The following is a 225,029-nucleotide window of genomic DNA, read 5'->3' as shown; positions in this document are numbered from 1 at the left end:
ACCTCGCCTTCTCGCTCGACACGCCGTGGAAGCGCCTCCCGTCCGAGGTGCGCGAGGCGGTGCTGCGCGGTGAGAACTACAAGGTCACGGTCAAGTGGAAGAACCGCTACGGCCGCGAGATGCGGTACTCGTCGGGCTTCGAGGGCGTCGTGCCCTACATCGAGCGGCAGTACACGCAGGCAGAGTCCGACACGCAGCGCCAGCGCTGGTCGGAGTACCTCCGCGAGGTGCCGTGCCCCGTGTGCGACGGTGCCCGGCTCAAGCCCGAGGTGCTGGCCGTGCAGGTGCACGGGCATTCCATCGCGGATGCCTCGCGCCTGAGCCTCGGCGAGGCGCGTGAGTACTTCGCCCAGCTGACGCTCACCGAGCGCGAGGCGACGATCGCCGCGCAGGTGCTGCGCGAGATCCGCCTCCGGCTGGACTTCCTCATCCGCGTCGGCCTCGACTACCTGAGCCTGAGCCGTGCCGCGGCGACGCTCTCGGGTGGCGAGGCGCAGCGCATCCGGCTCGCGACCCAGATCGGCTCGGGCCTCACCGGCGTGCTGTACGTGCTCGACGAACCGTCGATCGGCCTGCACCAGCGCGACAACCGCCGCCTCATCGAGACGCTCGTGGCGCTGCGCGACCTCGGCAACACGCTCATCGTCGTCGAGCACGACGAGGAGACGATCCACGCCGCCGACTGGGTGGTCGACATCGGCCCCGGCGCGGGCGTCAACGGCGGTGAGGTCGTGCACTCCGGCCCGATCGGCGAGCTCCTCGCCGACCCCGATTCGATCACCGGCGACTACCTGTCGGGCCGCCGCTCCATCCCCACTCCGAAGAAGCGCCGCAAGATCGACAAGAAGCGTCAGGTGACGGTCGTCGGCGCGCGCGAGAACAACCTCAAGAACGTCACGGTCGACTTCCCGCTCGGCGTGCTCACCGCGGTCACCGGGGTCAGCGGCTCGGGCAAGTCCTCGCTGGTCAACGGCATCCTGTACCAGGTCCTCGCGACGCGTCTCAACGGCGCCCGCCGGGTCGCCGGCAAGCACACGCGCGTGACCGGGCTCGACAACCTCGACAAGGTCGTGCACGTCGACCAGGCGCCGATCGGCCGCACGCCGCGGTCGAACCCGGCGACCTACACCGGGGTGTTCGACCGGATCCGCACGCTGTTCAGCGAGACCCCCGAGGCCAAGGTGCGCGGCTACCAGCCGGGCCGGTTCAGCTTCAACGTCAAGGGCGGCCGCTGCGAGGCGTGCTCCGGCGACGGCACGATCAAGATCGAGATGAACTTCCTGCCCGACGTGTACGTCGACTGCGAGGTCTGCCACGGCAAGCGGTACAACCGCGACACCCTGGCAGTGCACTACAAGGGCAAGAACATCGCCGAGGTGCTCGAGATGCCGATCGCCGAGGCGGCGGAGTTCTTCGAGCCGATCCAGGCGATCCACCGCTACCTGAAGACGCTCGTCGACGTGGGTCTCGGCTACGTGCGGCTCGGCCAGTCGGCCACGACGCTCTCGGGCGGCGAGGCGCAGCGCGTGAAGCTCGCGACCGAGCTGCAGCGGCGCACGAACGGCCGGTCGATCTACGTGCTCGACGAGCCCACGACGGGTCTGCACTTCGAAGACGTGCGCAAGCTCCTCGAGGTGCTCAACGGCCTCGTCGACAAGGGCAACACCGTCATCGTCATCGAGCACAACCTCGACGTCATCAAGTCGTCGGACTGGGTGATCGACCTCGGGCCCGAGGGCGGCGCCGGTGGCGGGCAGATCATCGCGACGGGCACGCCCGAGCAGGTCGCGCGCGCCGAGGGCAGCCACACCGGCGCGTTCCTCGCCGAGGTGCTGGGGCTTCGCGCCCCGACGCACGCGGTCACCGAGCTCGTCGAGGCCCGCAAGGCCGGCTGAGCCGCATGGCGCGCTCCGCTCCCACCGTCCCGTATAAGCCGAAGCCGGGCGAGATCCCGACGAATCCCGGGGTCTACCGCTTCCGCGACCGCGACGGACGTGTGCTGTACGTCGGCAAGGCGAAGAACCTTCGCGCCCGGCTGTCGAACTACTTCGCGCCGCTGCACACGCTCCACGAGCGCACGCGGCGGATGGTGACGACCGCGGCGTCCGTCGAATGGACCGTCGTCGCGACCGACGTCGACTCGCTGCAGCTCGAGTACCAGTGGATCAAGGAGTTCGATCCGCCGTTCAACGTCCGCTACAAGGACGACAAGTCGTACCCGTTCATGGCGATCACGCTCGCCGACGAGGCGCCGCGCGTCATCGTGACACGCAACCGCCGCATCCCGGGGGCGAAGTACTTCGGCCCGTACCCGAAGGTGTGGGCCGTGCACGACACGATCGACCTGATGATCAGGGTGTTCCCGATCCGCACCTGCAGCGATTCGTCGTACAAGAAGGCGATGGCCACCGGGAGGCCGTGCTTCCCCGGGCAGATCGGCCGCTGTGGCGGGCCGTGCTCGATGAAGGTCACCATCGAGGAGCACCGGGCGATCGTCGACGACTTCATCGCCTTCATGTCGGGGGGCGATCAGCGCTTCACCCGGGAGCTCACCGCGCGCATGCGCGAGGCGTCTGCCGCGATGGACTACGAGGCGGCCGCCGTCTATCGCGACAGGCTGCAGTCGATCGACGCCGTGCTTAACCGCAGCGCGCTCGTGCTCGCCGCGGACACCGACGCCGACCTCTTCGGCATCGCCGAGGACGAGCTGGCCGCCACGGTGCAGCACTTCGTGATCCGCGGCGGCCGCGTGCGCGGTGTGCGCGCGACGACGATCGAGAAAGAGCTCGACATCACCGGCGGCGAACTCGTCGACCAGGTCCTGCAGCGCACATACGGCAACGCCGCAGGCGCCGACATCCCGAAGCAGGTGCTCGTGCCGGCGATGCCCGACGACGCTGCCGACCTCGAGGAGTGGCTGCGTGGGCGCCGTGGCAAGGCCGTGACCATCCAGATCGCCCAGCGCGGCCGCAAGGCCGACCTCATGCGCACCGCCACGCTCAACGCCCAGCAGGCGCTGATGCTCCACAAGACCCGCCGCACCAGCGACTACGTCGCCCGCAGCCAGGCGCTCACCGATCTGCAGGAGGCCCTCGACCTCGTCGAGGCGCCGCTGCGCATCGAATGCTTCGACGTGTCGCACCTGAGCGGCACGAACGTCGTCGCATCGATGGTCGTCTTCGAAGACGGCCTGCCCCGCAAGGACCAGTACCGCTCGTTCGGCGTCGCCGAGACCACCGACGACACCGACTCGCTCTACCAGGTGCTCACACGCCGGCTCGCGTACCTCGATCGTCCGGAGGAGAACGAGCCGGAGGCTGCACCCGACCCGACCGCGGACGGCGAGGTCGTGACCGAGCGGCGCCGCCCGCGCTTCGCCTACCGCCCGCAGCTGCTGGTGGTCGACGGCGGCAAGCCGCAGGTCGAGGCGGCGGCGCGGGCGCTCCGCGATGCCGGCCACGAGGAGATCGCGCTGTGCGGCATCGCCAAGCGCCTCGAGGAGGTGTGGCTGCCGGGGGAGGAGTACCCCGTCATCCTGCCTCGCACGTCGGAGGCCCTGTACCTGCTGCAGCGGCTGCGCGACGAGGCCCACCGCTTCGCGATCACGCACCAGCGCAAGCGCCGCCGCCGCGACATCCAGAGCGTGCTCGCGGAGGTGCCGGGCCTCGGCGAGGCGCGCATCAAGGCGCTGCTGCGTCACTTCGGGTCGGTGTCGGCGCTGAAGAAGGCGACGCCGGAGGAGATCGCCGAGCTTCCGGGCGTCGGCCCCAAGCTCGCGTCGGCCGTCCACACCCACCTCGCGCAGCCGGCCGCGCTTTCCGACGCGTCATAGCGCCCGTCGTGCCGACGAGCGGCCGTCCGGTATGACTAGGCTTGTCGGGACGGGGGTGGTCATGGGCGAGGCGACACGTCAGGACGTCGGAGAAGTGCTGATCGTCACGGGGATGTCGGGCGCCGGGCGGTCCACCGCGGCGAACGCGCTGGAGGATCTCGACTGGTACGTCGTCGACAACCTCCCCCCGCAGATGCTCAAGCCGCTGCTCGACCTCACCGAGCTCGCCGGGGGAGTGCTGCCCCGGGTCGCCGTCGTGGTCGACGTGCGCGGACGGGACCTCTTCTCGGACCTTCCCGACGCGATGCGCGCGCTCCGCGAGCGCCGCCAGATCCGCGTGCTGTTCCTGGATGCCTCGAACGAGGTGCTCGTGCGGCGCTTCGAGGCCGTGCGGCGCCCGCATCCGCTGCAGGGCGACGGCACGATCCTCGACGGCATCCGTCGCGAGCGTGCGCGCCTCGCGGCCGTCCGTGAGAGTGCCGACGTCATCATCGACACGTCGTCGTACAACATCCACCAGCTGGCCACCAAGGTCGCCGACCTCTTCAGCGAAGAGGGCGCGGCCCGGCACACGGTGACGCTCCAGAGCTTCGGCTTCAAGTACGGGCTGCCACCGGACGCCGACATCGTGGCCGACATGCGGTTCCTCCCGAACCCGTTCTGGGACGAGCGTCTTCGCCCGTTCACGGGGGAGGACGAGGAGGTGCGCGAATACGTCCTCGGCCAGGAGGGCGCGGAGGAGTTCCTCGACGCGTACAGCGCCGCGCTGCGTCCCGTGCTCGAGGGGTACCAGCGCGAGAACAAGAGCCACTCTGTCGTCGCGATCGGCTGCACCGGCGGGAAGCACCGCTCGGTCGTGATGGTGCGCGAGCTCGCGCAGCGCCTCGCGAGCGTTCCCGGCGTCGCCGTCCGCGTGACGCATCGCGATCTCGGACGCGAGTGACGAGCCCGCCCGGCCGGAGCGGCCGGGTAGGCTTGACGGTCGTTCCCGCAAGACCCATGAAGGAGACCCGTGTCGCTGACCGCTGACGTGAAGGCCGAGCTGATCACCGTGCGAGACCCGCGCCCTACGGCACGGGTGGCGGAGCTCACGTCACTGCTGCGATTCTCGGGAGGCCTGCACTCGATCGCCAACCGCGTCGCGGTCGAGGCCGAGCTGGACTCCGACATCCTCGCTCGCCGCACCGCCCGCGACCTCATGGAGCTCTACGGCGTGCGCCCCGAGCTCGTCCACGTGCAGGGATCGGGTGCACGCACGGGCAGTCATTACGCCGTCCGCGTGATCGAGGGCGGCGAGACGCTCGCCCGTCAGACCGGCCTGCTCGACCAGCGCCGCCGCCCGGTCCGCGGCCTTCCCAACAAGCTCACCACCGGGTCGCGCGGCGACCTCGCTGCCATCTGGCGCGGCGCGTTCCTCGCCGCCGGAACGCTCAGCGACCCGGGCCGCTCGGCTGCGCTGGAGATCACCTGCCCGTCGTCTGAGGCCGCGATGGCGCTCGTCGGCGCCGCCCACCGGCTCGGCATCGCCGGCAAGGCGCGCGAGGTGCGCGGCATCCCGCGCGTCGTCGTGCGCGAGGGCGAGGCGATCCGCGCCGCCCTGGCCGCCATGGGCGCCGTGCGCGCCGCCGGCGAGTGGGACCAGATGCGCCAGCGCCGCGAGGTGCGCGCGGGCGTCAACAGGCTCGTGAACTTCGACGACGCCAACCTGCGCCGCTCGGCGCAGGCCGCCGTCGCCGCCTGCGCGCGGGTCGAGCGCGCACTCGAGATCCTCGGCGACGAGGTGCCCGACCATCTCCGTCAGGCGGGCGACCTGCGTCTCGCGCACCGCGACGCGAGCCTCGACGAGCTCGGCCACCACGCCGACCCGCCGCTCACGAAGGACGCCGTCGCAGGCCGCATCCGCCGCCTCCTCGCGATGGCCGACAAGAAGGCCGAGGCCGAGGGGCTTCCGGGCACCGAATCAGCCGTTCCCGCCGGTATCGAGGACTGACAGCGCCGCACGGATGCCGCGGGCCGCGGCTGGGCCCACGCGCCCGAGGCTCCGCGCAGCGCGAAGCGATGCGTGGAGGGGGCGTGGGGACCGTCTTCCCGTCTTCCACACGTCACAGACGGAAGCAACCCCGCCTCGCGGGTGTTGCCGCTCAGTAGGATGAAATCCGTCACCCTCGCTGCGCCGGGGACTTCGGCGCGCGCCGACAGGAAGAAGAGAACATGGCGAAGTACACCTTGCCCGACCTCCCTTACGACTACGCCGCACTCGAGCCGCACATCAGCGGCAAGATCATGGAGCTGCACCACAGCAAGCACCACCAGGCGTATGTGACCGGCGCGAACACCGCGCTGGAGCAGCTGGCCGAGGCGCGCGAGACCGGCAGCCTCGCGAACGTGAACAAGCTCGAGAAGGACCTCGCGTTCCACCTCGGCGGTCACGTCAACCACTCGATCTTCTGGACCAACCTGTCGCCCGAGGGCGGCGGCGAGCCGGAAGGCGAGCTGCGCGCAGCCATCGACGAGTTCTTCGGCGGCTTCGACAAGTTCCAGGCGCATTTCACCGCCGTGGCCAACGGGATCCAGGGTTCCGGCTGGGCCGTCCTCAGCTGGGACCCGATCGGCGAGCAGCTCATCATCCAGCAGCTGTTCGACCAGCAGAGCAACACCGCGCAGGGCACGATCCCGATCTTCCAGCTCGACATGTGGGAGCACGCCTTCTACCTCGACTACCTCAACGTGAAGGCCGACTACGTCAAGGCCGTCTGGAACATCGCGAACTGGCAGAACGTCGCCCAGCGCCTCGACGCCGCCCGCCAGAAGACCTCCGGCCTGCTGGTACTGTCCTAGTTAGCGCGGCCGTCCCGGCGGGGCAGCCCGCCGGGACGCCGTTGTCCTCGTTCGCATCGCAACAACCGCGCATTCGCGCACGACACATCTCAGGAGAAACTCCGTGACTGTCAAGATCGGCATCAACGGCTTCGGCCGAATCGGACGCAACTACCTCCGCGCGGCTCTCGCGCAGGGCGCGGACCTCGACATCGTGGCGGTGAACGACCTCACCGACAACAAGACGCTGGCGCACCTGCTCAAGTACGACTCGGTGGGCGGCGTGCTCGACGCCGAGGTCTCGTACGACGCGGACTCGATCACCGTCGGCGACAAGAAGATCAAGGTCTTCGAAGAGCGCGACCCCGCGAACCTGCCCTGGGGCGAGCTCGGCGTCGACATCGTCATCGAGTCCACGGGCCGTTTCACCAAGGCGGCTGACGCCAAGAAGCACGTCGAGGGTGGCGCGAAGAAGGTCCTCATCTCGGCTCCCGCGACAGGTGACGACGTCACCGTCGTGATGGGCGTGAACGAGGGCGACTACGACCCCGCGAACCATGTCATCATCTCGAACGCCTCGTGCACCACGAACTGCCTCGCACCCCTCGCGAAGGTCTTCAACGACGCCTTCGGCATCGAGCGCGGCTTCATGATGACGGCGCACGCCTACACCGCCGACCAGAACCTGCAGGACGGCCCGCACAGCGACCTGCGTCGCGCGCGCGGCGCGGCGATCAACATCGTCCCCGCCTCGACCGGTGCCGCCAAGGCGATCGGCCACGTGCTGCCCGAGCTCAACGGCAAGCTGAGCGGCTCGTCGTACCGTGTCCCGGTTCCCACCGGCTCGATCGTCGACCTCACCATCGTCACGCCGACCGAAGGCCTCACGGTCGAGCAGGTCAACGCCGCCTACAAGGCTGCGGCCGCCGACGGCCGCCTCGCCGGGTACCTGCAGTACACCGAGGACCCGATCGTCTCGAGCGACATCCAGGGCAACCCGCACTCGTCGATCTTCGATGCGGAGCTCACGAACGTCAGCGGCAACCTGGTCAAGGTGTCGGCCTGGTACGACAACGAGTGGGGCTACTCCAACCGCCTCGTCGACCTCACCGAGTACGTCGCCGAGAGCCTGTAACCACCGCCATGGCTCTGCGCACCCTCGATTCGCTGGGTTCGCTGGCCGGCAAGCGCGTCATCGTCCGTGCTGATCTGAACGTTCCTCTCCAGGACGGGATCATCACGGACGATGGCCGTGTGCGGGCCACGCTCCCCACGCTGAACTCCCTGATCAACCAGGGCGCCCGCGTCATCGTCTGCTCGCACCTCGGCCGCCCGGACGGCGCTCCCGACCCGAAGTACAGCCTCGAGCCGGTCGCCCAGCGCCTCTCGGAGCTCCTCGGCAAGCCTGTCGCGTTCGCGCGCGACACGGTGGGGGAGTCGGCCCGCGAGGCGGTCGCCGCCCTCGAGGACGGCGACGTCGCGATCATCGAGAACCTCCGCTTCAACCCGGGTGAGACCGCCAAGGACGACGCGACCCGTCGCGCGTTCGCGGAGGAGCTCGCCACGCTCGGCGACGTCCTCGTCTCCGACGGGTTCGGCGTCGTGCACCGCAAGCAGGCGTCGGTGTACGACCTCGCCGAGCTGCTCCCGTCGGCGGCCGGCTTCCTCATCGAGAAGGAGGTCGACGTCCTCGACCGCCTGACCGAGAACCCCGAGCGGCCGTACACCGTCGTGCTCGGCGGCTCGAAGGTCAGCGACAAGCTGGGCGTCATCGACCACCTGCTGCCGCGCGTCGACCGTCTGCTCGTCGGCGGCGGCATGCTGTTCACCTTCCTCGCGGCACAGGGCCACAAGGTCGGCTCGAGCCTCCTCGAGGCCGACCAGCTCGACACCGTGCGCGAGTACATGCGGCGCGCCGAGGAGTCGGGCGTCGAGCTCGTGCTGCCGACCGACGTCGTCGTCGCCTCGAAGTTCGGCGCCGACGCGGAGCACGTGGTGACGCCCGCCGACGGCATCGAAGACACGGCGTTCGGGGCAGCGGGCCTCGGACTCGACATCGGTCCCGACACCGCCGAGCGGTTCGCGGCGCTCGTGCGCGACTCGAAGACGGTGTTCTGGAACGGCCCGATGGGCGTGTTCGAGCTCGCGCCGTTCGCGGCGGGCACCCAGGCGGTCGCGCAGGCTCTCACCGAGGTCGACGGCCTGTCGGTCGTCGGCGGCGGCGACTCCGCCGCGGCCGTCCGCCAGCTCGGATTCGCCGACGACGCCTTCGGTCACATCTCGACCGGCGGCGGCGCCAGCCTCGAGTTCCTCGAGGGCAAGAAGCTCCCCGGACTGGAGGTCCTCGGATGGCAGTAGCAGGCCGCACCCCGCTCATCGCGGGCAACTGGAAGATGAACCTCGACCACCTGCAGGCGGTCGCGTTCGTGCAGAAGCTGCATTGGACCCTGAAGGACGCCAAGCACGACGACGGATCGGTCGAGGTCGCGGTGTTCCCGCCCTTCACCGACCTGCGGACCGTGCAGACGCTGCTCGATGCCGACAAGATCCCGTTCGCCCTCGGCGCGCAAGACCTGTCGGCGCACGACTCGGGTGCGTACACCGGCGAGATCTCGGGTGCGTTCCTGGCGAAGCTCGACGCGAAGTACGTCATCATCGGCCACTCCGAGCGTCGGCAGTACCACGACGAGACCGACGAGGTCGTGGGCTCGAAGGTCAAGGCCGCGCTCAAGCACGGCCTCGTGCCCGTGATCTGCGTCGGCGAGACCAGCGAGGACCTGGAGAAGTTCGGCGCGAGCGCCGTGCCGGTCAGCCAGCTGTCGGTCGCACTCGAAGGGCTGAAGGCCGACGCCGACATCGTCGTCGCCTACGAGCCCGTCTGGGCCATCGGCTCGGGACAGGCCGCGACGCCGGAGCAGGCACAGGACGTGTGCGCCAAGCTCCGCGAGGTCATCGGCGAGAAGCTCGGTGCAGACGCTGCAGCGCGCACGCGCGTGCTCTACGGCGGGTCGGTGAAGTCCGCGAACATCGCGAGCTTCATGCGCGAACCCGACGTGGACGGCGCCCTGGTCGGCGGTGCGAGCCTCGTCGTCGACGAGTTCGCCGCGATCATCCGCTACCAGAAGCACGTCGGGGTCTGACCCCGCGGCCGGCGGGCGGTGAGGATTCCTCACCGCCCGCCGGCCTACACGTATACTTGACCCTTGTGCGATCGGCGAACGATCGCAGCGAAAGGCTTCAACGACTGTGCAGATCCTCGAGTTCGTCCTGCAGGTGCTTCTCGGCATCACGAGTCTCCTGCTGACTCTCCTCATCCTGCTCCACAAGGGGCGCGGCGGCGGCCTGTCCGACATGTTCGGCGGCGGCATGACGTCGGCGCTCGGCTCCTCGGGCCTCGCAGAGCGCAATCTCAACCGGTTCACGGTGGTGCTCGCCCTGGTGTGGTTCGCCTCGATCGTCGCGCTCGGCCTGATCACGAAGTTCCAGGCCCTCTGATGGCGACCGGAGGCAACGCGATCCGCGGCACCCGCGTCGGTGCCGGACCGATGGGCGAGCAGGACCACGGCTTCCACGCCGAGCGCGTGGCCGTCTCCTACTGGGACGCCCTCGGCAACGAGACCGTGCGCTACTTCGCGGCGGGCATCCCCGAGGAGGAGATCCCCGACACGATCGACTCGCCGCACTCCGGCCTGCCGGCCGGTCGCGACAAGGAGAACCCTCCGGCCGTCGCGAAGACCGAGCCGTACAAGACCCACCTCGCGTACGTGAAGGAGCGCCGCACCGAGGAAGAGGCCGAGACCCTCCTCGACGACGCGCTGAAGCAGCTGCGCGAGCGCCGCGGCCAGGACTGAGTCACCGTACAGACATACGAGAAGAGCGGATGCCGAGGCATCCGCTCTTCTCGTATGTCCGGGGTCAATACTCCCGGTCGATGAGGTCCGGCGGCACCTGGGCGGCGGCGGCCTGGTCGACGAAGAACGTCGTGCGCTTGCGGCCCTTCGCGCCGGCGGCCGGCACGCTCGCGTAGCTGGCGCCCGCGAGGGCGAGGCCCAGGGCCGCCGCCTTGTCGGCGCCCGCCAGCACGAGCCACACCCGCTTCGAGCTGTTGATGACCGGGCGCGTCATGGTGATGCGCTCCGGCGGGGGCTTGGGGGAGTCGCGCACCGCGACCACGGCGCGATCCGTGATCTGGATCTCGGAGCGGTCCGGGAAGAGCGAGGCGATGTGCCCGTCGGGCCCGACGCCGAGGAAGCACACGTCGAACGACGGCCAGGCGCCTTCGGCACCCGGGAAGCGCGCGAGCTCTTCGGCGTACGCCGCGGCGGCGGCGTCGAGGTCGGCGCCGTCGTCGCTCCCGAGGGTCGCGTGGATGTTCTCCTCGGGGATCTCGAGATCGTCGAGGAACGCCTCACGGGCCTGTCGATCGTTGCGGTCGGCGTGGCCGAGCGGAACGAAGCGCTCGTCGCTCCACCAGAAGTGCACCCGCGACCAGTCGATGCGCGCCGCGCGCGGATTGCGCGCGGCGGCGGCGAGCACGGCCGAACCCATCGATCCGCCGGTGAGCGAGATGTGCGCGAGCTTGCCCTCGTCGATCCGCTTGATCACCCGGCTGAGGAAGCGGGGCGCGACCGATTCGGCCAGTGCGGCGGGATCGGAGCTGATGATGACGCGTTTCTCTGCCCAGCCCTCAGGCATCCGTCTGCGTCCCGTTCGTCAGCCGCGCACCGCTCATCAGGCCTGCGTCCCCTTCGTCGCCGGGGGGTCGAGCAGCTCCCAACCCTCGGTGATGACTCGACCATACAGGACGTCCGGGTCGAGCCGACGAAGCTCCTCCGCGAGGCATTCGCGGAGCGTCCGGCGGGGGAACGCGAGGTCGTGCGTCGGCTGGCCGGGCTGCGTGAGGATCGCCACACCGGGCGTCGGGCGCTCGAGGAGCACCTCGCCGCTGGGGCGGACGAGGGCGACCGACTTGATGCCATGCGGCCACTCTTCGGCGTCGAGGTACGCCCAGTCGACCGGCACGTCGAGGGTGAGGCGCAGCCACGCCGCCAGGAGCGCGGTGGAGGGCGAATCGGACGCCCCGCGCACGCGCACGCCCACGACGGGCTCGTACGGCGGCTGGTCGAGGATCGCCGCCAGCTGCTCGCGCCAGCGCGTCAGGCGCGTCCACGCGAGGTCGGTGTCGCCCGGCGCGTACTGCTCGCCGAGGTCGGCGACCCAGGCCGACGGGTCGGACTTGGTCGCGGCATCCGTGATCCGGCGCTGCGCGATGCGGCCGATCGACGTCTTGGAGATGTGGTCGGGGGTCCGGTTGGGCCACCACACCACCACGGGGGCGTCGGGGAGCAGAAGACCGGTGACGAGGCTCTCGAGGTTCGAGCGGCCGGCGTCTCCGAACGCGCGCAGCGTGACGACCTCGCTCGCGCCCGCGTCGCCGCCGACGCGGATCTGCGCGTCGAGGCGGGACTCGCCGTCGCCGGAGTCCGGGATCATGAGCACGATGACGCGCATCGGGTGCTCGCGCGACGCGTCGTTCGCGGCCTCGATGACCTCTTCGACGGCGCCTTCACGCGTCAGGATGACGAGCGTCAGCACACGGCCGAGCGCGACCGCCCCGCCTTCCTCGCGCACGTTGACCAGTGCGCGGGAGATCTTGCTGACGGTGGTGTCGGGAAGGTCGACGATCACGGGCGCCTCCAGGTGCGGCCATCGCGGGAGAGCATCTCGTCCGCGGATTCCGGGCCCCACGACCCGGGTGAGTACTGTTCGAGCGGTCCGCCCTGGGCGTCCCAGAACTTCTCGATCGGGTCGAGGATCTTCCACGACAGCTCGACCTCTTCGTGCCGCGGGAACAGCGGCGGGTCTCCGAGCAGCACGTCGAGGATCAGGCGCTCATAGGCCTCGGGGCTGGCCTCGGTGAACGCGTGGCCGTAGCCGAAGTCCATCGTGACGTCGCGCACCTGGGCGCCGGCACCGGGCACCTTCGAGCCGAAGCGGATCGTGACGCCCTCGTCGGGCTGCACGCGGATCACGAGGGCGTTCTGGCCCTGACCCGAGGTCTGGCTGCGCGAGAACAGCAGCTCGGGCGCGCGCTTGAACACCACGGCGATCTCGGTGACGCGGCGGCCGAGGCGCTTGCCGGTGCGCAGGTAGAACGGCACGCCGGCCCAGCGGCGTGTGTTCACCTCGAGCGTGACGGCGGCGTAGGTCTCGGTCGTGGACTGCGGGTTCATGCCGTCTTCCTCGAGGAAGCCGAGCACCTTCTCGCCGCCCTGCCATCCGCCGGCATACTGCCCACGGGCGGTCGAGCGCGCGAGGTCGGCCGGCAGCGTGACGGCCGCGAGGACCTTCTCCTTCTCGGCGCGGAGGTCCTTCGCGTCGAACGAGATGGGCTCCTCCATCGCGGTGAGCGCCATCAGCTGCAGCAGGTGGTTCTGGATGACGTCGCGTGCGGCGCCGACACCGTCGTAATACCCGGCGCGGCCGCCGACTCCGATGTCCTCCGCCATCGTGATCTGCACGTGGTCGACGTAGTTGCGGTTCCAGATCGGCTCGTACAGCTCGTTCGCGAAGCGCAGCGCCAGGATGTTCTGGACCGTCTCCTTGCCGAGGTAGTGGTCGATGCGGAAGATCGAGTCCGTCGGGAACGCCGAGCGGAGCACGTCGTTGAGCGCGCGCGCCGACTCCTGGTCGTGGCCGAACGGCTTCTCGATGACGACACGGCGCCAGCGGTCGGGCTGGTCGGCGGTGTCGTCGACGAGACCCGACGCCTTCAGCTGCTCCGCCACGAGCGGGAACGCCTTCGGCGGGATCGACAGGTAGTACGCGTGGTTGCCCATCGTTCCGCGCTCGGTGTCGAGCTTGTCGACGGTGTCCTTCAGACGGCGGAAGGCTTCCGGGTCGTCGAACTCGCCCGAGACGAAGCGGATGCCTTGGAGCAGCTGCTGCCACGTCTCGTCGCGGAATTCGGTCCGCGCGTGCTGGCGCACGGCGTCGTAGACGACCTTGGCGAAGTCCTGGTCCTCCCAGTCTCGCCGCGCGAAGCCGACGAGCGCGAAGCCGGGAGGCAGCAGCCCGCGGTTGGCGAGGTCGTAGACGGCGGGCATGAGCTTCTTGCGGGAGAGGTCTCCCGTGACGCCGAAGATGACGAGCGCGCTCGGGCCGGCGATGCGGTTGAGGCGACGGTCTTCGGAGTCGCGCAGCGGGTTGTGCCCGCGCGAGATCTCGACGGTCATGTGGGGATCGAACTCCTACTGTGCCGCTTCGAAGAGCGAGAGCACTTCGATCTGGGGGTCGGTGAGGGTCAGGGTCACGACGGGACGGCCGTGGCCTTCGGCGAGCACGGCCGCGTCGCCCGCGGCCTGCGCCTGGATCAGCTGGCCGAAAGTGAACGGCCGGCCGGGGATCTCGAGGTCGACATCGGTTCGCTCGAGGATCTGCACGAACACGCCGTTCGCCGGGCCGCCCTTGTGGTACTGGCCCGTCGAGTGCAGGAACCGGGGGCCCCAGCCGAACGTGGTCGGACGAGTGGAGTCCGCGGCGACGAGCTCGCGCAGGCCCGAGAGCTGGCCGAGCTCGAGGCGGTTGACGTACGCCTGGATCGCGACGTATCCGTCCTCGGGAAGGCGCGCCCAGAGCGCGTCGAGCACACCTGCGACGGTTCCGGATGCTGCGAGCTCGGGGTCCGAGACGCGCACCTCGACGCCCTCCACGGCGAACGCCGGGGCGGTGGGCTCAGGACGCGCATCGAGCAGACCACGCGCCGCGACCTTGGCGGACTCGACGTCGGGCTGGTCGAACGGGTTGATGCCCAGCATCCGTCCCGCGATCGCCGTCGCGTACTCCCACACCACGAATTGCGCGCCGAGCGAGCCGCTCACGAGGATCTCGCCCTCGTGGTGCTCGAACAGGTGGAACTTCTTGGCCTCGTCGACCAGCCGCACGATCTGCAGATCGGCGGGCTTCGCGTCGACCTCGGGGGAGACCGGCAGCAGGACGACCGGCAGGATCCCGGTGCCCTCCTTGCCCGTCGACTCGGCGACGAGCTGCTCGATCCAGTCCGGGAGTCCGGCGATGTGGGTGCCGTCGGTGATGAGGCCGAGCTTGTCCTTGCGCGGCTCGCCACCGGCGATCGCCGCGGCGAGCACGAGCGCCGGGTTGTCGGGGCTGTCGATCGACACCTCGAGCAGCGACGCCTCGCCCTCGTCGAGGAGCTCCGAGATGTCGGCGCCCGCGAGACCGGCCGGCACGAGCCCGAACGCGGTGAGCGCCGAGTAGCGGCCCCCGACGGTCGGGTCTGCGTTGAACACGGTGTACCCGTCGGCGCGGGCCTCCTGGTCCAGCGGCGAGCCCGGGTCGGTCACGACGATGATCCGCTCGGCCGGGTCGATGCCGAGGTCGCGGAAGGCGGCCTCGAACGCGCGCTTGGCGGAGTCCGTCTCGACGGTCGAACCCGACTTCGACGACACCACGAGCGCGGTGCGCGTGAGGTCGCCGGCCTCTGCGTCGCCGTCGATCGCGGCGAGCACCTGGCCGGGCGCGGTCGAGTCGAGGATGACCAGCGGCGCGCCTGAGGTCTGTGCGATGACCTCGGGCGCGAGCGACGAGCCGCCCATGCCCGCGAGCACGATACGGGTGACGTTGCGCGCGTGCAGACGCTCGCGCAGCGCCAGGATCTCGGGGACGAGCGGACGCGAGACGCTGACGGCCTCGGTCCACCCGAGTCGACGGGATGCCTCGTCCTCCGCCTCGGGACCCCACAGCGACGAGTCGCCGCCGGTGATCCCCGACGCCACCAGGCTCGCGACGAGCCCGGGAAGCGTCTGCTCGACGACCGACTTGACGTGCCCCGACAGGTGGATGTCGAAGCTCATCGGGTGGCCTGGAGTGCGTCCTCGAGGGCCGCCTTCACGGTGCCCTGCAGGTCGTGCCAGGAGGCGATGAACTTGCTGACGCCCTCGTCCTCGAGCACCTGCGTGACGTCGGCGAAGTCGACGCCGACGGCGGCGAGGTCGGCGAACACCTGGTGCGCGGCCTCGTAGGTGCCGGTCACGGTGTCTCCGGCGATCTGGCCGTGGTCGAAGGTCGCCTCGAGGGTCTTCTCCGGCATCGTGTTGACGGTGCCGGGGGCGACGAGCTCGGTGACGTACAGCGTGTCGGGGAGGTTCGGGTCCTTGACGCCGGTCGAGGCCCACAGCGGACGCTGGGCGCGGGCCCCGGCATCCGTCAGCGCCTTCGCGCGGTCGGTGGCGAACTCCTTCTCGTACAGCTCGTACGCGAGGCGCGCGTTCGCGACGCCGGCGAGGGACTTGAGGCCAGCGGCCTCGTCGGTGCCGATCGCGGCGAGGCGCTTGTCGACCTCGGTGTCCACGCGCGAGACGAAGAACGACGCGACGGAGTGGATCTTCGAGACGTCGTGACCGTTCGCCTGCGCCTGCTCGAGGCCCGCGAGGTACGCGTCGATGACCTCGGCGTAGCGCTCGAGGCTGAAGATCAGCGTCACGTTGACCGAGATGCCCTCGGCGAGCACCGCGGTGATGGCGGGCAGGCCGGCCTTCGTCGCGGGGATCTTGATGTGCACGTTGGGCCGGTCGACCTTCGCCCACAGTTCCTTCGCCTGCGCGATGGTCGCGTCGGTGTCGTGGGCGAGGTCGGGGGAGACCTCGATCGACACGCGGCCGTCCACGCCGCTCGTGGCGTCGTAGACGGGACGGAAGATGTCGGCCGCGTCGCGCACGTCGTCGGTCGTGGCAGCGAAGATCGCGTCGTCGACCGTCGCGCCCGCCTTGGCGAGCTCGGCGATCTGGCCGGCGTACGAGTGTCCGCCGCCGCCGATCGCGCCCTGGAAGATCGTCGGGTTCGTTGTGACGCCCGACACATTGCGCGTCGAGATGAGTTCGGTCAGGTTGCCCGAGGTGATGCGCTCGCGCGACAGGTCGTCGAGCCAGATGCTCACGCCTTCGGCGACCAGCTTCTCAGTGGGGGTGCTCATTCTGCCTTCTCCTCGTGCTTACTTCGCCGTCGCGAGTTCGAGTGCTGCCGTGGCCGCGAGGGACTCGCGGGCGGCCTCGACGACGTGCTCGGCGGTGATGCCGAACTTCTGGAACAGGGTCTTGTAGTCGGCCGACGCACCGAAGTGGTCGATCGCGACGGAGCGGCCGGCGTCGCCGACGATGCCGCGCCAGGTGAGCGCGGAGCCGGCCTCGACCGACACGCGCGCCTTGACGGCGGCGGGGAGGACCTTCTCGCGGTAGGCGGCGTCCTGCTCGTCGAACCACTCGAGCGACGGCGCCGACACGACGCGGGCGTTGATGCCCTCGGCGGCGAGGGTCTCGCGGGCGGAGACCGCCAGCTGGACCTCGGAGCCGGTCGCGATGAGGATCACGTCGGGGGTGCCGTTCGGCGCCTCGGCGAGGATGTACGCGCCCTTGGCGACGCCGTCGGTCGACGCGAACACGTCACCCGATGCCTCGCCGGTGCCGCGGGCGAACACCGGGATGTTCTGGCGGGTCAGCGCGATGCCCGACGGCCCGCCCTGGCGGCGGACGATCTCGAGCCACGCCGCCGAGGTCTCGTTCGCGTCGGCCGGGCGCACCACCGTGAAGTTCGGGATGGCGCGCAGCGTCGCGAGCTGCTCGACCGGCTGGTGGGTCGGGCCGTCCTCGCCGAGCGCGACGGAGTCGTGCGTCCACACGAAGATCGACGGGATGTCCATCAGTGCGGCCAGACGCACCGACGGGCGCATGTAGTCGCTGAAGATGAGGAACGTGCCGCCGAACGGACGCGTCGGGCCGTGCAGCTTGATGCCGTTGACGATCGCGCCCATGGCGTGCTCGCGGATGCCGAAGTGCAGCACCCGGCCGTACGGGTCGCCCGACCACTCGTGGGTCGACCACTCGGCGGGGATGAACGACTTCGCGTCCTTGATGGTGGTGAGGTTCGACTCGGCGAGATCCGCCGATCCGCCCCACAGCTCGGGCAGCACCGCGGCCAGCGCGTTGATGACCGTGCCCGACGCGGCGCGCGTGGAGACGTCCTTGCCGGCTTCGAACGACGGGAGAGCGGATGCCACGTCCTCGGGCAGGTCGCCGGCCTCGAGCCGGTCGAACAGCGCCTTGCGCTCGGGGTTGGCGGCGGCCCACGCGTCGAACGAGGACTGCCAGGCGGCGCGCTCGGTGGCGGCGCGGTCCTTCAGCGCCCGCGTGTGGGCGATGACGTCGTCGGCGACGACGAAGGACTGCTCGGGGTCGAAGCCGAGGACCTTCTTCGTCGCGGCGAGCTCATCGCCGCCGAGCGCGGAGCCGTGGATCTTTCCGGTGTTCTGCTTGCCGGGCGACGGCCAGCCGATGATGGTGCGGAGGATGATGAGCGACGGCTTCGCGGTCTCGCCCTGGGCGGCCTCGATCGCACCGTGCAGCTCGGCGACGTCCTCGACGTACTCGCCGGTCTTCTTCCAGTCCACGATCTGCACGTGCCAGCCGTACGACTCGTAGCGCTTCGCCACGTCTTCGGTGAAGGCGACGTTGGTGTCGTCCTCGATGGAGATCTGGTTCGAGTCGTAGATGGCGATGAGGTTGCCGAGCTCCTGGTGACCCGCGAGCGACGACGCCTCGCTGGTCACGCCCTCCTGCAGGTCACCGTCACCGGCGATCACGTAGATGTTGTGGTCGAACGGCGACTGACCGGCGGGGGCCTCCGGGTCGAACAGGCCGCGCTCGTAGCGGGCCGCGTACGCGAATCCCACCGCCGAGGCGAGGCCCTGACCCAGCGGGCCGGTGGTGATCTCGACGCCCTTGGTGTGGCCGTACTCGGGGTGACCCGGCGTGAGCGAGCCCCACGTGCGCAGCGCCTTGAGGTCGTCGAGCTCGAGCCCGAATCCGCCCAGGTACAGCTGCACGTACTGGGTCAGCGACGAGTGGCCGGCCGACAGGATGAACCGGTCGCGTCCGACCCAGTGGGTGTCCGTCGGATCGTGGCGCAGCACGCGCTGGTACAGCAGGTACGCCGCCGGCGCCAGGCTCATCGCCGTGCCCGGGTGGCCGTTGCCCACCTTCTCCACCGCGTCCGCTGCCAGGACGCGGGCGGTGTCCACCGCGCGCCGATCGATCTCATCCCAAGCCAGTTCCGACACCGGGCCGCCTTTCGTTGGAGGTGCGCCCAAGAATGTGGCCGGCTCGCGGCCCTTGTCCGGATGGAGAAGGGGGAATCGGCGACGGGCGCGCGTGTTTCTCAGCATAGCGAAGGGGCATACCGCCCAGGCCATGCAAGCCGTCTATGTGACAGAGTCTTGCGAAGCCCGGGTCGCCGTCGGTGACATCCCGGTGTCGTGGGAGTCACGTTCTGCTCACGCCCGCCGTTCGGTCGATGTGAGCAGCCGGGCGCCGCTGCTCGCGCCACGCGGGCGGGGCGCGACACGCCGATGCCCTAGACTTGGGGCGAATCTGCAGGCAGCGATTGCGGGGGCCATGGACAGCACGAGAACGGCCGTGACCGTAGCATCCGTCGACGGATCCAGCCGACCTCCGCAGACCTTCGGCCGCACCGTCCGCGCGTACATCGCGCTGATGAAGCCGCGCGTGCTCGAACTGCTGCTGGTGACGACCGTGCCGGTCATGATCCTCGCGCAGGGCGGCTTCCCGGATGTGTGGCTGGTCGTCGCGACCGTCATCGGCGGCACCGCGAGCGCCGGGTCGGCCGCCGCGTTCAACATGTACCTCGACCGCGACATCGACGCGCACATGCAGCGCACGGTGAACCGTCCGCTCGTCACCGGCGAGGTGTCGCCGCGGGGCGCGCTGATCTTCGCCTGGTCGCTCGCGGTGTTCTCTACCGTGTGGCTGTGGCTCACCACGAACTGGCTGGCCGCGACACTCTCGGCCGCCGCCATCTTCTTCTACGTCGTGATCTACACGATGATCCTCAAGCGCCGCACCGAGCAGAACATCGTGTGGGGCGGCATCGCGGGCTGCTTCCCGGTGCTCATCGGCTGGACCGCGGTGACGGGCTCGCTCGCGTGGCCGCCGGTCATCCTGTTCACCCTCGTCTTCCTGTGGACGCCGCCGCACTACTGGCCGCTGTCGATGAAGTACAAGGACCAGTACGAAGAGGTCGACGTGCCCATGCTCGGCGCGACGCGCGCCGGCTCGCAGGTGGGCCTGCAGGTCATCCTGTACGCGTGGGCCACTGTCGTGTGCTCGCTGCTGCTGATCCCCGTCGCCGACATGGGTCTGGTGTACACGGTGTCGTCGCTCGTCTTCGGCGGCTGGTTCATCTACGAGTCGCACGTGCTCTACAACCGCGCCGTGCGGGGCACCGAGCCGCGCCCGATGCGCGTCTTCCACGCCTCGATCACGTACCTCACGCTGCTCTTCGTCGCGATCGCGGTCGACCCGCTGCTCCCGTTCTGATCGGAGAGACGAGAAGAGGCCGCCCGGCATACCGGGCGGCCTCTTCTCTTGCTGGATGGATCAGCGTGCGGCGACGGATGCCTCGGCCTCGGCGTCGACCATCTCAGCGGTCTCGGCGGGGGCGGCGTCGGTCTTCGCCTCGACGGCCCGGGGCTCCTCGGCGGCGGTCTCGGTCTCCGAGTTCCAGTCGATGGGCTCGACGACCTCGACCGGCGCGTGCGGGCGGAGCGTCGAGACGGCGGCGACGCCGAGCGCGAGCAGGATGCCGATGACGCCGGCGCCGATGAGGATCGCGCCGAGCTGGGCGATCGACTGGCCGACGTACACGTCGACGCCGGTCGCGGTGCCGTCGGTCAGGGTCGCGGTCATCGAGGCGATCTTGTCGGTGGTGATGTACCAGCCGCCGGCGATCGTCGCGACGGAGACGACGACGAGGCCCCAGAAGGGGATGCTGCGGACGAGACGGGGGCGGGTGGGCATGTGTCGATCACTCCTCGGGATGCGCGACCCGGGTGGTCGCGGCATCCCACCCTCGCAAAGGAGTCCGTGCGACGCCAATCGGGTTGCTATGGATCAGCTGTGGACGGCCAGGGTCGCGGGCGCCTTCAGGTGCAGCACGACCGTGGTCATCGCAGCGGCAGCGAGCGCGGCGAGGACCATGTGGACGCCGACCGCGAGCTCGGGCAGTCCGTTGCGGGCCTGGTACAGCCCGACCGCGATCTGCACGAGTTCGACGCCGAGGAGGATCACGGTCCAGCGGAGCAGTGACGGAGCGGCCGCTCGAGACCGCCACGCCGCGATCAGGAGCGTGACGGTGAGGGTGAAGAGGGCGTAGCCCGGCCACGCGTGGACGTGCTCCAGCAGTTCGGCGTTGAAGCCGTTGCGACCCGCGTCGGCATCACCGGAGTGCGGTCCGGCGCCGGTGGTCAGCACGCCGAACGCGATCGTGAGCGCCATCGCGAGCGTCGTGACATGCGCCAGCACCGCGTGCCAGCGCGGCACGACGAGCGTGCGCGGCCCGGCGGGCTGCGACATCCGCACCAGGAATGCCGCTGTGATGCACACCAGCGCGAGCGACGAGACGTAGTGGAAGCCGACGATGAAGGGGTTGAGCCCCGTCAGCACGGTGATGCCGCCGACGATGGCCTGCGCGGCGACGCCGCCGAGGACGACGACGGCGAGCACGTAGAGGTCGCGGCGCTCGTGACGGAGCTTCAGTACGAGGATCCACACCGCGAGGGCGATCAGCCCCACCACGCCCGTCATGAGCCGATTGCCGAACTCGATGAGCGAGTGGATGCCCTCATCGATGCCCGGTGTCGGAACGAGCGACTCCGGGGTGCACAGCGGCCACGTGGGGCAGCCGAGGCCGGAACCGGTGAGGCGCACCGCGCCGCCCGTGCCGATGATCGTCACCTCGGCGATGAACGACAGCCACGCGAACACGCGGATCCGCTTGTCGACGTGGTCGGGGAGCCACTGCCAGAAGCGCTGCCAGATTCCGGGGGCGGTGGTCGTGGACTGGGGCGCGGACATGCGGGGGGTGCCTCCTGGCAGAGGCTCCACCTGCTGCGCGTGACAGACGGGGCGCGTCCGCGGCGGGGTGGAACCTGTAGAATCGAGGGGTCGGTTGCGCACGCACTTCACAGCGCCGCGCACCACTGACAGTCTAGGCGCGATGGTCGGCGCCGCTTGAGAGGGCCCGAGAAGCGGCATCCCCCCTCCGGTATCTCCACCGGAGAACACGGATGCCGGGACGGATGACACCGCCAGGGCCCGGAGGAGAACGTGACGATGTCTGATGTGCTGATCGATCGCCCGGAGCTGGACAGCCTGGGTGTCTACGAGTTCGGGTGGCATGATGCCGACGCCGCGGGCGCCGTGGCGAAGCGGGGCATCGACGAGTCCGTCGTGCGCGGCATCTCGGCGCTCAAGAGCGAGCCCGAATGGATGCTCAAGACCCGGCTGAAGGGCTATCAGCTGTTCGGCCGCAAGCCGATGCCGACCTGGGGCGCGGACCTCAGCGAGATCGACTTCGACAACATCAAGTACTTCGTGCGCTCCACCGAGAAGCAGGCGCAGTCGTGGGAGGACCTCCCCGAAGACATCCGCAACACGTACGAGAAGCTCGGCATCCCCGAGGCGGAGCGTCAGCGCCTCGTCGCGGGCGTCGCCGCCCAGTACGAGTCAGAGGTCGTCTACCACCAGATCCGTGAGGACCTGGAGCAGCAGGGCGTCATCTTCATGGACACCGACACGGCTCTGCGCGAGCACCCGGAGTTCTTCGAGGAGTACTTCGGCACGGTCATCCCCGCGGGCGACAACAAGTTCGCGGCGCTCAACACCGCCGTCTGGTCGGGCGGATCGTTCGTCTACGTGCCCCCGGGTGTGCACGTCGAGATCCCGCTGCAGGCGTACTTCCGGATCAACACCGAGAACATGGGCCAGTTCGAGCGGACGCTCATCATCGCCGACGAGGGCTCGTACGTCCACTACATCGAGGGCTGCACGGCCCCGATCTACAAGAGCGACTCGCTGCACTCGGCCGTCGTCGAGATCATCGTGAAGAAGAACGCCCGCGTGCGTTACACGACGATCCAGAACTGGTCGAACAACGTCTACAACCTCGTCACCAAGCGCGCCGTGGCGCACGAGGGCGCGACGATGGAGTGGATCGACGGCAACATCGGCTCGAAGGTCACGATGAAGTACCCGTCGATCTTCCTCATGGGCGAGCACGCCAAGGGCGAGACCCTGTCGGTCGCCTTCGCAGGTCCGGGCCAGCACCAGGACGCCGGCGCGAAGATGATCCACATGGCGCCGTACACGCAGTCGTCGATCGTCTCGAAGTCGATCGCCCGCGGCGGCGGCCGCGCCGGTTACCGCGGCGAGGTCCGCGTCGACGCCAACGCGCACCACAGCGCCAACACCGTGCGCTGCGATGCCCTGCTGGTCGACACGATCTCGCGCTCCGACACGTACCCGGCGATCGACATCCGCGTCGACGACGTGCAGCTCGGCCACGAGGCCACCGTCTCCAAGGTCAGCGAAGAGCAGCTGTTCTACCTCATGAGCCGCGGCATGCCCGAAGACGAGGCCATGGCGATGATCGTGCGCGGCTTCATCGAGCCAATCGCGCGTGAGCTGCCCATGGAGTACGCGCTCGAACTCAACAAGCTCATCGAGATGGGCATGGAAGGATCCGTCGGCTAGATGAGCCCCACCACCGAGGCCCCCACCGTTCCCGGCGCGAAGGGCCACACCGATGGCGCCGGTGCATTCGTGCCCGTTCAGACCCGCTCCGAGCGAACCTGGTCGTTCGACCCGACCGCCTTCGAGGCGCCCACCGGCCGCGAGGTCAACTGGAAGCACACGCCTCTCGCGAAGCTCCAGGCGCTGCTGTCCGACGAGACCGGACGCCCTGGCGTCATCGAGGTCGACGTGGACGCGCCCGACAGCCTCGTTCAGGAGCGCCTCCGCGTGGGCAGCGCGCCCCGCGGCGAGGTGTTCCGCCCCGAGGATCTGCCCAGTGCGATCGCGTGGAAACAGGAGACCGAAGCCCCGCTGCTGCGCATCCCTGCCGGCGCCGAGTACTCCACGCCGATCGTCGTGTCGCTGAACGGCACCGGCGGACTTGCCCATGCGCACGTCGTGGTCGAGGCGCAGGCGAACTCGCACGCCACGGTGGTCTTCCGTCACACCGGCACTGCCCACCACGCCCAGAACGTCGAGATCATCGTCCGCGAGGGCGCCCACCTCGAACTTGTGACGGTCCAGCGGTGGGACGACGACGCCGTGCATCTGGCGTCGCACCAGGCCCGCGTCGAGCGCGACGCGACCCTGCGTCACGTCGTCGTCAGCTTCGGCGGGGACGTCGTGCGGATCAACCCGAGCGTCGAGCTCGCGGGCACCGGCTCGCGCGCCGAGCTCTACGGACTCAGCTACTCCGACTCGGGGCAGCACCTCGAGAGCCAGGTGTACCTGCACCACAAGGGCGCCGAGACCTCCGGCGACGTCCTGTACAAGAGCGCCCTGCAGGGCGCCGCGGCGCGCACGGTCTGGATCGGCGACGTCCTCATCGGACCGGACGCCGTCGGCACCGATTCGTACGAGGCCAACCGCAACCTCGTCCTCACGGAGGGCGCGCGCGCCGAGTCGATCCCGAACCTCGAGATCGAGACGGGTGACATCCGCGGCGCCGGCCACGCCAGCGCGACCGGACGCTTCGACGATGAGCAGCTGTTCTACCTGCAGGCCCGCGGCATCACCGAGGACGAGGCGCGACGTCTCGTCGTGCTCGGATTCCTCGCCGAGATCGTGCAGAAGATCGGTGTCGAAGACCTCGAGGCGGAGCTGTTCGCCGCCATCGAGGAAGAACTCGCCAAGGAGGCCGGCCTGTGACCGCTCAGCGTGTATGCGCCCTCAGCGACCTCGTCCAGGACGAGGCCACCCGGGTCGAGGTGGACGGCGTCGCGATCGCCGTCGTGCTCGACTCCAACGGCGAGGTCCACGCGATCGGCGACGTCTGCACCCACGGCGACATCTCGCTGTCGGAAGGCTTCGTCGACGGCGAGTCGCTGGAGTGCTGGGCCCACGGCTCGGCGTTCTCGCTGCGCACCGGCAAGCCCCTCAACCTCCCCGCGTACGAGCCGGTCCCGGTCTTCGCGGTCACCGTCGACGGCGATGACGTGCTCATCGACGCGACCGTCAAGCTCGAAGTGAACTGAAGAAGGTACTGAAGAATGTCTGTTCTCGAGATCCGCGACCTCCACGTGACGGTCGAGACGGATGCCGGCACCACGCCGATCCTCAACGGTCTGACGCTCACGATCCGCACGGGTGAGACCCACGCGATCATGGGCCCCAACGGCTCCGGCAAGTCAACGCTCGCCTACACGATCGCCGGACACCCCAAGTACAACGTCACGAGCGGCTCGATCTCGCTCGACGGCGAGGACGTCCTCGCGATGTCGGTCGACGAGCGTGCGCGCGCGGGCCTGTTCCTCGCGATGCAGTACCCGGTGGAGATCCCCGGCGTCACCGTCACCAACTTCCTGCGCACCGCGAAGACCGCGATCGATGGCGAGGCGCCGTCGATCCGCACGTGGACGAAGGACGTCAAGGCGTCGATGAAGAACCTGCGCATGGACCCGAAGTTCGCGTCGCGCAACGTCAACGAGGGCTTCTCCGGCGGCGAGAAGAAGCGCCACGAGATCCTCCAGCTCGAGCTCCTCAAGCCCCAGATCGCGATCCTCGACGAGACCGACTCGGGCCTGGACGTCGACGCGCTGAAGATCGTGTCGGAGGGTGTGAACCGTGCCAAGGCCGAGACCGACCTCGGTGTGCTGCTCATCACGCACTACACCCGCATCCTGCGCTACATCGCTCCCGACTTCGTGCACGTCATGGTGAACGGGCGCATCGTCGAGGAGGGCGGACCCGAGCTCGCCGACCGCCTCGAGGACGAGGGCTACGACCGCTTCCTGCCTGCGGGCGAAGCGGAGCCGGCCGAAGCCCCCGTGGGCAGCGAAGCGTAGGATCGACCTATGACGGCGACCCTCACCCCCGAGAAGTACGACGAGGTGACCGAGGCTCTCAAGGACGTCATGGACCCCGAACTGGGGATCAACGTCGTCGACCTCGGCCTCATCTACGATCTCGCCTGGGACGACGAGAACGACGCGCTGGTCATCCACATGACCCTCACGTCGGCCGGGTGCCCGCTCACCGACGTGCTCGAGGAGCAGACGGCTCAGGCCCTCGACGACATCGTCGAGCGGTTCCGCATCAACTGGGTGTGGATGCCGCCGTGGGGCCCCGAGCGCATCACCGACGACGGGCGCGACATGATGCGCGCGCTCGGCTTCGCGATCTGACACTCCCTGACGCCTGGCGGTCGTTGACGCGGCCCCGGGGGCGTGTGCCACACTCGGCACATGTCGGGCAGCAGCAGACGTATCGTGTCCGCGGTCGGTGTCGCCGCTCTGATCCTGGTGGGCGCCACGGCGTGCACCTTCGTCGACGCCGCGTCGGAGGCCACGCCGAGCCCCACCGCGACGGTGAATCCCGACCCGGGAGCTGACGCGCTGGCGACGGTCACGCCTGCGCGGGTCGATGCGGCGGTCGACGATCTCGCGTCCTCGGTCGCGACGGCGATGGATGCCTCGGGCACGCCGGGCATCGCCGTCGGCGTCGTCTACCAGGGCGAGGTGCTGTACGCCGAGGGGTTCGGCGTCCGCGACCTCGACAGCGAAGACCCCGTCGACGCCGACACGGTGTTCGCACTCGCGTCGGTATCGAAGTCGATCGGCGCGAGCGTCGTCGCCCGGGCCATCGACGAGGGCTATGTCTCCTGGGACACCACGGTGGCCGACCACCTGGACGGCTTCACCCTGTCGGACCCGTACGTCGGCTCGCACGTGACGATCGCCGACATGTACGCGCACCGGTCCGGGCTCTTCACGCACGCAGGCGACGAGCTCGAGGAGATCGGCTACGACCGCGCGACGATCCTCGACAGGCTGAGCCTGATTCCGCTCGCGCCGTGGCGCGCGACCTATGCGTACGGCAACTTCGACATCACGGCGGCGGGTGAGGCGGTCGCAAGTGCCGCCGGCGAGGACTGGGCCGGCCTGTCGGAGCGACTGCTCTACGAGCCGCTCGGCATGACGTCTACGAGTTCGCGCTACGCGGACCTCGAATCGCGTGAAAACCGCGCGCTCGGTCACATCCAGCTCGACGGCGAGTGGGTCGTCACGCCGGACCAGCGCCGGCCCGACGAGCAGTCGCCGGCGGGCGGCGTCAGCTCGAGCGTCACCGACCTCACGACCTGGCTCTCGATGCTGCTGGCCAGCGGCGAGCACGACGGTGAGCCCTTCATCGAGGCGTCCTCGCTCCTGCCCGCGATGTCGCCGCAGATCGTCGGATCGCCGCCGTCCTCGTTCGGGTCGCGGGCCGGCTACTACGGCTACGGGTTCAACGTCGGCACGACGGCCGGCGGCCTGGTCGACGTCAACCACTCCGGGGCGTTCCTCCTGGGCGCCGGAACGGTGTTCAAGCTGCTGCCGGGCGCGGGCCTCGGCATCGTCGTGCTGTCGAACGCCTCTGCCAACGGCGTGCCGGAGGGCATCGCGGCGCGCTTCCTCGACATCGCGCAGTACGGCTCGGAGCGCCGCGACTGGCTGCCGCTGTTCATGCAGGTCTTCGCGGGTGAGTCGGAGCCGTTCGGCTCGCTCTTCGGCGAGACGGCGCCGACGGATCCGGATCCCGCACGGGCCCCCGAGGCGTACACGGGGGAGTACGCCAACGAGTACTTCGGTCCGGCCACCGTCGCGCTGGTGGGCGACGAGCTCGAACTGTCGCTCGGGCCCACCGGTCGGTGGGCGCTCGAGCACTGGTCGGGCGACGAGTTCGTCTTCCGCCCGTTCAGCGAGAACGCCCCGCCGGGGTCGATCTCGAAGGCGACGTTCGACGGCGACACCCTCGTCCTGGAGTACTTCGACCAGCACGACCTCGGCACCTTCACACGGTGACTCACTCGGGGGCGCAATCGCGCCGGCTCGGTAGGGTCGAGGGGTGAGCGTCACCCCCCTTCGAGCCCTGCCCATCGACGAGCTGCGTCAGCGCACGAGCACGAAGTGGCGGAAATACGGGGAGGACGTGCTGCCGTTCTTCGTCGCCGAGACGGACTACGCGCTGGCGCCGGCGATCACCGAGGTGCTGACCCGGGCCGTGCAGCTCGGCGATACCGGCTACACCCCGCCGGAGCCCGGCGTGCGCGAGGCGTTCGTGGGGTTCGCCGCGCGTCGATGGGGCTGGAGCGTCGACCCGTCCCACGTCTTCTGGACCGGCGACGTGATGATGGGCGTCGTCGAGATCCTCCGGCGTGTGATCGAGCCCGGTGACCGCGTCGTCGTGATGCCGCCGGTGTATCCGCCGTTCTACGACACCGTGGAGGAGGCGGGCGGCGTCGTCGAGCGCGTGCCGCTCGTCGCGGGCGTTGACGGGTGGGAGATCGACCTCCTCGGCGTGGAGGCCGCCCTGGCCGGCGGTGCGCGGGCAGTGCTGCTGTGCAACCCGCACAACCCCACCGGCACCGTGCACACGCGGGAGACGCTGGCGGCTCTGGCGGACATCGCCGAAGGGTTCGCAGCGACTGTCGTCAGCGACGAGATCCATGGGCCGTTGACCTACGCCGAGAAGCCGTTCACGCCGTTCCTCTCGGCGTCCGACTCCGCGGCGCGCGTCGGCTACGCGGTGACCAGCGCGAGCAAGACGTTCAACCTCGCCGGCCTCAAATGCGCCGTGATGGTGGCGGGTGGCGACCCTCAGGCCAAGGAGCTGCGTGCCCTGCCATGGGAGGTCGAGTGGCGCACCGGCCTGTTCGGGGCGCTGTCGAACGTCGCCGCCTACTCGGCGGACAGCGACGAATGGCTGGCGAGCCTGCTTGCGGCCCTCGATGCGAACCGGATGCTGCTGGCCGACCTCCTCGCCGAGCACCTGCCCGACGCGCGCTACCTGCCTCCCGATGCCGGCTTCCTGGCGTGGGTCGACCTCTCCGCGTACGGCTGGGGGGAGAACCCGGCTGTCAAGGTGCTGCGCGATGCGAAGGTGGCGCTGCACCACGGGCCGCTGTTCGGCACCGAGGGCAAGGGCTACGTCCGCATCAACTTCGGCTGCGACCCGGACCTGCTCCGCGAGGCGGTGGAGCGCGTCGGCGCCCTGGCGCGATCGTGACGGCTGAGCCGGAGTCCGCGTCCGCCACCGGGATCTGGCAGGGTCGATTCCTCTGGGTGACCGTCGGCGCCGTCGCGCTCATCTTCCTGGCGGCGATGCAGTCACTCGCCGTCACCACAGTGATGCCGGTGGTGAGCGCCGACCTCGACGGCGAGCGCCTGTATGCCGTGGCGTTCGCGGGCACCCTGGCGACGAGCGTGATCGGCATGGTCGCGGTCGGCGCGTGGTGCGACCGCGGCGGCGTGCTCGCCCCGCTCAGCACCGCCGTCGCGCTGTTCGTCGTGGGCCTTCTCATCGCCGGATTCGCCTTCACCATGCCGGCGCTGGTCGCCGGACGTCTGGTGCAGGGCCTCGGCACCGGCGGGCAGACCGTGGCCCTCTACGTGGTCGTCGCCCGCGTGTACCCCGGCGCGATGCACGGCCGGGTCTTCGCCGCGTTCTCGGCGGCGTGGGTCGTGCCGTCGCTCATCGGCCCGTTCCTCGCCGGCGCCGTGACGGAGTTCCTGCACTGGCGATGGGTGTTCCTCGGCGTCGCAGCGCTCACCGTGGTGGCGTTCGCCATGGTGGTCGCCCGCCTGCACGGACTCCCGCTCGACACCGATGAGCCGTCGACGGCCCGCATCGCACCGCGCCTGGCGTGCGCGGTCGCGGTGGCAGTGGGGGCGCTCGGGCTCAGCCTGGCGGGCGAACTCGGAGCATGGGCGTGGGCGGCGGTGGCAGCATCCGTCGTCGTGATCGGCCTCGCGTCACGGCCACTGCTGCCGCGCGGCACGCTCGTGGCCGCACGAGGGCTGCCGAGCGTCGTGCTGATGCGCGGGCTCATCGCGGGTGCGCTCTTCGGCGCGGAGATCTACGTGCCGTACCTGCTGATCGACGGCTACGGGTTCTCGCCGACGTGGGCGGGGCTCGGGCTCACTGCTGCAGCGCTGGCGTGGGCGGTCGCCGCCGACGTGCAGGGGCGCTTCGGCGACCGGCTCGGCAACGCACGCATCACGCTCACCGGCACCGCACTGCTCGTGACGGCGCTGCTGGTCGCGGCGGCGACCGCGCACTTCGGACTGCACCCCGCGGTGCTCATCGCGGGATGGGGGCTGGCGGGCGGCGGCATGGGTCTCATGTACCCGCGTCTGACCGTGCTGACGCTCGCGTACTCGACACCGCAGAACCAGGGGTTCAACTCGTCGGCGCTGTCGATCTCCGACGCCGTCGGCTCGGCGTCCTCGATCGCCGTCATGGGGCTCGTGTTCACCGCGCTCGTGGGGACGGATGCCGGCTTCCCTGCGGTGTTCGGCATCGCCGTGGTGCTCGCGCTCGGCGCTCTGATCCCGGGCCTCAGGCTCGGGCACGCGCACGAGGCGCTGCGACGGGGTTGACGGATGGGGTTTCGACTCGCTTCGCTCGCTCAACCTTGAGCCGCGCGACTCAATTCTCCGCGCGGCCGAGGCGCCAGTAGCCCATGAACGCGACGGCGCGCCGGTCGACGCCGCGCTCGGCCACGAGATGGCGGCGCAGGGCCTTGATCGCGCCGGCCTCGCCGGCGAGCCACGCATAGAGGCGCGCGCTCTTCAGCGCCGCCCCGCCCTTGGCGGTGCGCGGCACCTCCCACAGGATGTCGGTGTCGATGTCGACTTCCTCGACGTCCGCACCGGCGCCCGCGGGCGCCAGGCGGGCCGCCGCATCCGTCACCGACTCCACGAGGTGCGCGTGACGCTCGCCGTCCGCGCGCGCGCCGATGCGGTACTCGAATCCGGGATGCCGTGGCAAGTACGCGGCGTCGTCGGCGTGCGGCAGCTCCACAGCGACCACTCCGCTGGCGTCGCGGGGCAGCTGCTCGAGGATCGCGGCGATCGCGGGCGCCGCCGTCTCGTCGCCGGCGAGCAGGATCGAGTCGACGCGGGCCGGCGGCACGAAGTCGATGCCGAAGCTCACGCCGCTGTGGGCAGTGGTCGGCGCGAAGATGAGCACCTCGTCGCCGACCTGTGCACGATCGATCCAGTCGGAGGCCGGGCCGATCACGTCGTGCGAGACCATGTCGACGTCCACCTCGCAGAGGTGGTTGCGCACGTAGCGCGTCGTGTAGGTGCGGAACGGCAGGCGCTGCTCCTCGGGCAGCGCGCGCCACTGCGTGTACCAGTCGTCGCCGAGGGGCATCGCGTCGAGGCCGAGCGTGCGCGTGGGGAAGACGATCTTGATGCGCTGGTCGAGGCCCGGGTCGCCGTAGTCGGCGAGGTCGTCGCCGCCGAAGGTGAAGCGGCGGAAGCTGGGCGTCACGTCGGCGATGGCTGTCACGCGGGCGCGGAAGAAGCGGGAGGGTGCGTCGGTGCCGGTCATCTTCAGGCTCCTGTCGGCAGGGGAGTGGGGGCCGCGGCGAGCGGGGCCGCGGCGACGGGCACCCGAGGCGACACGTGGTGCCGGCCGCGGGGGAGGACGATGGGCGCGCCCGACACGGGATCGGGCACGACGAGCGCGTCGAGGTCGAAGACCTCGCGGATGAGTTCTCCGGTCATGACCTCACCAGGCGCTCCGCTCGCGACCACGCGGCCGGAGCGCAGCGCGAAGAGGTGGTCGGCGTACCGGGCGGCGAGGTTCATGTCGTGCAGCACCATCACGATCGTGGTGCCGCGGTCGCGGTTGAGGTCGGTGAGGAGGTCGAGCACCTCGACCTGGTGCGCGACGTCGAGGAAGGTCGTGGGCTCGTCGAGCAGCAGGATGTCGGTCTCCTGTGCGAGTGCCATCGCGATCCACGCGCGCTGGCGCTGCCCGCCCGACAGTTCGTCGACCGACCGGTCGGCGAGGTCCTCGATGCCGGTGGCGGCGAGTGCCTGCGCGACGACCTCGTAGTCGTGCGAGCTCCAGCGCGCCAGCAGCTTCTGGTGCGGGTGCCGCCCGCGTCCGACGAGGTCGGCGACGGCGATGCCTTCGGGAGCGATCGGGCTCTGGGGGAGGAGCCCGAGGGTGCGTGCGATCTCTTTCGTCGCGCGGCCGTGCAGGGCCTTGCCGTCCAGGATCACCTGACCCTCACGCGGCGAGATGAGACGCGCGAGCGCGCGCAGGAGGGTCGACTTGCCGCACCCGTTCGCGCCGACGATCGCGGTGATGCGACCGGGCGGGATCACGAGGTCGAGACCCTCGACGATCGTGCGGTCACCGTATGACAGCGTCAGGCCTTCCGCCGACAGGCTGTGGGAATCGGTCATAGCGAGCCTCCGGAGCGGTTCGTCCTGATGAGGAGGGAGATGAGGAAGGGGGCGCCGAGCACGCCGGTGACGACCCCGACGGGGTACCGGCTGTCGAAGGCGAACTGACCCAAGAGGTCTGACAGCTGCACGAGCAGCGCGCCGACGAACGCGGACGGCAGCAGCAGCGAGCCGCCGGGGCCGACGATACGCGCCGCGATGGGGCCGGCCATGAACGCGACGAACGCGATCGGACCGGTGGCGGCGGTCGCGAACGCCAGCAGCGCGACGGCCGCGACGATGACCACCACTCGGGTGCCCTGAAGACGGATGCCGAGGCTCGCGGCTGCGTCGTCACCGAGGCGCAAGACGTTCAGGTCGCGACCCTTCGCCAGCAGCGCCGGAACGAGCACGACGCTTGCGATCGCGAGCGGGAGCAGCGTCGACCACGTCGCCCCGTTCAGGCTCCCGGTGAGCCAGCGCATCGCCGCCTGCAGGTCGTAGGCCGGGGCTTTCGAGAGCACGTAGGTGACCGCCGCGTCGAGCATGGCGGCGACGCCGATGCCGATGAGGATCAGACGCGTGCCGGCGAATCCGCCCTTGTTCGAGAGCAGGTAGATGGCGAGGGCGGTCGCGAGGCCGCCCACGACGGCGAGCACGGACACCGCGGTCTCGCTGAGCGACAGGATGACGATGCCGAACACCGCCGCCGCGCTCGCACCGGCGGTGATGCCGATGATGTCGGGCGACGCGAGCGGGTTGCGCAGCATCGTCTGGAACGTCACGCCCGCGATGCCGAACGCGAATCCCGCGAGGATCGCGAGGACCGCGCGCGGGAGGCGCAGCTCGCCGACGGTGAACGAGGCGCCGGGCACGGTCTGCCCGAGGACGACACGGACGACCTCGTCGAGGCCGTAGAACGTCTGCCCGATCATGAGCGACGCGACGAAGACCAGCATGACGCCGACGGCGAGGGCGGCGGTCACGATGACCCGGCGACGGCTGCGGCGCCGTCGTCCGATGACGACCGCCTGTGCCGCGGGACGGAGGAACGTGTCGGTGCTCACAGCTCGCGCACCTTCTGCCTGCGGACGATCCAGATGAAGAACGGGGCGCCGACGAGCGCCGTGAGGATGCCGACCTCGATCTCGTCCGGGCGGGCGATGACCCGGCCGACGATGTCGGCGGCGACGAGCAGCACCGCCCCCGCGACCGCCGAGAACGGGAGCAGCCAGCGGTGGTCGGTGCCGACGAGCAGGCGGCACAGGTGCGGGATGATCAGGCCCACGAAGGCGATGGGACCCGCGATCGCCACGGCCGCGCCGCACAGGATGACGGCGCCCGCCGACGCGATGAGCCGGGTGCGAAGGACGTGCTCGCCGAGGCCCGTCGCGACGTCGTCGCCGAGCGCGAGCGAGTTCATGCCGCGTGCGCAGACGAGGGTGATCACCGCGCCGATCGCCAGGATCGGCAGGATCGTCCCGATGCGATCCCAGGTCGCGCCGCCGACCCCGCCGATCTGCCAGAACCGGAAGGTCTCGAGCAGGTCGACGCGGGGGAGGAGCACGGCGCTCACGAGCGACATGAAGGCGGCCGAGGTCGCGGCACCCGCGAGCGCGAGCTTGAGCGGCGTCGCTCCGCCCCGGCCGAGGGAGCCGACCGTGTAGACGAACACGGCGGCGCCGCCGGCGCCGATGATCGAGGCGGCGATGAAGGCGTAGGGGTCCGACATGCCGAAGAACGCGATGCCGATGACGACCGCGAGCGCGGCGCCGCCGGAGATCCCGAGGATGCCGGGGTCTGCCAGCGGGTTGCGGGTCACCGCCTGCATGGCCGCGCCCGACATCGCCAGCGCCGCGCCGACGAGGATCGCGAGCAGGGTGCGGGGAACCCGGGCCACCACGGCGGCCTGTGCAACCCCGCTGGTGTCGCCGCCGAGGCCGGCGAGGATGTCGCTGAGCGCGACGTCGCGGACTCCGAATGCCACGCTCGCGACGCAGAGCATCGCGAGCACCGCGAACGACACCGCGAGCCACGCCAGTCGCACCGCTGCCGGGCGCCGCAGGGTTGCGGCATCCGGCAGCGGCGTACGCGTCTCGGTGACAGTCACCCGATCGAGCTCCTGGCCTGTCAGTCGGCCGTGAGGGCGTCGTTGAGCAGCGCGAAGTACTCGTCGACGCCCCAGCCGATCGACAGCGGAGACGGGTTGGCCGAGGCGGCGAGCGGGGTCGCCTCCTCGAGGATCGCGATGCGGCCCTCGGCGATCGCCGGGATCTGCGACAGCAGCGGGTCCGCCTGCAGCTGCGCGATGATCGAGCCGCTCGCGTCGCCGTAGGTGACGAACACGTCGACGTCGGCGAAGCGGTCGGCCTGCTCGGCGCTCACGGCGGTGTAGAACTGCACGCCGTCCGACTCCTCCTCGACGACGGCCGGCAGCGGGAAGCCGAGGCCCTCGAGGAAGCCGGGGCGCGTGTCGAGGCTCGTGTAGAAGCCGATCTGGCTGAAGTCCGACGGGTCGATGTATGAGAAGAGCACGCGCGAGTCGGCGAGCTCGGGGTAGTTCGCGAGCGCCGCGTCGACCTCGCCGTGCAGCTCCTCGATGAGGGCGTCCCCCTCCGCCGCGAGGCCGAGCGCCTGCGAGTTGAGACGGATCATGTCCTCGTACGACGTGCCCCACGCGACCTCGGGGTACGCGACCACGGGCGCGATCTTCGAGAGGGTGTCGTACTCCTCCTGAGTGAGGCCGGAGTACGCGGCGAGGATGACGTCGGGCTGCGTGTCGGCGACCGCCTCGAAGTCGATGCCGTCGGTCTCGTCGAAGAGGACCGGCGTGTCGGCGCCGAGCTCTTCCAGCTTTTCCTCGACCCAGGGCAGCACGCCGTCGCCGTCATCGTCGCCCCACGTGACCTCGGCCATGCCGACGGGCACGACACCCAGCGCGATCGGCACCTCCTGGTTCGACCACGCGACGGTGGCGACGCGCTCGGGCTGGGACTCGATGACCGTCTCGCCGTACGCGTGCTCGATCGTGACCGGGAATCCGGCTCCGGAAGCGGAGTCGGCGGTGTCGCCGGTGCTGTCGGCGGTCGCGCTCGCGCACCCGGCGAGGGCGATCGCGGCGGCGGCGAGCATCGCGGTGGCGGCGGCAGGGCGGTTGAGGCGCACGGAATCCTCCGATGAGTTGTTAGGTAAGGATGCCCTTAGCGAGGGCGCGGTAAGGCCAACCTTACCCAGCCGTTTCCCAGATTGCGAATCCGTCGCGTCACGCTCCCGCGAACGCGAAAGCCCCCGGCCGTGCAGCCGGGGGCTTTCGAGAGACGGATGCCTCGGGGTCGAGGCATCCGTCTCAGTTCTTGCTCTGGTCCGCCTTGCGGACGAGCGCCCACGCGCCGGGGATGATCGCGGCGGCGAGGGCCGCCTTGATGAGGCCGCCCAGGATGAACGGGAGGAGGCCGACGGCGAGCAGCTCGCCGAACGAGTAGTCCAGGCCCATCACGACGTTGAGGATGAAGGCCATGTACGGGATGCCGAACAGGAACGGCACGACGCTCGCGGCGGCGAAGCCGAGGAACGCGAGCCCGGGGCGGCGGTCCCACGCGCGCTCGGCGAACCAGCCGGCGACGAACGCCGAGAAGATGAAGCCGATCACGAACCCGAAGCTGGGCTTGCCGATCGCGGCGACGGTGCCGGTGAAGCCGGCGAAGACGGGGAGTCCCGCGAGGCCGACGAGCATGTAGGTCGTGAGGGCGGCCGCACCGCGCCACGCGCCGAGCGCGGCGCCGACGACGATGACACCCAGCGTCTGACCCGTGATCGGCACGGGCCACAGCGGGATCTCGACCTGGGCGAGGAGGGCGACGATGGTCGCGCCGGCGATGACGAGTCCGGCATCGAGGGCGAACGCGCGAGCGCGCGAGGACGGTCGGGCGATGACGTCGGCGAGGACGCGACGCGTACCGGCGGAGGCGGTCGGAGCGGCGGCGATGGATGACATGGGACTCAGCCTAGGGGGAGGTCGGAGAGGGTTCTTGGACGGGATCCACGAATGATCGGCCGATCCGCTGTCCGCCGGTGTTCCGGCGACGACCGAACCGGGCCCGTATACTGGGAGGCTGGCCGTTCGGCCACCTCCCCATCTCCATCGACGGATCGGACTTCCGCTGTGCTCGCCGTGCACGACCTCGAGATCCGCGTGGGCGCCCGCGTGCTCATGTCGGACGTCTCCTTCCGCGTCTCGGACGGCGACAAGATCGGTCTCGTCGGCCGCAACGGCGCCGGCAAGACGACGCTGACCAAGGTCCTCGCGGGCGATCTCATCCCCGCGGACGGCAAGGTCGAGCGCTCCGGCGAACTGGGCTACCTGCCCCAGGATCCGCGCTCGGGCGACCCCGAGATGCTGGCGCGGACGCGCATCCTCGACGCACGCGGCCTCGGCTCGCTCGCGATCGGCATGCACGAGGCATCCCTTGCGATGGGTGACGACGACGAGGCGGTCGCCGCGAAGGCGATGCGCAAGTACGCGAATCTCACCGAGCGCTTCGAGGCGCTCGGCGGCTACGCGGCAGAGGCCGAGGCGGCGTCCATCGCCCACAACCTCTCGCTGCCCGACCGCATCCTCGACCAGCCGCTGAAGACCCTGTCGGGTGGTCAGCGCCGCCGCATCGAGCTTGCGCGCATCCTGTTCTCGGACGCGCAGACGATGATCCTCGACGAGCCGACGAACCACCTCGACGCCGACAGCGTCGTGTGGCTGCGCGAGTTCCTCAAGGGCTACAAGGGCGGGCTCATCGTGATCTCGCACGACGTGGAGCTCGTCGGCGAGACGGTCAACCGCGTCTTCTACCTCGACGCGAACCGCCAGGTCATCGACGTCTACAACATGAACTGGAAGAACTACCTGCGCCAGCGGGTGGCCGATGAGGAGCGCCGCAAGAAGGAGCGCGCCAACGTCGAGAAGAAGGCCACCGTCCTGCAGCAGCAGGCGGCCCGGTTCGGCGCCAAGGCGTCGAAGGCCGCCGCGGCCCACCAGATGGTGGCGCGCGCCGAGAAGATGCTCGCGGGCCTCGACGAGGTGCGCCAGGAGGAGCGGGTGGCGAAGCTGCGCTTCCCGAAGCCCGCTCCCTGCGGCAAGACGCCGCTCATGGCCTCGGGCCTGTCGAAGTCCTACGGCTCGCTCGAGATCTTCACGGATGTGGACCTCGCGATCGACCGCGGCTCGAAGGTCGTGATCCTCGGCCTCAACGGTGCCGGAAAGACGACGCTGCTGCGCATCCTCGCGGGCGTCGACCAGCCCGACACCGGACAGCTCGAGCCCGGTCACGGTCTCAAGATCGGCTACTACGCGCAGGAGCACGAGAACCTCGACGTGTCGCGCTCGGTGCTCGAGAACATGATGTCGGCGGCGCCCGACATCACCGCCACCGACGCGCGCAAGGTGCTGGGGTCCTTCCTGTTCACCGGGGATGACGTGCTGAAGCCCGCCGGCGTGCTCTCCGGCGGCGAGAAGACGCGGCTGTCGCTTGCGACCCTCGTCGTGTCGTCGGCGAACATGCTGCTGCTCGACGAGCCCACGAACAACCTCGACCCCGCGTCGCGCGAGGAGATCCTCGGCGCGCTCGCCCACTACGAGGGCGCGGTGGTGCTCGTGTCGCACGACGAAGGTGCCGTCGAGGCGCTCAACCCCGAGCGCGTGCTCATCCTCCCCGACGGCGTCGAAGACATCTGGGGTCGCGACTACGCGGACCTCGTGTCGCTCGCGTAGCGCGTCGGCAACGCGCACAGCGGCGGAGGCCTTGCGCGACACGCGGCAAACGGATGCCTCGACCCGGCGTGTCGCCGAAGAACTCCGATTCTGTGCTCGGGGTCAGCGGCCGGCGGCGTCGAGCAGCGCGTCCTCGTCCTCGGCGTCGCGGTCGCGGCGACGGCGCGGTGCCGGCGGCGCGGTGGCCGGGGCATCCGTTCCGCCTGCCTCCGACGGGGCGTCCTCCGCATCCTCGCGACGGTGGCGGCGCTCGGTGCGGATGACATAGCCGATGAAGACGAATCCCATCACCGCGAACAGGATCCACTGGATCGCGTACGAGAGATGGGGCCCGGGGTCCTCGGACGGGGGCTCGAGGGCGCTCGGCGCGGTCGCCGGGGCCGGGTCCTCCGACACCATGACGCCGTAGGCGCTCCGCTCGAAGGCCTCGCGCGCGGTAGGCGAGATCGTGTCGGCGATGAGGCCGAGGTTGATCGTGGGGACCTGTCCCTCGGGCGCCGAGCGACCCGACGAGGGCAGGGGCTCGCCCGGGCGCAGGCGCACGACCACGGTCGCCTCGCCGGACGGGGGAGCCGGGATCGCGTCGGGGACGGGCTGGTCCTGGCCCGGCGGCACCCAGCCGCGGTCGACCAGCAGCACGCGGCCGTCGTCGAGGCGGAAGGGCACGAGCACCTCGAAGGCCGAGGTTCCGCCGTGCGGGCGGTTGCGCACCAGGAGCTGTTCGTCGGTCAGGTACGTCCCGGTGAGGGTCACCGGGTGCCATTCGTCACCGGGCGAGAAATCGCCGCCGGCAGGGAGGAGCTCGGCCAACGGCACCGGGACGGCGTCGTAGTTCTCGGCGACGAGCGCGAGCTGCCCGGAGCGCTCCTGGTTGCGCGTGAACTGCCAGTTCGACAGGAAGGCGCACGCGATCGCGAACACGACCGCGAGGGCGATGTAGATCGCCCAGCGGCCCGCGCGGGGCAGGCTCTGCATGCTCACGGAGCGCGGGCTCATCGGGCGGCCTCCGTCGGAGCGAGAGGCGCGACCCCCACCGGGAAGTCGCGTGCGGCGAGGAACTCGCGGAGGTACCCTACGTGCTCGTCGCACGCCACCCAGGTCTTGCGGCGGTCCTCCGCGTGGATGCGGGGATTGCGCCAGTCGATGCGCCAGCGCGCCGCGGCGCGGCAACCTGCGCGCGAGCAGACCGCGTCGGCGACCTGGTCGGGTCCGGCGTCGCTCATGCGGTCGGGTCCGCCTCGTCGGTGGGCTTGTCGTCCGTGCGCTCGTCGTCCGCCGGGATCGCCCGGGTCTCCTCGATGCGGATCACCGGGGTTCCGGTCGCAGCCGTCGTGGGTGCGGCGGGCAGCGCGGGCTCGGGATCCTCGCGGCGGTTGCGCCGCGCCTCCTGACCGACGTTCGCGGAGACGACTGCGATGTACGGCAGGAAGATCGCCGCGGCGCCGAAGAGCCACGTGTACCAGCCGTACGGCGTGATGACCACCATGAGGATGAAGCACGCGACGCGGATGCCCATCGTGATCAGGTAGCGGGTCGAGCGCGCGTCGACGTCGTCGCGCGGGGAACGCGGCAGGGATGTCGCCGACGGGGCGTGGCTCGAACTCTTCACGGTACTTCCAGGGTACGCCGGTTGCACCGCGTGATCGCCCCGGGAACGGGTCCCGGGGCGAGCGGTTTCAGGAGTACGTGCCGTACTGCCCGTACATCCCCACGAGGAAGGAGAAGAACAGGATCGCCGCGATGGTCCCGAGGATCGCGAGCCCCAGTCCCACCCAGCCGACGATGGTGCCGGCCAGCGCCATTCCGCGCCCCTGCTCGCCGTTCGTCTTGAGCTGGTTGAGCGACATGTGGCCGGTGATCACGCCCACGACCGAGCCGATGAACGGCAGGATGACGAAGGCCGAGATCGACGCGATGAGCGACACGATCGCCAGCGTGTTCGTCTTCGCGGGCGCGCCGTAGCCGTACGCGGGGGCTGCGCCGTACGCGGGAGCGGAGCCGTATGCCGGAGTGGCACCGTAGGCGGGCGCGCTGCCCGCGGGCGAGCCGTAGGCGGGCGGGGGATAGGCCCCCTGAGCGGGCGGAACCGGCGGGTACGAGCCCGGCTCCGGTGCGGGGTTCTGCGGGGTGTTGTCGCTCACGGGGCGGCCTTTCTTCGATGTCTGGGACCAGAGTCCCAGCGCCGCGGCGGGGGTGTCAAACACGCCGGCCGATCGGGGCGCCGCCGGTAGGCTGGTGCGGATCCGCCACAACCCCCGGGAGTGCCACCATGTCCACCGATCGCGTCGTCCTCGTCACCGGCGGAAACCGCGGCATCGGCCGCGCCATCGCGGAGCGCTTCGTCGCCGAGGGCTACAAGGTCGCCGTCACCGCGCGCTCCGGCGAGGGACCCGAGGGCACCCTCACCGTGCGGGCGGATGTGACGGATGCCGCAGCCGTCGACGCCGCCTTCACCGAGGTCGAGAACACGCTGGGCCCGGTCGAGATCGTCGTCGCGAACGCCGGCATCACGAAGGACACCCTCCTGCTGCGCATGACCGAGGACGACTTCGACAGTGTCGTCTCGACCAACCTCGGCGGCGCATTCCGCGTCGTCAAGCGCGCCTCCAAGGGGATGCTGCGCGCCCGCTGGGGCCGCGTCGTGCTGATCTCGAGCGTCGTCGGGCTGTACGGCTCGGCCGGTCAGATCAACTACGCCGCCTCGAAGAGCGCGCTCGTCGGGTTCGCGCGCTCGCTCACCCGTGAGCTCGGAGCCCGCGGCATCACGGCGAACGTCGTGGCCCCCGGCTTCATCGAGACCGACATGACGGCCGAGCTCTCGGACGACACGCAGGCCGAGTACAAGAAGAACATCCCCGCCGGGCGCTTCGCGTCGCCCGACGAGGTGGCCGGCGTCGTGACGTGGATCGCCTCGGACGACGCGGCCTACATCTCCGGCGCCGTGATCCCGGTCGACGGCGGCCTCGGCATGGGGCACTGACCGCAGCACTCCGCGCGACGTCGGCGTTCTCAGGCGATCGCCTGCAGGATCGCCTCGGCGACGGCGCCGGGCCGTGAGAACTGCGGCCAGTGGCCGGTCGGGTCTCCGGGGGAACCGAGCTCGATGATGTCGAGGTGCTCGAGGGCGGCGAGTTCGGCCGCCCAGGGCGGTGCCGCCGCGATGATCTCGCGGATCTGCGCCTCCGCCACCGTGCCGGTGATCATCGTCGCCGGAACGGCGCGCCGTCGCTCGTCGGTGAGCCGGATCGGATCGGTCGGCACCCGCTCGGGCACTGACTTCGCGCGTGCCGCGGCCTCCGCCCGCGTCTGCCGGTCGAGGTCGGCGATGTCGGGCTCGTCGAAGAAGTCCCAGCCGGGGAAGGGGATGACACCGTCGACGACGGGGAACTCGGAGATGGAGCCGCCGTCGCCGGGAGGGAACGTGTCGAGGAAAACGACCCGGGCGACCCGGTCGGGCCGCGCATCGACGGCGCCGTAGGCGACGTTGCCCCCGCCCGAATGACCGACGAGCACGACAGGGCCGTCGAGCCGATCGATCTGCGCGACCGTCGCGGCGATCCAGTCGGCGATGCCGATGCCCGCGGACTCCGTGGCGGAGGCGCCGACCCCCGGCATGGTGAGCGCGTGCGTGCGGTGGCCGGCGGCTTCGAGGGCGGGGTCGACGTCGCCCCACGACGACGCGTCGAGCCACAGCCCGGGAACGAGGATGATGTGCATGCTCCGACGCTACCGACGGCGCCCGACATCGGAACAGCCCCGCCTGGGGCGACGAGCGCGATTACGGCAGCAGCGGGATGACCTCGGCGAGGTCGACCGGACCGACGACCAGGTCGGCGCGTTCGCGCACCGCGGGCTTCGCATTGAAGGCGACGCCGAGCCCGGCGACGGCCATCATCTCGAGGTCGTTCGCGCCGTCGCCGATCGCCAGCGTGCGGCTGAGGGGCACGCCGCGCTCGTCGGCCCATTCGCGGAGGGCGGCGGCCTTGCCCGCAGCATCCACGATCCCGCCGTCCACTGCGCCGCTCAGCACGCCGTCCCGCGTGGCGAGCCGGTTGGCGCGCCACACGTCCACCCCGAGGTCGGGGGCGACCGTGTCGAGGATCTCGTGGAACCCGCCCGACACCACGCCCACGGCGCCGCCGCGCTCGTGCACCGCCGCGATCAGCTCGCGGACGCCCGGCGTGGGCTCGATGCGCGCGAGCACGCGCGCGAACGCCGCGACGGGCACGCCCTCGAGGGCCTCGACGCGGGAGCGCAGGCTGGTCGCGAAATCGACCTCGCCGCGCATCGCGGCCTCGGTCGCCGCCGCGACCTCCTCGCCGCGTCCTGCCTCATCGGCGATCAGCTCGATGACCTCGTTGCGGATGAGCGTGGAGTCGGCGTCGAGCACGACGAGGAAGCGGGCGGGCGCGGCAGGCATGCTCCCACGCTAGCCGGACCGGATGCCGCCGCTCGCCGTGTGTCAGCGCTCGACGCGGAACCCCTTGCCGACGACGGTGATGCCGCTGTCGGTGATCGTGAAGCCGCGCGCGAGGTCCTTGTCGCGGTCGACGCCGACCGTGGCGCCGTCCTCGAGCACCACGTTCTTGTCGAGGATCGCGCGGTGCACCCGGGCGCCCGCACCGACGTGCACGTGATCGAAAAGCACCGAGTCGGTGATCGTCGACCCGCCGCCGGCGAGCGTCCACGGACCCACCACGCTGCGCTCGAGGTGCGTGCCCGACAGCACCGACCCGAGCGACACGATCGAGTCGATCGCGTTGCCGATGCGGCCGACCGAATCGCGCACGAACTTCGCGGGCGGGGAGTTGACCGCCTGCGAGTGGATCGGCCAGTCCATGTTGTACAGGTTGAACACCGGCAGCGTCGAGATGAGATCGCGGTGCGCGTCGAAGAACGAGTCGATGGTTCCCACGTCACGCCAGTAGTACCGGTCGCGATCGGTCGAACCCGGCACGTCGTTGCGGTTCATGTCGTACACGCCGGCCTCGCCGCGGTCCACGAAGTAAGGGATGATGTCGCCGCCCATGTCGTGGTTCGACGTGGGCAGCTCCCCGTCGGACTCGACGGCCTCGATGAGCGCGTCGGTGTCGAAGATGTAGTTGCCCATCGAGGCGAGCACCTGGTTGGGCGCGTCGGCCAGGCCCACGGCGTTCTGCGGCTTCTCGAGGAACTCGCGGATGCGCATCGGATCCTCGGGGTCGACGTCGATCACGCCGAACTGGTTCGCCAGCGAGATCGGCTGACGGATGCCGGCGACCGTTGCCCGCGCGCCCGATTCGATGTGGGCGGCGAGCATCTGCCGGAAGTCCATGCGGTAGACGTGGTCCGCGCCGATGACGACCACGATGTCGGGCTGCTCGTCGTTGATGAGGTTGAGGCTCTGCAGGATGGCGTCCGCCGATCCCGAGAACCAGCGCTTGCCCAGGCGCTGCTGCGCGGGCACCGACGTGACGTAGGAGTCCAGGAGCGCCGACATGCGCCACGTCTGCGAGATGTGGCGGTCGAGGCTGTGGGACTTGTACTGCGTCAGCACCACGATCTGCCTCAGGCCCGAGTTGATCAGGTTCGAGATCGCGAAGTCGATGAGCCGGTACTGGCCTCCGAACGGGACGGCGGGCTTGGCGCGATCCGCGGTCAACGGCATCAGCCGCTTCCCTTCGCCGCCGGCGAGGATGATTCCGAAGACCTTGGGTGCAGCTGGCATGCGACCCACACTATGACGCGTTCCGGCCCGTGTACTAGCGTTCGACACATGCGAGTCGACATCGTCACCAAGGAGTACCCGCCGGAGATCTACGGCGGCGCCGGTGTGCACGTGACGGAGCTCGTCAAGGCGCTCCGCTCGAGCATCGATGTCCGGGTGCGCGCGTTCGGCGCCGCCCGCGACGAGGAGGGCACCACGTCGTACGGCGTTCCGGCGGAGCTGGGCGCCGCCAACGCCGCGGTGCAGACGCTCGGCACGGATCTCGAGATCGTGACGGATGTCGCGGGCGCCGACGTCGTGCACAGCCATACCTGGTACGCGAACTTCGCCGGGCACCTCGCGTCGCTGCTGCACGGCATCCCGCACATCGTGACCGCCCACAGCCTCGAGCCGCTGCGCCCGTGGAAGGCCGAGCAGCTCGGCGGCGGCTACGCCGTCTCGAGCTGGATCGAGAAGTCGGCGTACGAGGGCGCCGCGGCCATCGTCGCGGTGAGCAACGGCATGCGCGAAGACATCCTGCGCAGCTACCCGGCGCTCGACCCCGGGCGCGTCCGCGTGATCTACAACGGCATCGACGTCGAGGCGTGGCACCCCGTCGAGGACCCCGCGCTGCTGGCCGAGCTGGGGATCGACCCGGCGAAGCCGTCGGTGGTCTTCGTCGGCCGCATCACGCGCCAGAAGGGCCTGCCGTACTTCCTCCGCGCCGCCGAGCGCCTGCCCGCCGACGTGCAGGTGATCCTCGCCGCCGGCGCGCCCGACACCCCGCAGATCATGGCGGAGGTCGAAGAGCTCGTCCGCGGGCTCCAGGAGACCCGCGAGGGCGTGGTGTGGCTCGATCGGATGCTCTCGCGCCACGAGCTGTGCACGATCCTGAGCGCGGCGACCACCTTCGTCTGCCCGTCGGTCTACGAGCCGCTCGGCATCGTGAACCTCGAGGCGATGGCCTGCGGCGCCGCCGTCGTCGGGACGGCGACCGGCGGCATCCCCGAGGTCGTCGTCGACGGTGTCACAGGGCGCCTCGTGCCCATCGAGCAGGTGCAGGACGGCACAGGCACCCCGACGGACCCCGAGCAGTACGTGTCGGACCTCGCGCGTGTGCTCACCGAGGTCGTGAGCGATCCGGAGCGCGCGCGCGAGTACGGCGCCGCCGGACGGAAGCGCGCGACCGAGGATTTCAGCTGGCAGCGCATCGCCGACCAGACGGCCGCGCTGTACGCGGAGGTGGTCTCCGGCGGCCGATAGGCTGTCAGCATGCCCCAGGTGCTCGAGTTCTCCGACGTCGTCGTCCGCCGAAACGCCCGGAACATCGTCGACCACCTGAACTGGACGATCAACGACGACGAGCGCTGGGTGGTCCTCGGACCCAACGGCGCCGGCAAGACCACCGTGCTCCAGATGGCCGACACGCTGCTGCACCCCACGTCGGGCGTCGTGACCATCCTCGGCGAGCGTCTCGGCCGCACCGACGTCTTCGAACTGCGGCCCCGGATCGGGTTCGCGTCCTCCGCGATGGCGCGTCGCGTGCCGCCGGAGGAGACCGTGCTCAACGTCGTCCTGACGGCGGCGTACTCCGTGCTCGGCCGCTGGCGCGAGGACTACGAGGACATCGACGAGCGCCGCGCGCTGCGCGTGCTCGCGGAGTGGAAGCTCGACCACCTCGCCGACCGCACCTTCGGCACCCTCAGCGACGGCGAGCAGAAGCGCGTGCAGATCGCCCGTGCCGTCATGACCGACCCCGAGCTGCTGCTCCTCGACGAGCCGACCGCCAGCCTCGACCTGGGCGCGCGCGAAGAGCTGCTGATCCTGCTCGGCGGCTACGCCCAGGCGCCGACGACGCCGGCGATGATCATGGTCACGCACCACGTCGAGGAGATCCCCATCGGATTCACCCACGTGCTGCTGCTGCGCGACGGCCAGGCCGTGGCATCCGGTCCGATCCGCGAGACCCTCACCGCCGAGGCGCTCACCGACACGTTCGGCGTGCCGATCCGCCTCAGCGAGGAGGGCGGCCGCTTCGCGGCACGCGCCGCGCACTGAGCCCCGAGAGACTGCCGGTTCGGCGTCCGCGCGGGAGACTGGTAGAATCTCTCTTTGGTGCATTCGCACCCCAGACTTTGACCGCCCTGGCAAAATCCAGGGCACCATCCTCAAAGGACCATCATGAAGACTGACCTCCACCCGGACTACCAGGCCGTCGTGTTCCGTGACCTCGGCTCGGGCGAGACCTTCCTCACCCGCTCGACGGTGACCAGCGACAAGACGATCGAGCTCGACGGTGTCGAGTACCCCGTCATCGACGTCGAGATCTCGTCGGCCTCGCACCCGTTCTACACGGGCAAGCAGCGCATCATGGACTCGGCCGGCCGTGTCGAGAAGTTCAACCAGCGCTTCAAGAACTTCGGCGGCTCCAAGTAAGCCTCAGCTCTTCCGGAAGACCCCGCTTCGGCGGGGTCTTCTGCGTTTCCGGGACGGGCGGGCGACGCCGGTCAGCGGATCGGCCAGCGACCGTCGAGACGGTCGTCGGGATCGATCCTCCCGATGCGGATGAAGTACTCGGTGAGGCTCTCCGCCTGGGCACGGGCCCAGCCGATCTGGCGGGTGTGCAGTTCGTGCGCCGTGTCGGGCAGCCACGGCGCGAATCGCTCCGCGAGCGCCTGCGCGACGCGGCCGGCAGCGACCGCGTCGGCCGATGCCTCGTGCGCGGCGTCCAGTCGCACGGCGTAGTGTGCGGCGACGACCTCCAGCGTGCGCTTGCCTTTGCGCCACCGGTCGTACGCCTTGTCGACGACGAGGGGATCGATCACGGGCGACGGATCCTCGATCGGCGCGATGTCGTGCCGCAGCGACTCGTGCTTCAGCAGTGAGAAGTCGAACGGCGCGTTGTAGGCGACGACGGGGATTCCGGCATCGAGCAGGGCGCGGACGGCCGTGACCACTTCGTCGACCACCTCGGCGGCCGGTCGGCCGTTCGCGCGGGCGTGCTCCGTGGAGATGCCGTGGATCGCGCTCGCGCCGTCGGGGATCTCGACGCCGGGATCGGCCAGCCAGTCGCGGGCGCGGATGACGCAGCCCGATGCATCCAGCAGACCCACGTGGGCCGTGACGATGCGATCGGCGGCGACATCGATGCCGGTGGTCTCGAGATCGAACACCCCGACCATGCGCACCCAGTCCGGCGCATCCCACAGCGGCAGCTGTTCGGGATGCGGGCGGCTCATGCCGTTCACGGTATGCGTCGCCTCCGACATCCGGGGGCAGGCACTCCGCGCACAGCCGGGACCCGGGGGAGTCCTCGTAGACTCGACGGGTGACAGCGCCCAACCCGTACGCCCCGCTCCTCGACGTGATCCCGGTCGAGCGGCGCGAGGCCGCCGTTCTCGGCGGCACGACGGCGTATTGGGTCTACGGTCCCGCCGACGCCGAAGCGACCATCGTCGCGGTGCACGGATTCCGCGGCGAACACCACGGTCTCGAGCCGGTCGTCGCGCACCTCCCGAGCGTCCGCGTGATCTCACCCGACCTTCCCGGCTTCGGCGAGACGGCGCCCGTCCCGGGCCGCACCCACGACCTCGACCTCTACGCCGAGTGGCTCCGTGAGTTCGCCGCGGCGGTCGCACCGGGATCCGTGATCCTCGGGCACTCGTTCGGCTCGATCGTCGTCGCGGCGGCCGTCGCCGGCGGCCTCGGGACGCCGCGGGTGATCCTCGTGAACCCGATCGGCGCTCCGGCGCTGGAGGGCCCGAGAGGCATCCTCACGAGGCTGGCGGTCTTCTACTACTGGGCAGGCGCGAAGCTGCCGAAGCGGCTCGGCGAGGCCCTGCTGCGCAACGGGCTCATCGTGCGGGTGATGAGCGTGTCGATGGCGAAGACCAAGGACTCCGGCATCCGTCGATTCGTGCACGATCAGCACGACACCTACTTCTCACGCTTCGCCGACCGCGACGTGCTGCACGACGCCTTCGTGGCGTCGGTGTCGAACGACGTGCGCGCGTTCGCACCGCGCATCGCCCAGCCGACGCTGCTGGTCGCCGCCGTGAGGGACGACATCACGCCCATCGAAGCCGAACGCATGCTCGCGAGGATGTTCCCGGACGCGGAGCTGGTGGAGATCCCCGACGTCGGGCACCTCATCCACTACGAGACGCCGGCGGCAGCCGCCGACGCGATCACGCAGTTTCTCGCGCCTTCCGACGCCGGTACGCGTTGACGTTCATGCGGTTGCCGCAGTTGCCGGTGTCGCAGTAGCGCTTGGAGCCGTTCTTCGAGTAGTCGATGTAGACGGAGTCGCAGTCGTCCGCGGAGCAGATGCGCACCCGGTCGTACTCGTCGGAGCGGATGACGTCCACGAAGGCCATCGCCGCCTCGACGAGGATGCGGGTCGCGAGCGGTGCATCGTCGCTCGTGGCGTGCACGTGCCAGTCGAAGCCGTCATGGCGGACGAGGCGGGGCAGTGCGCTGCCGTCTGCGAGCATCTCGTTGACCAGCGGGACGGCGCCGTCGCGGTCGACCTCCCACAGCTGCCGCAGACGCGGGCGGATCGCACGGATCGCCGCGAGCTCCTGCTCCTCGCGCCGGATGAGCCCCGTGTACGGGTTCACCACCAGGTACTCGTCGAACTCTTCGAGGGTGGTGAGCGTGTCCTCGTCGTCGTAGCCGGGCAGCGTGTTGACCAGGTAGGCGGCCGCGCGGAGGCTCAGCTCCGTGTCACGAATGAAAACCACGTTGACTCCTGACATACAGTTCCACTACTGTCACCAGTGTAAGCAGTGTTCACCCCTGACAGCCGGATGCCGCCCATGACCGTCTCGACCGCGTCCCTTCCCGTCATCGCCCCGAGCGCGGCCTTTCGCGCGCACGCGCGAATGCGCACCAGCGGGCTCGTGATGGGCGTCGCCTCGGCGCTGGCGTTCTCGTCGAGCGGTCCCTTCGTGAAGCCCCTGCTCGAGGCCGGCTGGTCGCTCGGGGCGGCGCTGCTGGTTCGCATGGGAGTCGCCGGCCTCGTGCTCTCGCCGGCGCTGTTCCTCGCGATCATGCGGCAGCGCGGCTTCCTCAAGCGGCACTGGCGGCTCATCGTCGGCTTCGGCCTGATGCCGGTGCTGGGCTGTCAGCTCTTCTTCTTCTCGGCGATGCAGCGGATGCCGGTGGCCGTGGCGCTGCTGATCCAGTACCTCGCGCCGGTCATGCTCGTCGTCGCGATCTGGGTGCGCACGCGCACAGCGCCGTCGGCGCTCGTGCTGTGGGGCTCCGCGGTCGCGATGGTCGGCCTGGTGCTCGTCGTCGACATCTCGGGCGCCTCGTTCGACCTGATCGGAACGCTGCTCGCCCTCGCCGCCGCGGTGTGCGTGTGCGCGTACTTCGTGATCTCGGAGCGGGCCGGCGACGACCTGCCGCCGCTCGCGTTGGCCGCCAGCGGCCTGCTCACCGGTGCGATCGTCATGGGCGTGCTGTGCCTCACCGGCATCATGCCCTTCCAGGCGCCGGCGGTCGATGTGGTGCTCGCAGGCGTAGCGGTGCCGTGGTGGATGCCGCTGTTCTGGGTGGCCGCGATCGCGACGACGCTGGGCTACGCGCTGGGCGTGATGGCCGTCCCGCGCATCGGCTCGCGGGTCGCCTCGTTCGTCGGGCTCTCGGAGGTGCTGTTCGCCCTCATGTTCGCGTGGGTCTTCCTCGCCGAGGTGCCCGCGCCCATCCAGTTCGTCGGTGGGGCGCTGATCCTCGTCGGCGTGGTTCTCGTGCGCGCCGACGCGTCGTCGACCGGAAACCCGAAGGGCGCCGCGGCTACGACTCCCGTCGTGCCAGCTCCATGAGCGGCGTCACGCGATGGGCGATCACCTCGCCCATCACGAGCGACGTCTCGGTGCGCTCGACACCCTCGATCGCGAGGATGCGGGCGTCGGTGTCGAAGAGGTGCTGGGTGTCGCGGCACGCGACACGCACCAGCAGATCCACCTGACCGGACAACCCGTGCGCCTGCACGACCTCCGGGACGCGGGCGAGTTCGACGGCGATGCGGGGCAGATCGGCCTGACGCACGATGACGCTGATGAACGCCTCGATCGGGAACCCGAGAGAGGCGGACGAGATGGCTCGCTCGTACGACAGGAAGACCCCCGCCTTCTCCAGGCGCGACATGCGCGCCTGGACGGTGTTGCGCGAGAGGCCGAGTCGTTCGGCGAGTGCGACGACGGTCGCGCGCGGGTCGGCGGAGAGCGCTGCCAGCAGCTCCAGGTCGACGTGATCGAGGGCACTCATAGTGCGAAACGTTAGCACGCCTTTTATAGGCGTGAGTTGTCAACATGCTCAAGAAGTCCTCGAATGCTTGAGCGAGGTGCGATGCGGACGTACCGTTGAAGCAGCCGGCGAAGTGGCCGGCGCACGCGAAGCGGCTCCTCACGAGGGGGCCCGCAACGAGGAGTGATGACGATGACGCACACCCTGACACCCACAGCGGATCTCGCCACCGATATCGAGGATGTCGCGCGACTGCTGACCCCTGACGGCGAGCGCATCGCCGACCCCGAGCTCGATCGCTGGGTGGCCGACGTCGACGCCGCGACACTGCGCGGCCTCTACCGCGACATGGTTCTCCTGCGGCGCATCGACACCGAGGGCGTCGCTCTGCAGCGGCAGGGCCAGCTGGGCCTGTGGCCGCCTTGTCAGGGCCAGGAGGCCACCCAGATCGGCACCGCACGCGCCCTCCGCGCCGATGACTTCGCCTTCCCGAGCTACCGCGAGACCGGCGTCGTCTACGCCCGTGGCGGCAAGCCCGCGGACTTCGTGCTCGCCTGGCGTGGCGAGGAGCACTCCACCTACAACCCCTACGACATCAACACCGCCACGCAGCAGATCATCATCGGCGCGCAGGCGCTGCACGCGGTCGGTTACGCGATGGGCGTGCAGCGCGACGGCACCGACCAGGTGTCGGTCGCCTACTTCGGCGACGGCGCGTCGAGCCAGGGCGACGTCAACGAGGCGATGGTGTTCGCCTCCTCCTTCCGTGCGCCCGTGGTGTTCGTGTGCACCAACAACCAGTGGGCGATCTCGGAGCCCGTCACGGTGCAGGCGAAGTTCCCGATCGCCGGGCGTGCCCCGGGCTTCGGCATCCCCAGCATGCGCGTCGACGGCAACGACGTGCTGGCGTGCTTCGCGGCGATGCGCTGGGCGCTCGACAACGCGCGCCGCGGCAACGGCCCCGCCTTCATCGAGGCGGTCACCTACCGCATGGGTCCGCACACCACGTCGGACGACCCGACCCGGTACCGCGACAAGGAAGAGGTCGAGAAGTGGCGCCGCCGCGACCCGATCGCGCGCGTCGAGGCACTCCTGCGGTCGCGCGGCGAGTTCGACGAGGCGTTCGTGACGAGCGTCGAGCACGATGCCGATGCCCTCGCCGCGGCCGTGCGCGAGGCGGCGACGACCGCGAAGACCCGCGACCCGCTGACCGTGCTCGACAACGTCTACGCGGAGCCCCACTCGGGCCTCGCGGAGCAGCGCGAATGGTTCGGCGCGTACCTCGACGGGTTCGCCCCGGCAGCCGAGGGGGTGCGACGATGACGCAGCTGACGATGGCGAAGGCCATCAACGAAGGACTCCGCCGCGCGATGGCGGAGGACGACAAGGTCCTCGTCATGGGCGAGGACATCGGAAAGCTCGGCGGCGTCTTCCGCATCACCGACGGCCTCCTCGACCAGTTCGGGGCGCAGCGCGTGGTCGACACGCCGCTCGCCGAGGCCGGCATCATGGGCACCGCCGTGGGGCTCGCGTTCCGCGGCTACCGGCCCGTCGTCGAGATCCAGTTCGACGGCTTCGTGTACCCGGCGTTCGACCAGATCGTGTGCCAGGTCGCGAAGCTGCACTACCGCACGCGCGGCAATGTGAAGATGCCGATCACGATCCGCATCCCGTGGGCAGGTGGCGTGGGTGCCGCGGAACACCACTCGGAGTCGCCCGAGGCCTACTTCGTGCACACGTCGGGCCTGCGTGTGATCGCGGTGTCGAACCCGCAGGACGCCTACGTCATGCTGCGGCAGGCGATCGCGTCCGACGACCCGGTGGTCTACTTCGAGCCCAAGCGGCTGTATCACACCAAGGGCGAGGTCGACCTCGACGTCCAGCTCGCGGACGCCCCGCCGATGGGCCTGGCCCGCGTGGCCCGCGAGGGCAGCGACGTCACGCTGCTGACCTACGGCTCACAGGTGCTCACAGCCCTGGACGCCGCCACGGCGGCCGAGGACGACGGCGTCTCGATCGAGGTCATCGATCTGCGCTCGATCTCGCCGGTGGACTACCGCACGGTGACCGCCTCCGTCCGCAAGACCGGGCGCGTCGTGGTCACCCACGAGGCCGCCCGCGAGGCGGGCGTCGGCGCCGAACTGGTCGCGAGCGTCACCGAGCGCTGCTTCAACTATCTCGAGGCGGCGCCGCAGCGCGTCACCGGGCATGACATCCCTTACCCGCCCGCGAAGCTCGAGAAGCACCACCTGCCGGACCTCGACCGGATCCTCGACGCCGTCGACCGCGTCATGGACCGGCCGAACAGCCTGAGCGGGGTGCTGGACTGATGGCGATGCAGGACTTCACGCTCCCCGACCTCGGGGAAGGACTCCCCGAAGCCGAGCTCGTGCAGTGGCTCGTCGCCGTCGGCGACACGGTCACCCTCAACCAGACCATCGCCGAGGTCGAGACCGCGAAGGCCGTCGTCGAATTGCCGTCCCCGTACGCCGGCACCATCACGGCACTGCACGCCGAAGCGGGCGATGTCGTCGCGGTCGGCTCGGTGCTGATCTCCTTCGACCTCGGCGGAACGGATGCTGCGTCGCCGGCGCCTGCCTCGGAAACACAAGCCTCCGCCCCGGAGCTCGCGGCGAGCGCTCCGGCCGAGGCGGCGAAATCCGAGCCCAACCTCGTGGGCTACGGCGCCACGCCCCAGGGGGCCGGGCGCCCGCAGCGCCGCGCGCGTGTCGCGGGCTCGGTGGCCGCGGCATCCGACACCGCCGTCCTCGAGGCGGCTCCGCACGACGCGATCCAGTTCGCCGACGTCGTGGAACGCCCGGTCGAGCGCCCGCGTTCGACACCGCCGGTGCGGCAGCTCGCCAAGCAGCTGGGCATCGACCTGGCCCTCGTCGAGGCGAGCGGCGCGTCCGGCGTCATCACGCGTGCCGACGTCGAGGCCTACGCGACCCGCGTGGGCGCCACGGCGACGGCGCCGGCTGCGGCCGAGCCCGTCGAGACCTTCGAGATGCCGATGCCGGCCGCCGCGGGGGAGCGCACGACGCGCACGCCGATCCGCGGGGTGCGGCGCATGACCGCGGACGCGATGGTGCGCAGCGCCTTCACCGCTCCGCACGTCACGACGTTCCTGACGGTCGACGTGACGGCGACGAGCGAGCTCATCGCCTCGCTGAAGGGCGACCGCGACCTGCAGGAGCATCGGATCGGGATCATGGCTGTGGCGGCGAAGGCCGTGTGCCTCGCGCTGGGCCGCCACCCCGGCCTCAACTCGAAGTGGGACGACGAGGCGGGCGAGATCGTCGAACACCACTATGTGAACCTCGGCATCGCCGCCGCGACCGGGCGCGGGCTCGTGGTGCCGAACATCCGCGATGCCCAGGAGCTGACGCTGGCCGAACTGGCCGACGCCATCCGCGGGCTCGCGGAGACCGCGCGCGCGGGCAAGACGTTGCCGGCCGACATGATGGGCGGCACGTTCTCGATCACGAACGTCGGTGTGTTCGGCGTCGACGCCGGGACGCCGATCATCAACCCCGGAGAGGCGGGCATCCTCGCGCTCGGCGCGGTGCGCCGCCAGCCCTGGGAGCATCGCGGCGAGATCGCGCTGCGCGATGTCATGACGCTCGCTCTGTCGTTCGATCACCGGCTGGTCGACGGCGAGCAGGGGTCGCGGTTCCTGGTCGATGTCGCGGGCATCCTCCGCGAGCCCGGGCGTGCGATGCTGTTGCGCTGACGAGCCGCTGACCGGCCGGCACCTTGGGGGCCGGCCGGTCAGTCCATCTTCGGGTAGAAGAGTCCGAGCCCGTGCTTGTGCAGCACGTCATATACCTCGGCGTAGGTCTCCGGCTCCGCGGAGCCGGGAGCCGCATAGCGCGCGAGCAGCAGACCCAGCAGGCCGCGTCCGGGCGGGCTGAGCGGCTTGTGCCTGTGGGGGCCGTGCTCGAGGTCGCTCACCTCGTCCTCGGCCGGATTCGGCGGCACGTACATCGGGTGCACCACCGGCCAGGTGGCGGGGTCGCGGGGAGTGTCGAGGTTCACGATCGAGAACAGGTCGCGCGCCTCAGCGTCGCGCCTCGTCAGCGGACGCAGCCCGTGCAGCCGGGCCAGCGTGGCGACCACCGCCGCGTGATGCATCTCGTCGTGCACGATCGTGCCGGCCCGCGTGTAGGCCGACACCGCGATCGCCGGCACGCGCACCCCGAGACGGTCGAACGCGAAGCCCATCTCGCCAGGTTCGTCGTCGGCGACGGGGGGCGTCGCCGCGGGAGGCGGCACGTGGTCGTACGTCCCGCCGTGCTCGTCGAAGGTGATCAGCAGCATCGTGTTCATCGCGTTCGATCCGTCCGCCGTCGCGCTCGCCTTGATCGCGTCGTAGACGTCGGCCACGAGCTTCTCGCCCGCGCGCACGTCGGACACGGCGGAGTCGACGACCGTGGAGCCGTCGACATCGCTCTCGCGGAGGGCGCCGAACGGCGGATGGAAGTCGTTGTGGTTGTAGACGAGCCGCGGCTCGATGAACGCGTACGCCGGCAGCTTGCCCGCCTTCGCGTCGTCGAAGAACTCCGACATGTGGCCGAATCGCCCGGTGCGCCAGTGCTTCTCCAGCACCGGGGCGTGCAGGATGCCGGTGAGCGAGACGAGCTGCATCTCGTCGAAGTACACCTTCCAGGGGATTCCGGCTTCCTCGAGCCGGTTGAAGATCGTCGGCGTCGTGGCGGCGTCGAGCCACTTGTCGTAGCCTCCGCCGTGCTTGTTGGTGACGAAGCCGTGCGACGTCGACGCGTGGAAGAACGAGCGGTTGCAGTACGTCTGCGACGGCACCGCCGCGAACCACGCGTCGAAGACCGCGAAACCCTTCGCGAGGGTCGACAGCACCGGGAGCTGCTCGGGGGAGAAGCCGCCCATGATGTGCGACGCATCGTCGATCGTGGGCTCCTTGCCGTGGCGCAGCCGCGTCAGGTTGTTCCAGTAGTCGTGGAGGAAGCCCTCCATCGTCGGCGCGGTGCCGGACGGCGGCGCGTTGAACGGGGCGGCCATGTCGCCCACCTGGCTCGCGGCGTTGTCCCGCGGGTCGACCACGCCGAACAGCTGCGTGTTGACGTGCGGGAACTCCTCGCCGGGATCCGGGTCGGGCCGAGCCATCACGTCGTCGGTGGGTCCCGAATAGGCGTGCACGGCGACGCGCTCGCCGGAGGGCGCGGTGTTGGCGTAGTCGCCGAACGCGAGCCCGTCGAAGGTGGCGCCCTCTGGCAGGTTCTCGGGCGTGTAGAGCCATCCCAGGAGGTTGTCGAACGACCGGTTCTCGCCCATCAGGACGACGACGTGATCGAAGCCCGGCTCTGATCGCGGCGGCACGGCGCCGAAGTCGACCGACCCCTCGCGATACCCGATCGTGTGGCCGATGGAGGCGCCGGCCGCGGCGCCCACGGCGCCGCCCACGACCAGGCCCGCCGCGGCGACACCGCCGAGCTTCAGGAAGTCCCGCCGCGAGCTGGCGTCGCCCGACGCCGGCGCACGCGACTCCGCGGGCGTGTCGGTGGCGTCGACGTGCCTCGCCCCGGCGTCGTCGTGCTGGCCATGCCCCGTCATGGTCCGTCCAGACTATGCCCCTCGGCGGCCTCAGGCGGTCAGTGAGGCGTGCGCCATCGTGCGCAGGATGCCGCGTATATCGCGTTCGCCGGGGCGCGACCGCGACGCGCGAACCGTGTGGGGCGTCGAGTTGATGAGGCCGAAGCAGGCGTGTGCGCGCACGCGCAGGTCGTCCTCGTCCCGGTCCGGGTGGACGGTGGAGAGGATGCCGATCCACACCTCCACGTACTCCCGCTGCAGACGGCGCACGGTGTGGCGGTCGTCGTCGCTGAGGCTCGCGAGATCGCGGTCCTGCACGCGGATGACGTCGGCGTCGCGCAGCGCGAACTCCACGTGGAAGGCGATGATCGCGTCCAGCTGGTCGGCGGCCTCGTGATGAGCCGAGATCACCGTGCGCCCGCCCGCCAGCAGCCGCTCGCTCACCTCGACGAGGATGGCGCCGAGCAGCGCCTGCTTGTTGGCGAAGTGGCGGTAGAGGGCGGGACCGCTGACGCCGACGGCTCCGCCGATGTCTTCGAGACTGACGCCGCTGAAGCCGCGTTCGGCGAAGAGGGCCGCCGCCTCGTGGAGGATCGCCGCGTGGCGGTCGGCCTTCGCGCGATCGCGATCGGTCACACCGTTCGTCATCTGCTGCTCCGCTTGTAAATCCAGTTAAGGCTCGCTAACCTGAACCTCAGTTAGTGAACACTAACCAATCCGATCGCGTCTCGACAACGGACGTGATCCGATCGTGACGTCGAGGAAGATGCGCGGGAGATCCGGATGAGCGTGCTGAGCACCACCGCGGTGCACGACGAGGCCTTCGCGCGCACGCGCGACGCCCAGCGGGACCTGGCCCAGAAGCTGCGGGAGCGGCTGGCAGCAGCATCCGTCGGCGGACCCGCCGCGTCGCGCGAGCGGCATGTCGCGCGCGGCAAGCTGCTGCCGCGCGACCGTGTGACACGCCTGCTCGACGAGGGGAGCCCGTTCATCGAGGTCGCGCCGCTCGCCGCGGAGGGCCTCTACGACGGCGAAGCCCCCGCCGCGGGCGTGATCGCGGGGATCGGGCTGGTGCACGGGCGGCATTTGATGGTGGTGTGCAACGACGCGACGGTCAAGGGCGGGACGTACTACCCGCTCACCGTCAAGAAGCACCTGCGGGCGCAGGAGATCGCCCTCGAGAACCGCCTGCCCTGCGTCTACCTCGTCGATTCCGGCGGCGCTTTCCTGCCGATGCAGGACGAGGTGTTCCCCGACCGCGATCATTTCGGCCGCATCTTCTTCAACCAGGCACGGCTGTCGGCGGCGGGCATCCCGCAGATCGCCGCCGTGCTCGGCTCGTGCACCGCCGGCGGCGCCTACGTGCCCGCGATGAGCGACGAGACGGTGATCGTGCGCGGCCAGGGCACGATCTTCCTCGGTGGCCCGCCCCTGGTGAAGGCCGCGATCGGCGAGATCGTGACCGCTGAGGAGCTCGGCGGGGGAGAGCTGCACGCCCGCCGCTCCGGGGTCGTCGACCACCTCGCCGAGGACGACGAGCACGCGCTCGAGATCGTGCGCGACATCGTCGCGACCCTGCCGGCGCCGGCGGAACCCGCGTGGGAGGTCGTTCCGGCGGTCGAGCCGGTGGCCGAGGCATCCGATCTGTACGGAGTCGTGCCGGTCGACGTGAACCAGCCCTACGACGTGCGCGAGGTGATCGCGCGGCTCGTCGACGGCAGTGAGCTGCACGAGTTCAAGCGCGAGTACGGCGACACGCTCGTCACCGGCTTCGCGCGCATCCACGGGCACCCCGTCGGCATCGTCGCCAACAACGGCGTGCTGTTCAGCGAGTCCGCTCAGAAGGGCGCCCACTTCATCGAGCTGTGCGATCAGCGCGGGGTGCCGCTGCTGTTCCTGCAGAACATCTCGGGCTTCATGGTGGGACGCGACGCCGAGGCGGGCGGCATCGCGAAGGACGGCGCCAAGATGGTCACTGCCGTCGCGACCACACGGGTGCCGAAGCTCACGGTCGTCATCGGCGGGTCGTTCGGCGCCGGCAACTACTCGATGTGCGGACGCGCGTACTCCCCCCGGTTCCTCTGGACGTGGCCGGCGAGCCGGATCTCCGTCATGGGCGGCCCCCAGGCCGCCTCCGTCCTCTCGACGGTCAAGCGCGACCAGCTCGAGGCGCGCGGCGAAGAGTGGTCCACGGCGGAGCAGGCGGACTTCGAGGCCCCGATCCGCGCCCGATACGAGGAGCAGGGCGACCCGTATTACGCGACCGCCCGGCTGTGGGACGACGGCGTGGTCGACCCGCTCGACACCCGGGACCTCCTGGGCCTCGCGCTCGACGTCGTCGCGCGCACCCCGCTCCCCGAGCCGCGCTTCGGCGTCTTCCGGATGTGAATCATGAACACTTCTGACCCTTCGCGGACCGCCGTGCGCGAGTCTGCGGCATCCGATGCCCTGTTCGACACCGTCCTGGTGGCCAACCGCGGTGAGATCGCCCGCCGGGTGATCCGCACGCTCCGGCGCCTCGGCATCCGCTCGGTCGCCGTCTACAGCGATGCCGACGCCGACGCGCCGCACGTGAGCGAGGCCGACGAGGCCGTCCGCATCGGGCCCGCCGCGGCCGCGCAGTCGTACCTCGACATCGGCGCCGTGGTCGCCGCGGCGGTCGCGAGCGGCGCGCAGGCCGTCCACCCGGGCTACGGCTTCCTGTCGGAGAACGTCGCTTTTGCACGCGCCTGCGCCGAGGCGGGAATCGTCTTCATCGGGCCCGGCGAGCGTGCGCTCGAGGTGATGGGCGACAAGATCCGTGCGAAGGAGCACGTGTCGTCGTACGGCGTGCCGACGGTGCCCGGGTTCAGTGCGGCGGGGATGACGGATGCTGAGATCACGGCGTCCGCCGAGCGTGCGGGCTTCCCCCTCCTGGTGAAGCCGTCGGCGGGCGGCGGCGGCAAGGGGATGCAGGTGGTGCGCTCGGCCGCGGAGCTGCCGGACGCGCTCGCGACCGCGCGCCGCGTCGCGGCCGCCGCGTTCGGCGACGACACGCTCCTCCTCGAACGGCTCATCGAACGCCCGCGGCACATCGAGGTGCAGGTGCTCGCCGATGCGCACGGGAGCGTCGTCCACCTCGGCGAGCGCGAGTGCACGCTGCAGCGCCGCCACCAGAAGGTGATCGAGGAGGCGCCGTCCCCGGCGGTCGACGCCGACACCCGCGCCCGCCTGGGCGCGGCGGCCTGCGCGGCCGCGGCATCCGTCGACTATCGCGGGGCAGGCACGGTCGAGTTCCTGGTCGCAGCCTCCCGGCCCGACGAGTTCTTCTTCATCGAGATGAACACGCGCCTGCAGGTCGAGCACCCCGTCACCGAGCTTGTGACCGGCTTCGACCTGGTCGAGCAGCAGCTGCGGATCGCCGCGGGGGAGCCGCTCGCGCTCTCGCGGGACGACGTGCGCCTCGACGGCCATGCGATCGAGGCCCGTGTGTACGCGGAGACGCCGGAGCGCGGCTTCCTCCCGGCCACCGGCGATGTGCTGGTGTGGCGGCCCGCCGAGGGCGTCCGCACCGATTCGGCGGTCGAGACCGCGAGCACCGTGACGGCGGACTACGACCCGATGATCGCGAAGGTCATCGCGCACGGCGCCGACCGCGCGGAGGCGCTCGCGCGTCTGGACGCCGCGCTCGCCGAGACGATCGTGCTCGGGCTCGACACCAACATCGGCTTCCTCCGCGCCCTGCTCGCCGAGGAGGGCGTGCAGACCGGCGACATGGACACGGGCCTCATCGACCGCATGCCGACGTACACGGCGGGTGCGCCGGGCGCTGCAGCGCTGGATGTCGCGGCCGCCGCGGCCGAACCCACGGGCAGGACGGACTCCGGAGTGCAGCGGCGGGCGAGCCCGCTGTGGCGCGCGGGATCGGGCTGGCGCTCGGGCGAGACGCCTGCCGCGCGCACGGTCTCGGTGGAGACCGCGGGAGGCGACGTGCTCGCGGTCCCCGTCCCCGCTGCGCCGGGCCTCGGCGACGGTGCGATCGACGCCCGCGACGCCGACGGGTGGGTCTGGGTGCACGCAGACGGCGCGACGCATCGCCTCCGCCCGCTCAGCCGCCGCGCCGCCATGGAGCGACGACTGGCGGCCCGCGAGCGTGCGGCCGCGGCATCCGATCCGCAACTGCGCGCCCCCATGCCGGGCGCGGTCGTCGCCGTGCACGTGGCCGACGGCGCGACCGTCGCCACCGGCGACCGGATCGTCACGATCGAGGCGATGAAGATGGAGCACCCCGTCCTCGCCCCGCACGACGGCGTCGTGCGCGTCGACGTCGCCGTCGGCGAACAGGTGCGCCGCGACCAGGTGCTCGCACACGTCTCACTCGCGGATGCGGCGGCCGCAGCATCCGATTCTCCCGACGACCCCACCGCGGACGCCCACGAGGCGCCCGCGCCGACCTCCTGACACCCGAGGAGCAGCAATGGACAGCTACGACACCTACGACCTCTCGGAGGACGAGCGCGAGCTCGCCGCGCTGGTGCGGCAGTTCGCCGACGAGGTCGTCGCGCCCGTCTCGTACGAGGCCGACCGCACGCACACCCTGCCGATGGACGTCGTCGCGCAGATGGGGGAGCTGGGGCTCTTCGGCCTGCCGTTCCCCGAGGAGTACGGCGGTCAGGGCGGCGACTACTTCGCGCTGTGCCTCGCGATCGAGGCGCTCGGCCGCGTCGACCAGTCGCTCGCGATCACGCTCGAGGCGGGCGTGAGCCTCGGTGCCATGCCGGTGTTCCGCTTCGGCAGCGAGCAGCAGAAGCAGCAGCTCCTGCCCGATCTGCTCGCCGGCCGCGCGCTCGCCGCGTTCGGGCTCACCGAGCCGGAGGCGGGATCGGACGCCGGGGCCACCCGCACCACGGCGCGCCGCGACGGCGACGAGTGGGTCATCAACGGCTCGAAGCAGTTCATCACCAACTCGGGCACCGACATCACACGGTTCGTCACGGTCACCGCGGTGACGGGCGAGACCGACGGCCGCAAGGAGATCTCGACCATCGTCGTGCCCCACGGCACGCCGGGGTTCACCGTCGAACCCGGCTACGACAAGGTCGGCTGGCGCGCGTCCGACACGCACCCGCTGACCTTCCAGGACGTGCGCGTGCCCGTGGCGAACCTGCTCGGCACCGAGGGGCGCGGCTTCGCGAACTTCCTCCACATCCTCGACGAGGGACGCATCGCGATCGCCGCGCTCGCCACGGGAGCGGCGGAGGGATGCCTCGACGCGGCCGTCGACTACGCCAAGAAGCGGACCGTGTTCGGCGACGCGCTCTCGACGCGGCAGGGGATCCAGTTCCTCCTGGCCCGCATGCAGCAGCGCGTGCACGTCGCGCGGCTCGCGTGGCACCACGCGGCGCGACTGCGGGACGCCGGCAAGCCCTTCAAGACGCAGGCGGCCATGGCGAAGCTCACCGCGAGCGACGCCGCCATGGACAACGCCCGCGACGCGACCCAGATCTTCGGCGGCAACGGCTTCATGAACGAGTATCCGGTCGCGCGGCACTACCGCGACTCGAAGATCCTCGAGATCGGCGAAGGCACGAACGAGGTGCAGCTGCTGGTGATCGCGCGGGCGCTGGGCGTGGCGTGAGGGTAGCGTGACAGACGTGACCCCCGACGCTTCCGACGACGACGCCCCGGCCGGGGCAGCGCGGGAGATCATCCAGCGCGGGCTCTACTACGACGAGCTCGAGGTCGGGGCGCGGTATCTGCATCGCCCCGGCCGCACGGCGACCGAGGCCGACAACGTGGTGTTCTCGTCGATCACGATGAACACGCAGGCGCTGCACCTGGACGCCGCGTTCTCCGAGACGCAGCCGTTCGGCCGGCGCCTCATGAACTCGATGTGGACGCTCGCGACGATGGTCGGGGCATCCGTCTCGCAGATCACGCAGGGCACGCTCGTCGCCCAGCTCGGCCTCACCGACGTGTCGTTCCCGGCGCCGCTGTTCCACGGCGACACCCTGTACACCGAGACCGACGTGCTCGACAAGCGGCTGTCGGCGTCGCGACCGGGACAGGGGATCGTGACGCTGCGGCACACCGGCCGCAACCAGCGGGGCGAGGTCGTCGCCCTCGCCACCCGGACCGCGCTGATGTGGTGCGCACCCGAGACCCCGGAGGAGACCCGATGAGCTTCGACCTCGGCCCCGCGCTGCTGTTCTGCCCCGCCGACCGCCCCGAGCGGTACGAAAAGGCGTTCGACCGTGCCGATGCCGTGATCCTCGACCTCGAGGACGCGGTTGCGCCCGCCGACAAGACCGCGGCGCGCGGACACCTCATCGAATCCGAACTCGACCCGGCACGGGTGATCGTGCGCGTGAACCCGCCCGAGACCGACGCGTTCGTCGCCGATCTCGCGACGCTGTCGCAGACGGACTACCGGCGCATCATGGTCGCGAAGTCCGAGTCGCCCAAGCGCATCGGGCGCATCGACGCGCGCTTCGAGGTGATCGCGCTGTGCGAGACGGCGAAGGGCGTCGCCCAGGCCGACCGCATCGCCGCGCTCGACAACGTCGTGGCCATGATGTGGGGCGCCGAAGACCTCGTCGCGAGCATCTGCGGCACCTCCAGCCGCAAACCCAACGGCCGCTACCGCGACATCGCGCGCTACGCACGCTCCCGCGTGCTGCTCGCGGCCGCCGCGCGCGGCAAGGCGGCGATCGACGCCGTGCACCTGGACATCGAGGACGCGAAGCGCCTGGCCATCGAGGCGGCGGATGCTGCGGCATCCGGTTTCCGCGCCACCGCCTGCATCCACCCGAGCCAGGTGGCCGTCATCCGCGCCGCCTACCGCCCTGATGAGAAGACCGTGGCGTGGGCGCGCGCCGTCCTCACCGCCGCGGAGAGCGAGCGCGGTGTGTTCTCGTACGACGGGCGCATGGTCGACGAACCGGTGCTGCGCCACGCGCGCGGCGTGCTGGCTCGCGCGGACGCATGAGTACGCAGTCGGAGCTCACCACGCGGATCGGCACCGTCGCGCGGCGCGAACTCGCGGTGCACGGCATCACCCGCTACGACCAGCTGACCGAGCGCACGCGCGGCGATCTGCTGGCGATCCACGGCGTCGGGCCGAAGGCGGTCCGCATCCTCGACGAAGAGCTCGCCGCTCGAGGTCAGGCGTTCGGCGATTGACGGACGCGCTCGTCCGCGATCTCGCGCGCGACGCGTCCGACGAGCTCGTACGGCACGTCCTTCGAGTGCGGGAAGACGACCGAGTCCTTCTCGGCGCGATAGGGCCCGATCTCGGACTCCAGCGGCTCGGGAAGAGTCGGCACCGGGTAGAGGCCGATGTGCTTCTTCCAGCCGGCGAAGTGGAGTGCGTAGCGCCCGCCGAGCATGACGGCCGCGATGCCGTATCGCACCTTCTGCTCGGGCGGCGTCCCGGATGCGGCCGTGACGGCATCCACGATCTCGGCGCGGACGCGCGTGAGTCGCTCGGCGACCTCGGGAGAGAATCCCGCGATGTACTCGTCGACGGTGGCAGGCGCGGCCATGGCGCCGAGCCTAGGCCACCAGTCCCGCGTACGTCACGAGCCGGAGGTGGTCGCGCTCGTAGACGAAGTCGTGGGTGGCGCCGTTGGCGAGGCGCTCGCCCTCCAGCGGCAGTTCGCCGGCGGTCGCGTGGCGCATCACCTCGCGGATGAGCGCGCCGTGGCTCACGACGATGAGCGAGGCCGCGGCGGGGGCGGTGGCGCGGCGGTGATCCCGCACGACACCGCCGAGCGCCGTGATGGCGCGCGCGCGCAGATCGGCCCACGGCTCCGCGCCGGGCACCTCTGCGGTGTACCAGTCGCCCCAGCGGGTGCGGAACTCGTCGATGCCGACGCCCTCCGCCTCGCCGTAGGCGCGCTCGCGCAGGCCGGCATACGTCCGCGGTGCCGCAAGGCCCAGCTCGGCCGCGATGATCTCCGCGGTCTCGCGGGCGCGGGCCAGGTCGCTCGACACGACGGTCACGGGAACAGCGCCGTCGAGGCGTTCGCGCAGCACCTGCGCGGTCGCGCGGGCCTGTGCGCGACCGGTGTCGTTGAGGGGGATGTCCGTCGATCCCTGGATGCGCCGGTCGCGGTTCCAATCGGTCTCGCCGTGGCGGATCAGGGTGAGCGCGGTCATGCTGTCGACCCTACCCGGGCCGCCTGGGCATCAGCCGCTCAGGCGAGCGAGGGCAGCCCGTCGGCGAGCGCGCGCAGCACCTCGCTGGTGCCGGCGTCGATCTTGACCGTCGCGCGGGCATCCGCGCGCGTCGCGCCGCGGTTCACGATGACGACGGGCAGGCGGCGGCGTCTCGCGCGCTCGAGCAGCCGGATGCCGGAGTTCACGACGAGTGAGGACCCCGCCACGATGAGCGCCTCGCTCGTGTGCACGAGCTGCTCCGCCTCGCGGAACTTCTCGGCGGGGATGAACTCGCCGAAGAAGACGACATCGGGCTTCAGCATCCCGCCGCACACACTGCATTCCGGGATGCGGAAGCCCTCGGTGCTCTCGGGGAGCACGTCGCCGTCGGGCCCGAGTGCGACGTTCTCGGGCACGCGGATCCACGGGTTGTCGTCCTCGACGCGGCGGGCGAGGTCGCGCCGGTCGAAGACCTGGCCGCAGTGGGTGCAGAAGATGCGGCGCATCGTGCCGTGGAGCTCCACGACGCGGCGGCTGCCGGCGCGCACGTGGAGTCCGTCCACGTTCTGGGTGACGACGCCGGTCGCGAGTCCTCGAGCTTCGAGGTCGGCGAGCGCGCGGTGCCCGGGGTTCGGCTCGGCGGACGCGAACGCCTGCCAGCCGAGGTGGCTGCCGACCCAGTAGCGACGTCGCGACGCATCGCTGGAGAGGAACTGCTCGACGGTCATCGGGGTCCGCACCGGAGCTCCTGCCCCGCGGTAGTCCGGGATGCCGGAGTCCGTCGAGACGCCTGCCCCGGTCAGCACGGCGATCCGCCGGCCCGAGAGCGTGGCGATGGCCTGAGCCACGGCATCCGTCGTCCGGGCGTCCATTCCGCTCGCGATCGTCGTCACGGCGCACCCCCTTCGCGTCGAGTGTAGGCCCCGCGGTTTTCGGGGATGTTACGCAGCGGCACCGCGTGCCAGGATGAGCGCGTGGGCAGCTTCGGGGGCGTCAGCGCCGAGGAGTACGCGCGTTTCATGGGCCGTTTCTCGACCCCGCTGGCGGTCGAGTTCGCGACCGTCGGGCTCGAAGGCGTCGACGCGGACGCCCGGCTGCTGGACGTCGGCTGCGGGCCGGGGATGCTGACCCTCGAGCTCGTGAAGCGTCGCGGTCCTGAGGCGGTCAGCGCCGCCGACCCAGAACCGGCGTTCGTCGACGCGACCGAGGAACTGTGCCCCGGCGTGGACGTCCGTGTCGCCGAAGCGGAGCATCTGCCGTTCGCCGACGGAGAGTTCGGGGCGACCCTGGCTCAGCTCGTCGTCCACTTCATGTCGGACCCGGTGCGCGGTGTGACGCAGATGGGCCGCGTGACGGCGCCGGGCGGCCGGGTCTCGGCCTGCGTGTGGGACCACGCGGGCGACGGCGGACCGCTCTCGACGTTCTGGCGTGTGGCGCGCCGACTCGACGACGGCGTCCGCGGGGAGGCCGGTCTCAGCGGCGCCGCCCCTGGGCAGCTCGTCGACATCTTCCGGCGCGCGGGCCTCGCCGACGTCACCCAGACGGTGGTCGAGTGCACGGTGTCGTTCCCGGACTTCGCTGACTGGTGGGATCCGTTCCTCCTCGGTGTCGGGCCGGCCGGCCGGTACGTCGCCACCCTCGGCCGGGGCGAGGTCGCGCGACTGGAGCAGGCGCTGCGCGACGAGCTCGGCGACGGCGGGTTCACGGTGACGGCGCGAGCCTGGACGGCGGTCGGCACCCCGGCCTGAGCGCCGTGCGACGATGGGACGCGATGCACGCGATCCAGATCACCGACGCCTCCGACGAGCGCCTCGCGGACTACCGCGATCTCACCGATGTCGCGCTGAGGCGCGTGATCGAGCCCGAGGGCGGCCTGTACATCGCCGAGTCGGCGAAGGTGATCGGTCGCGCGATCGCGGCCGGCCATCGGCCGCGCTCGGTGCTCGTGCAGGAGAAGTGGCTCCCCGACGTGGAGGAGCTGGTGACGGATGCCTCGACCCCGGTGTACGTCGTCGCCCCCGAGATCGCCGAGTCCCTGACCGGGTATGCGGTGCACCGCGGCGCGCTGGCGTCGATGCACCGGCCCGAGCTCCCGTCGGTGGCCGACGTCGTCGCGGGCGCGCGGCTCGTCGTCGTGCTCGAGGACATCGTCGACCACACCAATGTGGGCGCGATCTTCCGCGCGGCCGCCGGCCTCGGCGCCGACGCGGTGCTCGTGAGTCCGAGATGCGCCGACCCGCTCTATCGGCGGAGCGTCCGGGTGAGCATGGGCACCGTCTTCCAGGTGCCGTGGACGCGGCTGCCCGAGTGGGATGAAGCACGCGCGGTGCTGCACGATTCGGGCTTCGAGCTCGCCGCGCTCGCCTTGTCGGACGCCGCTGTCTCGCTCGACGCCTTCCGCGCGCGCCGGCCGGAACGGGTCGCGCTCATGCTCGGCGCGGAGGGTGACGGGCTGTCGCGCCGGGCGCTGGAGGCGGCCGACACCGTCGTCACGATCCCGATGGCCGGTGGCGTCGACTCCCTCAATGTCGCCGCGGCGAGCGCGGTGGCGCTGTGGGAGCTGCGGGCGCACTGACCTGCGGCGGGCAGCGTCGCCGAGGTCAGGCGCCCGGTCGCACCATCAGCTCGGTGAGGTCGGCGTCGCGGGGCAGGTCGAGGGCCGCCAGGATCGCCGTCGCGACGGATGCCGGGTCGATCCACTGCGACGCGTCGTAGTCGGCGCCCTCCTGCTGGTGGACCTTCTCCTGCATGGGCGTCGCCGTGCGCCCGGGGTACACGGTGGTCACGCGCACGCCGTTCGCGCGCTCCTCCTCGCGGAGGGCATCCGCGACGGCGCGCACCGCGAACTTGCTCGCGCCGTAAGAACCCCACTCGGGGCTGACGCGCAGGCCGGCGCCGGAGTTCACGAACACGACGCGTCCGCGGGCCGTGCGGAGGGCGGGGAGCATGAGGCGGGTGAGCTCCGCAGGGGCCACGGCGTTGACGTTGAGCTGGTGCTGCCACGTCGCGACCGGCGTCTCGCCGATCGCCCCGAGCTCCACGACGCCGGCCACATGGATGAGCGAGTCGAGCTGCGGCGGCACGCTCTGGTGGCTGAACGCCCACGACATGCGAGCGGGGTCGGCGAGGTCGCCGACGAGGGTCTGCGCGCCCGGGAAGCGCTGTCGCAGCTGCGCCGCACGGCCCGCGTCCCGTGCGAGCAGCCACAGGTCGTCGCCGCGGGCGGCGAGGCGCTCCGTCAGCGCGGCTCCGATGCCCGAACCGGCACCGGTGACGAGGTGCGTCGCCACGTCAGGCCTCCTCGCCGCGCGGCGCCGCGGGGTCCGGCCCCGGGACGATCGTGATCACCGGCAGCGGGTCGGGTCGCTTCGCCGTGACCTCGTCGCCGGAAGACTGGTGGCGAAGGCGCCGCAGCACCCACGGCACGAGGTATTCGCGCGCCCACATGACGTCGACCGCCCGCGCTTCGCGCCACGTGCGCAGCGGCAGCGGATCGGGCTGCATCGGCTGGAGGTCGTTCGGCACGTTCAGAGCGCGCAGCACCATGCGCGCGACCTCGTGGTGGCCGAGCGCGTTGTAATGCAGGCGGTCATCGTCGAAGAAGCGCATGTCCTGCACCTCTTTGAGCGCCCACTGGTCGGCGACGATGCAGTCGTACTTGTCGGCGATCGCGCGGATGTTCTCGTTGTAGATGGCGACCTTGCCGCGGATGCCCCGGAACACGGGCGTGAACGCCGTGTCGATGCCGGTGAAGACCACGACGGTCGCACCGTCGCGGGAGAGGCGCACGACGGCGTCCTCGAAGCGCTGTGCGACACGGTCGGGGTCGCCATTGGGCCGGATGACGTCGTTGCCGCCGGCCGAGAAGGTCACGAGGTCGGGCTTGAGGGCGATCGCCGGCGCCACCTGTTCGTCGACGATCTGGCCGATGAGGCGCCCGCGGATCGCGAGATTGGCGTAGGCGAAGTCGTCGACCTGCTCCGAGAGCACCTCGGCGACGCGGTCCGCCCAGCCGCGGAACCCGTTCGGGGCCGACGGCTCGGGGTCGCCCACGCCCTCTGTGAACGAGTCGCCGATCGCGACGTAGCGGCGCCACGGGTGCGGCTGGACGTTCGCGACGTACGGGCTTCGGGGATCTTCTCTCGTGGACATCGCTCTTCCGTTCCTCGGCTTGTGACCGACAGTCAGGCTATCGCGGCGGGGTGACGCACCGGCCCGCGATGTCGTGCGGGTCGTCTATCGTGGTGACTCGTTGTCTACGGGGGAGGTGTGATCGGTGACGGACGAAACGACGATCGAATCGCCGCCCGCCCTCCCCGAGCACCCCCTCACGGAATCGGCATCCGACGGCCGTCTCACCACCGGCCCGCACGGCGCCGAAGCGCACATCGGCAGCTTCGCCGCGGAGCACCTCTCACCGACGTACCCGCAGCGCGCCCCCTGGGGAACCGCGCAGCGGCTGCGGGCGTGGCAGGCAGAGGCGCTCGACCTCTACTTCGGACTGGATGGCCCCGACGGCCCAGGCGGCGGACCCCGCGACTTCCTCGCGGCGGCCACCCCGGGCGCCGGCAAGACGACGTTCGCCCTCCGTCTCGCGAGCGAGCTGCTGCGGCGGCGTGTCGTCGACCGCATCGTCGTCGTCGCTCCCACGGAGCACCTCAAGACGCAGTGGGCAGACGCGGCCGCGCGGGTGGGCATCCGCCTCGACCCCGCCTTCAGCAACCGCCATTTCGCGCCCGCCCGCCAGTACCACGGCGTCGCCGTGACGTACGCGCAGGTCGCGGTCAAGGCATCCGTCCATCAGCGGCTCACGATGGACGCGAAGACGCTCGTGATCCTCGACGAGGTGCACCACGGCGGCGACGCGCTGAGTTGGGGCGACGCCCTGCGCGAGGCCTACGCGCGGGCGACCCGCCGGCTGCTGCTCAGCGGAACCCCGTTCCGCAGCGACACCGCGCCCATCCCGTTCGTCGAGTACCACCCCGACGCCAAGGGCATCCGGGTCTCGCGCACCGACTACGCCTACGGCTACCGCCGTGCGCTCGAAGACGGCGTCGTGCGTCCCGTTCTCTTCATGGTCTACGCCGGGCAGATGCGCTGGCGCACCAAGACCGGCGAGGAGATGGAGGCGCAGCTCGGCCAGGACAACACCAAGGACATCACCTCGCAGGCCTGGCGCACCGCGCTCGACCCCGAAGGCGACTGGATCCCCGCCGTGCTGCGGTCGGCCGACCGCCGGCTCACCGAAGTGCGCGAGCACGTTCCGGATGCCGGCGGCCTGGTGATCGCGACGGATCAGACGGCCGCGCGCGCCTACGCCGCGATCCTGCACGACATCAGCGGCGAGGCGCCGACCGTCGTGCTGTCGGACGAGGCCGAGGCGTCGAGCCGCATCGAGGAGTTCTCGACCTCGACGAGCCGCTGGATGGTCGCCGTGCGCATGGTGTCGGAGGGCGTCGACGTGCCGCGCCTCGCCGTCGGCGTGTACGCGACGAGCGCCTCGACGCCGCTGTTCTTCGCGCAGGCCATCGGGCGCTTCGTGCGCGCGCGCCGTCGCGGTGAGACCGCGAGCGTGTTCCTGCCCAACGTGCCGCAGCTGCTCGCCCTCGCGAACGAGATGGAGCGGCAGCGCGACCACGCGCTGGACCGCGACTCCGACGGCGAGGACGAGTGGAACGCCGAAGAAGACCTGATGAACGCCGCCGAGCGCGAGGACAAGGCTTCCGACGCGCTCGAGGAGGAGTTCTCATATCAGGCCCTGGGTTCGCTCGCGCACTTCGACCGGGTGCTCTTCGACGGCCAGGAGTTCGGCCAGCTCGCCGTTCCGGGCACCCCCGAGGAGGAGGAGTTCCTGGGCATCCCGGGCCTGCTCGAACCCGACCAGGTGCACGACGTCCTGATGTCGCGGGTCTCACGCCAGTCGCGGCACCGCACCGCGCGCGAGGCGCAGGAGGCGACGGAGCCTGCGGAGGAGCCCGCGCTGCCCCAGGCGCTGCACCGCACGCTCAAGGAGCAGCGCCAGCTCCTCAACAGCCTCGTCGGCCTCTACGCCCGCCAGACGGGGGAGGCCCACGGCCTCGTGCACGCCGAGCTGCGCCGGATCTGCGGAGGCCCCGCCGTGTCGCATGCCACGGTGACCCAGCTGCAGTCGCGCATCGACGTGCTGCGCAAGCGCGTCCGCTCCTGACTCCCGGCGCTCGAGCTCGGGCTGCGCGGCGCCCTCGAGGGCCGGTGAGGTTCGGAACCCCGAAATGCTGGCAATCCTCGGTTCTGGGCCGGCGGTGCCCCGGGCGGTGGCTAGCGTTGACGGGTCCCGCACCCCTGACTGGAGGACCGAGTGAGCACGCCCGCCGCACCGACCGACCGCGATCGACGCCGCTGGGCGCGGTACCTCGTCAACGAGCGGGCGGAGGCGCACGTCTACCGCGAGCTCGCGGGGCGCCGCACGGGGGAGGAGCGCGAGATCCTGCTCGCGCTCGCCGAGGCCGAGGGGCGCCATGAGGCGCACTGGCTGCAGCTGCTGGGCAGCGAGCCGGCACGACTGCCGCAGGCCGACGTCCGCACCCGCATGCTCGGCTGGATGGCCAAGCGGTTCGGCTCGATCTTCGTGCTGGCTCTCGCTCAGAACGCCGAGGCCCGCTCGCCCTACGACGACGAGCCGTTCGCGACCCCGACGATGGCGGCGGACGAGCGGATCCACCACGAGGTCGTGCGCGGGCTCGCCGCTCGCGGACGCCGTCGCCTGTCGGGCACGTTCCGCGCGGCGGTCTTCGGCGCGAACGACGGCCTCGTCTCGAACCTCGCGCTCGTCATGGGCATCGGCGCCACCGGGGTGTCGAGCCAGTTCGTGCTCTTCAGCGGCATCGCGGGCCTGCTCGCCGGCGCGCTGTCGATGGGTGCGGGGGAGTTCGTGTCGGTCCGCTCCCAGCGGGAGCTGCTGGCGGCCACGGAGCCGAGCGACTACGCCGACGGCGCGATCCCGCACCTCGACATCGACGCCAACGAGCTGGCGCTCGTCTATCGGACCCGCGGGATGCCGGAGGCCGAGGCGTCCGCGCGCGCCCGCCGCGTCGTCGAGGCCGCGCACGCGCTGGGTCAGGGACGCACCGACACCGGCCCGATCTCGGTCGCCGACCACGAAGAGGTCGTGGGAAGCGCCTGGGCCGCCGCGCTGTCGAGCTTCCTGTTCTTCGCGTCCGGCGCGATCATCCCGGTACTGCCGTGGATCTTCGGCCTGTCCGGCCTCACCGCCGTCGTCGTGGCGCTCGTGCTGGTCGGGATCGCGCTGATGTCGACCGGTGCCGCGGTGGGCCTGCTGTCGGGCGCACCGCCGCTCAAGCGCGCGCTCCGTCAGCTCGCGATCGGCTTCGGCGCCGCCGCGGTGACGTACGTCCTCGGCCTGCTGTTCGGCGTTTCGATGGGATGACGCGCCCGGGCGTCCGCCGATTCGTTGAACCTCCGGTGACGTGGTAATGTCATTCCTCGGTTGCGAAACCGAAAACCACCTGCGCGGGTGGCGGAATAGGTAGACGCGCTAGCTTGAGGTGCTAGTGCCCGTATAGGGCGTGGGGGTTCAAGTCCCCCCTCGCGCACAGTGAAGAAGGCCCCCGAAAGGGGGCCTTCTTTCGTCGTTGCGGACCCTGAGTCCTTCGGTGTCGCGCGCTCCTCGCGGAAACGGACGGGAAACGAGTGACCGGTAGGTTTGAGCCCATGCCTTCATCCGATCCCGGACTTCCGGAGGTCGCCGCGCTCGCGCGGGATCTGATCCGCTTCGACACCACGAATCACGGCGGCGGCCGCGCCGCCGGCGAGCGGGAGGCCGCGGAGTACGTCGGCGCCTACCTCGAGACGCTGGGCCTGGAGCCGGAGTTCTACGAGCCCCTCCCGCGCCGCACCAACGTGATGGCGAGGGTTCCCGGCCGCAACCGCGACAAGCCCGCGCTCGTGCTGCACGGCCACCTGGACGTGGTTCCGGCGATCGCCGACGACTGGAGCGTCGACCCCTTCGCGGGCATCGTGAAGGACGGGATGCTGTGGGGCCGCGGCGCCGTCGACATGAAGGACATGGACGCCATGATCCTGACGTCGGTCGCCGACATCCTCCGCGCCGGCGAGCAGCCTGAGCGCGACCTCGTCCTGGCGTTCTTCGCCGACGAGGAGAACGGCGGCGTCGAGGGGTCCGCTCTCGTGGTCCGCGATCGCCCCGAGTGGTTCGCCGGCGCCACCGAGGCGATCAGCGAGGTCGGCGGCTACTCGATCCCGATCGGCGACCGCCATGCGTACCTCCTGCAGGTGGGGGAGAAGGCCCTCATCTGGATCCGCCTCGTCGCACGCGGCCGCGCCGCGCACGGGTCCAAGCTGCACGACGAGAACGCCGTGACGAGGCTCGCCGAGGCCGTCGCGGCGCTCGGGCGCACCGCGTGGCCCGTGACGCTCACCGACACCTCGCGCGAGATGAGCGAGCGACTCGCGGAGCTCACCGGCCAGTCCGCGGGCGACCCCGACGCCGTCGCGGCAGCCACCGGCGCAGCATCCGGATTCCTCCGCTCGACGCTGCGCACCACCACCAACCCGACCGGTCTCGTGGCCGGCTACAAGCACAACGTGATCCCCGACCGGGCCGAGGCGCTCATCGACGTCCGGACGCTTCCCGGCACCGAGGACGCGACTCTCGCCGACATCCGCCGCATCGTCGGCGACGGCGTGGAGGTCGAGATCGTCCACCAGGACATCGGACTCGAGGTCCCGTTCTCGGGCGACCTCGTCGACGCCATGGTCGCGGCGCTCGGCCGTCACGATCCTGGCGCACCTGTCGTGCCGTACCTGATGGGCGGCGGGACCGACAACAAGGCGCTCGCGGCGCTCGGCATCGCCGGCTACGGCTTCGCGCCGCTGCGCCTGCCGTCGGACCTCGACTTCACGGGCATGTTCCACGGCGTCGACGAGCGCGTGCCCATCGACGCCCTGGTCTTCGGCCAGGCTGTCCTCACCGATCTGCTCCGCACCTACTGATTCGTCGGCGGATGCCTCGCCCCCCCCGGCATCCGTCACCGCACGGCTGAAAGGCGCCCATGCTTCTCGAAGCGATCATCCTCGGGTTCGTCCAGGGACTGACCGAATTCCTGCCGATCTCGTCGAGCGCTCACCTGCGCATCCTCGGCGAGTTCCTGCCGTCGGCAGAGGACCCGGGCGCCGCGTTCACCGCGATCACGCAGATCGGCACCGAGGCGGCCGTCGTGGTCTTCTTCTGGCGCGACATCGTGCGGATCATCGGGCACTGGTTCCGGGCGCTGTTCGGCCGCATCCCGCGCAACGACCCCGACGCGAAGCTCGGCTGGCTCATCATCGTCGGCTCGATCCCGATCGTGGTGCTCGGCCTGCTGTTCCAGGACCAGATCGAGACCGTGCTGCGATCGCTCTGGATCACGGCCGGCATGCTGATCTTCTTCGGCGTTCTGCTCGGCATCGCCGACCACGTCGGCGCCAAGAAGCGCAAGCTGCAGGACATCACGGTCGGCCACGGCGTGATCTACGGTTTCGCGCAGTCGCTCGCCCTGATCCCGGGCGTTTCGCGGTCCGGCGGAACCATCACCGCCGGCCTCTTCATGGGCTACGAGCGGGCCGCCGCGGCGCGCTACGCGTTCCTGCTCGCGATCCCGGCAGTCTTCGGCAGCGGCTTCTTCCAGCTGGTCAAGAGCCTCGACGAGCCGGGCGTGTTCACCCTCGGCGAGACCGCGGTGGCGACGGCCGTCGCATTCGTCGTCGCGCTCGGCGTGATCGCGTTCTTCATGAACTGGATCTCCAAGCACAGCTTCCTGCCGTTCGTGGTCTACCGCGTCGCGGTCGGCTCACTCCTGCTGGTGCTGCTGAGCATGGGCGTCATCAACCCTTGACGCGGGGGACGGATGCCGCTCAGCGGCGCGGGTCGTCGCGGCCGGGCTTGCTCGGCCCGTCGCCCGGCTTGCCGTCGGTGCGGCGCAGGTACCGCTCGAACTCCTGCGCGATCGCGTCGCCCGAGGCCTCGGGGGAGTCCCACGTGTCGCGCGTGCGCTCGAGCTGGTGGATGTACTCGGTCATCTCCTCGTCGTCGGCCGCGGCCGCGTCGATGGAGGCCTCCCATGCCGCTGCCTCCGTGGCGAGATCGCCGCGGGGGACAGCAGCCCCGGTGAGGTCCTCGAGCCGGTCGAGGAGCGCCAGGGTCGCCTTCGGCGACGGCGTGTGCCCGGCGACGTAGTGCGGCACGCTCGCCCACAGGCTCGCGGTCGGGATCCCGGCGCGCTCGGCGGCGTCGCCGAGGACGCTGAGGATGCCGACGGGACCCTCGTAGGTGCTGCGCTCGAGCTCGAGCGCAGTGCGCAGGTTCTCGTTGTCGCTGCCGGAGAAGACCGAGATGGGCCGGGTGTGCGGCACGTCCGACATCATCGAGCCGATCGCGACGAACCCGGTGATGTCCTCGCGGAGGGCGATGTCGATGAACTCCGACGAGAACGCCTGCCACGCGCGGGCGGGCTCCACGCCGGTCAGCAGCCACAGCTGGGTGCCGCGCGTCGCCTGCGCCGGGCGCAGCAGCGTGGCCTCGGGCCAGCGGAGCGTGCGACGGCCGTCGCCGTCCGCGGCGATGTGCGGACGCGTGTACTGGTAGTCGAAGTAGAGCTCGGGATCGACCGAGAACACCGTCTCGTAGGAGCCGCCCTCGCGCAGCTGCGTGATCGCGGAAGACGCGGCTTCGCCCGCGTCGTTCCAGCCGTCGAACGCTGCGACGAGAACACGACGACCCAGTCCGTCCACGAGACCCCCTTCACCCGCATCCGCTGCGGGTTCCTTCCAGGATATGCCCCCGCCCCCACGGAGGGCCGGAGACCCCTCGGTAGGATTGCACGGTGAATGCGCCCCGACTCGCCGCCGTCCTGTGGGACATGGACGGCACCCTCGTCGACACCGAGCCCTACTGGATGGCGGCGGAGACGCCCCTCATCGAGAGCTACGGCGGGACGTGGTCCCACGAGCAGGCGCTCGGACTGGTCGGCCTCGGCCTCGAGGACTCCGCCCGGATCCTGCAGGGCACCGGCGTGCGCATGAGCACCGACGCGATCATCGACCACCTCACCGAGGACGTCATGCGTCAGCTGTCCGCCACGGGCGTCCCCTTCCGCCCCGGCGCCCGCGAGCTGCTCGCGAGCCTGCGCGAGGCCGGCGTCAAGACGGGACTCGTGACGATGTCGATGCGCCGCATGGCGCAGACGGTCGTCGACCTCATCGACTTCGACGCGTTCGACGTCGTCGTCGCGGGCGACGACGCCACGAGGCCGAAGCCCTTCCCCGACCCCTATCTGCAGGCGTGCGAGGCGCTCGGCGTCACGCCCGACGAGGTCGTCGCCATCGAGGACTCGCCCAACGGGCTTCGCTCCGCCGTCGCCTCGGGCGCATCGGTCATCGGCGTGCCGCTCATGGTGTCGCTCACCGGCGCCGGCGCGCACACGCTCTGGGAGAGCCTCGAAGGACGCACGGCCGTCGACGTCGCCGAGTTCCATGCCGCGCACCGCGCCCGCGTCCACGCCCCGCACCCCGCCGAGGAGACCTCCCGATGACCGACGACCAGGAACTCGCCGGCGGGCGCCCGAGCGGCCCCTTCCGCCTCGGCGACCGCGTGCAGCTCACGGGGCCCAAGGGCCGCCTGCACACCATCACGCTGCGCGAGGGCGGCGAGCTGCACACCCACCACGGAGTGCTGCGCCACTCGCAGCTGGTGGGGCAGCCCGACGGGTCCGTCGTCGCGAACAGCGGCGGGCACGAATACCTGGCGCTGCGCCCGCTGCTGCGGGACTTCGTGATGTCGATGCCGCGTGGCGCGGCCATCGTGTACCCGAAGGACGCCGCGCAGATCCTCGCCGAGGCCGACATCTTCCCCGGTGCCACGGTCGTCGAGGCCGGTGTGGGCTCGGGAGCGCTGTCGCTCTGGCTCCTCCGCGCGATCGGCAGCGAGGGGCGGCTCGTCTCCTTCGAGCGCCGCGATGACTTCGCCGCGGTCGCGCGGGCGAATGTCGAGACCTTCACCGGGCACGTGCCGGCGAACTGGGACGTGGTCGTGGGCGACCTCGCCGAGGAGCTCAACGACACGGTGGCCGAGGCATCCGTCGATCGTGTCGTGCTCGACATGCTCGCGCCCTGGGAGTGCATCGATGCCGTGGCCGAGGCGCTCACGCCGGGCGGCGTCGTGGTCTGCTACGTCGCGACGGCGACCCAGCTCAGCCGCGTCGCGGAGTACATCCGCGGGACCGGGCTGTTCACCGAGCCCGATGCGAACGAGACCATGGTGCGCGGTTGGCACGTCGAGGGCCTCGCTGTGCGCCCCGACCACCGCATGATCGCGCACACCGGCTTCCTCGTGTGGGCGCGACGGCTCGCGCCCGGAGCCGTACCGCCCGAGGTGAAGCGCCGGGCGTCGAAGTCGAGCTACGGCGACGAGGACGTGGAGCTGTGGACACCCGGCGCCGTCGGCGACCGTCAGATCACCGACAAGAACCTGCGCAAGCGCGTCCGGGAGGCCGAGCGCGCCGCCGAGGGCGCGCGCCAGGCGGCCGGACGGTCCGACGCGCCCGACGAGTCCGCCTAAACTAGCCCGGTGCGCAAGATCCCCGTTGCCCTGGTTGTCCTGGGACTCGTGACCGTCGGCCTGGCCGGATGCTCGCTGCCCGGCGCGTCCGCGTCAGACTGCTCGCGTCCCGAGGTGTCGAACCCCGACGTGATGGACCTCATCACCGTCACGGGCGACACCGAGGACGAGCCGACGGTCGACCTGTACACGCCGGTGAAGGCTCCGGAGCTCGCCTACGAGGACGTGGTGACGGGTGAGGGCACCGCCGTCACCTCCGTCAACCAGCCGCTCGTGCTCGATGTCGCGCTGTTCAGCGGCACGACCGGCGAGAAGCTCGCCGCGACCCCGTACGACGGCGACATGTCGCGGGTGGGCTCGGTCGCGCAGTTCGCCAACTTCCCGGGCTTCGAGGACGCGCTGCACTGCGCCACCGAGGGGTCCCGCGTCGCTGTCGCGCTGTCGTCCGACGACCTCGCCGACGGCGTCGCCGAACAGGCCGGCCTCGACGACGGAGACGCCCTCGTCGCGGTCATCGACCTCCGCAAGGTGTACCTCGCGGCCGCCGACGGCCAGAACCAGTTCAACAGCGGATTCGGGCTGCCCAGCGTCGTTCGTGCGCCCGATGGGCGCCCGGGCCTCATCATCCCCGACGGCGCCGCGCCGGACGACGTGACGATCCAGACGCTCAAGAAGGGCGACGGTGAGAAGGTCACCGGGGACCAGCCGGTGCGCGTCCACTACACCGGCGTGGTGTGGGGCGAGAACGAGCCCTTCGACACGACGTGGGACGGCGAGCCGGCATCGCTCACCCTCGACGGCGTCGTGCCCGGGTTCGCGCAGGCGCTCGAGGGGCAGACCGTCGGCTCGCAGGTCATGGTCGTCGTGCCGCCCGACCAGGGCTACCGCGACCAGGCGCAGGGCGGCATCCCGGCCGGCTCGACGCTGGTCTTCGTGATCGACATCCTCGGCCTCGACGCGGTGCCGGCGCAGTAGCGGGGTTCGACGACCCCGACGCGGGCGGCCATAGGATAGGCGGGTGCCTGCCACTGCCGCCGCGAAGATCCCGCCCGAGGAGCGTCTCGTGAACCTCGTGGTGGCGCTCATCGCGACCGATCAGGGTCTCACGAAGGACACCATCCTGACCTCGGTCGCGGGCTACCGCGAGCAGAGCGAGGCCGGCGCGTCGAAGGATGCGCTCGAGAAGATGTTCGAGCGCGACAAGGAGTCGCTGCGGGGCCTCGGGGTTCCGATCGAGACGATCGGCGACTGGGCAGACCCCGACGACCTCCGCGAGGCGCGGTACCGCGTGCCGAGCGCCGAGTACGAGCTGCCGGAGGACATCGAGTTCACCCCGGCCGAGCTGGCGCTGCTGACCCTCGCCGGCGGGGTGTGGAGCGAGAGCTCCCTGTCGGACGACGCCCGCAGCGGCCTGCGCAAGATCCGCGCCCTCGGCGACCTGGTCGACGAGCCGATCATCGGGTTCTCGCCGCGCCTGAGCCTGCGCGACCCCGCGTTCCCGGCGCTGCAGCAGGCGATCGAGTCGAGCCGGGTCGTCACCTTCCCCTATCTCAAGCCGGGGGAGGCCGCACCGCGCACCCGGCGGGTGCAGCCGCTCGCCCTCGTCGAGTACGAGGGCCGGTGGCACGTGTTCGGCATCGACCTCGACGTCCGCGAGGACCGCACGTTCCTCCTCGCCCGCATCGTCGGGCCGGTCGCCGTCACCCGGGCATCCTTCGACCCTGCGTTGCGCGAAGGTGCAGGCGACCGGGCGCTCGCGGGCCTCGACGAGGTCGCCGCGCGCAACTCGGCGCTGCTGGAGGTCAACCCCGGCACCGAGGCGGCGCTTCGCCTCGCACGCCGCGCGCAGCCGGCCGAGCAGGGGATCCGCGTGCCGTACGTCGACGTGCACATCTTCGCCGACGAGCTCGCCTCCTACGGCCCCGAAGTGCGGGTCGTCGAGCCTGCGGACCTGCGCGATCGCGTCATCGACCGGCTCGCCGCGACCCGCGACCTCCACGGAGGGAACTCATGAGCGTCCGCCGCCAGCTCGTCGCGACCGATCGCGCGGCCCTCATGCTCCAGCTCGTGCCGTACCTGATCGGCAAGGGCGAGGTTTCGCTCGCCGAGGCGGCCGACGAGTTCGACGTCTCGGCCGAGCAGATGCGCTCGATGGTCGAGAAGCTCACCGTGATCGGGCTGCCCGGCGACCGCGGGTACTGGCAGATGGCGAACGACCTGTTCGACATCGACTGGGACCTGCTCGACGAGCGCGACCTCATCGTCATCACGAACTCCGTCGGGCTCGAGCGGGCGCCCAAGCTCACGGCGCGCGAGGCGGCCGCCCTCCTCGCGGGTCTGCAGCTGGCGCGGTCGATCCCCGGAGTGGGCGACACCGCGCTCTACGCCGGGCTGCTCGCGAAGCTCGCGCGGGGGGCCTCGGGGATCCCGGCCGAGGTGATCCTCGCGACGGAGCCCGTCGACGCCGTGCGTGACCTCGTGTCCGACGCGCTGCGGCGCGGAGTGGCCGTCTCGTTCACCTACAAGGCGCCGGACGCTGCGCCCACGACGCGTACCGTCGACCCGGTGAAGGTGCACATCGCGAGCGGGCAGTGGTATCTGCAGGGCTGGTGCCACCTCCGTGAGGCGATGCGCACGTTCCACCTCGACCGCGTCAGCGACCTCGAGCTGACCGGCATCCCGAGCACGCACGCGGGCGAACAGGCCCCTGACTGGTTCGACACCGACGCGGGCGACGTGGTCGCGCGCATCCGCTTCGCCGAAGACGTCGCGCCGCTCGTCGGCGACTACCTCGACCGCGCGGCCCTCGAGACCGCCGACGGCGTCACGGTCGCGACCATGCGCGTCGCCGACGAGCTCAGCCTCCGCCGCCTGGCGGCGCGCCGTGGCGGCCTCGTGGAGGTGTTCGAGCCCGTCGCCGCACGCCGCGCCGTCGCCGATTGGGCCGACGCGGGCTTGGCGCAATACCGGTGACGACGGGCGACGGCCTCGCAGGCATATTAGACTTGCGGCATCCCCGCTGAAGCGAACGACGGAGCACCTCATGTTCGGCAATCTGAACGGCTGGCACCTGATCATCCTGCTCGTCGTCATCCTTCTGCTGTTCGGCGCGGCGAAGCTGCCGGCACTCGCCAAGAGCATGGGCCAGTCGGCTCGCGTGTTCAAGGGCGAGATGAAGGCGATGAAGGACGACGACAAGGCCGCGGAGGCATCGACCACCGCGAACGTGGCGGACGCACCCACCGCCGATACGACGACCCCCGCTGCCCCCGGCACCCCTGACGGCTCCCGCGATCAAAAGTCGTAGCGGATGGTGGCCGCAACCGGCTCCGCTTCCGTTGACGGACCGGAGCTGCCGAAGCGCGACAAACGGATGTCGCTCGGCGCGCATCTCCTCGAGCTGCGCAGGCGTCTCGTCATCGCGGCGATCGGGCTGCTCGCAGGTATGGTGGTGGCTTTCTTCATCACCGACCCGATCATCCACTGGATCACCGAACCGATCCGCGTCATCGCCGAACAGCGAGGCGACGATTTCTCGGCGCTGAACTTCGGCACCGTCACCTCCGCCTTCGACCTGCGCATGCGGATCGCGTTCTCGATCGGCTTGTTCCTGTCGGCGCCGGTCTGGCTGTGGCAGGTCTGGGCATTCATCATGCCGGGGCTGACCCGCAAGGAGATCAAGTACACGGTCGGCTTCGTCGCCGCCGCGGTGCCGCTGTTCTTCATCGGCTGCTATGTCGGGCTGCTGATCGTGCCGCACGTCATCGAGCTGATGTGGGGATTCACCCCCGATGGCGCCGTGAACTTCTACGCGGCCGCGGAGTACTACGACTTCGTGTTCAAGCTGATGATCGTCATCGGCGTCTCGTTCGTGCTGCCCGTCTTCCTGGTCGCCCTCAACCTGGCGGGGATCATCTCGGGACGGGCGATCCTCAAGGGCTGGAGAGTCGCGGTCATCGTCGCGACCGCGTTCGCCGCCCTCGCCACGCCGGCCGCCGATGTCGTGAGCATGCTGATGCTGGCGGGCATCCTGATCGTGCTCTTCATCGGGGCAGCCGGGCTGTCGATGCTGTTCGACCGCAGCAGGGCCAAGCGAGACCGCGCAGCCGGCCTGCTGCCGCCCGAGGTCCCGTGAGCGAGCCCGCTCCCGCCGATCGCTACGCGCGAGCGAGCGCGTCGGCGCGCCTGGATCGGACGCACCCGATCACGGCCGCCTTCGCCGCGTCTCAGCGATTCACGCTCGACCCCTTCCAGATCGAAGGATGCCGCGCCCTCGAAGAAGGCCGCAGCGTCCTGGTGGCCGCGCCCACCGGCGCCGGCAAGACGATCGTCGGCGAGTTCGCGGTGCACCTGGCGATGCGCGAGCCCGGCGACAAGGCGTTCTACACCACGCCGATGAAGGCGCTGTCGAACCAGAAGTTCCGCGAGCTTCAGGAGGTCTACGGCGAGGGCGAGGTCGGACTCCTCACCGGAGACACCAACATCAACGGCAACGCGCGCATCGTCGTCATGACGACCGAGGTGCTGCGCAACATGCTGTACGCCGACTCCCCGGCGCTGCGGGGACTGCGCTACGTGGTCATGGACGAGGTGCACTACCTCGCCGACCGCTTCCGCGGCGCGGTGTGGGAGGAGGTCATCATCCACCTCGCGCCCAGCGTGCGGCTGATCTCGCTGTCGGCCACCGTCTCGAACGCCGAGGAGTTCGGCGACTGGCTCGACACCGTGCGCGGGGACACCGAGGTCATCGTCTCCGAAACGCGCCCGGTACCCCTCGAGCAGCACGTGCTCGTGCGCGGCGACCTGCTGCCGCTCTTCGACGACCGTGCCGGCATCGCGACGGCCCAGGTCAACCAGGAGCTCATGCGCATCCGCTCCTTCAAGGGCCAGAACTTCGAGCGCAATCATCGGGTGCAGGCGTCGAACAGTGCGCGGCAGGCGGGGTACGAGGCATCCCGTCGCCGTCCGAACCGCGGCGGCAAGCGGCCCGTGCGGTCCGCGAACGTGCAGCGGATCGAGCGCCTCGACCGCCCGGACGTCGTCGAGCTGCTCTCGCGCGCCAACCTGCTGCCGGCGATCTTCTTCATCTTCAGCAGAGCCGGCTGCGACGCCGCCGTGCAGCAGGTGCGCCGCGCCGGTGTGCGGCTGACCTCTCAGGAGGAGCGCCGCGAGATCCGCGCGGTGATCGAGGAGCGCACGCGCACCCTTCTCGAGGAGGACCTCGCCGTGCTGGGCTTCTGGGAGTGGCGCGACAACCTCGAACGCGGCGTCGCCTCGCACCACGCGGGGCTCCTGCCGGCGTTCAAGGAGGTCGTCGAGGAGCTCTTCCAGCGCAAGCTCGTGAAGGTGGTGTTCGCCACCGAGACGCTCGCACTCGGCATCAACATGCCTGCGCGCACCGTCGTGCTCGAGAAGCTCGAGAAGTTCAACGGCGAGGCCCGCGTCGCCATCACGTCGGGGGAGTACACACAGCTCACCGGCCGTGCCGGCCGTCGCGGCATCGACGTCGAGGGCCACGCGGTCATCCAATGGACCGAGGGCCTCGACCCGCAGGCTGTGGCCGCCCTCGCCTCGCGTCGCACGTACCCGCTCAACTCGAGCTTCCGGCCGACGTACAACATGGCGGTCAACCTCATCGACCAGTTCGGCCGGGCCAAGGCGCGCGAGATCCTCGAGTCGTCGTTCGCCCAGTTCCAGGCCGACCGTGCCGTCGTCGGGCTCGCACGGCAGGTCAAGGAGCAGGAGGAGTCGCTCGCCGGCTACGCGAAGGCGATGACGTGCGATCGTGGCGACTTCGCCGAGTATTCGCGCATCCGCCGTGAGCTGAGCGACGTCGAGAAGCTCAACCGCAAGGACGCCAACGCGTCGCGGCGCACCCGCGACGAGCGGCTGCGCCACATCGGGACGCTGCGCAAGCAGATGCAGCGGCATCCGTGCCATCAGTGCCCCGACCGCGAGCACCACGCGCGGTGGGCCGAGCGGTACTGGAAGCTCAAGCGCGAGATCGACAGGCTGCGTCGCCAGATCGAGACCCGCACCGGCACCGTCGCGCGCATCTTCGACCGCGTCGTCGACGTGCTCGGCGCGCTCGAGTACGTGTCGATCGACGAAGACGGCGCGACGGCGCTGACTCCCGCCGGCCGCACGATGCGCCGCATCTACGGCGAGCGGGACCTCCTCGTCGCGGAGTCGCTGCGGCGCGGCATCTGGAAGGACCTCGATGCCGCCTCCCTCGCGGCCCTGGCGTGCTCGCTCGTGTACGAGCCGAGGCGCGACGACGGCGGCCCGGGGGAGCGGGGGCTGCCACGCGGCGCGTTCCGTCCGGCGTTCGAGGCGACGCTGTCGCTGTGGCAGGAGCTCGACGACCTCGAGCAGGAGCACCGGCTGCCCGGCACCGAGCCGGTCTCGGCCGGGCTCGCGCAGGCCATGCACACGTGGGCGCGCGGCGGCATGCTCGACCGCGTGCTGATCGAAGCCGACATGGCCGCCGGCGACTTCGTGCGCTGGTCGAAGCAGACCATCGACCTGCTCGACCAGCTGTCGATCGTCGCCGATCAGCCGATCGCGGGCACGGCTCGCAAGGCGCTGGATGCCGTGCGCCGCGGCATCGTCGCGTACTCGGGCGTCTAGCGGCGCCGACGCGGCGAAGGATCGCCGTTCCGCTCGCTTAGGCTGATCCCGTGCCACCTCGCCCGATCTTCCCGCTGTGGGCGGCGGTCCCCCTCTCGGTGCTGGCCGGAGTGCTGTTCGACCTGGCTTTCCCCTCGGTCGCGTGGTGGCCGATGGCCTTCGTGTCGGTCGCGCTGGCGCTCCTGACGCTCATCGGGCGACGGGCGGGGGGAGCGTTCCTGACGGGGCTCGCCTACGGTCTCGCGTTCTATCTGCTCAACGTCGACTTCACCGCCGAGTGGGTGGGGCCGCTTCCGTGGCTCGCGCTCTCGGTCCTCGAATCGCTGTTCGTCGCGGGCGGCGCGGTGCTCATCTCGCTGGCCTATCGCTGGGTGCCGCAAGTCGTTCCCCGCCGCGGGCGGATTCTGCTGACTGCGGTGCTCGTCGCGGGGCTGTGGACCGCGAAAGAGGCGGTCATCGGCGGTTTCCCGTACGGCGGATTCCCGTGGGGGCGCCTCGGCACCTCCCAGGTGAACGGCCCGTTCGCCGAGGTCGTCTCGTGGACCGGCACCGCCGGGCTCACCTTCCTCATCGTCGCGCTCGTCGCCGCCGCGGTGGAACTCGTCCGGTCTCCGCGGCGGGCGCGGGGTGGCGGCATCCGTCCCCTCCTCCCGGTCGGGGTGCTCGCCCTCGTCGCGACCGCGCTCGTGGTCGTCCCCGCGTGGGCGACGACCCCCGCGGGCTCGATGCGCGTCGCGAGCGTGCAGGGCAACGGCCCCGCCGGCTACTTCGACGAGCGGGAGGCCGGAGACATCCTCGAGTCCCAGTACGAGGCCACGAGGCCGCTGTTCGGCGCCGAGGACGTCGATGTCGTGCTGTGGCCGGAGGGGAGCGTCGACGTCGATCCCGACGCGTCACCCGTCGTCGCGGCCGCCCTCGACCGCGTGGCCAGGCAGGTGGGCGCGCCGCTGATCGCGAACCGCATCGACAAGCGCGGCGAGGAGTACTTCAACATGTCGTTCCTCTGGCGCGAGGGCACCGGCATCGAGCAGACGTACGACAAGCGCAACCCTGTGCCGTTCGGGGAGTACGTACCAGATCGGGAGTTCTACGCGTCGATCGCCCCCGACCTCATCGGGATGATCGGCCGTGACTACACACCCGGCACGACGCCTCCGGTGTTCGACGTCGACGGCACCGCCGTCGGGCTCGCCATCTGCTTCGACGTGATCTACGACGCGCTCGTGTGGGAGGGCGCCCGCGACGGCGCGCGCGTCTACCTCTTCCAGACCAACAACGCCGACTTCCGGGGCACCGACGAGAACCTGCAGCAGCTCGCGGTCGCGCGGCTGCGCGCGATCGAGACCGGGCGCTCCGTCGTCAACCTGTCGACGGTCGGCACGAGTCAGGTGATCGCGCCCGACGGATCCACCATCGACGGGCTCCCGGCCGATGAACCAGGACACATGCTCACCGACGTGCCCCTGCGGACGGGTCTCACGCCCGCGGTCGTCATCGGGTCGTGGCTGAACGCGCTCGTGTCATGGGGCAGCGTCATCGTGCTCGCCGGACTCGGCATCGTGGTGCGACGCCGCTCCGGCGGGCACGCGAAAACGCCGGCCCCGTAGGGCCGGCGTCGCGCGGAGCGCGGGTCAGGCGCTGAGCTTGTCCAACGTCACGGCCTCGCCGGCGCCGCGGCGGGCGCGGACGTAAGCGAGGCGCTCCTCGAGCAGCTCTTCGAGCTCGGGGATGGTGCGGCGCTCCAGGAGCATGTCCCAGTGGCTGCGAGGCGTCTTGTCGCCGGAGTGGTCGACGGTCGCGGTGCCGTCACCCACCCGCAGCAGCGCCTCGGCACCGCACGTGCGGCACTCCCAAGCGGGCGGAACCTCGGCGTCGGCCGCGAAGGTCAAAGTCGTGTCACGTCCACACGACGTGCACGAGTAGATGTGCTGTGCGCGCTCATGGAACACGACGCCCTCTTCGCTCTGTAGGCTCTGGGCGCCGAGTCGGATGCCGCGCAGACTGCGGTCTGCCATTTTGTGGTCCTCTCGTCGCTGTACAGGTATAACGAAGTGACCTGAGCGGATCATCCGAAGGAGCCCTGTTCATCGACCTTTCACGGTGAATGCACAGGGGGAGATGCGGACCGTTACCACCCCATGTTAGGCGAGAGCGGAGAGTGCGACGTCCGCGCGGTCGGTGACGATGCCGTCGACACCCATCTCGACCAGCCGCACCATGTCATCGGGGGTGTTCACCGTCCACACGTGCACCTCGACGCCATGCCGGTGCGCCGCCGCGATGAGCCGCGGTGTGACGATCCGCAGGCGGCCCTGCCGCTCGGGCAGCTGGAGCGCGTCCACACCGGCCAGAGCTCGCGCGACCAGCCGATCAGAGCGCGCCGACACGGCGGCCAGCACGCGTCCGATGGTGCCGCGACCACCGGAGGTGGCGGGACGGATGCTGCGCCCCGACGCCTCGCCCACGGCCCGAGCCGCGCCCAGCGCGGCGCGCCGCCGCTCGTCGGAGAAGCTCGTCACCAGCACGCGGTCGGCGAACGGCGCGATCGTGGTGCCGACGGCGGTCGCGGCATCCGCCGCCTTCACGTCGAGATTGAACCGCACAGTCGGGAACGAGTGCAGGGCCTGTGCGAGCGTGATGAGCCCACCCCGCGCGGCCATCAGATGCTCGAGCTCGCGCACCGTCACGTCGGCGATCTTGCGCGGGTCGCCGGTCACGCGCGACAGGTCGTCGTCGTGGAACAGGACGACGACACCGTCGGCGGTGCGGTGGCAGTCCGACTCGACGTAGTCCGCCCCGGCCGAGTGCGCTGCGGCGATCGCGGCGAAGGAGTTCTCGACGATGCCGCCGCGCGCGGCATCGGGCGTCACAAGGCCTCGGTGCGCGAGGACGCGCGGCGTCGCGACTCCCTCGAACCAGGGGTGGGTCACGGAGTGGGCGGGGTGACCGCGGGGGGCGTACCGCCGATCGCGGGACCGCCGGTGGCCGGGCCGCCCGCGGCGGGCGCGCGACCCTTGGCCGCAGCATCCGTCATCACACCGGCGAAGGAGCCCGTGAGACCCTTCAGCGCCTCCGTGAACTCGCTCGGGATGATCCAGAGCTTGCTCGATGCGCTGTCTGCGATCTTCGGGAGCGTCTGCAGGTACTGGTAGGCCAGCAGCTTGTCGTCGGGGTTGCCGGTGTGGATCGCGTCGAAGACGGTCTGGATCGCCTCGGCCTCGCCCTGTGCGCGCAGCACCGCCGCCTGCTTGTCGCCTTCGGCCTTGAGGATCTCGGCCTGCCGCCGGCCCTCGGCCTCGAGGATCTGCGACTGCTTCGAGCCCTCGGCGGTGAGGATCGTCGCTCGGCGCTCGCGCTCGGCGCGCATCTGCTTCTCCATCGAATCCTGGATCGAGTGAGGCGGATCGATGGCCTTGAGCTCGACGCGAGACACGCGGATGCCCCACTTGCCGGTCGCCTCGTCGAGGACCACACGGAGCTGGCCGTTGATGTTGTCGCGGCTCGTGAGCGCCTCTTCGAGGTTGAGGCCGCCGACGACGTTGCGGAGGGTGGTCGTCGTCAGCTGCTCCACGGCGCCCAGGTAGTTCGCGATCTCGTACGTGGCGGCGCGAGCGTCGGTCACCTGGAAGTACACGACCGTGTCGATGGAGACGACGAGGTTGTCCTCGGTGATCACCGGCTGCGGCGGGAACGACACGACCTGCTCGCGCATGTCGAGCAGCGGCCGCAGGCGGTCGATGAACGGGACGAGCAGATTCAGCCCGGGAGTCAGTGTCTTGTGATAGCGGCCCAGCCGCTCGACGATCCCCGCGCTGGCCTGCGGGATGATCCGGATGGAGCGGAAGATCACGACCAGCACGAAGATGAAGACGGCGATCGCGAGGATCCACCCGATCGCCGCCGGGATGGCCGAGGTGAAGTCGTTCATGCGAGCGGGTCCTCCGGTGCGGGGGCGAGGGGGTCGGGGGAGTCGGAGCGCACGATCGCGGTCGCGCCGTCGATGCGGCTGACCCGCACCCGCATGCCCGGCTGCAGGTCGCCGGCTTCTGTGCGCGCGGTCCAGATGTCGCCGTTGGCGAGCTTGACCTGACCGCCGTGTGCGCCGACCGACGAGACGACGGTGCCGCCCAGGCCGATGAGGGCGTCGACGTTCGACGGCGTCGGGTCCTCGCCGCGGCGCAATCGCCGCAGCAGGGGCGGACGCAGCAGGAGCACGAGGGCGGCGGCGACGCCGGCGGCGATGATCACTTGCAGCCAGATCGGAGCGCCGAGCAGATCGGTGACGAGGCCCGCGAGGCCGCCGATGCTCAGCATCAGGAACGTGAAGTCGAGCGTCAGCATCTCGATCACGAGGAACACGAGAATCAGCACGAGCCAGCCGATCCATGCCCACTGTTCGACGACCTCGATGAGCTCCACGGTGCGCCTCCTCAGCTCGAACCTAGCAGGTAGGGTCTACACGTGACTCAGACTCTGACCCCGCTTTCCGAGAGCTCGCTGAGCGGCAAGACCGCCCTCGTGACGGGCTCGTCCCGCGGCATCGGCGCCGACACGGCCCGCTACCTCGCACAGGCCGGGGCGAACGTCGTCATCAACTTCCGCAACAAGGCTCCGCGCGCCGAGAAGCTCGCCGGCGAGCTGCGCGGACTGGGTGTCCAGGTGCTCGTGGTCGGCGCCGACCTCACCGACCCCGCATCCGTCCAGGCGATGTTCGACGAGGTCGCGAACACGTTCGGCTCGCTCGACATCCTCGTGCTCAACGCGTCGGGCGGCATGGAGTCGGGCATGGCCGAGGACTACGCGCTCCTGCTCAACCGTGACGCCCAGGTGAACGTGCTCGAGACCGCGCTGCCCCTGCTCGGCGACGGCTCGCGCGTCGTCTTCGTCACGAGCCACCAGGCGCACTTCATCCGCACCACCCCGACGATGCCCGAGTACGAGCCGGTCGCGCTCTCCAAGCGCGCCGGCGAGGACGCCCTGCGCGAGCGCATCCCCGCCCTCACCGAGCGCGGCGTCGAGTTCGTCGTCGTCTCGGGCGACATGATCGAGGGCACCATCACGGCGACGCTGCTCGAGCGGGCCAACCCGGGCGCGATCGCCGCCCGCCGCGACGATGCGGGCAAGCTCTACAACGTGTCGGAGTTCGCCGCCGAGGTCGCGCAGGCCGCGCTCGACCCGGTGCCTGCGGACAACACCCGTCTCGTCGGCGACGTCTCGTCGTTCGGGACGGAGTGACCCGATGAAGGCGAACGACATCGAGACCCTCGTCTCGGTCGGGCGTCCTGAGATCGCCGCCGACGGCTCGTTCGCCGTCTTCGCGACCTCGCGCCCCGACATCGCCGCCAACCGCAATGTCGGACAGGTGTGGCGCGTCGATCTGCCCGATGGCACGCCGCGCCGCCTCACACGCGGCACCGCCGACGGCGCCCCCCAGCTCTCTCCCGACGCCACGCGCATCGCGTTCGTGCGCGGCGACGCCAAGGGCAAGCCGCAGGTGCACGTGGCCGCCGCTGCCGGCGGCGAGCCGGTGCAGGCGACCGACGCGGTGCTGGGCGTCGAGGACTTCGCCTGGTCGCCGGACGGTGCGAGCATCGCCTTCGTCGCGCGCGTGCCCGAGAAGGGCCGCTACGGCAGCGTGGAGGGATTGGATGCTGCGGCCGAGGCGCCGCGCCACATCACCGGTGTGCGGTGGCACGCGAACGGCCTCGGCTACATCGGCGACCGGCCCGCCCACGTCTTCGTGATCGCCGCGCCCGCTGTGGACGCCGAGCCGTTCTACGAGCCTGCATCGGCGGTGCGCCCCGATGACGAGACGCCGCCCAAGAAGACGCTGGTCGCCGCGGAGGCGCGCCAGCTCACGGAGGGCACGGCATCCCACGGCGGGGTCGTCTTCACGTCCGACGGACGCGAGATCCTCACCGTTCCCGACGACATCGAGTCGGACCGCCGCGATCTGCGCGACCGCCTCATCGCCCTCGCGGTGGACGGCTCCGGGCAGCGTGAGGTGCTGGGAACAGACACCGGCATCGCGATCTACGACGCGGTCGTCGCCCCCGACGGCACGATCGCCCTCCTCGCGCACGAGGTCGGCGACGGCGTGGACTTCATCGCCCCCGGCGTCGGACTGTGGCTCCTCGAGGGCCGCGGTGCGCGTCGCGTCACCGACGCCGATGCGCTGAACTTCGGCGAGGGGCACGTGCGGGTGGACGGCGACGGCTTCCTCGTGCAGGATGCCGCGCGCGGCCGCGTGCGACTGCTGCGCGTCACGCGCGACGGTGCGGTCACCGAGGTCCTCGGCGGAGACGTCGAGGTGGGCGGCCACGCCACCGGCGGCGGCCGCATCGTGGCGGCCGTGTCGCAGCCCGACTCGTTCGGCGAGCTCGTGCTCATCGAGGCCGGTGCCGCGCGGACGCTGACCTCGTTCGGGGCTCGGGCCGCAGCATCCGGAATCGTCCTCCCGCGGGAGCTGACGGTCACCGGGCGCGACGGCTACCCGGTGCACGGATGGGTCGCGACGCCGGAGGGCGAGGGACCGTTCCCGGTCATCCTGCAGATCCACGGCGGGCCTTTCGCCTCGTACGGGGTGCACCTGTTCGACGAGACGCAGGTGCTCGTCGATGCGGGATACGCCGTCGTGTACTCCAACCCCCGCGGATCCGCGGGGTACGGACGGGCGCACGGCCGCAGCATCCGTCAGCAGATGGGCACTGTCGACTTCGCCGACGTCATCGACTTCCTCGAGGGGGCGATCGCGGACGACGCCCGTCTGGACGGAGAGCGGGTCGGCGTGCAGGGCGGGTCGTACGGCGGATACCTCGCGGCGTGGGTCATCGCCCACGACCACCGGTTCGCGGGCGCGATCGTGGAGCGCGGCTTCCTCGAGCCACTCTCGTTCCAGGGCACGAGCGACATCGGCTCGTTCTTCGGCGACGAGTACGTCGGAGTCTCGGTGGAGGACATCGCGCGCCAGAGCCCGATGGCCGTCGTCGGCCAGGTGACGACGCCCACACTGGTGATGCACTCGGAGCTGGACTTCCGCTGCCCGCTCGAGCAGGCGACGCGGTACTACTCGGCGCTCAAGCGCCAGGGGACCGAGGCCGAACTGCTGGTGTTCCCCGGCGAGAACCACGAGCTCACGCGCGCCGGTCAGCCGCGGCATCGCGTCCAGCGCTTCGAGGCGGTGCTGGACTGGTGGGACCGCCACCTGCCGGTCGGCTGATCCGATCACAGACACGAGTCGGCCCCGGGAGCTTCCGCTCCCGGGGCCGACGGCGTTTCAGGCGCGGATCAGATGTCGCCCTTGAAGGTGAAGGCGCGGACGACGTTGATGATGCCGAGCACGACGAGCGAGATGCCGAGGATCCACCAGAGGATCGCGACACCCCAGACCGGCGCGAAGAGCACGACGATACCGGCGATGATGCTCAGGATGGCGAAGAAGATCGACCAGCCCTTCGACGACGCGTCGCCGAGCGTCGACAGCGCGACGATGCCTTCGACGATCCACATGATTCCGATGAGGATGCCGAGGAACAGCGCGAGCCACGCGGTGGTCTGCCCCAGGTTGAACAGGGCCACGACGCCGGCGATGATGAACAGGATGCCGAGCGCGATGTGGCCGACGCGGGCCCAGCCGCCCTTGGTCTTCGAGAAGATCCCGAGCCCGGCGTAGACGAGGCCGGCGGCGATCGCATAGATCGCGATGATCGCCGTGATGACCGCGGCGGTCTTGCCCGGCCAGACCAGGATCAGGATGCCGACGATGATGGCGAGGACGCCGCCGACGCCGAGCGCCGTGCGGATTCCGTTGACGGCCGACTTCTCGGCTTCGGATGCAGTGGACATGAGGGGCCTTTCTGAGAGTTCCCTGTACGTGGTGCGGCTAAAGCTTAGACCCCACATCGAACTTGCAAGCGACCATGAACGTGTGTTGCCCGATGCCCATCGCCTCGGCGGGCCGCAGCGCGCTAGCGTGAGCGTGCGTGACCGTGAGCGTGCGCGCCCGGCGCGGCGTGCAGGAGGAAGGTTTCGATGGCCGTCGTATCGAGAGGGTTCGGAGCGCGTCGCCGCGAGAGCGATCCGCGGCTGCCACCCGGGCAGTACCTGACGGAGGATTTTCCCGTGCTGTCGGCCGGTCCGACGCCGCGGATCGAGCAGGACGACTGGCGCTTCGGCATCCGCACCGAAGGCGGCGACGCGGTCTCGTGGACGTGGGACGAGTTCATGGCCCTGCCGATCGAGGACGTCGACACCGACATCCACTGCGTGACGCGGTGGTCGAAGCTGGGCACGTCCTGGCGCGGCGTGTCGCTGGACACCCTGCTCGACACGGTCGAGACCGACGCCGAGTTCGCCATGGCGCACTCCTACGGCGGCTACACGACGAACGTGCCCATGGAGGACCTGCTCGGCGGGAAGGCGTGGGTCGCGTTCGAGTTCGAGGGCGAGCCGCTCGACCCCGAGCACGGCGGGCCGGCGCGGCTGCTCGTGCCGCACCTGTACTTCTGGAAGAGCGCGAAATGGGTGCGCGGGCTCACCCTCATGCAGGACGACGAGCCCGGATTCTGGGAGCAGAACGGGTACAACATGCACGGCGATCCCTGGACCGAGGAGCGGTATTGGTGACGGTCGGCGGCTGGCGGCCCGGCCGCGTCCTCGAGGCGCTGCCCGCGACACCGTCGGCGCGCATCCTGCGACTCGAGGTGCCGGGCTGGCCGGGCAGCACGGCGGGTCAGCACGTCGACATCCGGCTCACCGCCGAGGACGGCTACCAGGCGGTGCGGTCGTATTCGCTCGGTTCGTACGGCCCCGGCGACACGATCGAACTGGCGGTCGACGAGATCCCCGAGGGCGAGGTGTCGCCGTACCTCGTGGAGGATGTGCTGCCGGGCGACGAGCTCGAGGTCAAGGGGCCCCTCGGGGGCTACTTCGTGTGGCGACCCGGGGGAGAGGGGCCCGTGCAGCTCATCGCCGGGGGGTCGGGAATCGTGCCGCTGATGGCGATGGTGCGGGCTGCGACGGATGCCGGGGCTGCAGCATCCGTCCGACTGCTCTATTCCGTCCGCACGGCGAGCGACGCGATATATCGCGATGAACTCGAGCGGCTGGCCGACGACGGGGGAGTGGGGCTCACGTGGCGGTACACCCGCGCGGCGCCAGACGGCTGGACGGATCCGGTCGGGCGGCTGGACGAGGACGCACTGCGCGCGGCGACGTGGGAGCCGTCGCAGGAGCCGATCGTGTACGTGTGCGGACCCACGGGGTTCGTCGAGCACGTCGCCGACGCGCTCGTCGGGTCGGGCCATGAGCCCGCCCGGATCAGGACTGAACGCTTCGGAGGTGCATGATGCGTGCCGAGAACGCCGCGAGCGTCGTCGACGGCAACGCCGCGGCGGGGCTGCTGTGGGATGTGTTCGGCACCGACGTCACCGCGCTGGTCGGCGTGTGCGGCGGATGCGGCGATGCCGCGCCGCTGGCGGAGGCCGTCGTCGAGATCGACGAGACGGCGGCGATCGTCCGTTGCCGCTCCTGCACCCACACGCTCTTCACCGTGCTGCGCGACGGGGACGAGATGCGGCTCGTGCTCGGGATGCTGCACGAGATCGTGCGGCCCTAGCCCGGTGAGACAGGTCAGCCGAGCAGCAGTCAGCCGAGCAGCAGTCAGCCGAGCAGCAGGGTGACGAGGATCAGCACCGGGACACAGCCGATCGTCGTGAGGAACACGGTGTCGCGCGAGATCGTCTCGCCGACGTCGTAGCGCTGCGAGTAGTTGAAGACGTTCTGCGCCGTGGGCAGCGCGGCGAGCACCGTGACGATGAGCACGTCGTGCGGCGAGAGGCCGAACACGAACTCGGCGACCGCCCATGCGATCACGGGCATCGCGACGAGCTTCAGGATCGTGGCGAGAACGATGTCGCGCCGGCGCCCCGACGCCCCCAGCACGCGCTGCCCGTGCAGCGAGATGCCGTACGCGATCAGGAGGATCGGCACGCACGCGTTCGCGATGAGCATCGCCGGCTCCATTACGACGGGCGGCAGCTCGATCCCGAGCACGGAGACGAGCGTGCCCAGTACCGAGCCGACCACGATCGGGTTGGTCGCCACCCGGGCCACCGCGCGCCACAGCGATGCGCGTGCGGTGGTGACAGCATCCAGGATCGCCATCGTGATCGGGGTGAACACCAGCAGCTGCATGAGGATGACCGGCGCGGGATACGCTGCGCTGCCGAGGAGATACAGGGACAGCGGGATGCCGATGTTGTTCGAGTTGACCTGACCCGCGCTGAGGGCGCCGATCACCGTCTCGCCGGCGGAGCGCCGCCAGATGAGACGGGCGATGACCGCGTAGACGAGGATGACGGCCACGGCCGCGATCGCCGACACCGGGAGGAGCGCCGAGAAGAGGGTGTGGACGTCGGCCTGCGCGAGGACGACGAACAGCAGGAACGGGGAGAGCACGAAGAAGGTCAGGCGCGCGAGCACGGGCCGCGCGTGCTCGCCGAGCAGATCGATGCGCCCGAGGATCCAGCCCACGAGGATCGCCACGCCCACGACGACGAACCCGGTGAGCGACTCCAGCATGCTTCGAGCCTAGGAAGTCGTTCTCTGCGGTGCGAATCGCGCGTCACCGTCTGACAGACTGACACCCGCCGAGACCAAGGAGCGACGGATGCCTGAACCCCGTGACCGCGTGACCCGCAAGGCCGATCTGCTCACGGCGCTGACGGCTCCGGCGGCCGACGTCTGGGTGGCGACGGCATCCGCGGAGGCGGCACCGCATCTCGTGCCGCTGTCGCTCGCGTGGATCGAGGACCGGGCGGTCATCGCGTTGGAAGGTGGATCGGTGACCGCGCGCAACCTCGGTGCGTCCGGGGTCGCGCGACTCGCGGTCGGTCCGACGCGTGACGTGGCGGTGATCGACGTCGTGCTCGAGCGGTCGGCGGGCGTGGACGACGATGCACCGCTGGGCGAGGCCTATGCGGCGCAGGCCGACTGGGACCCGCGCGGACTCGCCGGCTACGTGTTCCTCGTGCTGCGGCCGACCCGGATCCAGGCGTGGCGCGAATCGAACGAACTGGCGGGCCGCGTGCTCATGCGGGGCGGCCACTGGGTCGTGTGACCGTCGCCGCCTCGCGTGGTTCCGCGGCGGGGCGGGAGTGACGGAAGTCACTTCCTGCGACTCCCTCGACGCCGGAGCCGCGCGTCGCTATCGTCGGCGCTGAGGGGAAGTCGATTCGGGGGTTTCGATGGAGACAGTGATCGTCATCCTGCAGGCCTGCGTGGTGATCGGCGCAATCGTCATGGGCGTGCGCACCGGCGGGATCGGACTCGGGCTCTGGGGTGTCGTCGGCACCGCGATCCTGGTGTTCGTCTTCCGACTCGAGCCGGGATCGCCTCCCGTGGACGCGTTCTTCATCATCATCGCGGTGATCACGGCGTCCTCGGCGATGCAGGCGGCCGGCGGCATCGACTACCTCGTGGCGATCGCCTCCAAGATCATCCAGCGCAATCCCGCCCGGCTGACCTTCGTCGCGCCGCTCGTCGCCTTCGTGTTCACCGTGCTGTCGGGCACGTCGAACATCTTCTTCGCGCTGATCCCGGTGATCTACGAGACCGCCTACCGCAACGGACAGCGTCCCGAGCGCGCGCTTGCGGCGTCGACCGTGACCTCGGGCCTCGGCATCACCGCGAGCCCCGTGTCGGCGGCGATGGCGGCCTATCTCGTGCTCATGGACGGCACCGGGTACGGCCTTCCGCAGATCCTGGCGGTGACCGTTCCGGCGGCGATCGTCGCGTGCATCGCCACATCGTTCGTGCAGCAGCGCATCGGCAAGAACCTGCTCGACGACCCCGTGTTCCTCAAGCGCGTCGAGGAGGGGACCGTCGAGGTGCCGGCGCCGCTCAAGGCCGCGTACGCCGCGAAGATCGGCGGCGGCGCGGGTGCCGGAACCTCGAGTCTGGGCGCACCCGCCGGGGGAGAGGCCGTGAAGGTGCAGCCCGTGGAACACCCCGTGCCTCCGGGCGGCGCGACGGCGGCGTGGATCTTCATCGCCGGCACGCTCCTGGTCGTGACGCTCGGCCTGTTCCCCTCGCTGCGCCCGGCGTTCCCGAACGACGAGGGCGAGCTCGTGCCGATCGGGATGTCGCCGGTCATCGAGATGGTGATGTTCACCGTCGCCCTCGTGATCATCCTCGTGCGCAAGGTCAAGCCGTCGCTCGTGGTCGAGCAGCCGCTGCTGCGTGCCGGCTATGTCGCCGCTGTCGCCCTCTTCGGCATCGCGTGGATGGCCGACACCTTCATCTCGGCGAACGAGGAGACGATCATCGAGCCGCTCGGCGCGATGATCGAGTCCAACCCGCTTCTGCTGGCCGTCGCGCTGTTCCTCGTCTGCGGCCTCACCACCAGCCAGTCCGCGACCACGAACACCCTCATCCCGATCGCGCTCGCCGCCGGGCTCGCGCCGGGAGTGATCACGGCGATGTGGCCGTCGCTCATCGGCGTCTGGCTGTTCCCCGCGAACGGCTCGCAGATCGCGTCCGTCGAGACCGACCAGACCGGCTCGACGAAGCTCACCCAAGTGCCCGTCTGGCACTCCTTCACGATCCCGATGCTGGTCTCGTGGGTGGCCGTCGTCGCCTCGGGTCTGCTGATCCAGCTCATCATCCCGGCCTGAACCGACCGGGGTCCACGGCGTCTGAGCGCGCGTCCGCGTGCGGAGAGGAGCAAGCATGTCCGACACGAACGAGGTCGCGGAGGGCGCCGCTGCGCTCATGCCCGACGTGATCGAGCGCCTCGAGACCCTGGTGCGGATCCCGTCCGTGGCCTTCCCGGGCTTCGATCCCGCACCCGTCCACGAGATGGGTAGGGCCGTGGTGGAGCTGTTCGAGGCCGCCGGCGCGACCGGGGTGTCGCTCGTCGACGTCCCCGACGGGTATCCGTGTGTGTTCGCAGACCTCGCGGGACCCGAGGGGTCGCCGACGGTGCTGCTCTACGCCCACTACGACGTGCAGCCGGCGCCCGAGAGCCAGCGCTGGTCCACACCGCCGTTCGAACCGGTCACGAAGGAGGACGGGCGCATCTACGGCCGCGGCGCCGCCGACGACAAGTCCGGGCTCGTCATCCACTACGCGACCCTCAAGCTGCTCGGCGCCGACCGGCCGTGCCGCGTGAAGATCCTCGTCGAGGGGGAGGAGGAGACGATCTCGCACCTCGAGGCCTTCGTCGAGGCGAACCCCGAGAAGTTCGCCGCCGACGCGTATGTCATCGCCGACATCGGCCCTCAGGCGCCGGGCCGGCCGGGTCTCACGACGGCGCTCCGTGGCGATGTCGCCTGCACCGTCACAGTGCGGACGCTCGCGAACCCCGTGCACTCGGGAGAGTTCGGGGGAGCGGCACCCGACGCCCTCACCGCGATGATCCGCATCCTCGACACGCTGCACGATGACAACGGCGACACGGTGATCCCGGGTGTCGACAGCGGCCACTGGGATGGCGCGGAGATGGACGAGGACGTGTACCGGGGCGGCTCGGCGATCCTTCCGGGCGTGGAGTTCCTCGGGACGGGCTCGCTGTCGGACCGCATCTGGGCGAAGCCGTCCGTCACCGTCCTCGGCATGGATCTGCCCAACACGACCGAGGCGTCGAACGTGCTGCTGAACGAGGTGAAGGCGAAACTGTCGATGCGCATCATCCCGGGCTCCGACGGCGACGCCCAGCTGGAGGCGCTGATGGCGCACCTGCGGTCACAGCGGCCCTGGAACGCCGAAGTGGTCGTCGAGAAGGTGAAGGTGGGGCATCCGTTCGCCGTCGATGAGTCGCACCCGGCGATCGTCGCCGCGGAGGACGCGCTGCGCGAGGCCTACGGTGCCGACGTGGAGTCCATCGGCAGCGGCGCATCGATCCCGCTCGTGGCGTCGTTCAAGAAGATCGCTCCCGATGCGGCCATCGTGCTGTGGGGCGCCGAGGACACGGCGCTCGCGCGCATCCACGCGTCCGACGAATCGGTCGACCCGAAGGAGATCGAGCGGATGATCGTCGCGCAGACGCTGTTCATCCGCGAATTCGCCGGATGACGACGGATGCTGCGACCCGCGGTGTGCGACGGAACTACAGCGGTGTAACACGATCAGGGAAAGTCATCCGGTTGACACTGTCTCGTGTGCGTGGCGATTCAGCGCGTGGGCAGGAGCGCGTGGGCGAACTTCGGTGATGGAGCCCCTTCTGGGAACCCCTTCTGGCGCGGGGGTCTGGAAGGGGTTCCGTTCGCGCTCCTTCTCCGTCGCGCCGATAATGCACATTATGTCAACTCGGAATGACTCTATGTGCGAGATTCGCACATAGAGAGAAACTGGGTAACGCCTACCGCTCCCCACGAATGCGCCCCTGACCGGGACTTCTTTGAGGTCCGTCATGCTGCTGTCTGCGCGAAGCGGTACAAGCGCGACCGCTGAGAAGATCTGCGCTGCATGGCGCCTGACCAGGGATTTCTGGCTTCTCTGTAGCAAGAACTGCATACTGTGTGCGATTCTTGCAACCGGGTTCAGGCGCGAGGAGGCGGTGTGGACGAGGACTCGAACGTGGTGCTCTTCGCGCCGTTCGGCGGCTCCGCTCCAGACCCGGACTTCTTTCTCGAGAGTGTGCTCGATGGCTGGGAGCGTCAGCAGCGTGCCAAGGACTTCTCGGCGGGCACGATCAGCTCTCGCCGATCCCTCGTGATGCAGCTGGTCGACTTCAGCGGGCACTACCCGTGGCAGTGGACGATCGCGGACGCCGATGACTTCTTCTCCCACGCCCGCGGCATCCGCAATCTTGCCCACGCGACCGTGCGTTCCTACCAGACGGCGATCAAACTGTTCTGCGACTTCGCGTGCGATCCCCGCTACGACTGGAACGAGCAGTGCGCGCGCCTGTTCGGCGCCGGGTTCGCGCAGGTGATCACCGAGCTCAACCGGATCAGCCACGCTCAACCGACCGATGCTCGGCCGGCGAAGCGGCCGTTCACCCAGCGTGAGCTGCAGCAGCTGTTCGACCTGGCCGATCTCGAAGTGCAGCGTGTCATCAACTCCGGCCGACGCGCCCCGATCGCAGCGTGGCGCGACGCGGTCGCACTGAAGGCCGCGTACAGCTGGGGGCTGCGCTCGAACGAGCTTCGCCACCTCCAGCTCGTCGACCTGTCCCGGAACCACAGGGCCCCCTACTTCGGCGACTACGGCGTAGTCCGGGTGCGGTGGGGCAAACCTCACCGAGGCTCGGCGAAGAAGGTGCGCTCGGTGCTCACCGTCTGGGAGTGGAGTGTCGACGTCCTGCGCGACTGGGTCACGAACGGTCTCCCCCACTACGGCGAGCCTCTCACCGACCTGTTCCCCACCAGCAAGGGCAACGTGGTCGGCGAATCGCACCTGCTCGGCCGGCTCCGCGCCTTCATTGACGAACTCGGCTTCCCGCCGGGGCTCGACATCCACTCCTTCCGCCGGTCCTATGCCACCCACCTCATCACCGGCGAAGGGTTCGACGTCGCGTTCGTGCAGATGCAGCTCGGACACGAACACGCGTCCACGACCTCCATATACGCCCTCCCCTCCCCCGACTACCAGACCCGCGCATTGCAGCAGATCCATGAGCGGACCCTGGCGGCCGCGAAGCAACTCCCACGAAGGAGAGAACCATGACACGACGCGAGATCAGCTACACATGGCGCGTGAGAGAGATCATGGCGCGGCGGAACATCTACCTCGCCAAGGAGCTCGCCCCACTCCTCCATGAACGCGGCATCACGCTGACCGCCAACGCGATCTGGCGCATCGTCAAAGAAGACCCCGAGCGCATCTCGATCCAGATGCTCGTCGCTCTCGCCGACGCCCTCGACGTCACCCTCGACGAGCTCATCACCTACACCGCCCGCGACGCGCGCACCATCCGCACCAAGCGCGCCGCCGGCGATCGGCTCCCCGACATCCGCGACTATCGCCCCACCCGTGCGCGAATCCTCGACGACGATGACGACTGAACCCGGTCGCCCGAGCACCGACGGTAACGGTTCCGCCCGGCCGCCGACCCTGCGGACCTTCACCGAACCGAACCGCCGCGGCCGGCCTCGCAGCAGCGGGTCCCTCCGCTGCGACCGCTGCCATCACAACGTCGCCCGCATCCGCGTCCGCTGGCCCGACGGATCGATCTGCGGTGCCTGCTTCACCGCCGCGACGCACACCTACGGCGCCTGCGCGCACTGTCACACCCACCGGATGACGCCCGGCCGGAGCCGAGCCGGGGAACCGATCTGCTGCGACTGCGCCCGCATCACAACCAACCTCACCTGCGACCGATGCGGACGAGAAGCCGAGCGTCACCGGCGTGGGCTTTGCGCGCGCTGCGCTCTCGACGACGACCTCGACGAGCTGCTCCAGCCCGGCACCGACCGCCAGCTCCGCCTACTCGTGAACGCACTGGCCAGCGCCGACCGCCCAGAAAGCATCATCAGCTACCTCCGCGGGAGGCGCGCGAACGACCTCCTCGCCCGCATCGGCAACCGGCAGCTGGCGCTCACCCATGAAGCCCTCGATGCCCTGCCCCGCTCCACAGCCGCCGAACACATCCGCGCCCTCCTGATCCACCATGGCGCGCTCCCACGGAGAGGCAGTGAACCGGTGGCCCGCTTCAGACTCTGGCTCACGGCACGTCTGGCGCAGCTTCCCGACGACGGCACCCGCAGCAGCATCGAACAATTCGCTACATGGCGACACCTCCGCCGCATCCGCGACAAGGAGAAGCACGCCAACGCGGTCAACCTCGACACCGTCACCCACGCCGCCAAGCAGGAGATCACCGAAGCCGGCAAGTTCCTGGTCTGGCTCCGCACCGCTTACAACGTCGGCCCCGCCGGCATCCAGCAAGCCCACGTCGACGAGTACTTCAGCGAAGGCGCGACGACCCGGAAACACATCCGGAACTACCTGCACTGGCTGCAGCGCGGAAAGAGCCACCGCCAGCGAACCGTGGACGCCCCACACCGCGTCGCAAAATCGCTGCCGATGGTCACCCAGGATCAGCGGCTCGAAATGGTCCGCAACTGCATCGAACTCGAGCAAGTCGTCGCGTCCACCAGGATCGCGGGCCTCATCTTCCTGCTCTGGGCGCAACCCCTCAACCGCATCGTCATGCTGCAGCAGCGCCACGCGCTACGACGAGTCGACGGACTTTACCTCCAACTCGGCAAGACGCCCACGATCGTGCCAGAAGAACTCGCCGCGACCTTCGGCACGTACTTCGCATCACCCGATAACCAGCGCACCGGGAACACCGGCACGGATTGGCTCTTCCCCGGCCGAAAAGCCGGCGGCCACCTTCACGAAGCCACACTCGGGCAGCGCCTGAAAGTCCTCGGAATCGACCCACAACGCGCCCGCAACGCGACTCTGCAGGACCTTACTCGGCAGGTGGACGCCCGCAGCCTCATCGACCTGCTCGGCTACAGTGGCCAGACCATCACGCTCCACGCCGGGCGAGCCGGCGCACCAATGGCTGACTACGTAACGCTTCGGGCGCGGGCGACCGGCGGTTGACCCCGCATCGCCCGATTGGAAACGTTGGGGCTGTTTACCCTCGCGGATGCGCACCCAAGCCGGTCCTTTCACGTGCCGACGAGAAGATCCGACCTTTCAGTCAGGTGTACGCCTCGTAATGAGTTCCCTTTCCCCAGGTCCGCCAGCCAGGCAGCGGCAGCAGGAGGGGCAGGCAACCGCGGTACCCCGTCTCCTGCATGACCACACCATCGGCTAAGGTCACTTCGACTGTGGACCTGCCGCACGCCGACCGTTGAACCACCCGCCCCGCGATGGCTGCTCGTACGAGCGACTCCGCGAGAGCGAGTGATTGGTCGTCGTAGTCGAGTTCCCAGCGCCCGCCGGGGTCGCCGAGTTGAATGATCAGCCATTGCTCCGCGATGAGACTGACGGTGACTGCATGAGGGTTGCGCGGCTGGACATCCGCGAACTGGATGCCGTGGATGTCTGCATCGGTCCGGTCAACCGTCGCCGTGTCCGTCGTCAGTTGGCGGACCAAGTCGATGAGCCGGGTGAACGCGGCGACCTCCGACCCACGTCCGCTGCTGGTCTGCTCCACGGATCGATTATGTCGAGCGGGCGTCGAAATGACTGTTCGAGGCTCGTGCTGCTCAATCGAGCGTGGCGATGAGCGATGTACGACTGAGGGCCGTCCGTCGTGCCGTCAGACTAGATATCGTCGACATGTGCTGACGTCACCCGCGCTGTGGATCGCGTTCGGCGTCGCGATAGCGGTGGTTGGCACGATCTTCACGCTGAAGGCGTCTTGGATGGCCGACATCATGTGGACGCGAAACGAGAGCGTTACCCGACACTCGCGGTTGCTGGCAGCACCGCGGAGCTACTACCTCTGGCTATGCCGGGTAGGGGGCATCGTTTTGTCAGCCGTCGGTGTCGTCTTCGTGATAGCCGCGGTGGCAAGCGCCTAACGTAGACACGGCGAGCCCGAACGCGAGTCCTCGTCCGAACCAGTCCGCCTGCTCGTGGCCCGTCGCTGGCCGCGCGCGAGCCGCCGAGCCATCACAATATTCGAGTGCCAGCAATTGATCCGGGGACGATCCTGCCGAATCTGATCATCGGAGTGCTGGCGGTCGTAGCCGGTATCCCGATCGTCATCAATCGACGTACCCTCTTCCGATCCACCGTCCGCAATCTCCGGGCAATGAATCGCGGTTCGAGCGGAGCGATCGCGAGGCTTTCCTCACCGTTCTGGGTTGGCGCTGTCGGGATCGCCTTCATCGCTATCGGTGCGCTCATGATCGCTGGCGCCGTCGTGGGCATCGCGCAACTCTCCGCATAACCTTTCGGACCGCGCGTTCGTCGGTCCCTCAGCGAGCGGAAGTTCCTCGTTTCCCCTCGGCTCGGGGTGGGCTCACGATCTATCGCAGTCCCAGCCGGCTCACGCGCTGAACCTCATCTGCCAGTAAGCGGTAGGCGTCTCACCATCGAGCTGCATATCAGGACGACTCCGACGATGACGACATATCCGCTCGCAGCTCCATAGACAACAGCAGCGAACACATCAAATGTGAAGAGCGGCACCGGTGTGGAGATGGAGAAGGCGGCTATCAAGAGCGAGACGAGGAGAATAAAGCCTCCCGCCGTGATCGCAAGCGCCGGCCAGCGCCATCCCAAGAAGACCCCGGCACCAGCGACGATTGCGATCAGGACTAATGGGAGCGCATGGCTGGCTGCGACCGCGGCGACTGATGCGAACGCGACGACGAGGTAAATCAAGGCGCCAACAACGAGACCCAGAACTGACTGCGTAACGAGCGCACGGGTGCTATGCCGGGCGACCGCAGCGGTGGTGTCTGACATGCGACCTGAGCCTATCCCTCAGCCATTGAGGCATCAATGAACGCGCAAGCTGCGGCCCAGCCGCCGAACGTTGGTGAGGAAACGGGTAACGCGGTTCCCCAGCACAGACGACATCTTCGCGTCTGATGCGAATTGACCTCTCCCCTCGACCTCCTTTGTTTGGCGTCGAACGAGCCCGCTCGTCGGTGGCTACTCCCGCAGGTTCCGGCGTCCTGGTTATGGAACACGCAGTCCACTAACGTCGTCCGCATGGACCGCGCCGCGAAGATTGCTGCTGGGATCTCCGTGCTCGTCATCGCCGGACTCGTCGCTGTCGCCGCACCAGCCGTCGCGACAGCCACGGGCGCGTTGTCAGAGTTGGCACTGTTCAGCCCGGGTGGTGAAGCCGAGCCCGCATCTGCGGCGCAAGCTGACGATGTCGTTGCCGCGGAGGAGGATGTCGTTGCCTCTGAGAAGGAACCCCTGATCTCTGCGGGCAACGGGACCTGGTTCTCGGCGGAGGGTCCCGGGGACTGTGCAACGAACGCAGCGATCCACCCCTACGGCGCGCACGACCCCAGCGCGAGACTGACGGGTGAGCTGATTGATATGGGCGTGACTGAGTACGCGTCCGGCGAGGTCGGGTACACCGCTGACGGCCTGATCGAGACGTACACTGTCGCGCCCGGTGACTCGCTGATCGCCATCGGCGAGCGATTCTGCGTCGACTACGTCACGGTCGGCGCGTACAACGACCGCTTCGGCTCGAAGGTGATCCAACCAGGCGACGTTCTCGTCCTGCGCCCGTAGCACGGACTAGATGACGATGGCACCTCCCGCCACCTCCCCAGACGCGACGCCATTCACATTCCGTGACGTCACGCTCCACACGCTGACGGTCTGGGTGACGTTCATGGTTCTCTCCCTGGCATACGGCTGCATCAGGTACCCGGACACGTTCCGTGACACCGGGGCATTACCCCTCCTCGGCGCCACGGTCGTCGCCTACGCCGTCATCGCATTGGCCCTCACCTGGCTTGGCGCGCCGTTCGCGTGGCTGCTCGGGTGGGCGCTGCGCGGCGTTCGCCGTCGCTGGGTTCACGTGGTCGCGTTCGGCCTGCTCGGCTTCGTTGCGGGCGGCGTGGTCTCGTTGGCTGCAGCGGCTGGAGCGCCGCTCGCCGAGCCGATCCAGCTTCTCGCGCTGTTCTTCGCCGCGGTCTGCGGCGGGTGCACCGCGTTCGCGCGCTGGGTGGCCTTCCGTCTCCGTAGCCGGCGCGAGCGCGTGTCCGAACGGACGGGCGTGAGCGCAGGCGAAGTCGCAGGCTCATAACGATCTCCTCGCGCGAGGCCCGATCGGCCCGAGACTGGGCTCCATGCGACGCCTCGCCTCTTCGATCGTCGCGGCCGCACTGATTCTCGCGCTCACTGGCTGCACATCGTTTCCGATCCCGTTCGCGTGCCCCGCGATCGGCTACAGCAGCGCCGCATCGATCCAGCTGTCAGCACCCACAGCCGGGCTGAGCCTTGAGCTCTGCAGCGGGGAGGATTGCACACCGGGGCCCGTCGAGGAACCAGTCGAGGTCGGATCCACGGCGACACCTCTCGCAACCGGGATATTCGGCCTCGAAGGCGACAGCATCGCTGGGTGGACCGCAACACTGCTCGACTCCCCCGCGCTGATGGGATACCGCGTCTCTGACGCCGCCGGGGCGATCGTCCAGGAGAGCATCCTCGACCTCGACTGGGTACGCATCGACGGCACCGAACAGTGCGGCGGCAATCGGCACGCCGACGTCGTCATCGAGCTGTAGCTCCCGTGAGCACAGGTCGAATGCGGGGCCAGCGAGCTTCGCGTGGACGTCAGCGCATCAGCTCAAAGCGTCGCGCGAGGCCATGTCGCGCTTATCAAGGAAGGCCGCAACTTCGTCGGCGTTGAGCATGCTGTGTCGTGTGCACGCGCTGGATGCGGACGACACGGTAACTGTCAAGGGCGGCCGCCGACTCCACACGCTGGAAGCTCGCGACGCGGCGCCGAGCCTCCCGGCGGCCCGGTTCGACGGCGTCGACACGCGGTTCGGCCTGGAGGGCATATGAGCTTCTCCCCCGCCGAGAGGTTTTCGAGCGGCGGATCCACCGTAGCGGCGCGGTCGGCGTGAGGATCGCTGGAGGCGCGATCAGACGTCTTATCTTCGATCAACCTTCACGTCAGATCTATGCAGGATCGAAGATAAGTACTAAACTCGACTCATGGAAGCCTTCTCGCCGACCGTTGAACATGTGGGCCATGCGTTCGTGCTCAGGGAGTTGTTCGGGGACGCGGAGTCAGCGCAGTTCGAGATGAACCGGCGTGCGTCGCGGCAGAGCGAGCATCTCGCCGAGGTGCTCGACTTCGCGCGCGCACATCCTGAGCTGTACGTGAACGTGGACTTCGATCCGCGCCTCGCCGGAAGGTTTCCATCGCTCGGCGGCGATGCCACGCTGGCGGAGCGGTGCGCAGCTCTCGAGGCGTCTTCGCGGCTGCGGCTCACGGAGGGCGAAGTGCGGTCGTCGGCGGCCGTGGCGCAACGGGCGCTCGCGCAACTCCCCCGCGTTTGGCAGGCCGCGCGCGATGGGCTGATATCGATCGCGCACGTGAAGGCCGTACTCGCCCAGTTGCCGCTCATCGAGAGTGTCCCCGATGCGAGCGGCGGGTTCGATGAGCTGATGCGCGATATTGCCGTGTCGTCCACTGTCAGCGGCACCCGCCGGCAAGCTCGCCTGGTCGCCGACCGGCTGACGGCGTGCACCCGCACGCAGCGGCACGTAGCCGCCTTCGCTCGACGCACGGTGTACGTCGAGGACGTCGCCGACGGCATGTCGTGGGTATACGCGATGGTCACAACAGATCGTGCACACGCTTTCGACCGCGAACTCTCGCTGACGGCGAAGCAGATGCCTGCGGTCCAGCGCGACGGTCGCACGACAGGGCAGATCCGTGCGGATCTGTTCGCTGACATGTTGATCGGCGGCGACGTCACTCGAGTGAAGTCGAAGGTGCTCGTGACCGTTCCTCTCGACCGGCTCGTTCCCGCGGCGAGGGCGAGCGTGCGCCTCCCGGCGATCTCCACCGAGGTGGCGGGTCTGGATCTGAACAGTGACTGCCTGATCCCCGGAATCGGAGCGATCGACGATGCCACCGCCCGGCAGATGCTGCTCGACGCCGGCGCATTCACGAGGGTGATCACCGACCCGGTGACCGGCGTCATCCTCGACATGGACCGGCGAGCCCGCAAGGCCACCCGTGCGCAACGAGAGTGGCTGGCTCTGGTGCATGGCACGTGCGCACGCGACGGCTGCGACCGCCTCGCGATCGACGGAGACATCGATCACCACTGCGCCTATCACGGTCCTGATCGCGGCGAAACCGACATCGCGAACCTCGATCCGCTGTGCGACCCCGACCACGCGCTGAAAGACACCACGCTGCTGCGACATCAGAGGCGGGCGGACGGCAGCATCGAGGTCGAGTTCCCCAGCGGGCATCACACCACGAACCCGTTCGCCGGCCTGGGAGAGCGCGTCCGCGCGTTGCTCGACCTGATCGCAGAACCGCCGGAGAACCCGCCCTTCTGACGTCCGGTACGGCACGATCGAATCGAACCGCGATAGTCGGGCGCGTCCCTGCGCGCCCGACGAGGCTGGTGTGGAAGGAGGAACCGTGATCGCGATTCTCAACCGGGTGATCGAGCTCGTCGAAGCCGACCTGTCGGTCGACGTCGACGTCGCCGGGCTCGCCGCCGGCCTCGGCACCACCGAGTACCACGCACGCCGCATGTTCTCATCGCTCGCGGGCATGCCGCTGTCGGAGTACATCCGTCGCCGGCGGATGACCGTCGCTGCCGCTGAGGTGCTCGGCGACGGCGAGATGCTCGACATCGCGGTGCGCCATGGCTACGGCTCCACCGAGGCGTTCGGTCGTGCGTTCCGTGCGGTGCACGGTGCCAGCCCCGCTGATGTGCGCCGCGACGGCGGTCCCCTTCGATCGCAACCGCAGCTCAGGTTCCGCCTGACCGTAGAAGGGAACACACCCATGGACACCCGCATCGCCGACCGACCGGCCTTCCTGCTGATCGGTCATGCCGCACGCGTGCCCCTCATCCACCAGGGGGTCAATCCGCACATCCAGGCCCACATCGCCGCTCTGCCCGTCGCCGAGCACGCGCGGCTCAAGGACCTCAGCAGCACCGAGCCCGCCGGGCTTCTGCAGGTGAGTGCCGACATCGACCCCGACTACATCGAGGGCAGCGAGCTGACCTACCTCCACGGTGTCGCGGTCGGTGAGGACGTCTCCCCGCCCGATGATCTCGATGTGATCGAGGTTCCGGCCGGCGCGTGGGCGGTCTTCCGCACGGAAGGCCCATACCCCGCCGCACTTCAATCGACCTGGGCCGCGACGGCGAGCGACTGGTTCCCGTCCAACCCCTGGCGACTGCGGCCGGGCCCGTCCATCGTGGCGGTGCTCGACCGCTCCCCTGACTTCAGCACGGCGACGTGCGAACTGTGGTTGCCGGTCGAGCGCGACGAGTGATCGGGTCGGTCTTCCGGCGGGTTCAGAGGGACGCCGCGAGGATCGACTCGACGACCTCAGTCACGGCGTCGTGATCCGGGAGGGCGCCCGACGCTCCCGCCGACAGGAGGTAGGCGCTGCCCGCGAGCGCCAATGCCAGAACGGGGACGTCGGCGTCCTTGCGGATCCACCCGACCTCGCGTCCCGCGGCCAGGACGTCCGCGACCGCGGTCGTCGCATCGCCGAGCAGCGGAATGCCGGGCGAACCATCGCCGACACGCCGCCGCACACCGTCGCGGCCGATGACGAGGCTCACGAGCCCGAGCATCGTCGGTGTGAAGGTCTGCTCGATCACATCCGTGGTCGCGGCCGCGGCGGAGTCCGCCACACGCGGCTCGATCGCCTGGATGCGGACGGCCTCGTCTGCCACGAGGGCTGCGACGTAGGCGTCGAAGTCCTCGAAGTGGCGATGCAACACACCCTTCGCGACGCCGGACGCCTCGGTCACCGACCTGCTGGTGAGCGCGTCGGCTCCGTGTGCCGCGAGAACTTCTCGTCCCGCATCCAGCAAGACGCGGCGTGGATCCTGAAGCGCGTGACCGGTGGGCATCCGACTCCTAATGGGCGAGCGCCCATTCAAAGTGGGCGCATGGTCACTCTACCTCCGGAACGCGTCGTCTGGCAGACTTCCGGGATGCCGCACACCGACGCGCTCGCCCGCCTCTGGCCTGCTTCGGCGGTGTCGGTGCGCGCGGGCGACCTCGAGCTCCGCTGGATCGACGACGCATTGCTTGTGCAGCTCGCAGAACTCGCGGGCCGAGGCATCCATGATCCTGAGATGATGCCGTTCGAGCACCCCTGGTCGCGCGGCACGGCGGAGGACGTCGCGCGGAGCGTCCTCACATTCCAGTGGGGCATCCGAGGCCGCGTCTGCGCCGACGCGTTCGTGCTCGAGTTCGCGGTCCTTCACGACGGCATCCCCGCCGGCGTTCAGGGTCTGACGGCGAATGAGTGGCCGGTGCTGCGCCGTGTGACGACAGGATCGTGGCTGGGGCACGCTCACCAGGGGCGCGGCATCGGCACCCGCATGCGGATGCTTGCGCTCCATCTCGCGTTCGAGGGCCTCGGGGCGCGGGAGGCGACGTCGGGCGCCTTCGTCGACAACGGTCCGTCGAACGCCGTGTCACGGCGCGTGGGCTACGAGTCCGACGGCGCCGTCCATGTCGCTCGCGAAGGCGTCCCCGTCCTGCACAACCGCTTCGTCATGTCGCGCGAGCGCTGGGAATCTCTCCGCGGCGATCACGCCGCAGCACTTGGCACGCCGATCGAGATGAGAGGGGTCGAGGCGTTCCGATCGTCGATCGAGACCTCCTCCGAGCACCTGCGCACATGACTCCGGCTGCGGGCACCGCAGCGCCCGCAGCCGGAAAGTCGTTCAGAGTCCGGCGGTGTCGTCCGTCGTGCTCGTGCTCCGGCGTGTGACCTGCTCGTTGACGTTGGGGTCGACCGCGGTGCGCGTGACGGACTCCGTGCGGCGGCGACGCGCCAAAAGCACGATGCCGATCAGGAAGATGACGGCTCCGGCACCCATGAGGATGTAGCCGATCATGTCGAGATTCACCCACTCGACCTCCACGTTCACCGCGAACGCGAGGATCGCTCCGATGGCGAAGAGGGCGATGCCTGCTCCGATACTCATGCGAGGTGTCCTTTCCGGGGCACGGCGAGCGGCCCTCCCCTATATCGGGACGAGTAGTCCCGCGCCTACGCTCCCGCATCCCTACCTGTATCAGGGAGGGGGTTGACAGGCGACGGATGCTGCCGCAAGGCGCAGCTCGGCTCACCCCGCAGGACGGCCCGGTGAGTGGGCGGGCGCGGGCGGCAGCATCCGTCGCGGTGACTACTGTGGAAGGGTGCACAGTCTGTCCCGTCCTCGCGCGACGGGGCCGGGAGCATATGCCTGGGTGATCTGGGCCGTCGGCGTCGCCGCGTACGTCCTCGCGATCACGAACCGCTCGTCGCTGAGCGCCGTCGGCGTGGATGCCGCAGCGCGCTTCGACGCGGATGCCGCGACGCTGTCGATGTTCGCAGTGGTGCAGCTCGCGGTGTACGGCGGGATGCAGATCCCGATCGGCGTCCTTCTCGACCGGTACGGCGCGCGGCCGATCATGACGGTCGGGATGCTGCTGATGGCGGTGGGACAGCTGACCATGGCGATCTCCCCCAGCGTCGGCGTGGCGATCCTCGCGCGCATGCTGCTGGGCGCCGGCGATGCGGCGATCTTCCCGGGCGTGCTGCGCCTGATCGCGACGTGGTTCCCCGCGCAGCGCGGCCCGATCATGGTGCAGCTCACCGGCATCGTGGGTCAGGCGGGGCAGCTCGTCGCGCTGATCCCACTCGCAGCGCTCCTGCACGCCACCAGCTGGACCATCACCTTCGGCAGCATCGCCGGGCTCGGCGTGCTGTTCGCGATCCTCGTCTTCCTGCTCATCCGCAACCACCCGCCCGACCGCGACGAGGACGTGTCGGTCGACACCGACACGGGCGCGACCCGGGTCGTGACGTCGTCCGTGGACACCGGGGTCGGCATCCGCGCGGCCTGGGCGCATCCGGGGACACGTCTGGCCTTCTGGTCGCACTTCACCACGCCGTTCGCGGGAACCGCGTTCGTGCTGCTGTGGGGCATGCCGTTCCTCACCGCGGGCGAGGGGCGCACGACGGCCGAGGCCGCGTCGATCATGTCGCTGTACGTCGTGGTGGGCATGGCGCTCGGACCCATCATGGGCGAGCTGTCGCGCCGCATCCCGCACCTGCGTTCGCGGGCGCTCGTGCTGCCCACCGTCGCCGTGCAGGCGGTCGCCTGGCTCGTCGTGATCGCCTATCCGGGACCGGCGCCGCTGTGGCTCCTGCTCGCGCTCGCCGTGGCCCTCGCGACCGGCGGGCCTGCGTCGATGATCGCGTTCGACCACGCCCGCACGCACAATCCGTCGCACCGCCTCAGCACCGCTACCGGGGTGACGAACGCGGGCGGATTCCTCGCGGCACTCCTCGCGATCCTCCTCATCGGCCTCGCGCTCGACCTGCAGGGTGCCGGAACGCCCGAGACGTACAACCTGGATGCCTTCCGTCTCGCGTTCCTGATGCAGGTGCCGCTGTGGGCGCTCGGCAGCATCTTCATCGTCATCGAGCGCAAGCGCACGCGCATCCGCCTCGGAATGGATCCGCCCCGCGCGCGGCGCCGCCGGCGCGGCTGAGCGCGGCTGAGCGCCCGGGTGGCGGCATCCGCTCGATACTGTGTCCCTGTCCGGGTCGGATGAACTGCCCGGATCGAAAGGATGCCCGTGTCCGATCCCCTCGTCATCGCGCCGGAGGTGCGGGACGCCGTCGCCTCGGGCGATCCCGTGCTCGCGCTCGAGTCCACGATCTTCACGCACGGGCTGCCGCGCCCGCGCAATCTCACGGTCGCCCTCGAAGCCGAGGCCCGCGTCCGGGCGCTCGGCGTCGTGCCGGCGACGATCGGCCTCGTCGACGGACGCCCCACCGTGGGCCTGTCGCCCGACGAGATCGAGCGCCTCTCGACCGCCGACGGTGTCGTGAAGGCGAGTGTGCGGGACGTGCCCGTCGCCGTGGTCAAGGGGCTCAGCGCGGGGACGACCGTGGCCGCCACCGCGCACCTCGCGGCACGGGCCGGCGTGCAGGTGTTCTCGACCGGCGGGCTCGGCGGCGTGCACCGCGGAGCCGCGCGGACCTTCGACGAGTCCGCCGACCTGCCGACCCTGGCGGGGCTTCCGCTCGTGGTGGTGAGTGCCGGCGTCAAGTCGATCCTCGACATCGCGCTCACTCTCGAGCGGCTCGAGACGCTGAACCTCGCCGTCGTCGGCTACCGCACCACGGACTACCCCGGCTTCTACGTCGGCGACTCGGGCTACGACGTCGAATACTCGGTGGACTCCCCCGCCGAGATCGCCGCGATCGCACGCACCCGCGACGCGCTGGGCATCTCGTCGACCCTGTTGGTCGCGAACCCCGTCGGCGCCGATCGCCAGCTCGACCCGGCGCTGCACGACGACGTGCTGACGCGGGCGCTCGCCGCCGCTGACGCGCAGGGCGTGACGGGACACGACACGACTCCGTTCCTGCTGGACTTCTTCCAGCGTGAGACGGCAGGACGGAGCCTCGAGGTGAACGTCGCGGTGTACCGGGGCAACGTCGACCTCGGCGCCCGCATCGCGCGGGCGCTCGCCGGCGACGCCTGATGCTCGTCGTCATCGGCGACCTCGTCGCCGACCTCATCGTCCTCGGCGGTGCGACGCTCGAGCGCGGCACCGACAATCCTGCCGAGGTGCGGCTCACACGGGGCGGAAGCGCCGCGAACGTCGCAGTGGCGGCTGCGGCGCAGCATCCGTCCCGCTTCATCGGCCGTGTCGGCGACGACACGCTCGCCGTCGCGCTCGTGGGCGAGCTCGAGGCCGCCGGCGTCGACGCCCAGGTGCAGCGGCACGGTCGCACCGGCTCGATCGTCGTGCTCGTCGACGCCGTGGGCGAGCGCACCATGATCACCGACCGTGGCGCGGCAGCCGAGCTCGACCGCATCGATCCGGAGTGGATCTCCGACGCCGACTGGGTGCATCTGCCGCTGTACGGCTTCGCGTCGCCCCGCTCGGCGCGGGCGGTGACGGATGCTGCGATCCACGCGGCAGCGCGGGGCGCCCGCGTGAGCCTCGACCTGTCGAGTGTCGCGACGATGCGCGCGCTGGGCGGCGAACTGCTGCGTCGCCTGCTGGAGGAGCTCGAGCCCGATGTCGTCTTCGCGAACGCGGACGAAGCGGCCACAGCGGACGAGCTCGGGGTCGTGCCGGCGGGCGTGTACGTCGTCAAACGCGGCGCGGAGCCCGTGCTCGTCTCCGAGGGCGGCGAGACGACCGCGGTGCCCGTCGACAGAGTCGACGACGTGCTCGACTCGACGGGTGCGGGCGACGCCTTCGCCGCGGGGTACATCGTGGCGGCGCTGGCCGGCGCCGGCCCACGTGAGAGCGCCCGGGCGGGCAGCGTGCTCGCGATGAGCGCGCTGCGCCGCCCGGGCGCGCTGTGACGGCGCTCAGGCGCTCTGGAGGCGCTCCAGCACGTGCTCGATGTCGTCGATGAATGAGTTGTAACCGGCGATCGTCGCGGCGACCTGCTCGTCGGAGAAGTCGCTGCGGTCCTGGCGGATGGTGAGCACGGTGCCGTCGCCGGCCTCTTCCAGGTCGAAGAGCACGGGCAGCCCCGCGTCGTCGCCGGGCTGGTCGGTGAGCGTCATCGCGAGGTGCGAGGGCGGCTCGACCACCTTGTACTCCCCCGCCCAGTCGATGCGGTTGCCGTCGGGCAGCAGCATCACGGCCCGGAAGGCGCCGCCGGGACGCACGTCCATCGTGAGGCTGTCCTGCGGCACCTCCACGGCTGCGGTGCCGAACCACACGGCGAAGTGCTCGGGCTTGGTCAACGTCTCGAACACCAGCTCCCGCGGAGCCTGCAGGGTGCGGGTGACGGTGAAGTACTCAGTCATGGTCGTTCTCCTTCTCTGTGGGTGCGGCGGGGCCGCCGGTCGGTGTCGTGCGGGCAGCGCCGAGCTGCTGCAGCGCGTTGAGGTACTGATCGAGGGCGCCGAGACTGTCTTCCCAGAACTGCGCATATCCGCCGATCCAGACGGATGCCGCCGCCAGGGGTCGCGCGTCGAGCCGGGCCGGCCGGTACTGGGCGTTGCGGCCCCGCGTGACGAGCCCCGCTCCCTCGAGGACGCGGAGGTGCTTCGACACGGCGGCGAAGGTCATGTCGAACGGCTCGGCGAGCTCCCCCACCGTCGCCTCGCCCTGGCTCAGCCGCGCGAGCATCGCACGCCGAGTGGGGTCGGCGAGTGCCGCGAAGGTGCGGCTCAGCGCATCGGTCATCTCGCCTCCTTATTCAACTGATCAGTACAGTACTACTTGGTTGAATAGAAGGTCAAGCCTTTGTCGGAGATGCGCGCTACGGTGACCGCATGCCTCGGGTCGTCTTCTACACCGCCACCACGCTCAACGGCTTCCTCGCCGACGACCACGACTCGCTGGAGTGGCTCTTCGCCGCACCGGGCGGCGAAGGCGGCGATGAGGACTTCCAGCGGTTCCTGGCGGGCATCGGCGTGCTGGTGCAGGGGTCATCGACGTACCGGTGGGTGCTCGAGCACGAGGACCTGGTGGCTCACCCCGAGAAATGGCCGTCGTACTACGGCGACCGCCCCACATGGGTGTTCACGAGCCAGGAGCAGCCCGTGGTTCCGGGCGTCGACATCCGGTTCGCCTCGGGCGACGTGCGCGAGGCGTGGCCGCAGATCCGCGATTCGGCAGGCGACCATGACGTGTGGATCGTCGGCGGCGGCGACCTCGCGGGCCAGTTCGCCGATGCCGGCCTCCTCGACGAGATCCGCGTATCGATCGCGCCCGCGACGCTGCCGTCGGGCAAGCCCCTCCTCCCCCGAAGCCTCGGTGCCGACCGGCTGCAGCTCACCGCCGTGCGGCAGGCAGGTGCCTTCGCCGAGCTCACCTACGCGGTGACGCGCGTCGATCCGGCTGCGCCGTGACGGTCGCTCAGCGGGCGGTCGCTCAGCGGGCGGTCGGGGCGATCTCGGTCCACTGACCGTACTTCGGTTCGCGGCCGTCACCGGACGACGTGCCGGCCAGACGCCGCCGCACCCACGGGCCGACGTGCTCGCGGTAGTAGGCGGCGCCACGGGGGCCCATCGGGGGCAGTGGCGGCTGCGACCACCACTCCGGCACCGGCTCGACGCCGAGTGAGCTCAGCACGCGCGCGGCGACGCGGTGGTGTCCGCGTGCATTCATGTGCAGGCGGTCCTCGGACCAGTACGGCGGCGTCGCCAGCTCCTCGTCGAACCAGTTGTACGCCTGCACGACGTCGGTGCGCGCGGCCAGACGCGCCTCGACGGCGTACGACAGGAGGTCGCCGCGTCGCTGGATCACGCGCTTGAGCGGCAGCTGCGCCGTCGGATTCGCCCCCGAGAGCACGATGAGCTGGACACCCTCCTCGTCGCAGCGGCGCAGCACCGTCTCGAAGGCGGCGAGGACGTGGGCGACGCTGGTGCGGGGGCGCAGCATGTCGTTGCCGCCGCCGTTGAACGACAGGTGCGTCGGCTTGAGCGCAAGCGCCGGCTCGAGCTGCTGCTCGATGATCGGCCAGACGAGCTTGCCGCGGATCGCGAGGTTGGCGTACTCGACGCTCTCGCCGGTGGTGTTCGCCCAGCCCTGTGCCACGAGGTCGGCCCAGCCGCGCACGTGTCCGTCGGGGAGCTCGTCGCCCACGCCCTCGGTGAAGGAGTCGCCGATCGCGACGTATCGAACGGATGCCACGGCCTCAAGCCTACGTCCGGCTCAGCGCAGGACCGGCCACCGTCAGCGGTCGTCGAGCGCGACGCCGCGCCGGTCCACGAGCCCCCACGCCGCCGCGGCGGCCACCGCGAAGAAGACCGCGAACACGACGAACAGCACGGGGGCACCGCCCGCGACGAGCAGCGGGGGCACGACCAGCGGGGCCACGATCGACGCGATGCGCCCGACGCCGGCCGCCCAGCCCGAGCCGGTCGCGCGCAGCGACGTCGGGTACATCTCGGGGGTCACCGCGTACAGGGCCCCCCACGCACCGAGGTTGAAGAACGACAGGGCCATGCCGGCCGCGATGACCCCGCCCGCTCCGGTGGCGGTGCCGAAGAAGATCGCCGACACCGCGGAACCCACGAGGAAGACCGAGAGCGTCGCGCGGCGCCCCCACACCTCGATGAGCCACGCGGCCACCGCGTAACCGGGCAGCTGTGCGAGCGTGATGATCAGGGTGAAGCCGAACGACCGCACGAGGTCGTACCCCTGCGCCACGAGGATCGACGGGATCCAGATGAACGCGCCGTAGTACGAGAAGTTGACGCAGAACCACACCAGCCACAGGCAGGCCGTGCGGACCCGGAACTCGGCCGACCACAGCGTGCCGAGTCGCTGGCCCAGCGAGGTCGCCGCGGCGGGAGGAACCAGGGGCCGCCCTGACGCGGGCACGGGCGCGGCGCCGGCGGCATCCTCGAACGAGCGCACGACGGACTCCGCCTGGCTGAAGCGGCCGCGCCGTTCGAGCCAGCGCGCCGACTCGGGCAGGCCCCAGCGCACGATGAGCGCGTACGCCGCGGGGATCGCGCCCAGCGCGAACGCCCAGCGCCAGCCGTTCTCCGACGCGGGGATCACGAAATAGCCGATGAGCGCGGCCAGCGTCCACCCCACGGCCCAGAAGGCCTCGAGGATCACGATCAGGCGCCCCCGCATGCGCGCGGGAGCGAACTCGCTCACGTACGTGCTCGCCACCGGCAGCTCGGCGCCGAGCCCCAGACCCACGAGGAACCGCAGCACGAGGAGTGCGGCGAGGCCGCCGACGAGCGCGCTCGCACCCGTCGCGACCCCGTACACGAGGAGGGTCAGCGCGAACACCTGACGGCGCCCGAACCGGTCCGCGAGGAGGCCGCCGACGCTCGCACCGATCGCCATGCCCACGAACCCGACCGAGGCGATCCAGCCCGCCTCGGTCGGCGTCAGACTCCACTGGGCCGCGAGCGCCGCGATGATGAAGGAGATGAGCCCGACGTCCATCGCGTCCAGCGCCCACCCGATGCCCGATCCGGTGAGCACGCGCAGGTGCTTGCGGGTGAACGGCAGGCGGTCGAGGCGCTCCGAGAGCGTCGACGACGCGCGGGTTGCAGCATCCGTCATAGCGTCATGCTACGGATGCCGGAACCCGGGCGGGGCTCACGACAGCATGTCGCGCACGCGAGGCATGACCTCGGTGCCGAACAGCTCGATCGAGCGCATCATCTTCTCGTGCGACAGCGTGCCCGTCGAGAACTTCATGTCGAAGCGGGACGCGCCGAGCGTCTGCACCGTGTCGGCGATCTTGCGGGCGACGGTCTCGGGCGAGCCCACGTAGAGCGCTCCCTCGGGTCCGACGTCGTGCTGGAAGCGCAGGCGGTTGTACGTCGGCCAGCCGCGTTCGCGCCCGATGGAGTTGTTCATCGCCTCGAAGCCCTCGTACGCCTCGTCCCACGCCTGCTGATCCGTCTCGGCGACGTGGCCCGGCGAGTGCACCCCGACCGGCAGCTGCGGCTGGTCGAAGGTGTCGAGGGACCGGCGGTACAGCTCGGCGAAGGGCGCGAAGCGCCCGGCGGGCCCACCGATGATCGCGAGCATGAGGCCGTACCCGTAGCGGGCGGCGCGCACCGCCGACTCCGGGGTGCCGCCCACGCCGACCCACGCGCGCAGGCCGTTCTCGGTCTTGGGGAACACGTCGGCGGCATCGAGGGATGCCCGCAGCGTGCCGTCCCAGGTGACGGGCTTCTCGGTCAGCAGATGCGAGAAGAGGTCGAGCTTCTCGTCGAACAGCGTCTCGTAGTCGCGCAGGTCGTAGCCGAACAGCGGGAACGACTCGATGAACGATCCGCGGCCGAGGATCACCTCGGCGCGGCCGTTCGAGACCGCGTCCAGGGTCGCGAACCGTTCGAAGACGCGCACCGGGTCATCGCTCGAGAGCACGGTGACGGCGGTTCCGAGGTGGATGCGTTCCGTGCGCGCCGCCGCGGCCGCGAGCACGATCTCGGGACTGGACACGGCGAACTCGCGGCGGTGGTGCTCCCCCACCCCGAAGAACGACAGCCCGACGCGATCGGCGAGCACCGCCTGTTCGACGACATTGCGGATCGTCTGCGCGCCGCTGATCAGCTCGCCGGAGAGGTCGCGGGTCACGTCGCCGAAGGTGTCGAGTCCGAGCTCGATCGTGGCGGGATCGACAGATGTCATGTGTGCTTCTCCTTTTATGCGCTTGCATGAACCGGCGGCGCGGCCGTGGCATTCCCGAGACGCCCGGACCCCGCGAGCGTAGCGTGGAGGGATGATCCCCTTCGCGGATCGCCGGTCCGCCGGGCGCGAGCTCGCCGCAGAGCTCGAACGATGGCGGGGAACGGATGCCGTGGTCCTCGGCATCCCGCGGGGCGGCGTGGTCGTCGCCGCAGTAGTCGCCGAGGCGCTCGGACTCGACCTCGACGCGGTCGTCGTGCGCAAGCTCGGCGCCGCGGGCCATGAGGAGTACGCCGTGGGCGCGATCGCCGAGGGCGTGCGCATCGTCACGCCCGGCGCAATGAGGTGGGCGGGGATGTCGCCGGAAGACCTCGAGCGCGTGGAGGCTGCGGAGCGCGACGAACTGGCACGGCGGACGGATGCCTTCGGCTCGGCGTCCGTCGAACTGTCGGGGCGGACCGCGATCGTCGTCGACGACGGTGTGGCCACCGGCGCGACCGCCCTCGCCGCGTGCCGCGCGCTGCGCGCCCGCGACCCGGAGCGGATCGTGCTGGCCGTCCCCGTCGCGCCGGAGCAGTGGGAGCCGCCGGCGGACGCCGTGGACGGGTTCGTGTGCCCGCATCGTGAAGCAGACTTCTGGGCCGTGGGCCAGTACTACGACGACTTCCGCCAGACGACGGACGCCGAGGTCGTGGCGCTGCTGCGCCACGACCCCGGCGACTGATCAGCGCGAGAGCGCGGACCGCAGGGTGTCGAGTCCGACACCGCCGAGGTCGAGGGCGCGCTTGTGGAACTGCTTGATCGAGAAGGCGTCGCCCTCGCGCTCGGCGACCTCGTCGCGCAGCTGCTCCCAGATGCGCTGGCCGACCTTGTACGACGGCGCCTGGCCCGGCCAGCCGAGGTAGCGGTTGACCTCGAACTTCACGAACTCGTCGGGCATGTTGACGTTGCGCAGCATGAACTCGAGCGCGAAGTCGGCGTCCCACGGACCCTGGCCGTCGGGACGCGGCTTCTCGAGGTGCACGCCGATGTCGAGCACGACGCGGGCGGCGCGCATGCGCTGGCCGTCGAGCATGCCGAGGCGGTCGGCGGGGTCCGACAGGTAGCCCAGCTGCTCCATGAGGCGCTCGGCGTAGAGCGCCCAGCCCTCGGCGTGTCCCGACGTGCCGCCGAGGAGTCGGCGATAGGTGTTGAGCTGCGCGCGGTTGTACACCGCCTGCGCGATCTGGAGGTGATGGCCGGGGACGCCCTCGTGGTAGACCGTCGTGAGCTCGCGCCAGGTGTCGAAGTCCTCGACGCCCTCGGGCACCGACCACCACATGCGGCCGGGACGCGAGAAGTCGTCGGTCGGGCCGGTGTAGTAGATCCCGCCTTCCTTGGTGGGCGCGATCATGCACTCGAGCTTGCGGATCGGCTCGGCGATGTCGAAATGGGTCTTGCCGAGCTCGGCGACGGCGCGGTCGCTGGTCTCCTGCATCCACTTCTGCAGCGCGTCGGTGCCGTAGAGCTTGCGGCTCGTGTCCTGCTCGAGGAGCGCGACGGCCTCCTCGACGGTCGCGCCGGCCTTGATCTCGTTCGCGATCGCCTCCTGCTCGGCGACCATGCGCGCGAGCTCCTCGACGCCCCACTCGTAGGTCTCGTCGAGGTCGATCGTGGCGCCGAGGAAGCGCCGCGAGTGCAGCGCGTAAAGCTCGCGGCCCACAGCGTCCTTCTCCGTGGCGGCCGGGGCGAGCTCGTTCGTGAGGAACGCCGCGAGCTCGTCGTACGCCACGCGCGCGGCGTTGGCGTTGTCGGCGAGATCGCGCGCGAGCGAGGCGGGCAGCTGCCCCTCTTCGGGAGCGGCTTCGGCGGCGAAGCTCGCGAAGAAGCCGTTCTCCGCGGTGTAGCGGGCGATCTGCGTCGCCACCTCGGTGACCTGCCGGCGGGCGGGCACCACGCCCTGCGCGATGCCCTCGCGAAGAGTCGCGACGTAGCCGTCGACGGCACCCGAGACGGCGCCGAGGCGCTTCGCGATGACCGACCAGTCGTCGCTCGTCGCGGTGGGCATGAGGTCGAAGGCGGAACGGATGTTCTGCGCGTGCGAGGCGATCACGTTGAGATCGCGCAGGTGCCACTGGGCATCGTGCAGGTCGAGCTCCAACTGGAGCTCGCGAGAGAGATCCTCCTTCGTCACGACGTCGACGTCGTCGTCGGCGGTCGCGGCATCGAGCGCGGCGAGGGTCTTGCGGCCCTCCTCCACGAGCCTCTCCTGGCCGGCGGGGCTGTAGTCGCCGAACCGGTCGTTGTACTCGGAACGACCGATGTAGGTCGCGAGCGTCGGCTCGAGTTCGGCGAGGGTGTCGACCCACGCATCAGCGATCTTGTCGATCTGCGTGGGCGTGCGGGTTTCGTCTGTCATAGCACCGAGCCTAGGCATGGGACGCGGTGCCGACAAACGAGGATCCCGGTGCCGGGAGGTGCCTCCGTGGCTCCGATCAGTGACCGGCGACGTCCCAGTTGTCGCCGCGGCCGATCTGCACGTCGAGCGGCACCGACAGCTGCGCGGCATCGCCCATCCGGCTGCGCACGATCTGCTCGGCGGCGTCCCACTCCCCCGGAGCGACTTCGATCACGAGCTCGTCGTGGATCTGCAGCAGCACGCGCGAGCCGAGCTGCTGGGCGGCGAGGTCGTCGTGGATGTGGAAGAGCGCGATCTTCATGATGTCGGCGGCGCTTCCTTGGATCGGCGCATTGAGCGCTGCGCGCTCGGCGTTCTCTCGTAGCACGCGGTTGGGGCTCGCGAGGTCGGGGAACGGGCGCCGGCGGCCGAAGATCGTCTCGGTGTACCCGTCGATGCGCGCCTGCTCGACCGAGGAGCGCAGGTAGTCGCGCACCGCGCCGAAACGGGCGAAGTACTCCATCATGAGCTGCTTCGCCTCGGCCTGCTCGATGCGCAGCTGTTTCGACAAGCCGAAGGCCGACAGCCCGTACACGAGACCGTACGACATCGCCTTGACCTTGGTGCGCATCGCGGGTGTCACGTCCTCGGGAGCGACGCCGAAGACGCGCGAACCCACGAAGCGGTGCGTGTCTTCTCCGGAGTTGAACGCCTCGATGAGGCCCGGGTCCTCCGAGAGGTGCGCCATGATGCGCATCTCGATCTGCGAGTAGTCGGCGGTGAGCAGCGTCTCGTAGCCCTCGCCGACGGTGAACGCCGAACGGATGCGGCGGCTCTCCTCCGTGCGGATCGGGATGTTCTGCAGGTTGGGGTCGGTGCTCGACAGGCGGCCGGTCTGGCTGCCCGTCTGCACATAGGTCGTGTGGATGCGGCCGTCGGCGCCGCTCGTGCGGTCGCCGCCGATGGCGCTGTCGAGGGACTCGATGATCTGGCGCAGCTTCGTCGCCTCGCGGTGCTGGAGCAGCAGGTCGAGGAACGGATGAGGGTTGGTCTCCTGCAGATCGGCGAGGACCGCGGCATCCGTCGAGTAGCCGGTCTTGGTCTTGCGGGTCTTCGGCAGCTGCAGCTCTTCGAACAGCACCTCCTGCAGCTGCTTGGGCGAGCCGAGGTTCACCTCGCGGCCGATCGCCGCGTACGCCTCCTGGGCGAGCGCGTCGGCGCGGGTGCCGAGCTCGCCGGAGAACTGCGACAGCGTTGCGTGCGACACGGCGACGCCCGCGAGCTCCATGTCAGCGAGGGTGTGCAGTGTCGGCAGCTCGATGTCGGTGAGGACGGCTGCCACGCTCTCGGGAAGCTCTGCGCGCACCGCGGCCGCCACGCGCATCAGGTACCAGGACAGCTGGCCGGTCGTCGCGCCCTCGGTCTCGGGCACGAGCTGCGACGGGTCGGACTCGGGCAGCTTCTCGTCGAGGTAGCGGTCGACGAGGTCGGCGAGCGTCTTGTCGGGGAAGCTCGGGCGCAGCAGCCACCCGGCGAGGATCACGTCGAACGCGAGCCCGCCGAGGCGGAGGCCGGCACGCCGCAGCGCCTTCACCTGCGGCTTCGCGTCGGCGAAGACCTTGGGGGCGTCGGAGGTGAGCCACGGTGCGAGGGCCGCCGCGAGCTCGGGGGTCCACGACGACTCGGCCGCGGCATCCGCCGTCGCGACGCCGATGCGAGCCGGGAGCCCTCCCTCGACCGCGATCGTCACCCCCAGTTCGCCGGTCGCGCTCTCGAGCCACGCGGCGAAGTCGGCGGGCGCGAGCTCTTTCGCGACGGGCGCGAGCTCGGCCGCAGCCGACGTGACCGCGGCCATCTGCTGCTCGATGCCCGCCAGCTCTGCCACGCGCGGGATGAGGGTCTTGAACTCGAGGCGAGAGAAGATGTCGCGCACCGCCTGTGCGTCCATCGGCTGCACTTCGAGGTCTTCCGGGCCGAGCGGCAGGTCGACGTCGGTCAGGAGCCGATTGAGGCGGCGGTTGCGACGGACGTCCTCGATGTGCTCGCGCAGGTTGCCGCCGACGACGCCCTTGATCGAGTCGGCGCCCTCGAGCAGCGCGTCGAGCGAGCCGAATTGAGTGAGCCACTTCACGGCGGTCTTCTCGCCGACCTTCGGCACGCCGGGCAGGTTGTCGCTCGTCTCACCGACGAGTGCCGCGATGTCGGGGTACTGCTCGGGCGGTACGCCGTAGCGCTCGATGACGGCGTCGCGGTCGTAGCGCTTGAGCTGCGAGACGCCCTGCACGTTCGGGTAGAGGAGCGTGACGTCGTCGTTCACGAGCTGGATCGTGTCGCGGTCGCCCGAGCACACGAGCACGTGGAACCCCTGCGACGAGCCCTGCGTCGCCAGGGTCGCGAGGATGTCGTCGGCCTCGATGTCCTCCTGCTGGAGGACGCGGATGCTCATCGCCGCAAGGCAGTCCTGAAGGAGCGGGATCTGCCCCTTGAACTCGGACGGCGTCTCGGAGCGGTTCGCCTTGTACTCGGTGTACTCGCGGGTGCGGAAGGACTGCCGGGAGGTGTCGAAAGCCACCGCCAGGTGGGTCGGCTTCTCCGCCTTGATCAGGTTGATCAGCATCGCGAGGAACCCGTAGATCCCGTTCGTGTGCTGGCCGTCCTTCGTCGAGAAGTTGTCGACCGGGAGGGCGTAGAACGCCCGATATGCCAGCGAATGGCCGTCGACGACGAGAAGGGTAGGCTTTGCGGAGTCCGTCACCCTGCAAGCCTAGTCAGGGCCGGCGACACCCGATCTCCCGCCCCGCACCCCCGAAGGCGACGCATGCCCGAGCACTCCCCCTCCCCCGTCGACGGCCTCGCGTGGGCTGCGAATCGCGGCATGGGCGCGCTCGCCGAGAAGATGGGGATCGTCTTCACCGAGTTCTCCGTCGAGCGTGCGGTGGCCACGATGCCGGTGGAGGGGAACACCCAGCCGGTCGGCCTCCTGCACGGTGGCGCCTACGTGGTGCTGGGTGAATCGCTCGGCTCGATGGCGGCGAACCTGTACGCCGGTCCGGGCAAGCTCGCGGTCGGCGTCGACATCAACGCGACCCACACGCGCTCGGCGACCTCGGGCATCGTGACCGGCGTCTGCACGCCCATCCATCTCGGTCGCACGCTCGCCGTCCACGAGATCGTCGTCACCGACGAGGCCGGCCGTCGCTGTTCGACGGTGCGCATCACGAACCACATCAAGGAACTGCCGCCCGTCTGAACCCGCACGGGAATGGAAGAAGCGGATGCCTCGTCACGAGGCATCCGCTTCTCTTGAAGTCGTGAGGGTCAGCCCTTCTTGGGCGCCAGCTGCTCGATGATCGCCTTCGCGACGTCCTGCATGGTGAGGCGGCGGTCCATCGACGCCTTCTGGATCCAGCGGAACGCCTCGGGCTCCGAGAGGCCCATCTTCTCGTTGAGAAGGCCCTTCGCGCGGTCGACGAGCTTGCGGGTCTCGAAGCGCTCGACCATGTCGGCGACCTCGGCCTCGAGCGTGATGATCTGCTCGTAGCGGGCCAGCGCGATCTCGATCGCGGGCAGCAGGTCGTTCGGCGTGAACGGCTTGACCACGTACGCGAGGGCGCCCGCTTCGCTCGCGCGCTCGACGAGCTCCTTCTGGCTGAAGGCGGTGAGCAGCACGACCGGGGCGATGTGGTTCTTGCTGAGCTTCTCAGCCGCCGAGATGCCGTCGAGCTGCGGCATCTTGACGTCCATGATCACGAGGTCGGGACGCAGCTCGGTGGCGAGGGCCACCGCGGTCTCTCCGTCTCCGGCCTCGCCGACGACGTCGAATCCGTTGTCGCGGAGGATCTCGACGATGTCGAGTCGGATGAGCGACTCGTCTTCGGCGACCACGACGCGGCGGGGGGTGGATGCCGTCGATGCGGCGGTCTGCTCCTGCTCAGTCACCATTGAATCCTACGGTATGGTCAATCGCGGACGCGCGCCGCGGCGCGCAGGCCGGTGTGGCGGAATGGCAGACGCGACCGACTCAAACTCGGTTGCCCGCAAGGGCGTGTGGGTTCGACTCCCACCACCGGCACTCCCCTGACATCCAAAAGAGCGGATGCCTCGACTCGAGGCATCCGCTCTTCGTCGTTTCACGACCCTCCGAACATTATTGGTATTCGTTGTTGCTAAGTACCGGTACCTAGTGTTACTGTCTACCAGTAGTCAACAACACTGAGTAGTGAGAAGGAGGTGCGCCATGGGCAAGCAGGAGACCGAGATGCTCAAGGGGACGCTGGAGGGCATCGTGCTCGCGATCCTCTCGGGCCGGCCCGCCTACGGGTACGAGATCACCTCGTGGCTGCGGGACCAGGGCTTCTCCGACATCGCCGAAGGCACCGTCTACGCCCTGCTGGTCAGGGTCGAGCAGCGCGGCCTCGTCGACGTCGAGAAGGTCCCGTCGGAGAAGGGACCGCCGCGCAAGGTGTACTCCCTCAACGCGCAGGGCCGCGAGCAGCTCGCGGAGTTCTGGAGGACCTGGAGCTTCCTCGCAGAACGCATCGAACAGCTCCACCGCGAACACGCAGACAGCAACGCCAACCCCCAGGAAGAGGACTGATCATGGCCGCCAAGTGGTACGAAGTCGTCACCGGCTCGCTCGAGCAGAAGAAGCAGTACCGCCAGTACAAGGCGCGCATCGAGGCGCTGCCCGAGCCCTACCGCGGCGCCGCGAAGGCGCTGGACCGGTACTTCATGACCGTCGGCGGCATGACCGACGGCGTGACGATGATGCAGATGCTCGGCGACTCCGCCGACCTCTGGGAGCGCGCGGCCGCCGACGGGACGCCCGTCCGCGACATCGTCGGCGAGGACGCCTCGGCGTTCGCCGAGGAGTTCACCGCCGCCTACTCCGGCAAGCAGTGGATCGACAAGGAGCGCGCACGCCTCAACAAGGCGATCGACGACGCAGAAGGAGGAGCCCAGAAATGAGCGTGGACACCGCCATCCGGGTCCAGGGACTCGAGAAGTCCTACAAGGACCTGCATGTGCTCAAGGGCGTCGACTTCGACGTGGCGCGGGGCAGCATCTTCGCGCTGCTCGGCTCGAACGGCGCGGGAAAGACCACGGTCGTCCGCATCCTGTCGACGCTGCTCAAGGCCGATGCCGGCACCGCCGCCATCGCCGGCTTCGACGTCGCCGCCCAGGCTCAGAAGGTGCGCGAGACGATCAGCCTCACCGGGCAGTTCGCCGCCGTCGACGAGGTGCTGAGCGGCCGCGAGAACCTCGTGCTCATCGCGCAGCTCCGCCACCTCCCCGACCCGGGTGCGATCGCGGACGGCCTGCTCGAACGCTTCTCGCTGACGGATGCCGGCTCCCGCAAGGTGTCGACGTACTCCGGCGGCATGCGGCGCCGGCTCGACATCGCGATGAGCCTCATCGGCGACCCGCCGGTGATCTTCCTCGACGAGCCGACGACCGGTCTCGACCCCGCGGCGCGCCTCGAGGTCTGGGATGCGGTGCGGGAGCTGGCCCGGGGCGGCACGACCGTGCTGCTGACCACGCAGTACCTCGAAGAGGCCGAGCAGCTCGCCGACCGCATCGCGATCCTCCACAAGGGCCGCATCATCGTCGACGGCACGCTGGCCGAGCTCAAGCAGCTGCTGCCGCCCGCGAAGGTGGAGTACGTCGAGAAGCAGCCGAGCCTGGAAGACGTCTTCTTCGCCCTCACCGGCGAAGACGACACCGCATCCGCGAAGGAGGAGTCATGACCACGCACGTGATCGGCGACACCGCCGTTCTCACCAGCCGCTCGCTGCGGCACATCCTGCGCAGCCCCGACACGATCATCACCACCGCGGTCACCCCGATCGCGCTCATGCTGCTGTTCGTCTACGTCTTCAGCGGGGCGATCGACACCGGCGGCGCGAAGGGATCGTACATCGACTACATGCTTCCGGGCATCCTGCTGATCACGATCGCGTCGGGCATCGCCTACACGGCGTACCGGCTGTTCCTGGACATGCAGAGCGGCATCTTCGAGCGGTTCCAGTCGCTGCCGATCGCGCGGTCGGGAGTCCTGTGGGCGCACGTGCTGACGTCGCTCGTCTCGATCCTCGTCTCGCTGGCGCTCGTCATCGGCGTGGCGCTGCTGATGGGGTTCCGCACCGGCGCGAGCTTCGGCGCCTGGATGGGCGTGATCGGCATGCTGGTGCTGTTCACGCTGGCGCTCACGTGGCTCGCGGTGATCCCGGGCCTGACGGCGAAGACGGTGGACGGCGCGAGCGCGTTCTCGTACCCGCTCATCTTCCTGCCGTTCATCAGCTCGGCGTTCGTCCCGACCGAGAGCATGCCGGGCCCGGTGCAGTGGTTCGCCGAGAACCAGCCGGTCACCTCGATCGTCGACTCGATGCGCGCGCTGTTCGCCGGCGAGCCGGTCGGCACCGACATCTGGGTCGCGATGGCTTGGCTGGTCGGCATCCTCGTCGTCGCGTACATCGCGTCGATGGCGATCTACCGCAAGAAGATCAGCTGACGCCGGCAGGCCGGTGCAAAGGGAAGAGCGGATGCCTCGAATCGAGGCATCCGCTCTTCACTGTTCTCGCCGGTTACGCGCCGAAGTACTGGTTGCCGAGCGCCTTGCTCTTCAGGGCGTCGAACTCGCCCTGCGAGATCGCGCCGGCGTCGAGGAGCGCCTTCGCCTGCGCGATGTCCTCTGCAGGACTCGACGAGGCGGAGGGACGGTAGTCGTCGGACTCGGCCACCACTCCCCCGCGCGCGGCCTGCGCGCGGGTGGCCATGCCCCTGCCGCGGGCGATGATGTAGATCAGTGCCGTCAGGAACGGCACGAAGACGAGGGCGATGATCCACAGCGCCTTGAGCCAGCCGTTGAGCGCCTCGTCACGGAACAGGTCCGTGATGATCACGATCACCACGTACAGATACGCGATGAAGTAGAAGCTCCACAGCAGGAACCACCAGAAATCACCGAACCACATCGGCGTCACCTCTTTCAGAAAAGCCGGACGGCTGCGACCACAGTAGTGGTCGCAGCCGTCGGGATGAGGGACGTGTCAGTCCCGTGTCTTGTAGATCGGCGCCTTGCCGTGCACCGCGTCGCCCACCTTGTGGATGCGGATGTCGTTCGTCGAGCCGATGATTCCGGGAGGGGATCCCGAGATCACGACGACCTTGTCGCCGACCTTCGCGAGGTCGTTCGACAGCAGGTAGTCGTCGACCTGGATGAACATCAGGTCGGTGTGCGCGACGTGCTCGACGAGCGTCGACTGCACACCCCACGTCAGCGCCATCCGACGGCGGATCGCCGGCTCGGGCGCGAACCCGATCATGGGGATGCGGGGACGCAGGCGAGACATGCGGCGAGCGGTGTCGCCCGACTCGGTGAAGATGCAGAGGAACTTCGCGTCGACGAACTCGGCGACCTCCATGGCCGCGAGCGTGATCGCGCCGCCCTGCGTGCGGGGCTTCGTCGTGAGCGGCTGGATGCGGTCCAGACCGTGCTCCTCGGTCGAGTCCACGATGCGCGCCATCGTCTCGACGACCACGACCGGGTACTTGCCGACGCTGGTCTCGCCCGAGAGCATGACCGCGTCCGCGCCGTCGAGGACGGCGTTGGCGACGTCGCTCGTCTCGGCGCGCGTGGGCACCGGGTTCTCGATCATCGACTCGAGCATCTGCGTCGCGACGATGACGGGCTTGGCCATACGACGGCAGAGCTCGACGGCGCGCTTCTGCACGATCGGCACCGCCTCGAGGGGCAGCTCGACGCCGAGGTCGCCGCGGGCGACCATGATGCCGTCGAACGCGTCGATGATCTCCTCGAGGTTGTCGACGGCCTGCGGCTTCTCGATCTTGGCGATGACGGGCACGTGGCGCCCCTCTTCGGCCATGATCACGTGGACGCGCTGGACGTCCTTCGCGTCGCGCACGAACGACAGGGCGATGATGTCGGCGCCGGCGCGCAGACCCCAGCGGAGGTCGGCCTCGTCCTTCTCGGACAGCGCAGGGACGTTGACCGCGACGCCGGGCAGGTTGATGCCCTTGTTGTTCGAGACGGGGCCCGCGACGATCACCTTGGTGGTGACGACGGTGCCGTCGGTCTCGACGACCTCGACGCGGACCTTGCCGTCGTCGATGAGGAGGAAGTCACCCGGCTTGACGTCGTTCGGGAGGCCCTTGAACGTCGTGCCGACGATCTCCTTGGTGCCGAGGATGTCTTCCGTGGTGATCTTGAAGATGTCGCCGACCGCCAGCTCGTGCGGTCCGTTCTCGAACTTGCCGAGGCGGATCTTCGGACCCTGGAGGTCGACGAGGATCGCGACCGCCCGTCCGGCGTCGTCGGCGGCCTTGCGCACGTTGGCGAAGTTGTTGTCGTGGACCGAGTAGTCCCCGTGGCTCAGATTGAAGCGGGCGACGTCGACGCCGGCATCGATGATCGCGCGGACCATCTCATACGACGACGTGGCGGGCCCCAGGGTGGCGACGATCTTGGCGCGTCTCATCCGTGGTTTTCTCCGGTGGGTTGAAGGTGGCGAGTGCCTCGGCCAGCCTACGCGGGCTGCAGGCCGATGGCGACATCGGTCGGGCGGACCGGAGCAGGCAGCTCCGTCTCCCCCATGAGGAATCGGTCGACGCTGGCTGCGGCGGCGCGTCCCTCGGCGATCGCCCACACGATGAGCGACTGGCCGCGGCCGGCGTCGCCGGCCACGAACACGCCCGGGGCGGTCGTCTGGTAGTCGTCCTCGCGGCGGACGTTCCCCCGCTCGGTGAAGCGGGCGCCGAGCTGGTCCTCGAGGAGGGCGCGCTCCGGGCCGGTGAAGCCCATCGCGATCAGCACGAGGTCGGCGGGGATCTCACGCTCGGTACCGCTCTTGGGCACGCGGCGGCCGTCGACGAACTCGGTCTCGGCGACGCGCAGCGCGCGCACCTCGCCGGCGTCGTTCGCGAGGAACTCGACGGTCGAGGCGAGGAAGGCACGCTCCCCGCCCTCTTCGTGGGCGGACTGCACCTCGAACACGAGCGGGTCCATCGGCCACGGCTGGTGCTCGGGACGCTCGCCCGGAGGGCGGCGGCCGATCGCGAGGTTCGTGACGCTCAGCGCGCCGTGACGGTGCGCCGTGCCGATGCAGTCGGCGCCGGTGTCGCCGCCGCCGATGACGACGACGTGCTTGCCCTCGGCCGTGATCTGGTTGGCGACGGCATCACCTGCGACGGCCTTGTTCGACTCGACGAGGTACTCCATCGCGAAGTGCACGCCGGCCAGGTCGCGTCCGGGGATCGCGAGCTCGCGCGGCACCGTCGCGCCGGTGGCGATGACGACCGCGTCGTAACGGGCGCGCAGGTCGGCCCAGGTGATGTCCTTGCCGATCTCGACGCCCGCGCGGAAGCGGGTGCCCTCGTCCTGCATCTGGCGAAGACGCGACTCGAGGTGCTTCTTCTCCATCTTGAAGTCGGGGATGCCGTAGCGCAGGAGACCGCCGATGCGGTCGTCGCGCTCGAACACGGCGACGGTGTGGCCGGCGCGCGTCAGCTGCTGCGCGGCTGCGAGACCGGCAGGACCCGACCCGACGACGGCGACCGTCTTGCCGGTGAGGCGCCCCGGGGGCTCCGGCTCGATCCAGCCGTTCGCGAACGCCTCGTCGGCGATCGAGACCTCGACTTGCTTGATGGTCACCGCCGGCTGGTTGATGCCGAGGACGCAGGAGCTCTCGCAGGGAGCGGGGCACAGCCGCCCGGTGAACTCCGGGAAGTTGTTCGTCGCATGCAGACGCTCACTGGCGGCGCGGCCTTCGCCGCGCCACGTCAGGTCGTTCCACTCCGGGATCAGGTTGCCGAGCGGGCAGCCCTTGTGGCAGAACGGCACGCCGCAGTCCATGCAGCGTCCGGCCTGCCGGCGCAGCACCGCCGCGTCGCCCGGCTCGTAGACCTCTTTCCAGTCCATGATGCGCACCGGCACCGGCCGCCGCGTGGGCAGCTCGCGCTCGGTGACCTTCAGAAAGCCCTTCGGGTCAGCCACCCGTCACCTCCAGGATGCGGTTCCAGACGACGTCGCCGTCGGGGTCGAGCCCCTCGGCCACGGCCTCCTGGCGGGTCTGCAGCACCGCGGCGTAGTCGCGCGGCAGGACCCGGACGAAATTCGCCAGCTCGGCCTCGAAGTCGTCGAGGAGAGCCTGGGCGAGGGTCGATTCGGTCTCGGCGACGTGCTGCTCGAGCAGGTCGCGGAGGATCTCGGCGTCGCCGGAGCCGAGCTCGCCGAGCTCGAGCTCGCCGGAGGCCAGCGCCTCGCGGTTCACCAGTTTGCGGTCGAGCTTGTACACGTACGCGGTGCCGCCGGACATGCCGGCGCCGAGGTTGCGTCCGGTCGCGCCGAGGATGACCGCGAGACCGCCGGTCATGTATTCGAGCGCGTGGTCGCCCACGCCCTCGACCACCGCGGTGGCACCAGAGTTGCGGACGAAGAAGCGCTCGCCCACGACGCCGCGCAGGAACATCGTCCCGAGCGTCGCGCCGTAGCCGATCACGTTGCCCGCGATGACGTTCTGGGACGCGTCGAACGTGGCTCCGCGCGGCGGGCGGACGACGATCTGACCGCCCGAGAGCCCCTTGCCGACGTAGTCGTTGGAGTCGCCCTCGAGGCGAAGCGTGATGCCCGCGGGCATGAACGCGCCGAACGACTGGCCCGCCGACCCGGTGAGGTTGACGACGATGCTCCCCGAACGCAGCCCGTTCTCGCCGCGTGCCTTGGTCACGTGGTGACCCAGCAGCGTGCCGACCGCGCGCTCCGTGTTGCGGATCGGCAGGTCGATCGTGATCTCGCCGCCGTTCGCGATGACGTCCTGTGCGCGCTCGATGAGTCCGACGTCGAAGTGCTCGTCGAGCTCGTGCAGCTGCGCGGTCGTGTTGCGGCGCGGCTCGTCGTCGGCGAAGACCGGGCCGTCGAGCACGGGACCGAGGTCCAGGCCGTTCGCCTTCCAGTGGTTCACCGCACCGTCGATGTCGAGCAGGTCGCTGCGGCCGATCGCCTCGTCGAGCGAGCGCAGGCCGAGGGACGCGAGGTACTCGCGCACCTCTTCGGCGATGAACTCCATGAAGTTCACGACGAACTCCGGCTTGCCGTTGAAGCGCTCGCGCAGGACCGGGTTCTGCGTCGCGACCCCCACGGGGCAGGTGTCGAGGTGGCAGACGCGCATCATGATGCAGCCCGACACGACGAGCGGCGCCGTGGCGAAGCCGAACTCCTCCGCGCCCAGCAGTGCGCCGATGATGACGTCGCGGCCGGTCTTGAGTTGGCCGTCGACCTGCACGACCACGCGGTCGCGCATGCCGTTGAGCATGAGCGTCTGCTGCGTCTCCGCGAGGCCGAGCTCCCACGGCGTGCCCGCGTGCTTGAGCGAGTTCAGCGGGCTCGCACCGGTGCCGCCGTCGTGGCCCGACACCAGGATGACGTCGGCCAGCGCCTTGGCGGTGCCGGCGGCGACCGCGCCGATGCCGGACTGGCTCACCAGCTTCACGTGGACCCGCGCGCCGGGGTTGGCGCGCTTCAGGTCGAAGATGAGCTGCTTGAGGTCCTCGATCGAGTAGATGTCGTGGTGCGGCGGCGGCGAGATGAGACCCACCCCGGCGGTCGCGTGACGCGTCCGTGCGACCCACGGATACACCTTGGTCGGCGGCAGCTGCCCACCCTCGCCGGGCTTGGCGCCCTGCGCGAGCTTGATCTGGATGTCGTCCGACTCCGTCAGGTAGAGGCTCGTGACGCCGAAGCGGCCCGAAGCGACCTGCTTGATGGAGCTGCGACGCTCGGGGTCGAGGAGGCGGTCCACGTCCTCGCCGCCCTCGCCGGTGTTCGACTTGCCGCCGATGCGGTTCATCGCGATCGCGAGCGTCTCGTGGGCTTCGCGCGAGATGGAGCCGTAGCTCATCGCACCCGTCGAGAAGCGCTTGACGATCGACGCCACCGACTCGACCTCGTCGATCGGCACGGGCGTGCGACCCTCGGTCTTGAGCGCGAACAGGCCGCGCAGCGTCTTCAGCTCGTTCGCCTGGTCGTCGACGAGCTTCGTGTACTCGCGGAAGATGTCGTACCGGCGCGTTCGCGTCGAGTGTTGCAGGCGGAACACCGTGTCGGGGTTGAACAGGTGGGGCGACCCGTCGCGGCGCCACTGGTACTCGCCACCCGTCCAGAGCCGCTCGTGCGCCCGGACCGCAGCATCCTGCGGGTACGCGTACGCGTGCCGGGCGGCGTTCTCGGCGGCGATGACGTCGAGTCCGACGCCGCCGAGCTTGGACTCGGTGCCGGTGAAGTACGTGTCGACGAAGTCCTGCGACAGGCCGACGGCCTCGAACACCTGGGCGCCGGCGTAGGACGAAACGGTCGAGATGCCCATCTTCGACATGATCTTGAGCACGCCCTTGCCGAGCGCGTAGATCAGGTTCTTGACGGCCTTCTCGGGCGCGATGCCGGTGATGAAGCCGGCACGCACCAGATACTCGACGGTCTCCATCGCGAGGTACGGGTTGACGGCGGATGCCCCGTACCCGATCAGGGTCGCGATGTGGTGCACCTCGCGCACGTCGCCCGCCTCGACCACGAGACCGCACTTCATGCGCGTCTGCTTGCGGATGAGGTGGTGGTGCACGGCCGCGAGCATGAGCAGCGACGGGATCGGCGCCAGGTCCTTGTTGGAGTCGCGGTCGGACAGCACGATGAACTCGGCGCCGTCCTCGATGGCCTGGTCGACCTCCTGGCACATCTGCTCGAGGCGCTTCTTCATGCCCTTGTGGCCGGCCTCGACGCGGTACAGGCCGCGGATCGTGACCGACGTGCGGCCGGGGAGCGCGGTGTCGATGTGCTGGATCTTGGCGAGCTCGTCGTTGTCGATCACCGGGAAGTCGAGCGTCACGACGCGCGTGTGCTCGGGCCCCCACTCGAGGAGGTTGCGCTCAGGACCGAGGCCCAGGCCGAGCGACGTGACGACCTCTTCGCGGATGGAGTCCAGCGGCGGGTTGGTGACCTGCGCGAACTGCTGTGTGAAGTAGTCGAACAGCAGACGCGGGCGCTCGCTCAGGACGGCGACCGGCGTGTCGGAGCCCATGGCACCGAGCGGCTCGGCGCCGTTCTGCCCCATCGGCGTGAGGAGGATCTTGACCTCTTCCTCGGTGTAGCCGAAGGTGCGCTGACGCCGCGTGATCGAGGCGATGGGGTGCACGATGTGCTCGCGCTCGGGAAGGTCGGCGAGGCGGACGCGGCCGGAGTCGAGCCATTCCTGCCACGGCTCCTGGTCGGCGAGCTGTGCCTTGATCTCGTCGTCCTCGATGATGCGGCGCTCGGCCGTGTCGACGAGGAACATGCGTCCGGGGCGCAGGCGCCCGCGACGCTTGATCCGCTCGGGCTCGAAGTCGAGCACACCGGTCTCGCTGCCGATGACGATGAGGCCGTCGGTCGTCTCGGTCCAGCGACCGGGGCGCAGGCCGTTGCGGTCGAGCGTGGCGCCGACGAGCGTGCCGTCCGTGAAGATGAGCGCGGCCGGGCCGTCCCACGGCTCCATCTGCATGGAGTGGAACTCGTAGAACGCCCGCAGCTTCGGGTCGATGTCGGCCTGCTTCTCGTAGGCCTCGGGCACCATCATCATGATGGCGTGCGGGAGGCTCCGACCCGTCAGCGTGAGGAGCTCGAGCACCTCGTCGAACGAGGCCGAGTCGCTCGCACCGGTGGTGCAGATGGGCAGCAGCGGCTGGATGTCGCCGAGCAGCTCGGACTCGAGCTGCGACTGACGGGCGCGCATCCAGTTGCGGTTGCCGTTGACGGTGTTGATCTCGCCGTTGTGGGCGAGCATGCGCAGCGGCTGCGCGAGCGGCCACGACGGGAAGGTGTTGGTCGAGTAGCGCGAGTGCACCACCGCGAGCTCGGAGGCGAAGCGCTCGTCCTGCAGGTCGGGGTAGAACGGCTCGAGCTGGAGCGTCGTGACCATGCCCTTGTAGCCGAGCGTGCGCGACGACAGCGACACGAAGTACGCGTCGAGCTCGGTGCGTGCCCGGGCCCGCAGGCGGTAGGCGCGGCGGTCGAGTGCGATGCCCGAGAGCGCCGCGGCGTCGCCGGTCGCGGGACGTGAGATGAAGAGCTGCTCGAAGACCGGGCGCGCCTCGAAGGCGAGCTTGCCCAGGTTCTCGTCGGAGGTCGGGACGTCGCGCCAGCCGAGCACCGTCAGACCCTCGGATGCTGCGATCCGCTCGATTCCGCTCTTCTGGGTGGCGCGCGCCTCGGCGTCGCGCGGCAGGAAGACGAGGCCGGCGGCGTACTCGCCCACCGGCGGCAGGTCGAAGCCGGCCACCGCACGCAGGAACGCGTCGGGCATCTGCGTCAGGATGCCCGCGCCGTCGCCGGTGCCGGCGTCGGAGCCGATGGCGCCTCGGTGCTCGAGGTTGCGCAGGGCGGTCAGGGCCAGATCGATGATGTCGTGGCCGGCCTCACCGCGCAGCGTGGCCACCATCGCCAGGCCGCAGGCATCCTTCTCGAAGGCAGGGTTGTACATCCCCTGCTTCTGCGGGAATCCGGCACGGCCGGACGCAGCGGGGAAGTTCGCCTCCGCAGAGGCGACGGAACGGGGGCTCGAAGCCATACCTACCGTCCTCACGTTGATAGTCAAGATGGGACGACGTCGGCCCTGGGCGCGCTCTTCGGGGGGAGAGCTGCGTTACTTGGTGGCAGGAGTGCTTGTGGCGCTGACCCCTTCGGCTTCGGACGTCGGGGGTTCGCTGACGTCGACGAAGTCGTCGGTCTCCTGAGATTGTACAGCCTGTCCGGCCTTCCACTCGCGGCCGGACACATAGGGCGACGGCTCCAGGCCGGGGTGGCGGCGCTTCTGCAGGAAGAAGATCACGAGACCGATCACCACGCCGAAGATGGCGGCCCAGACGTTGGTGCGCAGACCGAGGAAGATGTCGCTCGGGTCGATGCGGATCGACTCCCACACGATGCGGCCCGCGCTGTACCAGACGAGGTACAGGCCGAAGAGGCGGCCCCACTGGAGCGTGAAGCGGCGACCCACCCACACGAGGAAGAGCACGCCGAGCGTGTTCCAGATGACCTCGTAGAGGAACGTCGGGTGGTACAGGGTGCCCTCGGGCAGGCCGATCGGCCACGCGGGGTTCGGGTAGTCGATCTCGAGGCCCCACGGCACGTCGGTCGGAAGGCCGAACAGCTCCTGGTTGAACCAGTTGCCGAAGCGGCCGATCGCCTGTGCGAGGAGGAGACCCGGAGCGAGTGCGTCGGCGAAGGTCCAGAAGCGGATGCCGGTCCACCGGCAGCCGAGCCACGCACCGACGGCGCCGCCGATGAGCGCGCCGTAGATGGCGATGCCCCCCTCCCAGATGAAGAGGGCCGACCAGGGGTTCGCGCCCTCGCCGAAGTAGAAGTTCCAGTGCGTGAGCACGTGGTAGATGCGCGCCGTGATGATCGCGAGCGGGACGGCGAGCAGGGCGATGTCGATGACGACCCACGGCTCGGCGCCGCGCTTGGTGAGGCGGGCGTTGGTCCACAGCGTCGCGACGATGATGCCCGTGATGATGCACAGCGCGTAGATGTGGATCCGCAGGGGGCCGATGTCGAAGTAGCTGATCGACGGGCTCGGGATGCTGGCGACGACGCTCGCGGCGGCGTTGATCATGGGAGAACCGTGTCCTTGCTGGATCCGTGCTGGGGGTGGCGGCGGTGGACGCCGACCTCAGAAGTCTAGTTCGCGCCGCGGGCGGTGCCTGCGGCGAGGCTCTGCGCGGTCTCGGCGAGCCCCTCGAGGCCGCCATCGCGCAGCGCGCGCACGAGCGCCGTGCCGACGATCGCGCCGTCGGCGTACTCGAGTACGCCGCCGACCTGCTCGGCGTTCGAGATGCCGATGCCGACGCACGCGTGCTCGACCCCGTGCTCGCGCAGGCGGGCGACGAGGGTGCGGGCCGCAGCGTCCAACTGCGCGCGCTCCCCCGTGATGCCCATGGTCGAGACGGTGTAGACGAAGCCGGTGGAGTTCTGTGCGATGAGCTCCAGCCGCTCGTCCGTCGAAGTCGGCGCGGCGAGGAACACCCGGTCGAGGCCGGTGCGCTCACTGGCGGCGATCCACTCCGGCGCCGCCTCCGGCGTGATGTCGGGCGTGATGAGACCTGCGCCCCCGGCGGCGAGCAAGTCATCGGCGTAGCGGTCGACGCCGTACTGCAGCACGGGGTTCCAGTACGTCATGACGAGCACGGGCACGTCGACGCGGCGCGTGATCTCGCGCACCGCCGTGAACGTGTCGCGCAGGCGGAAGCCGCCGGCGAGGGCTGCCTGGGTGGCCTCCTGGATGACCGTGCCGTCCATCACGGGGTCGGAGTACGGCGGGCCGAGCTCGAGGATGTCGGCGCCGCTCTCGGCCAGCGCGACCGCGGCGTCGATGCTCGTCTGGAGGTCGGGGAAGCCGAGCGGCAGGTAGCCGACGAACGCCCCGCGTCCCGCGGCACGGGCGGCGTCGATCGCGGCGGCGACGCGTGAGGTCACAGCTTCTCCCCCTCGCCGTGTGCGGCGTCGTCGTGCGGCGCGGAGGCGGCGGCCGCGGCATCCGCGCCGTCGTCGTACAGCTGGAAGTACCGTGCCGCGGTGTCCATGTCCTTGTCGCCGCGGCCCGAGAGGCACACCGCGAGGATCGCGTCGGGGCCGAGCTCGCGGCCGATGCGCAGCGCCCCGGCGAGGGCGTGGGCCGACTCGATGGCGGGGATGATGCCCTCCGTCTGGGAGAGCAGACGCAGCGCCTGCATCGCCTCGTCGTCGGTCGCGGGGATGTACTCGGCGCGGCCGATCGAGGCGAGCCACGCGTGCTCCGGGCCGACGCCCGGGTAGTCGAGACCCGCCGAGATCGAGTGCGATTCGATCGTCTGGCCGTCCTCGTCCTGCAGCACGAAGGTCTTCGCGCCGTGCAGCACACCGGGGCGGCCGCGCTCGATCGACGCGGCATGCCGCGGCGTGTCGACGCCGTCGCCGGCGGCCTCGACGCCGTAGAGCTTGACGCCCTCGTCGTCGAGGAACGCGTCGAACATGCCGATGGCGTTCGAGCCGCCGCCGACGCACGCGAGGACGGCGTCGGGCAGGCGCCCCGCCTGTTCGAGGAGCTGTGCGCGCGCCTCCTCCGAGATGACCTTCTGGAAGTCGCGGACCATCGCGGGGAACGGGTGGGGCCCTGCGGCCGTGCCGAAGATGTAGTTGGTCGTCTCGACGCTCGCGACCCAGTCGCGGTAGGCGTCGTTGATGGCGTCCTTGAGGGTGCGCGAGCCGGTCGTGACGGGGATCACCTCGGCGCCGAGCAGGCGCATGCGGGCGACGTTGAGCGCCTGGCGCTCCGTGTCGACCTCGCCCATGTAGATCGTGCACTCGAAGCCGAAGAGCGCCGCAGCTGTCGCGGTCGCGACGCCGTGCTGGCCCGCGCCCGTCTCGGCGATGACGCGCGTCTTGCCGAGGCGCTGGGTGAGCAGCGCCTGGCCGAGCACGTTGTTGATCTTGTGCGAGCCGGTGTGGTTGAGGTCCTCGCGCTTGAGGAAGACGCGGGCGCCGCCGGCGTGCTCGGCGAACCGGGCGACCTCGGTGATCGGCGACGGGCGGCCGGCGTACGAGTGCAGCAGCCGAACGAACTCGGCTTGGAAGGCCGGGTCGGCCTTCGCCGCCTCGTACTCGGCCGTCAGCTCGTCGATAGCGGCGATGAGGGACTCGGGCATGTACCGCCCGCCGAACTCGCCGAACAGCGGCCCGGGAGCCTCACGAAGACTCATGCGCCTGCCTCCAGGAATGCGCGCAGGGTGGATACGGGGTCGTTCGTGACCAGCGCCTCGCCCACCAGCACCACGTCTGCACCGTCGCGGCGGTAGTGGGCGACGTCGTCGGGCGCCAGCACGGCCGATTCGGCGATCTTGATGGCGCCCTCCGGGATGCGCTCGGCGAGGCGGCCGAAGAGGTCGCGGTCGAGCTGGAAGGTCGACAGGTCGCGCGCGTTGACGCCGATGAGCTGCGCCCCGAGGTCCACGGCGCGGTCGACCTCGTCGGCCGAGTGCGTCTCGACCAGCGCCGTCATGCCCAGTTCACGCGTGAATGCGTACAGGCGGGCGAGCACGTCCTGGTCGAGCGCGGCGACGATGAGGAGAGCCAGGTCGGCACCCGAGGCGCGGGCCTCGAGGAGCTGGTACTCGGTCGCGATGAAGTCCTTGCGCAGCACCGGCAGCGTGACCGCGGCCTTCACGGCCTCGAGGTCGGCGAGGCTGCCCTTGAACTTGCGGCCCTCGGTCAGGACGGAGATCGCCGACGCGCCGCCCTCTTCGTAGCGACGGGCCTGGAGCGCCGGATCCGGGATGGCGGCGAGGTCGCCGCGCGACGGGCTGGCACGCTTGACCTCGGCGATGATCTTGACGCGGTCGGACGGGGCGAGCGCGGCGAGGACGTCGAGAGCGGGACGCTGCGCGAGGGCTGCGGACTCGACCTCTGCCAGGGGACGCCGCGAGGCGCGTGCCTCCGCATCCTCCACCGCGCCGGCCGTGAGGTCGGCGAGCATGCTCAGTGCTCTTTCGCCGCGACCTTGGAGCCGCCCACGCCGTAGCCGGCGCGCTTCATGACCCACCCCACGAGGAGTCCGATGACCAGGAGGCCGGCTGACGCCCAGACGAAGATCGGCATGTCGAGGAAGAAGAAGAAGGTGCCGATCGAGACCGCGATGAGCATGATCACGACGGCCGTCCAGGCTGCGGGCGAGTGTCCGTGGCCGGGGTCGCCGATGTTGTTGCTCATGGATATCTCCTCGTGAAACCTGGGCGGGATGCCGCCAGTCTAGCGGTCAGGCGGTCGGATCCTCGCCACGCGACAGGTCGTCCCAGTCGTCGATGGCGCGCGATCCGGCAGCGTCGTGGGGGCGCGGGCCGTCGCCGGCGCGCGCGGGGGAACCGGTGGCCGGGGCGGCCTTCGCGGCCTCGTCCGTGCGGTAGCGGCGACCGGTGCGAGACCAGGAGTGCGCCGTTGCGAGCACGAACACGCCCGCCGCGATCAGCACCACCCAGACGACCAGCGTCACCGCCGGCCACGCGGTCGCCTCGATGGACGCGACGAGCTTCGCGACGGAGGTCTCCCCCGCGATGCCGGTGGATTCGGTGACGACGGAGGCGACGGCGGAGACAGGGTGCTCGAACACGACGCGCGCGGTCAGCCACGCGAGGGCGGCGCCGATGAAGAACGCCAGTGCGCCGAAGACGTAGCGCAGTACCAGCCCGACGATCGACAGCGCGGCCCCCAGGGCCAGCACCGCGAGGCTGAGCGGCGCGAGCACCGGGACTGCGGAGGCGCCGGGCACCTCGAGCGTGTGGTGGGCGGCGTCCTGGAGCTCGACCGTCAGCCACGTCTGGGTCGACGAGATCACGCCCAGCGCCCCGCACAGCACCGCCACGACGACCGAGAGGAGCCGCGCCCTGCGGATCACGCGTCCGGCTCCGGGCCGCGGACGGCCCCGAGGTCGCGGCCGTCGAAGCATGTGCGGGTGCCGGTGTGGCAGGCCGCCCCGATCTGCTCGACCTCGACGAGGATCGTGTCGCCGTCGCAGTCGAGGCTCGCTCCGCGGACCAGTTGGATGTGGCCGGACGTGTCGCCCTTGCGCCAGTACTCCTGCCGGGAGCGCGACCAGAAGGTGACGCGGCCCTCGGTGAGCGTGCGACGCAGGGCCTCGGCATCCATCCATCCGAGCATGAGCACCTCGCGGGTGTCCCACTGCTGGATGACCGCGGCGACCAGGCCGTCGGCGGTGAATCTCACGCGCGCGATGCGCTCGTCGAGCGTCTCGGTCATGCGGCCACCTCCCGGACGGCGATCCCCTCGGCGCGCATGGCGGCCTTCACGTCGCCGACCGTGAGCTGCCCGGAGTGGAAGACGGATGCGGCGAGCACGGCGTCCGCGCCGGCCTCGATGGCGGGGCCGAAGTCCTCGGCGCGGCCGGCGCCGCCCGACGCGATGACGGGGACGCTCGCCACCTCGCGCATCAGGGAGACGAGCTCGAGGTCGAAGCCCTGCTTGGTGCCGTCGGCGTCGATCGAGTTCACGAGGAGCTCCCCCGCACCGCGTTCGATCGCCTCGCGCGCCCACTCGAGCGCGTCGAGGGTCGTCTCGGTGCGGCCGCCGTGCGTGGTGACGACGAAGCCGGACTCGGTCGCGGGCGACCGCTTGACGTCGAGCGACAGCACGAGCACCTGAGCACCGAACCGGTCGGCGATCTCGTCCAGGAGCGGCGGGCGGGCGATCGCCGCGGAGTTGACGCCGATCTTGTCGGCGCCGACCGACAGCAGCCGGGCGACGTCGTCGGCCGAGCGGACTCCCCCGCCCACGGTGAGCGGGATGAAGACCTCTTCGGCGGTGCGCCGGACGACGTCGTAGGTCGTCGAGCGCTCGTCGACCGTCGCGGTGACGTCGAGGAAGGTGATCTCGTCGGCGCCCTGGCGGAAGTACTCCCGTGCGAGCTCGACCGGGTCTCCCATGTCGCGCAGGTTCTGGAAGTTCACACCCTTGACGACGCGCCCTGCGGCGACGTCGAGGCACGGGATGACGCGGCAGACCAGGCTCATCAGAGTCTCGCGTTGTGGATCGCGGTGACGAGGATCGCGCGGGCGCCGATCGCGTACAGCGCGTCCATCACGTTGTTGACCCCCTTGCGCGGTGCCATCACCCGAACCGCCACCCATCCGGGATCGCGCAGCGGTGAGATCGTGGGCGACTCGATGCCCGGGGCGATCGCGACGGCCTGGTCGACCAGGTCGGCGGGGAGGTCGTAGTCCACGAGCACGTACTGACGCGCCACGAGGACTCCGCGCAGTCGACGCAGAAGCGTGTCGGTGCCGGGGACGTCCGAGGGCCCGGCGATCAGCACCGCCTCGGAGCGCAGGATCGGCGGGCCGAACACCTCGAGGCCGGCCTGACGCAGCGTCGTGCCGGTCTCGACCACATCGGCGACCGCGTCGGCGACACCGAGGCGCACCGCGGATTCCACGGCGCCGTCCAGCGGCACCAGATCCACCGCGATCCCGCGCTCGTCGAGGAAGGCGTCGACGAGCCCCGGATAAGACGTCGCGATGCGCTTGCCCTCGAGGTGCTCCACCTCGGTCAGCGTCCCCGTCGGGGCGGCGAAGCGGAAGGTCGATCCTGCGAAGCCCAGGGCTTCGATCTCGCGGGCGCCGGGCATACGGGCGTCCAGCAGCAGATCGCGTCCCGTGATCCCGACGTCGAGGGCGCCGGATCCGACGTAGGTCGCGATGTCCTTGGGGCGCAGGTAGAAGAACTCGACCTCGTTCTGAGGGTCGATGATGTGCAGGTCTTTGCTGTCGCGACGGCCGGTGTATCCGGCCTCGCTCAGCATCTCGGCAGCGGTCTCGGCGAGCGAGCCCTTGTTCGGCACGGCGATTCGCAGCATGGCAGCGGGGCTTTCGGGTTCGAGGACGGGTGGGGACGCGCGCTCAGAGATGTCGGTAGACGTCTTCGAGGCTCAGCCCCTTCGCGAGCATCAGCACCTGCAGGTGGTACAGCAGCTGCGAGATCTCCTCGGCTGCGGCATCCGTCGATTCGTATTCGGCCGCCATCCAGACCTCGGCCGCCTCCTCCACGATCTTCTTGCCGATCGCGTGGACGCCCGCGTCCAGCTGTGCGACGGTTCCCGATCCCTCGGGGCGCTCAGCCGCTTTCGCGGCGAGCTCGGCGTACAGCGTGTCGAACGTCTTCACCATGCCAGGGTATCGAACCGAGCGGATGCCTCGGCGCCGCGTGACACGACGCTCAGTGGATGTGGTGCTCGGCGGCGGACGCGCGAAGGCCCGCGATGGCGTTCGACGGGTCGCTCGCGCCGAACACGGCGGAGCCCGCGACGAACGTGTCGGCGCCCGCCTCGGCGGCCTGCGCGATCGTCGACTCGCCGATGCCGCCGTCGACCTGGAGCCACACCGACGATCCGCGCCGGCGGGCCTCATCGGCCAGGCGGCGGAGCTTCGGCATGGTCTCGGGCATGAACGACTGGCCGCCGAAGCCGGGCTCGACGGTCATCACGAGGATCTGGTCGAAGTCGTCGAGGAGGTCGAACAGGCTCTCCACGGGGGTCGCGGGCTTGACCGCGACCCCGGCGCGTGCGCCGATGTCGCGCAGCCGCCGGGCGAGCGCGACCGGCTCGGTCGCCGCCTCGAGGTGGAATGTGACGGATGCCGCACCGAGCTCGGCGTACCCGGGTGCCCAGCGGTCGGGGTCGGAGATCATGAGGTGCACGTCGAGGGGCACGGGGCTCGTCGCCTGGATGCGCTCGACCATCTGCGGGCCGAACGTCAGATTGGGCACGAAGTGGTTGTCCATGACGTCGACGTGGACGAAGTCCGCCGTCGCGATGCGCGCGAGCTCGGCCTGCATGTTCACGAAGTCGGCGGCAAGGATGCTGGGATTGATGCGGATGCCCCTCTGGCGGGCGGCGTCGTCGATCGGTGGCACGCGTCCATTATGGTCGAGCCGTGGATCCGATCACGGCGCTGCTGCACGACGTCCTCGAAGACATCCGACCCCATGACCGCGGCGCCCCGGCGGGCTACATCCCTGAGCTCGCCGCCGCCGATCCCGATCGGCTCGCACTCGCGGTCGTCGGACCGCGCGGACGTGTCCGCGCGGTCGGCGACGTCACGCACGAGTTCACGATCCAGTCGATCTCGAAGCCGTTCGTGCTCGCGCTCGCCCTCGCCGACCGCGGCCGCGACGCGGTGCTGCGCAAGGTCGGCGTCGAGCCGAGCGGCGAGCCGTTCAACGCGATCAGCCTCGAGCCCGGAACCGGGCGACCGGCGAATCCCATGGTCAACGCCGGGGCGATCGCGACGTCCGCCCTCATCCCGGGCGACGCCGTCGACGACCGGATGACCCGCATCGTCGAGGGACTCTCCGCCTTCGCGGGGCGCTCGCTGTGGGTCGACGAGCAGGTCTACGCCTCGGAGTCGGCGACCGGCGACCGCAACCGCGCCCTGGCCCACCTGCTGCGCTCGCACGGGATCATCGAGGGCTCGGTCGACATCGCCGTCGAGACCTACTTCCGGCAGTGCTCGCTGCTCGTCACGGTGCGGGATCTCGCCGTGATGTCGGCGACCCTCGCGTTCGGCGGCCTCAACCCCGTCACCGGCGAGCGGGTCGTCTCAGAGGCCGTGGCCCGCGACGTGCTGTCGATCATGGCGAGCTGCGGCATGTACGACTACTCCGGCGAGTGGCTGCTGCGCGTCGGCCTGCCGGCCAAGAGCGGTGTCAGCGGCGGCCTCCTCGCCGTCGCCCCGTCGCAGTTCGGCGTGGCGGCGTTCAGTCCCCGGCTGGACCAGCACGGCAACTCGGTGCGCGCCATCGCCCTCCTCGAGACGCTCGGCGAGCGGTTCGGCATGCACCTGCTCGAGTCGCACGAGAGCGTCGCCGTGCCCGCGTTCACGGTCGAGGACACCGACCAGGGACGCGTGCTGCGACTGGCGGGCGAGCTCGGACTGGCCGGCACCGAGCGGGTCGTCGCGGTGCTCCGCGAGATCGCCGAAGCACTCCCAGAGGGCTCCGAGGTGATCGTCGACGCGCGAGACCTCGCCCGCGCCCACAGCGCCGCGCTGGTCGCGCTGCGGGTCGAGTTCGAGCAGATGCCCCACGGCATCCGTCTGCGGGAATGACGTCGTGAGCCGGACCGGGATGCTGCGGCTCAGACTCTCCGCAGCAGCGAGATCGACATCGCGTCGGTGTTGTGACGGTGCGGCCACAGCTGTGCGCGCCCGCTGCCGTCGGCCTGCGGCGGCAGGCCGGGGTCGGCGTCGGACAAGGACGTGATCACGTCGCGGGCGGAGATCTCCTCGAGCGCCGCGCCCCACTCGCGGCGGATGTCGGCGACGACGCCCGACGTCTCGGCGAGGTGGGGCGAGCACGTCACGTAGGCGACGACTCCGCCGGGCTTGAGCGCACCGACCGCGGCGCTGAGCAGCTCCCGCTGCAGCTCGGTCAGCGCCGGGACGTCGCTCGGCGCCTTGCGCCAGCGCGCCTCGGGACGACGGCGCAGCGCGCCCAGCCCGGTGCACGGCGCGTCGACGAGGATGCGGTCGTAGGTGTCGGGCGCGTCCGCCGCGCGGGTGCGGCCGTCCTCCTCCGACACGGGCACCTCGACCGGGACGCCCGCGAGAGCCTGCCGGACGAGCCCGGCACGCGCCGGTGAGATCTCGTTGGCCTCGAGTGTGGCGCCGCCGACGCGGGCCTCCGCGGCGAGGACGGCGGTCTTGCCACCGGGACCCGCGCACAGATCGAGCCAGCGCTCCCCTTCCGTGATGGGCAGGGCGCGCGTGAGCGCCAGCGCCGCGAGCTGTGAGCCCTCGTCCTGCACGCGGATGCGCCCGCGCGAGGTGCGCACGAGCGGGTCGGGGTCACCGCCGCCCAGGCGGAACCCGATCGGCGAGAACGGCGTGCGCCGGGCGTCGTCGGGAACACCCGCGAGGTCGGGCAGCGCCGCCATCGTGACGCGCGGCGACGCGTTGTCGGCCGTGAGCAGCGCCTCGAGCTCTTCGGCGCGGCCCTCCGCAGCCAGCGCGCGCCGGAAGGCGCGCACGACCCACACCGGGTGCGAGAACAGCAGGCCGAGCTGCTCGTCGTCGGACCGCGCGCTCGCGGCGACGTGGGTCATCCAGTCGCCCGGCGTGTCGCGCGACACCCGGCGCAGCACGGCGTTCACGAACCCCGCGGCGCCGCGGCCGCCCGCACCCCGGGCGAGCTCGACGGACTCGTTCACCGCGGCGTGGGAGGCCACACGGGTCGACAGGAGCTGGTGCACGCCGAGACGCAGCGCGTCGAGCACGGCCGGGTCGACGTCGGAGACCGGCCGATCTGCGGCGATCGCGATCACCGCGTCGTAGGTGCCCTGGCGCCGGAGCGTGCCGTAGGTGAGCTCGGTCGCGAGGGCGGCGTCGGCCGTCGACAGGCCGGCGCGCGAGATCGCGGTCGGCAGCAGCAGGTTGGCGTACGCGTCCGATTCGTGGACGGCTCGCAGCGTCTCGTAGGCGACTCGGCGCGCCGCGACCGTGCGGCTCACGATCCGGCCACCGGGGTCGCGTCGCGCAGTCCGCGCCACCAGTCGGGGGCGCGCATCGCGCCCTTGCCGGCGGGCTGCACCGCCTCGAGCGCGATCGGCGCGGATGCGGTCCCGGCGATCACCTGCTTGCCGTGCAGAGCGAGCGCGCCCGGTGCGAGCGACGGAGCATCGTCGGGAGCAGGCGCGACCGCGAGCACCTTGAAACGGGCGCCGTCGATCGTGGTGTGCGCACCAGGCTCGGGCGTCACCCCGCGGATGCGGCCGAGCACCGCGCTCGCGGGCTCGTCCCAGCGGATGCGGCCGTCGTCGTCGCCGAGCTTCGACGCGTACGTGGTGTCGCCCTGCTGCGGGCGGGCCACGGCGACGCCGGCGGCGATCGCGTCGACGACGTCGGAGAGCAGTCCGGCACCGTCGTCGGCCAGCGAGGCGAGGAGGTCGCCGGCGGTCGCGTCCGACGGGACGTCGACCGCGAGCTCGCCGAACACGTCTCCGGCGTCGAGCTCGGGCACCAGCTGGAACACGCTGGCCCCCGTGCGTGCGTCACCGGCGATGAGCGCGTGCTGCACGGGTGCGGCGCCGCGCCAGCGGGGCAGCAGTGAGAAGTGCAGGTTGATCCAGCCGTGCGCCGGGGTCGACAGCAGCGGCTCGCGCACGAGCCCGCCGTAGGCCACGATCACGCCGAGGTCGGGTTCGAGCGCCGCGATCTCGGCCGTGACTGCCGCATCGAGCCGGTCGGCGCGGATCACAGGCAGCCCGAGCTCGTCGGCGGCCGCGGCGACGGGTGACGGCGTCAGCACCCGCTTGCGCCCGAGCGGGGCGTCGTGGCGGGTGATGACGGCGGCGATGTCGTGAGCGGATGCCGCGAGCCGCCGCAGCGACGGCACAGCCGGCGCCGGTGTGCCGGCGAAGACGAGACGCATGACGTTCCTGGAAGTCGAGGGTCAGAGATCGAGATCGGGTACGTCGACCCGAACCTTCAGTGTATGGGCGGCCCCGGGCGCACGACCCTTCGCGGGGCGGCGCCCCTTCATCGCGTGGCTCACCACGGACGCGCGCAGGCTCTCGGTCACGCGCGCCCCGAGGCCGTAGTCGAACCGCACCAGAGCGCGAACCGAGTCCTCGTGCGCGATCGGACCGAGCACGGACTCGGCGTCGAGCTCCGGCACGGCGGCGCGCAACGCCGCGATGGCGGTGTCCACTGCGCGCCGCGGGCCGTCGACGGAGGCCACCCGCACGGTCGGGGGCATGCGCAGCGGGGCGCGGTCGGCGAGCTCGGAGCGGGCGTACGCGGCCTGCGTCCAGGTCGCGAGTGCGCGAGCGACCTCGCCGCTCACGCCGACGAGGTGAACCGGAGCCCCGGCGGCGGCCAGGGCCGCCGCGTTCGACCACCACCGCAGACACGACTCGCCGATGCGCAGGTCGTCGGCCATCAGCATCCGATCCCCGTCCAGCAGGATCACGGCACGATACCCGCCGGCCGCGAGCGGCTCGGCGCCGCGGGTCGCCACCACCAGGGCGGGACGGGCGTCGACCTCGGCCACCGGGTGGTCGCCGTCGGCGACGATCACGCGCGTGCCGGGAAAGGCGCGGCCGAGCTCGTCGGCGGTGCGCTCGCTGCCGGACGAGGCCATGCGCAGCAGCGTCGACCGGCACTCGGGGCAGGCCCACGCGTGGGCGGCGCGTCCGCACCACGTGCACGTCGGGACGGCGCCCTGGCGCGCCGCGTGGAGCGGACCGCCGCAGTGCGCGCAGCGCGCAGGATGGCGGCATTTCGCGCACACGAGAACGGGTGCGTAGCCCGGACGCGCCACCTGAACGAGCACGGGGCCCCCGGTGAGCGCTTCGCGCGCGGCGGCGAACGCCGACGACGGCACGCGCGCTGCGCGGGACTCCCCTTCGCGGTTCGCGCTCAGCACGACGCGAGGGCTCATACGCCGTGCCGCGGGGAGGTCGCGCACCCAGCCGACGGCGACCAGACGCTCGACGTCGGTGGTGCGGGTGTGCCCTGCGAAGACGAGCGCTCCGCCGTGCAGTTCCTGACGCAGCAGCGCCGCGTCGCGGGCGTGGACCCCGGGGCTCAGGGGCTCCCCCAGCAGAGGGTCCCCATCGTCCCAGAGCGCGACCAGCCCGAGCGCGGACACCGGCGCGTACACGGTGGAGCGGTTGCCGATCACCACGCACGGCGCGTCGGCGAGGGTCCTCAGGAACGCGGCGTACCGGGTGGGACCGCTCTGCTTCGCATCGTCGCGGACCAGGGCGCCGGCGGGGATGCGGGCCGTGAGCGCGGCTTCGAGTTGGGCCCGATCACGATGATCCGGCACGGCGATGACGGCGCTGCGCCCGGAGGCGAGGGTATGCGTCGCCGCCGCGGCGAGGAGGATCGCCCAGGACCCGACGACCGTGCCGTCGTCGAGCGTCGACGGCACGGGCGGCGCATCCACCGCCAGGCGCTCGTCGTGGTCGAGCGCTTCGGCGAGTCCTGGGTACGCGTCGAGGACGCCCTCGGCCCACGCACGATCCGCGTCGTCGATCACCGGACGCAGCGGCGGGTCGGCGGCGAGCCACGCCTTCTCGGCGCGCACCATGCGCTTGGGGATCGCGAGGCGGAGGATGTCGCCCGCCGACCCTGCCGCCCGGTCCGCGGCGCGCCGGGCGAGCGCGTAAAGCGGCGGCGTCAGCACCGGCACGGGCGACACGACGGCCTCGAGCTGCGAGAGCGGGCGGTCCGAGGCATCCGGCTCCCCCACCTCGACGAGAAGCGCGTCGACCACTCGCCCGGCGCTGCGCAGGGGCACGCGCACGCGGACGCCTGGCACGGCGTCGGCGACGAGCCCGGCGGGGATCTCGTAGTCGAAGAGGCGGTCGAGCTGCGGCAGGGGCGAGTCGATCAGCACGCGCGCGACGCGCCGCGGGCGCCGCGGCCGATCGCCGGCGCTCGGCTCGTCGTCGTGCACCGCGGTCACGCGGCCGGTGTCAGAGCCCGGCGGCGGCGCGCAGCGCGTCCGCGCGGTCGGTGCGCTCCCACGTGAAGTCGGGCAGCTCGCGGCCGAAGTGGCCGTACGCCGCGGTCTGCGCGTAGATCGGCCGCAGCAGGTCGAGCTGGTCGATGATCGCCTTGGGGCGCAGGTCGAACACGTCGAGGATGGCCTGGGTGATCACGTCGTCGGCCACGCGGCCGGTGCCGAACGTCTCGACGTAGAGCCCGACGGGCTTGGCCTTGCCGATGGCGTACGCGACCTGCACCTCGAGGCGGTCGGCGAGTCCGGCGGCGACGGCGTTCTTCGCGACCCACCGCATCGCGTACGCGGCCGAGCGGTCGACCTTCGACGGGTCCTTGCCGCTGAACGCGCCGCCACCGTGGCGGGATGCGCCGCCGTACGTGTCGATGATGATCTTGCGGCCGGTGAGGCCGGCGTCGCCCTTCGGGCCGCCGATGACGAACGGCCCCGCCGGGTTGATGTAGTACTTCACGTCGGGCAGCTCGAGCCCGGTCGCCTCGAGCACCGGGTCGATGACCTCGGCACGGACGGCGGCGCGCAGCGCCTTCTGCGAGATGTCGGGGTGGTGCTGCGTCGACAGCACCACGGACTCGACCGTCTTCGGAGTGTGGCCGTCGTACCCGAGCGTCACCTGCGTCTTGCCGTCGGGGCGCAGGAAAGGCAGCTCGCCCGAGCGACGCACCTCGGCGAGCCGCTCGGCCATGCGGTGCGCCGTCCATGCGGCCATCGGCATGAGCTGCGGCGTCTCGGTCGTCGCGTAGCCGAACATGATGCCCTGGTCGCCCGCGCCCTGCAGGTCGTGCGGGTCTTCCGAGCCGTCCTCGCGGCGCTCGAACGCCTTGTCGACGCCGGCGGCGATGTCGGAGGACTGCGCCCCGATCGAGACGCTCACGCCGCATGAGTCGCCGTCGAAGCCGGTGTCGCTCGAGGTGTAGCCGATGCGGTTGACGACGCCGCGCACGATGGCCGGGATCTCGACGTACGCGGAGGTCGAGACCTCACCGGCGACGTGGACGAGCCCGGTGGTGACGAGGGTCTCGACGGCGACGCGCCCGTTCGGGTCGGCGTCCAGGATCGCATCGAGGATCGAGTCCGAGATCTGGTCGCAGATCTTGTCGGGGTGGCCCTCGGTGACGGATTCGGACGTGAACAGACGCAGGTCGGTCATCGGTACTCCAGTTGTCGTGGCTCCGGTCATCGTGGCGTCCGGGCGCCGAGGGGGCGGACACCAGTATGCCCCCGACGACGGACAGGGCCGTCGTCGGGGGCATCGAGGATGTGACGGATTACTCCGCGCGGCGCAGGCGCAGCTTGTCCTCGTGGATCTCGTGCATCGCGATGGTGAGCGGCTTGTCCTCGACGGTCGAGTCGACGAGCGGGCCCACGTTGTCGAACAGGTTCCCCTCGTGGAGGTCGGAGTAGTAGTCGTTGATCTGGCGCGCGCGCTTGGACGCGAAGATCACGAGCTGGTACTTCGAGTCGACCTTCTCGAGGAGGCTGTCGATGGGGGGCTCGATGATGCCCTGGTTCGTTCCGGCCATGGCGAAACCTCCTGGATCGGATGAAAGGAATAGTCGATGGAGCCTCGGGGTGCCGAGGCATCCCACCATTCTACGTGACGGAATGCTCTCAGCGCGCGAGGCGGGCGACCTCGTCGGCCGCGTGGGCGACATCGTCGTTCACGACCCGGTAGTCGAACTCGCCCTGCGAGGCCAGTTCGGTCTTCGCGGTGCGCAGGCGCCGGGCGCGCTCTGCGGCATCCTCGGTGCCGCGGCCGACGAGGCGCTGCACGAGCTCGTCCCAGCTCGGCGGCAGCAGGAAGACGAGGGTGGCCGAGGGGTCGGCCTCGCGCACCTGACGGGCCCCTTGCAGATCGATCTCGAGGAGCACGGTGCGTCCCTCGGCGAGGGCCTTCTCGATGGGGCCGCGCGGCGTGCCGTAGCGGTAGGCGTTGTGCACGGTCGCGTGCTCGAGCAGCTCGCCGTCGGCGATCATGCGGTCGAACTCCGCGTCATCGACGAAGAAGTAGTGCTCGCCGTCGACCTCGCCCGGGCGGGGCGCACGTGTCGTCGCCGACACCGACAGCAGGATCTCGGGGTGGTGGTCCTTGATGTGGGCGGCCACGGTGCCCTTGCCCACCGCGGTGGGACCGGCGAGGACGACCAGGCGGCTGCGGCCGGCACGGGGCTCGGCCTCGGGCCACCGGCTGTCGAGGAACTGGCGCAGGTCCTCGCGCTGGCGCGAGCCGAGGCCGCCCAGACGCTTGACCGGCGAGATCTCGAGGTCCTGGAGGATGCGGTCGCGCTTTCCCTCGCCGATCGCCGGGATCGCGGTCAGGAACTCGGGCACGCGCATCGCGCCCGCGGGCGACGTGGGCTCGGCGAGGGCGCGCCGCAGGAGCTCCTGCGGCGTGATCACGCGCATCGCGACGTCCTTCTTGAGGGCGGCGCGTTCGCGGCGGGCGGCGACGGCGCGCCGCGAGGCGGCGACGCGGTCGACCTCGGGGGGCCTCCCCTGCGCGCCAGGGACGTGGGGCGGGGCTTCATCAGGGGTTTCCTGAAAAAGGGTGCGCGAATCGGACATATCAATCACCACGGTAGAGAAGGGCGCGCTCGGATATGCGCGCGGCGAGCCGGTCGGGTCCGGCAGCCAGGATGCTGCGGCTCTCAGACGCTACCACCGCTTCCTGCAGGACGCCGAAGCGCTCACCGAGATGACGTGGTTCCGCACCCTGGTGACCGAAGCCCGGGCCGAGGATCGGCGCGACCGGCGCGAACGGCCGGAGGCCGGCATCCGTCCAGTCCACGGTGCCGCCGATGACGAATCCGAGACTCCCCCACTCGCCGTCGGGCGTCGTGCGGGCATTGCGCTCGGAGACCTCGCGGACGATCCCGGCCGAGACCGTGTCGCCGTCCGCATGGCGTGCGCGCTGCAGTCCGAGCGCCTCGGGGTTGCTGGTCGCGGCGAGGACGAACACGCCCTTGCCGTGGCGCAGGGCGAGGTCGAACGTTCCCTCCAGCGCACCCACGCCGAGGTACGGGCTCACGGTGAGCGCATCGGCCTCGAGCGGCGAGCCGGGCGCGAGCCAGGCCTGTGCGTACGCGTCCATCGTGGTGCCGATGTCGCCGCGCTTGGCGTCCGCGATCACGAGGAGTCCGGCGTCGCGCGCCGCCGCGAGCACGTCCTCCAGCGCGGCGAAGCCCGCCGAGCCGTGCACCTCGAAGAACGAGACCTGCGGCTTGACGACGGCGACCCGGCCCGCGGCGGCCTCGACCACGCGCAGGCCGAACTCGCGCACACCGGCGGCGGAGGCATCCATTCCCCACTCCGCGAGGAGGTGGGCATGCGGATCGATGCCGACGCACAGCTGGCCGTGCGTCGCCATCCCCGCGCGGATGCGCTCACCGAATGAGGTCATGCGCCCGCCCGATCGGCCGCGTACTCCTGCAGGCTCTTGACCTTGAAGCCCTCGCGCAGCACCGGCAGGGCGCTGACGGCGGCGCCGAGCACGGCCATCGTGGTGAACAGCGCCTTGTCGCCCGCGACGGCGGCCGCGCGGATCTCGTAGCCGTCGGCGCGGGCGGCGCCGCCGGACGGGGTGTTCACGACGATGTCGATCTCGCCCGCGTTTATCAGGTCGACGATGTTGGTCTCGCCCGAGTCCTGCGTCTCGGAGTACTTGCCCACCACCCGCACGTCGATGCCGTTGCGCGAGAGGATCTCGGCCGTGCCCTCGGTCGCGACGAGATCGAAGCCGAGCTCCTGCAGGCGGTGCGCCGGGAGGATGACGGCGCGCTTGTCGGCGTCGGCGACCGAGATGAACACGGTGCCCGACTGCGGCATGCCGCCGTACGCGGCCTCCTGCGACTTCGCGAACGCGGTCGGGAAGTCGCGGTCGATGCCCATGACCTCACCCGTCGAGCGCATCTCGGGGCCGAGCACCGAGTCGACGGTCTGGCCGTCGCGCGTGCGGAACCGCTTGAACGGCAGCACGGCCTCCTTGACGGCGACGGGGGCGTCCAGCGGGACGCGCGATCCGTCCTGCTCGGGCAGCAGCCCCTCCGCCTTCAGCTCGGCGATGGTGGCACCGGCCATGATGCGCGACGCCGCCTTCGCGAGCGGGATGCCGAGGGCCTTGGAGACGAAGGGCACCGTGCGGCTCGCGCGGGGGTTGGCCTCGATCACGTACAGGACTCCGGCCGAGATCGCGAACTGCACGTTCAGGAGTCCGCGCACCCCGACGCCCTCGGCGATCGCGTGCGTGGCGATGCGGACGCGATCGATGTCGGTGCGACCGAGGCTCACCGGCGGCAGCGTGCACGACGAGTCGCCGGAGTGGATGCCGGCCTCCTCGAGGTGCTCCATGACGCCGCCGATGTACAGCTCGTCGCCGTCGTACAGCGCGTCCACGTCGAGCTCGATCGCGTCGTCGAGGAAGCGGTCCACCAGCAGCGGCAGACCGGGGCCGATGATCGCCTCGCCGGCGACGCGCACGAAGTAGTCGCGCAGCGCCTCGGTCGAGTACACGATCTCCATGCCACGGCCGCCCAGCACGAAGCTCGGGCGCACCAGCACGGGGTAGCCGATCTCCTCGGCCACCGCGACGGCGCCGTCGACGTCGATCGCGGTGCCGTTGCGCGGCGCGACGAGTCCGGCGTCGTCGAGCAGGCGCGAGAAGAGCTCGCGCTCCTCCGCCAGGTCGATCGCGGCGGGCTTGGTGCCGAGGATCGTGTAGCCGGCCTCCTCGATGCCCTTCGCGAGCCCGAGCGGGGTCTGGCCGCCGAGCTGGCAGATGACGCCCAGGATCTTCCCCGACTGCGCCTCGGCGTGCAGCACCTCGAGGACGTCCTCGAGCGTGAGCGGCTCGAAGTACAGGCGGTCGGACGTGTCGTAGTCCGTCGACACGGTCTCGGGGTTGCAGTTGACCATGACCGTCTCGTAGCCCGCGTCCGACAGCGCGAACGACGCGTGCACGCAGGAGTAGTCGAACTCGACGCCCTGGCCGATGCGGTTCGGGCCCGAGCCGATGATGACGACCTTCGTGCGCTCGGACGGCGTGACCTCGGTCTCGAAGTCGTAGCTCGAGTAGTGGTAGGGCGTCAGCGCCGGGAACTCCCCCGCGCACGTGTCGACGGTCTTGTAGACGGGACGGATGCCGAGACCGTGACGGATGCCGCGCACCTGGGTCTCGCTGTCACCGCGGAGCTCTGCGACCTGGGCGTCGCTGAAGCCGTGCTCCTTCGCGATGCGGAGGGTGGCGGCATCCAGCTCACCCGCCTGGGCGACGAAATCGGCGACCTCGTTGATGAGGACGATCTGGTCGAGGAACCACGGGTCGATCTTGGTGGCCTCGAAGGCCTGCTCCACCGTGGCGCCCTTGCGGAGCGCCTGCTGCAGGACGACGATGCGCCCGTCGGTCGGGGTCTTCGCGATCTCGAGCAGCTCGTCCACCGAACGGGGCTCGTCGCCCCAGTGGAAGCTCGAGCCGCGCTTCTCGAGCGAGCGCAGCGCCTTCTGCAGCGCGGTCGCGTAGTTGCGGCCGATCGCCATCGCCTCGCCGACCGACTTCATGGTGGTCGTCAGCGTGGTGTCGGCAGCCGGGAACTTCTCGAAGTTGAAGCGCGGCACCTTGACGACGATGTAGTCGAGCGTGGGCTCGAAGCTCGCCGGCGTCACCTTGGTGATGTCGTTCGGGATCTCGTCGAGGCGGTAGCCGATCGCGAGCTTCGCGGCGATCTTCGCGATCGGGAAGCCGGTGGCCTTCGACGCCAGCGCCGACGAGCGCGACACGCGCGGGTTCATCTCGATCACGATGATGCGGCCCGTCTTCGGGTCGACCGCGAACTGGATGTTGCAGCCGCCGGTGTCGACGCCGACCGCGCGGATGATGTCGATGCCGATGTCGCGCAGCTTCTGGTACTCGCGGTCGGTGAGTGTGAGCGCCGGGGCGACGGTGATCGAGTCGCCGGTGTGGACGCCCACCGGGTCGACGTTCTCGATCGAGCAGACGACGACCGTGTTGTCGGCGGTGTCGCGCATGAGCTCGAGCTCGTACTCCTTCCACCCGAGGATCGACTCCTCGAGCAGCACCTCGTTGGTCGGCGAGTCGTGCAGACCGGCGCCGCCGATGCGGCGGAGGTCCTCCTCGTCGTACGCGAAGCCCGAGCCGAGGCCGCCCATGGTGAAGGACGGCCGCACGACGAGCGGGTAGCCCAGCTTCTCGGCGCCGGCGATCAGCTCGTCCATCGTGTGGCAGATCACCGAGTCGGCGACGTCGGCGCCGGCGTCCAGCACCAGCTGCTTGAAGATCTGGCGGTCCTCGCCCTTGTTGATCGCTTCGAAGTCGGCCCCGATGAGCTCGACGTCGTACTTCTCGAGGATGCCGTGCTTGTGCAGGTCGATCGCGGCGTTGAGCGCCGTCTGACCGCCGAGCGTCGGCAGGATCGCGTCGGGCTTCTCCTTCGCGATGATCGTCTCGATCACACGCCAGTTGATCGGCTCGATGTAGGTCGCGTCGGCGAAGTCCGGATCGGTCATGATCGTCGCCGGGTTGGAGTTCACGAGGATGACGCGGACGCCCTCGTCGCGGAGCACGCGGCAGGCCTGCGTGCCGGAGTAGTCGAACTCGCACGCCTGACCGATGACGATCGGGCCGGAGCCGATGACGAGGACGGAGTTGATGTCGTCGCGCTTGGGCATTACTTCGCGGCCTTCTTCTCGAGGTTCGCGACGACCAGGTCGCGGAAGCGGTCGAACAGGTAGTTGGCGTCGTGGGGTCCCGCGGCGGCCTCGGGGTGGTACTGCACCGAGAACGCCGGGATGTCGAGCGCACGCAGGCCCTCGACCACCTGGTCGTTGAGGCCGACGTGGCTGACCTCGACCTTGCCGTAGCCGTTCGGGCTGTCGAACGAGCCCTCGACGGGCGCGTCGACGGCGAAGCCGTGGTTGTGCGCGGTGATCTCGACGCGGCCGGTGGCCTTGTCGAGGACCGGCTGGTTGATGCCGCGGTGGCCGAACGGGAGCTTGTACGTGCCCAGGCCGAGCGCGCGGCCGAGCAGCTGGTTGCCGAAGCAGATGCCGAAGAACGGCAGGCCGTCGTCGAGCACGCCGCGCAGCAGGTCGACGTGGTCGCCCGATGCCGCAGGGTCGCCGGGGCCGTTCGAGTAGAACACCGCGACCGGGTCGATCGCGCGGATGCCGTCGATCGTGACGTCCTGCGGGAGCACGTGCACCTCGAAGCCGCGGGCGGCGAGGTTGTCGACCGTCGCCTGCTTCACGCCCAGGTCGAGCACGGCGAGGTTGCCGATGCGCTCGCCCTGCGCCGGCGTGATCTCGGCCGCGGCCACCGAGACCTGCGCCGAGAGGTTCCGGCCGGCCATCTCGGGGGCCTCGCGCACCAGCCGCAGCTGCTCGTCCGGGTCGATCGTCGCGGCCTCGCCGGAGAAGATCGCGCCGCGCATGCTGCCGGCCGAGCGGATGTGACGCGTGATCGCGCGCGTGTCGATGCCGCTGATGCCGATCACGCCGTCGTTCACGAGCGCGTCGTCGAGCGACTCGTCGGCACGCCAGTTCGACACCACGCGGGAGGGGTCGCGGACGATGTAGCCCGACACCCAGATGCGACGCGACTCGGGGTCCTCGTCGTTCATGCCGGTGTTGCCGATGTGGGGTGCGGTCTGGAGCACGATCTGGCCCGCGTACGAGGGATCGGTCAGCGTCTCCTGGTATCCGGTCATGCCGGTGGCGAAGACCACTTCGCCGATGGTCGTGCCGAGGGCGCCGTAGGCGCGTCCGACGTGGCGGGTCCCGTCCTCGAGCACGAGGACGGCCGGGTCGGTCTGGAACAGGGAGGTCATGCGTCGGTTCCCGTCTGGGTCGGGGGAAGGATGCCGGCCACGGCGTCCGCGAGGGCACGGGCCGAGGCATCCTGGGGTCGGAGATAGGAGTCGACGACGGTGCCGTCGTCGAGGCGCCACGCGAGGCGCACGAGGCCGTCGGGCTCGACGACGCGGTCGATCGCGACCGTCGCCTGTGCGACGTCCTCGATGCGCTCGGACGCCAGGAACACGCGGGGCTTGCCGGTGAGATCGAGGGCGACGCCGGCATCGGTGACCGTCACGTCGGAGCGCGAGCGGAAGGCGAGGCCGCCGATGGCGAGACGCTCGAGCGGCTCGCCGTGACGCGTCGTCGCGACGTAGAGCGTCGGGAACGCCGAGAGCGTCGCGGCGCCCGCGGGGATCTCGCCGACGGGCGCGACGAGCGCGGCGTCGCGCCGCGTTCGTCGCCACCAGGCCCACACCAGCACGCCGAGCAGCGCGATGGTGACCGCGACCATGACGCCGAGCGCGGCCTCGCGGGTCATGCGCGCACCCCCGGAGTGTCGAGCAGCGCGCCGTCGGCGACCGTGACGGTGCCCTGGTGCAGGGTCCACCGCACGTCGCCGGGCAGCTCGCGTCCGAGGTACGGCGAGTTGACGCTGCGGCCGCGCAGGTCGTCGGTCGTGAAGGTGCGGCGCGGCGACGGGTCGTAGAACGCCAGGGACGCCGGCTGGCCCTCTGTGAGCGGGGTGCCGTGGCCGGTGAGCCGGCCGATGCGGGCGGGCTCGCGCGACATGACGCGTGCGACGTCGCCCCACGTGATGAGGCCCGTGTCGAGCATCGACTGCTGCACGACGCGCAGCGCGCTCTCGAGGCCGACCATGCCGTTCGCGGCCGCGTGCCACTCGCACGCCTTGGCCTCGGCGGGGTGCGGCGCGTGGTCGGTCGCCACGATGTCGATCGTGCCGTCGGCGAGGCCCTCGCGCACGGCGAGCACGTCCTCCTCTCGGCGCAGCGGCGGGTTGACCTTGAAGCGGGCGTCGTAGTCGCGAACGAGCTCGTCGGTGAGGAGCAGGTGGTGGGGGGTGACCTCCGCCGTGACGTTCACGCCGCGGCGCTTGGCCCAGCGGATGATCTCGACCGACCCGGCGGTCGAGAGGTGGCACACGTGCAGGCGCGAGCCGACGTGCTCGGCCAGGAGCACGTCGCGCGCGATGATCGACTCCTCCGCGACCGCAGGCCAGCCGGCCAGGCCGAGCTCGGCCGACACGGCGCCTTCGTTCATCTGTGCGCCCTCGGTGAGGCGGGGGTCCTGGGCGTGCTGCGCGATGACGCCGTCGAACGCCTTCACGTACTCCAGCGCTCGCCGCATGATCAGCGGGTCCCACACGCAGAAGCCGTCGTCGCTGAAGACGCGGACCCGCGCGCGCGAGTCGGCCATGGCGCCGAGCTCGGCGAGCCGCTCGCCCTTCTGGCCCACGGTGACGGCGCCGATCGGCTGCACCGTCACGAACCCGGCGGCCTCGCCCAGCGCGAGCTCCTGCTCGACGACGCCTGCGGTGTCGGCGACCGGGGAGGTGTTCGGCATCGCGAACACGGCGGTGTACCCGCCGGCCGCGGCGGCGCGGGAGCCGGTGAGGATCGTCTCGGATGCCTCGTACCCGGGCTCGCGCAGGTGCGTGTGGAGATCGACCAGACCGGGCAGCAGCACCAGGCCGTCGACGTCGATCTCGGTGGCGCCGGCGCGGCTGATGCCGCCGCCGATGGCGGCGATGACGCCGTCCTCGACGAGGACGTCGGCGGCGGTCGATCCTTCGACCAGCGCCCCGCGGAAGAGAAGGGTCTCGCTCATCGGGTGTTCTCCTTCGCTGTGCCGTCCGCGGCGGCGGCATCCGCCGTGGACGTGGTCTCGGCCGGGGTGCGCTCCGCGCCCGCCAGCAGCAGGTAGAGCGCGGCCATGCGCACCGAGACGCCGTTGGCGACCTGCTCGAGCACGGTCGAGCGCGGCGAGTCAGCGGCTTCTGCGGAGATCTCCAGGCCCCGGTTCATGGGTCCGGGGTGCATGACAATGCTATCCGCTCCCAGTCCCTGAAGTCGGCGTGCGTCGAGGCCCCAGCGGCGCGAATACTCCCGTTCAGTGGGGAAATACGCCGCATTCATGCGCTCCAGCTGGATGCGCAGCATCATGAGCGCGTCGGGGCCGGCGGCGATGGCCTCGTCGAGGTCGTACAGCACCTCGACCGGCCAGCCCGACATGTCCTGGGGCACGAGCGTGGGCGGCGACACCAGGGTGACGCTGGCGCCGAGCGTGCTCAGCAGCCACACGTTCGAGCGCGCGACCCGCGAGTGCAGCACGTCGCCGACGATCGTGACCTTGACGCCGGCAAGGTCACGCCCGCGGCTGTCGTCGCGGAAACGGCGCTTGCGGATGGTGAACGCGTCGAGCAGGGCCTGCGTCGGGTGCTCGTGCGTCCCGTCGCCGGCGTTGACGACGCCCGCACTGATCCAGCCGCTGGTGGCGAGGGTGCGCGGCGCACCGGAGGCGCCGTGGCGGATGACGACGGCATCCGCGCCCATCGCCTGCAGCGTCTGCGCGGTGTCCTGGAGGGACTCGCCCTTCGAGACGCTCGAGCCCTTCGCGGAGAAGTTGATGACGTCGGCCGACAGGCGCTTCGCGGCCGCCTCGAACGAGATGCGCGTGCGCGTGGAGTCCTCGAAGAACAGGTTGACGACGGTCTTGCCGCGCAGCGTCGGGAGCTTCTTGACCTCGCGCTGCTGCGTGTCGGCCATGTCCTCCGCGACGTCGAGGATGCGCAGGGCGTCCTCGCGGGAGAGGGTCTGGGTGTCGAGCAGGTGCCTCATGACTCGATCGTCACCTCCTCGACGCCGTCGGTCTCGGCGAGGCGCACGTTCACGCGCTCGTCGCGCGAGCTCGGCAGGTTCTTGCCGACGAAGTCCGGTCGGATGGGCAGTTCGCGGTGGCCGCGGTCGACCAGCGTCGCCAACCGGACGGCGGCGGGGCGGCCGATGTCCTGCAGGGCGTCGAGGGCGGCACGGATGCTGCGGCCCGAGAAGAGCACGTCGTCCACGAGGACGACGACCTTCCCGTCGATGCCGCCGGCCGGGATCTGCGTCGGCTGCGGCGCGCGGGTCGGATTGCGGTGCAGGTCGTCGCGGTACATCGTGACGTCGAGCGATCCGACCGGGATGGGGGCGCCGCCGAACTCGGCGACGAGCGCGCCGACGCGGTGGGCGAGGGTGACGCCGCGGGTGGGGATGCCGAGGAGGACCAGTCCTTCGGGGCCTTTGTTGGACTCGAGGATCTCGTGGGAGATCCGAGTCAGGGCCCGGGCGATGTCGGCCTCGTGCAGCACGGTTCGCGTGCTCATCCGCCGCTCCCTTCTCCGCCTCACGGGACGGTGTTAAAGGTTGCTGTGATCGCCGTCCAGTCTACGACACGGCGAAGGCCGGGCCCGAATCGGGTCCGGCCTTCGCCGAGTCGTGCGCGGCGGGTCAGCGGCGCGCGGGTCCGCGCAGCACGCGGGAGGCCACGACGAGCGCTGCCGCGATCAGCACCACGTTCTTGAAGATGTACTGGCCGGTGAGCGTCGGGCCGACCGGGCCGAAGACCTCTGCCGGCAGCAGCACGATCGGCGACAGGATGCCCACGAATGCGAGCGCGAGGACGACGAGGCCGACGCGGGCGAAGGCGCCGCCGGCGATGAGGAGCGCACCTGCGGCGACCTCGATGACCGCCGTGGCGACGAGCGCGGCCTGCCCGTTCACCAGGCCGAACGTGAGCTTCTCCCACGTGCGGCTGACGAGGGCCTCGACCGGGCTCGCGCCGGGGAAGAGCTTGAGGGCCCCGAAGACGAGGAACACCGCGCCGAGGGCGACGCGCAGCGCCGGGATGCTCCAGCGCTGCAGCGAGGCCTTCACGGCGGCCTCGGCGCGGGCCTCCCACTGGAGGAGGGAGTTGAGCGGGTTCGGGCGAGCGGTGGACGCGGGGACGACGCCGCCGGCGCCGTGGATGGGAACGGTGGTCATGGCGTGATTCCTTCGGGTTCTGATCGCCCGCGATCGCGGGCACGGTGATCAGGACCCGCCGCAGACACGGGGTGATACGAACCGGCGCAGATCAGCGCCCACCCCACACAAGACCCGACGGGAGAACGCCGGCCCGTTGTAGAGGATCTACAACGAGCCGGCGTTGCGGGTTCGTCAGGCCGCGGGGGTCGTCGCCGCGCGGTACAGGTCGTCCTCGACCTGGGACGCCCGGATCGGGTGCCCCTGGCTCGTCAGGCACTTCCCGCTCGCGAGGTCCCACTTCCAGTCGTGCAGCGAGCACGTGAGCACGCCGTCCTCGATCTTCCCCGTCTTGGTGAGATCGGCGCGCAGGTGCGGACAGCGGCGCTGCACGATCCAGTCGCCGAGCTGGGCGTCCTCGGTCTGGTCGGTCTGCTCGGCGTACCAGTTCTCGACGTACTCGATGCGGTCCCGCGAGAGGCACTTGAGGAAGGTGGTGAGGAACTCGTTGAACTTGCCGCTGCGGCCGACGGCGAACTGCATCGACAGGAAGATCGAGTTGGACCAGTCGATCTCGTGGTCGGCGATGTTGGTCGAGACCAGATCTGCGGGGATCGTGTACCAATAGATGCACTCGTCGCCGTCGGCGTACTCGCGCACCTTGGCCTTCGGAAAGTCCACGACCATGTCGAGCTCGCCGATGCGGAAGCGCACCACACCGCCCACGCCGCTGCGGATCGTGCGGGCGCGGCGCAGCAGCGGCTCCCACCACTCCTTGATCGCGGCGAGCATCTCGTCGGGCGCGAGCACGGCCGCGCGCGAGGCCTCCTCAGCGCGGATCTCATCCTGGCGGGAGTCGCGCTGCTCGGCCAGGTACGCCCACTTGTCGTCGAAGATGCGATCGATCTCGGCCTGCGTGTAGAGCGTCTGCGTGACCGAGATCTCGCCGCCGTTCAGCTCCACGACCGTGCCCGGCACGAACTCGTAGCCCTTCTGCTCGGGACGCAGCTGCGCCATGTGCGCGAGGAACTGCCGCTGGTCGGTGAAGATCGAGTCGTCGTCGATGCCGTAGCCGTTGTACTTGAAGAGCTCTTCGCGCAGGAACATCGGCGGCCCCGCCATCGGGAAGACGTGCTCGGCGTCGACCTTCTCGATGTAGTACATCGCGCGCTTGTTCTGCGCGTCGCGCTTGAGCTTGGCGAAGTTCTGCTTGGCGTCCTGAGGGAGGTCGTAGACCATCGGCCACCAGATCGCGCCCGACACCTGCGTGAAGTACGCCTCGGGCTTGGAGAACGACATCAGCTTCTCGAGGTCGAGCGGGTGCGAGTCGTTCTGGTTCAGGATGCTGGCGGTGCCGTCGTCGACCGACAGCGACGAATCGCCGATCGGCCCGTCGCTCGGCGCCCGCAGCGGCGTGACCATGACCTTGAGGTCGCCGAACTCCAGCGGCACGCCGGCCTGCGTGTAGACGATGTTGTCGTAGCCGAGGCGGCGAAGATCCTGCTCGAGGTCGTCCGTCGGGTAGTCCGGCAGCAGCACTTTGATGGTCTTCGGCACATGCTTCTGCATGAGCGCCGGGTCGAAGTGGTCGCGGTGGCGGTGGGAGATGTAGAGGAAGTCGGCCTTGCCGTAGGTCGACCAGTCGAGCGCCCGGTTGTCGGGGAACGGGAACCACGACCCGAAGAAGGTCGGCCCGATGACGGGGTCGCAGAGAATGCTTCCTCCCGCCGTCTCGATGAACATTCCGGCGTGGCCGAGGCCCGTGATGCGCATGGGGTTGCCCTCCTGTCGAACCAGACGAGTCTAGGTGAGGCTCGCGGGGCGTACCGGATCGCCCGCCGTGCAAAACCGGATCCGGCCCCGCGGGGGCGGTGCAGGATCAGTCGTCGAAGAGCCCGCGGATGTCGTCGGCGGTGAGCGCCTGCCCGAACAGCGCGTCGTCGTCCATCACCGAGCGGAACAGCCGCGCCTTGCGCTGCTGCAGCGCCATGACCTTCTCCTCGATCGTGCCGTTCGCGATGAGCCGGTACACCATCACGCTGCGGCGCTGGCCGATGCGGTGCGCGCGGCCTGTGGCCTGCGCCTCGGCGGCGGGGTTCCACCACGGGTCGAGCAGGAACACGTAGTCCGCCTCGGTCAGCGTCAGACCGAACCCGCCGGCCTTGAGGCTGATGAGGAACACCGGCGCCTCTCCCCCGCGGAACGCGGCGACGGCGGCGTCGCGGTCGCGCGTCGATCCGTCGAGGTACGCGTACGGGATGCCGCGTGCCTCGAGTTCCTTGGCGACCAGGCCCAGGAACGACGTGAACTGGCTGAAGACGAGGGCGCGGTGCCCCTCGGCCAGTGCCTCGTCGAGCTGTTCGAAGAGCGCGGCGAGCTTGCTCGGGGCGATGCTTGCGTGCGCCGGGTCGACGAGCTCGGGTGCCAGGCTCAGCATGCGCAGGAGCGTCAGGGATCGGAAGACGATGAACCGGTTGCGGTCGAGGTCGTCGAGGAGTCCGAGCACCTTCTGGCGTTCGCGCTGCAGCACGGTGTCGTACAGGGCGCGATGGGCGGCGCCCAGCTCGATGCGCACCTCCTGCTCCTGCTTGGCGGGGAGGTCGGCGGCGACGAGCTCCTTCGTGCGCCGCAGCACGAGCGGACGGATGCGGCGCCGCAGTCGCGCCAGGCGACCGGCGCGGTACTCGCCTCCCTCCTGGTTCTCGGGGACCTTGCCCTTCTCGATCGGCCCCACGTACTCCTCGCGGAACCGCCGGCTCGAGGCGAACAGCCCCGGCGCCGTGAGCGACAGCAGCGCCCACAGCTCGGTGAGGCTGTTCTCGAGCGGCGTGCCGGTCACGGCGAACACGACGTCCGCGGACAGATCCCGCGCGGCGCGATACGCCTTGGTCTGGCTGTTCTTCACGAACTGCGCCTCGTCGAGGATGAGACCCGCCCACGGCACCGCGGCGAACTCGCGCTCGTCGAGGCGGAGCAGGGCGTACGACGTGACGACGATGTCGGCCGAGGCCGCGGCATCCGTCACCGTCGTTCCGCGCTTCGCGCGCGTCGCGTCGACGACCGCGACCCGCAGATCGGGCGTGAAGCGGGCAGCCTCGCTGCGCCAGGTCGAGAGCACCGATGTCGGCGCCACGACGAGGAACGGCCGCGCCTCGCCGGACTCTCGGGCATGGGCGATCAGGGCGAGCAGCTGGAGCGTCTTGCCGAGTCCCATGTCGTCGGCGAGGATGCCGCCCAGGCGGTGCTCCCAGAGGAAGGCGAGCCAGTCGTACCCCGCCCGCTGGTAGGGGCGCAGCTCGGCGTGGAGCGCCGACGGCAGAGGGGTTGCGGGCACACCGTCGGCGTCGCGCAGCGCCTCCACCGTCGCGCGCCAGGACACCGCAGGCTGGGCCTCGTCGGCGAGGTCTTCGAAGTCCGCCCAGAGTGCCGTCTGGTAGCGGCTGATGCGCGGCCCGGTCTCCCACTCCTCGAGCTCGCCGGCTTCGTCGATGAGGTCGCGCAGGCGCTGCAGCGAGGGATGTGAGAGCGAGAAGTACGCGCCGTCGCTCAGCAGGATCTTCTTGCGCCCCCGCGACAGCGCCGTGAACAGCGTGCCGAACGGGATGCGGCGGCCGTCGATCGTCACCACGACACCCAGGTCGAACCAGTCCGGATCGTTCGTCTCGACCGTCGTCACGTCGATGCGCGGGTCGCCGGCGAGCTCCCTGTACTGCGGCCGCTCCCCCGAGATCTCGACGCTCACGTCGGCGTCCGCTTCGAGAAGCGGCAACAGGCGCGCCGCGAACTCCGCCGCGTCGAGGCCCGTCAGCGTGTCGGCGGAGGCGAAGTCGGCGGACGCGTGCCCCTGCCACAGCGACTCGACGCGGCCGCGGATCGCCGTCTCGGCCGCGGCGTCACGATCCGCTCCGGTCGAGTCGAGTCCGCGGAGATCGCCGTCGCCGTACCGCCATGAGAGCGTGTAGACGAGCCGGTGGTTCGGCTCGAAATGCACACGTGCGACGAGCCGCGGCCGAGGCGGCGGGGCGATGTCGAGGCCGGGCGCATCGATCTCGACCCGGCGCGCGATCCGCGGCAGATGGTCGCGGACGAACTCCTCGGCCTCCGGCCCCGGCACGACGACGGCTTCACGCGCCGTGAGGAGCGCGGGAACCGGGTCCGGCAGTTCCACTGCGGCGAGGACGAGGGTGATGCGCTCGCGCTCGGCCGAGAACCGGTACACGCCGGTGCGTCCGACCGGGCGCAGGGCGGCGGCATCCGCGCGCTCGCCGTCGATCGTGACCACGGGCGCGATCTCGAGCCCGCGGCCGGTGCGGTGCGCCTGCACGGTCACCGCCGCCGACGTCGCGAGGGCGACCGCCGCGGTGCGCTTGGTGGGAACGAGCGGCACGCCGCGATCCGCCGCCGCGGCCAGATGCGGCCAGAGCAGGCTCGACTCGATGTCGTCGAGGGTCAGCCACTCCGAGACGTCGGAGAACGCGCCGAACGAGCGGACGTCGCGGCCGATGCTGTGCAGCTCCGCGAACCAGCGCGCCTGCGCGGGGTCGTAGGCGGTGGTCGGCCGGCGCAGCGCGTCCCACGAGACGCCGCCTTTGATCCACGTGTCGGAGCGGGCCGAGCGCTCAAGCGGGCGCAGGCCGACGAGCACGTCCGCCCCGTGCTGGTGCAGGCTCCGCGGCGTCGCCGACTCGACGCGCGCCGGCGCCCAGGTCGACGCGCCGCGCCGAATGCGCTGCCGGAGCTCGACGCCGAGGGCGAGCGCGGTGCGGGCCCGGTCCGCCGGTGCGGCAGGGGTGAACACGTCGCGCCATGACGAGCCGCGGTCGGCGGCAGGTGCGGCGGAGGCGAGGCGGTTGCCCGCGAGAAGGGTCGCGACCGTGTGCTTGCAGTCGAACTGCACCGGGCACGTGCAGGATGTCGCCGCGATGGGGTGATCGACGCGTTGCGGGTCGAGCCGCACGCGGCAGCGGTACGTCCGGCCACCGCTGCCTGCCACCACCGCCTCGATGACCGACGTGAGCGGGTCCCACTCGAGGCGCTCGACGGCGCCGTCGGCGAAGTAGCCGAGGCCGCGCTCGTACGTGCCGCTGTCGACGAACCGGCGGATGTGCCCGGGGTCGACGAACGGAGGGGGTCCGACAGGCGGCGGGGTCACGGCATCCATCCTGCCCGCTCCCGCCGACACCCGGACGGGCGCCCGCTCGTCGTCAGCTCGCGCGCGCGATGCGGGCGAGGACGCCGTGCACGAAGGGGCCCGACTCGTCGGACGAGAACTCCTTGACCAGCTCGACCGCCTCGTCGATCGCGACAGCGGTGGGCACCTCGTCGTTGTAGAGGATCTCCCACGCGCCGATGCGCAGCACGGCACGGTCGACCGCGGGCATGCGGGCGAGCGTCCAGTCCTTCGCGAACGTCGTGATCTGCTCGTCGATGGCGTCCTGGTTGTCGATCACGCCGTCGACGATCTCGCGCGCGTAGAGCCACGAGGCCTGACGTGCGGGCTCGTTCGCCGCGCGCTGGGCTTCGGCGGCGAGGACGGTCGCCGGCGTGTCGCCGCGGACGTCGGCCTGGAACAGGATGTCGAGCGCGCGCTTGCGCGCCTTCGTACGGGCACTCATCTGTCAGCGACCGCCGACGTCAGTTGACGCGGCCGAGGTAGTCGCCCGTGCGGGTGTCGACCTTGACCTTGGTGCCGGTCTCGACGAAGAGGGGAACCTGGATCTCGTAGCCGGTCTCGACGGTGGCGGCCTTGGTGCCGGCCGACGAGCGGTCGCCCTGCAGACCCGGCTCGGTGTAGGTGATCTCGAGGACGACGGATGCCGGGAGCTCGACGTACAGCGGGTTGCCGTTGTTGAGAGCGATCTGCACCTGCTGGTTCTCGAGCAGGAAGTGGGCCGCGTCGCCGACCGTCGCCGCGCCGACGTTGATCTGGTCGTAGTCCGCGACGTCCATGAACACGAAGTTGTCGCCGTCGTTGTAGAGGTAGGTGAAGTCGCGGCGGTCGACGTTCTCGATGTCGATCTTCGCGCCGGCGTTGTAGGTGCGGTCGACGACCTTGCCCGAGACGACGTTCTTGAGCTTCGTGCGGACGAAGGCGCCGCCCTTGCCCGGCTTGACGTGCTGGAACTCGATGACGTTCCAGAGCTGTCCGTCGATCGACAGGACGACGCCGTTCTTGATGTCTGCGGTGGAAGCCATGAGGGTACGAATCCGTTTCGTTGAAGTGCGTGGAGGCGATCGCTGCCCCGTGAACGAGATCAGGGGTCGGAAATGCCGACGTTCGATTCTACGGGATGCCTGGTCCCCGGCCGATTCGTCAGCCCTCGGCCTGCCCGGTGAGGATGTCGATGAGGCGCGCGACCGCCGTCGCATAGCCGGGCACACCCTCTCCGATCACGTGGACCACGGCGACATCGGCGACGTACGAGTGGTGGCGGAACTCCTCGCGCGCCCTCACATCCGAGATGTGCACCTCGGCCACCGGCAGGGCGACGCCCGCGAGGGCGTCGCGCAGCACGACGGAGGTGTGGGTCAGACCGCCGGGGTTGATGACGATGCCGGCGCAGTCCTGTCGCGCGTCGTGGATCGCGTCGAGGAGGACCCCCTCGTGGTTGCTCTGGACGGCCCGCACCTCGAAGCCGCGCCGGGCGGCAGCATCCGTCGTCACGCGCACGACGTCCGCCAGTGTCTCGGTGCCGTAGATCCCGGGCTCCCTGGTGCCCAGGAGGTTCAGGTTGGGGCCGTTGACGAGCAGGAGGCGGCGAGGGGCGGTCATGCTCGCACGATATCAGCGCGCGCGGCGCCGGCTCGCTGCGCGGAGAGCCGGACGGGCGCGTTGCCGGCGCCGTACCCGTCGTACCGGCCGCGGCGCTCGACGAACTCGCAGAACAGGTCGCCGACCGTGGCTGTGTAGAAGTGCAGGTACTCGCCCTGCGCGTCGCGGTCGAAGACGAGGTCGAGCTCGCGGAGCGTCGCGAGGAACCCGTCGTCGAGGTCGAACCGTGCGGCGAGATCCTCGTAGTAGTTGCGCGGGATCGGCAGCGGGTGCAGGCCCCTCGCCTTGGCGGCGCGCGCGAGCGCCACGATGTCGTCGCACGCGAAGGCGACGTGCTGCGGCATGGCGGCCGGTCGCCCCGACAGGATCGGCGGCGACACGTTGAGCGGGATGCGGATGGAGCCGTCCGGGGATTGGATGACGCGGCTCTGCACGAGACCCTGCGGGCTCGCCACCTCCGTCGAGCTCGCCGTCGGAAGTTCGAGCACCGAGGAGAAGAACAGGATCGCCTCATCGACGACCTGCCAGGGCTGGCCGAGGCTCACGTGGTCGACGGCGGTGATGGGACTGTCGCGCAGCGGTTCGCCGTGCTCGAACTCGGCGGCCCACGTCGGTTCGATCTCGGTGCCGCGCGACGACCAGAAGATCTCGGTGCCGTCCGGCGCGGTGCCGCCGTCGAGCAGCTGCTCCCCCGCGTACGTGCGTCGGTAGGCGAACGGCGTCCCCAGCTCGGCGGCCCGCGCGGTGAGCGCGGCGGCGTCGGGGACGTCGAACCCGACCGCCGCGATGTGCGGGTCGAGGTCGCGGGCGTGCTGCTCGTTGAGCACGACGCGTGCGTCGCCGGCCGTCCACAGCGTGACGGGCTTCGTGCGGTGCTTGCCGCGCGGCGTGAACCCGACCGTCTCCAGGAGCGCCTCGATGCTCGAGGTGTCCTCGGCCTTGATCTCGACGAAATCGAATCCGACGGGCGTGCCGCCGTCGGCGAGCGTCTCGAAGTCGGCGGGCGCGGCGCTTCCGAGCTCCCGTGCGACGGCGTCTTCGAGCCAGCGCAGGGACCTCCGCGCGTGGACGGCGGTCCCTCTCACGTCGACCTGCCGGAAGGTGTCGTTGAAGACCTCGAGAGACACCGGGCCGTCGTAGCCGGCGCGCACGACGTGGGTGAGGAAGCGCGTCAGATCGAAGCTCCCCTCGCCGGGGAAGAGGCGATGGTGCCGGCTCCACGACAGGACGTCCATCGAGAGCGCGGGCGCATCGGCGAGCTGAAGGAAGAAGATGCGGTCGCCCGGGATGTCTTCGATCGCCTCCGGGTCGTGGCCGCGGGAGAGGATGTGGAAGGAGTCGAGGCAGACGCCGACGGCTGGGTGGTCCGCGAGCTGTACGATCCGCCACGCACGGCGGTAGTCGTCGATGTACCTGCCCCACGCCAGCGCCTCGAAGGCGATCCGGACGCCGTACTCCTGCGCGAGATCACCGAGCCGGCGAAGCTGGGATGCCGACACCGCGTCGTCGTCGATCGTCGCGGTCGCCACGTTGCTGCAGCAGAGCACGACGTCGATCCCCAGCCGCCGCATGAGGGAGAACTTCGCTTCCGCGCGCCGCAGCACGTCCTGGAATGCCGGTTCGTCGACTCCCTCGACATCGCGCATCGGCTGATACAGGTCCAGCGTCAGCCCGAGGCGCTCCGCGAGAGCACGCACCTCCTCCGGGCTCTCCGGCGCCGACACGAGGTCGGGCTCGAAGATCTCGACGCCGTCGAAGCCTGCTGCGGCCGCAGCGTGCAGCTTCTCGACGAGCGTCCCGCTCATGCACACCGTCGCGATGGAGGTCCTCATGGCGTCACAATGTACCAGTTGGTACATTGTGACGCACCCCCTCCCTCACGGGCGCCGCGTCTGCCGCCCACTATCCTGGCGATCGTGCCCCCCGTTACCCGCGATGCCGAGCGGACGCGAGCCGAGCTCCTCGCGGTCGCGACAGAGGTGTTCGCCGAGGAGGGGTATTCCGGGGCCCGCGTGGACGACATCGCCGAGCGCACGCGCACGACGAAGCGGATGATCTACTACTACTTCGGCGGCAAGGAGCAGCTCTACCTGGCGGTGCTCGAGAACGCTTACCAGGGCATTCGGGAGGCTGAGCAGGCGATCGATGTGGATCATACGGATCCCGTCGCGGCGATCCGCCGGCTCGCGGAGCTCACGTTCGACCACCACGTGACGCACGACGCCTTCATCCGGCTCGTGGCCATCGAGAACATCCATCGCGGCGAGTTCATCCGGCGGATCGACTCGCTCCGCACGCTTGCCCAGCCCGCGAAGACCCTTCTCGACGAGATCCTCGAACTCGGCCGCGCGGCAGGTGTCTTCCGCGAGGATGTCGACGCGATCGACGTCCACCTCGTCATCAGCGCCTACTGCGTGTTCCAGATCGCCAACCAGTACACGTTCGGCTACCTCTTCGACGTGTCGTTCACCGATCCCGAACGCCGCCGCCACCTGCGATCCCTCATCGGCGACGTCGTCGTCGGCTGGCTCACGAACGCCTCGCGGTAACCGGCGCGCCCGCCGTCGCCCACTCGATCCCGGGACCCGGTCGCGCTTGACATCGACGATCTGTCATGATTTTCTCTGAACGTACCAGTTAGTACATAGATGTACCGGTCCGACGAAGGAGTGCCATGAGCCAGACACCGCCGTACCTCGTCGGGCTCGTCGGAACGGGCGTGACGCCTTCCCTGACGCCTGCGATGCACATGGCCGAAGCCCGCGCCCTCGGCCTCGACTACGTGTACCGGACCATCGACCTGACGACCCTCGGCCTTGCTCCCGACCAGCTGCCGGACATCCTCGCGTGGGCGCGTCGCCTCGGGTTCGACGCCCTCAACGTCACCCACCCGTGCAAGCGTCTCGTGCTCGAGTACCTCGACCGCGTCGACCCGCTCGCCCAGGCGCTCGGCTCGGTCAACACCGTGCTCTTCACCGACGAGGGGCTCGTCGGCCACAACACCGACACCACCGGCTTCGAGACGGCGTTCCGCACGGGCCTTCCGCGCGCGTCGGTCGATGACGTGACGCTGCTGGGGGCGGGCGGTGCCGGCTCGGCCGTCGCAGACGCCCTGCTCCGCGTCGGGACCCGCCGTCTGTCGGTCGTCGACATCGACGCCGAACGGGCTGAGGAGCTGGCGGCCGACCTGGCGTGTCGGCATGCGGTCGAGGTGCGCCACGCCACGACGGATGCGCTCCCGGACCTCCTCGCGTCGGCCTCGGGGCTGGTGCACTGCACGCCGACCGGCATGAAGGAGCACCCCGGCATGCCGTTCTCCCCCGACCTGCTGCGGCCCGAGCTGTGGGTCGCCGACATCGTCTACCGGCCCCTCGACACCGCGCTCCTGCGCGCTGCCCGCGACGCCGGCTGCGCCACGCTCGACGGCGGAAGCATGGCGGTCCACCAGGCCGTCGACGCCTTCCGCCTCATCACGGGCCACCAGCCCGACCCTGCCCGCATGATCCGCCACTTCCACGACCTCGTTGCGCCGCACCCTGTGCCGGCGTGACACTCACAAGAGAAGGACGACCGATGACCACCACCGCAACGACGCGGAAGACCCCCGTGAAGGCGGCTGTCGCCAGCTTCATGGGCAGCGCAGTGGAGTACTACGACTTCTTCCTGTTCGGCTCCGCCGCAGCGCTCATCTTCCCCACCGTCTTCTTCCCGTCCGACAATCAGGCCGCCCTCGTCATGTCGTTCGCGACGTTCGGCTTCGCCTACATCGCGCGGCCTGTCGGCGCCGTCATCCTCGGCCACTTCGGTGACCGCATCGGTCGGCAGAAGGTCCTCATGTTCACCCTGCTGCTGATGGGGATCTCGACCTTCACGATCGGCTGTCTCCCGGGCTACGAGCAGATCGGCTGGGCCGCCCCGGCGCTGCTGGTGCTGTGCCGGCTCATGCAGGGCCTCTCGGCCGCCGGCGAGCAGGCGGGTGCGTCGTCGCTCACGCTGGAGCACGCGCCCGACGACCGCCGGTCCTTCTTCACGTCGTGGACCCTCACGGGCACCCAGGGCGGCCAGATCCTCGCCGCGCTGATCTTCATCCCGGTCGTCGCGCTCCCTGACGAGATCAAGTACACGTGGGGCTGGCGCGTGCCGTTCTGGCTGAGCGCGGTCGTGGTGCTGGTCGCCTTCTTCATCCGGCGGACGCTGCACGAGACGCCCGAGTTCGAGCAGGCGAAGGCGGAGGGCAGGATCGCACGGATGCCGCTCATCCCGCTTCTGCGCGACCACTGGCGCGACGTGCTCCGTGTCATCTGCTGCGCGTTCATCGCCGCCGTCTCGACGGTGTTCGGCAACCTCGCCATCGCCTACGGCGTCGAGGTCGGGCTCAACGCCGCCATCACGCTCTGGCTCGTCGTCGTCGCGAACTTCGTCGCGATCGGCACGCAGCCCCTGTTCGCCGCTCTGGCCGACCGCATCGGCCGCAAGCCGGTGTTCATCTACGGCGCGCTCTCGTCAGCGGTGTTCATGCCCTTCTACATGCTGTCGATGGGGGCGGGGAACGAGTTCGTGACGTTCCTGCTCGCGGTGCTCACGTTCTCGTTCGGGTACGCCGCTGCGAACGCCGTGTGGCCGTCGTTCTACGGCGAGATGTTCAGCACGCGCGTGCGGTTCTCGGGCATGGCGATCGGCACGCAGCTCGGGTTCCTCATGGCGGGCTTCGCCCCGTCCATCGTCACGGCGCTGGGTGGCGTGCAGGAGGGCGGTTGGGTCGTCATCAGCGTCTTCACCGCGGTGATCTCACTCATCGCGACCGTCAGCGCCCTCACGGCACACGAGTCGAAGAGCATCCCCACGGCCGAGCTCGGCCTCCGCTCCGAGAAGCGCGAGGCGCTCGTGCCGGCTGCCTGAGCCCCGCGGCCGTCGCAGGCCCCGTCCCGCGATGCGGGCGGGGCCTTCGCGGTCATGGCAGCGGGCGCGCCATCACGATCTCGGGACCGATGACGCTGGTGAACGTCTCGCCCGTGGGCACGAAACCCGCCCGGCGATACGCCCCCTGGGCACGGGGGTTGTCCCGGTGCACGTCGAGGCTGAGCCGGGTGAGGCCGAGCGACGTCACCCATTCCGCGGCGGCGGCCAGCAGGAGGTCGATCGCTCCCGTGCCGCGATGAGCCGGGTTGACGTAGACCCCGACGACATCCGCCCGACGGTCGTCGACGAAGCGGCCCAGGTGATCGGTCTGCCCGGTCGCGCGGACGAGCACGGAGAGGCTGCCCACCCACGCGTCGTCCACCACCGCCACGAACTGCGCGGCGGTCTCGCTCCCGGCGGCCAGTTCGGCGCGCTCACGCCAGAACTGCTCCGAGCGGGCCGCGACCTGCGCCGGCGTCTCGAGGAAGGCGATGTTCGCGTCGGGATCGCTCGTGGATTCGAGCCGCAGCTCGCGTACCGCTTGCCACTCATCGGAGCGGACGCGGCGCACGGCCACACTGCTCACCCCGCGACCTCCTGGTACGCGGCGAAGAGCAGCGACTCGTCCGGCGCCTGCAGCACCGTGGGCTTGGCGATGTCGTCGAGCACGATGAAGCGCAGCATCGCGCCGCGGCTCTTCTTGTCGCGCTGCATGGACGACAGCAGCTGGGGCCACGCGCCGGGGCGGTAGCTCGTCGGCAGGCCGAGGGACTCGAGGATGTCGCGGTGGCGCTGGGCGGCGGCATCCGGAAGCCGGCCCGCGAGGCGCGACAGCTCGGCGGCGAACACCATGCCCACGGAGATCGCGGCGCCGTGACGCCAGCGATAGCGCTCGGCGTGCTCGATGGCGTGGCCCAGGGTGTGGCCGTAGTTGAGGATCTCGCGCAGGCCCGCCTCGCGGAGGTCCTCCCCCACGACCCGCGCCTTCATCTCGATGGCGAGCTCGATGGTGCGACGGAACGCGGCGCTCTGCGGGTCGACCGCGTTCTCGGGGTCGGCCTCGATCAGCTCGAGGATCTCGGGGGCCCAGATGAAGCCGGCCTTGACGACCTCGGCGTAGCCGGCGACGCGCTCGTTGCGCGACAGGCTGTCGAGCAGGTCGAGGTCGCAGATCACGGTTCGCGGCGCCCAGAACGCGCCCACGAGGTTCTTGCCCTCGGCGGTGTTGACTCCGGTCTTGCCGCCGACGGCGGCGTCGACCATGCCCAGCACCGTGGTCGGCACCTGTACGACCTCGACGCCCCGCAGCCACGTCGCGGCCACGAACCCGGCGAGGTCGGTCACCGCTCCCCCGCCGAACCCCACGACGGCGTCGGTGCGGGTGAAGTCCGCCTTGCCCATGACCTGCCAGCAGAAGGCGGCCACTTCGATGCGCTTGCCCGCTTCGGCGTCGGGGATCTCGGCGAGAAGCACCTCGCGGTCGGCCATGAGCTGGGCGCGCAGGCGCTCCGCCTCGGCGGCGAGGGTCGGCGGATGGATCACGAGCACCTTGCGCGCGGCGGGCGGCAGCGCCTCGCCGACGGACGACAGGATGCCGTGTCCCACGGTGATGTCGTAGCTCGCGTCTCCGCTCACGGTGATGGTCGTGGCATCCGTCACTTCGGGTCCTCCTGATCGTTCCCGCCACGCACCCACGCGACCAGGGCGTCGACGACGTCCTGCAGCGGACCGGTGGAGGTGTCGAAGGTGATGTCGGCCAGCTCCTCGTAGACGGGCCGGCGCTCTTCGAAGATCGCGGTCCAGCGCTCGATCGCATCGTCGCCGCCCTGCAGCAGCGGCCGGTTCGAGTCGCGGACACGGCCCGCGACGACCCGCGGGGAGACGGTGAGCAGCACGACGCGATGCCCGGCGAGGTCGGCGCGCGTCTCGGGGTTCAGCACGGCGCCGCCGCCCAGCGAGACCACCCCGCCGCTCGCGAGCCCTTCGACCACGGCGGCGCGCTCGGCGGCGCGGAACTGCGCCTCACCGCGCTCGACGAACAGCTGGTCGATCGGTCCGTGGTCGCGGACGACCGCGGCGTCGGTGTCGAAGAACGGAAGGCTCAGCGCGCGCGCCACCTTCTTGCCGATGCTCGTCTTGCCGGCCCCCATGGGACCGATGAGCACGACGGCGTCAGAGGGCGAGGTCATGGTCGGCGAGGCCGGCGTCGCTGGCCGCGGCACTGCGCAGTGCGTCGGGGATCGCCGCGAGGTAGCCCTCGATGTTGCGGCGCGTCTCGGCGACGCTGTCGCCCCCGAACTTCTCGAGCACGACGTCGGCCAGCACGACCGCGACCATCGCCTCCGCGACGACTCCCGCTGCGGGCACGGCGCACACGTCGGAGCGCTGGTGGTGGGCCGAGGCGGCGTCGCCGGTGGCGACGTCGACCGTGCGCAGCGCCTTCGGCACCGTGGCGATCGGCTTCATGCCGGCGCGCACGCGCAGCACCGTGCCGGTCGACATGCCGCCCTCGGTACCGCCTGCCTTGTCGCTCGAGCGCGTGATGCCGTCGTCGGCGACGAACAGCTCGTCGTGCGCGGCGGAGCCGCGGCGGCGCGTGGTCTCGAAGCCATCGCCGACCTCGACGCCCTTGATGGCCTGGATGCTCATGAGCGCCTGCGCGAGCTTCGCGTCGAGGCGGCGGTCCCAGTGCACGTGCGAGCCGAGCCCCGGAGGCAGCCCGTAGGCGAGCACCTCGACGATGCCGCCCAGCGTGTCGCCGTCCTTGCGGGCGTCGTCGACCTCGGCGACCATGGCCGCGCTCGTGGCGGCGTCGAAGCAGCGCAGCGGGTCGGCGTCGAGCGCGTCGACGTCGTCGGGAGTCGGCAGCGCCGAGCCCTCGGGGACCTGCACCGGGCCGATCGACAGGGTATGGCTGACGAGACGGATGCCGAGCTCGGCCAGGAACGCTCGTGCGAGTGCGCCGAGGGCGACCCGGGCGGCGGTCTCGCGGGCGCTCGCGCGCTCGAGGATCGGGCGAGCCTCGTCGAAGCCGTACTTCTGCATGCCGACGAGGTCGGCGTGACCGGGGCGGGGGCGCGTGAGCGCGGCGCCGCGTCCGCGCGACTTCTCCGTGAGGTCCGCGGGCTCGGCGCTCATGACCTCGACCCACTTCGGCCATTCGGTGTTGCCGATGCGCAGCGCGATGGGGCTGCCCAGGGTCGTGCCGTGCACGACGCCGGACGAGATCGTGAGCTCGTCCTCCTCGAACTTCATCCGCGAACCGCGGCCGTAGCCGAGCTTGCGGCGCGCGAGATCCGCCTGGATCGCGGCGCGGGAGATGGGGACGCCCGCAGGCAGGCCCTCCATGACGGCGACGAGTTCGGGGCCGTGCGATTCGCCGGCCGTGAGCACGCGGAGCATTGGTCCAGTCTCCCACGCCCCGGGGGGCCGTTACGCCGCGGCGTGCTCGCCGAGCGCGTGGCGCATCGCCTCCAGCGCCTCCGCCTCGCGATCGAGGGGCGTGTCGGACTCGCCGTGCCGGAAGATCCGGATCTGCAGCAGAGCCTGGTGCAGCAGCATCCCGAGTCCCGAGCGGGCGGTGCCGCCCGCGCGCTCCCACGCGGCCGACAGCGCGGTCGGCCAGTGTCCGTACACGACGTCGAGAAGGTGGCCGCCGGAGCGGGCGAGGGCGTCGGCCGCGGCATCCGGAACCGGTGCGTCGCCCGGAAGCGTCGCGATCGTGAGCGGCACGTCGGCACGAACGGATGCGGCGAACGGCGTGGCCGTCACGGCGATGCCGATGCGGCGGCCGAGGTCGGCGAGCGGCGCGACGGCTTCGGGGCGGCGGGCGACCACGTCCACCTCGCGGGCGCCGAGCTCTCCGAGTGCGACCAGGGCGGAGGTCGCGGTGGCGCCGGCGCCGACGATCCGCGCCCGCGGCGCCGTCATGATGCCGTCGTCGGCGAGGGTGCGGACGATGCCGCCCACGTCGGTGTTGAAACCGCGGGCGCCGTCGGCGTCGAGCAGCAGCGTATTGACCGCGCCGGTCAGCTCGGCGCGGGGGTCGAGCACCGCAGCGGCCGCGAACGCGACCCCCTTGAGCGGCATCGTGAGCGAGAGGCCCCGCCAGGCGTCGTCGAGCCCGGCGAGCTCGCCGGCGAAGGACCCCTCGTCCACCCGGCGGCGTCCGTAGGTCCAGTCGAGCCCGAGAACGTCGTACGCCGCGGCGTGCAGCTGCGGCGAGCGGCTGTGCGCGATCGGGTCGCCCCAGACCTCCAGGCGCGACGCGTGGGGGTTCAGCACCCCTGGTCCGGGTTGTCGCGGCACCACTGCTGCCACTGCTCGACGTACTTCAGATGCTCGCTGTAGGTCGAGCTGAACTGCGTCTCGCCGGTGAGAAGGTTCACCGTCACGAAGTAGAGCCAGGGGCCGTCCGCCGGATGCATCGCGGCGTCGATCGCAACGTCTCCCGGGTTGGCGATCGGGCCGACGGGAAGTCCCGTGTGGACGTAGGTGTTCCACGGGTTGGGATCGTTGAGGGCCTCCTCAGACGAACTGACCGTCCCGTCGTGCATCTCGCCGTAGCCGTACTGCGCCGTGGAGTCCATCTGGAGCTTGCCGAATGTCTCCTGGTTGTTCGCGTCCAGCCGGTTGAGGATGACGCGCGCCACCTTCTGCATGTCGGCCCCGGAGCTGGCCTCACGCTGAACGACGGAGGCCGTCGTGAGGATCTCCTGGCGCCGCTCGACAGGCACACCGGCGGCGTCGAGCGACTGGAGCGTGCGGTCGACGAGCGTCTGGATGGCCGACTGCGCGGTGACGGTCGGGTCGAAGGTGTAGGTCGCCGGGAAGAGCCAGCCTTCGAGCGGCTGTCCGCCTGCCGCGACGACGTCCGGGTCTGCGGGCACGCCGTACGCCGACGAGTCGGCAGCCGCCGCGGTGAGCTCTTCGAGCGGGATGCCGGTGCCCTCCGAGATCCGTGCAAGCGTCTGCTCGACGGTGTAGCCCTCGGGGATCTGGGCGGTGAACTCCTGCTTGTTGGCGGGATCCATGAGCGCGGCGAGGGCTGCTTCGCTCGTCATCTGCTTCTGGAGCTTGTAGACGCCCGGCTGAAAGGTGGGGTTCTGCCCGCTCGTGATGAGGAAGTCGTAGAACGCGTCGGGCGTCTTCGTCACGCCCGCGTCGTACAGCGACTGCGAGATGGGCGAGCCGGTGTCGCCCTGGGCGATCGTGACGAACGTCTCGCCGTTCGCCAGCCCCGCTTCGTAGTCCTTGGGCTCTTCCCAGCCCATCACCTCGCGGATCTTGTCTTCGTAGGTGTTCCAGACGTACAGGCCGCCGGCCGCGATGCCGCCGAGGATCAGCAGCACGACGCCGAGCGCGATCCAGCCGCCGATGCGCCGGCGCTTCTTGTTCGGCGGCGGCGGGGCGTGCCCGATCTCGCTCGTGGACGCCGATCCGCTGAAGAGGTCCTCGAGCGAACCGGTGGAGGGCGCGGGCTCGTCGGCCGCGTCCCGCGCGTGCCCCGCGGATGCAGCAGCCGCCATCGAGGTCGCGGGAGCGGCTGCGGGCGCCGCCCCTCCGCGGCTGTACGGCATCGCCGGGCTGACGCCCGCCGACGCGAAGATCCACGGGTCGTCCTCGACGGGCGACGCGACGTCGATCGGCTCCGTGGTCGGGCGCGGTGTGCGCAGCGGCACCGGCTGGAAGCCGCTGCCCTGCGCCGGCTGGGCGGCGGAAGCCGCGGCGGGAGCGGTGGCAGCGGTCCCAACAACGGGCGTGGCGCCGGTGATGAGCGATTCCCACGTGGCGGCCGGGGCGGCGGGCGTCGCCGGTGCCGCGGGAGCGGCAGCCGGCGTCGTCGGCGTCTGGCCCGTCGTCGCCTGTCGCGCGGCGGCCTCGCGGGCGGCGCGGCGCGACGGGGGTACGGCGTCGCCGTCGGGCGATGAATCGGGCATCAGGCGGGCTCCTGGGGGACGGGGGTTCCGGGAGGTCGTCCGGTGCTCTTCTCGACGTCGAGCGCTTGCTGGAGCAGGACGACCGCGGCGACCTGGTCCACGATGTTACGCGACGAACGCTGGGTTCTGCCCGAACTGCGCAGTGCCGCGTGTGCAGAGACCGTGGAGAGCCGTTCGTCGACGAGGCGCACGGGGAGCCCGGATGCCGCCGCCAGGGCCGCAGCGAAGTCCCGGGCGTCCTGTGTCGACGCCGTGTCTTCGCCCCGCATGTTCAGCGGCAGGCCGACGTAGAGCTCGACCGCCGAATACTCGTCGGACAGCGCCACGATGCGGGGCACCGATGCCTCGTCACGCGGCACCGTCTCGACCGGAGTGGCGAGCAGACCGTCGGGGTCGCACTTCGCGACCCCGACCCGGGCCTTGCCCACATCGATGCCGAGCCGCGTGCCGCGCCTGAAGCCGCTCACGCGCCGAGGGCGTCCTTCACCGAGACCAGTGCCGCGGGCAGGGCCGCAGCATCCGTTCCACCGCCCTGGGCGACGTCGTCGCGGCCACCGCCGCCGCCGCCGAGCACGCCGGCGGCGCCCTTGGCGAGGACGCCCGCCTTGGCGCCCGCTGCGCGGGCCGCGTCGTTGGTGGCGACGATCACGACGGGGCGCTCGTTCACGACCGCGCCGAGCGCGACCACCGCGGCCTCGGAGCCGAGGCGCTCGCGCACCTGCAGCGCCAGCGAGCGGACGTCGTCGGCGGATGCGGCGGTGCCGAGCGACTCGGCGACCACGACGGTGTCGCCGACCCGCGTCGCCGTGGCGGCGAGGGCCGGGAGCCGGTCGCCGAGAGCCTTGGCTTCGAATGCCGCGATCTTCTTCTCGGCGGCCTTGAGGCTCGCCTGCAGCTCGGCGATGCGCGCGGGCAGCTGCTCGCGCGGCGCCTTGAGCGAGGTCGTGAGCTGCGATACGAGGGCGCGCTCGGCCGCGAGGGAGCGGAAGGCGTCAAGACCGACCAGCGCCTCGACGCGGCGGTTCGACGCGCCCACCGACGATTCGCCGACGAGGTTGATCAGCCCGATCTCGGCGCTCGTCGACACATGCGTGCCGGCGCAGAGCTCGCGCGACCACGGGCCGCCGATGTCGACCATGCGCACGGTGTCGCCGTACTTCTCGCCGAACAGCGCCATCGCGCCGAGCGAGCGCGCCTCGTCGAGCGGCAGGACGCGCGTCGTCACCTCGAGGTTGTCGCGCACCGCGTTGTTGGCGATCTCCTCGATCTCGGTCTTGGTCTCGTCCGACAGCGACTGGCCCCACGAGAAGTCGAAGCGCATATAGCCGGCGCGGTTGAGCGATCCGGCCTGCGTCGCGGTCTTGCCGAGCGTGTCGCGGAGCGCGGCGTGCACAAGGTGCGTCGCTGAGTGCGCCTGACGGGCGGCGCGGCGGTTCGCAGCATCCACTACCGTCGTCGCCGCCTGACCGACGCCGACCTCTCCCGTCGACACCTCGACGGTGTGGCTGATGAGGCCCGGCACCGGCTTCTGCACGTCGAGCACCTCGAGCTCGTAGCCCGGTCCGACGATGACGCCCTTGTCGGCGACCTGGCCGCCCGACTCGGCGTACAGCGCGGTCTCGGCGAGGATCACCTCGGCGATCTGGCCGACGCTCGCGCGGTCGACCGACACGCCGTCGACGAGGATGCCGAGCACCTGCGACTGGGCCTCGAGATCGGTGTAGCCGGTGAAGACGGTCTCGCCCTGCGCCCGCAGGTCGCGGTACACGCTCGTGTCGGCGAGCTGGCGCTTGCGCGCCCGCGCGTCGGCCTTGGCGCGTGCGCGCTGCTCCTGCATGAGGCCGTCGAACGCCGCGCGGTCGACACTGAGGCCCGCTTCTTCGGCGATCTCGAGCGTCAGGTCGATCGGGAAGCCGTACGTGTCGTGCAGCAGGAACGCCTCGGCGCCGGTGAGGGTCGTGCCGCCGGAGGCCTTCGTCTCGGAGAGCGACTCGTCGAGGATCGACTCCCCCGCCGCGAGGGTGCGCAGGAACGTCGCCTCTTCCGCGAGGGCGTACTGCGAGATGCGGGCCCAATCGGTCTCGACGACCGGGTAGGCGGCCCTCATGGCGTCGCGCGATGCGGTGAACAGCACCTCGAACGTCGGCCCGTCGACGCCGAGCAGGCGCATCGACCGGATCACACGGCGCATGAGACGGCGCAGGATGTAGCCGCGGCCGTCGTTCGAGGGCGTGACGCCGTCCGACATCAGCATGAGCGACGAACGGACGTGGTCGGCGACCACGCGGAAGCGCACGTCGTCGTCGTGGTTCGCGCCGTACGTGCGGCCTGACAGTTCGACAGCTTTGTCGAGCACCGGACGCACCTGGTCGGTCTCGTACATGTTGTCGACGCCCTGCTTGATGAAAGCGATGCGCTCCAGACCCATGCCGGTGTCGATGTTCTTGTTCGGCAGCTCGCCGACGATGTCGAAGTCGTACTTCGAGCGCACGTTCGTGATCTCGTACTGCATGAACACGAGGTTCCAGATCTCGACGTAGCGGTCGTCGTCGGTCGCAGGGCCTCCGTCGATGCCGTACTCGGGGCCGCGGTCGAAGAAGATCTCCGAGCAGGGGCCCGCGGGTCCCGGCAGGCCGGTGCTCCAGTAGTTCGTGTCCTTGCCGAGGCGCTGGATGCGCTCCTCGGGCAGGTCGGTGAGCTTCAGCCAGAGGTCGTGGGCCTCGTCGTCCTCTTCGTAGACGGTGACCCACAGGTCCTTCTGGTCGAAGCCGAGTCCGCCGTCGGCCTCGGGCGAGGTCAGCAGATCCCACGCGTAGCGGATCGCGCCTTCTTTGAAGTAGTCGCCGAACGACCAGTTGCCCAGCATCTGGAAGAACGTGCCGTGACGCGGGGTCTTGCCGACCTCTTCGATGTCGTTGGTGCGGATGCACTTCTGGTTGTCGGCCGCGCGCGGATACGGCGCAGGCACGTCGCCCGACAGATACGGGATGAACGGCACCATGCCCGCCACGGTGAACAGCAGCGCCGGGTCGTCGGTCACCAGCGATGCCGAGGGGACGATGGTGTGGCCGTTCTTCTCGAAGTAATCGAGGAAGCGCTGTGCGATCTCGGCGGTCTTCATGCGGGTCCTTGCGTGTGCGTGCGAATGCGTGCGTGTTCGGGGAGTGTGGCGGGGTTCGAGCGTGCCGGCGGCGCGCCGCCGCCGGGGCGTCTCAGTCGGCGATCTTGCGGGCCGCGTCGTCGACGGCGTCGGCGACGTTCCCGACGGCGTCGGCCGTTGCCGCCCGCGCGCTCGACGCGGCGTCGGCGGCGGCATCCCTCACGTCGTCGACGAGGCCGGCGAAGCGGGCCTCCTGTTCGCGGTACGCGTCGCCCATGCGGTCGGTGAACTCCGTGATGCGGGCGTCGACGTCGGCGAGGATCTCGTGGCCGCGCGGGTCCTTGTTGACCAGGTGGGCGAGAACGAAACCGCCGGCGATGCCGAGCAGGAACCACAGGAGGTTCTTCATGTCACCACTTCCTCGCGGGCCGCCGGGGCGCGGCATCAACCCATCGTATGCGGAAACGACGAAGGGCGTCGGGTCTCCCCGACGCCCTTCGCGTGTTCGCAGAATTATCGAGCTGCGTAGTACTCGACGACGAGCTGGACGTCGCAGACCACGGGAACCTCGGCGCGCTTGGGGCGACGCACGAGACGGGCCTGGAGCTTGTCGAGCTCGACCTCGAGGTAGCCCGGAACGGGCGGCAGGACCTCGGCGTGACCGCCGAGCGCTGCGACCTGGAAGGGCTCGATGCCCTCGCTCTTGGCCTTGACGTGGATGAGCTGACCCGGCTTCACGCGGAACGACGGGCGGTCGACGAGCTGGCCGTCCACGAGGATGTGGCGGTGCACGACGAGCTGGCGCGCCTGCGCGGTGGTGCGGGCGAAGCCGGCGCGCAGCACGAGGGCGTCGAGACGCATCTCGAGCTGCTCGACGAGGTTCTCACCCGTCAGGCCCTGGGTGCGACGGGCCTCGTTGAACTGGATGCGCAGCTGCTTCTCGCGAATGCCGTACTGCTCGCGCAGACGCTGCTTCTCGCGGAGGCGGACGGCGTAGTCGCTGTCCTGCTTGCGCTTGGTGCGGCCGTGCTCACCCGGCGCGTAGGGGCGCTTCTCGAGGTACTTGGCTGCCTTGGGGGTCAGCGCGATGCCGAGGGCGCGGGAGAGGCGGACCTTGCGGCGGTCCTGGGACTTCGTTGCCACGAAGTGTTCCTTTCGATGACGCGGCCGTGTCTTTCACGGCCCGCGGACGTATCGCCCTGTCTTCGCCCTGTCCGGACTGCACGCCGGGGCATGCCGGAAGGTAGGTCAGGAAGAGAGGGGATGCCCGAAAACTGCGTTTCGAGCCCCTCAACCCTACCAGACGCGCGGCCGGGCCTTCATGAGAGGGCGATGACCAGCGTCGACGCGGCGAGCACGATGCAGACAGGCGTCATCGTGAGGCGCTCGGCGCGGCTCCGCGAGAGGGCGTTCATGAGGATCCCGACGGCGAAGTACGCGAACAGCACCCAGGTCAGGATGCGCACGGCGATGCTGTCGCCGCCCGACAGCATCCCGGCTCGGCTGAGGAGCACCGCGGCGAAGCCGGCGTAAAGGAGGACGGATGCGGCGCTGGCGATGCGCAGACCGCGCGGCAGCACGCGATGCGCCCCGCCCCAGACGAACCTGCCCCACGGAGCCCCGGCCGCGACGCAGATCTGGAGCACCGCGAGCGCCCCGAGCACGAGGCATGCGACGAGGGCGGCGAGGGGGGCGAGGGCGATGGCGGCTACCTCCACACGAACACCCCCACGAGGAACAGCGCGTAGGTGATTCCGGCAGCGATGGCGATCGCGTTCGACAGCCGGCTCCACCGGGCGCGCACGGTCGCGATCGCGAACGCGACGGTCAGCAGCACCCACACCAGTGTGTGCCCGCCGTCGATCACCGCGGCGCGCAGTCCCGTCGCCTCGGCGACCTCGACGCCGTCGCCGATGGTGGCGAACACCACCGCGACGACGAGGGCGACGGCCGTCGCCGCGCCGAACAGTCCGCGCGCACGGGGCGGCTGTCTCTCGCTCATGCCTGCCCTCCTACTTCGTCGATCCACTGGCGCAGCAGGGCGTGCGAGCGCAGCCCGTAGTCGAGCGTCGCGCGCTGGAACGTGAAGATCCGGCGCGCGTCGTCGTCGAGACCCGCGCTCCGCGCATCGACGTCGTCCGCGAGCGCCCGAAGGATCCCGGTGGAGCTGTCGATGTGCGCACGGATGCCGCGGACCACGGCCGAGCGATCCTCGGGCGCCTCGAGGCGCCCCAGCAGGAAGACCTTCGCGAGCACGATGGTCTCGGCATCCGTTCCGTCCGCGATGGGGGCGAGCATGAACGCGCGCCACCGCTGCCTTCCGTCGTCGGTGATCGCGTGGACTTTGCGGCCGCGTCGGCTGTCGTCGGCATCCGCGACGACGACCGCGCCGTCGGCGGCGAGGTGCTGGAGCGCACGCTGGATGCTGCCGGAGCTGGCGCTGTAGAAGAGCGAGATGCCGGCGGCGAACCGCTTCTGGAGGTCGTAGAGCGACAGGGGCCCGCTCAGGAGCAGGCCGAGGATGACGAACTGCACGGGGCCCCCTTCGATCGACGCCCCCACAATATCCCTCTGAGGGATATCAATCTACCCCTGAGGGATATCGCCGCCCGCCTGGGTCGCTCAGCCGCCGTCGAGGATGCGACGGATCTTCTCGAGACGTGCCTGGACGTCGCGCTCGGCTCCGAGCGCCTTCGGCTCGTAGTAGCGCCGGCCGCGCAGTTCGTCGGGCAGGTACTGCTGCGGCGCGATGCCGATCTCGGCATCGTGCGGATACACGTAGCCCTTGCCGTGACCGAGGCGCTTCGCCCCCGGGTAGTGAGCGTCGCGTAGGTGTATCGGCACGCGACCGAAGCCGCCCGAGCGCACGTCGGCGATCGCCGCGTCGATGGCGAGGTAGGCGGCGTTCGACTTCGCGGTGGTCGCGAGGTACGCCGTGGCCTCGGCGAGCGGGATGCGGCCTTCGGGCATGCCGATGAACTGCACCGCGTCGGCGGCGGCGACGGCGATCGGCAGCGCCTGAGGGTCGGCGAGCCCGATGTCCTCCGCGGCCGAGATGATGAGGCGCCGGGCGATGAACCGCGGGTCCTCCCCCGCCTCGATCATGCGGGCGAGGTAGTGGATCGCGGCATCCACATCCGATCCGCGGATCGACTTGATGAACGCGCTGATGACGTCGTAGTGCTCGTCGCCCTGACGGTCGTAGCGCAGCAGTGCGCGGTCGACGGCCTGCGCGACGTCGTCGGCCGAGATCTCTGCAGTGGCGGCCTCGTCCTGGTCGTCGTCCTCATCGGGAATGGCGAGGGATGCTGCGGCCTCGAGTGCCGTGAGCGCACGCCGCGCGTCGCCGGAAGCGAGCCGCACGAGCGCGGCGCGCGCCTCGTCGCCCAGCACGACCGCGCCGGACAGTCCGCGGGCATCGGCCACCGCGCGGTCGAGGAGCATGCCGAGGTCTTCGTCGGTGAGCGGCTTGAGCGTCAGCAGCAGCGACCGTGACAGCAGGGGCGAGATCACGGAGAACGACGGGTTCTCGGTGGTCGCCGCGATGAGCACCACCCAGCCGTTCTCGACGCCGGGCAGGAGCGCGTCCTGCTGCGCCTTGGTGAAGCGGTGGATCTCGTCGAGGAACAGGATCGTGGACTGGCCGTACAGATCGCGCTGCGTCAACGCCTCCTGCATGACCTCGCGTACGTCGCGCACGCCGGCGGTCACGGCCGAGAGTTCGACGAACCGGCGCCCCGAGGAACGGGCGATCGCCTGGGCGAGCGTCGTCTTCCCCGTGCCCGGTGGGCCCCACAGGATGACCGACGTCGCTGCGCGGGCCGCGGCATCCGGATTCGCGAGGGTCACCAGCGGAGACCCCGCCCGCAGCAGATGCGACTGCCCCGCGACCTCTTCCAGCGAGGTCGGGCGCATGCGCACCGCGAGAGGCGTCAGCCCCTGGAAGAGCGCAGTCGGACCGTTCACCTCACCAGGCTATCCCCCGCTCATGACACGGGATCCGCGGCGGTTTGGCCGCCGCGGTGCGGGCCCGTAGGATCAAGCCGCCCGGGCGCTGCCTGGCACGAGGCGCATGCGCCCGACACGAACGGAACGAGGAGGTCACGTGGCGACCGGTGGCAAGGACCGTGACGCACGGGCTGCGCGGGAGCGCACGCGGCTGTACGAGGCGCGACGTCAGTTCCACGAGGACCAGGCGCGCCGTCGCACGCGCGACAACCTGATCGCGGGCATCGTCGGCGGCGTGCTCGTGCTCGGCCTGATCGGCGCCCAGACGCTGTACTTCGTGGCCGGACCCGGTGCCCCCGCACCGTCGCCCTCGTCGACACCGACGCCGACCGCGACGACGCCGGAGCCGACCCCGTCGGCGACGACGACGCCGCAGCCGAGCGCGACGCCGACGCCCACGCCCTGACATCTCGGGTCTCGCGCCGCAACCGCATCTCAGGCGGGGCATCCGCCGTACTAGGCTGTGAGCCGTCCTACTCCCTACAGACGGCGCGAGCCGCGATGAGGTGCAACCCGTGACTGCCGCAGCAGACTTCCAGCCCGAGACCGACGCCCCCGAGACCGCCGGGGCCGACGACAACCAGACACCGGCCGTCGATGACGACGCCGCCACCGCGACGGATGTCACGGCGGACGCGAATGCCGCCGCGCCTGAGGAATCCGAACCCGCCGACGACGCTCCGGCCGGCGACGCCGCCGAGACGGAGCAGCCGTCGGACGAGACCCCGGCTGAAGAGTCCGCTCCTGCGGACGTCGAGGTCGAGGTCGTCGAGGTCGACGTGGTGGAGGTCGTCGAAGACTCCGAGGTCGTGGCCGTCGAAGTGATCGAGGTCGCCGAAGTCGTCGAAGACGGCGAGGTCGTGGCCGTCGAGGTCGTGGACGTCGTCGTCGAGGCAGCGCCCTCCGCCGACGAGCCGTGGGGCCGCGTCGACGAGGACGGCACCGTCTCGGTCCGCGAGGCCGACGGCTGGCGAGTCGTCGGGCAGTACCCCGACGGGTCGGCCGAAGAGGCGCTCGCCTACTTCGAGCGCAAGTACACCGACCTCGCGAGCGAGGTGACGCTCCTGGAGGTGCGCCACCGCCGCGGCGGTGCCTCCGCCTCCGACCTGCGTTCGACCGCGCGCACGATCAACGGCAAGCTCGATGGCGCTGCCGCCGTCGGCGACCTCGCGAGCCTCGTCGCCCGCGTCGCCGCGCTCACCGAGACCCTCGCGGCCGAATCGGCGACCGAGGCCGTCGCGGCGCGCGAAGCCGTCGACGACGCGGTCAAGGCGCGCACCGAGCTGGTCGACAAGGCCGAGGCCCTGGCCGCCCGCGACCCGCGCACCGTGCAGTGGAAGCAGGCGACGGCCGAGCTCAACTCCCTCTTCGACCAGTGGCAGTCGCAGCAGCAGAACGGTCCGCGCCTGCCGAAGTCGACGGCGCAGCAGCTCTGGAAGCGATTCCGTGACGCGCGCGCCACTGTCGACAAGCACCGCCGCGCGTTCTACGCCGAGCTGGACGAGGCGCACAAGGACGTCCGCGACCGCAAGACGCGCCTCGTCGAGAAGGCGGAGGCCCTCGCGCCCAAGGGCGAGGACGGCATCCCCGCCTACCGTGAGCTGCTCGACCAGTGGAAGACCGCCGGTCGCGCCGGCAAGAAGGTCGACGACGCGCTGTGGGCCCGCTTCAAGGCCGCCGGCGACGCGCTCTACGGCGCGCGGATCGAGCGCGAGGCGGCGGACGCCGAAGCCTCCCGCGAGAAGATCGACCTCAAGCGCGCTCTCCTCGAAGAGGCGAAGGCGGTCGGCGACGAGCGCGACATCGCGAAGGCCCGCTCGATCCTCACCGGGATCCAGCGCCGCTGGGACGAGATCGGCCGGATCTTCCCGCGCGACACCGAGCGTTCGCTCGACGACGAGCTGCGTCGCGTCGAGAACGCGCTGCGCACCCGCGAGGACGCCGACTGGAAGCGCAACGACCCGGAGCAGAAGGCCCGCGCCAACGACATGACGCGCCAGCTCACCGACGCGATCCAGAAGCTCGAGGACGAGCTCGAGGCCGCGAAGAAGTCGGGCGACAAGAAGGCGATCACGAACGCGACCGATGCGCTCGAGGCCCGCCGCACGTGGCTGAAGGCACTCGGCGGCTGATCAGCCCCGTCTGAGCCGAGTCGAACCCGGTCGTCGCGTCCGCGACGACCGGGTTCTCCACAATCGGCCGGCTGCGGCATCCACGGATCATGCGGGGTGCGGCAGACTGCCCCCGTGCGATCGCCCTTCCTCTACTTCGCCGATGAGCGGCTCTCGCGCGCCGAGCTGACGGCTGCATGCCTCGACGGCGACCTCGTGGCGCTCGGCGACGCGTACATCCCCGCCGACGCCGTCGAGACGGCGGCGCTGCGCGCAGGCTCGCTCGCCGAGACCCTCGGCGACACGCTCGCGGCCACCCACCTGTCGGCGGCCTGGGTGCACGGCGGACTGCCGCTGCCTCCGCCGCGCCATACCGTGCAGCGCGGGGTGCCGCGCCGCCTCCACGTGCGACCGGACCGCCGCGTGGTCTACCGCGATCTGCAGGTCCCTGGTGACGATCTCCAGCTGGTCGGCGGCGTGCTCGTCACGACGCCGGAGCGCACCCTCGCCGACCTCGCACGCGTGGGCGACGACGAGCACACCGAGGCGGCGCGCCTTCTCGCGGAGATCGACGCGGATGCCGCGTGCCAGGCGATCGCGCGGCTGGAGGCGGGTGCGCTCCCCCACAAGCGTGCGGCGCTCGCGTGCCTCCGGGCGCTCGTCGAAGAGCGTCAGGACGAGGTGACGCGGTACACGTCGTAGACGGCGTCGATGCGCCGCACGGCGTTGAGCACGCGGTCGAGGTGGACGATGTCGCCCATCTCGAACACGAATCGGCTGAGGGCCAGCCGGTCGTTGGAGGTCGAGACCGTCGCCGAGAGGATGTTGACGTGGTGCTCGCTGAGCACGCGTGTGACGTCGCTGAGAAGCCCCGATCGGTCGAGCGCCTCGACCTGGATCTGCACGAGGAAGACGCTCTTCGTCGTGGGTGCCCACTCGACCTCGATGAGCCGCTCCGGGTCCTCCATGAGCGACTTGACGTTGGTGCAGTCGGCGCGGTGCACCGAGACGCCGCTGCCGCGCGTGACGAACCCGACGATCTGATCGCCGGGCACCGGCGTGCAGCACTTCGCGAGCTTGACGAGGATGTCGGGCGCGCCGCGCACCAGGATGCCGGAGTCGCCGTTGCGGGGGGCGCGGGCCCTGCCGACGACCGGCAGGTCGATCGGACCCGTCGTGGTGTCGTTCGCCGCGACGAGCGCGGTGACCTTCTCGAGGACCGACTGGGTCGAGACGTGGCCCTCGCCGACCGCGGCGTACAGCGCTGAGACGTCCTCGTAGCGCAGCTGATGGGCGACCTCGGTGAACGAGTCCTGGCTCATCAGCCGCTGCAGGGGCAGGTTCTGCCGGCGCATCGCCCGGGCGATCGACTCCTTGCCCTGCTCGATCGCCTCCTCACGGCGTTCCTTCGTGAACCAGCCGCGGATCTTGTTGCGGGCGCGGGTGCTGCGCACGAATCCGAGCCAGTCCTGGCTGGGGCCGGCGTCGGGGTTCTTCGACGTGAACACCTCGACGACGTCGCCGCTCTTGAGCTCGGACTCGAGCGGCACCAGGCGCCCGTTGACCTTCGCGCCCATCGTGCGGTGCCCGACTTCGGTGTGCACCGCGTACGCGAAGTCCACGGGCGTCGCGCCGGACGGAAGGCCGATGACCCGCCCCTTCGGCGTGAAGACGTAGACCTCCTTGGCGCCGATCTCGAAGCGCAGCGAGTCGAGGAACTCGCCGGGATCTGCGGTCTCGGCCTGCCAGTCGGAGATGTGGGCGAGCCACGCCATGTCGGTGTCGTCGGACTTGTAGTCCGACTTGCCGCCGTTCATCTGCTCCTTGTACTTCCAGTGCGCAGCGACGCCGTACTCGGCCTGCTGGTGCATCTCGTGCGTGCGGATCTGGATCTCGACGGTGCGGCCTCCGGGGCCGATCACGGTCGTGTGCAGCGACTGGTAGAGGTTGAACTTCGGGGTCGCGATGTAGTCCTTGAAACGCCCGGGAAGCGGGGTCCATCGTGCGTGGATCGCGCCGAGGACGGCGTAGCAGTCGCGCACGCTCCCCACCAGCACACGGATGCCGATGAGGTCGTAGATGTCATCGAACTCGCGGCCGCGGACGACCATCTTCTGGTAGACGGAGTACAGCTGCTTGGGGCGCCCCATGACGCGGCCGCGGATGCGGAGCTCCCGCAGGTCGCTGTCGACCGCGTCGATGACGTTCTGCACGTACTGCTCGCGCTGGGGAGTGCGCTGCTTCACGAGGCTGTCGATCTCGGCGTACAGCTTCGGGTGCAGTACGGCGAACGACAGGTCCTCGAGTTCGGACTTGATCGCCTGGATGCCGAGCCGATGCGCGAGCGGCGCGTAGATCTCGAGCGTCTCGGTCGCCTTCTTGCGCGACTTCTCGGGCGGGACGAATCCCCACGTGCGCGCATTGTGCAGGCGGTCGGCGAGCTTGATCAGCAGGACCCGGATGTCGCGCGACATCGCGACGATCATCTTGCGGACCGTCTCGGCCTGCGCGCTCTCGCCGTACTTGACCTTGTCGAGCTTGGTCACGCCGTCCACGAGCATGGCGACCTCGTCGCCGAACTCGCTCGTGAGCATCTCGAGCGAGTACTCGGTGTCCTCGACGGTGTCGTGCAGGAGCGCGGCGGCGATCGCACGCGGCCCGAGCCCCAGATCCGCCAGGATCTGCGCCACCGCGAGCGGGTGCGTGATGTAAGGCTCGCCGCTCTGGCGCAGCTGGCCGGTGTGTGCGGTGTCGGCGACCGAGTACGCGCGCTCGACGATCGACAGATCGCCCTTCGGATGGTGCGTGCGCACCGTCCGCAGGAGCTGCTCGACGTCGTCGCGACGCGCTGACCTCGAGAAGATCCGAGGGACAAGGCGCCGCAGCGACGAGGACTGGGCGGGGGGGACGGTCTCGGTCACTCGATCCCCTCCCCTCCGCTGGACCTCACAATCCTACGCCCGCGCGGCGGACCGTCAGGCCGGGGTGCCCGCCAGCTCGCGGGCCGCCGCGACGCGCGCGTCGCGTGCCTTGATGGCCGGCTCGTTCTCGCGCAGGAGCGAGTACAGCGGCGCCGCGACGAAGATCGTCGAGTAGGCGGCCACGATCGTTCCGACGAAGATCGACAGCGACAGGTCGGTGAGTGTCTGCGCACCCGCCCAGATGACGCCGATGAACAGGATCGCGCCGGTCGGGAGGATCGCCACGACGGTCGTGTTGATCGAGCGCACCAGGGTCTGGTTCACCGCGAGGTTCACCGAGTCGCCGAACGTGCGCCCGGACACCTCGCCGTCCTCGCTCGTGTTCTCCCTGATCTTGTCGAAGACGACCGTGGTGTCGTACAGCGCGTACGAGAGGATCGTCAGGAAGCCGATCACGGCGGCGGGCGAGATCTCGAAGCCGAACAGCGCGTAGACGCCGATCGTGATGATGAGCACGTCCAGGAGGCCGATGATCGCCGAGGCGGACATCTTCCACGTCCGGAAGTACAGCGCCAGGATGATCGCCGTCAGTGCCAGGAAGATCGCGAGACCCCACAGCGACTGCCGCGTCACGTCGGCTCCCCAGCTGGGGCCGATGAAGGCGTAGCTGACTTCGCTCTCGGGCACGTTGTACGTCTCGGCCAGGGCCGCAGAGATCTCGCGGCTCTCGGCATCCGTCACCTGGTCGGTCTGGACGCGCACCGCGTCGTCGCCGATCGTGACGACCTTGGTGGTCGCGTCCGGAACGACCGAGTGGACGGCGTCGGTGGCGAGCGACTGGTCGATCGGCGCGGCGACGCCGCTCACCGTGAACTGCGATCCGCCCGTGAACTCGATCGAGAACTGGATGGGGCGCAGCAGCGGCACGAGGGCCGAGCCGATGACGAGGATCGCCGCGATGAGGAACCACAGGCGGCGGCGGCCGACGAAGGGGAACGACGTCTTGCCGGTGTAGAGGTCGTTGCCGAACTGGCTCATGGAGCGCATCAGTCGTCTCCCTCCTTGACGTTCGTGCCGGGTTTCGCGCTGTCGGCGGCGGCCAGCTCGGCCTGCTTCCGCTCGGCGATGGTCTGGCGACGTGCGGCTTCACCGCGGGACTTGACGTTGCGGCGACCCGCGGCGCCGGTGGCCAGCACCGGCTCGCGGAATTGCGCGCGACCGCGATAGACGGCGCCGAGCGCGGTCGGGTCGAGTCCGGACAGCGGATGCCCCGACCCGAAGAACCGCGTGCGGGCCAGCAGCTGCAGCACCGGGTGCGTGAACAGGATGAAGATCAGCACGTCGATCGCGGTCGTGAGACCGAGCGTGAAGGCGAAGCCCTTCACCGTGGAGTCCGCGAGGATGTACAGCACCACGGCGGCCAGGATGTTGATCGACTTCGAGATGTAGATCGTGCGCTTGGCGCGGCCCCAGCCGTCCTCGACGGCACCGGTGATCGACTTGCCGTCGCGCAGCTCGTCTCGGATGCGTTCGAAGTAGACGATGAAGGAGTCGGCCGTGAAGCCGATCGTCACGATCAGGCCCGCGACACCGGCGAGCGAGAGGCGGAAGCCCATGCGCCACGCGAGGATGCACAGCGTGACATAGGTCAGCACCGCCATCACCGCGAGGGAGGCGATGATGATGAAACCCAGCGCGCGATAGACGATGAGCGAGTAGATCGCCACGAGCAGCAGACCGATCAGACCTGCGATGAGGCCGATCTGCAGCTGCTGCGAGCCGAGCGTCGCGGAGATCGAGTTGGAGCTCTCGACCGTGAAGCTGAGCGGCAGCGCGCCGTACTTCAGCTGGTCGGCGAGGACCTTCGCGGTCTCCTGGGTGAAGCTGCCCGTGATGCTCGGCTTGCCGTCGAGGATCACGCCGTTCATCGAGGGAGCCGACAGGACGTAGCCGTCGAGCACGAACGCGAACTGGTTCAGCGGGGCCTGCGCACCGTAGAGGCGCTGGCTGATCTCGCCGAAGGTCTGGGTGCCCTCGCCGTCGAACGAGAGGTTGACCGCCCACAGGCCGTTGTTCTGCTGCACGCCGAAGGTCGCGTCGTCGATCGACGAGCCGTCGAGCTCGACCGGGCCGAGGATGTACTTGACCGTGCCGTCGGCGTCACACGTGATGAGCGGCTCGTCGGCCGGCGCATTCGCGGGATCGTTCGCGGGATCGGCGCAGTCGTACGCCTGGAACTCCGCCTGCAGGGCCGGCGTGATCCACGCCAGGTCGCTGCCGTTGGTCGGCGAGGTGGTCGGCGTCGCCTGCAGCGACGGGTCGGGCGTCGGGTACGGCGTCTCGTTCCCGTCCTCGCCGACGAAGGTGTTCGCCGGCGCCCCCGCATACAGCACGGCGCGCAGCTGCAGCTGCGCCGATGCCTCGATGCGGTTGCGGGTCTCCTCGTCGGCCTGACCGGGGATCTGCACCACGATCTGGTTGCCGCCCTGGGTGGTGACATCGGCCTCGCCGACGCCCGAGGCGTCGACGCGCTGGCGGATGATCGTGACCGCCTGCTGCATCTGCTCGTCGGACGGAGCTGCGCCGTCCTCGGTCTGCGCCTCCAGGACGATCTGCGTGCCGCCCTGGAGGTCGAGCGCGAGCGCGGGGGTCCACGAGCTCTGCCCGAACACATACACGCCGAGCGCGTTGATGCCGAACAGGAGTGCGGTGATCGCGAGGAGTCCGGTCAGCGCGCGCCATGCATGCCGGACGGGGGTGGAAGTCGCCACGTCTTTGCTTTCTTGAGAGCCCGAACGGGCGAACGGAGGGGCGTCAGCCCTGCGACTTGGTGCCGGTCTCGGCGTCGGGGTCGGTCTTCTCCTTGCCGGCGGCCGAGCTCTGGTCGTCGCTGATCGAGGTGATGTCGCCGTTGGCGACGCCCTCGGCGTACTCGGCGTGGCTCTCCTCGGCGGCGAGGTACTCGTCCTCCGTGACCGCGTGCTCGCCGGGGTTCACGACCCGCAGGATCGCCTGGCTGTGCACCTTGATCTCGACACCGGGCGCGAGCTCGACGATCGCGGGCTGGTCGAGGTTGTCAGGGTCGTACGACACGATCGTGCCGTAGAGGCCGCCCTGCAGCAGCACTTCGGAGCCGGGCACCGTCTGGCGGGCCTTCTGCTCCTGCTCCGCCTTCTGCTTCTGCATACGACGGCGGGAGCTCCAGAACATGAAGACGAGGAGCACGACCAGCAGGATGATGAGGCCGTAATTGCTCAGGAAGGAAGCGAAGTCCATGGAGCTGGAAGCACCTTTCGGGTCAGGCAGGCGCCAGGGCGGCACTGCCTTGCAGGGAGGGATGGGGTGTAAACCTCCAGCGATTATAGGTCATCGAATCCGAGCACCGAGTCGGCCAGCGGCACCCCCAGGTGGGCGTAGGCCTCGGGCATGGCGATGCGCCCGCGCGGGGTGCGCCCCATGAAGCCGATCCGCACGAGATACGGCTCGACGACCGATTCGATCGTGTCGGGCTCCTCACCGACCGCGACCGCGAGCGTGCTGAGGCCGACGGGCCCGCCCCTGAATCTCCTGACGAGCATGTCGAGAACCGCGCGGTCGAGCCGATCGAGCCCGATCCGGTCCACGTCGTAGAGGTCGAGTGCGGCGTCGACCGCCGCGATGTCTGCGCCGGTGCGCCCGTGGACGACGAGGTAGTCGCGCACGCGGCGCAGCAGGCGGTTCGCGATGCGGGGCGTTCCCCGCGAGCGACGTGCGATCTCGGCGCGGGCGGCGGGCGGCAGCGAGACTCCGAGCATGACCGCGGAGCGCTCGATGACCCGCTCGAGCTCCTCGGGCTCGTAGTACTCGAGGTGGGCGGTGAACCCGAAGCGGTCGCGCAGGGGGTTGGGCAGCAGGCCCGACCTCGTCGTCGCGCCGACGAGGGTGAACGGCGACAGGTCCAGCGGGATGCTCGTCGCGCCCGCACCCTTGCCCACCATGATGTCGATGCGGAAGTCCTCCATCGCCAGGTACAGCATCTCTTCCGCAGAGCGCGCCATGCGGTGCACCTCGTCGATGAAGAGGACCTCGCCGGGCGTGAGGCTCGACAGCAGCGCGGCGAGGTCGCCGGCGTGCTGGATCGCGGGTCCGCTGGACAGCCGCAGCGGGCGCCGGCTCTCGTACGCGACGATCATGGCGAGCGTGGTCTTGCCGAGCCCGGGAGGGCCGGAGAGCAGGATGTGATCGGCGGGCCGCTGCTGGATGCGGGCCGCATCGAGCAGCAGCTGCATCTGACCGCGCACCTTCTGCTGCCCGACGAACTCGGCCAGTGACATCGGGCGCAGCGCGCCCTCGATCGCGAGCTCCGCCTCGTCGACGGGCTCTTCGGCTTCGCGCACGTCAGCCACTCACCGTCTCCTTCCGGGCGGGGCCGAGCGTCGCGAGCGTGCGGCGCAGCAGTGCCGGCACCGACGATCGGTCGGACTCGGGTGCGTCGGCGGCGACGTTCTCGACGGCTTCGACGGCCACGCGCTCGGACCAGCCGAGGCCGACGAGGGCCTGCACGACCTGTGCCGGGATCGCGGTCGGGCCCGCGGCATCCGCCCCTCCGGAACCGGCGGGACGGGTCACCGCGATCTTTCCGGCCAGCTGCACCACGATGAGCTTCGCCGTCTTCGGGCCGATGCCCGAGACCCGACGGAACGGGGCGTCGTCGTCGGCGGAGACCGCGTCGGCGATCTGCGGGACCGTGAGCGTCGCGAGGACTCCCAGCGCCGACTTCGGGCCCACGCCGGTGACGCCGAGCAGCTGACCGAACACGACGAGCTCTTCGCGGGTCTCGAAGCCGAACAGCGAGAGCGCGTCTTCGCGGACGATGAGCGTCGTGTGGAGGGTGACGGTGTCGCCCAGGTGCGTGGTGCGCGCGACCTGCGGGGTCACGGCGACGTGGAGGCCGACTCCCCCGACCTCGACGACGACCGCATCCGCATCGACGTGCACGGCGGTGCCGCGGACTGAGGAGATCATGCGTCGAGCCTACGGTGCGGTTCGGACGTTTGTTCGAGCGACACGCATGGCGGTGTGCGGGATCACCGACGGGCGAGTCGCTCCGCGTCGGCCCAGGCGCGCTGTGCGGGGGTGAGCGGACCGGATGCCGCCGCCTGCGTCGGCGCGCCGCGCCAGGCATGGCAGAGGGCGAGCGCGAGGGCGTCCGCCGCGTCGGCGGGCTTGGGGAGCTCGTCCAGTCGCAGGACCCGCGCCACCATGGTCTGGACCTGGCGTTTGTCGGCGTTGCCGTACCCCGTGATCGCGGCCTTCACCTCGGACGGGGTGTGCGTGGCGGCGGCGATGCCCCGCTCTCCCGCGACGAGCAGCGCGATGCCGCTGGCCTGGGCGGTCCCCATCACGGTCGCACGGTTGTGCTGGGCGAAGACCCGCTCCACCGCGACGACATCGGGCTCGTGCGCGTCCACGACAGCGCGCAGGCCCCGCGCGATGACCGCGAGCCGCTCCTCGATCGGAGCGCCCGGATCGGACCGCACGACGCCCACGTGCACCAGCACGGCGGATCGGTCGGGAGCGACGTCGACCACGCCGACACCGCAGCGCGTCAGGCCCGGATCGATTCCGAGCACGCGCAGTCGACCGCGGGAGGATGCCACTCCTTCACGCTAGGCGAGGAAGAGGGATGCTGCGGCCAGGCGCGCCTGGCCGCAGCATCCGTCATCCGAGGTCAGTCCTCGTCGTTCTCGAGCTCGGCCTGCACCTCGGCGGTGAGGTCGAAGTTGCTGTAGACGTTCTGGACGTCGTCGCTGTCTTCGAGGGCGTCGATGAGGCGGAAGACCTTGCGTGCGGTGTCGGCGTCGACCTCGACCTTGAGGTTCGGCACGAACTCGACGTCCGCCGATTCGTACTCGATGCCGGCGTCCTGCAGCGCGGAGCGGACGGTCACGAGGTCGGTGGCCTCGGTGATGACCTCGAAGCCCTGCGCGTGCGGCTCGACCTCTTCGGCACCGGCCTCGAGCACGGCGAGCATGACGTCGTCCTCGCTGGTGCCCTCGCCGCCCACGACGATGACGCCCTTGCGGGTGAAGTTGTACGCGACGCTGCCGGGGTCGGCCAGCGTGCCGCCGTTGCGGGTGAGCGCGGTGCGCACCTCAGCCGCGGCGCGGTTCTTGTTGTCGGTCAGACACTCGATCATGAGGGCGACGCCGTTGGGCCCGTATCCCTCGTACATGATCGACGAGTATTCGACGGACTCGCCGCCGATGCCGGCGCCGCGCTTGATCGCGCGGTCGATGTTGTCCTTCGGGACCGACGTCTTCTTCGCCTTGAGCACGGCGTCGAACAGGGTCGGGTTGCCCTGCAGGTCGGGTCCGCCGAGCTTGGCGGCGACCTCGATGTTCTTGATGAGCTTCGCCCACGACTTGGCACGGCGGCTGTCGATGACCGCCTTCTTGTGCTTGGTCGTGGCCCACTTGGAATGCCCGGACATGGTCCTCCTGAATTCACGCTCGTCGGGTGCGGGCGTGTGAACGCCTCGTCCGACGGACTAGTTTATCCCCGCTCTACAGCGCGAACTCGAAGCCGAACCGCGACGACAGCAGCGCGACGAGGTCGCGCGGGACCTTCGTGAGGTAGGCGGGGGCGGGGGCGAGCGTCTCGGCCGAGCCGATGAAGGGAAAGTAGACGGGTCCCTCGGTGAGCCCCTCCACCCGGTCGCGCACCGTGACGATCTCGCTGCCGACGCGACGCAGGCTCGGCAGGGTGATCGGCGAGGCCAGACGCAGGGTGTCGCTGATGGGCATGCGCCAGTGGGGCAGGTCGTCGCCGCGGCGATCGCGGGTCTCCTCCCCCAGCGGGCCGAGCACGCGGCCCCATGCGGCGATGCCGGGCACCGGCAGGGTGCGATCCCAGACGAACAGGGTGTCGCCGGGCTCGGTGAAGCCGACGAGCTCGTGGGACCATTCGAACCGGCGATCATCCGCGGCCTTCGGAGCCGAGAGCGCATCGCCGACGATGCCGCGCGACGGGGCGATCATCCAGTAGCGCTCCTCCGGGTGCTCGCGCCACCAGTCGTTGATCGTCATGATTCCGAATCTACCCCGACGCGTCGTTCCTGCCCCGTCACCGGGCCCGCTCGCGGACCATGTCGAGCAGGAGGGCGTGGAAGCGGTGCTCCCCCGTCATCTCGGGGTGGAACGAGGTCCCGAGGAGCGAGCCCTGCCGCACCGCGACGACGCGGCCGTCGTCGAGTGCGGCGAGGCGCTCCACACCGGCGCCGGCCTGCTCGACCAGGGGCGCGCGGATGAACACCGCGTGGACCGCCGGCTCGCCCAGCGCCGGGATGTCCAGGTCCACCTCGAAGGAGTCGACCTGGCTGCCGAAGGCGTTTCGGCGCACCGTCACGTCGAGGCCGCCGAACGTCTGCTGGCCCTCGATGCCGTCGGTGATGCGGTCGGCGAGGAGGATGAGGCCGGCGCACGTCCCGTACACCGGCATCCCCGCGGTGATCGCCGCCCGCAGGGGCTCGCGCATGCCGAAGGCGCGGGAGAGCTTGTCGATGACACTCGACTCGCCGCCGGGGAGCACCAGCCCGTCCACCCCGGCGAGTTCCTCGGGGCGGCGGACCTTCGTCACATCGGCGCCGAGGTCCGTGAGCACGCGCACGTGCTCACGGACGTCGCCTTGGAGTGCGAGGACGCCGACGCGCGGCGTCGTCACCAGCCGCGCTCAGCGAGCCGGTGCGGCGCGGGAAGGTCGGCGACGTTGATGCCGACCATGGCCTCGCCGAGCCCGCGCGACACGTCCGCGATCACCTGGGGGTCGTCGTAGAACGTGGTCGCCTTGACGATGGCCGCGGCACGCTGTGCGGGGTTGCCCGACTTGAAGATGCCCGAGCCGACGAACACGCCGTCGGCGCCCATCTGCATCATCATCGCGGCGTCCGCAGGAGTGGCGACGCCACCCGCCACGAAGAGAACGACCGGGAGCTTGCCGGTCTCGGCGATCTCGGCGACGAGGTCGTACGGGGCCTGCAGCTCCTTGGCCGCGACGTACAGCTCGTCCTTGGTCATCGAGCGCAGCACATTGATCTCGCTCGTGATCTTGCGGATGTGCTTGGTGGCCTCCGACACGTCGCCGGTGCCCGCCTCCCCCTTCGAGCGGATCATGGCGGCGCCCTCGTTGATGCGGCGGAGCGCCTCGCCGAGGTTGGTGGCGCCGCAGACGAACGGCACGGTGAAGTTCCACTTGTCGATGTGGTTCACGTAGTCGGCGGGCGAGAGCACCTCCGACTCGTCGATGTAGTCGACACCGAGCTCCTGCAGCACCTGGGCCTCGACGAAGTGGCCGATGCGCGCCTTCGCCATGACCGGGATCGAGACGGCCTCGATGATGCCGTCGATCATGTCGGGGTCGCTCATGCGCGAGACGCCGCCCTGCGCACGGATGTCGGCGGGCACGCGCTCGAGGGCCATGACGGCGACGGCGCCGGCGTCCTCGGCGATCTTCGCCTGGTCGGGGGTGACGACGTCCATGATGACGCCGCCCTTGAGCATCTCGGCGAGGCCGCGCTTGACGCGGTCGGTTCCCGTGTCGGCAGTGGTCACGAGGTTTCCCTTCGATCGGAGCGCGGGACGCGCAACGGGTGAGGACAATGCGGGTATTGGCCTAGGCCAAAAGATAGCATGGGCTGGGCCGTACACTCGACGGGGCGGGACGTCATCGGAAGGGCGGGTATGGATCTCGACATCAGCGGGCGATCCGCCTCCGAGATCGCCGACAGCCTGCGGGCGCGCATCGAGCGCGGCGATCTGCAGCCGGGCGACCTTCTGCCGCCCGTGCGCGTGCTCGCCGACGAGCTCGGGGTGAACCGCAACACCGTGGTCGCCGCGTATCGCCAGCTCACCCAGGCGGGCGTGATCGTCACGCGAGGCCGCGGGGGCACGCGCGTGGCCGACCCTTCCCCCGTCGCCCAGGAGGGGTTCGCCGCGGGGAGCGTGCTGCGCGACGTCGGCACCGGCAATCCCGATCCCGAGCTCATCCCCGACCTCTCCGGCGCCCTCGCGGCGATGGCCGGGCGGCCGGTCCTGTACGGCGAACCGGTCATCGATCCCGGTCTGGAGCGCTGGGCGCTGGACTGGATGCGCGACGATCTCACACCCGCCGCCGACCTGCGCCTCACGATCACCAGCGGTGCCGCGGATGCCGTCGAGCGGCTGCTCGCACAGGCGCTCACGCGGGACGACGCCGTCGCGCTCGAGGATCCGTGCTTCCTCACCAGCATCCACACCGTTCGGATCGGCGGCTACCGCGCCGTCCCCGTGCCCGTCGACGACGAGGGCATGACGGTCGCGGGACTGCGTGCGGCACTCGAGCAGGGTGTGCGTGCGGTGGTCCACACACCGCGTGCCCAGAATCCGACGGGCGCCAGTCTGTCCGCGCGCCGCGCAGAAGAGCTGCGCACCGTGCTCCGCGACCACCCGTACGTGCTCGTGATCGAGGACGACCACTTCTCGCTCCTCTCGCGGCAGCCGTTCCACTCGCTCATCGCGGCCGGCCACCGCCGGTGGGCGCTCGTGCGATCGGTGTCGAAGTTCCTCGGACCCGACATGTGCCTGGCGGTGACGGCATCCGATCCCGAGACCGCTGAACGACTCGCGATGCGCCTGACCCCCGGCACGACGTGGGTGAGTCACCTGCTGCAACGGCTCACGCTCGCGTTGGTGACGGATGCCGCGACCATGGCCGCGATCGAGGGCGCGGGTGCGCACTACGCCGCGCGCAACGCCGCGTTCGTCGAGCGGCTCTCGACAGAGGGCGTGCCGGCGGACGCGGGTGACGGGCTGAACCTGTGGATCCCCCTGCCCGTGCCCGCCCGCGCGGTGTCGGAGCAGCTCATGCGCCGCGGCTGGCTGGCGCGCGCCGGCGACGACTTCGTCCTCGGTGAGAGCGGGCCGTCTCGCCGTCTCCGCCTCACGGTGCATGATCTCGACGACGTCGACGCCGAGCGGCTCGCCGTCGACGTGGCCGCGGCCGTGCGTGCCGCCGGTGGACGGCTCGTCACGCGCGAAGTGGCATGATCGAGCGGTGAAGATCCTCTCGATCCAGTCCGCAGTCGCCTACGGCCACGTCGGCAACTCCGCCGCCGTCTTCCCGCTGCAGCGCATCGGCGTCGAGGTCATGCCGGTGTACACGGTCAACTTCTCGAATCACACCGGCTATGGCGCGTGGCGCGGCCCGATGATCAGTCCCGATGACGTGCGCGACGTCGTCCTCGGCATCGAGGACCGGGGCGTCTTCCCCCAGATCGACGTGGTGCTGTCGGGATACCAGGGCGGCGAGGGCATCGCCGACGTCATCCTCGACACCGTCGCGCGGGTCAAGCAGGCCAATCCCGCCGCGATCTATGCGTGCGACCCGGTCATGGGCAACGCGAAGTCGGGCTGCTTCGTGGCCCCCGCGATCCCGGTGCTGCTGCGTGATCGCGTCGTGCCCGCCGCCGACATCATCACCCCCAACCAGTTCGAACTCGGCTTCCTCACCGAGACCGACCCGTCCGACCTCGACTCCACCCTCGCCTCGGCCGATGCCGCGCGCGCGATGGGGCCGAGCACGGTGCTGGTCACGAGCGTCGAGCGTCCGGACCGCCCCGAGGGCACGATCGAGATGCTCGCCGTGACCGACGACGGCGCGTGGATCGTGCAGACCCCGCACATCCCGATGAAGGCCAACGGCTCGGGCGACGTCACGGCGGCGCTGTTCACCGCGCACTACCGCCGCACCCGCGACGCGGCCGACGCGCTCGCCCGCACGACGTCGAGCGTCTACGACCTGCTCGAGCGCACCCACGCCTCGGGTGAGCGCGAGCTGCAGCTCGTCGAGTCGCAGGACGCCTACGCGAACCCGCGTCTGCAGTTCGAGGTCACGCAGGTCCGCTGAGCGCGTGGACGGATGCTGCGGGTCGCCGCATCCGTCCTCCTGGCCTCACGCGTGCCAGGCGTCCCACACCGCGCGGCGCACGTCGCCGAGCAGCTGCGGCAATGCCTTCGTCTTCGCGATGATGGGGAAGAAGTTCGCGTCGGACGCCCACCGCGGGACGATGTGCTGGTGCAGGTGCTCGTCCACGCCGGCCCCGGCCACATGGCCCTGGTTCATGCCGATGTTGAACCCATCGCAGCGCGAGATCTGACGAAGCACGCGCATGCCCTGCTGCGTCAGCGTTCCGATCTCGGCGACCTCTTCGTCGGTCGCCTGGTCGTACGTCGCGATGTGGCGGTACGGGCACACGAGGAGGTGTCCCGAGTTGTACGGGAAGAGGTTGAGGAGCGCATAGGCGGTGTGGCCGCGGAAGACGATGAGGCCGTCCTCGTCCGACCTGCGGGGCGCCTCGCAGAACGGGCAATCGTGGCGCAGCACCTCGGGGCCGGCCTGGATGTACGCCATCCGGTGCGGTGTCCAGAGGCGCTGGAACTCGTCGGGGACCCCGGCGAGCGTCGCGGCGTCGACGAGCGCCGGGTCTGCGGCATCCGTTCCCGGCACCGCCGACCCGGCCTCGTCGACGGAGCTCACGCGAAGTCCTCCGCCGTGTTGACGAGCGCGTGCGATGCGATCGCCTCGCGGACGCGGCGGACGGCGTCGGCGATCGGCACGCCGTTCTCCTGCGAGCCGTCGCGGAAGCGGAACGACACGGTGCCGCCCGCCTGGTCCTGCGCGCCCGCGATGAGCTGGAGCGGCACCTTCTGCGTGGTGTGCGTGCGGATCTTCTTCTGCATGCGGTCGTCGGAGTGGTCGAGCTCGGCGCGGACGCCCTCGGCCTTCAGCTGGTCGATGACCTCGCCGAGGTAATCCGCGAAGTCCTCCGCGACGGGGATGCCGACGACCTGGACGGGCGACAGCCACACCGGGAACGCGCCCGCGTAGTGCTCGAGCAGGATCGCGAAGAACCGCTCGATCGAGCCGAAGAGCGCACGGTGGATCATGATCGGCCGCTTCTTCTGGCCGTCGCGGTCCGTGTACTCCAGCTCGAAGCGCTCGGGCAGGTTCGGGTCGACCTGCACGGTCGACAGCTGCCACGTGCGTCCGATGGCGTCGCGGGTCTTCAGGTCGATCTTGGGACCGTAGAAGGCGGCCTCGCCGGGCACCTCAGTGAGCTTCAGGCCGCTCGCGACCGCGACGTTGCGGAGGGCATTGGTGGAGTAGTCCCAGAACTCGTCCGAGCCGATCCACTTGTCCTTCTCGTCGTCGCGCATCGACAGCTCGAGCTCGAAATCGTCGAGACCGAAGTCGCGGAGCATCGAGATGACGAACTCGAGGACGCGGGTCGCCTCCTCCTCCAGCTGCTCGGGGGTGACGAACAGGTGCGAGTCGTCCTGCGTGAAGCCGCGCACGCGGGTGAGGCCGTGCAGGGCGCCCGACAGCTCGTTGCGGTAGACCGTGCCGTTCTCGGCGAGGCGCATCGGCAGGTCGCGGTAGCTGCGCGCGCGCTCCTTGTAGATGAGGATGTGCATCGGGCAGTTCATCGGCTTCAGGTAGTAGTCCTGGCCGTGCTTCGTGATCTCGCCGCGCTCGTCGCGCTCCTCGTCCATCACGATGGGCGGGAACATCCCCTCCTTGTACGTGACGAGGTGGTTCGAGGTGAGGAACAGGTCCTCCTTCGAGATGTGCGGGGTGTACACGTAGGTGTAGCCGCCCGCGATGTGGCGACGGCGCGCGTGCTGCTCCATCTCGCCGCGCACGACGCCGCCGCGCGGATGCCACACCGACAGGCCGGAGCCGATCTCGTCGGGGAACGAGAACAGGTCGAGGTCTTTGCCGAGCTTGCGGTGGTCGCGCTTGGCGGCCTCCTCGAGGCGGCTCTGGTAGGCGCGCAGCTCGTCCTTGGTCGGCCACGCGGTGCCGTAGATGCGCTGGAGCTGGGGGTTCTTCTCGCTCCCGCGCCAGTAGGCGCCGGCGATGCGCTGCAGCGCCCAGCCGTTGCCGATCATGCGGGTGTTCGGCAGGTGCGGCCCGCGGCACAGGTCTTTCCAGACCGTCTGGCCGTCGCGGTCGACGTTGTCGTAGATCGTGAGCTCGCCGGCGCCCACCTCGACCGAGGCGCCCTCGGTTTTCTCGGCTCCCCCGCCCTTCAGACCGATCAGCTCGAGCTTGAACGGCTCGTCCACGAGCTCGACGCGCGCCTCCTCGTCGCTGACGACGCGGCGGACGAAGCGCTGGCCCTCGCGGATGATGCGCGCCATCTCCTTGTCGATGGCCTTGAGGTCCTCGGGGGTGAAGGGGTGCTCCACGCCGAAGTCGTAGTAGAAGCCGTCGGTGATGGGCGGGCCGATGCCGAGGTTGGCCTGCGGGTTGATGCGCTGGACGGCCTGGGCGAGGACGTGCGCCGTCGAATGGCGCAGGATCGCGAGGCCGTCGGGGCTGTCGATGGTGACGGGCTCGACGGCATCCGTCTCCTCCACCACCGTCGCGAGGTCTTTCAGCTCGCCGTTCACGCGCAGCGCGACCACGGAGCGGTCGGGGAACAGGGCGAAGCCGTCGGCGGGATAGGGCACAGCGTCAGTCACGGAAACTCTCCTGGGAATGGCTCGGATTCAAGGCTACTCAGCTTCGGGCGCACGACGCGCCCTGCCCGCTCAGGCGCCGAGCGTTCGCGTGTCGGTCGTGTGTGCCGTTGCGGCGGTCGACCAGACGAGTTCCACGCGACGAGTCTAGCCAGTGGTTCTCGCGGGCCGGGTATCAGGGGTGCCCGACGCCGCTCCTGAAGATCGTGACGAGAGCGCGTGCCGGGCAATATGCTGACTCCGTCGTCGCCCGTGGGCCGGTCCCGCCTCGCCGCGACGATCTCCGTACGGCTGACGCTGGGGGGTCGAGATGAGCGAGCACGAAGCCGCATCGACGGCGACGGATGCCTCGGAGGAGCGCGTTCGACGGCCGCTGCGCTGCGGCGAGCCGACGATCTACGAGTTCGACACCGAAGACGCCGTGCTGCTGAGGCTCACGCGCTTCGAGGGCGGTCGCAAGGGGCCGGTCATCCTGTCCCCCGGGTTCGGCACGTCGGCGTTCGCGTACACGATCGACACGACCGACACGAACTTCCCGGAGTACCTGTACGAGCGCGGCTACGACGTGTGGGTGCTCGACTACCGTGCGAGCCCCGCGCTGCCTTCCGGAGGCACGCAGTTCACGCTCGACGACATCGCCGCCTACGACTACCCCGCCGCGGTCGCGAAGGTGCGTGAAGTGTCGGGGGCGGACTCGGTGCAGATCGTGGCGCACTGCGTCGGATCGCTCACGATGCTGATGGCGCTCGGGCTGGGCCTGGAGGGGGTGCGCTCCGCGGTGGCGTCGCAGGTCACCCTGCACCCGCGGGGAGGCACGCTCAACGAGCTGCGCGCGGGGATCTACGCCGGGAACATCCTGCAGGCGCTGGGCTTCGACACGCTCACCACCGAGTTCGACGACGACCCGTCGTGGGGCGAGACGCTGTACGACAAGGCGCTCGCCGTCTACCCCGCCGGCGATGAGCCCTGCGACCGCCCGTTCTGCCGGCGCGTGATGTTCATGTACGGCGAGGTGTACGACCACGCGCAGCTGAACGACGCGACGCACGACCACCTCGAGGAGGCGTTCGGCGTGGCGAACATGACCACGCTGCGCCACATCACCAGGATCCTCCGCGCGGACCACGCCGTGAGCGCCGACGGCGACCACGACTACCTCGACGACGTGTCGGGCCTCCGCGTGCCGATCGCGTTCCTCCATGGGGCCGACAACCGCCTGTTCCTCCCCGAAGGCAGCGAGATCACCTACGACGTGCTGCGTGAGCGCAACGGCGACGAGCTCTACACGCGGGACGTGATCCCCGGGTACGCCCACATGGACTGCTTCATCGGGAAGGATGCCGCGCGCGACGTCTATCCCGTGATCACCGGCCGGCTCGACCGGCACAACTGACACGAGAACGAGGAGAGCGCCATGACATCGATCGACCCGTCCCCGGCCGAGGCCACGGCTTCCGCGACCCACCCGGCGCTCGCCGACCTCGCCGCATACCCGTTCCTCTCCGCGCTGACCGAACGGCGCACGAGGCGCATCCCGAGGGGCTTCTCGGTCAACGCCGGCCCACTCAGCCACGAGAGCCACAACGCTCCCGCGCCGCTGAGCAAGCTCGAGGAGGCGATCCTCATCACGTGCGTGACGGGGATCACCGGCATCACGACCCACGACGGCCCACTCGTCGAGAACAACGGGCTCGACGAGCTGGGCACGCCGTTCCTGAACATCATGGCCCGCACCGGCAGCAGCGCCGACAACGCGCAGGCCACGCACTTCTTCATGATCAACGACGACGGCATCTTCCTGCTCCGCGCGCCCCGCGGCGAGCGCGCCCTCGAGCTCCTCAAGGATCTGCCGCCGAGGTGGGGCGACTGGAGCGAAGCCGACTGGATCGGCGCGGCCGATGAGTGCCTGGTCCGCGTGTCGGACCGCCGACTGGACTTCCCGCGCGAGTGGCCTTACTACCTCGGCTGGAACAACCAGGCGTCCAACGCCCCCGGGACGACGATCTTCTTCCCGGTCGTCGACTGCACGTGGCAGTACATCAACGCGATCATCATCCTGCTCACCGAGCCCGGAGGCATGCGTCCGCTGTTCCTCGACGACTGGCGCACCTTCCACCCGAAGAACGCAGTGGAATGGATCGCCAAGATCGGCAGCGGCCTCGGGATCGGCCCCAAGATCCCCTACCACCCGATCGGCGGGCTGGACCGCGTGCGCAGCGGCTACGTCAACAAGGCGAGTCAGGCACCCCTCGGCTTCGGCGGAGCGCTGCGCACCGACTACGAGTCCTTCTTCTACTTCCAGAACCTGATGCTGCTGGGCCAGTCGATGGGGCTGGGCGGGTGGATCCACGGCTCCGTGTTCCCGCCGTACATCTGGCAGCAGGACGACGCCAAAGGGTGGCACGGGCTCGGGTTCCGGCTCGAGGAGCCGAAGAAGCACCACAAGTGGCCACCGGTGCCGGCGTCTCAGGCCAACCCGGTCGGGATCGACGGCATCCTCGAAGGCCTCACTCCCCCGTACGTGTCGTCGATGGACGAGGCCGTCGACCGCGTGGTCGAGTCCAAGTACAGCGCCACCGGGCCGGCGTACGGCAACGAGAAGGTCTTCTCGAGCCCCTACCGCAACTCCGACGACGCGCGCGCGTTCCTCGAGAAGGGGACGCGGTTCGGGCCCGACGAGATCGCGTACACGAAGGAGATCTGCAACTACATCTGGGACACCTACGGACGCTTCCCCGCGCACGTGGACGCCTTCTACACGCCCGGCATGTGGCTGCAGTTCTCGCATCTCGAGATGGAGTACTACGACCGCTTCTTCGACCCGCGACAGTACACCCGCCAGGCGGCCCACGACGGTCTCTGGCACCGCTGAGACGGGGAGCGGATGCCGGGCTGTCGGCATCCGCTCTGCCGTCATCCGTTCGCCGCGAAGAACGCCGCGACGGCGGCGGCTTCGTTGCTCACGTACTGGTAGCCCTCGTAGCGTCCGGTGGACGGATAGGCGAGCACTCCGAGCGAGCGCGGTGTGAGCGACGAGAACTCCTCGACGATCGCCATGTCGCCCCAGGGGTCACCGGTTCCCTGCACGTACTGGACGACGGTGGCCCCGAGGAGAGGGGCGACGTCCGCGGGGTTGTGACGGCTCGGAAGGGGCGCTCGGAGCAGGACGTAGAGGAGATCCGTGCTGCGCGCCGCCGCGGGGCCCAGCGGGCCGAGCACCTCTCGGGCGAAGTTGCGGTTGAACACGGGCAGGCGCGTGGGCTGGACCGCGAGCAGCGCTTTCACCGGCGGGCTGTCCGGGATCGCGTACATCACCGTGTTCGCGCCCGCCGACGTGCCGAGCGCACTGATGCGGTCGGGGTCGACGTCCTTCCGTGCTCGCAGGTAGGCCACGGCGCCCTGGAAGTCGCGGGCCTCCCACCGGCCCATCGTGAGGGGCGGGCGCTTGCCGCTTGCGCCATGGTTCGAGAGGTCGAGCAGCAGCACATGGAACCCGGCGTCGTGAAGTGCCTTCGTGGCCGGCAGGAAGTCCACGTCACGGTCGACGAACGGCACGCGGCCGGCAGTGTTGCCCGCGCGGTTCCAGAGCCAGCCGGGCACGACGACCACCGCGGGGCCGCGCTCGGCGCCGGAGGGCACGCACCAGGCTTTCAGCTCGACACCGTCGGTGGCGGCGAAGCCGACGTCCTCGAAAGCGAGGCCGTGCTCGGCGGGAGTCCGGGTGATCGGCTGCCGGTCGCCGTAGACCATGAGCTTCGTCAGGCGGAACAGCTTCCGGATGCCGCGCTCCCCGGTCATCGGCACGGCATCGCCGTCAGAGCGCGACCGGGACATGCTGACGGAACTCCACCCGCAGGCCGCTCGCGGGCAGCGGGAAAAGCTCGTTCGTGAGGCTGAGGTCCTGTTCGGGGATCGACCACTCGGCCCTGCGCAGCAGCAGCGTCAGGTACATTTTGACCGCGACCGTCACGATGTTCTCGCCCGGGCATCGGTGGTGAGTGCTCTGGCCGTCGCCGTGCGGGACGTAGCTTCCCGGAGGGAGTGCCGCCTCGTGCTTCGCCTCGAAGCGATCAGGGTCGAAGCGATCCGGATCGGGGAAGACGTCGGGGTTGCGCATGTTGATGTGGATGCCGCCCATCGCCCCCCAGCCCTTGGGGATGCGGTAGCCGCCCACCTCCATGTCGGCCTGGACGCGGCCGAAGAAGGTCGCAGAGTTCATCGCGAAATACCGGCGCACCTCTTTCGAGATCTGCTCGAGGTACTCCATCTGCTCGATCTGCTCCATCGTGACGGGGCCTTCGGGCGACACGGCGAGGACCTCGGCGCGGGCGCGCTCCATGATGTCGGGGTGCTGGCCGACGATCATCGTGGTGAGGGTGAGCGGCACGAAGTAGCCGCCCTGCCCCGCGAAGATGAGGTGACGGATGTCGCCGCGCAGCGCGTCGACCGGGACGTCGGCGTCGTTCGCCGCGGCGATCATCCGCGACACGATGTCGTCGTAGCCGCCCTGCTGGTGCGTGGCGAGCGCCTCGCCGACGATCTCGTCCATGCGCTTGCGGCCGGCGATCGCCTTGCCGTACTTGGTGCCGGGGATCGGCACGGGCAGCGTCATGAACGCGTCGCGCATGTTCGCAAGGTGCCGATCGAGCTCGGCCGCGTGCTCCTCACTGCGGTCGCCGGTGTAGAGCGCGCCGGTGAGGCGGGCTGCGAAGCGCTGCAGATCGGCGCGCAGGTCGTGAGCGGTGCCGCGGGCGAGCCACGGGTCGATCGAGCGTTCGAGCAGCTCCTGCATCGTCGGCAGATACGACGCGATCGCCGATCGGAAGCCGACCGCTCGCAGCATGACCGCCTTGCGCGTGTGATGCTCCACGCCGTCGATCAGCGCGAGCGAGCTCATGAAGATCTGCTCCGCCGAGATCGGGTCGGCGTCGCCGCGCACGATGCGCTCGTCGATCGCGAAGGTGTGGAACGCCTCGTGACCGGAGAAGACCACGAAGCTGTTGCCGAACAGCCGCGTCTTGAAGATCGGGCCGTACTTGTCGAGGCGTTCCTTGTAGAACTCGTGGTTGTTGCGGAGGATCGACAGGGTCTCGCCCAGCCAGGGCAGCCCGAATCGTCCGGGCGGGAGCGGCTTCTGGTTCGTCTTCGATTTCGCCATCGTCACTTCGTCGTCTTCTTCTTGGGAAGCAGCTTCATCGTCCATCCGAACCAGCGCGACGAGCGGAAGACCCAGTTGATCATCTGCTGGTTCCACTCGTGAAGCCAGTACTCCTTGATCCGGTGGTTCTCGTCGAGGATGAAGATGCCCGTGGCGCGGCCGTGGAGCGTCTTGATCGGCATCCGGATCTCGTATTTCAGGATGACGGTCGTGAAGGTCTCGCCCGCGGTGATGTCCAGGACCTCGCCCACGAACATCCCGTCCTTGATGAACTGGGTGAGCCGGGTGTACAGACCGACGATGTCGTCGGTCGTCGTGTAGTCGCCCGACATGTGGTTCTGGCCCGGGTAGTGGATGACCGCATCGGGGGCGAGCAGGTCGCGGAAGGCGACCATGTCCGCGGCCATGAGCACGTCCCAGTAGGTGCGGATCAGGTTGAACCGCGCTTCGCGGTCCGTCTCGGTGATCGTCATGACGCTCCCTCCCTATCCCGCGGCGCTCGCCGCGGCCGATGCTGTGCTGGTGGCGTCTGCGGTCGCGGGGCCGACGACGTTCCACGGGGCGAATGCGTTCTTCACGCCCTCGAGCGACGGCGCGAGCTGCGGGTAGTGGCGAAGGAGCACCGAGGCCATCGTGTTGTCGGCGACCCACTGCATGCCGGTCTTCGTGTAGTACTCCTCGGTGTAGCAGTCGGTGATGAACCGGTCGCTCTTGAGCCGGCGGCTGGCCATGAGGATGAACACGCGGAACGCGGTGTCGCTGAAGCCGAATCCCGGCGGAGGCGTCTCGGCGTGCATGCCCACCTGCAGATCGACCTTCTCGACGTCGCCGTACATGTCCTCGAGTTCCCGAGCCCACGTCGGGTTGTCGGTGAGCTCATCGAACGTCGCGGCGGGCTTCAGGTGCAGCTGGCGGCGGAACTCGTTGTACCGCGGGACGCCGCGTTCGCGATCGCGCATGACGTCGAGGGCGGCGAGGTCGAGGCGCAGCCCGTCGGGCAGCGTGATGTCCTGCATCCAGCGCGGGAAGTTGTGCAGCTGGACGGCCCCCGGATGCTGCACCCCGAAGGAGTACCAGAGGTCCTGGACCTTCGCGCCCGAGGTGAGCACGCGGTGGGCGTTGAGCAGGATGATCTCCTGGAACTCCATGCTGTCCACCAGCGAGCCGTCGTCGAGCGAGTGGACCTCGAGGGTGTCGGGCAGAAGCGGGTGGAGACGGTACACCGCCGCGAACTCCTCGGTCAGCTGATACGGCGAACCGTGGTGGTCGAACCCGGATCCCGGGATGCCGCTGATGACGTCGCTCTTGCTCAGGCGGCCGAACATGCGGTGGAGCTTCTCCTCCGCGAGCCCCCACCAATTCGCGCGCATGGCGACCTTGAGCACGGGGTGCGCGATGATCGCGGGCGTCCACTCCACCGTGTGGATCTTGGCGAGGAGCGCTGAGACCACCAGCTGCGCGGTGCCGAAGAGTTCGTCCTCGGTCATGCCCGGGTAGTCCTTCTTCAGCCGATCGCAGATCGCGTTGTGCTCCAGGGTGAACAGCGTGTGCAGGAGCCCGAGGCCCACCCACCAGTTCTCGCTGAATCCGGTGAGCGCAACTCCGGTGGCGGGGTCGAGCGGCAGATTCCCGTCCTTGAGGACGAGCTTTCCGTCCACGTGGCTGCGCACCTGCTCGCGCCGCTCGGGAGTGCTGCCGTAGATCGACGAGGCGTCCCACCAGTGCGAGTTGTTGTTGATGAACGTCGGAGGCAGGTCGCGGTCGGCGTCCGTGCGGGTGTCGTCCGCCTTCGTGCGCGGGATGCGCATCGGCTGCTCGAACCAGTCGTCGCCGTCGGCGAGGTCGATCTCGATGACGTCGGCCGGTTCCCTGCCGTGCGCGAACCAGTCGTGCGTCTGGAACTGGATCCATGCGGCGGCGAGGAGGTTGATCGAGGTCGCCGGGGTGAACGTCTCGCGACGCATCAGCTTCCGGCTCACCTCCCGCGGGTTCGGCGTCATGAGCTCGTCGCCCTCGGCGGGCCAGGCGTGCGCCAGCGGCACGTTGCGTGCGAACCGCGTGCCCGTCTTGCCCATGTCGGGATCGCTCAGATCGTTGAACGAGCCGTCGGCGGTGCGGAATCGCCGTCGCTCCTCGCCGGCCGTCGCCGGCGTGACGCCCGGTGCACGGCCGGCGCCGCCCGGCGTGCAGGTGTCGACGAGGTTGTCCTCCCGCAGCTCGTCGCGCAGCGCGATCAGGTTGAGCAGGCCCAGAAGGAAGGGAAGCCGATACCACGGCCTCGTGCGATTGATCCTTGCGTAGAAGCGTCTGAGCACCTTGGGTCTCCTCGTAGCCGGTGGTGAACGCGGGAGGGCAGGTCCGTGGATCTGCCCGAATCATAGTGAAGAGAGCACGCACCGGCCATCCTTCGTACATGCGCCGCCCAGATGTTTGGGAAGTCCGGTTCCGCACCGCGACTCGGGGGTGAGGCATCCGTTGCGGCGCCGCCGTGGGGATCACTAGTTTGAGTGCCGAGAGGGTGGTTCCGGGGCGACGTATCTTCTGCGGCGCGCGGGACTCCTCCGGTGTACGACCGTCTCCACCGAGTGTGTCGCCGAGCCCCGCAGAGAGGGAGTCGATGATCCGTACGCAAGACGAGAACGACCAGTGGCACGCCGAGCTCCGTGCGGAGGTGGACTGACATGCCCGCGGCCGAACACGTCGACGCGGTGGTGGTGGGCTCCGGATTCGGGGCATCGGTCAGCGCCTACCGACTGGCCGAAGCGGGCCGCTCCGTCGTGCTGCTCGAACGGGGACGCGCCTATCCGCCGGGGAGCTTCGCGCGCAATCCGTACGAGATGAGCCGGGCGTTCTGGGAGCCGAAGGACGAACTGCTCGGCCTCTTCGATGTGCGGTCCTTCCGCAAGCTCGAGGGCATCGTGTCAGCCGGCCTCGGCGGCGGGTCCCTCATCTACGCCAACGTGCTCCTGCGCAAGGACGAGCGCTGGTTCGTCCACGATTCACCGCTTCCCGGCGGCGGGTACGAGCACTGGCCGATCGGCCGCAACGACCTCGACCGGCACTACGACGCCGTCGAGGCGATGATGACGCCGGTGCCCAACCCGTATCCCGATCTCCCCAAGGCGCGGGCGCTGCGCGACGCCGCCGCGACCCTGGGGCTGCAGGCGTTCTCTCCCCCGCTCGCCGTGTCGTTCTCGTCGCGGCCCGGAGCCGAGGCGATCCCGAAGCAGGTGATCGATGTCCCCTCGTACGGCAACCTGCACAACGCGACGCGATTGACGTGCCGGCTGTGCGGCGAGTGCGACATCGGCTGCAACGAAGGGTCGAAGAACACGCTCGACCACAACTACCTCTCCGCCGCGGCCGCGCACGGCGCGGAGCTGCGCACCCTGTGCGAGGTCTACGGCGTCACGCCGCGGGACGGCGGCGGGTACGAAGTGCGCTACGTGAGGTACGGCGAGCCCGACGCGAGCGGCCGTCACGAGCGCACGCATCTGCGCATCACATGCGACCAGCTGTTCCTCGGCGCGGGCACGTTCGGCACCACCGCGCTGCTGCTGCGCAACAGAGTGGCGCTGCCCGCCCTCGGACGCGCGCTGGGAACGCGCTTCAGCGGCAACGGCGACCTGCTCACCTTCTGCTTCGGCGCGCAGTCCACGACCGAGGCCGGGCACACGAGGATGATCGACCCGGCGTACGGGCCGGTCATCACGACCGCGATCCGCAAGCCGGATGGGCTGGACGAGGAAGGACAGGGCCGCGGGTACTACGTGCAGGAGGCCGGCTTCCCCGAGTTCACCAGCTGGCTGGTCGAGACGGCCCAGGTCACGGCGTCGATGCGCCGCGCTGCCGGCGTCGTCTCGCAGATGCTCGCGCATCGGCTGACGAACAAGAACGAGTCCACCATCTCCGCCGAGGTGGCCAAGCTCGTCGGTCAGGGGCGGCTGACCTCCAGCTCTCTCCCCCTGCTCGGCATGGGCCGCGATACCCCCGACGGACGCATCACCCTCGTCGACGGCGAGATCGACGTCGAGTGGACGACCGCGACCAGCAAGGCGTACTTCGATGCCATGCGTGAGACCATGCAGGGCATCACCGAGTCGCTCGGCGGCAAGTTCCGCGACAACCCGCTCTGGTGGACCAAACGCGTCGTGACCGTCCACCCGCTGGGCGGCACGCCGATGGGCCGCGCTCCCCAGGAGGGCGTCGTCGACAGCTGGGGCGAATCGTTCGGCCACGCCGGGCTGTTCGTCGTGGACGGCTCCGCCGTGCCCGGCCCCGTCGGACCCAACCCCTCGCTCACGATCGCCGCGATGGCCGACCGCGCTCTCGAGCACGCGCTCGAGAAGCCGAAGCCCCGGCGACGGCGCGCCGCGGCGGACTCGGCCCCCGTCCCCGTCGTCGATGCGCCCGCGGACCCGGTCGCCGGCCGCGGCATGGAGTTCACCGAGAAGATGAAAGGCCACCTGGCCCTGGGCGAGACCGATCCGCTCGCAGGCTGGGAGCTCGGACGCCAGCTCGCACAGCGATTCATGTTCCAGCTCACGATCACCGCACCGGATGTCGAGCGCTTCGCCGCCGGTGAGGATCACACCGCGATCGCCGAAGGGTACGTCGACTGCGACCTGCTCGGCGGGCGGCTGCCCGTGCAGCGCGGATGGGCCAACCTGTTCGTCACAGCAGACGCCGCCCTCACCCGCGAGATGCGCTACCGGCTCTGGTTCAGCGACCTGTCCGGCCAGCCGCTCACGATGTACGGCTTCAAGACGGTCCGCAACGACCGCGGGTTCGACATGTGGACCGACACCTCCACGCTGTACATCACCCTCATGCGCGGGCACGTCCCGCCGGGCGAGAACGGCGCGCAGGACGCTCCGGCGGACGTGATCGGCGCCGGCATCCTGCGCATCCTGCCGCTCGATTTCGCCCGTCAGCTGACGACCTTCCGCGGGTCGGGGTCGGGTCCGCTCGGTTCGATCGCACGCTTCGGGGCGTTCTTCGCGGGTTCGATGAAGGACGTGTACCTGCGCCCGGGACCGCCCGCACCGGGCACCGTTCCGGCTGCGGTCTCGTCGGCGCCGTCGCCGGAGGACGGATCGTGAGGGCGACAGCGCGTTTCCGGCATCACGACGAGGTGCACTTCATCGACGCGGGCGACGGTGCAGCGATCACCCTCATCAGGGTGCGCACCGACACCGAGCCCACGAAAGGGCCGGTGCTGCTGCTGCACGGCGTCGCGATGCGCGCCGAGTCGTTCCGCCCTCCGGTCGCCCGCACGCTCGTCGACGTGCTCCTCGACGACGGCTGGGACGTGTGGATGCTCAACTGGCGCGGCTCGACCGATCTCGACCCGCGGCCGTGGACGCTCGACGATGTCGCGCTGCACGACGTTCCCTCCGCGGTCCGCTACGTGCTCGCGCAGACGGGCGCATCGTCGCTGCGGGCGGTGGCACACTGCCAGGGATCGACCGCGCTCAGCATGGCGGCGGTCAGCGGGCTCGTACCCGAGGTCGACGTGATCGTGTCGAACGGCGTCTCGCTGCATCCGGTCATGCCGACCTTCGCGCGGGTGAAGCTGCATGCGCTGCGCCCCCTCGTTCAGCGGACGCAGTCGTACGTGGACGTCCCCTGGCGCGACGGACCCGAGGGTGCTCTTCCCCGGGTGACCCGCAACGCCGTGCGCCTGTGGCACGCCGAATGCGGCAACGCGAGCTGCAACATGGCGAGCTTCGCACTCGGATCGGGGCATCCGGCGCTGTGGCGGCACGCGAATCTGGATGCCGCGACGCACGACTGGGTCGCCACCGAATTCGGCCGCGTGCCCATGAGCTTCTACGCGCAGCTCGCGGCCTCCGATCGCGCGGGGCAGATCGTGCCGATCCGCGCCAAGGGCGGACTCCCCGTCACATTCACTGCCACGGCTCCCCGGACGCAAGCCCGTTTCGCGCTGTTCACGGGAGCGGACAATCGCGCCTTCCTTCCCGAGAGCCAGAGGAAGACCCACGCCTACCTCGAGCGGCATCAGCCTGGCCGGCACTCGCTCACCGTCCTCCGCGGATACGGCCACGCCGACGTCTTCCTGGGCGCGCGTGCGCACATCGACGTGTACCCGCGGGTCCTCGCCGAGCTGAACGCGTGATCCGTGCGGCCCGTCCGCGTAGCCTGAAGCCGTGCGGTGATCCGCCGTGAACGGCGAAACCCCCGCCGAGGCGGGGGTTTCAGGTGGTGCGCGATACTGGGATCGAACCAGTGACCTCTTCCGTGTCAGGGAAGCGCGCTACCGCTGCGCCAATCGCGCCCGTGAAGGGCTATTCAATTCGAGTGGAGGTGGCGACGGGATTCGAACCCGTGTAAACGGCTTTGCAGGCCGGTGCCTAGCCGCTCGGCCACGCCACCGCGTGTGGTTTGACCCCACGTGCCGTGACCTCCTCGTAAAGAGATCCCTGCACTCGAGCGGATGACGAGACTCGAACTCGCGACCCTCACCTTGGCAAGGTGATGCGCTACCAACTGCGCTACATCCGCATTTTGTTTCCGGCTTGTTCACCCGGGCACTTGAAAGACTCTAACCGATCCTGAGCGTCCTGCAAAACCGAGTGCACCCCGCGCGTGTCTCGCCGATGTGGTTCGAGGCAGGCTCCGCCATCCGGTAAGGTTGTTACTCGTCCCCCTCCGGGGAACGGGCGATTGGCGCAGTTGGTAGCGCGCTTCCTTCACACGGAAGAGGTCATCAGTTCGAGTCTGGTATCGCCCACCACCACAGAAGACCCGGTCACGAAAGTGATCGGGTCTTCTTGCGTCAGTTGCCGACGTCCCAGCCGTAGCGGCGATGGAGGGCGTCGGCCACACGCACGAACCGGTTCAGATCGAGAGCGGATGCCTCGCGCCGCATGCCGTCGCGATGCACGCTGTAGAGCTGCTCGATGTCGATCCACGACGGCCGGCCCTGCGCGTCCCAGTCCCCCGTGCCCAGCGCGAGGAAGTCCCGGTCGCCGTCGTGGGGCTTGCTGGTGAGGCGTACGGCGTAGACGCGGTCGGCGCTCTGGCGCGCGATCACGAGGAGCGGTCGGTCCTTTCCGCGGCCGTCGTTCTCGGCGTACGGCACCCAGGTCCAGATGACCTCGCCGGCATCCGGGTCGCCGTCGTGATCGGGGGCGTAGGCGATTCGCAGCGCTCCCCTGCCGGGAGGCGCGACCTCCACGGTCGCCGTCGGTCCGCTGCGGCCGCCCTCAGGCGCCGGCGCGGTCCTCGACGGCACCGTCGTCCTGCGGGGCCGGAAGATGGCGCTCAGGATGCCTCGCAGCCCGCTTCGCTGTGTCACATCGTCACCCTAGCCAACGCCCGGACACGGCGAGGGCGCCGTGGCGTTGCCACGGCGCCCTCGGATCCGGGGGATCCGTCAGGATCAGACGCGCTCGTCCAGGAGGTAGCCCTCCTCGCCGTGCACGACGGTGTCGACGCCGGCCAGCTCGTCCTCGTTCTTGACGCGGAAGCCGATCGTCTTCTCGATGATGAAGCCGATGACGAAGGCGACGATGAACGAGTAGAGCAGGACGCCGACGGCGGCGATCACCTGGACGATCAGCTGGTCGGGACCGCCACCGAGGAAGAGGCCGGTCTCGGTCGCGAAGAAGCCGAGGTAGATCGTTCCGAAGAGACCGCCGACCAGGTGGATGCCGACCACGTCGAGCGAGTCGTCGAAGCCGAGCTTGAACTTGAGCTCGATGGCCAGGGCGCAGATCGCGCCGACGAGCACGCCGAGCAGGAGCGCCCAGCCCGGGGTCAGGTTGGCACACGCGGGGGTGATCGCGACGAGACCGGCCACCGCACCCGAGGCTGCTCCCACCGACGTCGGCTTGCCGTCCTTGAACTTCTCGACGACGATCCAGCCGATGACGGCCGCGGCGGTCGCACCCAGGGTGTTGATCGTGATGAGGCCGACGTTGCCCATGTCCTCCGACAGCCACTCCGCGCCGCCGTTGAAGCCGAACCAGCCGAACCACAGCAACGCGGCGCCGAGGAGGGTCAGCGGCACGTTGTGGGGCTTGAGGATGCCCTTCTGGAAGCCGATGCGCTTGCCGAGAACCAGGGCGAGCGCGAGGGCCGCAGCACCCGCGTTGATGTGCACCGCGGTACCACCGGCGTAGTCGATGACGGCCACGCCGCTCTCCTCGCCGAACATGGTCGTGCCGAGGTTGTAGATCCAGCCGCCACCCCACACCCAGGCCGCGACCGGGAAGTAGACGAGAGTGGCGAACAGGCCCGCGAAGATCATCCACGCGCCGAACTTGGCGCGGTCGGCGATCGCGCCCGAGATCAGCGCGACAGTGATGATCGCGAAGGTCGCGCCGTAGGCGGTGCCGAGCAGGCCGACGTTCGCGCCCTCACCCGACGAGAGGCTCGAGAGCCCGAAATCGCTGAAGGGGTTGCCGGCGAAGCTCCAGGTGCCGTCGACGACGCTCATGTTGGCGCCGTAGAGGATCCAGAGCACGCCGACGAGGCCCAGCGCGCCGAAGCTCATCATCATCATGCTGACGACGGACTTGGCCTTGACGAGACCGCCGTAGAAGAACGCCACGCCGGGCGTCATAAGGAGGACTAGAGCGGTTGCGGTGACCGCCCAGGCGATGTTGCCGGGTGCGTCCATGGGGTGATACCTCGCATCGGGTCAGTGACATTTCCACGAGGCGTCACGGGTGTCCGCCTTGTGCTGACCACAGTTTTGCGAGGGCCGGTTTCACACGCCGTGCGTACCGTGTTTCGCGATCGTTACGTCGACCCCTGTGATGTAAACATCAGATTTCGGCGGGGCGAGAGCCAGCCGCGAAGAGGCTCCGGCTCGACCCTGTGCATCACGCGAGGGTCGACGCCACCAGGCGCGAGACGGCGCGGAGGTACTTCTTGCGATATCCCCCGGCGAGCATCTCGTCGGGGAAGACGAGGTCGAGCGACGAGCCCGTCGCGCGGATGGGCAGCTGGGCGTCGTAGACGCGGTCGATGAAGGCGACGAACCGCAGGGCCGCCGACTGATCCGTGAACGGCGCCACGTCGCGCAGTCCCACCAGCGACAGATCCTCGATCAGGCGGATGTACCGGGACGGGTGCACGTGCGCGAGGTGGGCGACGAGCGCGTCGAACCTGTCGTCCGACGCGAGGCCGGCCGCCGCGGCAGCTGCGATCGCCGCCTCGTACTGCGGCTCCTCGAGCACGACGGCGTGCCCGTCGACCGCGCGGTGACGGAAGTCGGTGCCGTCGATGCGGATCGTCTGGAAGCTCGACGCCATCGCGTGGATCTCGCGGAGGAAGTCCTGCGCGGCGAAGCGCCCCTCGCCGAGCGCATTGGGAGGCGTGTTGGATGTCGCGGCCAGCCGCGTCCCCGAGGCCACGAGCTCGGCCAGCAGACGTGTCATGACCATCGTGTCGCCCGGGTCGTCCAGTTCGAACTCGTCGATGCAGAGCAGGTCGGCGCCCCGGAAGAGCTCGACGGTGTTCTGGTAGCCGAGCGCGCCGACGAGCGCCGTGTACTCGATGAAGGATCCGAAGTACTTCCGGCGGGCGGGCATCGCGTGGTACACCGACGCGAGCAGGTGGGTCTTGCCGACGCCGAATCCGCCGTCGAGGTAGACGCCGGGCTTCAGCTCCGGGCGCTTCGCGCGCCGGAACAGGCCGCCCTTGACCGGCGCGGCGGCACCAGAGAAGGCCTGGAGCAGATCCTTCGCGTCCTGCTGCGACGGATAGGCGGGGTCGGCGCGGTACGTGTCGAAGGTCGCGTCGGCGAACTGGGGCGGCGGGATGAGCGCGGCGACCATCTCGGCGCCGGCGAGCTGCGGAGCGCGCTCCGCGAGGTGGACGACGCCGGTGCGTGTGGTGGAGACGGTCATGCGGATCCTGTGTCGGAGTCTTACGGAGGGGCTGTGCTGCCCCGCCCGGGAATCTAGGGTCGGAGGCGACGGTTCAACCCTAACCGTCAGCCGTGCGCGCCCGTCCTCGCTTGACGCGGGATGACGGCGGCCCGGGCCCATGCCCCGATCCAGGAGATGCCATGACCGTCGAGACCGACACGTCGTCCGAGAAGTTCGCCGAGTACTCCGCGCCGGGGCGCCTCGTGACGGGCGACTGGCTCCAGGAACACCTCGGCGAGGCGGGTCTGGTCGTGGTGGAATCCGACGAGGACGTGCTGCTGTACGAGACCGGGCACATCCCCGGCGCGGTCAAGGTGGACTGGCACACCGAGCTCAACGACCCTGTCGTGCGCGACTACGTCGACGGCGAGGGGTTCGCGGAACTCCTCAGCCGCAAGGGCATCTCGCGCGACGACACCGTCGTCATCTACGGCGACAAGAACAACTGGTGGGCCGCCTACGCGCTGTGGGTGTTCTCGCTGTTCGGACACCAGGACGTGCGCCTCCTGGACGGCGGACGCGACAAGTGGATCGCCGAGGGGCGGCCGATCACGACGGATGCCTCGACCCCCGCGCCGACCGACTACCCGGTCGTCGAGCGCGACGACTCCGTGCTGCGGGCCTACAAGGACGACGTGCTCGCGCACCTCGGCAACGGCCCGCTCATCGACGTCCGCTCCCCCGAGGAGTACGACGGCTCCCGCACCTCGGCGCCGGCGTACCCCGAGGAAGGTGCCCTGCGCGGCGGGCATATCCCGTCGGCGCAGAGCGTGCCGTGGGCGCGCGCGGTCGCCGACGACGGCGGCTTCAAGCCCCGCGCGGAGCTGGACGCGATCTACCGCGGTGAGGTCGGGCTCGAGGACGGCGACGCGATCGTCGCGTACTGCCGCATCGGCGAGCGGTCGAGCCACACGTGGTTCGTGCTGAAGCACCTCCTCGGCTTCGAGGACGTCCGCAACTACGACGGCTCGTGGACCGAGTGGGGCAGCGCCGTGCGCGTGCCGATCGTGGCGGGTGCTGAGCCGGGCGAAGCGCCCGCACGCTGAGCGGCAGCATCCACCCGTGGGAAAATGGTGGGGATGACCGACACCGCCCTGCCCGACCGACTCGCCGAGATCCGTGACGAGTTCCTCGAGCTGCCCGAGCCCGACCGACTGCAGCTGCTGCTGGAGTACTCCTACGAGCTGCCGCCGGTGCCTGAGGAGTACGAGGGTCACCCCGAGCTGTACGAGCGGGTGGTCGAGTGCCAGTCCCCGGTCTTCATCGTCGTCGACGTCGATGCCGACGGGACCGTCGCGATGCACGCGACCGCTCCGCCGGAGGCACCGACGACCCGCGGCTTCGCCAGCATCCTGGCGCAGGGTCTCACCGGCCTCACCGCCGCCGAGGTGCTCGCGGTGCCCGGCGACTTCCCCCAGACGCTGGGACTGACCCGAGTGGTGTCGCCGCTGCGCATCTCCGGCATGACGGGGATGCTCCTGCGCGCCCAGCGTCAGGTGCGCGCCCGGACGGCGGTCTGAACCGATGAGGGCTCGTCAGTCCGCGACGATCCCGTGGGCGGCGAGCCAGGTGCCGATGCCGGCGCTCCAGCGCTCCTGGTCGTAGTTCCAGAGCTTCGTGTGCCGCGCGACCTCGAACACCTGCATCTCGACCAGGTCCGGCCGGGCGGCGACGAGGTCGTGCGACGCGTCCGACGGCACGAATCCGTCGTCGTCGCTGTGGAGGATGAGGATCGGATGCCGCAGCTCGGCGGATCGCGCGACGACGTCGAGCTGATCGAGGCGGATGGCCGCGCCGGTGCGGGTCAGCGGCGACGCCCACTCGGCCTGCAGTGCCTCGATCGCGAGTCGGCTGACCGCGCCGGGGACGCGCTCCGCTTTGGCCTGGTAGTCGAGCACGACCCGCCAGTCGACGACCGGCGACTCGAGGATGAGGCCCGCGATGGCGTCGCCGTGCGCAGAATTGAGGGCGAGCTGCAGCGCGATCGCGCCGCCCATCGACCAGCCCATGACGACGATCCTGCGCGCACCGCGGCGTCGTGCGAATCCGACCGCCGCGTCGATGTCGCGCCACTCCGTGGCACCCAGCGCATACGTGCCGTTGCGGCTGCGGGGCGCCTCGCCGTCGTTGCGGTACGACACGACGAGGGATGTGATGCCGAGGCCGTGGAACACCGGCACCGCCCGCAGGCACTCGGCGCGCGTGGTGCCGCGCCCGTGCACCTGGATGACCCAGGTGTCGCCCTCGCCCGCCGGGAACAGCCACGCCGGGCACGGCCCCACCGTCGAGCCGATGAGCTCGGGGGTGAAAGGCAGGTGCAGCTGCTCGGGGTGGTCGTAATACCAGCCGCTGAACGCAGCCTCGGGAGCGAGGCTCGCGTCGGCGGCGACGTGCGTGAGCAGCTTGCGCTTGACGCTCGAGGCGTCCTCCGAGAGCACCGACCCGAGCTTGATGTAGTCGGACGTGCCGCTCGTGAAGAGGCCGTAGCGTCCGGGGAGCTCGGTGTCGGCCGTGCGCGACAGCGTGATCGTCTGCGCGGCCGTGTCGAGCGCCAGGATGCGTGTGTCGGCCTGTCGGCGCGCCGGCGTCACGACCTTTCGCGCCATCACGACGGAGCCCGCCGCGAGCGCTCCGAGCACGGCGGCCAGGGCCACGCTCAGCACGGTGAGCGCGGCCCTCACACCGGCGACGAGGGCGGGCGTCCTGCGCCTGCGGCGAGGAGCGAGAGCCTTCGGCCCTCCCGGGTAACTGCGTGCGCCGTCCCATGCGGCGCGCCTGGAGGCGACCATCGAGGCATCACTCTAGTCTGTCCGCGTGACTGAGCAGCGTCCCCCGGCGGCACCGGGCTCTTTCGAGCAGGCCGCCGAGGCGGTGCGGGCGATCTCCTTCCGTGACGATCTCACGGTCCGCGAGATCGCCGCGCCGCAGGGTCTCGCTCCGAACGCGTTCGCCATCGCGGGCGACGTCCGTCCTGAACCCGACGCCACCGACTCGCCGTACGGCACGGGCCGGCTGGTCCTCCTGCACGACCCGGAGGAGCCGGCGCCGTGGAACGGGCCGTGGCGCATCGTGTGCTTCGCCCAGGCTCCGCTCGAGCCCGAGATCGGGATCGACCCGCTGCTCGCTGACGTCGCGTGGACCTGGCTCACCGACGCGCTCGAATCACGACGAGCCGGCTTCCATTCGGCCTCCGGCACGGCGACGAAGACGCTCTCCAAAGGGTTCGGCACACTGGCCGCAGAGGGCGACGGGGCGCAGATAGAACTGCGCGCATCCTGGTCCCCGGAAGGCGCGATCGCCCCGCACGTGGAAGCATGGGCGGAGTTGGTTTGCATGCTGGCCGGGCTTCCGCCCGGCTCGGAAGGGATCGCGATGCTCGGTTCGCACAGGTCGCCACGTGGCTGAATACGCCGTGATCGACGAGGTCGCGCGCGTCGGAGAGGTCGCGCGGCGCCTGGCAGACGGGGAGGGTCCCGTCGCCGTCGACGTCGAGCGCGCGTCGGGTTTCCGCTACTCCCAGCGGGCGTACCTGGTGCAGGTGTACCGGCGCGGTGCGGGCGTGTTCCTCTTCGACCCCCCGCCGATCGGCGACTTCCGCGCCCTCGAGGACGCCATCGGCGGCGAGGAGTGGGTGCTGCACGCGGCGAGCCAGGACCTTCCGTCGCTGCGGGAGATCGGGCTCGAACCGGCTTCCATCTTCGACACCGAGCTCGCCGCCCGCCTTCTCGGTCATGAGCGCGTCGGCCTCGGCGCCGTCGTCGAGGACACGCTGGGCATCACGCTCGCGAAGGCCCACTCCGCTTCGGACTGGTCGACGCGTCCGCTGCCCCAGTCCTGGCTCGAGTACGCGGCGCTCGACGTGGAGCACCTCGTCGACGTGCGCGACAAGCTGGTCGCCGAGCTCGCGGAGCAGGGCAAGACCGAGTTCGCCGCGGAGGAGTTCCGCGCCGTGCTCGAGCGCGAGCCCAAGCCGCCGCGGGAGGAGCCGTGGCGCCGCCTGTCGGGCCTGCACACGGTGCGCGGCCGCAAGGCGCTGGCCGTGGCCCGCGAGCTGTGGACCGCCCGCGAGGAGTACGCGAGGCAGGAGGACGTCGCGCCCGGGCGCCTCGTCCCCGACCGCGCTCTGGTCGCCGCCGTCCTCGCGGATCCCCCGTCGAAGAGCGCCCTCGCCGCCGTCAAGGACTTCACGGGCCGTGCGAGCCGTTCGCAGCTGGATCGCTGGTGGGCGGCGATCGAGGCCGGCCGCGCCGTCACACAGCTGCCGCTGGAACGCGCCACCGGCGGCGACACGCTGCCACCGCCGCGGGCATGGGCCGATCGCAACCCCGAGGCCGATGCGCGTCTCAAGGCGGCACGTCCCGTCGTGGAGCAGCGGGCGGAGGAGCTCCACATGCCGACCGAGAACCTCCTCACGCCGGAGCTGTTGCGGCGCGTCGCCTGGACTCCCCCGCAGCCGCTGACGACGGCATCCATCGGCGAAGCCCTGGCCGCGCTGGGCGCGCGACCCTGGCAGATTGCGCAGACCTCACAGTTGATCGCCGATGCCTTTGTGGATTCCGTGCAAGCCGTGTCGGCGGCGTCGGAAACGGCTTCGTAGGTTTCCCCCACCCGATTCCGGCCGCTCCACGTGCCCTCCTAGGCTGGCGCCATCCCTACTTTTGGAGGCAGAGTGGCCGAGATCTCGGACGTCTTCTTCGTCGATGGAATGCGCACCCCCTTCGGGCGCGCCGGCGAGAAAGGCATGTACTGGAACACCCGCGCGGACGACCTCGCCGTCAAGGCGACGATCGGGCTCATGGAGCGCAACCCGGGCGTTCCCCGGGACCGCATCGACGATGTCGCCATCGCCGCGACCAGCCAGACCGGTGACCAGGGCCTGACCCTCGGCCGCAGTGTCGCGATCCTCGCCGGGCTTCCGCAGACCGTTCCGGGCTTCGCGATCGACCGCATGTGCGCGGGCGCCATGACCAGCGTCACGACGATGGCAGGCTCCATCGGCGTCGGGATGTACGACGTCGCCCTCGCCGGCGGCGTCGAGCACATGGGACACCACCCGATCGGCGGCAACGCCGATCCGAACCCGCGCTTCGTCGCCGAGAAGATGGTGGACCCGGGGGCGCTCAACATGGGCGTGACCGCCGAGCGCATCTTCGACCGGTTCCCGCACCTCACCAAGGAGCGCTCGGACCGCTACGGCATGCTGAGCCAGCAGAAGGCGCAGTCGGCCTACGACGCCGGCAAGATCCAGCCCGACCTCGTGTCCGTCGCCACCAAGGACGCCGACGGGTCCTGGGGGCTCGCCACCGAGGACGAGGGCCGCCGCCCGCAGACCACGATGGAAGACCTGGCCGGCCTGAAGACCCCGTTCCGCCCGCACGGCCGTGTGACGGCGGGCACGTCGTCGCCCCTCACCGATGGTGCGACGATGTCGCTGCTCGCCGGCGGCGGGGCCGTCAAGGAGCTGGGCCTCAGGCCGAAGATGAAGCTCGTGTCTTTCGCCTTCGCGGGCGTGCAGCCCGAGATCATGGGCATCGGCCCGATCCCGTCGACCGAGAAGGCCCTGAAGAAGGCCGGTCTCAAGATCGACGACATCGGCCTGTTCGAGCTGAACGAGGCGTTCGCCATCCAGGTGATCTCGCTGCTCGACCACTTCGGCATCGCCGACGACGACCCCCGCGTCAACCAGTGGGGCGGCGCCATCGCGCTCGGCCACCCGCTCGCGGCCTCCGGCGTGCGCCTGATGATCCAGCTCGCGGCCCAGTTCGCCGAGCGCCCCGACGTGCGCTACGGCCTGACCGCGATGTGCGTCGGCCTCGGCCAGGGCGGCTCGGTCATCTGGGAGAACCCGCACTTCGACGGCAAGAAGCGGAAGTAGGCACGAATGAGCAACTACGACGACATCGACTTCTCCCCCATCCTCGCCATGACCCAGGGCGAGGTGATCACGCAATCGCGGGTGCGTGACATCCGTCTGGCCTCGGGCAAGGTGCTGGCCCTCGTCACCCTCGACAACGGACGCGACCACACGCGCCCGAACACGCTGGGACCCGCCACGATGTTCCAGCTCGGCGAGACGCTCGACGCGCTGAAGGCGCGCGCGGCCGCCGGCGAGATCCAGGCCGTCGGGATCACCGGCAAGCAGTACATCCTCGCGGCCGGCGCCGACCTCAGCGACATCAGCAAGGTCGGCTCGAAGGACAACGCCCGCATGGTGGCGCAGCTCGGCCACAAGGTGTTCGGTCAGCTCTCCGAGCTGGGCGTGCCCACGTTCGCCTTCGTCAACGGGCTCGCGCTCGGCGGCGGTCTCGAGATCGCGCTCAACAGCACCTACCGGACGGTGGATGCCTCCGCCGCCGCGATCGCGCTTCCCGAGGTGTTCCTCGGCATCATCCCCGGCTGGGGCGGCGCCTATCTGCTCCCGAACCTCATCGGCATCGAGAACGCGCTCGAGGTCGTGATCTCGAACCCGCTGAAGCAGAACCGCATGCTGAAGCCGCAGCAGGCGTTCGACTACGGCATCGTCGACGCGATCTTCCCCGCCGCGAACTACCTCGAGGACTCGTTGGCGTGGGCCGACGGCGTGCTGGGCGGGAAGATCAAGGTCGACCGCAGGAACGAGCCGGGCAAGATCGAGCGTCTCACCAAGTGGCCGATCGCCATCAAGATGGCCCGCGGCATGCTCGAGTCGAAGATCGGCACCGTGCCGAAGTCCCCGTACGTGGCGCTGGACCTCCTCGACAAGGCGCGCAACGGTTCGAAGGCCGAGGGATTCGCACGCGAGGACGAGGCTCTCGCCGAGCTCGTCACGGGCGACCAGTTCGCGGCATCCATGTATGCCTTCGATCTGGTGCAGAAGCGCGCCAAGCGTCCGGTCGGCGCCCCCGACAAGGAGCTCGCGAAGAAGGTCACCAAGGTCGGCATCATCGGCGCCGGCCTGATGGCGAGCCAGTTCGCGCTTCTGTTCGTGCGCAAGCTGCAGGTTCCGGTGCTCATCACCGACCTCGACCAGGCGCGCGTCGACAAGGGCGTGGCGTACATCCACGAAGAGATCGGCAAGCTCGAGGCGAAGGGCCGCCTTGACGGCGACTCCGCCAACAAGCTGCGTGCCCTGGTCACCGGCACGACCGACAAGAGCCTCTACGCGGACTGCGACTTCGTCATCGAGGCCGTCTTCGAAGAGGTCGGCGTGAAGCAGCAGGTGTTCGGCGAGATCGAGCAGATCATCGCCGAGGACGCGATCCTCGCGACGAACACCTCGTCGCTGTCGGTCGAGGAGATCGGCGCGAAGCTGGCCCACCCGGAGCGTCTCGTCGGCTTCCACTTCTTCAACCCGGTGGCGGTCATGCCGCTCATCGAGATCGTGAAGACGCCGCACACCTCCGACGCTGCCCTGTCGACGGCGTTCGTCGTCGCGAAGAACCTGGGCAAGAACGCGGTGCTCACCGCCGACGCTCCGGGCTTCGTCGTCAACCGCCTGCTGGCCAAGGTCATGGGCGAGGCCGCGCGTGCTGTCTACGAGGGCACGCCGGTCGCCGACGTCGAGAAGGCGTTCGCGCCCCTCGGGCTGCCGATGGGACCGTTCCAGCTCATCGACCTCGTCGGCTGGAAGGTCGCCGCGCACGTGCAGGACACGATGGTGCACGCCTTCCCCGATCGCTTCTACGCGAACGAGAACTTCCACGCGCTCGCGGAACTGCCCGAGGTCGTCGAGAAGGACAAGGGCGGCCGCGTGACCGGCTGGACCAAGGCCGCGGAGAAGACGCTCAGGCCCGCGGTGGGCTCGTCGCCGGCTCCCGCCGCCGAGATCCTCCGCCGCGTGCAGGACGGCCTCGCGCAGGAGATCAAGCTCATGCTCGACGAGGGCGTGGTCCCCGAGGTCGAGGACATCGACCTCTGCCTCATCCTCGGCGCGGGCTGGCCGTTCATCGACGGCGGGGCGTCGCCCTACCTCGACCGCGAGGGCGCGTCCGACCGTGCGTTCGGCGACACCTTCCACCAC

The 225,029-nt window shown here is 70.2% G+C and carries 217 protein-coding genes and 6 tRNA genes (1 of these 223 running past the window's edge); 100 read left to right on the top strand and 123 right to left on the bottom strand.

The window, feature by feature from the left end:
• The 10 genes from uvrA to Q9R33_RS14865 all read left to right on the top strand — a co-directional run.
• Positions 1-1,895: the 3' portion of an excinuclease ABC subunit UvrA gene (gene uvrA / locus Q9R33_RS14910; protein WP_396654110.1), read on the top strand. The gene continues 1,057 nt to the left of window position 1, outside the view; only the last 1,895 of its 2,952 coding nucleotides appear in the window; its start codon lies beyond the left edge, outside the window; it ends in the stop codon at positions 1,893-1,895.
• Between the two features lie 5 nt (positions 1,896-1,900).
• A complete protein-coding gene (uvrC, locus tag Q9R33_RS14905) occupies positions 1,901-3,832 on the top strand; it encodes an excinuclease ABC subunit UvrC (protein WP_311294246.1) in 1,932 nt (643 codons plus the stop codon).
• A gap of 61 nt (positions 3,833-3,893) precedes the next feature.
• On the top strand, positions 3,894-4,775 hold the full coding sequence (rapZ, locus tag Q9R33_RS14900; protein WP_056367150.1) for an RNase adapter RapZ: 882 nt from the start codon (positions 3,894-3,896) through the stop codon (positions 4,773-4,775).
• 69 nt (positions 4,776-4,844) lie between these two features.
• Complete coding sequence (gene whiA / locus Q9R33_RS14895; RefSeq protein WP_056367151.1) at positions 4,845-5,822, top strand: DNA-binding protein WhiA; 978 nt, start codon at positions 4,845-4,847, stop codon at positions 5,820-5,822.
• A 221-nt stretch (positions 5,823-6,043) separates the two neighbouring features.
• Positions 6,044-6,670: a superoxide dismutase gene (locus tag Q9R33_RS14890; RefSeq protein ID WP_056367152.1), complete on the top strand. Its 627-nt coding sequence runs from the start codon at positions 6,044-6,046 to the stop codon at positions 6,668-6,670.
• Between the two features lie 103 nt (positions 6,671-6,773).
• Positions 6,774-7,784 (top strand): type I glyceraldehyde-3-phosphate dehydrogenase, encoded by a 1,011-nt coding sequence (gene gap / locus Q9R33_RS14885; RefSeq protein ID WP_056367153.1) that lies wholly within the window; start codon positions 6,774-6,776, stop codon positions 7,782-7,784.
• Between the two features lie 8 nt (positions 7,785-7,792).
• Positions 7,793-9,007 carry a phosphoglycerate kinase gene (locus tag Q9R33_RS14880; RefSeq protein ID WP_311294245.1) on the top strand — a complete coding sequence of 405 codons (1,215 nt, stop codon included), beginning with the start codon at positions 7,793-7,795 and terminating at the stop codon, positions 9,005-9,007.
• Positions 8,998-9,789 (top strand): triose-phosphate isomerase, encoded by a 792-nt coding sequence (gene tpiA / locus Q9R33_RS14875; RefSeq protein WP_310249703.1) that lies wholly within the window; start codon positions 8,998-9,000, stop codon positions 9,787-9,789. The genes Q9R33_RS14880 and tpiA overlap by 10 nt, the downstream gene beginning before the upstream one ends.
• 106 nt (positions 9,790-9,895) lie before the next feature.
• The gene (secG, locus tag Q9R33_RS14870; RefSeq protein ID WP_045298839.1) at positions 9,896-10,144 is read left to right on the top strand and encodes a preprotein translocase subunit SecG; all 249 of its coding nucleotides are present in this window, start codon (positions 9,896-9,898) and stop codon (positions 10,142-10,144) included.
• On the top strand, positions 10,144-10,500 hold the full coding sequence (locus Q9R33_RS14865; protein WP_056367156.1) for an RNA polymerase-binding protein RbpA: 357 nt from the start codon (positions 10,144-10,146) through the stop codon (positions 10,498-10,500). The genes secG and Q9R33_RS14865 overlap by 1 nt, the downstream gene beginning before the upstream one ends.
• A gap of 64 nt (positions 10,501-10,564) precedes the next feature.
• Here the strand turns inward: Q9R33_RS14865 and pgl are convergent, their stop codons facing one another.
• Genes pgl through tkt form a run of 6 tightly spaced genes read right to left on the bottom strand, consistent with a single transcriptional unit; the run spans position 10,565 to position 18,779 of the window.
• The gene (gene pgl / locus Q9R33_RS14860) at positions 10,565-11,344 is read right to left on the bottom strand and encodes a 6-phosphogluconolactonase (RefSeq protein WP_056367157.1); all 780 of its coding nucleotides are present in this window, start codon (positions 11,342-11,344) and stop codon (positions 10,565-10,567) included.
• A 36-nt stretch (positions 11,345-11,380) separates the two neighbouring features.
• Complete coding sequence (locus Q9R33_RS14855; RefSeq protein ID WP_056367158.1) at positions 11,381-12,337, bottom strand: glucose-6-phosphate dehydrogenase assembly protein OpcA; 957 nt, start codon at positions 12,335-12,337, stop codon at positions 11,381-11,383.
• Positions 12,334-13,884: a glucose-6-phosphate dehydrogenase gene (gene zwf, locus Q9R33_RS14850; RefSeq protein WP_311294244.1), complete on the bottom strand. Its 1,551-nt coding sequence runs from the start codon at positions 13,882-13,884 to the stop codon at positions 12,334-12,336. The genes Q9R33_RS14855 and zwf overlap by 4 nt, the downstream gene beginning before the upstream one ends.
• A 15-nt stretch (positions 13,885-13,899) precedes the next feature.
• Positions 13,900-15,522: a glucose-6-phosphate isomerase gene (locus Q9R33_RS14845; protein ID WP_311294243.1), complete on the bottom strand. Its 1,623-nt coding sequence runs from the start codon at positions 15,520-15,522 to the stop codon at positions 13,900-13,902.
• Positions 15,519-16,640, bottom strand: coding sequence for a transaldolase (gene tal, locus Q9R33_RS14840; protein WP_311294242.1), 1,122 nt, complete (start codon positions 16,638-16,640; stop codon positions 15,519-15,521). Before tal ends, Q9R33_RS14845 begins: the two co-directional genes overlap by 4 nt.
• A gap of 18 nt (positions 16,641-16,658) precedes the next feature.
• Positions 16,659-18,779, bottom strand: a complete 2,121-nt coding sequence (gene tkt, locus Q9R33_RS14835; protein ID WP_311294241.1) for a transketolase — start codon at positions 18,777-18,779, stop codon at positions 16,659-16,661.
• Positions 18,780-19,134: 355 nt separating this feature from the next.
• On the opposite strand from tkt, the gene Q9R33_RS14830 reads away from it, so the two are divergent.
• Complete coding sequence (locus tag Q9R33_RS14830) at positions 19,135-20,055, top strand: heme o synthase (RefSeq protein ID WP_200919435.1); 921 nt, start codon at positions 19,135-19,137, stop codon at positions 20,053-20,055.
• Positions 20,056-20,115: 60 nt separating this feature from the next.
• Here the strand turns inward: Q9R33_RS14830 and Q9R33_RS14825 are convergent, their stop codons facing one another.
• Positions 20,116-20,535 (bottom strand): dinucleotide-utilizing enzyme, encoded by a 420-nt coding sequence (locus Q9R33_RS14825; protein ID WP_311294240.1) that lies wholly within the window; start codon positions 20,533-20,535, stop codon positions 20,116-20,118.
• A 93-nt stretch (positions 20,536-20,628) separates the two neighbouring features.
• A complete protein-coding gene (locus Q9R33_RS14820) occupies positions 20,629-21,591 on the bottom strand; it encodes a COX15/CtaA family protein (protein ID WP_311294239.1) in 963 nt (320 codons plus the stop codon).
• A 258-nt stretch (positions 21,592-21,849) separates the two neighbouring features.
• Between Q9R33_RS14820 and sufB the strand changes: the two genes are divergently transcribed.
• Genes sufB through Q9R33_RS14780 form a run of 8 tightly spaced genes read left to right on the top strand, consistent with a single transcriptional unit; the run spans position 21,850 to position 30,164 of the window.
• Positions 21,850-23,268: a Fe-S cluster assembly protein SufB gene (gene sufB / locus Q9R33_RS14815; RefSeq protein ID WP_056367164.1), complete on the top strand. Its 1,419-nt coding sequence runs from the start codon at positions 21,850-21,852 to the stop codon at positions 23,266-23,268.
• Positions 23,269-24,456, top strand: coding sequence for a Fe-S cluster assembly protein SufD (gene sufD, locus Q9R33_RS14810; protein ID WP_310246285.1), 1,188 nt, complete (start codon positions 23,269-23,271; stop codon positions 24,454-24,456).
• Positions 24,453-24,782 carry a non-heme iron oxygenase ferredoxin subunit gene (locus tag Q9R33_RS14805; RefSeq protein ID WP_045298814.1) on the top strand — a complete coding sequence of 110 codons (330 nt, stop codon included), beginning with the start codon at positions 24,453-24,455 and terminating at the stop codon, positions 24,780-24,782. Before sufD ends, Q9R33_RS14805 begins: the two co-directional genes overlap by 4 nt.
• A 15-nt stretch (positions 24,783-24,797) precedes the next feature.
• Positions 24,798-25,592: a Fe-S cluster assembly ATPase SufC gene (gene sufC / locus Q9R33_RS14800; RefSeq protein ID WP_056367166.1), complete on the top strand. Its 795-nt coding sequence runs from the start codon at positions 24,798-24,800 to the stop codon at positions 25,590-25,592.
• 9 nt (positions 25,593-25,601) lie between these two features.
• Positions 25,602-25,931, top strand: coding sequence for a metal-sulfur cluster assembly factor (locus tag Q9R33_RS14795; RefSeq protein ID WP_045298811.1), 330 nt, complete (start codon positions 25,602-25,604; stop codon positions 25,929-25,931).
• Between the two features lie 60 nt (positions 25,932-25,991).
• Positions 25,992-27,587: a serine hydrolase gene (locus Q9R33_RS14790; RefSeq protein WP_311294238.1), complete on the top strand. Its 1,596-nt coding sequence runs from the start codon at positions 25,992-25,994 to the stop codon at positions 27,585-27,587.
• 43 nt (positions 27,588-27,630) lie between these two features.
• Positions 27,631-28,791: an aminotransferase class I/II-fold pyridoxal phosphate-dependent enzyme gene (locus tag Q9R33_RS14785; protein ID WP_311294237.1), complete on the top strand. Its 1,161-nt coding sequence runs from the start codon at positions 27,631-27,633 to the stop codon at positions 28,789-28,791.
• Positions 28,788-30,164 (top strand): MFS transporter, encoded by a 1,377-nt coding sequence (locus Q9R33_RS14780; RefSeq protein ID WP_311294236.1) that lies wholly within the window; start codon positions 28,788-28,790, stop codon positions 30,162-30,164. Before Q9R33_RS14785 ends, Q9R33_RS14780 begins: the two co-directional genes overlap by 4 nt.
• Positions 30,165-30,213: 49 nt before the next feature.
• Here Q9R33_RS14780 and Q9R33_RS14775 read toward each other — a convergent pair whose 3' ends face one another.
• The 6 genes from Q9R33_RS14775 to Q9R33_RS14750 all read right to left on the bottom strand — a co-directional run bounded on the left by Q9R33_RS14775 (position 30,214) and on the right by Q9R33_RS14750 (position 35,961).
• Complete coding sequence (locus Q9R33_RS14775) at positions 30,214-31,122, bottom strand: siderophore-interacting protein (protein ID WP_311294235.1); 909 nt, start codon at positions 31,120-31,122, stop codon at positions 30,214-30,216.
• A 2-nt stretch (positions 31,123-31,124) separates the two neighbouring features.
• Positions 31,125-31,988, bottom strand: a complete 864-nt coding sequence (locus tag Q9R33_RS14770; RefSeq protein WP_311294234.1) for an ABC transporter ATP-binding protein — start codon at positions 31,986-31,988, stop codon at positions 31,125-31,127.
• Entirely contained in the window at positions 31,985-33,034 is a 1,050-nt protein-coding gene (locus Q9R33_RS14765; RefSeq protein ID WP_311294233.1) for an iron chelate uptake ABC transporter family permease subunit, read from the bottom strand. Before Q9R33_RS14765 ends, Q9R33_RS14770 begins: the two co-directional genes overlap by 4 nt.
• The gene (locus tag Q9R33_RS14760; protein ID WP_311294232.1) at positions 33,031-34,077 is read right to left on the bottom strand and encodes an iron ABC transporter permease; all 1,047 of its coding nucleotides are present in this window, start codon (positions 34,075-34,077) and stop codon (positions 33,031-33,033) included. Before Q9R33_RS14760 ends, Q9R33_RS14765 begins: the two co-directional genes overlap by 4 nt.
• Before the next feature lie 20 nt (positions 34,078-34,097).
• Complete coding sequence (locus Q9R33_RS14755; protein WP_310246307.1) at positions 34,098-35,132, bottom strand: iron-siderophore ABC transporter substrate-binding protein; 1,035 nt, start codon at positions 35,130-35,132, stop codon at positions 34,098-34,100.
• Between the two features lie 181 nt (positions 35,133-35,313).
• Positions 35,314-35,961 carry a biotin transporter BioY gene (locus Q9R33_RS14750; protein ID WP_056367174.1) on the bottom strand — a complete coding sequence of 216 codons (648 nt, stop codon included), beginning with the start codon at positions 35,959-35,961 and terminating at the stop codon, positions 35,314-35,316.
• A 168-nt stretch (positions 35,962-36,129) separates the two neighbouring features.
• Here Q9R33_RS14750 and Q9R33_RS14745 point away from each other — a divergent pair, with 168 nt between their 5' ends.
• On the top strand, positions 36,130-37,728 hold the full coding sequence (locus Q9R33_RS14745) for an ABC-F family ATP-binding cassette domain-containing protein (RefSeq protein ID WP_310246312.1): 1,599 nt from the start codon (positions 36,130-36,132) through the stop codon (positions 37,726-37,728).
• Between the two features lie 102 nt (positions 37,729-37,830).
• On the opposite strand, the gene Q9R33_RS14740 is transcribed toward Q9R33_RS14745, so the two are convergent.
• From Q9R33_RS14740 to Q9R33_RS14725, 4 genes are all read right to left on the bottom strand, one after another.
• Complete coding sequence (locus Q9R33_RS14740; RefSeq protein ID WP_056367176.1) at positions 37,831-38,724, bottom strand: SURF1 family protein; 894 nt, start codon at positions 38,722-38,724, stop codon at positions 37,831-37,833.
• Complete coding sequence (locus tag Q9R33_RS14735) at positions 38,721-38,951, bottom strand: hypothetical protein (RefSeq protein ID WP_310246317.1); 231 nt, start codon at positions 38,949-38,951, stop codon at positions 38,721-38,723. Before Q9R33_RS14735 ends, Q9R33_RS14740 begins: the two co-directional genes overlap by 4 nt.
• The gene (locus Q9R33_RS14730) at positions 38,948-39,337 is read right to left on the bottom strand and encodes a DUF3099 domain-containing protein (protein ID WP_056367178.1); all 390 of its coding nucleotides are present in this window, start codon (positions 39,335-39,337) and stop codon (positions 38,948-38,950) included. Before Q9R33_RS14730 ends, Q9R33_RS14735 begins: the two co-directional genes overlap by 4 nt.
• A gap of 67 nt (positions 39,338-39,404) precedes the next feature.
• Positions 39,405-39,869 (bottom strand): DUF4190 domain-containing protein, encoded by a 465-nt coding sequence (locus tag Q9R33_RS14725; protein WP_056367179.1) that lies wholly within the window; start codon positions 39,867-39,869, stop codon positions 39,405-39,407.
• A gap of 128 nt (positions 39,870-39,997) precedes the next feature.
• Between Q9R33_RS14725 and fabG the strand changes: the two genes are divergently transcribed.
• Positions 39,998-40,708 carry a 3-oxoacyl-ACP reductase FabG gene (gene fabG, locus Q9R33_RS14720; protein ID WP_056367180.1) on the top strand — a complete coding sequence of 237 codons (711 nt, stop codon included), beginning with the start codon at positions 39,998-40,000 and terminating at the stop codon, positions 40,706-40,708.
• 29 nt (positions 40,709-40,737) lie between these two features.
• Here fabG and Q9R33_RS14715 read toward each other — a convergent pair whose 3' ends face one another.
• The 3 genes from Q9R33_RS14715 to Q9R33_RS14705 form a co-directional block, all read right to left on the bottom strand.
• Positions 40,738-41,445 carry an alpha/beta hydrolase gene (locus Q9R33_RS14715; RefSeq protein WP_311294231.1) on the bottom strand — a complete coding sequence of 236 codons (708 nt, stop codon included), beginning with the start codon at positions 41,443-41,445 and terminating at the stop codon, positions 40,738-40,740.
• A gap of 61 nt (positions 41,446-41,506) precedes the next feature.
• Positions 41,507-42,148 carry a phosphoserine phosphatase SerB gene (gene serB, locus Q9R33_RS14710; RefSeq protein WP_311294230.1) on the bottom strand — a complete coding sequence of 214 codons (642 nt, stop codon included), beginning with the start codon at positions 42,146-42,148 and terminating at the stop codon, positions 41,507-41,509.
• A gap of 42 nt (positions 42,149-42,190) precedes the next feature.
• On the bottom strand, positions 42,191-43,435 hold the full coding sequence (locus Q9R33_RS14705; RefSeq protein WP_056368223.1) for a glucose-1-phosphate adenylyltransferase: 1,245 nt from the start codon (positions 43,433-43,435) through the stop codon (positions 42,191-42,193).
• A gap of 48 nt (positions 43,436-43,483) precedes the next feature.
• Between Q9R33_RS14705 and glgA the strand changes: the two genes are divergently transcribed.
• From glgA to Q9R33_RS14690, 3 genes are all read left to right on the top strand, one after another.
• Positions 43,484-44,677 (top strand): glycogen synthase, encoded by a 1,194-nt coding sequence (gene glgA / locus Q9R33_RS14700; protein WP_311294229.1) that lies wholly within the window; start codon positions 43,484-43,486, stop codon positions 44,675-44,677.
• A 9-nt stretch (positions 44,678-44,686) separates the two neighbouring features.
• Positions 44,687-45,472, top strand: coding sequence for an ABC transporter ATP-binding protein (locus Q9R33_RS14695; RefSeq protein WP_056367184.1), 786 nt, complete (start codon positions 44,687-44,689; stop codon positions 45,470-45,472).
• Positions 45,473-45,595: 123 nt separating this feature from the next.
• Positions 45,596-45,850: a type B 50S ribosomal protein L31 gene (locus tag Q9R33_RS14690; protein ID WP_045302322.1), complete on the top strand. Its 255-nt coding sequence runs from the start codon at positions 45,596-45,598 to the stop codon at positions 45,848-45,850.
• A 71-nt stretch (positions 45,851-45,921) separates the two neighbouring features.
• Here the strand turns inward: Q9R33_RS14690 and Q9R33_RS14685 are convergent, their stop codons facing one another.
• The gene (locus Q9R33_RS14685) at positions 45,922-46,653 is read right to left on the bottom strand and encodes a 3'-5' exonuclease (protein WP_311294228.1); all 732 of its coding nucleotides are present in this window, start codon (positions 46,651-46,653) and stop codon (positions 45,922-45,924) included.
• A gap of 89 nt (positions 46,654-46,742) precedes the next feature.
• On the opposite strand from Q9R33_RS14685, the gene Q9R33_RS14680 reads away from it, so the two are divergent.
• Complete coding sequence (locus tag Q9R33_RS14680) at positions 46,743-47,642, top strand: alpha/beta hydrolase (protein ID WP_310246337.1); 900 nt, start codon at positions 46,743-46,745, stop codon at positions 47,640-47,642.
• On the opposite strand, the gene Q9R33_RS14675 is transcribed toward Q9R33_RS14680, so the two are convergent.
• Positions 47,602-48,156, bottom strand: a complete 555-nt coding sequence (locus tag Q9R33_RS14675; RefSeq protein ID WP_200919437.1) for a CGNR zinc finger domain-containing protein — start codon at positions 48,154-48,156, stop codon at positions 47,602-47,604. The two genes, Q9R33_RS14680 and Q9R33_RS14675, sit on opposite strands and share 41 nt — an antisense overlap.
• A gap of 75 nt (positions 48,157-48,231) precedes the next feature.
• Here Q9R33_RS14675 and Q9R33_RS14670 point away from each other — a divergent pair, with 75 nt between their 5' ends.
• Positions 48,232-49,242: a DMT family transporter gene (locus tag Q9R33_RS14670; RefSeq protein ID WP_311294227.1), complete on the top strand. Its 1,011-nt coding sequence runs from the start codon at positions 48,232-48,234 to the stop codon at positions 49,240-49,242.
• On the opposite strand, the gene Q9R33_RS14665 is transcribed toward Q9R33_RS14670, so the two are convergent.
• Positions 49,214-49,687 (bottom strand): Lrp/AsnC family transcriptional regulator, encoded by a 474-nt coding sequence (locus tag Q9R33_RS14665; RefSeq protein WP_045302332.1) that lies wholly within the window; start codon positions 49,685-49,687, stop codon positions 49,214-49,216. The two genes, Q9R33_RS14670 and Q9R33_RS14665, sit on opposite strands and share 29 nt — an antisense overlap.
• Positions 49,688-49,852: 165 nt before the next feature.
• On the opposite strand from Q9R33_RS14665, the gene pdhA reads away from it, so the two are divergent.
• Genes pdhA through Q9R33_RS14650 form a run of 3 tightly spaced genes read left to right on the top strand, consistent with a single transcriptional unit; the run spans position 49,853 to position 53,399 of the window.
• On the top strand, positions 49,853-50,989 hold the full coding sequence (pdhA, locus tag Q9R33_RS14660) for a pyruvate dehydrogenase (acetyl-transferring) E1 component subunit alpha (RefSeq protein WP_310246339.1): 1,137 nt from the start codon (positions 49,853-49,855) through the stop codon (positions 50,987-50,989).
• Positions 50,986-51,996 carry an alpha-ketoacid dehydrogenase subunit beta gene (locus Q9R33_RS14655; protein ID WP_056367188.1) on the top strand — a complete coding sequence of 337 codons (1,011 nt, stop codon included), beginning with the start codon at positions 50,986-50,988 and terminating at the stop codon, positions 51,994-51,996. The genes pdhA and Q9R33_RS14655 overlap by 4 nt, the downstream gene beginning before the upstream one ends.
• Complete coding sequence (locus Q9R33_RS14650) at positions 51,996-53,399, top strand: dihydrolipoamide acetyltransferase family protein (RefSeq protein WP_311294226.1); 1,404 nt, start codon at positions 51,996-51,998, stop codon at positions 53,397-53,399. The genes Q9R33_RS14655 and Q9R33_RS14650 overlap by 1 nt, the downstream gene beginning before the upstream one ends.
• 38 nt (positions 53,400-53,437) lie before the next feature.
• Here Q9R33_RS14650 and Q9R33_RS14645 read toward each other — a convergent pair whose 3' ends face one another.
• Together Q9R33_RS14645 and Q9R33_RS14640 are read right to left on the bottom strand one after the other, a co-directional pair.
• A complete protein-coding gene (locus tag Q9R33_RS14645) occupies positions 53,438-55,255 on the bottom strand; it encodes an alkaline phosphatase family protein (RefSeq protein WP_311294225.1) in 1,818 nt (605 codons plus the stop codon).
• Between the two features lie 30 nt (positions 55,256-55,285).
• On the bottom strand, positions 55,286-55,882 hold the full coding sequence (locus Q9R33_RS14640) for a TetR/AcrR family transcriptional regulator (RefSeq protein WP_310246351.1): 597 nt from the start codon (positions 55,880-55,882) through the stop codon (positions 55,286-55,288).
• Between the two features lie 135 nt (positions 55,883-56,017).
• On the opposite strand from Q9R33_RS14640, the gene Q9R33_RS14635 reads away from it, so the two are divergent.
• The 6 genes from Q9R33_RS14635 to Q9R33_RS14610 are packed head-to-tail and all read left to right on the top strand — an operon-like array spanning position 56,018 to position 62,395.
• Entirely contained in the window at positions 56,018-57,622 is a 1,605-nt protein-coding gene (locus tag Q9R33_RS14635; RefSeq protein ID WP_311294224.1) for a carboxyl transferase domain-containing protein, read from the top strand.
• 3 nt (positions 57,623-57,625) lie between these two features.
• The gene (locus Q9R33_RS14630) at positions 57,626-59,674 is read left to right on the top strand and encodes a biotin carboxylase N-terminal domain-containing protein (RefSeq protein WP_311294223.1); all 2,049 of its coding nucleotides are present in this window, start codon (positions 57,626-57,628) and stop codon (positions 59,672-59,674) included.
• Between the two features lie 16 nt (positions 59,675-59,690).
• Complete coding sequence (locus Q9R33_RS14625; protein WP_311294222.1) at positions 59,691-60,851, top strand: acyl-CoA dehydrogenase family protein; 1,161 nt, start codon at positions 59,691-59,693, stop codon at positions 60,849-60,851.
• Positions 60,852-60,867: 16 nt separating this feature from the next.
• The gene (locus Q9R33_RS14620) at positions 60,868-61,395 is read left to right on the top strand and encodes a MaoC family dehydratase (RefSeq protein WP_311294221.1); all 528 of its coding nucleotides are present in this window, start codon (positions 60,868-60,870) and stop codon (positions 61,393-61,395) included.
• Positions 61,392-62,201 (top strand): CoA ester lyase, encoded by an 810-nt coding sequence (locus tag Q9R33_RS14615; protein WP_311294220.1) that lies wholly within the window; start codon positions 61,392-61,394, stop codon positions 62,199-62,201. Before Q9R33_RS14620 ends, Q9R33_RS14615 begins: the two co-directional genes overlap by 4 nt.
• On the top strand, positions 62,198-62,395 hold the full coding sequence (locus tag Q9R33_RS14610; protein WP_311294219.1) for a hypothetical protein: 198 nt from the start codon (positions 62,198-62,200) through the stop codon (positions 62,393-62,395). Before Q9R33_RS14615 ends, Q9R33_RS14610 begins: the two co-directional genes overlap by 4 nt.
• On the opposite strand, the gene Q9R33_RS14605 is transcribed toward Q9R33_RS14610, so the two are convergent.
• Genes Q9R33_RS14605 through Q9R33_RS14595 form a run of 3 tightly spaced genes read right to left on the bottom strand, consistent with a single transcriptional unit; the run spans position 62,377 to position 64,245 of the window.
• A complete protein-coding gene (locus Q9R33_RS14605; protein WP_311294218.1) occupies positions 62,377-62,757 on the bottom strand; it encodes a hypothetical protein in 381 nt (126 codons plus the stop codon). The two genes, Q9R33_RS14610 and Q9R33_RS14605, sit on opposite strands and share 19 nt — an antisense overlap.
• Before the next feature lie 10 nt (positions 62,758-62,767).
• Positions 62,768-63,373 carry a histidine phosphatase family protein gene (locus Q9R33_RS14600; protein WP_056367197.1) on the bottom strand — a complete coding sequence of 202 codons (606 nt, stop codon included), beginning with the start codon at positions 63,371-63,373 and terminating at the stop codon, positions 62,768-62,770.
• Positions 63,374-63,411: 38 nt separating this feature from the next.
• A complete protein-coding gene (locus Q9R33_RS14595) occupies positions 63,412-64,245 on the bottom strand; it encodes a Sir2 family NAD-dependent protein deacetylase (protein WP_056367198.1) in 834 nt (277 codons plus the stop codon).
• Between the two features lie 102 nt (positions 64,246-64,347).
• Here Q9R33_RS14595 and Q9R33_RS14590 point away from each other — a divergent pair, with 102 nt between their 5' ends.
• Both Q9R33_RS14590 and Q9R33_RS14585 read left to right on the top strand, forming a co-directional pair.
• Complete coding sequence (locus tag Q9R33_RS14590; RefSeq protein ID WP_235560142.1) at positions 64,348-65,121, top strand: methyltransferase domain-containing protein; 774 nt, start codon at positions 64,348-64,350, stop codon at positions 65,119-65,121.
• A 23-nt stretch (positions 65,122-65,144) separates the two neighbouring features.
• Complete coding sequence (locus tag Q9R33_RS14585; RefSeq protein ID WP_311294217.1) at positions 65,145-65,948, top strand: RNA methyltransferase; 804 nt, start codon at positions 65,145-65,147, stop codon at positions 65,946-65,948.
• Positions 65,949-65,973: 25 nt separating this feature from the next.
• Here the strand turns inward: Q9R33_RS14585 and Q9R33_RS14580 are convergent, their stop codons facing one another.
• Together Q9R33_RS14580 and Q9R33_RS14575 are read right to left on the bottom strand one after the other, a co-directional pair.
• Positions 65,974-66,663, bottom strand: coding sequence for an SDR family oxidoreductase (locus tag Q9R33_RS14580; RefSeq protein WP_311294216.1), 690 nt, complete (start codon positions 66,661-66,663; stop codon positions 65,974-65,976).
• Position 66,664: 1 nt separating this feature from the next.
• Positions 66,665-67,525, bottom strand: a complete 861-nt coding sequence (locus tag Q9R33_RS14575; RefSeq protein WP_311294215.1) for an SGNH/GDSL hydrolase family protein — start codon at positions 67,523-67,525, stop codon at positions 66,665-66,667.
• A gap of 235 nt (positions 67,526-67,760) precedes the next feature.
• Here Q9R33_RS14575 and Q9R33_RS14570 point away from each other — a divergent pair, with 235 nt between their 5' ends.
• The 5 genes from Q9R33_RS14570 to Q9R33_RS14550 all read left to right on the top strand — a co-directional run bounded on the left by Q9R33_RS14570 (position 67,761) and on the right by Q9R33_RS14550 (position 73,266).
• The gene (locus tag Q9R33_RS14570) at positions 67,761-69,560 is read left to right on the top strand and encodes a DEAD/DEAH box helicase (RefSeq protein WP_311294374.1); all 1,800 of its coding nucleotides are present in this window, start codon (positions 67,761-67,763) and stop codon (positions 69,558-69,560) included.
• Positions 69,561-69,710: 150 nt separating this feature from the next.
• Positions 69,711-70,799 carry a VIT1/CCC1 family protein gene (locus Q9R33_RS14565; RefSeq protein ID WP_056367202.1) on the top strand — a complete coding sequence of 363 codons (1,089 nt, stop codon included), beginning with the start codon at positions 69,711-69,713 and terminating at the stop codon, positions 70,797-70,799.
• A gap of 81 nt (positions 70,800-70,880) precedes the next feature.
• Positions 70,881-70,965: transfer RNA gene (locus tag Q9R33_RS14560), tRNA-Leu, on the top strand.
• 118 nt (positions 70,966-71,083) lie between these two features.
• Positions 71,084-72,385 carry a M20/M25/M40 family metallo-hydrolase gene (locus tag Q9R33_RS14555; RefSeq protein WP_310246383.1) on the top strand — a complete coding sequence of 434 codons (1,302 nt, stop codon included), beginning with the start codon at positions 71,084-71,086 and terminating at the stop codon, positions 72,383-72,385.
• 59 nt (positions 72,386-72,444) lie between these two features.
• Positions 72,445-73,266 carry an undecaprenyl-diphosphate phosphatase gene (locus Q9R33_RS14550; protein WP_310246386.1) on the top strand — a complete coding sequence of 274 codons (822 nt, stop codon included), beginning with the start codon at positions 72,445-72,447 and terminating at the stop codon, positions 73,264-73,266.
• A gap of 19 nt (positions 73,267-73,285) precedes the next feature.
• On the opposite strand, the gene Q9R33_RS14545 is transcribed toward Q9R33_RS14550, so the two are convergent.
• The gene (locus tag Q9R33_RS14545) at positions 73,286-74,161 is read right to left on the bottom strand and encodes a PAC2 family protein (protein ID WP_310246389.1); all 876 of its coding nucleotides are present in this window, start codon (positions 74,159-74,161) and stop codon (positions 73,286-73,288) included.
• Positions 74,162-74,253: 92 nt separating this feature from the next.
• Here Q9R33_RS14545 and Q9R33_RS14540 point away from each other — a divergent pair, with 92 nt between their 5' ends.
• The 9 genes from Q9R33_RS14540 to lnt all read left to right on the top strand — a co-directional run bounded on the left by Q9R33_RS14540 (position 74,254) and on the right by lnt (position 84,223).
• Positions 74,254-74,961: an HAD family phosphatase gene (locus tag Q9R33_RS14540; RefSeq protein ID WP_311294212.1), complete on the top strand. Its 708-nt coding sequence runs from the start codon at positions 74,254-74,256 to the stop codon at positions 74,959-74,961.
• Complete coding sequence (locus tag Q9R33_RS14535; RefSeq protein WP_056367206.1) at positions 74,958-75,986, top strand: tRNA (adenine-N1)-methyltransferase; 1,029 nt, start codon at positions 74,958-74,960, stop codon at positions 75,984-75,986. The genes Q9R33_RS14540 and Q9R33_RS14535 overlap by 4 nt, the downstream gene beginning before the upstream one ends.
• Positions 75,987-75,995: 9 nt before the next feature.
• On the top strand, positions 75,996-76,961 hold the full coding sequence (locus tag Q9R33_RS14530) for an FKBP-type peptidyl-prolyl cis-trans isomerase (protein ID WP_310246397.1): 966 nt from the start codon (positions 75,996-75,998) through the stop codon (positions 76,959-76,961).
• 43 nt (positions 76,962-77,004) lie between these two features.
• Positions 77,005-78,000 carry a WYL domain-containing protein gene (locus Q9R33_RS14525; RefSeq protein WP_310290634.1) on the top strand — a complete coding sequence of 332 codons (996 nt, stop codon included), beginning with the start codon at positions 77,005-77,007 and terminating at the stop codon, positions 77,998-78,000.
• Positions 77,997-78,959 (top strand): WYL domain-containing protein, encoded by a 963-nt coding sequence (locus tag Q9R33_RS14520; protein ID WP_311294211.1) that lies wholly within the window; start codon positions 77,997-77,999, stop codon positions 78,957-78,959. Before Q9R33_RS14525 ends, Q9R33_RS14520 begins: the two co-directional genes overlap by 4 nt.
• A 70-nt stretch (positions 78,960-79,029) precedes the next feature.
• Positions 79,030-79,293, top strand: a complete 264-nt coding sequence (tatA, locus tag Q9R33_RS14515) for a Sec-independent protein translocase subunit TatA (RefSeq protein WP_056367210.1) — start codon at positions 79,030-79,032, stop codon at positions 79,291-79,293.
• Positions 79,294-79,359: 66 nt separating this feature from the next.
• Positions 79,360-80,121: a twin-arginine translocase subunit TatC gene (gene tatC, locus Q9R33_RS14510; RefSeq protein WP_056367211.1), complete on the top strand. Its 762-nt coding sequence runs from the start codon at positions 79,360-79,362 to the stop codon at positions 80,119-80,121.
• On the top strand, positions 80,118-82,616 hold the full coding sequence (locus Q9R33_RS14505; RefSeq protein WP_311294210.1) for a DEAD/DEAH box helicase: 2,499 nt from the start codon (positions 80,118-80,120) through the stop codon (positions 82,614-82,616). Before tatC ends, Q9R33_RS14505 begins: the two co-directional genes overlap by 4 nt.
• Positions 82,617-82,666: 50 nt before the next feature.
• On the top strand, positions 82,667-84,223 hold the full coding sequence (gene lnt, locus Q9R33_RS14500; protein WP_311294209.1) for an apolipoprotein N-acyltransferase: 1,557 nt from the start codon (positions 82,667-82,669) through the stop codon (positions 84,221-84,223).
• A 24-nt stretch (positions 84,224-84,247) separates the two neighbouring features.
• On the opposite strand, the gene Q9R33_RS14495 is transcribed toward lnt, so the two are convergent.
• The 4 genes from Q9R33_RS14495 to Q9R33_RS14480 all read right to left on the bottom strand — a co-directional run bounded on the left by Q9R33_RS14495 (position 84,248) and on the right by Q9R33_RS14480 (position 87,035).
• Positions 84,248-84,631 carry an RNA polymerase-binding protein RbpA gene (locus Q9R33_RS14495; protein WP_311294208.1) on the bottom strand — a complete coding sequence of 128 codons (384 nt, stop codon included), beginning with the start codon at positions 84,629-84,631 and terminating at the stop codon, positions 84,248-84,250.
• 126 nt (positions 84,632-84,757) lie between these two features.
• The gene (locus Q9R33_RS14490; protein WP_311294207.1) at positions 84,758-85,546 is read right to left on the bottom strand and encodes a glycerophosphodiester phosphodiesterase family protein; all 789 of its coding nucleotides are present in this window, start codon (positions 85,544-85,546) and stop codon (positions 84,758-84,760) included.
• Positions 85,543-86,544: an SPFH domain-containing protein gene (locus Q9R33_RS14485; RefSeq protein ID WP_311294206.1), complete on the bottom strand. Its 1,002-nt coding sequence runs from the start codon at positions 86,542-86,544 to the stop codon at positions 85,543-85,545. Before Q9R33_RS14485 ends, Q9R33_RS14490 begins: the two co-directional genes overlap by 4 nt.
• Positions 86,541-87,035, bottom strand: coding sequence for an NfeD family protein (locus Q9R33_RS14480; protein ID WP_056367215.1), 495 nt, complete (start codon positions 87,033-87,035; stop codon positions 86,541-86,543). The genes Q9R33_RS14485 and Q9R33_RS14480 overlap by 4 nt, the downstream gene beginning before the upstream one ends.
• Positions 87,036-87,077: 42 nt before the next feature.
• Here Q9R33_RS14480 and Q9R33_RS14475 point away from each other — a divergent pair, with 42 nt between their 5' ends.
• Both Q9R33_RS14475 and Q9R33_RS14470 read left to right on the top strand, forming a co-directional pair.
• On the top strand, positions 87,078-87,851 hold the full coding sequence (locus Q9R33_RS14475) for an SDR family oxidoreductase (RefSeq protein ID WP_311294205.1): 774 nt from the start codon (positions 87,078-87,080) through the stop codon (positions 87,849-87,851).
• Between the two features lie 4 nt (positions 87,852-87,855).
• The gene (locus tag Q9R33_RS14470; RefSeq protein ID WP_311294204.1) at positions 87,856-89,835 is read left to right on the top strand and encodes a S9 family peptidase; all 1,980 of its coding nucleotides are present in this window, start codon (positions 87,856-87,858) and stop codon (positions 89,833-89,835) included.
• 68 nt (positions 89,836-89,903) lie between these two features.
• On the opposite strand, the gene Q9R33_RS14465 is transcribed toward Q9R33_RS14470, so the two are convergent.
• Entirely contained in the window at positions 89,904-90,461 is a 558-nt protein-coding gene (locus tag Q9R33_RS14465) for an HdeD family acid-resistance protein (RefSeq protein ID WP_056367218.1), read from the bottom strand.
• A 186-nt stretch (positions 90,462-90,647) separates the two neighbouring features.
• Between Q9R33_RS14465 and Q9R33_RS14460 the strand changes: the two genes are divergently transcribed.
• The 3 genes from Q9R33_RS14460 to Q9R33_RS14450 are packed head-to-tail and all read left to right on the top strand — an operon-like array spanning position 90,648 to position 92,232.
• Entirely contained in the window at positions 90,648-91,241 is a 594-nt protein-coding gene (locus tag Q9R33_RS14460) for a sulfite oxidase-like oxidoreductase (protein ID WP_082496893.1), read from the top strand.
• Positions 91,238-91,963, top strand: coding sequence for a ferredoxin reductase (locus Q9R33_RS14455; RefSeq protein WP_311294203.1), 726 nt, complete (start codon positions 91,238-91,240; stop codon positions 91,961-91,963). Before Q9R33_RS14460 ends, Q9R33_RS14455 begins: the two co-directional genes overlap by 4 nt.
• The gene (locus Q9R33_RS14450) at positions 91,963-92,232 is read left to right on the top strand and encodes a DUF6510 family protein (protein WP_311294202.1); all 270 of its coding nucleotides are present in this window, start codon (positions 91,963-91,965) and stop codon (positions 92,230-92,232) included. The genes Q9R33_RS14455 and Q9R33_RS14450 overlap by 1 nt, the downstream gene beginning before the upstream one ends.
• Positions 92,233-92,276: 44 nt before the next feature.
• Here Q9R33_RS14450 and Q9R33_RS14445 read toward each other — a convergent pair whose 3' ends face one another.
• The gene (locus Q9R33_RS14445) at positions 92,277-93,197 is read right to left on the bottom strand and encodes an AEC family transporter (RefSeq protein ID WP_311294201.1); all 921 of its coding nucleotides are present in this window, start codon (positions 93,195-93,197) and stop codon (positions 92,277-92,279) included.
• Positions 93,198-93,285: 88 nt separating this feature from the next.
• On the opposite strand from Q9R33_RS14445, the gene Q9R33_RS14440 reads away from it, so the two are divergent.
• The 6 genes from Q9R33_RS14440 to Q9R33_RS14415 all read left to right on the top strand — a co-directional run bounded on the left by Q9R33_RS14440 (position 93,286) and on the right by Q9R33_RS14415 (position 100,175).
• Positions 93,286-93,735, top strand: a complete 450-nt coding sequence (locus tag Q9R33_RS14440; protein ID WP_056367223.1) for a hypothetical protein — start codon at positions 93,286-93,288, stop codon at positions 93,733-93,735.
• Between the two features lie 127 nt (positions 93,736-93,862).
• A complete protein-coding gene (locus Q9R33_RS14435; protein ID WP_310246422.1) occupies positions 93,863-95,290 on the top strand; it encodes an anaerobic C4-dicarboxylate transporter family protein in 1,428 nt (475 codons plus the stop codon).
• Positions 95,291-95,345: 55 nt separating this feature from the next.
• A complete protein-coding gene (locus tag Q9R33_RS14430) occupies positions 95,346-96,689 on the top strand; it encodes a M20/M25/M40 family metallo-hydrolase (RefSeq protein WP_311294200.1) in 1,344 nt (447 codons plus the stop codon).
• A gap of 486 nt (positions 96,690-97,175) precedes the next feature.
• Positions 97,176-98,285, top strand: coding sequence for a site-specific integrase (locus tag Q9R33_RS14425; RefSeq protein WP_311294199.1), 1,110 nt, complete (start codon positions 97,176-97,178; stop codon positions 98,283-98,285).
• Positions 98,282-98,623 carry a helix-turn-helix transcriptional regulator gene (locus tag Q9R33_RS14420; RefSeq protein WP_311294198.1) on the top strand — a complete coding sequence of 114 codons (342 nt, stop codon included), beginning with the start codon at positions 98,282-98,284 and terminating at the stop codon, positions 98,621-98,623. Before Q9R33_RS14425 ends, Q9R33_RS14420 begins: the two co-directional genes overlap by 4 nt.
• Positions 98,613-100,175, top strand: coding sequence for a hypothetical protein (locus Q9R33_RS14415; RefSeq protein WP_311294197.1), 1,563 nt, complete (start codon positions 98,613-98,615; stop codon positions 100,173-100,175). The genes Q9R33_RS14420 and Q9R33_RS14415 overlap by 11 nt, the downstream gene beginning before the upstream one ends.
• A gap of 100 nt (positions 100,176-100,275) precedes the next feature.
• On the opposite strand, the gene Q9R33_RS14410 is transcribed toward Q9R33_RS14415, so the two are convergent.
• Positions 100,276-100,734: a hypothetical protein gene (locus Q9R33_RS14410; protein WP_311294196.1), complete on the bottom strand. Its 459-nt coding sequence runs from the start codon at positions 100,732-100,734 to the stop codon at positions 100,276-100,278.
• Positions 100,735-101,208: 474 nt separating this feature from the next.
• Between Q9R33_RS14410 and Q9R33_RS14405 the strand changes: the two genes are divergently transcribed.
• A complete protein-coding gene (locus tag Q9R33_RS14405; protein WP_311294195.1) occupies positions 101,209-101,475 on the top strand; it encodes a hypothetical protein in 267 nt (88 codons plus the stop codon).
• Positions 101,476-101,588: 113 nt separating this feature from the next.
• On the opposite strand, the gene Q9R33_RS14400 is transcribed toward Q9R33_RS14405, so the two are convergent.
• Positions 101,589-101,996: a hypothetical protein gene (locus Q9R33_RS14400; RefSeq protein WP_311294194.1), complete on the bottom strand. Its 408-nt coding sequence runs from the start codon at positions 101,994-101,996 to the stop codon at positions 101,589-101,591.
• A 249-nt stretch (positions 101,997-102,245) separates the two neighbouring features.
• Here Q9R33_RS14400 and Q9R33_RS14395 point away from each other — a divergent pair, with 249 nt between their 5' ends.
• The 5 genes from Q9R33_RS14395 (at position 102,246) to Q9R33_RS14375 (ending at position 106,542) form a co-directional block, all read left to right on the top strand.
• The gene (locus Q9R33_RS14395) at positions 102,246-102,785 is read left to right on the top strand and encodes a LysM domain-containing protein (RefSeq protein WP_311294193.1); all 540 of its coding nucleotides are present in this window, start codon (positions 102,246-102,248) and stop codon (positions 102,783-102,785) included.
• 10 nt (positions 102,786-102,795) lie between these two features.
• Entirely contained in the window at positions 102,796-103,305 is a 510-nt protein-coding gene (locus tag Q9R33_RS14390; protein WP_311294192.1) for a hypothetical protein, read from the top strand.
• 43 nt (positions 103,306-103,348) lie between these two features.
• Positions 103,349-103,786 carry a hypothetical protein gene (locus tag Q9R33_RS14385; protein ID WP_311294191.1) on the top strand — a complete coding sequence of 146 codons (438 nt, stop codon included), beginning with the start codon at positions 103,349-103,351 and terminating at the stop codon, positions 103,784-103,786.
• Between the two features lie 436 nt (positions 103,787-104,222).
• The gene (locus Q9R33_RS14380; RefSeq protein ID WP_311294190.1) at positions 104,223-105,587 is read left to right on the top strand and encodes a DUF222 domain-containing protein; all 1,365 of its coding nucleotides are present in this window, start codon (positions 104,223-104,225) and stop codon (positions 105,585-105,587) included.
• Between the two features lie 85 nt (positions 105,588-105,672).
• Positions 105,673-106,542 (top strand): AraC family transcriptional regulator, encoded by an 870-nt coding sequence (locus Q9R33_RS14375; RefSeq protein WP_311294189.1) that lies wholly within the window; start codon positions 105,673-105,675, stop codon positions 106,540-106,542.
• 22 nt (positions 106,543-106,564) lie between these two features.
• Here the strand turns inward: Q9R33_RS14375 and Q9R33_RS14370 are convergent, their stop codons facing one another.
• Complete coding sequence (locus Q9R33_RS14370; protein ID WP_311294188.1) at positions 106,565-107,131, bottom strand: helix-turn-helix domain-containing protein; 567 nt, start codon at positions 107,129-107,131, stop codon at positions 106,565-106,567.
• A gap of 84 nt (positions 107,132-107,215) precedes the next feature.
• On the opposite strand from Q9R33_RS14370, the gene Q9R33_RS14365 reads away from it, so the two are divergent.
• Positions 107,216-107,914 carry a GNAT family protein gene (locus Q9R33_RS14365; protein WP_311294187.1) on the top strand — a complete coding sequence of 233 codons (699 nt, stop codon included), beginning with the start codon at positions 107,216-107,218 and terminating at the stop codon, positions 107,912-107,914.
• 42 nt (positions 107,915-107,956) lie between these two features.
• Here the strand turns inward: Q9R33_RS14365 and Q9R33_RS14360 are convergent, their stop codons facing one another.
• Complete coding sequence (locus Q9R33_RS14360) at positions 107,957-108,220, bottom strand: DUF6458 family protein (RefSeq protein WP_056367234.1); 264 nt, start codon at positions 108,218-108,220, stop codon at positions 107,957-107,959.
• A gap of 265 nt (positions 108,221-108,485) precedes the next feature.
• On the opposite strand from Q9R33_RS14360, the gene Q9R33_RS14355 reads away from it, so the two are divergent.
• The 3 genes from Q9R33_RS14355 to Q9R33_RS14345 all read left to right on the top strand — a co-directional run bounded on the left by Q9R33_RS14355 (position 108,486) and on the right by Q9R33_RS14345 (position 111,613).
• Positions 108,486-109,775: an MFS transporter gene (locus Q9R33_RS14355; RefSeq protein WP_311294186.1), complete on the top strand. Its 1,290-nt coding sequence runs from the start codon at positions 108,486-108,488 to the stop codon at positions 109,773-109,775.
• Positions 109,776-109,856: 81 nt separating this feature from the next.
• A complete protein-coding gene (locus Q9R33_RS14350; protein WP_311294185.1) occupies positions 109,857-110,777 on the top strand; it encodes a pseudouridine-5'-phosphate glycosidase in 921 nt (306 codons plus the stop codon).
• Positions 110,777-111,613 (top strand): PfkB family carbohydrate kinase, encoded by an 837-nt coding sequence (locus tag Q9R33_RS14345; RefSeq protein ID WP_311294184.1) that lies wholly within the window; start codon positions 110,777-110,779, stop codon positions 111,611-111,613. The genes Q9R33_RS14350 and Q9R33_RS14345 overlap by 1 nt, the downstream gene beginning before the upstream one ends.
• A gap of 6 nt (positions 111,614-111,619) precedes the next feature.
• Here Q9R33_RS14345 and Q9R33_RS14340 read toward each other — a convergent pair whose 3' ends face one another.
• Together Q9R33_RS14340 and Q9R33_RS14335 are read right to left on the bottom strand one after the other, a co-directional pair.
• Positions 111,620-112,066 carry an SRPBCC domain-containing protein gene (locus Q9R33_RS14340; protein WP_056367237.1) on the bottom strand — a complete coding sequence of 149 codons (447 nt, stop codon included), beginning with the start codon at positions 112,064-112,066 and terminating at the stop codon, positions 111,620-111,622.
• Positions 112,059-112,448 carry a metalloregulator ArsR/SmtB family transcription factor gene (locus Q9R33_RS14335; RefSeq protein ID WP_310246452.1) on the bottom strand — a complete coding sequence of 130 codons (390 nt, stop codon included), beginning with the start codon at positions 112,446-112,448 and terminating at the stop codon, positions 112,059-112,061. The genes Q9R33_RS14340 and Q9R33_RS14335 overlap by 8 nt, the downstream gene beginning before the upstream one ends.
• 89 nt (positions 112,449-112,537) lie before the next feature.
• Here Q9R33_RS14335 and Q9R33_RS14330 point away from each other — a divergent pair, with 89 nt between their 5' ends.
• A complete protein-coding gene (locus Q9R33_RS14330) occupies positions 112,538-113,116 on the top strand; it encodes a dihydrofolate reductase family protein (protein WP_311294183.1) in 579 nt (192 codons plus the stop codon).
• A gap of 22 nt (positions 113,117-113,138) precedes the next feature.
• Here the strand turns inward: Q9R33_RS14330 and Q9R33_RS14325 are convergent, their stop codons facing one another.
• The 3 genes from Q9R33_RS14325 to Q9R33_RS14315 are packed head-to-tail and all read right to left on the bottom strand — an operon-like array spanning position 113,139 to position 116,375.
• Positions 113,139-113,900 carry an SGNH/GDSL hydrolase family protein gene (locus Q9R33_RS14325; protein ID WP_056367240.1) on the bottom strand — a complete coding sequence of 254 codons (762 nt, stop codon included), beginning with the start codon at positions 113,898-113,900 and terminating at the stop codon, positions 113,139-113,141.
• A 42-nt stretch (positions 113,901-113,942) separates the two neighbouring features.
• On the bottom strand, positions 113,943-115,295 hold the full coding sequence (locus Q9R33_RS14320; RefSeq protein ID WP_311294182.1) for an MFS transporter: 1,353 nt from the start codon (positions 115,293-115,295) through the stop codon (positions 113,943-113,945).
• 36 nt (positions 115,296-115,331) lie between these two features.
• The gene (locus Q9R33_RS14315) at positions 115,332-116,375 is read right to left on the bottom strand and encodes an LLM class flavin-dependent oxidoreductase (protein WP_311294181.1); all 1,044 of its coding nucleotides are present in this window, start codon (positions 116,373-116,375) and stop codon (positions 115,332-115,334) included.
• Between the two features lie 91 nt (positions 116,376-116,466).
• Between Q9R33_RS14315 and Q9R33_RS14310 the strand changes: the two genes are divergently transcribed.
• Entirely contained in the window at positions 116,467-117,096 is a 630-nt protein-coding gene (locus Q9R33_RS14310) for a phosphoribosyltransferase family protein (protein WP_310246465.1), read from the top strand.
• On the opposite strand, the gene Q9R33_RS14305 is transcribed toward Q9R33_RS14310, so the two are convergent.
• Positions 117,097-118,770, bottom strand: coding sequence for a DUF885 domain-containing protein (locus Q9R33_RS14305; protein ID WP_310246468.1), 1,674 nt, complete (start codon positions 118,768-118,770; stop codon positions 117,097-117,099).
• A 76-nt stretch (positions 118,771-118,846) separates the two neighbouring features.
• A complete protein-coding gene (polA, locus tag Q9R33_RS14300) occupies positions 118,847-121,504 on the bottom strand; it encodes a DNA polymerase I (RefSeq protein ID WP_311294180.1) in 2,658 nt (885 codons plus the stop codon).
• Between the two features lie 63 nt (positions 121,505-121,567).
• Here polA and Q9R33_RS14295 point away from each other — a divergent pair, with 63 nt between their 5' ends.
• Positions 121,568-121,999: a hotdog fold thioesterase gene (locus tag Q9R33_RS14295; protein WP_045302437.1), complete on the top strand. Its 432-nt coding sequence runs from the start codon at positions 121,568-121,570 to the stop codon at positions 121,997-121,999.
• Positions 122,000-122,067: 68 nt separating this feature from the next.
• Here Q9R33_RS14295 and Q9R33_RS14290 read toward each other — a convergent pair whose 3' ends face one another.
• Complete coding sequence (locus tag Q9R33_RS14290) at positions 122,068-122,691, bottom strand: ANTAR domain-containing response regulator (protein WP_109209425.1); 624 nt, start codon at positions 122,689-122,691, stop codon at positions 122,068-122,070.
• A gap of 47 nt (positions 122,692-122,738) precedes the next feature.
• On the opposite strand from Q9R33_RS14290, the gene Q9R33_RS14285 reads away from it, so the two are divergent.
• The 5 genes from Q9R33_RS14285 (at position 122,739) to Q9R33_RS14265 (ending at position 125,260) form a co-directional block, all read left to right on the top strand.
• Positions 122,739-122,821, top strand: a tRNA-Leu gene (locus tag Q9R33_RS14285).
• A 165-nt stretch (positions 122,822-122,986) separates the two neighbouring features.
• On the top strand, positions 122,987-123,346 hold the full coding sequence (locus Q9R33_RS14280; RefSeq protein ID WP_056367246.1) for a PadR family transcriptional regulator: 360 nt from the start codon (positions 122,987-122,989) through the stop codon (positions 123,344-123,346).
• Positions 123,347-123,348: 2 nt separating this feature from the next.
• Positions 123,349-123,717: a DUF1048 domain-containing protein gene (locus Q9R33_RS14275; protein ID WP_056367247.1), complete on the top strand. Its 369-nt coding sequence runs from the start codon at positions 123,349-123,351 to the stop codon at positions 123,715-123,717.
• A complete protein-coding gene (locus Q9R33_RS14270; protein ID WP_311294179.1) occupies positions 123,714-124,496 on the top strand; it encodes an ATP-binding cassette domain-containing protein in 783 nt (260 codons plus the stop codon). The genes Q9R33_RS14275 and Q9R33_RS14270 overlap by 4 nt, the downstream gene beginning before the upstream one ends.
• Positions 124,493-125,260 (top strand): ABC transporter permease, encoded by a 768-nt coding sequence (locus Q9R33_RS14265; protein ID WP_056367249.1) that lies wholly within the window; start codon positions 124,493-124,495, stop codon positions 125,258-125,260. Before Q9R33_RS14270 ends, Q9R33_RS14265 begins: the two co-directional genes overlap by 4 nt.
• A 73-nt stretch (positions 125,261-125,333) precedes the next feature.
• On the opposite strand, the gene Q9R33_RS14260 is transcribed toward Q9R33_RS14265, so the two are convergent.
• From Q9R33_RS14260 to rpe, 15 genes are all read right to left on the bottom strand, one after another.
• Positions 125,334-125,723 (bottom strand): SHOCT domain-containing protein, encoded by a 390-nt coding sequence (locus Q9R33_RS14260; protein ID WP_311294178.1) that lies wholly within the window; start codon positions 125,721-125,723, stop codon positions 125,334-125,336.
• Positions 125,724-125,798: 75 nt separating this feature from the next.
• A complete protein-coding gene (gene pyk / locus Q9R33_RS14255; protein WP_056367250.1) occupies positions 125,799-127,247 on the bottom strand; it encodes a pyruvate kinase in 1,449 nt (482 codons plus the stop codon).
• Between the two features lie 47 nt (positions 127,248-127,294).
• Complete coding sequence (locus Q9R33_RS14250) at positions 127,295-128,761, bottom strand: glutamate synthase subunit beta (RefSeq protein ID WP_056367251.1); 1,467 nt, start codon at positions 128,759-128,761, stop codon at positions 127,295-127,297.
• Positions 128,754-133,361, bottom strand: a complete 4,608-nt coding sequence (gene gltB, locus Q9R33_RS14245) for a glutamate synthase large subunit (RefSeq protein WP_396654109.1) — start codon at positions 133,359-133,361, stop codon at positions 128,754-128,756. The genes Q9R33_RS14250 and gltB overlap by 8 nt, the downstream gene beginning before the upstream one ends.
• Before the next feature lie 75 nt (positions 133,362-133,436).
• The gene (lgt, locus tag Q9R33_RS14240; protein WP_310246485.1) at positions 133,437-134,408 is read right to left on the bottom strand and encodes a prolipoprotein diacylglyceryl transferase; all 972 of its coding nucleotides are present in this window, start codon (positions 134,406-134,408) and stop codon (positions 133,437-133,439) included.
• A gap of 65 nt (positions 134,409-134,473) precedes the next feature.
• Positions 134,474-135,268, bottom strand: coding sequence for a tryptophan synthase subunit alpha (gene trpA / locus Q9R33_RS14235; protein ID WP_311294177.1), 795 nt, complete (start codon positions 135,266-135,268; stop codon positions 134,474-134,476).
• The gene (gene trpB, locus Q9R33_RS14230; protein ID WP_311294176.1) at positions 135,265-136,530 is read right to left on the bottom strand and encodes a tryptophan synthase subunit beta; all 1,266 of its coding nucleotides are present in this window, start codon (positions 136,528-136,530) and stop codon (positions 135,265-135,267) included. Before trpB ends, trpA begins: the two co-directional genes overlap by 4 nt.
• Positions 136,527-137,303 (bottom strand): indole-3-glycerol phosphate synthase TrpC, encoded by a 777-nt coding sequence (gene trpC, locus Q9R33_RS14225; RefSeq protein WP_311294175.1) that lies wholly within the window; start codon positions 137,301-137,303, stop codon positions 136,527-136,529. Before trpC ends, trpB begins: the two co-directional genes overlap by 4 nt.
• Before the next feature lie 2 nt (positions 137,304-137,305).
• On the bottom strand, positions 137,306-137,536 hold the full coding sequence (locus tag Q9R33_RS14220; RefSeq protein ID WP_056367257.1) for a DUF6704 family protein: 231 nt from the start codon (positions 137,534-137,536) through the stop codon (positions 137,306-137,308).
• A gap of 46 nt (positions 137,537-137,582) precedes the next feature.
• Positions 137,583-138,215: a Trp biosynthesis-associated membrane protein gene (locus Q9R33_RS14215; RefSeq protein ID WP_396654116.1), complete on the bottom strand. Its 633-nt coding sequence runs from the start codon at positions 138,213-138,215 to the stop codon at positions 137,583-137,585.
• Positions 138,215-138,580: a phosphoribosyl-AMP cyclohydrolase gene (hisI, locus tag Q9R33_RS14210; protein WP_056367259.1), complete on the bottom strand. Its 366-nt coding sequence runs from the start codon at positions 138,578-138,580 to the stop codon at positions 138,215-138,217. The genes Q9R33_RS14215 and hisI overlap by 1 nt, the downstream gene beginning before the upstream one ends.
• A complete protein-coding gene (gene hisF, locus Q9R33_RS14205; protein WP_056367260.1) occupies positions 138,577-139,350 on the bottom strand; it encodes an imidazole glycerol phosphate synthase subunit HisF in 774 nt (257 codons plus the stop codon). The genes hisI and hisF overlap by 4 nt, the downstream gene beginning before the upstream one ends.
• Positions 139,350-140,192, bottom strand: coding sequence for an ATP phosphoribosyltransferase (gene hisG, locus Q9R33_RS14200; RefSeq protein ID WP_311294173.1), 843 nt, complete (start codon positions 140,190-140,192; stop codon positions 139,350-139,352). The genes hisF and hisG overlap by 1 nt, the downstream gene beginning before the upstream one ends.
• A 43-nt stretch (positions 140,193-140,235) precedes the next feature.
• Positions 140,236-140,499: a phosphoribosyl-ATP diphosphatase gene (locus Q9R33_RS14195; protein ID WP_045302883.1), complete on the bottom strand. Its 264-nt coding sequence runs from the start codon at positions 140,497-140,499 to the stop codon at positions 140,236-140,238.
• Between the two features lie 52 nt (positions 140,500-140,551).
• Positions 140,552-141,247 (bottom strand): ribulose-phosphate 3-epimerase, encoded by a 696-nt coding sequence (gene rpe, locus Q9R33_RS14190; protein WP_311294172.1) that lies wholly within the window; start codon positions 141,245-141,247, stop codon positions 140,552-140,554.
• Between the two features lie 20 nt (positions 141,248-141,267).
• Here rpe and glsA point away from each other — a divergent pair, with 20 nt between their 5' ends.
• Complete coding sequence (gene glsA, locus Q9R33_RS14185; protein ID WP_311294171.1) at positions 141,268-142,440, top strand: glutaminase A; 1,173 nt, start codon at positions 141,268-141,270, stop codon at positions 142,438-142,440.
• A gap of 29 nt (positions 142,441-142,469) precedes the next feature.
• On the opposite strand, the gene Q9R33_RS14180 is transcribed toward glsA, so the two are convergent.
• The 20 genes from Q9R33_RS14180 to Q9R33_RS14085 form a co-directional block, all read right to left on the bottom strand.
• The gene (locus Q9R33_RS14180; protein ID WP_056368243.1) at positions 142,470-143,840 is read right to left on the bottom strand and encodes an RsmB/NOP family class I SAM-dependent RNA methyltransferase; all 1,371 of its coding nucleotides are present in this window, start codon (positions 143,838-143,840) and stop codon (positions 142,470-142,472) included.
• Entirely contained in the window at positions 143,837-144,760 is a 924-nt protein-coding gene (gene fmt, locus Q9R33_RS14175; RefSeq protein ID WP_310246508.1) for a methionyl-tRNA formyltransferase, read from the bottom strand. The genes Q9R33_RS14180 and fmt overlap by 4 nt, the downstream gene beginning before the upstream one ends.
• A 21-nt stretch (positions 144,761-144,781) precedes the next feature.
• Positions 144,782-146,803: a primosomal protein N' gene (locus tag Q9R33_RS14170; protein ID WP_311294170.1), complete on the bottom strand. Its 2,022-nt coding sequence runs from the start codon at positions 146,801-146,803 to the stop codon at positions 144,782-144,784.
• Between the two features lie 10 nt (positions 146,804-146,813).
• Positions 146,814-148,007, bottom strand: a complete 1,194-nt coding sequence (metK, locus tag Q9R33_RS14165) for a methionine adenosyltransferase (protein ID WP_056367265.1) — start codon at positions 148,005-148,007, stop codon at positions 146,814-146,816.
• A 118-nt stretch (positions 148,008-148,125) separates the two neighbouring features.
• Positions 148,126-148,380 (bottom strand): DNA-directed RNA polymerase subunit omega, encoded by a 255-nt coding sequence (gene rpoZ, locus Q9R33_RS14160; protein ID WP_018170775.1) that lies wholly within the window; start codon positions 148,378-148,380, stop codon positions 148,126-148,128.
• A gap of 88 nt (positions 148,381-148,468) precedes the next feature.
• Complete coding sequence (gmk, locus tag Q9R33_RS14155) at positions 148,469-149,422, bottom strand: guanylate kinase (RefSeq protein ID WP_310246519.1); 954 nt, start codon at positions 149,420-149,422, stop codon at positions 148,469-148,471.
• A gap of 1 nt (position 149,423) precedes the next feature.
• Positions 149,424-150,257, bottom strand: coding sequence for an orotidine-5'-phosphate decarboxylase (gene pyrF, locus Q9R33_RS14150; RefSeq protein WP_310246522.1), 834 nt, complete (start codon positions 150,255-150,257; stop codon positions 149,424-149,426).
• Positions 150,254-153,538: a carbamoyl-phosphate synthase large subunit gene (gene carB / locus Q9R33_RS14145; protein ID WP_311294169.1), complete on the bottom strand. Its 3,285-nt coding sequence runs from the start codon at positions 153,536-153,538 to the stop codon at positions 150,254-150,256. The genes pyrF and carB overlap by 4 nt, the downstream gene beginning before the upstream one ends.
• Positions 153,538-154,695 carry a glutamine-hydrolyzing carbamoyl-phosphate synthase small subunit gene (gene carA, locus Q9R33_RS14140; RefSeq protein ID WP_056367269.1) on the bottom strand — a complete coding sequence of 386 codons (1,158 nt, stop codon included), beginning with the start codon at positions 154,693-154,695 and terminating at the stop codon, positions 153,538-153,540. The genes carB and carA overlap by 1 nt, the downstream gene beginning before the upstream one ends.
• Complete coding sequence (locus tag Q9R33_RS14135) at positions 154,692-155,201, bottom strand: hypothetical protein (RefSeq protein ID WP_056367270.1); 510 nt, start codon at positions 155,199-155,201, stop codon at positions 154,692-154,694. Before Q9R33_RS14135 ends, carA begins: the two co-directional genes overlap by 4 nt.
• On the bottom strand, positions 155,198-156,508 hold the full coding sequence (locus tag Q9R33_RS14130; RefSeq protein ID WP_311294168.1) for a dihydroorotase: 1,311 nt from the start codon (positions 156,506-156,508) through the stop codon (positions 155,198-155,200). The genes Q9R33_RS14135 and Q9R33_RS14130 overlap by 4 nt, the downstream gene beginning before the upstream one ends.
• On the bottom strand, positions 156,505-157,518 hold the full coding sequence (locus tag Q9R33_RS14125; protein WP_056367272.1) for an aspartate carbamoyltransferase catalytic subunit: 1,014 nt from the start codon (positions 157,516-157,518) through the stop codon (positions 156,505-156,507). Before Q9R33_RS14125 ends, Q9R33_RS14130 begins: the two co-directional genes overlap by 4 nt.
• Complete coding sequence (gene pyrR / locus Q9R33_RS14120) at positions 157,515-158,045, bottom strand: bifunctional pyr operon transcriptional regulator/uracil phosphoribosyltransferase PyrR (RefSeq protein ID WP_056367273.1); 531 nt, start codon at positions 158,043-158,045, stop codon at positions 157,515-157,517. Before pyrR ends, Q9R33_RS14125 begins: the two co-directional genes overlap by 4 nt.
• A gap of 124 nt (positions 158,046-158,169) precedes the next feature.
• On the bottom strand, positions 158,170-158,703 hold the full coding sequence (locus Q9R33_RS14115; protein ID WP_311294167.1) for a DoxX family protein: 534 nt from the start codon (positions 158,701-158,703) through the stop codon (positions 158,170-158,172).
• Positions 158,704-158,877: 174 nt separating this feature from the next.
• Positions 158,878-160,455, bottom strand: coding sequence for a Rieske 2Fe-2S domain-containing protein (locus Q9R33_RS14110; protein ID WP_056367275.1), 1,578 nt, complete (start codon positions 160,453-160,455; stop codon positions 158,878-158,880).
• A gap of 106 nt (positions 160,456-160,561) precedes the next feature.
• Positions 160,562-163,834 (bottom strand): SNF2-related protein, encoded by a 3,273-nt coding sequence (locus Q9R33_RS14105; RefSeq protein ID WP_311294166.1) that lies wholly within the window; start codon positions 163,832-163,834, stop codon positions 160,562-160,564.
• Positions 163,835-163,886: 52 nt separating this feature from the next.
• Positions 163,887-164,297: a transcription antitermination factor NusB gene (gene nusB / locus Q9R33_RS14100; RefSeq protein ID WP_056367276.1), complete on the bottom strand. Its 411-nt coding sequence runs from the start codon at positions 164,295-164,297 to the stop codon at positions 163,887-163,889.
• Between the two features lie 19 nt (positions 164,298-164,316).
• Complete coding sequence (gene efp / locus Q9R33_RS14095) at positions 164,317-164,877, bottom strand: elongation factor P (RefSeq protein WP_056367277.1); 561 nt, start codon at positions 164,875-164,877, stop codon at positions 164,317-164,319.
• A gap of 118 nt (positions 164,878-164,995) precedes the next feature.
• A complete protein-coding gene (gene aroQ / locus Q9R33_RS14090) occupies positions 164,996-165,454 on the bottom strand; it encodes a type II 3-dehydroquinate dehydratase (protein ID WP_310246552.1) in 459 nt (152 codons plus the stop codon).
• Positions 165,451-167,286 carry a TIM barrel protein gene (locus tag Q9R33_RS14085; RefSeq protein WP_310246554.1) on the bottom strand — a complete coding sequence of 612 codons (1,836 nt, stop codon included), beginning with the start codon at positions 167,284-167,286 and terminating at the stop codon, positions 165,451-165,453. Before Q9R33_RS14085 ends, aroQ begins: the two co-directional genes overlap by 4 nt.
• Positions 167,287-167,370: 84 nt before the next feature.
• On the opposite strand from Q9R33_RS14085, the gene Q9R33_RS14080 reads away from it, so the two are divergent.
• The 3 genes from Q9R33_RS14080 to Q9R33_RS14070 all read left to right on the top strand — a co-directional run bounded on the left by Q9R33_RS14080 (position 167,371) and on the right by Q9R33_RS14070 (position 170,353).
• Positions 167,371-168,003, top strand: a complete 633-nt coding sequence (locus Q9R33_RS14080; RefSeq protein WP_235560145.1) for a TetR/AcrR family transcriptional regulator — start codon at positions 167,371-167,373, stop codon at positions 168,001-168,003.
• 125 nt (positions 168,004-168,128) lie between these two features.
• On the top strand, positions 168,129-169,004 hold the full coding sequence (locus Q9R33_RS14075) for a shikimate dehydrogenase (RefSeq protein ID WP_311294165.1): 876 nt from the start codon (positions 168,129-168,131) through the stop codon (positions 169,002-169,004).
• Positions 169,005-169,027: 23 nt separating this feature from the next.
• Positions 169,028-170,353: an MFS transporter gene (locus Q9R33_RS14070; protein ID WP_056367281.1), complete on the top strand. Its 1,326-nt coding sequence runs from the start codon at positions 169,028-169,030 to the stop codon at positions 170,351-170,353.
• Between the two features lie 52 nt (positions 170,354-170,405).
• On the opposite strand, the gene Q9R33_RS14065 is transcribed toward Q9R33_RS14070, so the two are convergent.
• The 14 genes from Q9R33_RS14065 to Q9R33_RS14000 all read right to left on the bottom strand — a co-directional run bounded on the left by Q9R33_RS14065 (position 170,406) and on the right by Q9R33_RS14000 (position 183,307).
• Positions 170,406-170,939 carry a GNAT family N-acetyltransferase gene (locus Q9R33_RS14065; RefSeq protein WP_056367282.1) on the bottom strand — a complete coding sequence of 178 codons (534 nt, stop codon included), beginning with the start codon at positions 170,937-170,939 and terminating at the stop codon, positions 170,406-170,408.
• The gene (gene aroB, locus Q9R33_RS14060) at positions 170,936-172,012 is read right to left on the bottom strand and encodes a 3-dehydroquinate synthase (protein WP_056367283.1); all 1,077 of its coding nucleotides are present in this window, start codon (positions 172,010-172,012) and stop codon (positions 170,936-170,938) included. The genes Q9R33_RS14065 and aroB overlap by 4 nt, the downstream gene beginning before the upstream one ends.
• Positions 172,009-172,542, bottom strand: a complete 534-nt coding sequence (locus tag Q9R33_RS14055; protein WP_056368251.1) for a shikimate kinase — start codon at positions 172,540-172,542, stop codon at positions 172,009-172,011. Before Q9R33_RS14055 ends, aroB begins: the two co-directional genes overlap by 4 nt.
• Positions 172,526-173,755, bottom strand: coding sequence for a chorismate synthase (gene aroC, locus Q9R33_RS14050; RefSeq protein WP_056367284.1), 1,230 nt, complete (start codon positions 173,753-173,755; stop codon positions 172,526-172,528). Before aroC ends, Q9R33_RS14055 begins: the two co-directional genes overlap by 17 nt.
• A gap of 30 nt (positions 173,756-173,785) precedes the next feature.
• Positions 173,786-174,637, bottom strand: coding sequence for a shikimate dehydrogenase (locus tag Q9R33_RS14045; RefSeq protein ID WP_311294164.1), 852 nt, complete (start codon positions 174,635-174,637; stop codon positions 173,786-173,788).
• On the bottom strand, positions 174,631-176,292 hold the full coding sequence (mltG, locus tag Q9R33_RS14040) for an endolytic transglycosylase MltG (RefSeq protein WP_310246568.1): 1,662 nt from the start codon (positions 176,290-176,292) through the stop codon (positions 174,631-174,633). The genes Q9R33_RS14045 and mltG overlap by 7 nt, the downstream gene beginning before the upstream one ends.
• A complete protein-coding gene (gene ruvX, locus Q9R33_RS14035) occupies positions 176,292-176,759 on the bottom strand; it encodes a Holliday junction resolvase RuvX (protein WP_056367287.1) in 468 nt (155 codons plus the stop codon). Before ruvX ends, mltG begins: the two co-directional genes overlap by 1 nt.
• Positions 176,756-179,413 carry an alanine--tRNA ligase gene (alaS, locus tag Q9R33_RS14030; protein WP_310246570.1) on the bottom strand — a complete coding sequence of 886 codons (2,658 nt, stop codon included), beginning with the start codon at positions 179,411-179,413 and terminating at the stop codon, positions 176,756-176,758. Before alaS ends, ruvX begins: the two co-directional genes overlap by 4 nt.
• Positions 179,414-179,504: 91 nt before the next feature.
• Positions 179,505-179,801, bottom strand: coding sequence for an ATPase (locus tag Q9R33_RS14025; protein ID WP_311294163.1), 297 nt, complete (start codon positions 179,799-179,801; stop codon positions 179,505-179,507).
• Positions 179,802-179,905: 104 nt separating this feature from the next.
• Positions 179,906-180,535, bottom strand: a complete 630-nt coding sequence (gene rpsD, locus Q9R33_RS14020; RefSeq protein WP_056367290.1) for a 30S ribosomal protein S4 — start codon at positions 180,533-180,535, stop codon at positions 179,906-179,908.
• Between the two features lie 176 nt (positions 180,536-180,711).
• The gene (locus tag Q9R33_RS14015; protein WP_311294162.1) at positions 180,712-181,110 is read right to left on the bottom strand and encodes a hypothetical protein; all 399 of its coding nucleotides are present in this window, start codon (positions 181,108-181,110) and stop codon (positions 180,712-180,714) included.
• A complete protein-coding gene (locus Q9R33_RS14010; RefSeq protein WP_311294161.1) occupies positions 181,101-181,394 on the bottom strand; it encodes a hypothetical protein in 294 nt (97 codons plus the stop codon). Before Q9R33_RS14010 ends, Q9R33_RS14015 begins: the two co-directional genes overlap by 10 nt.
• On the bottom strand, positions 181,391-181,927 hold the full coding sequence (locus Q9R33_RS14005; protein WP_311294160.1) for a PadR family transcriptional regulator: 537 nt from the start codon (positions 181,925-181,927) through the stop codon (positions 181,391-181,393). Before Q9R33_RS14005 ends, Q9R33_RS14010 begins: the two co-directional genes overlap by 4 nt.
• An 87-nt stretch (positions 181,928-182,014) precedes the next feature.
• On the bottom strand, positions 182,015-183,307 hold the full coding sequence (locus Q9R33_RS14000; protein ID WP_396654115.1) for a replication-associated recombination protein A: 1,293 nt from the start codon (positions 183,305-183,307) through the stop codon (positions 182,015-182,017).
• A gap of 190 nt (positions 183,308-183,497) precedes the next feature.
• Here Q9R33_RS14000 and Q9R33_RS13995 point away from each other — a divergent pair, with 190 nt between their 5' ends.
• The 3 genes from Q9R33_RS13995 to Q9R33_RS13985 all read left to right on the top strand — a co-directional run bounded on the left by Q9R33_RS13995 (position 183,498) and on the right by Q9R33_RS13985 (position 186,213).
• Complete coding sequence (locus Q9R33_RS13995) at positions 183,498-183,806, top strand: dioxygenase (protein WP_311294158.1); 309 nt, start codon at positions 183,498-183,500, stop codon at positions 183,804-183,806.
• A gap of 454 nt (positions 183,807-184,260) precedes the next feature.
• Positions 184,261-185,532, top strand: coding sequence for a DUF349 domain-containing protein (locus Q9R33_RS13990; protein WP_396654114.1), 1,272 nt, complete (start codon positions 184,261-184,263; stop codon positions 185,530-185,532).
• A gap of 114 nt (positions 185,533-185,646) precedes the next feature.
• Positions 185,647-186,213: a hypothetical protein gene (locus tag Q9R33_RS13985; protein ID WP_310246588.1), complete on the top strand. Its 567-nt coding sequence runs from the start codon at positions 185,647-185,649 to the stop codon at positions 186,211-186,213.
• Here the strand turns inward: Q9R33_RS13985 and Q9R33_RS13980 are convergent.
• The 11 genes from Q9R33_RS13980 to pdxS all read right to left on the bottom strand — a co-directional run bounded on the left by Q9R33_RS13980 (position 186,183) and on the right by pdxS (position 197,020).
• Positions 186,183-188,432 (bottom strand): bifunctional (p)ppGpp synthetase/guanosine-3',5'-bis(diphosphate) 3'-pyrophosphohydrolase, encoded by a 2,250-nt coding sequence (locus Q9R33_RS13980; protein ID WP_056367294.1) that lies wholly within the window; start codon positions 188,430-188,432, stop codon positions 186,183-186,185. The two genes, Q9R33_RS13985 and Q9R33_RS13980, sit on opposite strands and share 31 nt — an antisense overlap.
• A 54-nt stretch (positions 188,433-188,486) precedes the next feature.
• Positions 188,487-189,479, bottom strand: coding sequence for a protein translocase subunit SecF (gene secF, locus Q9R33_RS13975; protein ID WP_056367295.1), 993 nt, complete (start codon positions 189,477-189,479; stop codon positions 188,487-188,489).
• Positions 189,479-191,203, bottom strand: a complete 1,725-nt coding sequence (gene secD / locus Q9R33_RS13970; RefSeq protein WP_310246592.1) for a protein translocase subunit SecD — start codon at positions 191,201-191,203, stop codon at positions 189,479-189,481. The genes secF and secD overlap by 1 nt, the downstream gene beginning before the upstream one ends.
• 43 nt (positions 191,204-191,246) lie before the next feature.
• Complete coding sequence (yajC, locus tag Q9R33_RS13965) at positions 191,247-191,708, bottom strand: preprotein translocase subunit YajC (RefSeq protein WP_056367297.1); 462 nt, start codon at positions 191,706-191,708, stop codon at positions 191,247-191,249.
• Positions 191,709-191,791: 83 nt separating this feature from the next.
• Complete coding sequence (gene ruvB, locus Q9R33_RS13960; protein ID WP_311294156.1) at positions 191,792-192,817, bottom strand: Holliday junction branch migration DNA helicase RuvB; 1,026 nt, start codon at positions 192,815-192,817, stop codon at positions 191,792-191,794.
• On the bottom strand, positions 192,810-193,436 hold the full coding sequence (ruvA, locus tag Q9R33_RS13955; RefSeq protein ID WP_056367299.1) for a Holliday junction branch migration protein RuvA: 627 nt from the start codon (positions 193,434-193,436) through the stop codon (positions 192,810-192,812). Before ruvA ends, ruvB begins: the two co-directional genes overlap by 8 nt.
• Before the next feature lie 62 nt (positions 193,437-193,498).
• Positions 193,499-194,071 carry a crossover junction endodeoxyribonuclease RuvC gene (gene ruvC, locus Q9R33_RS13950; RefSeq protein WP_311294155.1) on the bottom strand — a complete coding sequence of 191 codons (573 nt, stop codon included), beginning with the start codon at positions 194,069-194,071 and terminating at the stop codon, positions 193,499-193,501.
• Between the two features lie 71 nt (positions 194,072-194,142).
• On the bottom strand, positions 194,143-194,904 hold the full coding sequence (locus Q9R33_RS13945) for a YebC/PmpR family DNA-binding transcriptional regulator (RefSeq protein WP_045302545.1): 762 nt from the start codon (positions 194,902-194,904) through the stop codon (positions 194,143-194,145).
• A 73-nt stretch (positions 194,905-194,977) separates the two neighbouring features.
• A complete protein-coding gene (locus Q9R33_RS13940; RefSeq protein WP_311294154.1) occupies positions 194,978-195,499 on the bottom strand; it encodes a hypothetical protein in 522 nt (173 codons plus the stop codon).
• 37 nt (positions 195,500-195,536) lie between these two features.
• Complete coding sequence (pdxT, locus tag Q9R33_RS13935) at positions 195,537-196,133, bottom strand: pyridoxal 5'-phosphate synthase glutaminase subunit PdxT (protein ID WP_056367301.1); 597 nt, start codon at positions 196,131-196,133, stop codon at positions 195,537-195,539.
• Positions 196,130-197,020 (bottom strand): pyridoxal 5'-phosphate synthase lyase subunit PdxS, encoded by an 891-nt coding sequence (gene pdxS, locus Q9R33_RS13930; protein ID WP_310246602.1) that lies wholly within the window; start codon positions 197,018-197,020, stop codon positions 196,130-196,132. Before pdxS ends, pdxT begins: the two co-directional genes overlap by 4 nt.
• Before the next feature lie 129 nt (positions 197,021-197,149).
• Between pdxS and Q9R33_RS13925 the strand changes: the two genes are divergently transcribed.
• Positions 197,150-198,493 carry an aminotransferase class I/II-fold pyridoxal phosphate-dependent enzyme gene (locus Q9R33_RS13925; protein ID WP_311294153.1) on the top strand — a complete coding sequence of 448 codons (1,344 nt, stop codon included), beginning with the start codon at positions 197,150-197,152 and terminating at the stop codon, positions 198,491-198,493.
• A gap of 7 nt (positions 198,494-198,500) precedes the next feature.
• Positions 198,501-199,352 carry a pyridoxal kinase PdxY gene (pdxY, locus tag Q9R33_RS13920; protein ID WP_056367304.1) on the top strand — a complete coding sequence of 284 codons (852 nt, stop codon included), beginning with the start codon at positions 198,501-198,503 and terminating at the stop codon, positions 199,350-199,352.
• A 45-nt stretch (positions 199,353-199,397) separates the two neighbouring features.
• Here pdxY and Q9R33_RS13915 read toward each other — a convergent pair whose 3' ends face one another.
• Both Q9R33_RS13915 and thrS read right to left on the bottom strand, forming a co-directional pair.
• Positions 199,398-199,952, bottom strand: coding sequence for an HIT domain-containing protein (locus Q9R33_RS13915; protein ID WP_157549555.1), 555 nt, complete (start codon positions 199,950-199,952; stop codon positions 199,398-199,400).
• Between the two features lie 26 nt (positions 199,953-199,978).
• Complete coding sequence (gene thrS / locus Q9R33_RS13910; protein ID WP_235560148.1) at positions 199,979-201,973, bottom strand: threonine--tRNA ligase; 1,995 nt, start codon at positions 201,971-201,973, stop codon at positions 199,979-199,981.
• 307 nt (positions 201,974-202,280) lie between these two features.
• Here thrS and Q9R33_RS13905 point away from each other — a divergent pair, with 307 nt between their 5' ends.
• Both Q9R33_RS13905 and Q9R33_RS13900 read left to right on the top strand, forming a co-directional pair.
• Entirely contained in the window at positions 202,281-203,363 is a 1,083-nt protein-coding gene (locus tag Q9R33_RS13905) for an alpha/beta fold hydrolase (protein ID WP_056367307.1), read from the top strand.
• A 21-nt stretch (positions 203,364-203,384) separates the two neighbouring features.
• On the top strand, positions 203,385-204,842 hold the full coding sequence (locus Q9R33_RS13900) for a hypothetical protein (RefSeq protein ID WP_056367308.1): 1,458 nt from the start codon (positions 203,385-203,387) through the stop codon (positions 204,840-204,842).
• A 41-nt stretch (positions 204,843-204,883) separates the two neighbouring features.
• Here Q9R33_RS13900 and Q9R33_RS13895 read toward each other — a convergent pair whose 3' ends face one another.
• The 4 genes from Q9R33_RS13895 to Q9R33_RS13880 are packed head-to-tail and all read right to left on the bottom strand — an operon-like array spanning position 204,884 to position 209,443.
• Positions 204,884-205,768, bottom strand: coding sequence for an alpha/beta fold hydrolase (locus Q9R33_RS13895; protein ID WP_311294152.1), 885 nt, complete (start codon positions 205,766-205,768; stop codon positions 204,884-204,886).
• Positions 205,769-205,784: 16 nt separating this feature from the next.
• A complete protein-coding gene (locus Q9R33_RS13890) occupies positions 205,785-207,128 on the bottom strand; it encodes a cytochrome P450 (protein ID WP_056367310.1) in 1,344 nt (447 codons plus the stop codon).
• Between the two features lie 2 nt (positions 207,129-207,130).
• Positions 207,131-207,601 carry a nuclear transport factor 2 family protein gene (locus tag Q9R33_RS13885; protein ID WP_056367311.1) on the bottom strand — a complete coding sequence of 157 codons (471 nt, stop codon included), beginning with the start codon at positions 207,599-207,601 and terminating at the stop codon, positions 207,131-207,133.
• 12 nt (positions 207,602-207,613) lie between these two features.
• A complete protein-coding gene (locus Q9R33_RS13880; RefSeq protein ID WP_311294151.1) occupies positions 207,614-209,443 on the bottom strand; it encodes a peroxidase family protein in 1,830 nt (609 codons plus the stop codon).
• 366 nt (positions 209,444-209,809) lie between these two features.
• On the opposite strand from Q9R33_RS13880, the gene Q9R33_RS13875 reads away from it, so the two are divergent.
• Together Q9R33_RS13875 and Q9R33_RS13870 are read left to right on the top strand one after the other, a co-directional pair.
• A complete protein-coding gene (locus Q9R33_RS13875) occupies positions 209,810-212,230 on the top strand; it encodes a GMC family oxidoreductase (RefSeq protein ID WP_311294150.1) in 2,421 nt (806 codons plus the stop codon).
• A complete protein-coding gene (locus Q9R33_RS13870) occupies positions 212,227-213,267 on the top strand; it encodes an alpha/beta fold hydrolase (protein ID WP_311294149.1) in 1,041 nt (346 codons plus the stop codon). The genes Q9R33_RS13875 and Q9R33_RS13870 overlap by 4 nt, the downstream gene beginning before the upstream one ends.
• Before the next feature lie 84 nt (positions 213,268-213,351).
• Here the strand turns inward: Q9R33_RS13870 and Q9R33_RS13865 are convergent.
• The 3 genes from Q9R33_RS13865 to Q9R33_RS13855 form a co-directional block, all read right to left on the bottom strand.
• Positions 213,352-213,426: transfer RNA gene (locus tag Q9R33_RS13865), tRNA-Val, on the bottom strand.
• A 24-nt stretch (positions 213,427-213,450) separates the two neighbouring features.
• Positions 213,451-213,524, bottom strand: a tRNA-Cys gene (locus tag Q9R33_RS13860).
• A 56-nt stretch (positions 213,525-213,580) separates the two neighbouring features.
• Positions 213,581-213,653 (bottom strand) — tRNA-Gly (locus tag Q9R33_RS13855).
• A 156-nt stretch (positions 213,654-213,809) separates the two neighbouring features.
• On the opposite strand from Q9R33_RS13855, the gene Q9R33_RS13850 reads away from it, so the two are divergent.
• Positions 213,810-213,885 (top strand) — tRNA-Val (locus tag Q9R33_RS13850).
• Positions 213,886-213,927: 42 nt separating this feature from the next.
• On the opposite strand, the gene Q9R33_RS13845 is transcribed toward Q9R33_RS13850, so the two are convergent.
• From Q9R33_RS13845 to zapE, 3 genes are all read right to left on the bottom strand, one after another.
• On the bottom strand, positions 213,928-214,449 hold the full coding sequence (locus Q9R33_RS13845) for a type II toxin-antitoxin system PemK/MazF family toxin (RefSeq protein WP_082496900.1): 522 nt from the start codon (positions 214,447-214,449) through the stop codon (positions 213,928-213,930).
• A gap of 84 nt (positions 214,450-214,533) precedes the next feature.
• A complete protein-coding gene (locus Q9R33_RS13840; RefSeq protein ID WP_310246628.1) occupies positions 214,534-215,775 on the bottom strand; it encodes an ammonium transporter in 1,242 nt (413 codons plus the stop codon).
• A gap of 205 nt (positions 215,776-215,980) precedes the next feature.
• Positions 215,981-217,009 (bottom strand): cell division protein ZapE, encoded by a 1,029-nt coding sequence (zapE, locus tag Q9R33_RS13835; protein WP_311294148.1) that lies wholly within the window; start codon positions 217,007-217,009, stop codon positions 215,981-215,983.
• 161 nt (positions 217,010-217,170) lie between these two features.
• On the opposite strand from zapE, the gene Q9R33_RS13830 reads away from it, so the two are divergent.
• Positions 217,171-218,076: a sulfurtransferase gene (locus Q9R33_RS13830; RefSeq protein ID WP_056367314.1), complete on the top strand. Its 906-nt coding sequence runs from the start codon at positions 217,171-217,173 to the stop codon at positions 218,074-218,076.
• Positions 218,077-218,109: 33 nt separating this feature from the next.
• The gene (locus Q9R33_RS13825) at positions 218,110-218,550 is read left to right on the top strand and encodes a SufE family protein (protein WP_056367315.1); all 441 of its coding nucleotides are present in this window, start codon (positions 218,110-218,112) and stop codon (positions 218,548-218,550) included.
• 15 nt (positions 218,551-218,565) lie between these two features.
• Here the strand turns inward: Q9R33_RS13825 and Q9R33_RS13820 are convergent, their stop codons facing one another.
• Positions 218,566-219,819 (bottom strand): alpha/beta fold hydrolase, encoded by a 1,254-nt coding sequence (locus tag Q9R33_RS13820; protein WP_311294147.1) that lies wholly within the window; start codon positions 219,817-219,819, stop codon positions 218,566-218,568.
• A gap of 25 nt (positions 219,820-219,844) precedes the next feature.
• Between Q9R33_RS13820 and Q9R33_RS13815 the strand changes: the two genes are divergently transcribed.
• From Q9R33_RS13815 to Q9R33_RS13800, 4 genes are all read left to right on the top strand, one after another.
• Entirely contained in the window at positions 219,845-220,435 is a 591-nt protein-coding gene (locus Q9R33_RS13815) for a DUF3000 domain-containing protein (protein WP_056367317.1), read from the top strand.
• Positions 220,428-221,627 (top strand): ribonuclease D, encoded by a 1,200-nt coding sequence (locus Q9R33_RS13810; RefSeq protein ID WP_056367318.1) that lies wholly within the window; start codon positions 220,428-220,430, stop codon positions 221,625-221,627. Before Q9R33_RS13815 ends, Q9R33_RS13810 begins: the two co-directional genes overlap by 8 nt.
• Positions 221,628-221,699: 72 nt before the next feature.
• Positions 221,700-222,905 carry a thiolase family protein gene (locus tag Q9R33_RS13805; RefSeq protein WP_311294146.1) on the top strand — a complete coding sequence of 402 codons (1,206 nt, stop codon included), beginning with the start codon at positions 221,700-221,702 and terminating at the stop codon, positions 222,903-222,905.
• Between the two features lie 6 nt (positions 222,906-222,911).
• Positions 222,912-225,029, top strand: a 2,118-nt coding sequence (locus Q9R33_RS13800) for a 3-hydroxyacyl-CoA dehydrogenase NAD-binding domain-containing protein (RefSeq protein ID WP_311294145.1), incomplete at its 3' end; no start/stop codon positions are given.

It is taken from the genome of Microbacterium sp. PRC9 (assembly GCF_031844125.1).
GTDB lineage: Bacteria > Actinomycetota > Actinomycetes > Actinomycetales > Microbacteriaceae > Microbacterium.
The sequence above is the reverse complement of the archived record's forward strand: the minus strand, read 5'-3'. Positions and strand labels throughout refer to the sequence as shown.

Excerpts from the sequence above, each read along its gene's own strand:
- Q9R33_RS14280 (WP_056367246.1), top strand. The coding sequence starts at position 122,987 with ATGGGCAAGCAGGAGACCGAGATGCTCAAGGGGACGCTGGAGGGCATC.
- Q9R33_RS14635 (WP_311294224.1), top strand. The coding sequence starts at position 56,018 with ATGAGCGTGCTGAGCACCACCGCGGTGCACGACGAGGCCTTCGCGCGC.
- Q9R33_RS14665 (WP_045302332.1), bottom strand. The coding sequence starts at position 49,687 with ATGAGTGCCCTCGATCACGTCGACCTGGAGCTGCTGGCAGCGCTCTCC.
- Q9R33_RS14275 (WP_056367247.1), top strand. The coding sequence starts at position 123,349 with ATGGCCGCCAAGTGGTACGAAGTCGTCACCGGCTCGCTCGAGCAGAAG.
- Q9R33_RS14615 (WP_311294220.1), top strand. The coding sequence starts at position 61,392 with ATGAGCTTCGACCTCGGCCCCGCGCTGCTGTTCTGCCCCGCCGACCGC.
- yajC (WP_056367297.1), bottom strand. The coding sequence starts at position 191,708 with ATGGACTTCGCTTCCTTCCTGAGCAATTACGGCCTCATCATCCTGCTG.
- pyk (WP_056367250.1), bottom strand. The coding sequence starts at position 127,247 with ATGAGACGCGCCAAGATCGTCGCCACCCTGGGGCCCGCCACGTCGTCG.
- Q9R33_RS13925 (WP_311294153.1), top strand. The coding sequence starts at position 197,150 with ATGGATCTCGACATCAGCGGGCGATCCGCCTCCGAGATCGCCGACAGC.
- Q9R33_RS14630 (WP_311294223.1), top strand. The coding sequence starts at position 57,626 with ATGAACACTTCTGACCCTTCGCGGACCGCCGTGCGCGAGTCTGCGGCA.
- hisI (WP_056367259.1), bottom strand. The coding sequence starts at position 138,580 with ATGACCGAGACGCTCGACGAGCGCATCGCGCGCGTGAGATTCACCGCC.
- metK (WP_056367265.1), bottom strand. The coding sequence starts at position 148,007 with ATGACCGACCTGCGTCTGTTCACGTCCGAATCCGTCACCGAGGGCCAC.
- rpoZ (WP_018170775.1), bottom strand. The coding sequence starts at position 148,380 with ATGGCCGGAACGAACCAGGGCATCATCGAGCCCCCCATCGACAGCCTC.
- Q9R33_RS14440 (WP_056367223.1), top strand. The coding sequence starts at position 93,286 with ATGCCTGAACCCCGTGACCGCGTGACCCGCAAGGCCGATCTGCTCACG.
- Q9R33_RS14625 (WP_311294222.1), top strand. The coding sequence starts at position 59,691 with ATGGACAGCTACGACACCTACGACCTCTCGGAGGACGAGCGCGAGCTC.
- secF (WP_056367295.1), bottom strand. The coding sequence starts at position 189,479 with ATGCGCTCCATGAGCCAGTTCGGCAACGACCTCTACACCGGCAAGACG.
- trpB (WP_311294176.1), bottom strand. The coding sequence starts at position 136,530 with ATGAGTCTTCGTGAGGCTCCCGGGCCGCTGTTCGGCGAGTTCGGCGGG.
- Q9R33_RS14125 (WP_056367272.1), bottom strand. The coding sequence starts at position 157,518 with ATGAGGCACCTGCTCGACACCCAGACCCTCTCCCGCGAGGACGCCCTG.
- Q9R33_RS14690 (WP_045302322.1), top strand. The coding sequence starts at position 45,596 with ATGAAGACTGACCTCCACCCGGACTACCAGGCCGTCGTGTTCCGTGAC.
- Q9R33_RS14385 (WP_311294191.1), top strand. The coding sequence starts at position 103,349 with ATGCGACGCCTCGCCTCTTCGATCGTCGCGGCCGCACTGATTCTCGCG.
- Q9R33_RS14890 (WP_056367152.1), top strand. The coding sequence starts at position 6,044 with ATGGCGAAGTACACCTTGCCCGACCTCCCTTACGACTACGCCGCACTC.
- Q9R33_RS14400 (WP_311294194.1), bottom strand. The coding sequence starts at position 101,996 with ATGTCAGACACCACCGCTGCGGTCGCCCGGCATAGCACCCGTGCGCTC.
- zapE (WP_311294148.1), bottom strand. The coding sequence starts at position 217,009 with ATGACCGTCTCCACCACACGCACCGGCGTCGTCCACCTCGCGGAGCGC.
- pyrF (WP_310246522.1), bottom strand. The coding sequence starts at position 150,257 with ATGACCTCATTCGGTGAGCGCATCCGCGCGGGGATGGCGACGCACGGC.
- gltB (WP_396654109.1), bottom strand. The coding sequence starts at position 133,361 with ATGGCTTCGAGCCCCCGTTCCGTCGCCTCTGCGGAGGCGAACTTCCCC.
- Q9R33_RS13825 (WP_056367315.1), top strand. The coding sequence starts at position 218,110 with ATGACCGACACCGCCCTGCCCGACCGACTCGCCGAGATCCGTGACGAG.
- Q9R33_RS14130 (WP_311294168.1), bottom strand. The coding sequence starts at position 156,508 with ATGAGCGAGACCCTTCTCTTCCGCGGGGCGCTGGTCGAAGGATCGACC.
- hisG (WP_311294173.1), bottom strand. The coding sequence starts at position 140,192 with ATGCTGCGAATCGCCGTGCCGAACAAGGGCTCGCTCGCCGAGACCGCT.
- Q9R33_RS14320 (WP_311294182.1), bottom strand. The coding sequence starts at position 115,295 with ATGACGGATGCTGCAACCCGCGCGTCGTCGACGCTCTCGGAGCGCCTC.
- tal (WP_311294242.1), bottom strand. The coding sequence starts at position 16,640 with ATGAGCACCCCCACTGAGAAGCTGGTCGCCGAAGGCGTGAGCATCTGG.
- aroC (WP_056367284.1), bottom strand. The coding sequence starts at position 173,755 with ATGCTCCGCGTGCTCACGGCCGGCGAATCGCACGGCCCCGAACTCGTC.
- sufB (WP_056367164.1), top strand. The coding sequence starts at position 21,850 with ATGTCTGATGTGCTGATCGATCGCCCGGAGCTGGACAGCCTGGGTGTC.
- Q9R33_RS14645 (WP_311294225.1), bottom strand. The coding sequence starts at position 55,255 with ATGACGGGGCATGGCCAGCACGACGACGCCGGGGCGAGGCACGTCGAC.
- Q9R33_RS14555 (WP_310246383.1), top strand. The coding sequence starts at position 71,084 with ATGCCTTCATCCGATCCCGGACTTCCGGAGGTCGCCGCGCTCGCGCGG.
- Q9R33_RS14470 (WP_311294204.1), top strand. The coding sequence starts at position 87,856 with ATGAAGGCGAACGACATCGAGACCCTCGTCTCGGTCGGGCGTCCTGAG.
- hisF (WP_056367260.1), bottom strand. The coding sequence starts at position 139,350 with ATGAGCCTGGTCTGCCGCGTCATCCCGTGCCTCGACGTCGCCGCAGGG.
- rapZ (WP_056367150.1), top strand. The coding sequence starts at position 3,894 with ATGGGCGAGGCGACACGTCAGGACGTCGGAGAAGTGCTGATCGTCACG.
- Q9R33_RS14845 (WP_311294243.1), bottom strand. The coding sequence starts at position 15,522 with ATGAGCTTCGACATCCACCTGTCGGGGCACGTCAAGTCGGTCGTCGAG.
- Q9R33_RS14430 (WP_311294200.1), top strand. The coding sequence starts at position 95,346 with ATGTCCGACACGAACGAGGTCGCGGAGGGCGCCGCTGCGCTCATGCCC.
- Q9R33_RS13875 (WP_311294150.1), top strand. The coding sequence starts at position 209,810 with ATGCCCGCGGCCGAACACGTCGACGCGGTGGTGGTGGGCTCCGGATTC.
- Q9R33_RS14605 (WP_311294218.1), bottom strand. The coding sequence starts at position 62,757 with ATGGCCGCGCCTGCCACCGTCGACGAGTACATCGCGGGATTCTCTCCC.
- Q9R33_RS14550 (WP_310246386.1), top strand. The coding sequence starts at position 72,445 with ATGCTTCTCGAAGCGATCATCCTCGGGTTCGTCCAGGGACTGACCGAA.
- Q9R33_RS14025 (WP_311294163.1), bottom strand. The coding sequence starts at position 179,801 with ATGAAGAACCTCCTGTGGTTCCTGCTCGGCATCGCCGGCGGTTTCGTT.
- tpiA (WP_310249703.1), top strand. The coding sequence starts at position 8,998 with ATGGCAGTAGCAGGCCGCACCCCGCTCATCGCGGGCAACTGGAAGATG.
- Q9R33_RS14260 (WP_311294178.1), bottom strand. The coding sequence starts at position 125,723 with ATGTGGTTCGGTGATTTCTGGTGGTTCCTGCTGTGGAGCTTCTACTTC.
- Q9R33_RS13905 (WP_056367307.1), top strand. The coding sequence starts at position 202,281 with ATGAGCGAGCACGAAGCCGCATCGACGGCGACGGATGCCTCGGAGGAG.
- Q9R33_RS14110 (WP_056367275.1), bottom strand. The coding sequence starts at position 160,455 with ATGCGCATCACGGGCCTCGGCCACGCCGGAATGTTCATCGAGACGGCG.
- Q9R33_RS13900 (WP_056367308.1), top strand. The coding sequence starts at position 203,385 with ATGACATCGATCGACCCGTCCCCGGCCGAGGCCACGGCTTCCGCGACC.
- Q9R33_RS14880 (WP_311294245.1), top strand. The coding sequence starts at position 7,793 with ATGGCTCTGCGCACCCTCGATTCGCTGGGTTCGCTGGCCGGCAAGCGC.
- Q9R33_RS14740 (WP_056367176.1), bottom strand. The coding sequence starts at position 38,724 with ATGAGCCCGCGCTCCGTGAGCATGCAGAGCCTGCCCCGCGCGGGCCGC.
- Q9R33_RS13840 (WP_310246628.1), bottom strand. The coding sequence starts at position 215,775 with ATGGACGCACCCGGCAACATCGCCTGGGCGGTCACCGCAACCGCTCTA.
- Q9R33_RS14825 (WP_311294240.1), bottom strand. The coding sequence starts at position 20,535 with ATGCCCACCCGCCCCCGTCTCGTCCGCAGCATCCCCTTCTGGGGCCTC.
- Q9R33_RS14270 (WP_311294179.1), top strand. The coding sequence starts at position 123,714 with ATGAGCGTGGACACCGCCATCCGGGTCCAGGGACTCGAGAAGTCCTAC.
- mltG (WP_310246568.1), bottom strand. The coding sequence starts at position 176,292 with ATGCCCGATTCATCGCCCGACGGCGACGCCGTACCCCCGTCGCGCCGC.
- Q9R33_RS14435 (WP_310246422.1), top strand. The coding sequence starts at position 93,863 with ATGGAGACAGTGATCGTCATCCTGCAGGCCTGCGTGGTGATCGGCGCA.
- Q9R33_RS14685 (WP_311294228.1), bottom strand. The coding sequence starts at position 46,653 with ATGAGCCGCCCGCATCCCGAACAGCTGCCGCTGTGGGATGCGCCGGAC.
- Q9R33_RS14585 (WP_311294217.1), top strand. The coding sequence starts at position 65,145 with ATGCACGCGATCCAGATCACCGACGCCTCCGACGAGCGCCTCGCGGAC.
- Q9R33_RS14365 (WP_311294187.1), top strand. The coding sequence starts at position 107,216 with ATGCCGCACACCGACGCGCTCGCCCGCCTCTGGCCTGCTTCGGCGGTG.
- efp (WP_056367277.1), bottom strand. The coding sequence starts at position 164,877 with ATGGCTTCCACCGCAGACATCAAGAACGGCGTCGTCCTGTCGATCGAC.
- Q9R33_RS14735 (WP_310246317.1), bottom strand. The coding sequence starts at position 38,951 with ATGAGCGACGCCGGACCCGACCAGGTCGCCGACGCGGTCTGCTCGCGC.
- Q9R33_RS14695 (WP_056367184.1), top strand. The coding sequence starts at position 44,687 with ATGCCCCAGGTGCTCGAGTTCTCCGACGTCGTCGTCCGCCGAAACGCC.
- Q9R33_RS14750 (WP_056367174.1), bottom strand. The coding sequence starts at position 35,961 with ATGTCATCCATCGCCGCCGCTCCGACCGCCTCCGCCGGTACGCGTCGC.
- Q9R33_RS13895 (WP_311294152.1), bottom strand. The coding sequence starts at position 205,768 with ATGACCGGGGAGCGCGGCATCCGGAAGCTGTTCCGCCTGACGAAGCTC.
- Q9R33_RS14335 (WP_310246452.1), bottom strand. The coding sequence starts at position 112,448 with ATGACCGATGCGCTGAGCCGCACCTTCGCGGCACTCGCCGACCCCACT.
- Q9R33_RS14315 (WP_311294181.1), bottom strand. The coding sequence starts at position 116,375 with ATGACATCTGTCGATCCCGCCACGATCGAGCTCGGACTCGACACCTTC.
- Q9R33_RS14770 (WP_311294234.1), bottom strand. The coding sequence starts at position 31,988 with ATGACCGATTCCCACAGCCTGTCGGCGGAAGGCCTGACGCTGTCATAC.
- Q9R33_RS14390 (WP_311294192.1), top strand. The coding sequence starts at position 102,796 with ATGACGATGGCACCTCCCGCCACCTCCCCAGACGCGACGCCATTCACA.
- Q9R33_RS13830 (WP_056367314.1), top strand. The coding sequence starts at position 217,171 with ATGACCGTCGAGACCGACACGTCGTCCGAGAAGTTCGCCGAGTACTCC.
- Q9R33_RS14290 (WP_109209425.1), bottom strand. The coding sequence starts at position 122,691 with ATGGTGACTGAGCAGGAGCAGACCGCCGCATCGACGGCATCCACCCCC.
- Q9R33_RS14350 (WP_311294185.1), top strand. The coding sequence starts at position 109,857 with ATGCCCGTGTCCGATCCCCTCGTCATCGCGCCGGAGGTGCGGGACGCC.
- Q9R33_RS14460 (WP_082496893.1), top strand. The coding sequence starts at position 90,648 with ATGGCCGTCGTATCGAGAGGGTTCGGAGCGCGTCGCCGCGAGAGCGAT.
- zwf (WP_311294244.1), bottom strand. The coding sequence starts at position 13,884 with ATGACCGTCGAGATCTCGCGCGGGCACAACCCGCTGCGCGACTCCGAA.
- Q9R33_RS14465 (WP_056367218.1), bottom strand. The coding sequence starts at position 90,461 with ATGTCCACTGCATCCGAAGCCGAGAAGTCGGCCGTCAACGGAATCCGC.
- Q9R33_RS14345 (WP_311294184.1), top strand. The coding sequence starts at position 110,777 with ATGCTCGTCGTCATCGGCGACCTCGTCGCCGACCTCATCGTCCTCGGC.
- Q9R33_RS14360 (WP_056367234.1), bottom strand. The coding sequence starts at position 108,220 with ATGAGTATCGGAGCAGGCATCGCCCTCTTCGCCATCGGAGCGATCCTC.
- alaS (WP_310246570.1), bottom strand. The coding sequence starts at position 179,413 with ATGAAGACCGCCGAGATCGCACAGCGCTTCCTCGATTACTTCGAGAAG.
- sufD (WP_310246285.1), top strand. The coding sequence starts at position 23,269 with ATGAGCCCCACCACCGAGGCCCCCACCGTTCCCGGCGCGAAGGGCCAC.
- nusB (WP_056367276.1), bottom strand. The coding sequence starts at position 164,297 with ATGAGTGCCCGTACGAAGGCGCGCAAGCGCGCGCTCGACATCCTGTTC.
- carA (WP_056367269.1), bottom strand. The coding sequence starts at position 154,695 with ATGACCTCCCTGTTCCAGACCGACCCGGCCGTCCTCGTGCTCGAGGAC.
- Q9R33_RS13820 (WP_311294147.1), bottom strand. The coding sequence starts at position 219,819 with ATGGTCGCCTCCAGGCGCGCCGCATGGGACGGCGCACGCAGTTACCCG.
- trpC (WP_311294175.1), bottom strand. The coding sequence starts at position 137,303 with ATGCTCGCCGACCTCACGGCCGGCGCGGTGGAGGATGCGGAGGCACGC.
- Q9R33_RS14340 (WP_056367237.1), bottom strand. The coding sequence starts at position 112,066 with ATGACTGAGTACTTCACCGTCACCCGCACCCTGCAGGCTCCGCGGGAG.
- Q9R33_RS14330 (WP_311294183.1), top strand. The coding sequence starts at position 112,538 with ATGCCTCGGGTCGTCTTCTACACCGCCACCACGCTCAACGGCTTCCTC.
- Q9R33_RS14640 (WP_310246351.1), bottom strand. The coding sequence starts at position 55,882 with ATGACGAACGGTGTGACCGATCGCGATCGCGCGAAGGCCGACCGCCAC.
- Q9R33_RS14000 (WP_396654115.1), bottom strand. The coding sequence starts at position 183,307 with ATGCGCCCGACCTCGCTGGAAGAGGTCGCGGGGCAGTCGCATCTGCTG.
- uvrC (WP_311294246.1), top strand. The coding sequence starts at position 1,901 with ATGGCGCGCTCCGCTCCCACCGTCCCGTATAAGCCGAAGCCGGGCGAG.
- pgl (WP_056367157.1), bottom strand. The coding sequence starts at position 11,344 with ATGCCTGAGGGCTGGGCAGAGAAACGCGTCATCATCAGCTCCGATCCC.
- Q9R33_RS14520 (WP_311294211.1), top strand. The coding sequence starts at position 77,997 with ATGAGCGTCCGCCGCCAGCTCGTCGCGACCGATCGCGCGGCCCTCATG.
- Q9R33_RS13890 (WP_056367310.1), bottom strand. The coding sequence starts at position 207,128 with ATGGCGAAATCGAAGACGAACCAGAAGCCGCTCCCGCCCGGACGATTC.
- Q9R33_RS14075 (WP_311294165.1), top strand. The coding sequence starts at position 168,129 with ATGAGCCAGACACCGCCGTACCTCGTCGGGCTCGTCGGAACGGGCGTG.
- Q9R33_RS14495 (WP_311294208.1), bottom strand. The coding sequence starts at position 84,631 with ATGGCAGACCGCAGTCTGCGCGGCATCCGACTCGGCGCCCAGAGCCTA.
- Q9R33_RS14055 (WP_056368251.1), bottom strand. The coding sequence starts at position 172,542 with ATGACCTCGCCCTCTGACGCCGTCGTGCTCATCGGTCCCATGGGGGCC.
- ruvA (WP_056367299.1), bottom strand. The coding sequence starts at position 193,436 with ATGATCTCCTCAGTCCGCGGCACCGCCGTGCACGTCGATGCGGATGCG.
- Q9R33_RS14415 (WP_311294197.1), top strand. The coding sequence starts at position 98,613 with ATGACGACTGAACCCGGTCGCCCGAGCACCGACGGTAACGGTTCCGCC.
- Q9R33_RS14715 (WP_311294231.1), bottom strand. The coding sequence starts at position 41,445 with ATGCACATCATCCTCGTTCCCGGGCTGTGGCTCGACGCGTCGTCGTGG.
- fmt (WP_310246508.1), bottom strand. The coding sequence starts at position 144,760 with ATGCGTCTCGTCTTCGCCGGCACACCGGCGCCGGCTGTGCCGTCGCTG.
- Q9R33_RS14115 (WP_311294167.1), bottom strand. The coding sequence starts at position 158,703 with ATGACCACCGTTCCCATCCACGGCGCCGGCGGCGTCGTCCCCGCGTCC.
- Q9R33_RS14070 (WP_056367281.1), top strand. The coding sequence starts at position 169,028 with ATGACCACCACCGCAACGACGCGGAAGACCCCCGTGAAGGCGGCTGTC.
- pyrR (WP_056367273.1), bottom strand. The coding sequence starts at position 158,045 with ATGAGCACGCGAACCGTGCTGCACGAGGCCGACATCGCCCGGGCCCTG.
- Q9R33_RS14380 (WP_311294190.1), top strand. The coding sequence starts at position 104,223 with ATGGAAGCCTTCTCGCCGACCGTTGAACATGTGGGCCATGCGTTCGTG.
- Q9R33_RS14820 (WP_311294239.1), bottom strand. The coding sequence starts at position 21,591 with ATGTCCGCGCCCCAGTCCACGACCACCGCCCCCGGAATCTGGCAGCGC.
- Q9R33_RS14485 (WP_311294206.1), bottom strand. The coding sequence starts at position 86,544 with ATGAACGACTTCACCTCGGCCATCCCGGCGGCGATCGGGTGGATCCTC.
- Q9R33_RS13885 (WP_056367311.1), bottom strand. The coding sequence starts at position 207,601 with ATGACGATCACCGAGACGGACCGCGAAGCGCGGTTCAACCTGATCCGC.
- Q9R33_RS14265 (WP_056367249.1), top strand. The coding sequence starts at position 124,493 with ATGACCACGCACGTGATCGGCGACACCGCCGTTCTCACCAGCCGCTCG.
- gmk (WP_310246519.1), bottom strand. The coding sequence starts at position 149,422 with ATGTCCGATTCGCGCACCCTTTTTCAGGAAACCCCTGATGAAGCCCCG.
- Q9R33_RS14085 (WP_310246554.1), bottom strand. The coding sequence starts at position 167,286 with ATGAGGACCTCCATCGCGACGGTGTGCATGAGCGGGACGCTCGTCGAG.
- Q9R33_RS14305 (WP_310246468.1), bottom strand. The coding sequence starts at position 118,770 with ATGACAGACGAAACCCGCACGCCCACGCAGATCGACAAGATCGCTGAT.
- Q9R33_RS14295 (WP_045302437.1), top strand. The coding sequence starts at position 121,568 with ATGCCCGAGCACTCCCCCTCCCCCGTCGACGGCCTCGCGTGGGCTGCG.
- Q9R33_RS14450 (WP_311294202.1), top strand. The coding sequence starts at position 91,963 with ATGCGTGCCGAGAACGCCGCGAGCGTCGTCGACGGCAACGCCGCGGCG.
- Q9R33_RS14575 (WP_311294215.1), bottom strand. The coding sequence starts at position 67,525 with ATGTCCACGAGAGAAGATCCCCGAAGCCCGTACGTCGCGAACGTCCAG.
- Q9R33_RS14795 (WP_045298811.1), top strand. The coding sequence starts at position 25,602 with ATGACGGCGACCCTCACCCCCGAGAAGTACGACGAGGTGACCGAGGCT.
- Q9R33_RS14220 (WP_056367257.1), bottom strand. The coding sequence starts at position 137,536 with ATGAGCAACAACATCGGCGACCCCGGCCACGGACACTCGCCCGCAGCC.
- Q9R33_RS14775 (WP_311294235.1), bottom strand. The coding sequence starts at position 31,122 with ATGACCGGCACCGACGCACCCTCCCGCTTCTTCCGCGCCCGCGTGACA.
- glgA (WP_311294229.1), top strand. The coding sequence starts at position 43,484 with ATGCGAGTCGACATCGTCACCAAGGAGTACCCGCCGGAGATCTACGGC.
- Q9R33_RS14790 (WP_311294238.1), top strand. The coding sequence starts at position 25,992 with ATGTCGGGCAGCAGCAGACGTATCGTGTCCGCGGTCGGTGTCGCCGCT.
- Q9R33_RS14310 (WP_310246465.1), top strand. The coding sequence starts at position 116,467 with ATGATCCCCTTCGCGGATCGCCGGTCCGCCGGGCGCGAGCTCGCCGCA.
- Q9R33_RS14670 (WP_311294227.1), top strand. The coding sequence starts at position 48,232 with ATGACCGTCTCGACCGCGTCCCTTCCCGTCATCGCCCCGAGCGCGGCC.
- lgt (WP_310246485.1), bottom strand. The coding sequence starts at position 134,408 with ATGATCAACGCCGCCGCGAGCGTCGTCGCCAGCATCCCGAGCCCGTCG.
- Q9R33_RS14370 (WP_311294188.1), bottom strand. The coding sequence starts at position 107,131 with ATGCCCACCGGTCACGCGCTTCAGGATCCACGCCGCGTCTTGCTGGAT.
- fabG (WP_056367180.1), top strand. The coding sequence starts at position 39,998 with ATGTCCACCGATCGCGTCGTCCTCGTCACCGGCGGAAACCGCGGCATC.
- sufC (WP_056367166.1), top strand. The coding sequence starts at position 24,798 with ATGTCTGTTCTCGAGATCCGCGACCTCCACGTGACGGTCGAGACGGAT.
- serB (WP_311294230.1), bottom strand. The coding sequence starts at position 42,148 with ATGCCTGCCGCGCCCGCCCGCTTCCTCGTCGTGCTCGACGCCGACTCC.
- Q9R33_RS14135 (WP_056367270.1), bottom strand. The coding sequence starts at position 155,201 with ATGACCCGCGAGGCCGCGCTCGGCGTCATGGTCGCGGTCACCATCGCG.
- Q9R33_RS14600 (WP_056367197.1), bottom strand. The coding sequence starts at position 63,373 with ATGACCGCGCTCACCCTGATCCGCCACGGCGAGACCGATTGGAACCGC.
- Q9R33_RS14010 (WP_311294161.1), bottom strand. The coding sequence starts at position 181,394 with ATGAGCGAGAGACAGCCGCCCCGTGCGCGCGGACTGTTCGGCGCGGCG.
- Q9R33_RS14420 (WP_311294198.1), top strand. The coding sequence starts at position 98,282 with ATGACACGACGCGAGATCAGCTACACATGGCGCGTGAGAGAGATCATG.
- tatC (WP_056367211.1), top strand. The coding sequence starts at position 79,360 with ATGTCGCTCGGCGCGCATCTCCTCGAGCTGCGCAGGCGTCTCGTCATC.
- Q9R33_RS14865 (WP_056367156.1), top strand. The coding sequence starts at position 10,144 with ATGGCGACCGGAGGCAACGCGATCCGCGGCACCCGCGTCGGTGCCGGA.
- Q9R33_RS14595 (WP_056367198.1), bottom strand. The coding sequence starts at position 64,245 with ATGGACGCCCGGACGACGGATGCCGTGGCTCAGGCCATCGCCACGCTC.
- Q9R33_RS14655 (WP_056367188.1), top strand. The coding sequence starts at position 50,986 with ATGACGCAGCTGACGATGGCGAAGGCCATCAACGAAGGACTCCGCCGC.
- Q9R33_RS14395 (WP_311294193.1), top strand. The coding sequence starts at position 102,246 with ATGGACCGCGCCGCGAAGATTGCTGCTGGGATCTCCGTGCTCGTCATC.
- aroQ (WP_310246552.1), bottom strand. The coding sequence starts at position 165,454 with ATGACCGCCCCTCGCCGCCTCCTGCTCGTCAACGGCCCCAACCTGAAC.
- Q9R33_RS14535 (WP_056367206.1), top strand. The coding sequence starts at position 74,958 with ATGACCGACGACCAGGAACTCGCCGGCGGGCGCCCGAGCGGCCCCTTC.
- tatA (WP_056367210.1), top strand. The coding sequence starts at position 79,030 with ATGTTCGGCAATCTGAACGGCTGGCACCTGATCATCCTGCTCGTCGTC.
- pdhA (WP_310246339.1), top strand. The coding sequence starts at position 49,853 with ATGACGATGACGCACACCCTGACACCCACAGCGGATCTCGCCACCGAT.
- Q9R33_RS14445 (WP_311294201.1), bottom strand. The coding sequence starts at position 93,197 with ATGCTGGAGTCGCTCACCGGGTTCGTCGTCGTGGGCGTGGCGATCCTC.
- Q9R33_RS13940 (WP_311294154.1), bottom strand. The coding sequence starts at position 195,499 with ATGACGATCAACGACTGGTGGCGCGAGCACCCGGAGGAGCGCTACTGG.
- Q9R33_RS14610 (WP_311294219.1), top strand. The coding sequence starts at position 62,198 with ATGAGTACGCAGTCGGAGCTCACCACGCGGATCGGCACCGTCGCGCGG.
- carB (WP_311294169.1), bottom strand. The coding sequence starts at position 153,538 with ATGCCCAAGCGCGACGACATCAACTCCGTCCTCGTCATCGGCTCCGGC.
- Q9R33_RS14650 (WP_311294226.1), top strand. The coding sequence starts at position 51,996 with ATGGCGATGCAGGACTTCACGCTCCCCGACCTCGGGGAAGGACTCCCC.
- Q9R33_RS14705 (WP_056368223.1), bottom strand. The coding sequence starts at position 43,435 with ATGCCAGCTGCACCCAAGGTCTTCGGAATCATCCTCGCCGGCGGCGAA.
- Q9R33_RS13945 (WP_045302545.1), bottom strand. The coding sequence starts at position 194,904 with ATGTCCGGGCATTCCAAGTGGGCCACGACCAAGCACAAGAAGGCGGTC.